The sequence below is a fragment of the Candidatus Steffania adelgidicola genome, assembly GCF_020541225.1.
GTDB lineage: Bacteria > Pseudomonadota > Gammaproteobacteria > Enterobacterales > Enterobacteriaceae > Steffania > Steffania adelgidicola.
This window is the reverse complement of record NZ_CP045889.1, coordinates 749726-980411: the sequence shown is the minus strand read 5'-3', so window position 1 is coordinate 980411 and position 230686 is coordinate 749726. Positions and strand designations below refer to the sequence as shown.

At 37.6% G+C, this 230686-nt stretch carries 126 protein-coding genes, 3 tRNA genes and 8 pseudogenes; 80 read left to right on the top strand and 57 right to left on the bottom strand.

Annotated features, from left to right (window positions below; translation table 11 throughout):
• Positions 1–2788: 2788 nt before the first annotated feature.
• The 19 genes and pseudogenes from GFK82_RS02770 (at position 2789) to der (ending at position 32866) form a co-directional block, all read left to right on the top strand.
• Positions 2789–3796 (top strand): NAD-dependent epimerase, encoded by a 1008-nt coding sequence (locus GFK82_RS02770; protein ID WP_226810410.1) that lies wholly within the window; start codon positions 2789–2791, stop codon positions 3794–3796.
• Between the two features lie 1897 nt (positions 3797–5693).
• A complete protein-coding gene (gene aroC / locus GFK82_RS02765) occupies positions 5694–6770 on the top strand; it encodes a chorismate synthase (RefSeq protein WP_226810409.1) in 1077 nt (358 codons plus the stop codon).
• Between the two features lie 1504 nt (positions 6771–8274).
• On the top strand, positions 8275–9441 hold the full coding sequence (gene metK / locus GFK82_RS02760; RefSeq protein WP_226810408.1) for a methionine adenosyltransferase: 1167 nt from the start codon (positions 8275–8277) through the stop codon (positions 9439–9441).
• A 1514-nt stretch (positions 9442–10955) separates the two neighbouring features.
• Positions 10956–11330 carry a Fe-S cluster assembly scaffold SufA gene (gene sufA / locus GFK82_RS02755; protein WP_226810407.1) on the top strand — a complete coding sequence of 125 codons (375 nt, stop codon included), beginning with the start codon at positions 10956–10958 and terminating at the stop codon, positions 11328–11330.
• A gap of 74 nt (positions 11331–11404) precedes the next feature.
• A complete protein-coding gene (gene sufB, locus GFK82_RS02750; RefSeq protein ID WP_226810406.1) occupies positions 11405–12850 on the top strand; it encodes a Fe-S cluster assembly protein SufB in 1446 nt (481 codons plus the stop codon).
• A 62-nt stretch (positions 12851–12912) separates the two neighbouring features.
• Positions 12913–13656, top strand: coding sequence for a Fe-S cluster assembly ATPase SufC (gene sufC, locus GFK82_RS02745; protein WP_226810405.1), 744 nt, complete (start codon positions 12913–12915; stop codon positions 13654–13656).
• Complete coding sequence (gene sufD / locus GFK82_RS02740) at positions 13634–14920, top strand: Fe-S cluster assembly protein SufD (RefSeq protein WP_226810404.1); 1287 nt, start codon at positions 13634–13636, stop codon at positions 14918–14920. Before sufC ends, sufD begins: the two co-directional genes overlap by 23 nt.
• Complete coding sequence (gene sufS, locus GFK82_RS02735; RefSeq protein WP_226810403.1) at positions 14917–16143, top strand: cysteine desulfurase SufS; 1227 nt, start codon at positions 14917–14919, stop codon at positions 16141–16143. Before sufD ends, sufS begins: the two co-directional genes overlap by 4 nt.
• A 21-nt stretch (positions 16144–16164) precedes the next feature.
• Positions 16165–16587, top strand: coding sequence for a cysteine desulfuration protein SufE (gene sufE, locus GFK82_RS02730; protein WP_226810402.1), 423 nt, complete (start codon positions 16165–16167; stop codon positions 16585–16587).
• Positions 16588–18730: 2143 nt separating this feature from the next.
• Positions 18731–18946: a 30S ribosomal protein S21 gene (rpsU, locus tag GFK82_RS02725; RefSeq protein ID WP_226810401.1), complete on the top strand. Its 216-nt coding sequence runs from the start codon at positions 18731–18733 to the stop codon at positions 18944–18946.
• A 131-nt stretch (positions 18947–19077) separates the two neighbouring features.
• On the top strand, positions 19078–20832 hold the full coding sequence (gene dnaG / locus GFK82_RS02720) for a DNA primase (RefSeq protein ID WP_226811289.1): 1755 nt from the start codon (positions 19078–19080) through the stop codon (positions 20830–20832).
• Between the two features lie 139 nt (positions 20833–20971).
• Positions 20972–22813 (top strand): RNA polymerase sigma factor RpoD, encoded by a 1842-nt coding sequence (rpoD, locus tag GFK82_RS02715; protein WP_226810400.1) that lies wholly within the window; start codon positions 20972–20974, stop codon positions 22811–22813.
• A 716-nt stretch (positions 22814–23529) separates the two neighbouring features.
• Positions 23530–23961 carry a nucleoside-diphosphate kinase gene (gene ndk, locus GFK82_RS02710; protein WP_226811288.1) on the top strand — a complete coding sequence of 144 codons (432 nt, stop codon included), beginning with the start codon at positions 23530–23532 and terminating at the stop codon, positions 23959–23961.
• Between the two features lie 128 nt (positions 23962–24089).
• Positions 24090–25247, top strand: a complete 1158-nt coding sequence (gene rlmN, locus GFK82_RS02705; protein ID WP_420885610.1) for a dual-specificity RNA methyltransferase RlmN — start codon at positions 24090–24092, stop codon at positions 25245–25247.
• A 1815-nt stretch (positions 25248–27062) separates the two neighbouring features.
• Positions 27063–28178 (top strand): annotated as a pseudogene (gene ispG, locus GFK82_RS02700) (flavodoxin-dependent (E)-4-hydroxy-3-methylbut-2-enyl-diphosphate synthase); the annotation flags it as partial.
• A gap of 13 nt (positions 28179–28191) precedes the next feature.
• Positions 28192–29469: a histidine--tRNA ligase gene (hisS, locus tag GFK82_RS02695; protein ID WP_226810399.1), complete on the top strand. Its 1278-nt coding sequence runs from the start codon at positions 28192–28194 to the stop codon at positions 29467–29469.
• A gap of 13 nt (positions 29470–29482) precedes the next feature.
• A complete protein-coding gene (locus GFK82_RS02690) occupies positions 29483–30049 on the top strand; it encodes a YfgM family protein (protein ID WP_226810398.1) in 567 nt (188 codons plus the stop codon).
• 10 nt (positions 30050–30059) lie between these two features.
• Positions 30060–31244, top strand: a complete 1185-nt coding sequence (gene bamB, locus GFK82_RS02685) for an outer membrane protein assembly factor BamB (protein ID WP_226810397.1) — start codon at positions 30060–30062, stop codon at positions 31242–31244.
• A 146-nt stretch (positions 31245–31390) separates the two neighbouring features.
• Positions 31391–32866, top strand: a complete 1476-nt coding sequence (gene der / locus GFK82_RS02680; RefSeq protein ID WP_226810396.1) for a ribosome biogenesis GTPase Der — start codon at positions 31391–31393, stop codon at positions 32864–32866.
• Positions 32867–34482: 1616 nt separating this feature from the next.
• On the opposite strand, the gene GFK82_RS02675 is transcribed toward der, so the two are convergent.
• Positions 34483–35067 carry a metal-dependent hydrolase gene (locus tag GFK82_RS02675; RefSeq protein ID WP_226811286.1) on the bottom strand — a complete coding sequence of 195 codons (585 nt, stop codon included), beginning with the start codon at positions 35065–35067 and terminating at the stop codon, positions 34483–34485.
• 2044 nt (positions 35068–37111) lie between these two features.
• Between GFK82_RS02675 and fpr the strand changes: the two genes are divergently transcribed.
• The 6 genes from fpr to ppa all read left to right on the top strand — a co-directional run bounded on the left by fpr (position 37112) and on the right by ppa (position 48068).
• Entirely contained in the window at positions 37112–37858 is a 747-nt protein-coding gene (gene fpr, locus GFK82_RS02670; protein WP_226810395.1) for a ferredoxin--NADP(+) reductase, read from the top strand.
• Between the two features lie 2023 nt (positions 37859–39881).
• Positions 39882–40580 (top strand): YggS family pyridoxal phosphate-dependent enzyme, encoded by a 699-nt coding sequence (locus GFK82_RS02665; RefSeq protein WP_226811285.1) that lies wholly within the window; start codon positions 39882–39884, stop codon positions 40578–40580.
• A 280-nt stretch (positions 40581–40860) separates the two neighbouring features.
• A complete protein-coding gene (locus GFK82_RS02660) occupies positions 40861–41409 on the top strand; it encodes a YggT family protein (RefSeq protein ID WP_226810394.1) in 549 nt (182 codons plus the stop codon).
• A gap of 1226 nt (positions 41410–42635) precedes the next feature.
• Positions 42636–43736 (top strand): LPS export ABC transporter permease LptF, encoded by a 1101-nt coding sequence (gene lptF / locus GFK82_RS02655; RefSeq protein ID WP_226810393.1) that lies wholly within the window; start codon positions 42636–42638, stop codon positions 43734–43736.
• A complete protein-coding gene (gene lptG / locus GFK82_RS02650; RefSeq protein ID WP_226810392.1) occupies positions 43736–44809 on the top strand; it encodes an LPS export ABC transporter permease LptG in 1074 nt (357 codons plus the stop codon). Before lptF ends, lptG begins: the two co-directional genes overlap by 1 nt.
• A 2707-nt stretch (positions 44810–47516) precedes the next feature.
• The gene (gene ppa, locus GFK82_RS02645) at positions 47517–48068 is read left to right on the top strand and encodes an inorganic diphosphatase (protein WP_226810391.1); all 552 of its coding nucleotides are present in this window, start codon (positions 47517–47519) and stop codon (positions 48066–48068) included.
• A gap of 872 nt (positions 48069–48940) precedes the next feature.
• On the opposite strand, the gene lpcA is transcribed toward ppa, so the two are convergent.
• The 4 genes from lpcA to GFK82_RS02625 form a co-directional block, all read right to left on the bottom strand.
• Complete coding sequence (lpcA, locus tag GFK82_RS02640) at positions 48941–49540, bottom strand: D-sedoheptulose 7-phosphate isomerase (RefSeq protein ID WP_226811284.1); 600 nt, start codon at positions 49538–49540, stop codon at positions 48941–48943.
• 865 nt (positions 49541–50405) lie between these two features.
• Complete coding sequence (locus GFK82_RS02635; protein ID WP_226810390.1) at positions 50406–51578, bottom strand: IscS subfamily cysteine desulfurase; 1173 nt, start codon at positions 51576–51578, stop codon at positions 50406–50408.
• A gap of 714 nt (positions 51579–52292) precedes the next feature.
• The gene (gene phrB, locus GFK82_RS02630; protein WP_226810389.1) at positions 52293–53756 is read right to left on the bottom strand and encodes a deoxyribodipyrimidine photo-lyase; all 1464 of its coding nucleotides are present in this window, start codon (positions 53754–53756) and stop codon (positions 52293–52295) included.
• A gap of 1936 nt (positions 53757–55692) precedes the next feature.
• Entirely contained in the window at positions 55693–57423 is a 1731-nt protein-coding gene (locus GFK82_RS02625; RefSeq protein WP_226810388.1) for a potassium/proton antiporter, read from the bottom strand.
• A 2162-nt stretch (positions 57424–59585) separates the two neighbouring features.
• On the opposite strand from GFK82_RS02625, the gene lysA reads away from it, so the two are divergent.
• A complete protein-coding gene (gene lysA, locus GFK82_RS02620) occupies positions 59586–60857 on the top strand; it encodes a diaminopimelate decarboxylase (RefSeq protein WP_226810387.1) in 1272 nt (423 codons plus the stop codon).
• 1836 nt (positions 60858–62693) lie between these two features.
• A pseudogene (locus GFK82_RS02615) lies at positions 62694–63492 on the top strand (nucleoside/nucleotide kinase family protein).
• A gap of 630 nt (positions 63493–64122) precedes the next feature.
• Here GFK82_RS02615 and sucD read toward each other — a convergent pair.
• The 9 genes from sucD to sdhC form a co-directional block, all read right to left on the bottom strand.
• Entirely contained in the window at positions 64123–64995 is an 873-nt protein-coding gene (gene sucD, locus GFK82_RS02610; RefSeq protein ID WP_226810386.1) for a succinate--CoA ligase subunit alpha, read from the bottom strand.
• On the bottom strand, positions 64995–66161 hold the full coding sequence (gene sucC / locus GFK82_RS02605) for an ADP-forming succinate--CoA ligase subunit beta (protein WP_226810385.1): 1167 nt from the start codon (positions 66159–66161) through the stop codon (positions 64995–64997). Before sucC ends, sucD begins: the two co-directional genes overlap by 1 nt.
• Positions 66162–66230: 69 nt before the next feature.
• Entirely contained in the window at positions 66231–67445 is a 1215-nt protein-coding gene (gene odhB, locus GFK82_RS02600; RefSeq protein ID WP_226810384.1) for a 2-oxoglutarate dehydrogenase complex dihydrolipoyllysine-residue succinyltransferase, read from the bottom strand.
• A 15-nt stretch (positions 67446–67460) separates the two neighbouring features.
• Positions 67461–70268, bottom strand: coding sequence for a 2-oxoglutarate dehydrogenase E1 component (sucA, locus tag GFK82_RS02595; protein ID WP_226810383.1), 2808 nt, complete (start codon positions 70266–70268; stop codon positions 67461–67463).
• 26 nt (positions 70269–70294) lie between these two features.
• Entirely contained in the window at positions 70295–70498 is a 204-nt protein-coding gene (locus GFK82_RS02590; RefSeq protein WP_226810382.1) for a hypothetical protein, read from the bottom strand.
• Positions 70488–71204: a succinate dehydrogenase iron-sulfur subunit gene (locus tag GFK82_RS02585; protein WP_226810381.1), complete on the bottom strand. Its 717-nt coding sequence runs from the start codon at positions 71202–71204 to the stop codon at positions 70488–70490. The genes GFK82_RS02590 and GFK82_RS02585 overlap by 11 nt, the downstream gene beginning before the upstream one ends.
• Before the next feature lie 15 nt (positions 71205–71219).
• Positions 71220–72986, bottom strand: a complete 1767-nt coding sequence (gene sdhA / locus GFK82_RS02580) for a succinate dehydrogenase flavoprotein subunit (RefSeq protein ID WP_226810380.1) — start codon at positions 72984–72986, stop codon at positions 71220–71222.
• A 3-nt stretch (positions 72987–72989) separates the two neighbouring features.
• On the bottom strand, positions 72990–73337 hold the full coding sequence (sdhD, locus tag GFK82_RS02575; protein ID WP_226810379.1) for a succinate dehydrogenase membrane anchor subunit: 348 nt from the start codon (positions 73335–73337) through the stop codon (positions 72990–72992).
• On the bottom strand, positions 73331–73720 hold the full coding sequence (sdhC, locus tag GFK82_RS02570) for a succinate dehydrogenase cytochrome b556 subunit (protein WP_226810378.1): 390 nt from the start codon (positions 73718–73720) through the stop codon (positions 73331–73333). Before sdhC ends, sdhD begins: the two co-directional genes overlap by 7 nt.
• A 582-nt stretch (positions 73721–74302) precedes the next feature.
• Here sdhC and GFK82_RS02565 point away from each other — a divergent pair.
• The 13 genes from GFK82_RS02565 to GFK82_RS02505 all read left to right on the top strand — a co-directional run bounded on the left by GFK82_RS02565 (position 74303) and on the right by GFK82_RS02505 (position 93428).
• Positions 74303–75583 (top strand): citrate synthase, encoded by a 1281-nt coding sequence (locus GFK82_RS02565; protein WP_226810377.1) that lies wholly within the window; start codon positions 74303–74305, stop codon positions 75581–75583.
• Between the two features lie 823 nt (positions 75584–76406).
• Positions 76407–76571, top strand: coding sequence for a hypothetical protein (locus GFK82_RS02560; RefSeq protein WP_226810376.1), 165 nt, complete (start codon positions 76407–76409; stop codon positions 76569–76571).
• Between the two features lie 198 nt (positions 76572–76769).
• The gene (rpmF, locus tag GFK82_RS02555) at positions 76770–76940 is read left to right on the top strand and encodes a 50S ribosomal protein L32 (protein ID WP_226810375.1); all 171 of its coding nucleotides are present in this window, start codon (positions 76770–76772) and stop codon (positions 76938–76940) included.
• A gap of 619 nt (positions 76941–77559) precedes the next feature.
• Positions 77560–77721: a hypothetical protein gene (locus GFK82_RS04015; RefSeq protein WP_226811283.1), complete on the top strand. Its 162-nt coding sequence runs from the start codon at positions 77560–77562 to the stop codon at positions 77719–77721.
• 258 nt (positions 77722–77979) lie between these two features.
• Positions 77980–78933, top strand: a complete 954-nt coding sequence (locus GFK82_RS02545; protein WP_226810374.1) for a beta-ketoacyl-ACP synthase III — start codon at positions 77980–77982, stop codon at positions 78931–78933.
• Between the two features lie 17 nt (positions 78934–78950).
• Positions 78951–79886 (top strand): ACP S-malonyltransferase, encoded by a 936-nt coding sequence (gene fabD / locus GFK82_RS02540; RefSeq protein ID WP_226810373.1) that lies wholly within the window; start codon positions 78951–78953, stop codon positions 79884–79886.
• Between the two features lie 8 nt (positions 79887–79894).
• Positions 79895–80629 carry a 3-oxoacyl-ACP reductase FabG gene (fabG, locus tag GFK82_RS02535; RefSeq protein ID WP_226810372.1) on the top strand — a complete coding sequence of 245 codons (735 nt, stop codon included), beginning with the start codon at positions 79895–79897 and terminating at the stop codon, positions 80627–80629.
• A 155-nt stretch (positions 80630–80784) separates the two neighbouring features.
• Positions 80785–81021 (top strand): acyl carrier protein, encoded by a 237-nt coding sequence (gene acpP / locus GFK82_RS02530; protein ID WP_226810371.1) that lies wholly within the window; start codon positions 80785–80787, stop codon positions 81019–81021.
• Positions 81022–81773: 752 nt separating this feature from the next.
• Positions 81774–82199 carry a Holliday junction resolvase RuvX gene (gene ruvX / locus GFK82_RS02525; protein WP_226810370.1) on the top strand — a complete coding sequence of 142 codons (426 nt, stop codon included), beginning with the start codon at positions 81774–81776 and terminating at the stop codon, positions 82197–82199.
• 3446 nt (positions 82200–85645) lie between these two features.
• A complete protein-coding gene (locus GFK82_RS02520) occupies positions 85646–87424 on the top strand; it encodes a SmdA family multidrug ABC transporter permease/ATP-binding protein (protein WP_226810369.1) in 1779 nt (592 codons plus the stop codon).
• The gene (locus tag GFK82_RS02515; protein WP_226810368.1) at positions 87417–89222 is read left to right on the top strand and encodes a SmdB family multidrug efflux ABC transporter permease/ATP-binding protein; all 1806 of its coding nucleotides are present in this window, start codon (positions 87417–87419) and stop codon (positions 89220–89222) included. The genes GFK82_RS02520 and GFK82_RS02515 overlap by 8 nt, the downstream gene beginning before the upstream one ends.
• Before the next feature lie 2453 nt (positions 89223–91675).
• A complete protein-coding gene (gene rfbD, locus GFK82_RS02510; RefSeq protein ID WP_226810367.1) occupies positions 91676–92539 on the top strand; it encodes a dTDP-4-dehydrorhamnose reductase in 864 nt (287 codons plus the stop codon).
• Positions 92540–92594: 55 nt separating this feature from the next.
• Positions 92595–93428 carry a glycosyltransferase family protein gene (locus GFK82_RS02505; protein ID WP_226810366.1) on the top strand — a complete coding sequence of 278 codons (834 nt, stop codon included), beginning with the start codon at positions 92595–92597 and terminating at the stop codon, positions 93426–93428.
• A gap of 423 nt (positions 93429–93851) precedes the next feature.
• Here the strand turns inward: GFK82_RS02505 and pgm are convergent, their stop codons facing one another.
• Together pgm and GFK82_RS04090 are read right to left on the bottom strand one after the other, a co-directional pair.
• Positions 93852–95495, bottom strand: coding sequence for a phosphoglucomutase (alpha-D-glucose-1,6-bisphosphate-dependent) (gene pgm / locus GFK82_RS02500; RefSeq protein ID WP_226810365.1), 1644 nt, complete (start codon positions 95493–95495; stop codon positions 93852–93854).
• A 16-nt stretch (positions 95496–95511) separates the two neighbouring features.
• Positions 95512–95679, bottom strand: coding sequence for a hypothetical protein (locus GFK82_RS04090; protein WP_226811282.1), 168 nt, complete (start codon positions 95677–95679; stop codon positions 95512–95514).
• 2459 nt (positions 95680–98138) lie between these two features.
• On the opposite strand from GFK82_RS04090, the gene GFK82_RS02490 reads away from it, so the two are divergent.
• The 4 genes from GFK82_RS02490 to sdhE all read left to right on the top strand — a co-directional run bounded on the left by GFK82_RS02490 (position 98139) and on the right by sdhE (position 105840).
• The gene (locus GFK82_RS02490; RefSeq protein ID WP_226810364.1) at positions 98139–99773 is read left to right on the top strand and encodes a CTP synthase; all 1635 of its coding nucleotides are present in this window, start codon (positions 98139–98141) and stop codon (positions 99771–99773) included.
• Between the two features lie 1353 nt (positions 99774–101126).
• Complete coding sequence (gene ddlA, locus GFK82_RS02485) at positions 101127–102215, top strand: D-alanine--D-alanine ligase (RefSeq protein ID WP_226810363.1); 1089 nt, start codon at positions 101127–101129, stop codon at positions 102213–102215.
• A 1874-nt stretch (positions 102216–104089) separates the two neighbouring features.
• Positions 104090–105085, top strand: a complete 996-nt coding sequence (pgl, locus tag GFK82_RS02480) for a 6-phosphogluconolactonase (RefSeq protein WP_226811281.1) — start codon at positions 104090–104092, stop codon at positions 105083–105085.
• 497 nt (positions 105086–105582) lie between these two features.
• Positions 105583–105840 (top strand): FAD assembly factor SdhE, encoded by a 258-nt coding sequence (gene sdhE / locus GFK82_RS02475; RefSeq protein WP_226810362.1) that lies wholly within the window; start codon positions 105583–105585, stop codon positions 105838–105840.
• A gap of 1221 nt (positions 105841–107061) precedes the next feature.
• On the opposite strand, the gene ycaO is transcribed toward sdhE, so the two are convergent.
• The gene (gene ycaO, locus GFK82_RS02470; RefSeq protein WP_226810361.1) at positions 107062–108834 is read right to left on the bottom strand and encodes a 30S ribosomal protein S12 methylthiotransferase accessory factor YcaO; all 1773 of its coding nucleotides are present in this window, start codon (positions 108832–108834) and stop codon (positions 107062–107064) included.
• Positions 108835–108992: 158 nt separating this feature from the next.
• On the opposite strand from ycaO, the gene serC reads away from it, so the two are divergent.
• From serC to rnt, 7 genes are all read left to right on the top strand, one after another.
• On the top strand, positions 108993–110078 hold the full coding sequence (gene serC, locus GFK82_RS02465; RefSeq protein WP_226810360.1) for a 3-phosphoserine/phosphohydroxythreonine transaminase: 1086 nt from the start codon (positions 108993–108995) through the stop codon (positions 110076–110078).
• Positions 110059–110307: a hypothetical protein gene (locus tag GFK82_RS02460; protein ID WP_226810359.1), complete on the top strand. Its 249-nt coding sequence runs from the start codon at positions 110059–110061 to the stop codon at positions 110305–110307. Before serC ends, GFK82_RS02460 begins: the two co-directional genes overlap by 20 nt.
• Complete coding sequence (gene aroA, locus GFK82_RS02455; RefSeq protein ID WP_226810358.1) at positions 110267–111574, top strand: 3-phosphoshikimate 1-carboxyvinyltransferase; 1308 nt, start codon at positions 110267–110269, stop codon at positions 111572–111574. The genes GFK82_RS02460 and aroA overlap by 41 nt, the downstream gene beginning before the upstream one ends.
• 51 nt (positions 111575–111625) lie before the next feature.
• Complete coding sequence (cmk, locus tag GFK82_RS02450) at positions 111626–112309, top strand: (d)CMP kinase (RefSeq protein WP_226810357.1); 684 nt, start codon at positions 111626–111628, stop codon at positions 112307–112309.
• A 115-nt stretch (positions 112310–112424) separates the two neighbouring features.
• On the top strand, positions 112425–114101 hold the full coding sequence (rpsA, locus tag GFK82_RS02445; RefSeq protein ID WP_226810356.1) for a 30S ribosomal protein S1: 1677 nt from the start codon (positions 112425–112427) through the stop codon (positions 114099–114101).
• A gap of 99 nt (positions 114102–114200) precedes the next feature.
• Complete coding sequence (gene ihfB, locus GFK82_RS02440) at positions 114201–114485, top strand: integration host factor subunit beta (protein WP_226810355.1); 285 nt, start codon at positions 114201–114203, stop codon at positions 114483–114485.
• A gap of 545 nt (positions 114486–115030) precedes the next feature.
• Complete coding sequence (rnt, locus tag GFK82_RS02435; protein ID WP_226810354.1) at positions 115031–115744, top strand: ribonuclease T; 714 nt, start codon at positions 115031–115033, stop codon at positions 115742–115744.
• 108 nt (positions 115745–115852) lie between these two features.
• Here the strand turns inward: rnt and GFK82_RS02430 are convergent, their stop codons facing one another.
• Entirely contained in the window at positions 115853–116206 is a 354-nt protein-coding gene (locus GFK82_RS02430) for a Grx4 family monothiol glutaredoxin (RefSeq protein ID WP_226810353.1), read from the bottom strand.
• A 1006-nt stretch (positions 116207–117212) separates the two neighbouring features.
• Between GFK82_RS02430 and GFK82_RS02425 the strand changes: the two genes are divergently transcribed.
• Together GFK82_RS02425 and tmaR are read left to right on the top strand one after the other, a co-directional pair.
• The gene (locus GFK82_RS02425; RefSeq protein ID WP_226810352.1) at positions 117213–117839 is read left to right on the top strand and encodes an MBL fold metallo-hydrolase; all 627 of its coding nucleotides are present in this window, start codon (positions 117213–117215) and stop codon (positions 117837–117839) included.
• 2411 nt (positions 117840–120250) lie between these two features.
• Positions 120251–120595: a PTS system regulator TmaR gene (gene tmaR / locus GFK82_RS02420; RefSeq protein WP_226810351.1), complete on the top strand. Its 345-nt coding sequence runs from the start codon at positions 120251–120253 to the stop codon at positions 120593–120595.
• A gap of 1795 nt (positions 120596–122390) precedes the next feature.
• Here the strand turns inward: tmaR and thiD are convergent.
• From thiD to rpmB, 4 genes and pseudogenes are all read right to left on the bottom strand, one after another.
• Positions 122391–123196: pseudogene (gene thiD / locus GFK82_RS02415) on the bottom strand (bifunctional hydroxymethylpyrimidine kinase/phosphomethylpyrimidine kinase).
• Positions 123197–123963: 767 nt separating this feature from the next.
• A tRNA-Arg gene (locus GFK82_RS02410) sits at positions 123964–124038 on the bottom strand.
• A gap of 1652 nt (positions 124039–125690) precedes the next feature.
• Positions 125691–125858: a 50S ribosomal protein L33 gene (gene rpmG, locus GFK82_RS02405; protein WP_226810350.1), complete on the bottom strand. Its 168-nt coding sequence runs from the start codon at positions 125856–125858 to the stop codon at positions 125691–125693.
• A gap of 11 nt (positions 125859–125869) precedes the next feature.
• Positions 125870–126106, bottom strand: a complete 237-nt coding sequence (gene rpmB, locus GFK82_RS02400) for a 50S ribosomal protein L28 (protein WP_226810349.1) — start codon at positions 126104–126106, stop codon at positions 125870–125872.
• Positions 126107–127506: 1400 nt separating this feature from the next.
• Between rpmB and GFK82_RS02395 the strand changes: the two genes are divergently transcribed.
• From GFK82_RS02395 to GFK82_RS03965, 4 genes are all read left to right on the top strand, one after another.
• Positions 127507–127935 (top strand): rhodanese-like domain-containing protein, encoded by a 429-nt coding sequence (locus GFK82_RS02395; protein ID WP_226810348.1) that lies wholly within the window; start codon positions 127507–127509, stop codon positions 127933–127935.
• 1498 nt (positions 127936–129433) lie between these two features.
• Positions 129434–129682, top strand: coding sequence for a biofilm formation regulator BssS (gene bssS, locus GFK82_RS02390; protein ID WP_226810347.1), 249 nt, complete (start codon positions 129434–129436; stop codon positions 129680–129682).
• Positions 129683–132573: 2891 nt separating this feature from the next.
• Entirely contained in the window at positions 132574–132813 is a 240-nt protein-coding gene (locus GFK82_RS04085; protein WP_226811280.1) for a hypothetical protein, read from the top strand.
• A gap of 730 nt (positions 132814–133543) precedes the next feature.
• Positions 133544–133669, top strand: coding sequence for a hypothetical protein (locus tag GFK82_RS03965; RefSeq protein WP_282100969.1), 126 nt, complete (start codon positions 133544–133546; stop codon positions 133667–133669).
• 394 nt (positions 133670–134063) lie between these two features.
• On the opposite strand, the gene GFK82_RS02380 is transcribed toward GFK82_RS03965, so the two are convergent.
• Positions 134064–134327, bottom strand: coding sequence for a hypothetical protein (locus GFK82_RS02380; protein ID WP_226810346.1), 264 nt, complete (start codon positions 134325–134327; stop codon positions 134064–134066).
• A 149-nt stretch (positions 134328–134476) separates the two neighbouring features.
• Positions 134477–134602, bottom strand: coding sequence for a hypothetical protein (locus tag GFK82_RS03960; RefSeq protein ID WP_282100968.1), 126 nt, complete (start codon positions 134600–134602; stop codon positions 134477–134479).
• 8 nt (positions 134603–134610) lie between these two features.
• Between GFK82_RS03960 and GFK82_RS02375 the strand changes: the two genes are divergently transcribed.
• Both GFK82_RS02375 and GFK82_RS04080 read left to right on the top strand, forming a co-directional pair.
• Positions 134611–134766, top strand: coding sequence for a hypothetical protein (locus GFK82_RS02375; RefSeq protein ID WP_226810345.1), 156 nt, complete (start codon positions 134611–134613; stop codon positions 134764–134766).
• Positions 134767–135035: 269 nt separating this feature from the next.
• Positions 135036–135164 (top strand): annotated as a pseudogene (locus GFK82_RS04080) (hypothetical protein); the annotation flags it as partial.
• Between the two features lie 1839 nt (positions 135165–137003).
• On the opposite strand, the gene ligA reads toward GFK82_RS04080, so the two are convergent.
• Together ligA and zipA are read right to left on the bottom strand one after the other, a co-directional pair.
• Entirely contained in the window at positions 137004–139019 is a 2016-nt protein-coding gene (ligA, locus tag GFK82_RS02365; protein ID WP_226810344.1) for an NAD-dependent DNA ligase LigA, read from the bottom strand.
• 82 nt (positions 139020–139101) lie between these two features.
• The gene (gene zipA / locus GFK82_RS02360; protein ID WP_226811278.1) at positions 139102–139932 is read right to left on the bottom strand and encodes a cell division protein ZipA; all 831 of its coding nucleotides are present in this window, start codon (positions 139930–139932) and stop codon (positions 139102–139104) included.
• Positions 139933–142089: 2157 nt separating this feature from the next.
• Between zipA and trhO the strand changes: the two genes are divergently transcribed.
• Complete coding sequence (trhO, locus tag GFK82_RS02355) at positions 142090–143034, top strand: oxygen-dependent tRNA uridine(34) hydroxylase TrhO (protein ID WP_226810343.1); 945 nt, start codon at positions 142090–142092, stop codon at positions 143032–143034.
• Between the two features lie 120 nt (positions 143035–143154).
• On the opposite strand, the gene mrdB is transcribed toward trhO, so the two are convergent.
• The 8 genes from mrdB to GFK82_RS02315 all read right to left on the bottom strand — a co-directional run bounded on the left by mrdB (position 143155) and on the right by GFK82_RS02315 (position 153501).
• The gene (gene mrdB / locus GFK82_RS02350; protein ID WP_226810342.1) at positions 143155–144267 is read right to left on the bottom strand and encodes a peptidoglycan glycosyltransferase MrdB; all 1113 of its coding nucleotides are present in this window, start codon (positions 144265–144267) and stop codon (positions 143155–143157) included.
• A 5-nt stretch (positions 144268–144272) separates the two neighbouring features.
• Positions 144273–146183, bottom strand: a complete 1911-nt coding sequence (mrdA, locus tag GFK82_RS02345; RefSeq protein ID WP_226810341.1) for a peptidoglycan DD-transpeptidase MrdA — start codon at positions 146181–146183, stop codon at positions 144273–144275.
• Positions 146184–146922: 739 nt separating this feature from the next.
• Positions 146923–147573, bottom strand: coding sequence for a nicotinate-nucleotide adenylyltransferase (gene nadD / locus GFK82_RS02340; RefSeq protein WP_226810340.1), 651 nt, complete (start codon positions 147571–147573; stop codon positions 146923–146925).
• Positions 147566–148597 (bottom strand): DNA polymerase III subunit delta, encoded by a 1032-nt coding sequence (holA, locus tag GFK82_RS02335; RefSeq protein WP_226810339.1) that lies wholly within the window; start codon positions 148595–148597, stop codon positions 147566–147568. The genes nadD and holA overlap by 8 nt, the downstream gene beginning before the upstream one ends.
• A complete protein-coding gene (gene lptE, locus GFK82_RS02330; protein ID WP_226810338.1) occupies positions 148557–149153 on the bottom strand; it encodes an LPS assembly lipoprotein LptE in 597 nt (198 codons plus the stop codon). Before lptE ends, holA begins: the two co-directional genes overlap by 41 nt.
• 14 nt (positions 149154–149167) lie before the next feature.
• On the bottom strand, positions 149168–151753 hold the full coding sequence (leuS, locus tag GFK82_RS02325) for a leucine--tRNA ligase (protein ID WP_226810337.1): 2586 nt from the start codon (positions 151751–151753) through the stop codon (positions 149168–149170).
• Positions 151754–152976: 1223 nt separating this feature from the next.
• Complete coding sequence (locus GFK82_RS02320) at positions 152977–153303, bottom strand: TusE/DsrC/DsvC family sulfur relay protein (RefSeq protein ID WP_226810336.1); 327 nt, start codon at positions 153301–153303, stop codon at positions 152977–152979.
• Positions 153304–153416: 113 nt separating this feature from the next.
• Positions 153417–153501: transfer RNA gene (locus GFK82_RS02315), tRNA-Ser, on the bottom strand.
• 1291 nt (positions 153502–154792) lie between these two features.
• On the opposite strand from GFK82_RS02315, the pseudogene purM reads away from it, so the two are divergent.
• A pseudogene (gene purM / locus GFK82_RS02310) lies at positions 154793–155822 on the top strand (phosphoribosylformylglycinamidine cyclo-ligase).
• 894 nt (positions 155823–156716) lie between these two features.
• Positions 156717–157790, top strand: a complete 1074-nt coding sequence (gene alr, locus GFK82_RS02305; RefSeq protein WP_226810335.1) for an alanine racemase — start codon at positions 156717–156719, stop codon at positions 157788–157790.
• Between the two features lie 834 nt (positions 157791–158624).
• Here the strand turns inward: alr and pncC are convergent.
• On the bottom strand, positions 158625–159128 hold the full coding sequence (gene pncC / locus GFK82_RS02300) for a nicotinamide-nucleotide amidase (RefSeq protein WP_420885618.1): 504 nt from the start codon (positions 159126–159128) through the stop codon (positions 158625–158627).
• 3524 nt (positions 159129–162652) lie between these two features.
• On the opposite strand from pncC, the gene gap reads away from it, so the two are divergent.
• The 3 genes from gap (at position 162653) to GFK82_RS02285 (ending at position 166740) form a co-directional block, all read left to right on the top strand.
• Entirely contained in the window at positions 162653–163660 is a 1008-nt protein-coding gene (gap, locus tag GFK82_RS02295; protein WP_226810333.1) for a type I glyceraldehyde-3-phosphate dehydrogenase, read from the top strand.
• Between the two features lie 1280 nt (positions 163661–164940).
• On the top strand, positions 164941–165573 hold the full coding sequence (locus GFK82_RS02290) for a DUF1190 family protein (RefSeq protein ID WP_226810332.1): 633 nt from the start codon (positions 164941–164943) through the stop codon (positions 165571–165573).
• Positions 165574–165579: 6 nt separating this feature from the next.
• Positions 165580–166740, top strand: a complete 1161-nt coding sequence (locus GFK82_RS02285) for a glutathionylspermidine synthase family protein (protein ID WP_226810331.1) — start codon at positions 165580–165582, stop codon at positions 166738–166740.
• 422 nt (positions 166741–167162) lie between these two features.
• On the opposite strand, the gene GFK82_RS02280 is transcribed toward GFK82_RS02285, so the two are convergent.
• The 11 genes and pseudogenes from GFK82_RS02280 to GFK82_RS02230 form a co-directional block, all read right to left on the bottom strand.
• Complete coding sequence (locus tag GFK82_RS02280) at positions 167163–167774, bottom strand: undecaprenyl-diphosphatase (protein WP_226810330.1); 612 nt, start codon at positions 167772–167774, stop codon at positions 167163–167165.
• Between the two features lie 1856 nt (positions 167775–169630).
• On the bottom strand, positions 169631–169999 hold the full coding sequence (arnF, locus tag GFK82_RS02275; protein ID WP_282101017.1) for a 4-amino-4-deoxy-L-arabinose-phosphoundecaprenol flippase subunit ArnF: 369 nt from the start codon (positions 169997–169999) through the stop codon (positions 169631–169633).
• Positions 169999–170340, bottom strand: a complete 342-nt coding sequence (gene arnE / locus GFK82_RS02270; protein ID WP_226810328.1) for a 4-amino-4-deoxy-L-arabinose-phosphoundecaprenol flippase subunit ArnE — start codon at positions 170338–170340, stop codon at positions 169999–170001. Before arnE ends, arnF begins: the two co-directional genes overlap by 1 nt.
• A complete protein-coding gene (arnT, locus tag GFK82_RS02265) occupies positions 170325–171995 on the bottom strand; it encodes a lipid IV(A) 4-amino-4-deoxy-L-arabinosyltransferase (RefSeq protein ID WP_226810327.1) in 1671 nt (556 codons plus the stop codon). The genes arnE and arnT overlap by 16 nt, the downstream gene beginning before the upstream one ends.
• Before the next feature lie 13 nt (positions 171996–172008).
• On the bottom strand, positions 172009–172896 hold the full coding sequence (gene arnD / locus GFK82_RS02260; protein ID WP_226810326.1) for a 4-deoxy-4-formamido-L-arabinose-phosphoundecaprenol deformylase: 888 nt from the start codon (positions 172894–172896) through the stop codon (positions 172009–172011).
• Positions 172893–174884: a bifunctional UDP-4-amino-4-deoxy-L-arabinose formyltransferase/UDP-glucuronic acid oxidase ArnA gene (arnA, locus tag GFK82_RS02255; RefSeq protein ID WP_226810325.1), complete on the bottom strand. Its 1992-nt coding sequence runs from the start codon at positions 174882–174884 to the stop codon at positions 172893–172895. The genes arnD and arnA overlap by 4 nt, the downstream gene beginning before the upstream one ends.
• Positions 174881–175861, bottom strand: a complete 981-nt coding sequence (gene arnC / locus GFK82_RS02250; protein ID WP_226810324.1) for an undecaprenyl-phosphate 4-deoxy-4-formamido-L-arabinose transferase — start codon at positions 175859–175861, stop codon at positions 174881–174883. Before arnC ends, arnA begins: the two co-directional genes overlap by 4 nt.
• A gap of 1 nt (position 175862) precedes the next feature.
• Positions 175863–177002 carry a UDP-4-amino-4-deoxy-L-arabinose aminotransferase gene (gene arnB, locus GFK82_RS02245; protein WP_226810323.1) on the bottom strand — a complete coding sequence of 380 codons (1140 nt, stop codon included), beginning with the start codon at positions 177000–177002 and terminating at the stop codon, positions 175863–175865.
• Between the two features lie 2452 nt (positions 177003–179454).
• Positions 179455–181381 (bottom strand): annotated as a pseudogene (locus GFK82_RS02240) (ATP-binding protein).
• A 1095-nt stretch (positions 181382–182476) separates the two neighbouring features.
• Positions 182477–183208, bottom strand: coding sequence for a 1-acylglycerol-3-phosphate O-acyltransferase (locus GFK82_RS02235; protein ID WP_226810322.1), 732 nt, complete (start codon positions 183206–183208; stop codon positions 182477–182479).
• Positions 183209–183375: 167 nt separating this feature from the next.
• Positions 183376–183699 (bottom strand): hypothetical protein, encoded by a 324-nt coding sequence (locus GFK82_RS02230; protein WP_226810321.1) that lies wholly within the window; start codon positions 183697–183699, stop codon positions 183376–183378.
• A 2089-nt stretch (positions 183700–185788) separates the two neighbouring features.
• Here GFK82_RS02230 and murI point away from each other — a divergent pair.
• From murI to gyrA, 7 genes are all read left to right on the top strand, one after another.
• Positions 185789–186673, top strand: a complete 885-nt coding sequence (murI, locus tag GFK82_RS02225; protein ID WP_226810320.1) for a glutamate racemase — start codon at positions 185789–185791, stop codon at positions 186671–186673.
• 1726 nt (positions 186674–188399) lie between these two features.
• Positions 188400–189491 carry a porin OmpA gene (ompA, locus tag GFK82_RS02220; protein ID WP_226810319.1) on the top strand — a complete coding sequence of 364 codons (1092 nt, stop codon included), beginning with the start codon at positions 188400–188402 and terminating at the stop codon, positions 189489–189491.
• A 1086-nt stretch (positions 189492–190577) separates the two neighbouring features.
• Positions 190578–192329 carry an AAA family ATPase gene (locus GFK82_RS02215; RefSeq protein WP_226810318.1) on the top strand — a complete coding sequence of 584 codons (1752 nt, stop codon included), beginning with the start codon at positions 190578–190580 and terminating at the stop codon, positions 192327–192329.
• Positions 192330–192395: 66 nt separating this feature from the next.
• The gene (fabA, locus tag GFK82_RS02210; protein WP_226810317.1) at positions 192396–192914 is read left to right on the top strand and encodes a bifunctional 3-hydroxydecanoyl-ACP dehydratase/trans-2-decenoyl-ACP isomerase; all 519 of its coding nucleotides are present in this window, start codon (positions 192396–192398) and stop codon (positions 192912–192914) included.
• A 1424-nt stretch (positions 192915–194338) separates the two neighbouring features.
• Complete coding sequence (gene ispD / locus GFK82_RS02205; RefSeq protein ID WP_226810316.1) at positions 194339–195046, top strand: 2-C-methyl-D-erythritol 4-phosphate cytidylyltransferase; 708 nt, start codon at positions 194339–194341, stop codon at positions 195044–195046.
• On the top strand, positions 195047–195535 hold the full coding sequence (ispF, locus tag GFK82_RS02200; protein ID WP_226810315.1) for a 2-C-methyl-D-erythritol 2,4-cyclodiphosphate synthase: 489 nt from the start codon (positions 195047–195049) through the stop codon (positions 195533–195535). It abuts the gene before it with no gap.
• A gap of 1725 nt (positions 195536–197260) precedes the next feature.
• A complete protein-coding gene (gene gyrA, locus GFK82_RS02195; RefSeq protein ID WP_226810314.1) occupies positions 197261–199867 on the top strand; it encodes a DNA topoisomerase (ATP-hydrolyzing) subunit A in 2607 nt (868 codons plus the stop codon).
• Between the two features lie 241 nt (positions 199868–200108).
• Here gyrA and GFK82_RS02190 read toward each other — a convergent pair whose 3' ends face one another.
• A complete protein-coding gene (locus GFK82_RS02190; RefSeq protein ID WP_226810313.1) occupies positions 200109–201665 on the bottom strand; it encodes a TerC family protein in 1557 nt (518 codons plus the stop codon).
• Positions 201666–202219: 554 nt separating this feature from the next.
• On the opposite strand from GFK82_RS02190, the gene manX reads away from it, so the two are divergent.
• The 6 genes and pseudogenes from manX to mrcB all read left to right on the top strand — a co-directional run.
• Positions 202220–203206, top strand: a complete 987-nt coding sequence (manX, locus tag GFK82_RS02185) for a PTS mannose transporter subunit IIAB (protein ID WP_226810312.1) — start codon at positions 202220–202222, stop codon at positions 203204–203206.
• Positions 203207–203288: 82 nt separating this feature from the next.
• Positions 203289–204089: a PTS mannose/fructose/sorbose transporter subunit IIC gene (locus tag GFK82_RS02180; RefSeq protein WP_226810311.1), complete on the top strand. Its 801-nt coding sequence runs from the start codon at positions 203289–203291 to the stop codon at positions 204087–204089.
• Positions 204090–204098: 9 nt separating this feature from the next.
• Entirely contained in the window at positions 204099–204947 is an 849-nt protein-coding gene (locus GFK82_RS02175) for a PTS mannose transporter subunit IID (RefSeq protein ID WP_226810310.1), read from the top strand.
• Positions 204948–205132: 185 nt separating this feature from the next.
• Positions 205133–205888 (top strand): YciC family protein, encoded by a 756-nt coding sequence (locus GFK82_RS02170; RefSeq protein WP_226810309.1) that lies wholly within the window; start codon positions 205133–205135, stop codon positions 205886–205888.
• Between the two features lie 1250 nt (positions 205889–207138).
• Complete coding sequence (gene pfkA / locus GFK82_RS02165; protein ID WP_226810308.1) at positions 207139–208101, top strand: 6-phosphofructokinase; 963 nt, start codon at positions 207139–207141, stop codon at positions 208099–208101.
• A 1490-nt stretch (positions 208102–209591) separates the two neighbouring features.
• A pseudogene (mrcB, locus tag GFK82_RS02160) lies at positions 209592–211877 on the top strand (bifunctional glycosyl transferase/transpeptidase); the annotation flags it as partial.
• Positions 211878–211884: 7 nt separating this feature from the next.
• On the opposite strand, the gene GFK82_RS02155 reads toward mrcB, so the two are convergent.
• Positions 211885–211960 (bottom strand) — tRNA-Asn (locus GFK82_RS02155).
• A 2252-nt stretch (positions 211961–214212) separates the two neighbouring features.
• On the opposite strand from GFK82_RS02155, the gene GFK82_RS02150 reads away from it, so the two are divergent.
• On the top strand, positions 214213–214365 hold the full coding sequence (locus GFK82_RS02150; RefSeq protein ID WP_226810307.1) for a hypothetical protein: 153 nt from the start codon (positions 214213–214215) through the stop codon (positions 214363–214365).
• 447 nt (positions 214366–214812) lie between these two features.
• Here GFK82_RS02150 and GFK82_RS04020 read toward each other — a convergent pair whose 3' ends face one another.
• The 3 genes and pseudogenes from GFK82_RS04020 to GFK82_RS03955 all read right to left on the bottom strand — a co-directional run bounded on the left by GFK82_RS04020 (position 214813) and on the right by GFK82_RS03955 (position 215767).
• Entirely contained in the window at positions 214813–215004 is a 192-nt protein-coding gene (locus GFK82_RS04020; protein WP_420885609.1) for a carbon starvation CstA family protein, read from the bottom strand.
• A 274-nt stretch (positions 215005–215278) separates the two neighbouring features.
• A pseudogene (locus tag GFK82_RS04075) lies at positions 215279–215421 on the bottom strand (carbon starvation CstA family protein); the annotation flags it as partial.
• A gap of 223 nt (positions 215422–215644) precedes the next feature.
• A complete protein-coding gene (locus GFK82_RS03955) occupies positions 215645–215767 on the bottom strand; it encodes a hypothetical protein (RefSeq protein WP_282100966.1) in 123 nt (40 codons plus the stop codon).
• Between the two features lie 2388 nt (positions 215768–218155).
• Between GFK82_RS03955 and GFK82_RS02140 the strand changes: the two genes are divergently transcribed.
• Positions 218156–219460 (top strand): NAD(P)/FAD-dependent oxidoreductase, encoded by a 1305-nt coding sequence (locus GFK82_RS02140; protein ID WP_226810306.1) that lies wholly within the window; start codon positions 218156–218158, stop codon positions 219458–219460.
• Positions 219461–220122: 662 nt separating this feature from the next.
• Here GFK82_RS02140 and argF read toward each other — a convergent pair.
• From argF to ribF, 6 genes are all read right to left on the bottom strand, one after another.
• Positions 220123–221148 (bottom strand): ornithine carbamoyltransferase, encoded by a 1026-nt coding sequence (gene argF / locus GFK82_RS02135; RefSeq protein ID WP_226810305.1) that lies wholly within the window; start codon positions 221146–221148, stop codon positions 220123–220125.
• 1402 nt (positions 221149–222550) lie between these two features.
• Positions 222551–223402 carry an N-acetylmuramoyl-L-alanine amidase gene (locus tag GFK82_RS02130; protein WP_226810304.1) on the bottom strand — a complete coding sequence of 284 codons (852 nt, stop codon included), beginning with the start codon at positions 223400–223402 and terminating at the stop codon, positions 222551–222553.
• An 814-nt stretch (positions 223403–224216) separates the two neighbouring features.
• Positions 224217–225167, bottom strand: a complete 951-nt coding sequence (gene ispH, locus GFK82_RS02125) for a 4-hydroxy-3-methylbut-2-enyl diphosphate reductase (protein ID WP_226810303.1) — start codon at positions 225165–225167, stop codon at positions 224217–224219.
• A gap of 405 nt (positions 225168–225572) precedes the next feature.
• Entirely contained in the window at positions 225573–226058 is a 486-nt protein-coding gene (gene lspA, locus GFK82_RS02120; protein ID WP_226810302.1) for a signal peptidase II, read from the bottom strand.
• Entirely contained in the window at positions 226058–228874 is a 2817-nt protein-coding gene (gene ileS / locus GFK82_RS02115; RefSeq protein ID WP_226810301.1) for an isoleucine--tRNA ligase, read from the bottom strand. Before ileS ends, lspA begins: the two co-directional genes overlap by 1 nt.
• Positions 228867–229850, bottom strand: a complete 984-nt coding sequence (ribF, locus tag GFK82_RS02110; RefSeq protein WP_226810300.1) for a bifunctional riboflavin kinase/FAD synthetase — start codon at positions 229848–229850, stop codon at positions 228867–228869. The genes ileS and ribF overlap by 8 nt, the downstream gene beginning before the upstream one ends.
• Between the last annotated feature and the right edge of the window lie 836 nt (positions 229851–230686).

Below are 230686 nucleotides of genomic sequence, written 5' to 3'. Positions count from 1 at the left end.
TGTACTGCAACTCAAAAAATCACCTTGGTTAGATTTTTTTGGATTTTCTTAGATTCTGCATATTTCATTTTTTTCTAGTACCGGTTCATTAGCTAGTTGATGGACTCAGTATTCACTGTTAATGAAGGTTATCACTAAAGTTTTAATGTGGTTTTCTAGCGGGGGGGGTGTTGTTTTTTCTTGTGTTTGAAATCTGGTATTGGAATCTACTTTTTATAGATTTTGTGGAAAACAGAATTAACTGTGTCTAACAGAGAATATTATGGTTGATATAAAAAAACTTGCTTAGTATATCGTATCCCAAAAAGTTGATATTTTAATATTGCTGTTAGATCTCTTTCTCGTTATCCGGACGATTGGATATGGAAGATTTCAAGCTGTTGCATAATTACCTAAGACTAAAGTTTATCTATTTGGTGTAATCAACATTTCTGATTTTTAAGAAAAATATACTCGATAAACGGTGTGGGTTTTGAGTACTCATGAGCGTTTAACTCCAGAAAAAGAAATTTTTTTAGGGTTACACATGTATCACGACGCTCATGTGCTTTACTAAAAAAACATAGTTGAAATAAGTTTCAATTTTAGATAAGAAGGATTTCTTCTCTCAATAAATTGATTACTGTTTTAGGTGTTGCTAGGAAATAAAACGATGGGATATTGTAGACGTTTTGGCTGTTTTTCTTTAGAGTAGGCCATTTCTACATTTGATTTTATAAGAAAAGAACGAAAGAGTATGTTGATAACAAACGCTATGGAGATGCAGTTGTCTTTAATAAATATTGCTTTGTATATCGGCAAGAATTTCATTGTGGATGGCATCTGTTCTTGAGTGAGATAGCATATATCCAGTCTATCATTTGCTTTTTTGTGATCTTGTGTGAACAGTAAATTACTGGTATTTTTTTAAAAGTGTTTTTCCTTTATCCTCCAATGAGGAATAATAAGAACCGATTAAAGATCAAGACTTTTTCCGGAGTTACTAGAAACTGTTTAAGGAAGAATCGGTGAAAATATTGATGAATTTAAGATTCCATAACGTTATTGGGTATCTCTTGAGATATGGAGTCGTATGACCATCATCCCAAAATATAAAGTATATCACGATCTTAGTAAGGAGTTTTTTTAATATTGATGATTTTTATCAGGTAAAATACTCATTAGCGAATGATGTGGATATATAGAAACAAAGGAAAGTCAATTGGTTAAAGTATCTGATAGGTTTTAGTGGTATCCTTTCAGATAAAGGCAGAGATGATATTCTTTTTCATTATTTAACGATTAAGCCAGACGGTATCTTGGATAACAAGATAAAGAAATCCGCGTTTAATTTAACATTAAACGGATTCGAAGACGTACCATAAAACCTGATTCAGCTTCTTTCTATTAAAGAGAAGACCATAATTACAACTTGAGCGTTATCTATTTAACAACATGAATTTTAATAAGATAGGTTTAAGTGCATAATTTGTTTTTATGGATTGAAACATAGCTGATGTCTCCTCTATGAGTTAGAGAGCGAAAAATACAATTTTGTATATTACCAGAATAAAAAGAATATCTGTATTATATACTATTCTTATCCTATTGCAATTAATTGACTAAAGTTTTTTTGCTGTTAGCAGCAGCAATACTATTTTATCTTAAAAATTTTCAGAGTGTTAGTAAAATGTATATCCTTTCCTAGTCGATTGTTTTTAGAGTTTAATAAAATGCTCTAGCAGTTCTTTTCTATCACTTTGTTCGTATTGCGAACAATCGCAAGGGGAAAACTCAGTAAAGATAGTCCGAACGGTATTGTTTTTTAATTATTTTTTAATTTTGTATTCATGTAACAGATACAATCTACCACGATTTTGCGCTATATCTACAAAAAGAGTATTGTGATATTTTTAACATATGTGAATATGTCGGATATTTGAATAGAAACAATTAAAATCATTAATACTAAATATTTTTAATAATATTTATGCTTATCTGTGGTTCTTCTTACAAAGAAGATAAGAAGATTTACTGTATTAATGGTATGTAACGAGTTCGAAGTCTTAAGTATACTTATCAGTGCTAGTAAATTATTATTTTAGAGAGACTTTAACGATGTTATCTATAAAGATGTGAGGTTAATTTTTTCGAATCTAGATGTAGGCTGGTTACTTACCGGAAGTAAAACGAGGATTTTACAGGTGGGATACCTCAGGAATAAATCTTCATTACAGAATTGATGTAATTCACTTGATTCATGTAAAATACGAACTAATATATAACCCAAGTTTTTTGATGGTTTAATCTATTCAATAGACTCACATTATTGTTAGTGATTTAGTGTGGGAAGTATATCAATCTTGATCAGATTTGTCTAAGCTTTCGGATAAACAAAAGGCAAGAAATATTCTATGAAGTCGTAAAATAAGTCGCTGATTTTTTGACTAACTGAAAATTCTGAACGATGCTGATGATATTTTTTTGTCAAGTATTTTGATTGCGCCAAAAATAATAATAAAGCTTTATACCATTCTTCCAGGATAATTAGTTTGTTATAAACACCTATCTACCAGGCGAGAAATATGATTCTAAAAAGGTTTGATGGATATAGTTATCTGTTTCGCCTAATTATAATTGATACATAATGACATCATTAAATGATATTTGGTTCTTCACGTGTAATTATTTTATCTAAGTTAAGAGCGTGAAAGTTTTTGTAGACGATAAAGGATACATATTTTATATGAATAATGCTTAATGGATATTTTCTACATGACGAGTTGCTTCTTATGAATGAGAGACCGCAATGAAATTTTTAGTTACTGGCGCAGCTGGGTTTATCGGCTACCATGTTAGCAGGCGTTTGCTTGCGGATGGTCATCAAGTGATGGGTATTGATAACTTAAGCGATTATTATGATGTATCGTTGAAGAAAGACCGTCTGAAGGGTCTTCTGGACTATGAGACTTTCTCCTTTCACAAGCTTGATTTGGCAGATCATCAAGGTATTTCTAGCTTTTTTTCTGGGGAAGAAGTGGAGCGAGTCATTCATCTTGGGGCACAGGTTGGTGTACGTCACTCGCTAAAAAATCCGCTTACTTACGCTGAAGCAAATTTAATTGGTTATCTTAATGTTCTTGAGGGATGCAGGAAGAATCAGGTAGCGCATCTATTGTATGCCTCATCTAGTTCGGTCTACGGTCTTCATCGTAACTTACCTTTTTCTACGGATGACACGGCCAATCATCCGGTGTCTCTATATGCTGCTACTAAAAAAGCTAATGAGCTGATGGCGCATACCTATTCACATCTATATCGGTTGCCAACAACTGGACTACGATTTTTTAGTGTTTACGGCCCCTGGGGACGCCCAGACATGGCGTTATTTAAATTCACCCGGGCGATACTGAATGGTGAGCAGATTGATATCTACAATAGTGGTGAAATGCTGCGTGATTTTACATTCATTGATGATGTTGTTGAAACGATTATTGGTCTCCAAGATATTATTCCATCTTCAGATGCTGGGTGGACTGTAGAAACCGGGTCGCTTGGAGCAAGTTCAGCACCTTATCGCATCTATAATATTGGCAATAGTCAGCCAGTAAAACTAATGGATTATATTGGAGCTTTAGAAGACGCACTGGATATCAAGGCAGAGCAAAATTTTTTGCCGATGGATCCTAGTGATATGTTGGAAACTAGTGCAGATATGCAAGCTGTATATCGCGTGATTGGTTATAAACCAAAGACATCGATAAAAGAAGGGATAAAATGTTTTGTAGAGTGGTATCGCAAGCATTATCAGTGTTAAAAAGATTGAGTCGTAACTCTAGATTTTTTCATATAGTGCAATAGCGCTGCTATATCTTTTTATAGTAATGAATTAAAGTCAGATTATAGAGCTCAGTATGTCTGTCAGTTTAATAACAATTTAATTGTCTAGTGCTATAGATAGATGAAAAATACTTAAAACATCTTTTTTAAGAAAAATGAACAATCCATGTAAATCTTAACTAAGTATTTTAATTTTTAAAATTACTTGCTCATAAATAACGTTGAATTAATATTAGTGAATATGCACCCAATGGTTTATATTTATAAAAATTATATTTTCTATTTAGAAATCTATTCTATTTTTCTATAAAGAAAAAGATTTGACTCCATTACGGGTATTTTTGAATAAATAATATTTATATATCCTCCTGATGATACACGAGGAGGTGGATTGAAAGTTGTTGACTTAGAGATGAAAAATAATTTGTATAGAAAATAAAGTAGAAATCATTAAATTAAGGAACAAAATACTTAACAGAAGAATATTTCTGTTATTTAAACATAGACAAAACATTTTTCACTAATGTTAAAATATAACTTGATGATATGACTTTATTGAATTATATATCAATATATTCAATACCTCTATAATCCTCACGAACACATTCAGGCCATGTTAAATTCATCCCGCTTCTTTGATGACCTTTACTAGGGATTCCCAATAAATATTGAGAAAATGTTGACAGTATAACAGTGAGGTTTAGGGATATATTAATTAGGTCGATTCTGGATAGAACTCAATACTCTTGGTATTGAGAAATATGTATAATAAAACTCTTTTTCATAAAGAGTTTGAGATTATATATTATAGATGTATTTGGTTCTGCAATCGGTATTGAATACTGCGATTGATTAACAGTTTATAAGATATCACTAAAGTGATTTTTTATAAAAACCATAATCAGGATGTATGTACAATATGGTGGTGGCTATTTTGTAGCTAGATAAAAAACCACCCGGGTTTAAAAATTTTATGCGTTGATTTTTGCATTCTCTTCTTTATTTTCAAAAACAGCTGAGTTCATCACTATATTAAATAGTGGCAGTTTAATGAAAATTATTTAAATCTCTTTAAGAAGAAAAAATCCGTTTTTTAATGAAAACCTCATGTTATGTTAAGCACTGTATTGTATAAATCATAGGAAACAAGAAAAATCTATTATTCCATAAATATTTCTTTCTTAGAAATAGCCAATGAAATCTTAAAAGATTCCTGTATCCAACTTTTGAGAACTCTTATCATTTTCTTTTGTTCGCGAATGTTTTTATCAGAACTATGTTTTTATAAATAAACATAAGGGACCATGATTGATACAGGAATTAGAAATAGAGTAAATGGATTTCAGTATATAATTGTTTTATTTAATCGTTTTATTAAAAAATAAAAGAGATTATGTGAGTATTTCTTTTCTTCCATAAAGACATATTTTGTCTAATTTAGATAGTAACAAGAACAAATCAAGTCGGAATTAGGAACGCTGTCAGATAAAATTAAAGCAGCATGTTACATATTTGATTCATATGTTTTTATTAGCATATCTTAATCGTAAGAAAAAACACACAAGTAATGGCAGTTGACATTATTATTCATGTTAAATATTTCCTCTTAAAACCTTCTTTATATAGAAGAGTAGTCTTTTATAAAGAGCCATTGCAGACTAAAAAATAGTACATGTTTTAATATCAATTTTTTTAAAAAAAATAATATACTCTTATAGAGTTCATATCAAAAACTTTATGAGTTCAAAACTTAATGGAAGAAAAGCGAGAGAAAAGAAAAGTAAAGAGAAGATGTATCGATATTAGTAGAAAAACTCTGTGTATAATTCGTTGGTGTGATTAAAATCAAATCACTTATCTATTAGGAGCATCCAATGGCAGGAAACAGTATTGGGCAATTGTTCCGAGTCACCACCTTTGGTGAATCCCACGGTCCAGCGTTAGGAGGCGTAGTTGACGGCATGCCGCCAGGGATGTTTCTTTGCGAGAAGGATCTACAGCACGATCTAGATCGTCGTCGGCCTGGCAGGTCTCGTTATACCACGCAACGAAGCGAACCAGATTGCGTAAAGATCCTCTCTGGGGTATTCGAGGGGGTAACTACCGGCACTAGTATTGGACTGATGATCGAGAATACTGATCAGCGATCGCAGGATTATAGTGCGATTAAGGATCTCTATCGTCCCGGTCACGCTGATTATAGTTATGAAAAGAAGTACGGAAGGCGTGATTATCGCGGCGGCGGGCGTTCATCGGCGCGTGAGACAGCAATACGCGTAGCTGCGGGTGCTATTGCTAAGAAATATTTATCCCAGCAATGTGGTGTACAGATACGGGGTTTTTTAGCGAAGATGGGTCATATCCGATGCGAACTTAAGGATTGGACGCAGGTAGAAAAGAATGCATTTTTCTGTCCTGATGTTGATTGTCTAAAAGACCTAGATTTTCTAATGCGTACGCTTAAAAAAGCGGGAGATTCTATTGGCGCTCAGGTAACAGTAGTAGTAGAAAATCTACCTGCTGGTTTAGGTGAACCAGTTTTTGATCGTCTCGATGCCGATCTGGCACATGCACTCATGAGTATTAATGCAGTGAAAGGGGTGGAGATAGGGGATGGGTTTTCGGTAATCAGTAAGCGAGGCAGCGAAAACCGCGATGAGATAACGCCTACAGGCTTTAAAAGTAATCACGCTGGTGGAATCCTTGGTGGTATCAGCAGCGGGCAGTCAGTTCTGGTTCATATAGCCCTAAAGCCTACATCTAGTATCATGGTGCCAGGTCAGACAGTTAACCGCCGTGGCGAAGCAGTAGAAATCATCACTCGTGGTCGACACGATCCTTGTGTCGGGATTCGGGCGGTGCCTATCGCCGAGGCTATGATGGCAATTGTACTAATGGATCACTTTTTACGCCAGCGTGCCCAATGTATAGAGGTTACAGCACCGGCATAACTATGCTACACATCAGGCCTTTTAGTTGTTTAAATATTTAAGATGTTTTAGTAAAACAGATTATCCTGATCATAGGGTAATCCATACCAACGGTAGTTGGTATGGATACGCCATCAGTAGCGCTTGTCTGTAATCGCAGGAGATCTAGATCTCCTAGATAGTGCGGATCAATTACTCGATTTACTGTGGCTACTTAATTGACTATTACGTATTAAGAATGTTCTCAATATCCAAAAAGATCATGTCGTTTTTTTAAGTTGTATAACTTCGATTAAACAGCTGTTTATAGGTACGGAAATAAAATGTTGTCGTTATGATTTACATATCTTTGTAAGAATAGATTGTTATGTTTTGTCAAACAACATTTGTATTTATTTTAAACAGTTCATTCGCATAAGGATCTTTAATACAATTATTTTATCTCGATTTACATCCGTCTTTATTATTTAATACTATATGTGGATAATATACTATCTATATTATTTTTGTTTTCAAAAATATTGAATTTATTCTCGATGCAGTCAGTATGTTAAAAAATCCGCGAAGATTGTTTCTTTACGTATAGACCATCAATCTTCTTACTTTACAGTATATCATAAATTTTAAAAAAGAGTTATCAGCAGATGATTTTGATATATCATTAAATGAATATAGTATTTCAGTGGAATATTCAATATTCATGCAATATCAAATAATTTATAAATATTCATTGCTAAATCAGGCGATGATATAAATCACGCCTGATTTCGCTTCTCAATAGCAAAAACTTCAATCTCCGTAATTATTTCTTAGGGATGTAGCGATGTAAGGCTGCTAGCATATCACCACGATATCTAATCGCATCAATTTCAACATCACCAAATTAGCTTCGATTAATCTTTACCAGAAGAAAAATATCGTATGGTTTCATCAGAAAGTCTATTATTGGTTTAATCAGCTATGATTTTATTCTGGTTTCAGGTAGAGAAAATATATCTAAATATTATTTTATTTTGATCTAAGATAAATGAGACTAGTAAAATTTTAAAAAATATATCTATCTGTGATATAGATTTTTTTTGAATTTTGATTCCGTAATCAAAACCAAGTTAACCATTTATGTAATTATTATTAATTCTAATTCATTAAATTTTGAATTGATTTTAAATTATCTGGTTGGGTAACCTATTTATGGATTTTTTATAGTATTCAGGAAATTATAGAGGAAGAAAAGAATACACAGAGCCGATAGAGGAGATGTGTTAAATCCACTGATTAATATCAACGATATTTTATACTAAAGTTATTTAGTTTCAAAATGAGTAACCATCAGAGAAAAATCATTCGGTGATATATAATCATACTACTAGTATCCATAAATTTAAGTTAGCACTTACTGGTGAATGATGTATTTCCGGGAGTGCAGCATGATACATTCTGTTATTATCCGGGTGTTTGGTATTATGCGTAAAGCATTTTTATTGTTATCTAGTTATTTCTAACCCGTATGAAAGGTAAAAGACTCATGGGTAAACAGCTATTTACATCTGAATCTGTTTCAGAAGGACATCCTGATAAAATCGCAGACCAGATTTCAGACGCTTTGTTAGATGCGATTTTAGCGCAGGATTCAAAAGCTCGAGTTGCTTGTGAAACTTATGTTAAAACCGGCATGGTTTTAGTCGGTGGTGAGATTACCACAAGCGCTTGGGTAGATATTGAAGAATTGACAAGAAGCACTATTCGAGAGATTGGTTATATTCATTCAGATATGGGATTTGACGCTAATTCGTGCGCCGTACTTAGTGCCATTGGGAAACAATCTCCAGACATCAATCAGGGAGTCAATCGCACGGATCCCTTGGATCAAGGTGCGGGCGACCAAGGGTTAATATTTGGTTATGCTACCAATGAAACTGATGTCCTTATGCCAGCGCCAATTATTTATGCACACCGGTTAATGGTACGTCAATCAGAAGTCCGTAAAAACAAGATATTACCTTGGCTTCGTCCAGATGCTAAAAGTCAGGTGACTTTTATTTACGACAGTGGAAAAGTGGTTGGTATCGATGCTGTTGTGCTATCGACGCAACATGCAGAAGACATCACTTTACCGAAATTAAAGAAAGCGGTGTTAGAAGAAATTATTAAACCAGTTTTACCTGCAGAATGGCTATCGTCTCAAACGAAGTATTTTATTAACCCAGCAGGCCGTTTTGTTGTTGGTGGTCCGATGGGCGATTGTGGTCTCACCGGTCGTAAAGTTATTGTTGATACCTACGGTGGTATGGCTCACCATGGTGGTGGTGCGTTTTCTGGTAAAGATCCCTCTAAAGTTGATCGTTCCGGGGCTTATGCTGCACGCTATGTAGCGAAAAATATCGTCGCTGCCCGTTTAGCTGAACGTTGTGAGATTCAAATATCCTACGCTATCGGTGTAGCGGAGCCTACCTCTATTACCATTGAAACCTTTGGTACTGAAAAAATGCCTATAGAAAATCTGATCGCGTTAGTACGCGAAGTCTTCGACTTACGTCCTTATGGTCTCATTACTATGCTGGATTTATTAAAACCCATCTATTTAAAAACCGCTGCCTACGGGCATTTTGGACGCGAACATTTTCCATGGGAAAAGATTGATAAAGCTGAGGGATTGCGTGCTGCCGCCGGTTTAAAAGAGTTAGTTGTATAACGCCCCGGATTTACAACTGCAACGTTAAAATGTTACTTGCGACGATCTCTGCTTTTTCTTTTCGGATGAGATATAATTCACAATTATGCGGCTCGCTTCTTTTTCTGGTCTGACACTCCCTTTTATAACCACTTGCACCACTATTTTATTTCCGATTATATCGTTGATATAGATAAGTGTGAATATCATATAAATAATATATTGAGAATATCACTTTAATGTTCCACATGTAATGTAAATAGCCAGAAATAGTATTTTACTGATTATTTCATCTGATGTCGTTATGGAATTCTTCGGCGCTTGGTTTTTTTTACAGTAGCAGCTAAGCAGGAATATAGTCGAGGACTATTAACGAAGAGGCAGCATTATTACAGGCCGCTAAAGCGCGGTTGGTTTCAGTAGTATTTTTTTTGCTTGGTTATAGAAATACCACATCATAGGATGATGCTCTAGATTATATTCTTTTGTGCTGTATTAGTATTAACTAGACCAGGCACCGACGGTTGACTATATAATCCGGAATGTAATTCCCATGCTCCAAGTTTGGAATCTAATCTAGACTTTTAATGAGATTTATTAAGTTGGTATCTTGTAACTCATGAAACGCATCGATAAGGTCGATCGGCTTTTATCTTTACAAAACCCAGGATAAAAGGGTTTTTTAAAACCATTCTTCGATCTTGGTTGGTTAACGTTATTATTTAAATTGATGTTTGTTACCTTTGCAATGCGTTGTAGGAAAGTAAATGATTGAGCTTAATATTCGCCTTGTGAGCGTTTCCTATTATAAAATAAATAATGATGATACTGTGAAATAGTAATATACCCTTAGTTAATTATCGCATACAAATGATTCAATAAGAAAAAGATTTTTGTATGACACAGGACACCTGGTTTATATAGCTTTAAGAGCTTAGTTAGTTATGTGACGTCAAGAATAGATGGGCGATCAGTGAATGATATCAATTAAATTCAGCGATGCGTATCAAAACTGCTTACTTTGAAAAGCAAGCAGTTTTTTTTAAAAAAATCAGATGTATGACTGACTGTTGTTATTTATTGATTTTCACTACACGCTGATACCTAAATATATCTGTAGCTAATTTATTTTTTTTGTCAACATGAGAGGAGAAAATGTTTAAGATTGCTGCAAGATGTAGCGTTGAACTTATAAAGTTCATAGATATTAAACATAAATCAATTGTTTGCGATACAAATTCACCGAAAGATATTCATCTTTACCATAAGTGAATTTAAAAATATTAAATATACTTAATCAAGAAAGCTGAGGCACAAGCTATTGTTTCGACTAGTAAGAAACTTTGTTTCTATGAAGGATTTCTTTAATCATCAAGCATAAAGTTTTAATATTTAAAGACTTTTTTTGATATATCAAAAAATCAGCATGGTATAAATCAAATGCCCCTATTCAAACACATGACAAGACCGCCTTAATTAATGTTTTTAGGTTTGCTGATAAATTTAGATCCAGAGGTTTTAAGGAGGTAGGGCTGATGCAAGTAGAGAATGCGGTTAAGATATGTTCCCCTGAGGAAAATATATGGCATGGCTTGACACTAACAGAGTCTGCCGCTCGGCAGATTCTTCGCCTGGTAAAAAGTGATCCCAATATGCTGGGGTTGCGACTTAGCGTAAAACCATCCGGTTGTGCAGGGTTTTGCTATATAATTGAAAAGGTTATCCAAGTTGAGTTAAGCGAGCGAGTTTATGGGCATGGTAACGCTAGAATTTATATACCGCTCAAAGCGATGCCTTTCATTGATGGTACAGAAGTAGACTATGTACAGGAAGGCCTTAATCAGATGTTCAAATTCAACAATCCTCAAGCTCAGCACGCCTGCGGGTGCGGTGAAAGTTTTAGCCTTTGAGCAATGAAACATGATGATATTAAGTAATACTGATACGCCTAAATCGATGGATCTCAGTCAACCCTGGATAAAAAATGAAGCATTATAAAGAGGGGTTTGTTACCCAACTAGTAACCGAAGAACTGGCATATGGCATTAATGAAGATGTGGTGCGCGCTATTTCAGAAAAACGCGATGAACCAGATTGGATGTTGGAGTTTCGTTTAAATGCCTATCGAGCATGGTTAGACATGGACGAACCCCACTGGCTGAAAGCCCATTATCATCCAATCGAGTATAACAACTACAGTTACTATTCTGCTCCATCTTGCCCTGTTTGCGATGACAGCCATAAGTCGTTGATCAATGCTAAACAAGAGTCCAAGATTCAAGGAGGGAGAAATTATTTGACTGATGAAGTGGAAGAGGCGTTTAACTTACTTGGAATACCAGTACACGAAGGTAGTAATGTTGCGGTGGATGCAATTTTTGATTCGGTATCTGTTTCAACAACTTATCGCGATAAACTTTCAGAACAGGGTATAATTTTCTGTTCTTTTATTGAAGCTATTCATAAATACCCAACATTGGTGCGCCAATATTTAGGTAAAGTAGTCCCCGAAAACGACAATTTCTTCGCTGCCCTTAATGCGGCCGTTGCCTCTGATGGGACTTTTATTTATATTCCTAAGAATATCCATTGCCCGATGGAGTTATCGACCTATTTTCGAATCAACGCTGCTAAAACTGGTCAGTTTGAACGCACTATGCTTATCGCGGATGTAGGAAGCGATGTTAGCTATATCGAGGGCTGCTCAGCACCGATACGTGATAGCTATCAGCTACATGCAGCTGTGGTAGAAGTTATTGTGCTGAAAGATGCTAAAGTAAAGTATTCAACGGTACAAAATTGGTTTCCAGGCAGTGACTCAAAAGGAGGGATTCTGAATTTTGTTACCAAGCGCGCTCTATGCGCGGGAGAGAATGCTAAAATGTCCTGGACTCAATCTGAAATTGGCTCAGCTATTACCTGGAAGTATCCCAGTGTGATTTTACGCGGTGATAATTCCGTAGGGGAATTTTTTTCGGTCGCAATGACTAATGGGCAACAGCAGGCTGATACCGGCACTAAGATGATCCATATTGGTAAAAATACCCACTCGACTATTATTTCGAAGGGAATTTCAGCTGGCCAGAGCGATAATACTTATCGTGGGTTGGTAAAAATTATGGCGAGCGCTACTAATGCGCGAAACTTCACTCAATGCGATTCGATGCTGATCGGCAGTGAATGCGGCGCACACACGTTCCCTTATGTGGAAGTGCGGAATAACACAGCACAGCTAGAGCATGAAGCCACTACCTCGCGTATCGGTGACGATCAGTTATTTTATTGTCGTCAGCGTGGCATAAGTAAAGATGATGCAATTTCAATGATCGTCAACGGTTTCTGTAAAGACGTGTTCTCTAAACTACCGTTGGAGTTTGCTGTAGAAGCACAAAAGTTGCTGTCGATCAGCCTTGAAAACTCCGTAGGTTAAGGTAGGCGCATAGGATTCGTTTCCCAAGTAGTCCGATAGGCCAGGTAAAGGAAAAATGAAAGATGTTATCGATTAAAGATCTAAGCGTTAGCGTAGAAGGTAACGCTATCCTAAAAGGTCTTAGCCTAGAAGTGAATGTTGGTGAAATTCATGCTATTATGGGACCAAATGGTTCCGGAAAAAGCACCCTGTCAGCAACGCTAGCCGGGCGTGAAGATTATCAAATTTCCTCCGGAAATGTTTTGTTTAAGGGCCGAAATTTGCTAGCGATGACACCAGAGGAGCGAGCAGGGGAAGGGGTGTTCATGGCGTTTCAATATCCAGTAGAAATTCCAGGTGTTAGCAATCAGCTGTTTCTGAAAACAGCCTTGAATGCCGTGCGAAGATATCGCGAACAGCCGTCACTTGACCATTTTGATTTCGCTGATTTTATCGAAGCTAAGATTGCATTGCTAAAAATGCCTCCTGACCTATTGACCCGCTCTGTTAACGTGGGTTTTTCTGGTGGTGAGAAAAAACGCAATGACATTTTGCAAATGGCAGTATTGGAGCCGGATTTGTGCATTTTGGATGAAACTGATTCTGGTTTGGATATCGATGCCCTGAAAGTTGTATCCCAGGGAGTAAATAGATTATGCGATGGAAAACGTTCTTTCATTATTGTTACGCACTACCAGCGTATTTTAGATTACATCAAACCTGATTACATTCATGTGTTATATAAAGGTTGCATTGTAAAATCCGGTGATTTTTCTTTAGTGAAACAGCTTGAGGAGCAAGGCTATGGTTGGCTTACCGAACAATAGTAACACCTGTGTATTGACACAGTGGCATCAATTGTTTGCTGATCAGGGAATGGCCCGCTCTGTTGAGGCCTGTGGGCACTGGCAGAATGTTAAGCGCCTTGGGTTACCTACGTGCCAACATGAGCATTGGAAATATACTCCACTTGATAGGTTTCTAGCACACCGTTTTACTCCCGCTACCAATTGTACGCCATCTGTCAGCGATCGAAACTCCTTGAGTTTAACACTGAATGCTTACCGGTTGGTATTGGTCAATGGCTACCTCTCCCCATCCCTTAGCGATAATGATACCGGTCTATGGCAAATCGAAGTTGAGGAAAATGGTGGTAGACGATTGATGCCTCCCCCTATCCAACCGGAGGTATTTTTACATTTAACCGAAAGCTTAAGTCAGGCTCGCTTACGGATTTATTTACAACCGGGAAAGGTAGAACCGCGTCCTTTATATCTCCTGCATATTAGTCAAGGAAGCGAAGATCAAGAAACGCTGAGTACGTTGCATTACCGCCACCATATCAATGTTGGCGCTGGAGCACAGGGTCAGGTTATTGAGCATTTTACTAGCCTGGGTTCCGAAGGGCATTTCAGCGGTTCACGTACCTCAATGGTAATTAATGATAACGCGACGCTAAGCCATATTAAATTAGCCTTTGAAAGTCGTGCTAGTTACCATTTCAGCCATAACGATATCAGGATGAATCGTTGTGCAGTGGTGCGTAGTAGCACTTTTATTATCGGGCCGGGTTTAACAAGACATCAGATAAGCGCACAGCTAAACGGTGAAGAGGCTGATTTAGTCATTAACAGCCTGTTGTTACCGTCGGGGCGAGATATTAGCGATACTAGAACTTATGTTGAGCACAACAAGGGTTCTTGCTTAAGCCGGCAGTTGCATAAAGTAATTGCCCGCGACCGTGGTAGAGGCGTTTTCAATGGTTTGATTAAGGTGGCAAAGCATGCCTCACATACTGATGCGAAGATGAATAATAATAATCTGATTCTCAACCGTCTTGCAGAAGTGGATACTAAACCTCAATTAGAAATTTATTCGGATGATGTAAAATGTAGTCATGGAACTACTGTTGGAATCATCGATAAAGAGCAGGTTTTCTATCTCCGTTCTCGGGGTATTAGTCTTGAAAATGCAAAAAAAATAATTATTTATGCTTTTGCTTCGGAAGTGACTAGAGCAATCGATAACGAATCGGTTAGTGCTGCGATTTTAACATGTATCAGTGATAGTTTAGAAAAGGTGGCGACGTGACCTATCCTATTACACGGATTCGAGCTGATTTTCCTATTCTAGCTCAGAAAGTCAAGAATCAGCGGGGTTTAACCTATCTCGACAGTGCAGCAAGCGCGCAAAAACCCAACACTGTTATTGATTGCGAGAGTGAATATTATCGCCAGGGGTACGCCGCAGTTCATCGTGGTATTTATACATTAAGCCGTGAAGCTACCACTCGCATGGAAGATATACGTAGTCAGGTGGCGTCCTTTATCCATGCAGCTTCAGCGAATGAAATCGTTTTTGTCACAGGTGCTACTGAAGGGATTAATTTAATAGCTAATAGTTGGGGGAGGTATAATCTAAGGCCAGGTGATAATATTCTGATTACCGAGATGGAGCATCATGCCAATATCGTTCCTTGGCAAATGTTGGCAGAAAAGCAAGAATTCTCGTTGCGCTATATTCCTTTGCTACCAGACGGTACGCTCGATATAACCCGATTACCGGAGTTGGTTGATGAGCGAACTCGTCTATTCGCTGTGACTCAGATATCTAATGTACTGGGTACTCTTAATCCGCTAACAAACCTTATTATTCAGATTCGTGCATTAAGTGATGCAGTGGTCTTAATAGATGGTGCTCAAGGTATAGTACATCAGAATGTTGATGTACAGGCGCTAGACTGCGACTTTTATGTGTTTTCGGGGCATAAGCTATATGCCCCCTCAGGTATTGGTATTCTTTATGCTAAACAAGCGTTATTAGAAGCTATGCCTCCGTGGCAAGGTGGTGGTTCCATGATTCAAAGAGTCAGCTTAATAGACGGTACAACCTTCAATGATGTACCGTGGCGTTTTGAAGCGGGTTCTCCTAATTCAGCAGGTGTGATGGCGTTAGGTGCTGCTATTAGCTATATTGAAGAGGTGGGGCTGGAGAGAATTCAGGCCCATGAAAACAACCTGATGAAGTATACGCTTGAAGCGTTCCGGCAGGTGCCTAACTTGACGCTATATGGATCAGAGAATCGTATTGGTATTGTTGCATTTAATTTAGGGAAACATCACGCTTATGATGTTGGGAGTTTTCTAGATCAATATGGCATCGCGATTCGCACCGGTCATCATTGCGCTATGCCGCTCTTAGCTTATTTCCAGGTGGCGAGTATGTGCCGAGCGTCTTTTGCGATGTACACTAATCGGGAGGATATAGATCGGCTGGTGGCTGGTTTAATACGAGTACATCGTTTATTGAGCTGATAGCCTAATAGGGAGAGAGTGATGAAAAATCTGCCTGATCAAGAGAAGTTTCTGCGCAATTTTTCTCGCTGTGCTAATTGGGAAGAAAAGTATTTATACATTATAGAATTGGGTAATTTATTACCTCTGATGACGGAAGATATGCGTACCCCAGTTCATCTTATCGCAGGCTGCCAAAGCCGGGTGTGGATTGTCCTGACCGTAAGTGAAACTGGTTGTGTTCAGTTATATGGAGACAGTGATGCTGGGATTGTTAAAGGTCTGATTGCCATGGTATTTATTCTTTATCAAGGTTTAACACCTGCGGAGATTATTGCCTATGATGTGCAGCCTTTTTTTAGTAAACTAGCGCTTACTGAGCATCTAACTCCTTCCCGAGCTTTGCGATTAGAGGCTATGGTTCGGGATGTTCGGGCGAAAGCAATTATTCAGCAATACAATTAAGCGAATTCATGGTGTAATAGAGTTATCTTTTTTACTCGATTGCCATGAAGTATATATGAAATTATTACTATTAAATACTTATCGTTAACAATTGCAATACATTACATTATCTATCACATTGACTTTGTTTTATCTTGATAATAAATGATTTTATTTACATGAAATATAAATGATATGATTTGAATCAATTGTTTATTTTAATTATTATTTAAATCAATACCGCTAGCTCTAAACAGAAATAGGTATAGGTGAAAAGAATATAAGGCTGGCTCTATAAGGAAGAAATATTTGTTTTTTTAGTGTACAGAGTAAGAAGAATTTATTTCTTAAGCTCAATTATTAAGGGTCAGCGTTATATTTTACTAGAAAATCATGATGGACTTCCCATCTTTTTAAGATGAAACTCTCGTTTTTTAGAAAAACCTTATATTTCTCTTCCAAAATTTTTTTCTCATTCAAATCATATTTTGTTGTAACTTTATGCCATGAATTATGGATTAGATTGTTGCGTATTGTTTTTTTGAGAGGTAGATAGTTTTATGAAAATCTATTCAACCTCGTTATATACGTTTATGTTGTGTTTTTTATCTAGAAGATAACATCTTCTAATTAAATAACGTATCAAGTTAAAAAGATTCTACTAAATAAACCATGTATTAATGGCGTATAAAATATTGACTTCTATAGATCCATAAATATTTTGTGTATTTATATTGAGTGTGTTTAACGTATGGATACGCTTTCCTTTTTTATAAGATTTTTTCTTCTATCACATAGAAGAATAGATACTGATTTCAATGGTGAATTTTACTATCAATTTTGGATAAAAAACAGTTAAATTCTTTAACATGTTTTGCTCTAAATAAATTATTTGACTTACTTAAAACACTCTAAGTTACCAATGTATTTAAAATTCAAGTTCAGGTGAGGTTATAAGGTAATCGACATTAAATTTTAGAATGCCTCTATATCCAAAAACAATAAAAGATATGATATGATAATTGAATGAAAAATTAAATATCTACTGATAAAGTTACTATTCCCCATCTGCTAGATGGGATGGATTATCTATTTTTAATAAACAGTTACAAAACTATCCATGTTGGGTATTGGGTCTGTTTATGTTTGCACCATTCTCTATAGTAAAGAGTTATATTATATTCCCTTGTGATATTTTACATAATTTTAAAACAAGTTAAGCCGACAGACAGGAAACTATCGTTAATATGGGAATGACGAGTTTTGTTTACAGGAAAATGCTACCAATATGCAGAGGAAGAAAAAAACCTTGCTAGAGTTTGTGGCTTTTATACAAGCCTATGGAGGCTGTTTTATTAGATAGAAACGTAATTCACTTTAAAAGGGCAATCGAATAAGCTCCACCTTATATTTCAGCATATAAAATATAAGGTATTTATAAGAATGAACTGATATCACAATGTGCATTTGACACGCTAGAGTATAACTAGAAGTAGGTTGCGCTATTATGGCAACATGAATTCTTATCTATAAGAAAATTGGTTGTAGGACGCTGGATTTGCACTGATGATCTTCGGGGCATAAGCTAAACTAGCTCCCCATCTTCTCAACCCCGCGCCTACAACTTTACAATATACTCCGTATGATTTTGCCGCAAGACTATCGCTTATCAAAGCGCTTGTATTTTTCTAATATTTATTCCGTTTTTACTCATGGTGATATTTTATATAGTTCAGTTTTTTAATGGATAATTAAATTAATGTATAAATGCAGAACGTACTGCATAATTTATGTTCTAGAGCTGATCTCTGTTAGAGTACTATGTTATAAATGATAGAAGAGCGCAATCCACGTAAATATAAGTGAGAACCCAAAAGAAGTATATATGTCTGGCAGAGATCCTTTGTTTTGGCCCATAGAAGGTTTAGCCATAGTACTTCAGTGTTCATCAATATCAACTAAGTAGGGTGGTGTTGCGTATGCTCTTGCTTGATATTGTAAAGTGGTACTGGTAGTACAAATAATATTCGCCGCCTAAGCAAGCAAAAGATTATATACACCGGATGTTGACAAATCCGTTAGATGTGTAGTATAATTCTTTATTATAAGAGTATTGAATATGTCACGGATAGAATCCCAATTATATTAAGGTAAAAGAGAAGACATGCCAGTCATTAAAGTACGTGAAAATGAGCCATTTGACGTAGCTCTGCGTCGGTTTAAGCGTTCCTGCGAAAAAGCCGGCGTTCTTGCTGAAGTTCGTCGTCGGGAGTTCTACGAAAAACCGACAACTGAACGTAAGCGTGCCAAAGCGTCTGCTGTTAAGCGTCATACCAAGAAACTAACTCGCGAAAACGCACGTCGTACTCGTTTATACTGAGCTTATCAAGCTAGCTACCTATCCCGGGACAAGTAATTATATAATAAACTTGCTCGTTGCGTATGAAAGCCGTGCTGTCCGGAAGGATCGCGCGGTATTGTTGTCGTTACAATACGGATCTGACAGGGCTTATGGCTGGACGTATCCCACGTATCTTTATTAATGACTTGTTGTCTCGTACCGATATCGTTGATTTAATTGATTCGAGGATTAAACTGAAGAAGCAGGGGAAGAATTTTCAAGCCTGTTGTTTATTTCATCATGAGAAAAACGCATCATTTACCGTTAACAGTGAGAAACAGTTTTATCATTGTTTCGGCTGCGGCGCTCATGGAAACGCTATTGACTTTTTAATGAAGCATGATCGGCTAGAATTTATTGCCTCCATTGAGGAACTTGCCGCTCAACATGGCTTAGAGGTGCCATATGAAGCAGGTTCTGTTTCAAATCCGCAGGCACGTTTTCAGCGAAAACGCCTGTATCAACTAATGCAGAAACTTAGCGATTTCTACCAGCAGATGCTAAATAAGCACATGGCGAAGGAGGCGTATGAGTATTTGCAACTACGCGGGCTGACTAAAACTGTTATTTCTCATTTTTCTATCGGCTTCGCACCAACGGGTTGGGATAATCTCATGAAACATTTTGGTTGTGTACCTGAGGATCTTGCCGCCCTTAATAACGTAGGTATGGTGATTGTTAACAACAACGGTCGATCCTACGATCGTTTTCGAGAACGCATTATGTTTCCAATTCGCGATAAACGTGCCCGAGTTATCGCCTTTGGTGGGCGGATATTAGGCAATAGGCAACCAAAGTATCTGAACTCACCGGAAACTGAGATTTTCCATAAAGGGCGACAACTTTACGGTCTCTATGAAGCCCAACGGGAAGAAGCGGAATTATCTCGGCTACTTTTAGTTGAGGGATATATGGATGTTGTAACGCTAGCACAATTTGGTGTTAATTATGCAGTTGCTGTGCTAGGTACCTCGACGACTGCCGACCATATTCAGCTACTTTATCGTGCTACAGATCGAGTCATCTGCTGTTATGACGGGGATCGCGCTGGGCGTAGAGCTGCTTGGGGGGCATTGACAACAGCCCTTCCTTACCTAAATGACGGCCGCCAACTACACTTTATGTTTCTACCAGAAGGGGAAGATCCCGATACGCTAGTGCGTAAAATTGGAAAAGAGGCATTTGAACAACGTATTGAGCAGGCGAAGCCACTGTCGATATTTTTATTTGAAACATTGATGCTGCAGGTAGACTTAAGTAGCCCCGATGGTCGCGCTAAGTTAAGTAAGCTCTCTCTTCCGCTAATACGTCAAATACCAGGCGAAACATTGCGGCTCTATTTACGACAGCAGTTAGGTAATAAATTAGGGATTCTTGATGACAGACGGCTAGAAAAATTACTGCAAAATTCAATGCCAAAAATAAATATTTCTCTTCAACCGCGAATAAAACGTACTAGCATGCGTATGCTAATAGCCTTATTGATTCAATGTCCTCGGCTGTCTGATCTAGTGCCAACAATACAGGGACTGGAGCAGGAAACTCAGCCTGGTGTATCATTGTTTATTAAATTAGTTCAGACGTGCCAAGCCCATCCTGGATTAACCACTGGTCAATTACTGGAATGTTATCGAGAGAATAAAGCCTACCGCCAGCTTGAAACCCTGGCAATATGGAACCATATGATCATTGATGAGATGCTCGAGGCGACATTTGTCGATACTCTGGCAAGTTTTTATAGCTCTATACTGGAAGCCCGCCAGGAAGCACTTATCGCCCGCGATCGGACTCAGGGCTTGAAGCCTGAAGAACGTAAAGAACTTTGGTCTCTAAATCAGGCATTAGCAAAAAAAAGCAAATTATGAGTCTTAACTTTATATCTGGCAAGCTAATATTCGGCACAGCCCTGTTGTGGGATACAGTGCAATAAGTCCAGATCTCGTGTTAGTGACCCACTGTCACTAACCAATACCCAATATTATTCTGAAGTGTGGATACCGTCTTATGGAGCAAACCCCGCAGTCACAGCTTAAGCTGCTTGTCACACGTGGTAAGGAGCAAGGCTACTTGACCTTTGCCGAGGTTAATGATCATCTTCCGGAGGATATTGTCGACTCCGATCAAATCGAAGATATCATCCAGATGATAAACGATATGGGCATTCAAGTGATGGAAGAAGCACCCGATGCTGATGATCTGTTGCTAGCTGAAACTACCGCCGACGCCGACGAAGATGCAGCAGAGGCTGCTGCACAGGTTCTGTCTAGTGTAGAGTCTGAAGTGGGACGCACGACGGATCCAGTCCGCATGTACATGCGTGAAATGGGTACTGTAGAGCTTCTGACTCGCGAAGGCGAGATTGAGATCGCCAAACGTATTGAAGATGGTATTAATGAAGTCCAGTGTTCGGTGGCTGAATACCCTGAAGCTATTACATATCTCTTAGAGCAGTATGACCGTGTTGAAGCCGGTGAGGCACGCTTATCCGATCTAATTACTGGGTTTATTGATCCAGATGCGGAAGAAGATTTAGCGCCTACAGCGACTCATATTGGTTCTGAAATCTCCATCGTAGAAATCATCGATGATGACGATGCAGAAGAAACTGATGAGGATAGCAGCGATGCTGATAACAGCATCGATCCGGAGCTAGCGCGTCAGAAGTTTTTTGTACTGCGTGAGCAGTATGAAATTACACGTAATGTTATTAAGAATAACGGACGAAGTCATGCTAAATCGGCCTTAGAGATTCTAAATCTCTCAGATGTATTCAAACAGTTCCGCTTGGTATCAAAACAGTTTGATTATCTTGTTAATAGCATGCGGAGCATGATGGATCGAGTGCGCACCCAAGAGCGTCTTATCATGAAGTTGTGCGTCGATATCAGTAAGATGCCAAAGAAAAATTTTGTTACATTATTCGTTGGTAATGAAACGACTGAAAGCTGGTTTCAAGCCGCTCTAGCGATGAATAAACTCTGGTCAGAAAAACTGCACGAGGTTGACGATGAGGTGTACCGTAGCCTAAAGACATTACGGAAGATTGAAGACGAAACTAGTCTGACTATCGAACAGATGAAAGATATTAACCGTCGCATGTCAATCGGTGAAGCTAAAGCGCGACGTGCAAAGAAAGAAATGGTAGAGGCAAATTTGCGTTTGGTTATTTCCATCGCAAAAAAATATACAAACCGTGGCTTACAATTTCTGGATCTCATTCAAGAGGGAAATATCGGTTTGATGAAGGCGGTAGATAAATTTGAATATCGTCGTGGCTACAAATTTTCCACTTACGCTACCTGGTGGATTCGTCAAGCCATCACCCGTTCTATTGCGGATCAGGCGCGTACTATTCGTATTCCGGTTCATATGATTGAGACGATCAATAAGCTCAATCGTATCTCCCGGCAAATGCTACAAGAAATGGGACGAGAACCAACACCTGAAGAGCTAGCTGAACGCATGCTGATACCAGAAGACAAGATTCGTAAGGTGCTAAAGATTGCTAAAGAACCTATTTCTATGGAAACACCTATTGGTGACGATGAAGATTCACATTTAGGCGATTTTATTGAGGATACCACCCTGGAATTACCGTTAGACTCTGCTACTTCAGAAAGTCTTCGGTCAGCGACTCATGATGTTTTATCCGGCCTGACAGCCCGCGAAGCAAAGGTGCTTCGCATGCGGTTTGGTATCGATATGAATACAGATCATACGCTGGAAGAAGTAGGTAAACAATTTGATGTTACGCGTGAGCGTATTCGTCAGATTGAAGCGAAAGCGTTACGCAAATTGCGTCACCCCAGTAGGTCTGAAGTTCTACGCAGTTTTTTAGATGATTAAGTTTTATTGTCCGTCTACTTTATATCAGTAATTGCAAAAGATTCCGCAGTAAACCGTAAGATTATTGATTCAATACTATGAAATATAAATATACACAGCAGGTGGCGCCTGCTATAGCTTATTAGAATTTATGAGTTTTTTAGAAAATTTAAGTTTGGCTATTTAACCAATTTTTTATAGATTGTAATAACAATGATTATGATCGATCTTAACATATCGGCATGCTGCAAATTTTTATCATTTTATTGAGTAAAGCAGTAACTTTGTAGTATATCTGCATGACTCTATAATGGTTTATTACTAACTAGTATAACGTTTTTAGATCAAAAAATTGTCTATAAATCTCTTATCATTTTTTATGGTGATCTAGTCAATGGCAATAAGAGAGATTTAGTGAAGATACTTCAATAAGTATATTAGCCAAACCCAGCCTCGGCTTGGCCGTAGTGTAAGTATTATAGAGATGGATACAACCTAAGAAGTTTCATTATTGAAACTTATAAAATCAATTTAATCTTGTCCTTGACAAATTTAGTTGTCAGGTGGAACCGAGTAAGTTATAATTTATAAAAAAGTACTATATAGGGGTTAAGAATGAAAATATTATTAAAAGAGTAGCAAAGCACGCTCTTCATCATTTATAATGATTGTTTACTTGTATCAGCCGAAAGTAGTGGCGTATAAATTCGGGCATGGAAAATCGCCGAGAGATTGTTATGACTATTGAACATACCCTGTTTATAATCAAGCCAAACGCCGTAGTTAAAAACATTATCGGTGCTATCATCCAGCGTATTGAAAATAGTGGGATGACTGTCATTGGTGCTAAAATGCTCAAACTAACCCGTAGGCAGGCAGAAGAATTCTACTCCGAACATAAAGATCAACCTTTCTTTGATAATTTAGTAAGGTTTATGATTTCCGGCCCGATCTTGGTACAGGTGTGCGAAGGTAATGATGCTGTACGTCGTAATCGTGAAATCATGGGTGCTACGAACCATGTTAATGCACTAGCCGGTACCTTGCGTGCTGACTATGCAGATAGTCTTACTGAAAATGCAGTGCATGGTTCAGATTCCCCTGCATCAGCCATACGCGAAATCGCTTATTTCTTTTCTGAGAGTGAAATTTTCACCCGTCTGCGCTAACAATTACCAATCATACCTAAATCAGCCTGTGTTACTTTTACGCTATAGCTTATCTTCGATAATAAATCTTGATTTGTACTTGATTTGTCTGCTTCTAATATGTATTTGCGTTATAAGGTATGGTAATCATGCATGAGTTTTCGTCAATGGCAGTGATTTCTCCTCCGCTTGAGTGTACGGTCCAGAAGAAACAAAACCTTCTAGATATGAACCGTCAGAAGCTTCGTGAGTTTTTCTTATCGATGGGAGAAAAACCTTTTCGCGCGGATCAGGTTATGAAATGGATCTATCACTACTGTTGCGATGATTTTGATAAAATGACAAATCTTAACAAAGGGTTACGCGATAGATTAAAAGCACGGGCTGTGATTCTTGCACCAGAAATTTCTGAAGAGCGACGTTCTACCGATGGAACAATTAAATGGGCTATCAAGATCGGCGAACAACAGGTGGAGACGGTCTATATCCCTGAAAGGGGTCGTGCCACACTATGTGTTTCTTCCCAGGTCGGTTGTATGTTGCAGTGTACCTTCTGCGCTACCGCGCAGCAGGGCTTTAACCGAAATTTAAGCGTGTCAGAAATCATAGGCCAAGTTTGGCTCGCAGCTAAGATTATCAGCGTTACGAACGTTACTAGGCGGCGGCCTATTACAAATGTCGTCATGATGGGAATGGGTGAGCCATTGCTCAATCTCACTAATGTGGTACCAGCAATGGAAATTATGCTAGACGATTTTGGGTTTGGGCTATCTAAACGCCGCGTTACACTATCAACATCCGGCGTAGTGCCCGCCTTGGAAAAGCTTGGCGATATGATAGATGTGTCACTGGCGATTTCACTTCATGCGCCGAATGATATGATTCGTAACGAAATTATGCCAATTAATCGCAAGTATAACATCGATGCTTTTTTATCAGCAGTTCGCCGATATTTAGAGAAATCCAACGCTAATCAAGGTCGTGTCACCGTAGAGTACGTCATGCTTAACTATATTAACGATGAGATCGAGCATGCACATCAACTAGCAAGATGCTTAAAAAATACGCCGTGTAAGATTAACCTGATTCCATGGAACCATTTTCCTGGGTCATCTTATGATGCTAGTTCCCATAGCCGCATTGATCGTTTTGTCAAAGTACTTATGGGATATGGATTTACAACTATTGTGCGTAAAACGCGCGGAGACGATATTGATGCTGCCTGTGGTCAGCTAGTAGGGGAGGTAATTGATCGTATTCTAGGAAAACGTGCGAATGTTAAACTTATAAAAGCAGATGCGGTCTGAGACTCAAATTCAGCATTGATCTTATTTAATAGAAGGTTATATAATAATATTCGCAAATCAACATTGTCTACTTAGAACAGTATATTTAGATAACCAACAGAAAAAGACTTTATCGCATTGTTTTTTCCGAGTTTAGTTTAACTTCCAGTGATTCTATTTTACGAAGGGAAATCTAGAGATCAAAAACTGATCTAGCGATTATTCCAGTAGATAAGGGATAAAGACGAATAAACAGTAAGTATAACCTCTCTCGATGTAGAGTTGCTTCCACTTTCTGACTTTAACACTAAGATAATAAAATTACAGTGTATGTTGATGTTGTTTAACAGAACAGATCGTAAATATCAACTAATTTACTGTTCCTGTATACTGGTTACTATACTACAAGGTATGAAACTTGCTTGGCAAGCATGTCATTAATTTTTATTTAAAATTAGATACTGAGAATAAGAAACGTCGGTATGCTTTAGCTAGAGTATAAATGAATGGCATATACCAAAAGGGTTTAAAACGAGTAGATCGTTTTGGATTTTTTAAGCAAGTTGTATGGACTTTTCCTCTGAAAAAGAGGAGCAATAGGATGAGAGACAATCACCCCATCCTGATGACAGGTGTTGTGCTGATTTTTCAAAGGAAATATTATTTTAGGATAAAAATGCTATTAGTCTTTTTTAGGATAGGAGCATATTCGTTATTTAGATAAATACACGACGATATTAGTTGTTATGGTTTAATCTTAGCTATTATATAGCTTTGAACTAAGCATTTTCTCAGATTGTATTTTTACAATAAAGCATGTTATGCGCCTCATACAAGGCATATTATATTCCGTGCCTAGTCATGGATAATAGATATTTGCGGAGGATTTGTTTTGCTTATTTTGGTTGCTAACCCCTAGACCAGATTTCATACACGGTGAGTGTATGCACACAGTAATCTACGAAAAGATATTGATGGTAATGTAGAAATTCTCTGCTTTTTCTTTAGGAAAAAGTTAAAAGCATTCCATCGGTAAGCCATACCAGCATGTTTTACCAGGTATCCCAAAACTTTATGATTATAGATTTGTTTTGCTATGTTTAAACAAACGACTCAACTACTGTCACAGATGATTTCGCATAGATTTTATAAAGTTTTCCACTAGTGCCATAAATATTCTATCTGTTAAACACTGTGTTCTTCTACGAGCAAGTGCTAATGAGTCTGGACGGCGAATTTTTCAACCTTTTAAAATATTAAGTGAGTTAGCGTGGCTATAGTAGAGCAACGCCGTCTAAGGATCTCAATCCTACTTGAGAGTGAATAGGATCTTCCTGGATCTCAATTTTTGCCTTGATTTTTCTGTAGGGCGTATAATACCTCCTATAAAAGACTCGTGCATATTGCTGCAGAAGCAGTAATGGCGATGATGCTTAAGTAAGCTCTGATCAAATCTTGAAAAGATTTGTTGATATAGAGTGTGTTACTTAGAGAAAGTTGAAAGAAATGCGATAGATTGTCAATAGAATTAACCTGGGTAATACTATTAGTAATTATGGACCTAATAAGCCAAAGGCAGTTGCGTAACCACTCTGTCTCTGGACAAAATAACACAAAATTAAACTAGTTAATCGCTTTCCGCGATTTCTGGCCAGAGGAATTCTCGAGGTTAAGGGTAAGAAATCGTTTAGCAGCATCTAGCATGTCGGTATAGTATCCTATATCTCATCGGAAGATGCTGTATGAATGAAAAATCGGTGCCTTTGTTGTCGTGTAGGCTTACTATAACAGCAGATCAAATGAGTAAATGCAGTTTGTAAGGTTGGAGAAAGATTAATGCATAATTTCGCACAGATAACCCGTCGAAAATCAAAACGTATTTATATCGGTAAGGTTCCAGTAGGTGATGGTGCCCCAATCGCAGTGCAGTCAATGACTAATACTTGTACAACAGATGTCGCGGCGACAGTGCAGCAGATTAAGGAGCTGGAGCGTGTGGGTGTTGATATTGTTCGCGTGTCTGTGCCCACGATAGATTCTGCTGAAGCTTTTAAATTTATAAAACAACAAGTTTCGGTTCCACTGGTCGCAGATATTCATTTTGACTATCGCATTGCCCTTAAAGTTGCTGAATATGGTGTTGATTGTCTTCGGATAAATCCCGGTAATATCGGGAATAAAGGGCGTATTCGTTCAGTGGTCGATTGTGCTCGCGATAGAAACATCCCGATTCGTATTGGCATAAATGCTGGATCTCTTGAGCGCGATCTGCAGGAGAAATATGGTGAACCAACACCGGAAGCGCTGCTGGAATCTGCTATGCGTCATGTAGATATCTTGGAAAAGCTCAATTTCGAGGGGTTTAAGGTAAGTGTGAAAGCCTCTGATGTCTTCTTAGCGGTACAATCCTACCGATTGTTAGCGTCGCGAATAGATCAACCCTTACATCTAGGGATTACTGAGGCTGGCGGAGCCCGTAGCGGAGCGGTAAAATCAGCTATCGGAATCGGTTTGTTATTAACCGAGGGTATCGGTGATACACTACGTGTTTCTTTGGCGGCGAATCCGGTAGAGGAAGTAAAGGTTGGTTTCGATATTTTAAAGTCGCTGCATATTCGTGCGCGTGGTATTAATTTCATTGCTTGTCCAACATGTTCGCGTCAGGAGTTTGATGTTATTGGCACCGTCAACTCCCTTGAGAAACGTTTAGAAGATATGCTCACTCCGATGGATGTATCGATTATCGGTTGTGTTGTTAACGGGCCCGGAGAAGCGTTGGTTTCCACATTAGGGGTGACCGGTGCTCATAATAAAAGCGGTTTTTACGAAGACGGTGTTCGCCAACGCACACGTGTTGATAACGCACTAATAATCGATCAATTAGAGAGTCGTATTCGTGCGAAAGCAGCGATGCTAGAAGCCAAGAATCGTATTGCGGTCAATTTAATACAGGTAGAGATTCGACATGGCAAAGAACATCCAGGCGATTCGCGGCATGAACGACTATTTGCCGGAAGAGACAGCATTCTGGCAGTGCGTTGAAGAAACTCTAAAAAATGTGCTAAGCAGCTACGGTTACCGTGAAATCCGATTTCCAATCGTTGAACAGACCTCATTATTTGAGCGGGCTATGGGTGAAGTTACTGATGTAATAGAAAAAGAGATGTATAGATTCGCAGATCGCAATGGTAATAGCATTACTTTGCGGCCAGAAGGTACCGCTGGCTGCGTACGTGCCGGTATTCAACATGGTCTTCTGTATAATCAGGAGCAGAGGTTGTGGTATATAGGGCCTATGTTTCGCTATGAGCGACCGCAGAAAGGTCGCTACCGTCAGTTCCAACAGATGGGTGCTGAGATTTTTGGTCAGAAGGGACCAGACGTCGATGCTGAACTTATTCTTCTCACTGCCCGATGGTGGCGAGTGCTGGGTATTAGCGAATATATGTCGCTTGAACTAAATTCTATCGGTTCACTAGCGGCACGTACTTGCTATCGTAAGGCGCTTGTGGCTTTTCTTATCCGTCACAAAGATCACCTAGATGAAGATTGCCGTCGTCGCATGCATGTTAATCCAATGCGAGTACTAGATACTAAAAATTGTGATGTCCAAGCCTTGCTTAAAGATGCACCAATTCTAATGGATTATCTTGACGATAATGCTCGCACCCACTTTTCTGGTTTGTGTGAACTTTTGGATTTATCTGGTATCTCATATACGGTGAATCCGCATTTGGTGCGAGGCCTAGATTATTATAATCAGACGGTTTTCGAATGGGTAAGCAGCCATTTAGGTTCTCAGTGTACAATTTGTGGCGGCGGCCGCTATGATAGCCTAGTCGAACACCTAGGCGGACAGGCTACCCCAGCTATTGGGTGTGCTATAGGATTTGAGCGGCTAGTCCTTCAGGTCAAGGCGGTTAACCCGGATTTCGCTACTGCGCAACGAGTAGATGCTTATCTAGTAGCGGTAGGGGATCAGAGCGTACAGCGCATGGCGATACGGTTAGCGGAGAAGCTTCGCGATACCTTACCGGCCTTACGGTTGATGACTAATCACGGTGGGGGCAGTTTTAAAAAGCAGTTTAGTCGCGCCGATAAGCAAAGTGCTCGCTTTGCATTGGTGCTCGGAGAAAGAGAAGTGGCGTTACAGCAGATTGTACTCAAGAATTTGGTAACGGGTACACAGGAAACAATACCGCAGAGTCAGATAACTGCACGACTAGCCTCAATTTTGTGTTAAGGAGAGGAACATCGTGGCACTGTATACTATGGGTAATAAACCGCGCGCTGCATCTCGCTATTTCTTCACTGATAAAGCGCAGGCTTTAGCGATAAGCGTTGTGATAGGGATTTTCACTTTAATAGGGTTTTCTTATTGGGATTATAACCACCATAAAGACGGTATTATAGCAGTATCCAGCGTCTGGAAAGTGGTGACTGCTAACCAGAAAGAAAATAATAACATGGGTGCTTTCAGCTCTTTGGAGCTCGCTCGACAACATGTCGAACGTGGCGAGTTTTCGACTGTGGAAATGCATTTAAAGAAAGCGCTTTCTCAAACCCGAGAGTCTAATCTTCAAGCAGTCATTAGACTGCGTTTAGCTCGCGTACAGATGCAACAGAAAAATATAGAGGGTGCACTAAATACGTTGGATGGCGTCAAGGGACAAGGATGGGCGGCTCTAGCAGAGGATATTCGGGGTGATGCTAAGCTGATAAAGGGAGATAATCAGGCCGCACGGCTCGCCTACGAACAAGCACTACAGTCCGCAGCTTTGCAATCACTAGTCCGTATGAAATTGAATAATCTATCCAGCTGAGAGGGACGCTATGCAATTGCGCAATACTATGTTGATAGGATTATTAGCACTTACTGCGCTCAGCGGGTGTGCGTGGTTTAGTGGTAAAGAAGACGTTATAACTATGTCGCCGTTACCAAAAGTAGAGAATCAATTTCAACCAACGATGCTATGGAAGCACTTAGTTAGCAGTGGTGGCTTAAGCCATGTTCATTCAAAACTGTCTCCGGCTAGCCAGGCTAGTCGAGTATTTGTAGCTGATCCCTATGGCATGATTATGGCGTTGGATACGGAGAGTGGTAAAGAAATTTGGTCGAAAAATCTTGCTATTCGTACTAAATTTTTTTCGTATACTCACTCAGCACAGCTCTCCGGGGGGGTAACGGTAGCGGGAAAACGAATTTATATAGGAAGCGAGCTAGCTAAAGTTTATGCGATTGATAGTCAAAACGGCAAGCTCGTTTGGGAAAGGATGGTGGCTGGCGAAGCCCTCTCTATGCCAGTAGTAAGTGATGGTGTTGTATTGGTGCATACCAGCAACGGTATGCTACAGGCACTTAATAAATCTGATGGTGCAGTAAAATGGACCGCTGTTCTCAGTGAACCTGTATTAACACTACGCGGTGAATCCGCTCCGACTACAGCCTTTGGCGCCGCCATTGTAGGCGATGATAATGGTCAGGTTAACGCAGTTATGATTAGTCAAGGGAAGATGATTTGGCAGCAGCGAATTTCGAAGGTGAGTGGTCCCACGGAGATGACCCGAATTCATGATGTGCAAAGTACACCGGTAGTTGTCAACAACGTTGTTTATGCCCAAGCCTATAACGGTAATATAGCAGCTTTAGATCTACAAAGTGGGCGGGTGAAATGGTTGCGGGAAATTGGTTCTTCTAGTAATTTTCTGGTTAACAAGGAGCGTATTTATCTGCTGGATCAGAATGATTGCTTAATGGCGCTAAATACCCAAGACGGTATGACCCTTTGGTCACAGAGTGAACTGAAGTATCGTAATCTAACCTCTCCGGTCTTATATAAAAACTATATCGTTACTGGTGACTCAGAAGGGTATTTGCATTGGATCGATACCAATAACGGTCAGTTTGTAGCGCAACAAAAAGTAGATAGTGCTGGTTTTCTGGTGGCTCCGATTATTGCCGGTGATAAACTTATCGTGCAGGCTAAAAATGGTGAGGTATACGCTATTATTTGTTAAGGGGAAGGGTGATGCTATCACCCGGGATTTTGTGGTTTAACACGCATTCCCCTAGAGTGAATTCTGAATTCATCGGGTGCCGTTTGATCTAATATTATTCGACCTACTAATATATTCCCTATTTTTTATCGGATGAGGTTTTAATAATGATACCTGTCATCGCGCTGGTCGGGCGCCCGAATGTAGGAAAATCCACGCTTTTTAATCAACTGACATGCACTCGTGATGCACTTGTTTCTGATTTTTTTGGGCTAACGCGTGACCGCAAGTATGGTCGTGGTCAATGGAAAAATAATAATTTTATAGTTCTCGATACTAGTGGTATCGATAGCACTGAAGGAGGAGTCGAGACTCGCATGCTCTGGCAATCCTTAAAGGCGATAGAAGAAGCCGATATCGTTTTCTTTATAGTAGATGCTCGCTCTGGATTGATGGCGGCTGATCAAGATATTGCCCAGCATCTGCGAATACGCCAGAAAACGACAGTGGTTATTGCCAATAAAATCGACGGGGTGAATGTTAATAATGTACTGAGTGAATTTTATTCCTTGGGCATGGGAGATGTTTTTCCTATCTCTGCATCCCATGGTCATGCTATTGATTCTCTTCTTGAGAGGTTTCTGCCTTCCCTAATGAGAGAAGATGATCTAGATGCAGGTTCCTCACTCTCTTTAGCAGATAATAAAATCATAATGGGGGTGCAGAAAGATGAAAAAACACTTTTAAACCCCAAATTATTACCAATTAAGCTTGCTATTGTCGGGCGTCCTAACGTTGGAAAATCTACACTCACTAACTATCTTCTCGGTGAAGAACGCGTTCTGGTTTACGATATGCCTGGTACAACCCGTGATAGTATTTATATTCCCATGATGCATGATGAACAGCAGTATATTTTAATCGATACAGCCGGTGTACGAAAAAGTAGTAAAGTAATAAAAAAAGTGGAGGAATTTTCTATTGTTAAAACGCTTCAGGCTATTCAAGATGCTAATGTTGTACTCCTGATCGTAGATGCGCGGGAAGGAATTTCTGATCAAGATTTATCATTGCTGAGTTTTATTATTCATAGTGGGCGTTCGCTAGTGATTGGGGTTAATAAATGGGATAGATTGTCTTGTGACAAGTGTGAAGAAGTGCGAAAATCACTCAAACGTCGTATAGATTTTGTCAATTTTGCCAGAGTGCATTTTATTTCAGCCTTATACGGCGATGGAGTGGGAAAACTGTTTCATTCCGTGAATGAAGCTTACCAGTGTGCTACAAAACGGGTGAGTACAGCGCTGCTAACGCGAATCATGCGGATAGCGATAAATGAACATCAACCGCCGATGCTATGTGGTCGGCGAATAAAACCAAAATATGCTCATGCTGGGGGCTATAATCCGCCTATTGTCGTCATTCATGGCACGCAGGTACAAAGTTTGCCGGATGCCTATAAGCGGTATTTAAAAAATTATTTCTGCAATACATTGAAGATAATAGGTACGCCAATTCGAATTCAGTTTAAGAATGCCTTCAACCCATTTTCTTCCCGGCATAATGTCCTGACACCAACGCAGCTACGTAAACGCAAGCGTTTGATAAGTCATTTTAAAAAAAATAAATCAGCGAGAGGGTAGGGAAAGAGAAAAAAAACAATATAGTTAAGTAAAATCATCTGTGTCTCAAGAAACCTCTGCTTGTTTATACTCATACATCCTTAGCGTTTATATTGACGTTGCTTAGTTTCTTTTCATCACAAAAAACCTTATAACTTCATTAAGACATTTATAATTGGAAGTGAACTTATCGCTTATAGCAAAGCGATTACCTAATAAAATACTTGAGTGATATACATTCGCATCATGATGTGCTAAATACTAGATAATAAGAATCGTGTATCTTACTGGCAATAAATAATGATTATTTAATTAGTGGTAATTGATAGCCGGAAATAGCCTAAAATAATAACCTGTATTGTATAGATCTAGGTATGATTCAAGAATAAATAAATTGCAGAGAAAAGTAAAAAAAACATCATTATGTTAACAATGAGATTCTTTTTACTTGGTAATAATATACTTTAAATTAAGTTAGTTATCCGCTTACGTACTGTTGATTACAGTAAGATACTGAATCCACAATACGATAACTGTACAACAGTTTAATGTTGTATCTCTATAGTAAGATAAGGAGTAAACTCAAGATCAGAGTGTGACTTTTGGTTAATCTAAAACAATCCTCAGATTGATGAATCGTTATAAGAATTCAAAACAATTAGCGTATATATAAATAAAAATATTTGTTTATATTCCTTATCCTTTTAGGATAAGAACATCATCTACCAAGATAATACTTGGTATTAGTGTTTAAAATTTTTTTCTTTTTGATACTTTTCTAGTTGATTTATATCAATCTATGATTGGCGTCGATACGGAGTGAAGATGACAAAAAAGTTTCACTGTTTATCTTGTGATAATAGTGTCATATTCAGTTAAAAGCAAATGAATGAAAATTCTACATACACCTTTAATAGGTGTTGGGATAAATTGTACGAGTTGATATTGTTGTGTTTATTACCATAATATAAGTATGATTGCCATCATAGATATGCAGTTAATTGTTTATATATAGGGTTTGATATACAAAGTTGTTTGATCCCGTAATCGTATCAAAAAGAGAGGATGTGTTAAAACGATTTTCTCAACGTAAGATATTGTATACCCTGAATAAGGGTAGATTATTGATTTATGGAAATCGGAGTATGTGATACAACCTCGACGTTTTCACAATTATTTATTGATTCAATGAGTGTTAAGAACTGCAAGGTTATTTACGAAGTGAAACCTTGATGGTTAAAAACCATGCCTCATGATAAGCATAATTTTATGATTAACTATAAAACAACTAAAATAGGTTTCAATTTTTAGGGAAAATATATATCTATGGAATTTTATGCATAAAGGTTAAATATAAAAACATTAAGTTTTAATAATGCCATGTAATTTTAGTTAAATATTTTAATGATTTTTAGTTGTGAAATAATATAGATGTGTTAATGAGTGATTTTCCTTTTTCTAAGATTTTAAATAGTCCATTTCAAGGACCTTAGTATTTTTTTCTCTTTTTAATAAAGAGACTCTGCTATATGTGAAGAAGTGGGAAATATGAGTGCCGTTCTCGCTTGGAGAAAAAAAGCTTCTGGATCGTGATGAAGAAGATCGTTTCTGTTAGAGATATCCCAACTTGATATTCTTTAAGGTGGTTGCAATAAGCTATGGCGGATCTTTTTCCAAAATACATGAATAGTATCAGGGATACTCAGATGCTGTGTAATTGGTGTACCAGTCTGATGCTGCAAGGCAAAAATTAGGAGTATAATACACAGAAGACGTTGAACGTGATTGCCTTTCTTGGGATGTAAAATAGGTATACAAAATCGCCATCTGCAGGGCCATAGTAGAGGTACTCCAGCTGGAGTTAACATATCTGCTATGATATGACTTAAATAACCAATAATTATACCATGCCATGCATCCAGAGGGATCAGGTTTTTCGAAGAAGGTACTCCTAAGATAAAGAGCGCAATTCCGGTGATGATTGCTAGTAGGCTATGGGTAAATCCTCGGTGGCCGAAGACCCTGGAAATAGGAATAGAAAGCCAAGTTAATCGCTGTCCCAGTATTGACTTAGGGTGGTCTATATCTGGGAGTATGCCAGCAAGTAGTCCTCCAGCAATAATATGCCACCAGTCCCCCTGTGCAAGAGTAGATGTGATCGATGTTTTTTTAGCTAAGATAGTGCTAGCTAAGGCAAAGATAAAATGGCCTTCAGCTGTCATATTGGTATTAGTAAAAGACTTTGTCATACTCCGAGTATAAAGTAAGAGTCTGTTATCGGGAAGAGATAACTTTGTAACTTTTTCTGCCTGAGAGCAGGTGAGTCATGCACCTCTCTACTAACTGACTCACGATAAAAACATAAAAAATTAAATCTCTAAAGAGATGTGGTTTTTGTTTAAACCATGTACCTATTTAACCTTTGATTATTATATTGATTTTTATCAATCACTTTTTATGATAGAAATATGCTTTTTCATGGGTTCTGGTCTCGAATAGGATGTCATACGCGTTTACTTTAATAGCCAAGGAACGAAAATTTTACAAATCAGAATCAACATTCAGACAAGTAATATTTTTATCTATCCTGGCCCAGGCTATAGTATTAATAAGGAGGGGGGTATAAATGGTAAAACTATAACAGTACGGCATATCATAGCGAAGTGTGTTGTTTGAAAATATGATTCAAGACCCCGTCTTGATGACGCACAGGTGAATTGTGCGTATGTTCTTGAGCTTTATCTGTATCTTTTTGATATTGGAATCGTTGTTCGTGGTGTACAAACAGAATAAAGCATGTGTAGCAGATGAAGAAAACATTAAAAATGTTATCAATGTTTAAGGTAATATGAAAGTAAGATCACATCTTCTTTTCCGAAGAAAATTCAATTCCATATTGAATATTAGTTTTACCGCAGATCTTCTGCACTTAATATACAGTATTGGCCGGGCTTAAATCTGTATTTAAAGATGGGATATTAAAAAATATTAATGGATAAATTATGTAGTAAAGTTTACTAGATTTATTTAGCAAAACTTGTGTTTATTTTATAGGTTCGTGAAGTGAAACGCTATTTCAGTTTATGAAATTTTCTCTGTGGTAAAGTCTGCATCAGTAAAAACAAACAGTTCACTCCAACTGGAAGTGAATAATTAATGTGTGTTTCACTTTTTTCACAAACGCATATTTTAATATTGCGATCTGATTTTTTGTCTCGAAATAAACAAGCTATCTTAATACTATATACTAACCAGTAGAGAAGTCTTATATCAGAAAAAGACTTCTGATTTATCTATATTTTTCGCGGATTAATTTAATGATTTTATAAAACCCTACTGAATAATACCATGAAACTGATATGTCGAGATTTTTATAAAATATTAAATAATCTTTATGCCATGATTTAGAATCATGGCATAAAGATTATTGCCTTATTTTAAAGGAGATTGATATTTATTTTTTATAAAAAAATAAAGTACTATATAAAACAATGGTTTTATAAAATTTTATCAACAAAATAGAGTATTGAAATAAAGAAAGAATGTTTTTGACTAGGAGATTTAATGTAAGGATTTTAACGAATCCGAAACATTTTTAAAATGTTAACACGATTGCAACCTAATATTTAGAAATTTAAAGGTTTGGTCTGACATTATTAGACATTTATTAGATATGGTATCTATTTATAATAAATGAATTCTGATAAGCAGAAAACATGTTTATATGTAGATTATAAAAGTCTCTATCTCTTCTTTTTAAGAAATCAATCCATTGTGATGTAGCATACTATTTACAGTGATGCGAAACTAGACGGCATTGAAATCTGCATTCTCTTAGAATAGGTAAATATATATTGCGCAGGATTCCAATCCTATCGAGAATAAGTGAAGAATCAAAAAGAGATATATATTATATGACGCAATTTGTTTTGAGTATGGAAAATAGAATAATAATCAAGTTTATTAAATATGAAATTATCCTTTTCAAAATTATATGTAATATACAAAGAGGTTCTTGATAATGATCTCATCATTAACCATAATTAAGATGGCATCAGTAAAAATTATATTTTTGTATGTAACCTTGTTTTATATGCCATAGTTGGATATGCGAAGGAACTTAAGTGATAATAGAAAATTTTAAGTGTTAATTGAGAGAAGGCACCGAATGTTGGTTTGTTCTGTATGACAACACTGCTAACGCAGCAAAAAAAAATCAACGTTGATAATCTTAGTTATTACCGGTATAATGAGGAATAAAATACTATGAATAAATGGATAACCGGCAATGTTGTACAGCTAAAATACTGGACGGATAGACTTTTTAGTTTGATTGTACATGCACCTATTTCCCCTTTTACCGCTGGACAATTCACTAAACTAGGATTAGACATTGACGGAAAAAAAGTTCAGCGTGCTTATTCCTACGTTAATCCTCCTTGCAACTATAACCTAGAGTTTTATCTTATCAGTGTGCCTAAAGGTACACTTAGCCCCGCGTTACAGGTTCTTCAGCCTGGAAATAGCTTGATGCTAACTAAGGAGTCGGCTGGTTTCTTTGTGCTAAATGAGATTCCACCTTGTGAAAATTTATGGATGCTAGCGACGGGTACTGCTATAGGTCCCTATTTATCCATTCTTGAACAAGGCGAAGGACTTGAACGGTTTAAACAAATTATTTTAGTTCACGCAGTGCGTTTTTCTCAAGATCTCAGTTACCTACCGAAGGTACTGGAACTGAAGCAGCGATATAACAATAAGCTCCGTGTTCAAACAGTAGTCAGCCGAGAGCGGATTCTTGGATCACTCACTGGCCGATTTCCCAAACTCATTGCCGATGGTTCGCTGGAGGAAGCGCTAGATCTGAGATTAAACGCCGAAAATAGCCATGTCATGCTGTGTGGAAATCCGCAGATGGTACGCAATACCCAGAAGTTCTTAATGGAGTCTCGGAGAATGCGAAAACATTTTAAGTATAAGCCAGGTCATATAACTAGTGAGCATTATTGGTAATGTTAATGCTATTCTGTGTTCTTAATCTGAGTTTAATAAAATATTTAAACGATTAGCGCGGTATCTTCTAAGGGGGGATGCTTGCCTATCGATCTAGATAGGCAAGATCAGTATCTGTCTTTAGTTTATTTTTATATCATCACATTCATAAATTAACCTTTTTAACATTAATAGAAGCTTGTAAAGATTTTATTAATAATTATAAACTATATTGTCATTGATTTTTTGATAAAATCCCGAATAATTATTACTGACTTGAAGTAAGTCATCTTTCATTTTTTATGTTTTCTTGTGTGACAAGATTATATAGATATTCATTATATTTTTTCTTTAATACTGATGGGGGAAATATATAATTCTAAAGTCAGAATATTAGTGTGGTAGTAGAATACCACTATTCTCTAGTAAAGAGCTTTTATTTTTAGCATGTTCTCTAAAATCTTGTTTGCAGCGTTCGGTATATCCTATATTTTTGATGAATTTAAAGGTATAAGATTTTTTCTATATCAGGTTTCACAAATAAACAGCGAAATTTATATTTCTGTTGTTTATTTTTAATTTTAAAAAAGATATCGGGTTTATCTGTTTTCTATCAGAGGAGGCCATATCTACTTAAAACTGTGCGAGGTATTTTGCCTTGATTATATTCAAGATTTTTTAAGAGAGATAGATACCTCTTAAGTTTTAATTAGGTCCAGATAACATTTTATAAAATATTATTTAGCATAAATAGGAGTGATGTAACACATATTATGTGGATATGTCCGGGTTATTATCTAAAATTCTTTATGCGGTGTATTTGTTTTTTATCCACTTTATGTTATTTAGCCGTTATATTTTAAAGCTTGATTTAACAACGATTCAGTTGTAATTGATTCTCGATGGGGAATTAATTACATAAAATATTTTTAGAAATTATTTATAGAAAGAATAATGTTTTTTTCTAAAAACACACGGGAGGTTGCTATTATAAATAGAAAATAACTGTGTTTATAAGCGATATTTAATATCGTGATAGTCTTTAAGACTATCACTTTTTCATGTATATTGGTTAATATAAAAGACATGATAACATCACTTAAACTGATGAACTGATCTAGTGACTAGACTAAAGTTAAGCTACTTCTGTAGAAGTTTTTTCTATAACAACCCTTGAGGAAAGAGACTCTACTTAAGGATCGTATCCTAATGCGGGCGGTATAAGTCAGCTATTCAATTAATATTGAATAATGCATTTCTTCTTTGTGATGATTTTTATTATCATATGATACTTAAACTAAGTATTATTATCGGTATTACAATGAAACATTGGTATCTACTGCATGGTAGGAAAATATATTTTTTAATAATGTTCTAATCTATACAAATAAAGGTGGGGAGATTCTGTTTTTTAATACGATTCATTAGTATATTCTTAATATAAGTTAGTAAAAGATATGAGATTCTAAGTTATGTTTGCATAAAGACCATGGTCATCAAATACTGAAAGTAAATAATTTTATAGATTTATGATGATTAGTTTCGTAAGCTTGGAGGATAAATAGGAAAAAAGATTACCAGAATTTTGTTAAGTATGAGATATTTTTATTATACTGAGTCTCGTATTGAAAATGTATAAGCAGTGACGTAATTAGTGTAATTCATACTCATTGTCATATGATGCATTGTATTCAGTAATTCATCATCGTTACTGGGGTTAACTTGAATACAGTTCTTTATTTATTAGAACTGATTCGAATTGAGCATCCCAAAGTGTACATATAAGAGAAAAACACAACGATTTTAATATATGATATAGAGATACTTTTAAAATTTATAGTGAAAGCAAGCTTGATTCGCTGCTAAACGATTCCTGATTGGAATCGTTTAGCAGCGAATCTCCACAACAACTAAGATCAATATCTTAAAGAGTTGCGGTAAATTATACGTTCGAATTATCAGAAATCGACTAGGATTAAGATGGAGATTATGTTTTATGTGATCGCTTATGCGATTATTCAATGTTATATGATGTTGTAAAATGATGAGTATAATCGAACAGAACCTACAATATGTTCTTTACCAAATCCGCTTAGCAGCGCACGATTGCGGTCGTGATCCACAGCAGATTAATTTGGTTGCTGTAAGTAAATCACAAACGATAGAAGCAATTGAATCAGCCATTGCTGCCGGCCAGCGGGCATTTGGGGAGAATTATGTAAAAGAAGGTGTGAAAAAAATAGTGTGGTTTCGTGAACGTCTACAAAGTGTCACTCTTATCTGGCACTTTATTGGTCCACTACAATCTAACAAAAGTGCTTTAGTCGCAGAGCATTTTGATTGGTGTCATACTCTAGATCGCCCAAAAATAGCCAGGAAACTCAACAATCAGCGTCCGGCAGGCCGGTTACCGCTTAACGTACTTATCCAAATCAATATTAGTTGTGAGTTAACTAAAACCGGTATTGCGTTTGACCAGATGTTAACTCTAGCATCGCTAATTTCAAGATGCCCGCGTTTGAAGCTCCGAGGTTTGATGGCTATTCCGGCTTTAGAAGAAGATTTCCAGCGAAAACTAGCGGTCTTCAAGCATATGTTTGAGCTTTACAAGACTTTACAACGTTTTCATTATGGTATTGACACACTTTCACTTGGAATGACGAACTGTATGTTGCCAGCTATCACTGCCGGCAGCACGTTAGTGCGCATTGGTACTGCGATTTTTGGCGGGAGAGTAACTTAAGAGCTCCTTCGTCCATCAATCTCGCTTAATGGGGTTATTGCTACTGTCGGTAGCGTATACTATTTGTTTTTTTGTTTATGGAATCCATGAAATCGCAGGCAAAGGCATTAGACGCTTGATAAAGCGCCTAATGCCTTTGCCTGATGCCGTATAAGAACCCGTGCCGTATATCACATATTCGGCAGAATGTGACAATTCAAAAGTTAAGAGTATGGAAAATATCCTTTATTATCTTTGTCACTGTTGCATTTGTCAATCTGAATAAGGAAACACATCTCTTATGCTGACGTTTTTGGTTAAGACATTAATAGATTTTTCTATTATGATGTTACTATTGCGTATTTGGATGCAGTGGACTCACTGTGATTTTTATAATCCATTTTCGCAATGCATTATTAAAATTACTCAGCCGGTTATTGGGATTTTACGCCAGATAATCCCCTCACGCGGAGCATTGGATACCGCTTCATTGTTATTAGTGTTTATTTTGGCAATGATTAAATTCCCGTTATTGACCGTGCTTGAGATGCGGGTTATATTTATCGATTCTTCTTATTTACTAATTGGCCTGCTAGCCATGATCAAAGCAATTGGTGAACTGATTTTTTGGGTGGTGATTATCCGTTCGTTGCTCAGTTGGGTTAGCCAGGGACATAGTCCAATTGATATGATATTTTATCAATTAAGCGAATCTTTAATGCATCCAATGCGCTGCATCTTTCCCCCCATGGGGGGAATTGACTTTTCAGCGATGATTGTGATTTTAATCCTTTATATTTTAAATTATCTTTCTATGGATTTATTCCCTGAGATTATGTCTCACCTCTGAGCGGTGTGTAGTATGGGGCGATATTTTTCATCGTAAATGCAGATATAGTACTATTTTAGCGAATATTGAACTTAAATTAAATTTATTTGATAATAGCGTAGTGTTATATACTATCAAACAATTTTATGAATTTTGATTCTAAAAATGGTTTTATAATTAAGATTTTTAATCTTAGAGCGTGAAGCAGAGTAATTTCGCTTTTTTATTGGGAATGTATTTTCCTTACAAGATGATGAGTGCAGGACAAATAAAGATTAGATACCAGAAGTTAGCATTAATTATCGAGTGGGGGTTGTTTTCATCTAGATAAGTTTTAGGGTTTAGTAGTCCGATATTTTTTGTTTTTTAGAGCACAACCGTTATTATTCCAATATATTCATTGCTAGTCTTACTGTCAGTAAGACACTTTCATGTAGTTCCTTAAAACATATGAGAACTACATCTGGGGCAAGATCGATCACGTGCGTCTTGACGTATAGTAAACTTTAAAGAAAATATTGCTCTCTTATAGAGAGCAATGGTGTTTTATTACCTGTGTAGTCTCGGATGATTTTGTAAATATTTACCTTTCAGCTTTCTGAAGAGCTAAGTAGATACTAGGATCTAAACTTGGGTAAAATACCCTAACCATGCCTCTTCATCACTCAAGCACTATGATTTTTCAAAAATGAATAATTAAGGGGGATCGGGTTAATATGTACCCCCCCCTATCACGTCGTTAAATCCATCAACACGGGGTCTATGGTAAAGTGTGTCTTTATTGCACCGAATCTCTTAATTGCTTCATGTCTTTAGTTAATTATCGAAGATTAACATACTAGAAAAAATTAATGCAAAATGAAGTGCTTGTTGTTTTATACAATATCATTTATTTAAGATATAACCTCGATCAGTAGCATGTTTTGGTGTGATTTTTTCAAAATATCTCACAATAATCATCAGAGTCATACTTATCGGTAGGATCGAGTTCTTGTACTAGAGCGCTTTATTTCCATGGGATATACCGGCTGGTATAGCGTTTTTATAATATCAATAAAGCTAGAATATTTTCGCATATTGCTTATAGATTTTACGTTAAGCGTCTGATAGCGAATTAGCATGATACTGCACTGAATCGTCTGCACTAAAACAAAAACAGATACTATCAATCTTACCCATCTTACATTTATCAAACATATGGGGTCAAGATATCTAAATAACGATCAGTTATTACAGGCAAAATAAGAGTGATAATCACTAAATATTTGATGCGGGAGACATTTAAAAGCCAATTCGCTATTCTGTTTATTCTGCTTTTGATTTTTTTCTGTCTAAAGTTAGTGCGGATTTTAGGGGCGGTGGTGGAAGGTAATGTTCCAATAAACTTGGTTCTATCTTTGCTCTGCTTAGGTATGCCCGAAATGATTCAATTAATTCTCCCTTTAAGTCTCTTTCTGGGATTATTAATGACTTTAAGTCGTATGTACGCTGAAAGCGAAATTACGGTTATGTACGCCTGTGGGTTAGGAAAAAGTATTGTAATTCGCGCTGCACTATTGCTTGGTCTTATTACTGTGGTATTCGCAGCAGTAAATCTCATATGGATTTCCCCTTGGTCATCGCGCCATCAGGATATGGTGATGTCAGAAGTCAAGGTCAATCCAAGTATGGCGGTGCTGATCGAGGGTCAGTTTAAATCAGCAGAAAATGGAAATTTAGTCTTATTCGTCGGTAATGTGAAAAATAAAAATCTTACACATATATTCCTAGCACAGATTAAGCCCAAGGGTGCACTCAACCCCTTCGTGGTGATAGCAGATCACGGGTATATAACTCAGCGGAAGGATGGTTCGCAACTAGTCATACTAGATAAAGGTACCCGGTATGAGTGGGCCTCGTTGCTGCATGACTTCCGCATTACTAATTTTACTAAATATCAGGCGGTTATAGGACATCGGCCGGTTGTACTAGACAAGAACGATGCTGAGCAAATGACATTTTATCAGCTTTTGTGGTCACAGGAACCTGCAGTATGTGCCGAATTGCACTGGCGGCTCACGCTAGTGGGATCTGTGCTAATTATGGCAATAATGGTGGTACCTTTATCTGTGGTTAATCCGAGGCAAGGTCGTATATTAAGTATGCTCCCCGCGATGTTGTTGTATCTGATTTTTTTTCTATTGCAAACTTGCTTGCGTTCTAATGGCGCTAAAGGAAAGCTCAACCCAATGCTCTGGATGTGGATAACTAATATTCTCTACCTAACGTTAGCATTAATACTGAATTTATGGGATACCGTACCGGTTAGAAGAGTTCGTGATCGGTTAAATATTCGAGGAGCTGCCTAATGTTTTCTGTATTAGATCGCTATATCGGTAAAACTATTTTTAGTTTTATTATGATGACTTTATTTATGCTAGTTTCGCTAGCGGGAATCATTAAGTTTATTGAGCAACTACGTAAAGTGGGGCAGGGAGGGTATTCAGCGATTGGTGCTGGTTTGTTTACTTTGCTGAGCATCCCTAAAGATATCGAAATTTTTTTTCCGATGGCAACACTGCTTGGAGCACTTCTCGGTCTTGGTTCGCTTGCGACTCATAGCGAACTGGTTGTGATGCAGGCATCGGGTTTTAGTCGTTTTCAGGTGGCTGGTTCCGTGATTAAAACTGCTATTCCGCTAGTCATCTGGACTATGGCCATTGCTGAATGGGTAGCGCCTGCTGGAGAGAAAATAGCCTATAAATATCGCACGCAAGCGATTTACGGGGGCGCTGTTCTTTCGACTCAAAATGGTGTGTGGGCCAAAGACGGTAATGATTTTGTGTTTATTGAACGGGTAGTGGGCAGTAATAAATTAGCTGGAATTAATATTTACCATTTTGATCAGACAGAACAGCCACGGCTACAGTTATTGCGTTATGCCACTACTGCAACCTTTAGTAACGGGAGTTGGAAATTCCAAAAAGTCGATGAATCGGATTTTACTAATAGTAAACAGGTTATCCATCAACAAACGCTCAATAGAGATTGGAAAACCAACCTAACGCCTGATAAGCTAGGGGTAATTGCACTGGAGCCCAATTCCTTATCCATTTCAGGGTTGTACAACTACATTCACTATCTTAAACAGTGTGGGCAGGAATCTAACCGTTATCAGCTAAACATGTGGAACAAGATTTTTTCGCCTTTCTCGGTGGCGGTGATGATGCTCATGGCATTATCCTTTATTTTTGGACCACTTCGTAACGTCCCTATGGGAGTACGGGTTATCACAGGGATAAGCTGGGGTTTTTTATTTTACCTATTAGATCAAATCTTCGGGCCATTGAGTCTAGTTTACAATATGCCGCCCGCATTTGCAGCATTATTACCAAGTATGGTATTTTTTATGATTAGTATCATTATGTTATTAAGACGCTAATCATTAGATGTAATAATTGATCTTCTTACTTGTTATTATAAATAATATTTTCAGTTCGAGATTAACAGTTTCTGATCGTTCTTAATCTTTGGGCTATCATTTAATGATCTGAACATATCTGGTTTCACTTTTTAAAAGTTGATATTTAATAAAAATATTTAGCGCTCTGATAATATCAGAATTGTGCTTAATGTTATCCGTAGATAAATATATGTATCAGAGATATATATAAAACAGTATATCATAACGATTCGTTTATATCAGTCGGTAAAGCACCCTTTTAATACATAAAAGAATATTTTATAAGTATAACGTGCCTTATTCAGGTTTTTATGTGTATATGGAAAATATGAGTCTATTGATGATCACAACTATTTTGTCATTGATACAGGGTAATAAAAGAAGAGATTAGGTTGATATGAAGAAATGATTATACCCCTCCCTAAAAACAAAGTTAGGAGTTAAGTAATCTTCGTTTAGAAGTGAAGTAAATTTCAGGAGAAAATTTTTTGAAGAGATGGGATAGATGAACTAAATCGATTTTTAAATGGCAGGTATAATAGGGAAAGTTTTTTAAATTTTTAACTGAGGATGAATATAATCCACGTATATTTTCTACAGAAAATAGAGAAAGAATCTTTTTTAATCTAAGAAATGGCTCTACTACAGGGGGGATGAAGTCAATAAGTGTCTGCTTAATCTTGGATCTTGCAATTTGTTTTACTTGGTCCTCCTGATTTTAAAAATGAATGGTATAGTTCTTCTGAAGAAAGTACTGTAGGTCAGAATTTTGTTTTTTAAGTGTTCTTTTCATCATATAAAGTTCATATTTTAGACGCTAGAATCAGGTATAGTAAAGAGTGGTATTGGTTAATAAAATGTTTTATTACCAATAAAAGATTGGTTGTATTTTTATGTGTAATCTGGGTTCTTCAGAAAGAATTTTATTTTTTTTTCTAAATATTAGGGTAGATATGTTTTATCTAATTTATATTTAATTTAGTAAAATACAACGGTAAAAAATATTTGTTATAAGAGACACACTCTATTTCAGAGTAGATGTTGGAATTAACATTCATTCGTTTAGCTGAAGAAAAACTAGAGTGTGGTTTTAGTAGAAAACCCAATTACGGAAGACTATAATCAAGTTTTTTAAACGAGAATATACTGAAAAAAACCGTTTTAACACTGTCTGTACGCTGTGTATAAAAATAAAAGTTCTTATTTAGTCAATTATAAAAAAAAAATTTAAGTAATATGTTTTATATTTAATAAAAAAATATCTTTGATTTTCAATCAATTACAGTAAAGAAAAAAAACAGAAACCCAGTGTATAATGGGAAGGGAAGAAGGAAGCCTGTGGATAACTCTGTTTAAAAGATTAAAAAGAATATACGTAATCTGATTCGCTAACTTTATGCACATATAAATAACTTTCAAGATACATTTCTTAGTTTCGGATAAAGTAGACTTTGTAATTACCCCCTGCACATACGTGTTCCGATAGTTTTTATTAATGAAGGTTAGACGTACTACGAGAGTGTGTAGATTAATAAGATTTCTATCGCTTACTGAGGTGGTTCTAATTATCACTCTATAATGGACTGATTAAGTAAATAATTTATTCTAGATTCCATGTCTCAAGTATTGACAAATGGAGAAAACATCATTATATAACTGCATTAATCGATACAGGTTTCTGTATATAACGCATCTTATATATTTTAAAAATATCATTTAAGATGATAAAAATAACTACTAAATCACAATAGTAAGCAATGAACAGGTGCTCTTTGACCATGTATAAGCAGTTGCTGCTAGTACATAAATGTGTATGAATATTTATATATATAAATTGACAGGAGCACTATCTTAGCTTGACAGATTCTGAAGCTATCAACAGAATTTTTTAATGCATCTATACTAGATGTATTCAAAAACACATTACAGCTATGCTGGCGGACAGGTATGAATTAAAATTTATTAATGTTCTTACTTCCACGATCAAAGGTTACCTTAATTAGTCCTAAAATTAATATTTCTTTATATTGTATAGAATATATATAGATGATGTTATCTAAATTTCTAAGGAACAAATTATAATCTCTTATAAAATTTTGAGGCATGGCACTTAGCCTTGATAATTGTTTGTTTAATGCGATTTTTCATAAAAAGCAAGTATTTATCAGATATAAGTCTTTTGTTTCAAAAGATTTAAAGCTGTTAGGTAATCCGGAAGATGATTGATCTTGCATTAGCAATAATACTGTAGACTTATTTGTGATAAATGATCAAATAGTTTTTTCTGTATTTAGTAGTTTAAAATAAGTCAAGTAAGGTAGCTATGATCGCTAGTATTCATTAACTAACTTAGTCGAAAGTATCTTGTCAGAAAAACATATATAAAATATTAACCTCGAAGAATTATAGTATTATTTCGCATTCTCAATTATATCCTAGTCTCTTCTTAATAATATTGAATATATTATACCTGATTGTCTATTCATGATCTGAATAAGAGATAATCGCGGCCGAGGTATTTTAAAATATATTTTAATGAAACTCGGCGTTCTGAAAACTAGAGTGTCTACATTCAGTTTGAATTATGAAAAATCATGCGTTCCTCCACATGTATATTAATGCCTAGAAAGGAAAAATCAGTTACACTAGGCAATGTTTTCATTATTGTAAAGCTTAAGGAAATAATATGAACTTAAATCAGTTGCCCGCAGGGAAAGAACTACCGGAAGATATTTATGTGATGATTGAAATTTCAGCTAATGCCGATCCTATTAAATACGAAGTTGATAAAAGAAGCGGCACCTTGTTCGTAGATCGTATCATGCCTACAGCGATGTTTTATCCTTGTAATTATGGGTATATTAACCAGACCCTTGCCTTGGATGGCGATCCTGTAGACGTGCTGGTGCCTACGCTATACCCATTACAACCGGGTTGCGTGGTACGCTGCCGTCCAGTAGGTATCTTAAAAATGACTGATGAATCCGGTGAAGATGCAAAGCTAATCGCAGTACCGCATACGAAGCTTTCAAAAGAATATAATCATATTAAAAATGTGCATGATCTACCATCGTTGCTACTGAAAAAAATCGCCCACTTCTTCGAGCATTATAAAGATCTAGAAGCAGAAAAATGGGTTAAGATCGATGGTTGGGATAACTCTGAAGCGGCTAAATCTGAAATTATCACATCTTATGAGCGTGCTAAAAAAAGTGAGAACAAAAAATCCGCTGGCTGAGCGGTGTTGTTATTCTTTTAACAGCATTAGAAAAATCATTAAAGATTAATATAACCAAGCGATTGAATTTTGTTTAGATCAATTTAGATTTAAAATAGGATTTTATATTGAAATATCTATCTTTTTTCTTTTCGAGTTTGCCTTTTTATCTGTCGGCAAGGTTTAAATTTAGCGAAAATTTATAGCATTTTCTTGCTGGAAAGCTCATGTATTTAACAAATATCACTTTAACGATATAGAAATCTTCTATAGATAGATATGGTGTGTATTTCTTATTAAGAATTCACCGTAATGTCTTAAATTGAAGAATGGAAATCATTTTTACATGGTATCACTAGAGGTATATGAAATGGAACTCGACATTTTTTAAACGTATTGAGATTATGATAGCTGAATATGCATGCTATATTGAGTTATTTATATAACTTAAATCTACGTTTTATAAAATAGATAAAAATTCATTGATGCTTCTGTTTTCTTTTTAAGAAAAAACCCCATATGAAGTTAAGAATTTGATTCTTATAGCAAAGATTTTATAAAAATACTATTGATTATTAGGCGTGTATGTTCCAGCATCAAGTGCTGAAAATTTAGTTCTATCTAGTTTATTTTATAAGATGGCTTGTTTTATATTTATATTAAAAATGCGATTCTTATAAGAGATCTTGGGATATAGAGAATTACATGCTAGCTAGAAAGTTATTAAGAAATGTGTTGGGTAGTAAAAAGCCACTCATGTTTTTTAGGACAGAGCAGTAAAAGTCACAAACTTGACTGATATCAGATACACGATACCTCCCTCCCGAATGTACTAGTTTTAATGTATGTAGAAATCTACATACATCACTCTAGTTTATTGTAGAAACAATTTGTTACCCGACTGTGGTTATTCCTGGTATTCCCATTTCTTTCTCGATGAGGAGAATTAAAATGTGAATTACCTTGATATGTATTTCCTGAATGCGGTCAGGATAACCACAATGGGGAACATGGATAGCCACGTCTGCGCTTTTAAGTATCCCACCTCCAGTATTTCCGGTAAGGACAACCACCCACATCTCTTTAGCGCGTGCGGTGTTAATAGCGCGGATAATATTTTCTGAAGTGCCGGAGGTGGATATAGCAAGTAGAACATCCCCTTTATGGGCTATGGCTTCTATATAGCGCGAGAATACTTGCTCGTACCCAAAATCATTGCTCACGCAGGATAAATGAGAGGGGTCAGAAATGGCGATTGCAGGATAGCCCGGACGATTCTCACGATAGCGGCCGGTTAATTCTTCGGCAAAATGCATTGCGTCGCAATGTGAACCGCCGTTACCGCAGGAGAGTACTTTTCCTCCAGATTTAAATGTATTAGCAATGCGTTTAGCTGCATCTCCGATCGCCTGAATATGGCGATCATCGCTAAGGATGTTTTGCAGTATTCGTAGAGCCTCATGAAATTCATTACGAATCAAGTTGTTATAAATTATATGACTCCTGTCATTAACATTGATAAATAGATGTGATTTCAAATTATGATTTAAATTTGAAGATGCAGCCTGAATTTTGTAAAAAACTAATATTTTTGTTAAATAATTCCTTGTTGAATATAAATTTATATTTTATAAAGCATAGTGGAATTATGTTTCCTGATGCATATTAAAATAATATATGAAGACAGAGTTAAAAATATCAGCGTCATGTAATTTCTCTTTTAGCAAAAGAGACATTCTGGTTTTTAGAATTTTCTTATAACAAGGTTACTCAACCATATCCTGAGCATCTGATATCTAGCGGTAGGTAAAAGCGTACTTTATAATAAACTCAATACACAAATAGTGAGCTCTATATTACACTTGATCAGTGTGTGGTTACAATTCTGAAAGAATTATCTTTTTATTCCTTTCCGAGAGCTATCAGTATTTTATGGATTTTGGTCAAATATCCTTGATTTATATTGAGACTCCATTTCGTGTATTATCGAGGCTCTAAGTTTTATATAAATGTGTAGAAATTTATTAAGTTGATTCCTTTATCCTGATGTAACAAATACTTTATTGAATTTCATTTTTTATTTATAAAAAAGACTGCATATCTATATCTAGATAATTGGATATATTCTGTCGAATACTCTTTTCTTGAAATTTTATGCCTAATGTTTTTTTTGACTATTATCTGGTGTTTTCTATTTGATTTTGCCTATCTTTTTTCCCTGAGAGTGTGGTAGGTTAAAACAATGATTAGAAATTGAAGAAATAAATACTGTACGCCGAAAATGGAAAAAGAATTCACTCAGAATAGACAACATACTGAAGTAAAAATATAATTTTGTTTTCTTACCCCAGAATTAAGCTAAAGGATGACACGTTGAGGTGAAATTTTACGCAGTCGTGAAATGGCTATCTGTGTTTGAGTGATGGCATACTCTATTTCTTCATGGGAGCTAAAGCGACCTAAAGAAAAACGGATAGAGCTGTATGCTAGTTCATCAGCAACCCCCATGACGCGTAAGACGTAAGATGGTTCAACATTAGCTGAGGTGCAGGCAGATCCTGTTGAGACCGCCAAATTTTTAAGCTCCGTAATAAGCAATGCCCCGTTAATATCATGAAAGCTAACATTAAGCAGTGTTGCTACGCTTTGCTGTATGTCTCCATTGAGAGATACCCCGTCGATCTGTTGCAATCCATGCCATAATTGATCTCGTAGTTTCCGTAAACGTGGAATTTCATATTCCAATTCTTGCTGCGCAAGAAAATAGGCTTGACCCATCCCAACAATTTGATGTACCGGAAGCGTTCCAGCGCGCATTCCGCGTTCATGATTACCGCCGTGGATTTGGGGATTAATCCACACCCGTGGATTATGACGAATAAACAAAGCTCCAATACCCTTCGGCCCGTACAGTTTATGTCCACTAAAAGACATTAGATCCACTGATAACGCTGGTAGATATATCGGTAATTTTCCAATACTTTGGCTGGCATCTACATGAAATAGGACTCCATGGACGCGACATATTTCACCGAAAGCCGAGATATCCTGGATTACACCAGTTTCATTATTAACATGCATTAATGAAACCAAAATTGTATCATCACGTATAGCATTTTGCAGCTGGTCTGGAGTGATAATACCATTCGTCGGTGGTACTAGCCAAGTAATGGTAAATCCTTCTCTCTCTAATTGCTGGCAGGTATCTAATACGGCTTTATGCTCAGTCATGGCCGTAATGATGTGATGGCCTTTATTGCAGCTGGCATACGCAGCCCCTTTCAGGGCTAGATTATTGGATTCAGTTGCGCCGGAAGTAAAAATGATTTCGCAAGAGTCTGCTCCCACTAAATCAGCAACGTAATTACGGGCAATATCAACCGCTTCTTCTGCTTGCCAACCATAACGGTGAGAGCGCGAAGCCGGATTTCCAAAAATCCCGTCAAGTGTAAGATATTTCATCATTTTCTCCGCTACCCGTGGATCAACTGGAGTGGTGGCGGAATAATCAAGATAAATCGGTAATTTCATGAATGATTCACTCTAGGCATCGATAAGAAGGTATCTTTTTATTATACTAAACGGTATGGGTTAATGTGAATCGTTATATTGCTAATCAATAACGATGCAGGAGCTCTTCATTACTACGTAGTGCGTTCAAAGCTATTTTCTTTAGAAAATTTCTAGTTTAAAAGATGAGTTTATTCTATATTCCTCTCAGTGAGGCAGCGCTTATTACCTTGAAATCCCTCTTTATCCTCTCACTGAGTGATGTGAATTAATTCATCATTTACAGTGATAATCATCGCGCAACAATAATCTGATTAGTGTGGATACTTAATAAAGAACTATTATGTTACTCTCCGTCTGTTGTTTTCCAGACTGTAAGAAGAGTGCTATCTAAAGAAGATAGGCAATTTTCTATTGTGCGAAAATTTCTCTAAGAGTTCATGAAGTATTATCCGAGTGTAGTGAAACCAAGCATAGCCATGCTCGTATCCCTTCCTTTAGAAGGGAGTCTTATGTTTAAGCTATCTTTAATAGTGAAGGAGAAAAATATTGATGTTTTTTATTAAGGTGCTTAACCCAAGTGTTTATAATAGATTGACTTGATTTTAATAAAAACTCTTTTCTTTGAAAAGAATTTTTATCTTCTATAGCATATATGTCACCTGAACTCTGGACTTTAGGTAAAGTCTCGATGTTTCTAGAACAAAAAAATCTGATTGATAAGCCATAATAATATTATGAATTTTTATTCATAAAGGAATTTTTTCTTGAAATTTTAAAGGAATAATCCTTAGCGGCATGAAATGCAGCGAGGGTTTTTTTTTGAGTATGCTGATAATCAATAATTTTTTCTGGATAATTTAGGACTGCTCCATTTCTTTCTAACCAAGCATGTGGAGCATAGATATATTCATCTGGAACATGGTTGAGTTCAGGCACCCATTTTCGTATAAAATTACCTTTTGGATCGTAACGCTTCCCTTGAGTAGTGGGATTGAAAATCCTAAAATAAGGTGCTGCATCAGTACCTGTAGAGGCTGCCCATTGCCAACCCCCATTGTTAGCTGCCAAATCTCCATCTAATAACTGTGACATAAAATACTGCTCACCTATTCTCCAATCAATTAGAAGGTTTTTGACTAAGAAGCTAGCGGTGATCATTCGTAGGCGATTATGCATCCACCCTATTGTATTGAGTTGACGCATCGCTGCGTCAACGAGAGGGTATCCAGTGATTCCTTGTTGCCAGGCATGTAAAGCTGCTGGATTTTTATTCCAGAATATATTATCGGTCCAATTAATAAACGGTTTATTCATACATAAAAATGGATATGCTACGATTAAATGACGATAAAATTCACGCCAGATCAGCTCACTGAACCAACAGAAAGGAGAACTATCCGTTTTCTCTAAAAAATCTGGGTATGCTACATATAATTCATGAAGACATTGTCGAGGTGAAATGACACCAATCGTTAAGTAGGGAGATAAACAACTGGTACCGTTAATACCTGGTAGATCACGTCGTTGAATATAGGTTGGCATTCCAACTTGACAAAATGTGCGTAAGCGATTTAACGCTGCTTTTTCACCAGAAGGAAATTTTTTATCTACTTTTTGATGGGGATAATCAAAAAAAGGAATTTTTTGTTGGCCCCCCCCCCCTTGACGAACTTTAGGGGAGGGTAATGGAGAGATTTCCGATGCTATTAGTTTACGAACAAATGCCGTGCGAAATGGTGTATATATCTTGTACATCTGAAGCTTCTGATTTAAGATACTGCCTGGTGGCAGGATTACCCCATCATCAAAACCTTTACAAATTGTTTCCTTACCTATCTCCATTTCTAATTGGAGATCACGTTTACGTTCGTTTACTTCATACTGACGATTATAGAAAATTTCCTTGACCTCTTCTTTATAACAATAATTGCGCAACCATCTTACTGCAGCATTAAAATCATCGCATTGATGATACAGAAAAGGAATCTGACATTCTGTCAATGCTTGTTCTAAATATATTAGATTATCGTAGATAAATGTTGCTTGGCGAGGAGACATTCCATGCCGGCGCCATTGTACAGGCGTAGCGATAAAGACAGCAAGGACCTTTACTTCCTGCTCGTTGCAGGCAGCATGTAATGCTGTATTATCATGGATTCGGAGATCGTTACGTAGCCAAACAAGACGAGTAATCATGATATCTCTTAATTTCTTAAAGAATATAGTAGTCTTGAGTTAACTTTATTGATCTACTATACATCCTGTTCCTAGATGATGATATCGAGAAACGAAAAATGCTACAGTAATTATTCTGATTGTTCAAGAAATTTGAAATGTTTTTATATGATTTATATGAATATAATATATAAATTACCTGCGTAATTATTTAGTTTCGTAGTGTGTAAATTATTTTTGTTTGATAAGTGTGCTTTGAGTAATAAGATGTTGTCAGTGTGTTCTATGCTAGAGCATTGTTCTCTATTGATTTTTCTCGATGTGAAAGTAGATGCTTGTATAAGCAAGGTATTTGATATGGATATGTAAATTAACACTATATCTCTCTATCCTCTGATTAGATATATAGGTAACCGAGGAGGTTGTCTGCGTTTAAGAGAAATATATGTGTGGGTTATAAAAGTTTGATATAGAAAATTAATAGAAACTTATTTCATAACATAACGCATTACTGCATGGGTGGGTTTTCACGTTCAAAAAAAAATCCAATATAAAATTATCATATATTGCTTTATGTAATATATGTACGATTTACATAAAATCCAAGTACACTTGGGTTTTAACTTTACATAACTTGAAATTATGATGAATTTATCAATGTTGATGTACCGAATATTTAGTTTTAAAAGGATATATCATATCGGTTTATAATGAGTTTGTAAGATATCCATATTTTATTGATTAAATTTCTTATTAAAGTGGTTTGTAAATATATATATGGATATAGAGCTATTAATATCTGTATCTTGCGATTGAAATTAAGTCGCTTATCCACCCGTCTTATCTTTTGTCATTTTTATCTATTTTCGTACTTGGGCTTCTGTATAGAACATTGGGACTTGAGATATATTATCTAGAATAAAATATCAACGAGTCTTTTTTATTAAAAAGAAAAATGCACTTTATTCTCGGAGAATTACTTTGGGTAAGTGCTGAGTTTTTATAAACTGTAGACGAGCTTTATAAAGTATATGAATTGACACTGTATCAATGATAAACACTGGATGGTATTAAGGATTATAAATAAATCTTACTAGCATGAAAAGATAACGTTGTTTCTATTCAAGAAGTCGCATTGTTTTCTAGAAAAAAAATCGCTTACCCTCTATTTTTTGAATTTTGAATTCATCATTGGGAAAATTCTTGATTCTTTTATACCTGATTAGGCTCAATATATTCTTCTGTAAGCAGAAAGTGAAGAATGCTCGTAATATCAATTGAACAGCAGTAAAAGTGTATGGTATATGATATTTATAGTGATTCGTGGGTTTCCCTATATTTAGTAGTAAAAGTATTATTTAATAAATAGTGAATAAGATTGTATAAGGTTTTGTTTTAGTATATATCATGGGGTTCAATTTTTTCTCTCCTTTTATAGAAGATTCAGATTAAAGTTTAAGCGTGATGCTTTTGTATATTACTTATTGATAATATTCTATAGTTAACTATTGGTTTTTATCGACAAACAATAGCAAGGAATATACAAATTATCTTTCAGGATGAGAAAATATATTGTTATAGGAAAATATGAGTTTTAACGATTATAAGCAGAGCTTGGTATGAGAGGGCTCTCAGCCCTCTAGTCTATCTGAAGATAAAGAGTATGTTGCACTAACATAATAAACATATGTCAGCGGTGTTGTAAAACTATGGCATTCATGCTGGTAAAGCGTGTAAGATTATGTCGATTTATTAATAGCGCTATCGCTTAACCAGTATTAGAAAGGGTGGAATCTTTACGTCAGTATGAAAGACTCTTACATAGTTCAATCTGAAGGATTTAAACACTTCATTGAGGTATCTTCAGGGATATGACAAGAGATATTGAGCATTCAACTGTTTTTCCGTGTAGATAAAGGTATTATTATCTCCTGATTCTTGGAGATCTCGTCTAGATTTAGGTTAGTTCCTCAGCAAGCTTTATGCCAATTTTTCTAACTTGATGTTTATCTTTTTCGGCGATGGTCCAGATAACGCCTTCTGCTAGGACATTATCGCCGACTACTGGTTCACCTCCACCCAGTAAGGTCATGACGAACTGTCCGAGTGTTAGTTCAGAACCGATTTCTCCAGGAAATTCTAGACCGTAAATAGATGAGATATCACGTAAATTGGCACTGGCTTCTAGGATAAAATCCCCAAAAAATCTCTGATCGAGTGCAATAGGCGGCGATTGACTAAATAGTCTGCCCAGCGCGGGTAAATCTTTCTCTCGACCAATAATGCAAAGAATATCTCTTTCTCGTAGACGAGTATGAGCAGTTGGATGAAATAATACATTATCACGAAAAAGAGCGGCAATACCTGTATGACGGGGCATTTTTAGATCACGCAGAGCCGCACCGATACACCAGTTGGTGTTTCCTAATTGGTAAATAAATTGCTCCCATGGGTTGTCTGGATGAATATCCATTCCAATGCGGGAAATCGGAGAGGCAGTAGGGGGCACGATTACTTTTGCTAGATAGGCGGCAAATCCAAGAGAGGTTCCCTGTAATAGCAGGGAAATGAGCACAATAAAAAACGCTACATTGAAATATAAACGTGCATTGTCTAAGCCTGCCATCATCGGGAAGACTGCCAAGATGATTGGCACCGCGCCTCGTAGGCCAACCCAGGAGAGAAAAACCCGTTCTCGCGTGGTGTAGTGGCGAAATGGTAGAAGACCAACCAAAATTGAGAGCGGACGTGCAACGAGCATCAACCACAGTGAGAGAACAAGTGCGGGAATGCAAATCATCCATAAATCGCTTGGTGTAACTAATAAGCCTAATACCAAAAACATGCAGATCTGGCTAAGCCAGGCCATGCCGTCAAAAGTTTGCAAAATACCGTATCGGTTTCTGATCGGTCGGTTTCCTAGCACAAAACCGCAAAGATAGACTGCTAGAATACCGCTGCCTTCTAGCGCAGTAGTGAGAGAAAAAATCATAATGCCCCCGCTTACCGCTAGGAGTGGGTAAAGACCGTTAGCTAGTGAAATACGGTTGATGATTTGTTGTAACAGCCACCCTCCCGCGAGACCAATGAGAATAGCCAAGCCAAATGCGCGAATAAAATTTATTAAAAATAGCCAGTTAAGGTGGGTTTGATCCTTTTGAATCATGGTTATTAGCGTTATAGTCAGAAATACTGCCATCGGATCGTTGCTGCCTGATTCGAGCTCGAGCGTAGATGTCACACGTTCGTTTAACCCCTTATTACCTAGCAGTGAGAATACAGCTGCAGCGTCGGTAGAAGCAACAATGGCGCCGATCAGCATGCCTTCAATTATATTTAATCCAAAGAGCCACGTTGCGGCCATGCCAGTTAAGCCAGTAGTGATTATCACTCCCACCGTTGCCAGGGATAATGAGGGCCAAAGAGCAACACGAAAAGCAGTGGTGCGTGTACGCATACCGCCATCTAGTAAAATCACCGCCTGTGCTAGATTACTAATCAAATATGCAACAGGATAGTTATCAAACGCAATTCCACCTAGGCCATCAATTCCGGCTAACATGCCAATAGTTAGAAAAATCACTAGAATAGGAATACCAAGACGTGAGGAAAAAGAACTAAGGAGGATACTACTCCCCACCAATATTGAACCGATAATAAATACATTCATAATGGTGCTACTGTCCAAATAAGGTCTCCTTTTGAATTTTTATTTCATACTTTATCTCTTTTTATCTTAGAGAAGCGTTATAACCCAAAAATTTCCACAATAACTCTTGGAATAGGAGTATTGGAAGCATAAGTTAAAAATAGGAGAGGATTGCAACATATGTTCCGGGGTGTTGTCCGTCGGAGTCCGAAATAAATCAAGGAGAGGCAGGAAATCTTATTTGGAAGATTAGTGCCGGGACTCAATTAGACTACCCTTATAATCACGAAAAAAGTGATCGGTTACCATTTATTTATTTCAAAGAGTTTCCAGAATTCTTCGTTATAAGAAAAGGTTGAAAAATGCTTTTTTTAAAATTTGATAATATTCTCCGTTTACTAGTTTTCTTCCCCGTTAGTTCCTTAGGTAAGAGAAATTTATTATGTTATCGTTAACTTTTATTAGTTGACGGAGTCAGATCTATCATTTTTTACTATACTGGTCCGTAGATAAATGTACTGGTATTATCCAGGCCACCGATGGTGTTAAGTGTCAAGGTAGTTAGCGTTTTTCTTATGGCTAAGGTATTTAATTCTAATTATGTAATTCAAGTAATCAATTTGGTTGATTTTAAAGATAAATCGATGTGTAAACAGAATACAAAGAATTGAAGACCTCTAAAAAAAAGTAAAGTGTTTTTATAGAATCTATATTTGTATTTATATCTGTATTTCGTTGAATACATCAAATACAGTTAAGATCATTAACTAGACTCAAGCGAAGGATAGATGCATCTAACTTAAAAAAACACAAAATACTTAGATACTTACTAAAAACGGATCGAGAACTGTTTTATGTATAAAAAAGAGATTGACTATTTTAAAAAAATAGAAAATATAATCCATCACGGCCCTACCTCATCTGGTCTCTCTCGAAAACAAAAGGGTGTTTTTTAAGAATCAGCGAATAAAATTAAATAATAACCTGTTTCATTAAATGGATATTATTTGCTTTAATATGTATTAGAAATGAATGATGTTATTTAGACTCACAGTATCGTGATTATCTTTAGTAGTCAGAAGATTAATGGTGAAGATAAAGATATTAACAGTGCGGAGTAACTTCGAATTTTTTGTTATTAAACATGAATACCTTGCAATCATAGAAACATATAAATTATTACTTTAGCGTTCTTTTAAAAAACCGCATTGGTTTGATTGATTCTGTTTTTTCTATATAAACCATAGTTTTGCATGGGTTATAAGAGAAGATCTCAACACTTATTTTTTTGAAAAGTGACACAACTAGTGGGCAATATAGTCGAGTAAAAACATTATGAAGATATATTTCTATATACCCAGGAAATATCAGCTCTAAAAACTAGAACGATGGCTTAGGTATAGTCATAAATCTGTATTGACTGTAGCTCTAAGTATTATATTAGCTCTGCTAATGCTGTATCTATCGCATAAATCGCTTCTGTTAAGAATGGGATGAAATCCTGATTTTCAGATAATACAGTTGACTCTTTCAAAAGAGTTTTAGAATTTTTCTAAAAAATACTTTTCTCTTTTTTACTATGTTTAGTAATGATGTGATGAGGCTTACATCTTGTTTTTTTCTTGAGAATAGCAGGGAGTACGTATGTACTCATATCAAAAAGCAGACAACATAAAAACCATATAATAACATATTCAAAAATAATGGGTTACATTTGAGTTTATATAAACATACAGTAATGTCCGAATATATTAAATATGTTCTCATGATAAGAGATTTTTTCACTATAGATCTAGCTATGTAATGGGTTTTAATTGGTGTTTATAACACTAAACGCGTCTGACCTATTTGGTATGCTTCATGTATCAAGTAGAGCAAAGCAGATTGCATGAAAGGCGAATATAAAATGTTGCTATCGAATATAAGCTGAAAAACCACTCTTTTTATACTGGCAATGTCATGAAAATAAACCAATTTTGACATATTTTACTTTTTAGCCAGTATATATAGATATTTCTGTTGCAGAACAGGGTAGTATTTTAGTCTATCAGAGATTCACATGTAATTAATTCTGAATTATTTTAAAACCAATCATCTTTATTCTTGGATGTGAAGATTAACAGGTGTCAATGGATGACACAGAGAATCCACAAACCTAAGCTGTCGTTGCTGGAAGCGATCTATTTTATTCAAGGACTATCATGCCGCACAATCTTTATGCGACAGAGCGAGATCTGAACGCTGCTAATTTATTACCATTATATCACCAGTATGGTGGCCCTGTATGGGTGTATGAGGCGGAAATCATCCAAGCGAGGATTAGACAATTACGCCGTTTCGATGTGATTCGTTTTGCCCAGAAAGCGTGTTCAAACATTCACTTATTATCCCTCATGCGTCGGTATGGAGTAAAGGTAGACTCAGTTTCTCTCGGAGAGATTGAGCGCGCTTTGCTTGCTGGTTTTCAGCCGGGTACAGAGAACGATGAAATTGTCTTTACCGCTGATTTGTTGGATGAACCAACCCTTGCGCGAGTGGTTGAACTTAGTATTCCGGTTAACGTTGGCTCTGCAGATATGCTGACGCAGCTCGGTGTCCGCTCGCCAGGGCATGCTGTCTGGCTAAGAATCAACCCGGGCTTTGGTCACGGCCACAGTAAAAAAACGAATACCGGTGGCGAAAATAGCAAGCATGGCATTTGGCATGAAGATTTATCAATGGCTATCGCCCTTATTCAGCGATATAACCTGCGACTTATCGGCATGCACATGCATATTGGTTCGGGTGTGGATTACAATCACCTATCCCAGGTCTGCGATGCTATGGTGAAACAAGTGATTGCTAGCGGATTAGATCTTTCGGTTATTTCTGCTGGAGGGGGATTATCAGTACCTTATCGTGCTGGAGATGAAGTGATTGATCTTGAACATTACTTTGGGTTGTGGGATGCCGCCCGGCGAAAAATTAGCGAACATCTGGAGCATGCAGTAACGCTTGAGATTGAACCTGGTCGGTTTCTAGTAGCGGAATCAGGTGTCCTGGTGACGAAAATCAGGGCGGTAAAAGATATGGGTAAATCGCATTTTGTGTTAGTGGATGTGGGCTTTAATGATCTAATGCGCCCAGCAATGTATGGCAGCCACCATGCGATATCACTATTGCCGGCGGATGGTAGTAGCGATGGTGATAACGGAGCACAATCGCTGCGTGATACTGTAGTGGGAGGTCCACTGTGTGAATCTGGCGATGTCTTTACCCAAGCTAGCGATAGCGGAATTGTACCCTGTCGTTTACCTAAGCAGTCTCAGGTAGGGGATTATCTAATTTTTCACGATACTGGGGCTTATGGTGCCTCTATGTCTTCCAACTATAATAGTCGCCCGCTATTGCCCGAAGTTTTATTTGAACAAGGGCAGCCCAGGCAAATTCGCCGGCGTCAGCGCTTGCAAGAGTTGTTTGATTTGGAGGTATGAGAGAACGTATTTAAACAATACGGTTTTAGTTTAGAACTGTTTATTCTGGTATATAGTATGTGTTCTATCACCATGTCATCTAAAATATTATAAATACCTTTAGAAATAAACAAGGTCAATAGTGTAGTCTGTTATCTCAGACTATTTTTTAGTCTTTTTTTTTTGCGTAGAGGATGCATTATACTTCCTCTCAAGCAACTGCTGATAAAATAGTAGTTGCTTGGTTGCTGTTTAGGTTGTGAAGTGGGCTTAGTTCTAACATCAAGCAGACAGTGTACAAATAAACTATAATGCCTTTAAAATATGCAATAGAAGATAGCAAGATTATTTCTTGAAATATATCTGATTCATGGAATATAAATTCTTCATAGATCATGATAGAGTTTTGTTTTTAATACTCTATTAGAGTATTCCTATTTGTATTGCTTGATATATAGATGAATGTAATCTAATTTTTTTATTTAGAATACCAAAGTAGAGCTTTATAGGAAATATTTATATATTTCTTTATTTATCCCAAGGTATTTTCAAAAAGAAAACGAGCGTCTATAAATTTCCTCATATCTTCTATGGCTATCTAATAGATGATCAGTAAAAATGTCTTTTTATTAAGATTATAGAACATCCTAATATTATTCTTTTTGTCTTTTTGAAAGACAGATATAGATTTAGTACAAGATTTTATCTTGTTTATGAAATTAATATTTATGCAGTTTATTTCATGTTTTTAGGGATGTTTACATCTAAATATAAAAGCAATTAAGTTTATTATTTTCATCTTCACCATGGTGAAACTTAGATTATTTAAACTGAATTTTACATAAACTTCCTACTTTATATTCTCACTTGAATAATAATCCAATTCGAATTAAAATACGATAAAATTTGTAATTTTATACTGGATTATGAGAAAATTCTTTAAAATAATATACTTGTAAAGTGCCAGTGGTAGGTCTTGTCTGGTGCGAGTATCTTTTATTTGAGAAGAATAATGAGATATCCATAATCTTCAATGGAGTGAATAAAATTCAGAGATATATTTTATATACTATTAGAAATAGTAACTGTTATTAACTAATCAAATTATCGATTAAAATATGAAGATAGAACGAAAATCGTTAATACTTGTTTTTATTTTAAAGTAATGGTTTAGAATATTAATAAATAATTAATAAGCAAATCCAGTTGATAGCTAAATATATTAAATAGTTTTTTATTGAAAAAGTATTTAATTTATAAGTATCAATATATGATGCAATCAGGAAAACAGATGTTATTTCTTAAATTATTAAGAAATATTGGGTATGGTTTGATGAGTTAGTTTAGATAATACTGTTTATAAAGAAAATAGTTTGAATATAGATTTTATATAGCGAAGGAGATTAATTAGTGGTTAATCACTGATATCTCATTGTGATTAATTTTAGAAAAAAAACCAGTATTGATTGAGAGAAATATATAGTAAAGGATATGAGAATAAGTATTAATGATTATGTATTAGCACTATATCTATATTGTTATTGGATTAATTTCGTGTATTCACAGTCATTAATAGAACATTGCTTCTATACCAATAAGTTAATAATGCGAGAATTTTCATTATATTTTATATAATACAATATTAATAAATATATTCTTTATTTATTTTATGTGTATTGTTTTCATGGGACAATGAATTTTCAAAAAGCCAGGATCTACATTTAGTACTCAGTACAATATTAAAGACAAATAAAATATTTTAAAGGTAACAAAAGATAGCTACTGCGATATAGTAACTTTATATAATGTAATTAAAATTAAATCGATTGCCTATATCAATATTATTGAGGTTGTATTATGTCACCACAGCATCCAATAATTGTTATTACCGGTACTAGTAGTGCAAGAACCACAATCACCAGTTTAGATTTTCGAAAAAAAATCTTTCAATAATGAGATATCCTCATCGCATAAATTGAAGGTGATAGCTTTCAGTATTTTATTCATTTGTAATGGACCGAGCCATTCCTAAATCGCGTGATTTAGGTAAGTATAATGAGTCATTTCGGGTCGATGGCTAATAACTTTGATCTTCTGGAGAAGACTTTTTATCAATATTCGAAAAGTAGCTGAGGGAAGGCACGCAAATATTTGCATACTTACGACGAAGCTGTTTCATATAATCAGGTCCCCGGTACTTTTACGCCTTGGCAGAAGTTGTTTGAGTCAATAGATCTATTATTTTATGAAGGGCTGTATGGCGGCGCTGTGACCGCGTTTAATGATGTTTCGAAATATGTAGATTTACTAGTGGGGATAGTGCTGATAGTCAATAGTAAGAGCTATGGAAGATGATATCAATTTTATAACACCGAAATCATTCCGAACAAATATTGCCTTTCAGTGGGTATCGAAAGTAGATATCCCTAATCCGTTTTCAGCTAAGACGATTCCATCACGAGATGAAAATTTTCTGGTTATACACTGCCGCAGTCTTAACAATATCAATTTTCTTTATTTACTAGCAATCTTACAGGGATCGTTGATATCTAACATCAATATACTTGTGGTGCTGGGAGGTACAATGGGTTTGGCAATGGAACTTATTATATTATTTTTAATAAAGCAGTTTTTAAAAGGAAAATATATTCGCTAAGTTTTCACTTAACTATTGAGTCGGAACTTTAAGATTGATGTATTAGTATAATTGATGCCGTCATTATCTTATAATATAGGTATGAATTATTGTCTATGATTTTTAAATCACTTTTGGTTTCACTGTTTATCTATTTTTTTATAGATAAAAGTGCCGTTTTTATACGGTTGTCGGGAATAAAAACAGTAGATTTTAAGTACATATTTAAAATATGTTCGATTTTGAACGATATACAATTTTTATCTCTGATTCTGATTAAAGTCAGCCATCTTTCTTTAAAATTGTGTAGGATTAAAATATGATGAGTTTTAACTACCTATGTAACAATTTATTTATATAGGTGTAAATTACTCGATTCAACAGGTTATTTTATTCTTTTTTTACTAAAATTAGACGGTAGCTAATAGATTACCTACCTTAGATAGGTGAAACGGAGTATTTTCTATATTTATTTGGTATGGCACAATAAATAGAAAGTATCGGGTTATCTTTTGAATCTAATATAAAATATAAGAAACATGTATGAAAAAAGCCTAGTGTGATGATGTAATATGTATGTAGAGATGATTACGATCATCTCTGTTAAATAATCTTTTTTATTTATTATTGCCGTCTTCCGACGGCTCGGTTTTATTTTGATAAAATTTGCTTCATCGTTTCGCCGATTTTAGTGAGGTTGCTTACAGTCTTAACCCCTGCGGCTTGCAGGGCGGCAAATTTTTCATCTGCCGTTCCCTTTCCGCTTGCGATGATCGCGCCTGCATGTCCCATGCGTTTTCCTTTTGGTGCCGTTACGCCAGCGATATAGCCGATAACCGGTTTAGTGATGTGATTCTTGATATAAATAGCTGCAACTTCTTCTGCAGTACCCCCGATTTCACCGATAATTACGATACCTTCCGTCTGTGGATCCTCTTCAAACAATTTCAAGATATCGACAAAGTTCGATCCGGAGATTGGATCTCCGCCAATACCGATACAGCTGGATTGGCCAAGGCCAGTGTCAGTAGTTTGCTTTACAGCCTCATATGTCAGTGTCCCGGAGCGGGAAATGATTCCTACTCGACCAGCTTGATGGATATGTCCTGGCATAATACCTATTTTACATTCTCCCGGAGTGATAACGCCCGGGCAGTTAGGTCCAATCATACGGGTTTTGCTTTGATCAAGTTTGCTTTTCACTGTCAGCATATCCAAGATTGGGATACCTTCAGTAATACAGATAATCAGCTCAATTCCAGCATCAATGGATTCTAATATCGAGTCTTTGCAAAAGGGTGCGGGTACATAGATAACAGATGCTGTAGCTCCAGTTTTTTCAACTGCTTCGCGTACTGTATTATACACTGGTATACCAAGATGTTTTGTATTACCTTTACCAGGTGTAACGCCGCCAACCATTTGAGTTCCATAAGCTATCGCCTGTTTAGAGTGGAAAGTGCCTTGACTACCAGTAAAACCTTGGCAAAGGACTTTAGTGTGTTTATTAATTAAAATTGACATTATGTACTCTCCACTGCACTGACAACTTGTTTTACTGCATCGGTGAGATTCCTGGAAGGACTGATCTTCAGTCCGCTATCTAGCAAGCGTTTTCTGCCAAGTTCGGCATTATTTCCTTCCAGTCGGACTACTACGGGGACCTTGACGCCTACTTCAGATACCGCGAGGATGATGCCATCGGCGATCAAATCACAGCGAACGATACCTCCGAAAATATTTACTAGTACCGCTTTTACTTTCTCATCTGACAGAATAAGCTTAAACGCTTCAGTGACGCGCTCCTTGTCTGCACTACCACCTACATCAAGGAAGTTAGCTGGTGCACCACCGTGAAGTTTAACAATATCCATTGTTCCCATTGCTAGACCGGCCCCATTGACCATGCAACCAATGTTTCCGTCTAGTGCTACATAATTTAACTCTAAATGCATGGCGTGCGCTTCACGTTCGTCTTCTTGGCTATGATCCTGCATTTCGCGCATTTCTGACTGTCGGAAAAGTGCGTTTCCGTCGACGCTTAGTTTACCATCAAGGCAAATTAGATCGCCGGAGTGTGTGATCACTAGTGGATTGATTTCTAGTAGTGCCAGATCGCGTTCTAGAAATAATGTTGCCAGACCAAGGAAGATCGTACTAAACTGATTGATTTGTTTGCCATGTAGGCCAAGTTTAAAAGCAAGCGCTCGGCCTTGATAAGGTTGGGGACCGGTTAGTGGATCTAAGATTGTTTTATAAATCAGATGAGGTGTCTCTTCCGCCACCTGTTCAATTTCTATGCCTCCGGAAGTAGAGGCCATAAATACTATTCGACCTATGTTGCGATCAATAACTGCTCCTAGATATAGTTCTTTATGGATATCGGTAACTGCTTCTACTAAAATCTGATTAACCGGTTGCCCAAAAATGTCTGTCTGATAGGTTATTAAACGCTTACCTAACCATTGTTTTGTGAAGGCCAGGATTTCTTCTTTCAGTTTTACTATTTTAACCCCCCCGGATTTACCTCGCCCGCCAGCGTGAACCTGGCATTTTAGTACCCATGGACCACTGCCAATTTTCGAGGCAAACTCTACCGCTTCTTGAGGAGTATTACAAGCGTAACCTGTTGGCACAGGCAGACCATATCGCACAAAAAGCTTTTTTGCCTGATATTCATGTAAATTCATGATGTGAGTTCCATCTTTATCTAGAGAGTGTCAGCGGCGTTGCGTCTGTTGTGGCATCGCCGTCATGCGTTAAACGTCCAGTAGGAGTCGATTAGGGTCTTCTAGCATTTCTTTCACTGTGCACAGGAAGCTCACGGATTCTTTTCCGTCAATCAGGCGGTGATCGTAAGAAAGAGCCAGATACATCATTGGAAGAATAATTATTTTCCCATCCACGGCCATCGGCCGATCATTGATAGAATGCATGCCAAGAATCGCGCTCTGTGGCGGGTTGATGATGGGTGTTGACATTAGTGAGCCGAACACGCCGCCATTGGTGATGGTAAAGTTTCCACCAGTTATCTCCTCGACTTTGAGTTTACCGTCCCGTCCTTTAATAGCTAATTCTTTGATTTTTTTTTCAATATCAGCCATGCTGAGTGCATCAATATTTTTTATAACGGGAGTTACCAAGCCGCGAGGCGTAGATACAGCGATGCTGATATCAAAGTAGTTATGGTAGACTACTTCTTCGCCATCGATAGAAGCATTCACTTCGGGAAAGCGTTGCAGTGACTCTAGTACTGCTTTGACATAAAAAGACATGAAGCCAAGTCGGATAGCGTGACGTTTTTCAAAAGCTTCTCCGTACTGCTTGCGAAGATTTATTACTGGCTGCATGTTAACTTCGTTAAACGTTGTTAACATAGCTGTACTGTTTTTTGCTTCCAAAAGACGCTCGGCTAGGCGCTTTCGTAGACGCGTCATTGGCACGCGTTTTTCACTACGATCTCCGAGTGCCGGAGATACAGAGTGTATTTGTTCGTGGCTGGAAGGGATACTGTGTTGATTAGGGATATTTTTTTCAATATCCATACGGGTAAGACGTCCGCCAACGCCGCTGCCCTTAATGGGTTTAGGATTAAGATCGTGTTCAGCAATGAGGCGTCGAATGGCAGGGCTTAAGGTATCTTTTCTAACTTTTTCCAGGTGTTCTATGTTATTCTGAGTTAATGTGATTTCCTGGGTCTGGGATTTTTCTGGGATTGTTTTTTCGGTATTGTCAAGTAAACGTAGTCGTCCAAGTACTTGACGGGCGGTAACGGTAGTCCCTTCCTCTGTCAATAATATTTCCAAAATACCAAACTCGGGCGCTGGTACTTCCAGTACTACTTTGTCGGTTTCAATCTCGACCAGGATTTCATCGCGCTGAACACTATCACCGGGTTTTTTATGCCAGGTAGCAACCGTGGCATCCGAGACTGATTCAGGTAGGTCAGGAACTAGAATATCTACACTACTCATTCTCTATCCTTATTGTTAATTAACGTTCAGCGCGTCATTGACCAGATTTTTCTGCTGGCTTTGGTGAACGGAGAAATATCCAACTGCCGGTGAGGCGGAAGCTGGACGGCCTGCATAGCGCAGTGTGGCATTTTCGAATATTACTTCGCGGAAGTGGTGCTGGCTGCAATACCAGGCACCTTGGTTCTGCGGTTCTTCCTGGCACCAGACGAAATCTCGGACGTGCGCATATTGAGATAGCAGTTCTCGCACTGCTCGGAGCGGGAATGGATAAAGTTGTTCAATGCGCATAATGGCGACATCTTGCTGCGTGTTTTTTCGCCGCTGATCTAGCAAATCATAATATACTTTGCCGGAACACATCACTATGCGTTTTACCCTCTGTGGATCTAGGTTCTCCACTTCGCCGATGGCTGGTTGAAATGTGCCGTTAGCAAGCTCATCAAGGGATGAAGTAGCAAGAGGATGACGCAGAAGCGACTTAGGGGACATAACAATTAGAGGTCGACGCATATTGCGCAGCGCTTGCCGCCGTAACATATGATAGACCTGTGAAGGTGTCGAAGGGATGCATATTTGCATGTTTTGTTCCGCACATAGCTGGAGATAGCGCTCTAATCGGGCAGAAGAATGCTCGGGACCTTGGCCTTCATAACCGTGCGGCAACAGCATTACTAAACCGCACATGCGTCCCCATTTCTGCTCACCAGAACTGATAAATTGATCGATGACTACCTGGGCGCCGTTTGCGAAGTCTCCGAATTGTGCTTCCCAAATTACTAATGTGCGTGGCTCGGTGGTAGCATAACCATATTCAAATGCTAGTACTGCTTCTTCCGAGAGAACTGAATCCCAGACGCGAAAGCGGCCTTGAACCTTATGGAGGTGAGCGAGTGGAGTATACTGCGAGCCATTTTTCTGGTTGTGTATGACTGAGTGTCGGTGGAAGAAGGTACCACGCGCCGTATCTTCTCCTGACAGGCGGATTGGGATTCCTTGATCTAGCAGGGTAGCGTAGGCTAGTGTTTCTGCACCACCCCAGTCTAAAGGTTTTTTACCGAGAGCCATTGCATTACGGTCGTGATAAAGCTTAGCCACTCGTGGCTGCATCTCCACCTCTGGTGGTACTTCGCTAATACGCAGAGCTAACATTTTCAAATGGTTGCTCTCTATCTGGTTTGGGTAGTCTTCATCCCAGTCGCGATTGAGGTACGGCTGCCAGTAAAAAGAGTGTCTATTCATCTCTCGCCACTCCTTTACTACACATTCTCCTTGATCTAGTGCCTGCCGAAAGATATTAATCATGTCGGTGGCCTCATCGAGAGTAATTATGCCGGCGTTCTCAAGACGGTTAGCGTAGATTTGACGTGGAGTGAGATGCTCTTTAATCTTTTGATACATCATGGGTTGAGTGGCGCTTGGTTCATCAGCTTCGTTATGGCCGTGGCGGCGATAGCAGACCACATCGATCACCACATCTCGTTTAAAGGTGTTGCGGAAGTCAATTGCAAGGCGAGTGATGAATGCTACGGATTCAGGATCATCCGCATTGACGTGGAAGATTGGTGCTTGTACCATCTTAGCAATATCAGTGCAGTACTGGGTAGAGCGTGCGTCATAAGGTTTAGAGGTTGTGAAGCCGATCTGGTTATTGATAATAATCCGGACTGTCCCTCCAACGTCATAGGCGCGTGCCTTAGACATATTCAGAGTTTCCTGTACGACTCCTTGCCCACTGATAGCGGCATCGCCGTGGAGGGTAATTGGTAGTACCATTCCAGTGCTGTGTACATTTAGTCGATCGATCCGCGCGCGCACGGATCCCATTACTACTGCGCTGACGATTTCGAGATGAGATGGGTTGAACGCTAGTGCTACATGCACTAACCCGCCTTCTGTTTTAATATCGGAGGAGAAACCTTGATGGTACTTTACGTCGCCGGTACCTAAATACTCTTTATGCTTTCCGGTAAACTCGTCGAAGAGGTCTTGTGGTTTTTTACCCAGCACATTAACCAGTACGTTCAAACGGCCGCGATGCGCCATTCCCAGAACTACTTCCTGAGTGCCATTGATTCCGGCATAGCGAACTATCTCTTTTAGCATCGGAATCAGCGCATCCCCACCCTCTAATGAAAAACGTTTGGCTCCAGGAAATTTGACTCCAAGATAGCGCTCAATCCCTTCCGCTGCTGTTAGCTCAGTGAGAAAACGTTTTTTCTCTTCGCAGCTAAAGTTTGCCTGACCCTGGATCGACTCAATATGTTGCTGGATCCATTGTTTTTCTTCGGTATTGGTGATGTGCATATATTCTACACCAATTGTGCCGCAATAGGTTTTTTTTAGTGCTTGATATAAATCAGCTAATTGCATGGTATCACAACCAATGGCAAATGAACCTACATTAAATGTTTTCTGAAAATCGGTTTCACTGAGGTTATGGAAAGCGGGGTTGAGGTCAGGAATCGTTTCCTGTTTCCATAACTGTAGAGGATCTAGATCGGCATGTTGATGTCCGCGGACACGGAAAGCGTTAATGAGCTGTAAAACTTTGATTTGCTTTGAGTCGATATCAGGATTATTGATTGAGGTGGTATAGATTCTTGCACCCTTAGCGAGGTGTCGGAATTGCTCCCGGGTTTTTGAGTGACATTGTTCTGGGTTGACACTTGTAGGGGTCAGAGGTTGAAAAATCGTCTGCCAACTAGCCTCGACAGATTGAGGGTTTCTCAAGAACTCTTCATAGAGGTGCTCTATGTAAGACTGGTTGTCGCCCGCCAGATAGGAGGAATCTAGCCAGGCCTTCATTGCGCCGTTCTGCATTATGATCTCTTAAGCTTGTAAGCTTGCTAATCTTCAATTTTACCGTGGTTAACCCGAAATCGGATAACATATAAGCAGTTTAGTCGGCGGATGACCCACATGGCAGCCCTATAATCCGAAAACCTTTGAGCACTAGCTAAAATTGGAGCCACTAACCAGCCTTCAAAGGCGTTGTTCTTCGCCTTCTCTGGCGCTGTGCGTTGTGGCCGTGAGTACTCATCAGGCGCCATGATGTGCTATCATCCTTTTTATATGACCGATAGCTTTAGTGGGGTTAAGTCCTTTAGGGCATACGCTGACACAATTCATAATGCTGTGACAGCGAAAAACACTAAAAGCATCATTTAGCGCATTCAGCCGTTCCTTCTGATGGGTATCGCGATTATCCATAAGGAAGCGATATGAGGCCAAAAGCCCCGCCGGTCCGATAAATTTATCAGGATTCCACCAGAAGGACGGACAGGAAGTGGAGCAGCAGGCACAGAGAATACACTCATACAGTCCATCCAGCTTGATGCGTTGTTCTGGGGATTGAAGATGTTCGCGTTCAGGAGGATTACCCCCGTCGTTAATTAAAAATGGTTTGATCTTCTCGTACTGGGCATAGAATTGCCTCATGTCCACTATTAAATCTCGGATAATGGGGAGGCCGGGAAGTGGGCGGATGACGATTTGATGGTCGCTCTTATGTAGCGTAGATAACGGTGTAATACACGCTAGCCCATTTTTTCCATTTATGTTAACGCCGTCAGAGCCGCATACTCCTTCACGGCAAGAACGACGGAACGATAAGCTTGGATCCTGTTCTTTTAGTTGGATTAACGCATCTAGTAACATCATATCGCAGCCCTCTTCTATAGTAAGAGTGTATAGCTGCATGTGCGATTTTTCGTCAACGTCAGGATTATAACGATAGATGGAAAAATCAACTTTCATAATTTATTCTCCGCCTTAGTAAGTGCGCACTCTCGGCGGAAACGCCGCGCGTAATGTTGGTTTCATATTGACTTTACGTCGAGTCATAATATCACGTTCTGGTAAGTACAGTGAGTGACACAGCCAGTTTTCATCATCGCGATTTGGGAAGTCAAAGCGGCTGTGGGCACCGCGGCTTTCAGTTCGGAAATTTGCTGCGACTGCAGTAGAGTAAGCGGTTGCCATTAGATTATCTAGCTCCAGGCATTCCACCCTCTGGGTGTTGAATGCTTGTGAAGTATCATCAAGACGAGCATGATGCAAACGTTCTCGGATTTCTTTAAGCTCTTCCAGTCCCTGAGCCATTGTGTCCCCTTCTCGAAATACGGAGAAGTTGTTTTGCATACAGAGCTGTAGCGCTTGACGGATTTGAACCGGATTTTCGCCACAACGATTGTTATTCCAGCGATGATAGCGACCCATTGCTGCATCGATGTCATTGTTGCTAGCATCACGCGACGGCCCCTGCTCTTGTAGTAATGCTTGCAGATGTATCCCAGCTGCACGACCGAAAACTATTAGATCTAGAAGCGAATTACCGCCTAATCGATTCGCACCGTGTACCGATACGCAGGCAACTTCACCTACAGCGAATAGGCCAGGGATTACTACCTCTTTACCTGTGTCGTTAAGATTAATGACCTGACCAGTTACTTTTGTTGGAACGCCCCCCATCATATAATGACAAGTAGGAGTGACGGGAATTGTTTCTTTAATCGGGTCCACGTGAGCAAAGGTGCGTGATAGTTCTAGTATCCCCGGTAAACGAGATTCCAGTACCTCTTTTCCTAAATGGTCGAGTTTCAGTTTTACGTGCGGCCCCCACGGTCCATTGCAGCCCCGGCCTTCGCGAATCTCGATCATGATCGAACGAGCTACCACATCTCGGCCTGCTAGATCCTTGGTATTCGGTGCGTAACGCTCCATGAAGCGTTCACCGTTTTTATTCAGTAAATAACCGCCTTCACCACGACACCCCTCAGTGACTAGGACTCCTGCGCCCGCGATACCGGTAGGATGAAATTGCCACATTTCCATATCTTGGACAGGCGCGCCCGCGCGTAGTGCCATGCCGATGCCATCGCCAGTATTTATGTGCGCGTTGGTTGTGGATGGGTATATACGTCCGGCACCACCGGTAGCTAGAATGGTTGCGGCGGCTTTAAAATAGATCACTTCTCCGGTTTCAATACAGAGTCCGGTGCAACCTACTACCACTGCATCCTGATTTTTGACGAGATCTAGAGCATACCATTCAGAAAAAATAGTGGTGTGGTTTTTTAGGTTTTGCTGGTAAAGCGTATGTAGCAGTGCATGCCCAGTACGGTCAGCAGAAGCTGCGGTGCGCGCCGCCTGTGCGCCCCCATACTGAATCGATTGGCCACCAAACGGGCGCTGATAGATGCGCCCGTCATCGAAACGGGAAAATGGTAATCCCATATGCTCTAGCTCTAGTACGGCTTCTGGGCCAGTTTTACACATATATTCAATGGCGTCTTGATCTCCAATATAGTCCGACCCTTTTACTGTATCATACATGTGCCATTGCCAGTCGTCTTCATGGCTATTGCCGAGTGCAACGGTAATGCCACCCTGTGCTGATACTGTATGGGAGCGCGTCGGAAAAACTTTGGAAATTAAGGCGCAGGAGAGCCCCATCTGGGAAATTTGTAGTGCAGCACGCATGCCCGCGCCTCCTGCGCCAATTACAATAGCCTCAAACTCTCTTACTGGCAGTCTCATTGACTATACCCCCCAGACAATAACAGTTCCATAAAGTAAGTATGCTATAAGCACAGTGGCGATAGCTAACTGCAGCAGAAGCCGTAGGGACAGAGTTTTGATGTAATCAGTTAATATCTGCCACATCCCGATCCAAGTATGCACTAAAATAGAAAGCAGGGTTAGCATAGTAAATACTTTCATAATGGAATTGCTAAAAAAACTACGCCAAAGCTCATAAGTAAGAGATTCTGAAAACAAAATAAAACCAGCAAGATACATTATGTAAAGGAAAATTAAAATTGCGGATGAACGAACTAATAACCACTCATGAACTCCGTTACGCCCTAACGCCGAGGTATTGCTTACCATAAAAAAACTCCAGCTAACATGGACAGGACGACGGTTAGTGAAAATGTGATAATTGCGGTAGCGTTACCTAGCTTCAATGTTTCTTCTAGATAGCCGAAATCCATCAGAATATGACGGATGCCAGCAAGAGTGTGATAGGCACACGCTGTGAGAATAGCCCAAAACAAAAATTTCATGAGTAGATGATCCATCATGCATGATGCTTGGATAAAACCTGAAGGAGAGGCAAGGGATACTCCAAGTATCCAGAGGAGTATACCGATGGCTATAAACATGACAACGCCGGATATGCGATGAAGAATGGATGCGACTGCAGTGATAGGGAACCGGATTGTTCGAAGATTTAAGTTAATAGGTCTTTGTTTTTTCACGGGTTTACCCATAAAACTATTACGATATTCCTTTTTCCCCTCTGGTTTTCTTTAGAGAATACAGCGTTAACGGGATAAAGTGTATTGAATCTCATCTGGTAAATCCAGAATTCCTTAACACGCAAATTGTAGATGTATTAAATAACGCTGCTTATTTCTGTCAAAGGGCTTTCCGGAGACTTCATTAAAGCATAAAGATTTTACATGATAATTACAATTACCATATAACCAGTTTATTAAGATTTAAACAATTTAGCGATCAATATCACAATTATTAAATATTTTACAAGGGAATGGCTTGACCTTAACGATAAGTCACCCTTTTTTATGCTATAGTCCATATATCTAATGATATATATATGTAATCATTATTCCCATTCGGGAATATGCAAAAGTATAATGTGATTACTTTAATTAGGGGGGGGTTAAGACATTGTCTACAAGACAATGTCTTAAGTAAAGGTTCATTCAAGAATACTGTTCGTTCATTCAACTTTTACGCGAGAAGCGTCAGGTTTCGCCTGGCTTAGCCTGCTAAGGAGAAGCGGCCGGGAAAAGCGCCAAGCGCTGTGACCGGAACTAAAGGAAGGTATAATGGCTGAAAGTAAAGCAACTTTGATTCCTGCGGGGGGTGACCCTATTTGCATGGGTATGCTAATAGGTACCATGGGCGAAAAAGAGATTGATATCCGCAACTTGGGAACTCAGGGATATTTCACTTTCGATCCCGGCTTCACATCAACTGCTTCCTGTGAATCGAGGATCACTTATATTGATGGTGATCAAGGCATATTGTTACACCGCGGCTTTCCTATTGATCAGTTGGCGCTTTCGTCGAACTATCTAGAGGTCTGCTATATTCTGTTAAACGGTGAAGCCCCGACACAAGAGCAGTTTGATGAGTTTCGTACTATCGTAACTCGGCATACTATGATTCATGAACAGATTACGCGACTGTTTCATGGTTTTCGCCGAGACTCCCATCCGATGGCGGTTATGTGCGGGGTTACCGGCGCGTTGGCAGCATTCTATCATGACTCGCTGGATGTGAATGTCGAACGTCACCGGGAAATTGCTGCGTTCCGCTTGTTGTCGAAAATGCCTACTGTGGCAGCCATGTGCTACAAGTATTCGCTAGGTCAGATTTTTATCTATCCACGCAATGATTTATCATACGCCGGCAATTTTCTGCATATGATGTTTGCTACGCCCTGTGAGAGTTACGAGGTCGATCCGGTACTAGAGCGGGCTATGGATCGCATTCTTATTTTACATGCTGACCATGAACAGAATGCTTCCACCTCAACGGTTCGCACCGCTGGCTCTTCAGGCGCTAATCCGTTTGCCTGTATAGCGGCGGGTATAGCCTCCCTATGGGGACCTGCCCATGGTGGCGCAAACGAAGCTTGTTTGCGCATGCTTGAGGAGATCAATAAAGTGGAGCATATCCCCGAGTTTATTAAGCGCGCTAAGGATAAAAATGATGCCTTTCGCCTCATGGGCTTCGGACATCGAGTGTATAAAAACTACGATCCCCGTGCCACCGTGATGCGAGAAACCTGTCATGAAGTATTAAAAACACTTAAACTCTCAGATGATCTCTTGGCTGTGGCGATGGAACTTGAGTATATCGCACTACACGACCCGTATTTTAAAGAGCGAAAACTGTATCCAAATGTTGACTTCTATTCTGGCATCATATTAAAAGCCATGGGGATCCCTTCAACCATGTTTACAGTGATTTTTGCTATGGCGCGTACTGTCGGTTGGATTGCCCACTGGAAAGAGATGCACGATGATGGTTTGAAGATCGCTCGTCCTCGCCAATTGTACACCGGCTATGCACGACGAGATTTCCATAGCCAGAGTAAGTAATCTTACGGATTTATGTAAGCGATTAGTCGTTGAATTTCGGAAATGTTATATGAATTTTCATTCACTAGATTTTGTGCAATAATTTTTATTGATACAAATCGTACGCTTTAATAAATTCTTATCATTTTATAAACCTGGGCTCGAGAGCCAGCCTGCTGATTTTCCGTTTAATTCCATCCCATAGTATAGCTATCTATCTGGAGAGAGATATAATGTAAACTAATTTACAGATTCTCTTTGTAGTCTAAGAACATTCATGATAATGAATATTATCTTTAAACTGTTTAATAATTGTCTATTATCCAATTAGTTTTAGGCAGTAAAACTGCGAGCATACCCTAGGAGATTTTAATAAACATTAAATGCACTCATTCAAAAAAAACATGCTGCCTCATAAAAAGTAATTGTTTTACGGTAGTAATCATGAGATGTAAGAAGTATTGTAGTATACATGATGCTCTACTCTTATAAAGACAAACGCTGTGGTTGTTAGGCTTAAGGCGCCCTAACACAGTATACAGATTCCTGTGATATAATTGTTAATAACAGTATTTTATATGTCGTATAATAACCTATCGCTTTATTTTAAACTATTTGGAATTAATAATGTGAATATAGGTAAACCATGATGGGAAACACCATTTTTTTAACTCCTAATGTTTATAATTCTAATAGTCTAGATCTTTTAAAAAAGAAGATCATCAAACTATTGATGCATAGCGATTCTCTGATTGGGCAATTTGTACAATTGCATTTATAGGTAAAATTTATGAAAAATATCAAGCGTATATTGTCGTTTTTAATCAATAAGTAGTGATTAGCCGTGTCGATCGATCTTGCAAGTGTAGAAAAATCTTTGCTAACGGCGGCTAATGATCCGCATCTGTTTCGGATATTTGCAATATTTAGCTTTCAGCTGGCTGTTATGGGTAAACGGGGGAAAAATATGATTGTAAATATAAAAATGCACCTACGTAGCTCAATGTAACTGGTTAGATTTATTGAAAATAATTAAATTTCAAATTTGTTCTTTATTACGGATATCGCTGATATATGTCTGTTATCGGGGCTGCCAAGTGTTCTGTACAGGAACACTAATTTACTTAAAGACTCATCTAAGATGGATGAGTCTAATGCATTTTTATATTCATCAAGTAAAAGCGTAAATACTCAAGGAGTAATGTTTATGGCCGTACAACAAAATAAACCTACCCGTTCTAAGCGGGGAATGCGTCGTTCTCACGACGCTCTGGCTACTTCCGTTCTATCAGTGGATAAAGTTTCTGGTGAAACCCACCTGCGTCACCATATTACTGCCAGCGGTTTCTATCGCGGTTGCAAAGTTATCTCTAAGTAATGTTTAAAGGCGATATATTGAGACGTCTAACTCTTGTGTTAAATGCTATAAGGATAGGTGACTTCGGTCCATCTGTAAAACGGTGCCTGCGGAATTTCTGGCGTTGTTTTCATATCTACAACTTTAACTATTTCTTTTCGGTAACCCAAAAGAAATTAATTTGTTACTATCAAAAATTAACACTGCTCTTCTCGAAATATTAATCCTTCCTCCTTCTGAATCGGTTATTACTAATAAGGCAAACCTTCACAGGTCGTACGCGACAGCATGATACCTTAATGTCTATTGCCCTTACGTGCACGCATCAAGGATAATCGTGCTTAGGCCTGTGTAATTGCAGCTATAATATTGGGGGGAATAATGTGGGTTGGCGAAATTGGTGCTAAGACCGTGTCATAGTGTTTGTACCCCTATCCAAAGCAGGGTAAAACGATCGTGTTGAATATAAACGAAAACCTTGTCTGTAATGTGTGATAGTACTCCAGTTTTCTTTGATGGTCACGGGTGGTTGAAGAGTGTATCAAAGAGGTAAAGAACTTGCAAGTAGCACTGTTAACATTGCCAAGGAAGAATAAAAGGCCTCAATCCCATTCACGAGACGGTATTATTATTAAGATAAATACCATCGATAAATTATATTGCCTGTCTTGAAGCTAATGACTTATTAACAGGAACAATAGATGTTCTGGTCTGTTATGGTTTTATCACTAATGTTACATCAAAAACTATGGAAGGAGTGATCAGAGTTTTTCTCATTGCTAAGTTCCTCTGGAGAAAATAAGGATCAGGGTTGGTTTATGCCATGGGTCAAGCAGCGCCTGAGATATCGCTTAATCTGTCAATTCGGATAACTAATCCCGATCAATATCATGGCCTTGCCTGATAGGTTTGCGAGGCACTGTAAGCAAAAGCCACGGTCTATGGTACTTTAAGTATCCGTGCTGCTATCGAACAGGCAATGCAAGCGGTGGAGCGGCAGATTCCGAAGAAAATAGCCGCTTTCCTGGATGCGGTACTACCCAAGAGTGATTAAGTGTAAATGTTTACTAAGATTTTTGGTACGGGAAGCTATCTCCCGAAGCATATCCGGTCTAATGCTGACCTAGAAAAAATGGTAGATACTTCGGATGAGTGGATTGTTACTCGCACTGGCATTCGAGAACGGCGTATCGCTAGTGTCGATGAAACCGTTGCAAGCATGGGGCATCATGCTGCAAAGCATGCTCTGAATATGGCCTCTATTAAGGCAGAAAATGTCGGTATAATTATCGTTGCGACCACCTCCTCAAGTCATGCTTTTCCTAGTTCAGCCTGTCAGATTCAGCGCGCACTGAGAATTAACAATTGCATTGCTTTTGATTTAGCTGCAGCCTGTGCCGGTTTTGTGTATGCGCTAAGTGTGGCAGATGCTTATATCAAGAATGGCACAATTGAGTATGCGCTTGTGGTCGGCTCCGATGCTCTTAGTCATACCCTAGACCCTGAGAATCGCGGTACGCTAGTTTTATTCGGGGACGGAGCCGGTGCTGTGTTACTTGGACGCTCGACTACACCAGGAATTATCTCGACACATTTGCATGCCGATGGTCGCTATGGCGATCTGCTAACGTTACCGTATCATAATCGCCTAAATCCTACCTCTTCAGCTTACTTGAAGATGTCGGGTAACGAAGTTTTTAAGGTCGCAGTTACTGAATTAGCGAATATTGTTGACGAAACGCTTAACGCTAACGCATTCACCAGCACAGATCTGGATTGGTTAGTACCTCATCAGGCTAATTTACGAATTATTACCGCCACTGCTAAACGTTTAGATATTAGCATAGAGAAAGTGCTGATTACTCTTGACCGGCATGGAAATACATCTGCTGCTTCAGTGCCGTTAGCCCTAGACGAAGCGGTACGAGATGCCCGTATTCAGCCGGGACACTTAGTACTACTCGAAGCTTTTGGGGGGGGGGTCACCTGGGGTTCAGCATTGTTACGGTTTTAAATGATAGGAATAAGTAGATGACGCTTTTGGGTATGGTATTTCCAGGGCAGGGCTCTCAAGAAGTAGGTATGCTAGCGGAGTTAGCACAAGACCATACGATAGTCGAAGAGACGTTTGCCGAGGCCTCCTCTGTCTTAGGTTATAATTTATGGCAGCGAGTGCAGAAAGGTCCAAGTAAAGAACTGAATAAAACTTCGCAAACTCAGCCAGCATTACTGGCGGCGTCTGTCGCGATATGGCGTGTATGGCAGGAGCATGGAGGGAAAATGCCGATGCTACTTGCGGGTCATAGCCTTGGCGAATATTCGGCGCTAGTCTGTGCTGGGACTCTGGATTTTACTGCAGCAATTGAGCTGGTGACGTTACGCGGAAAGTTGATGGAGGAAGCAGTGCCGACTGGGATCGGGGCGATGTCAGCCATCATTGGGCTTGAGAGTGACGCTGTTGCCGCTGCCTGTGAGCAGGCGGCCCAAGGACAAGTGGTGTCCCCGGCAAATTTTAATGCACCGGGGCAAGTGGTTATTACTGGACACAAAGAAGCAGTGCAGAGGGCGAGCCTTACCTGTAAGGCTTTGGGGGCTAAGCGTGTGATTTTGCTACCGATTAGCGTGCCGTCTCATTCAGGTTTAATGAGGTTTGCTGCAGAAAAGTTATTTCAGGCCATGGAAGCGGTAAAGTTTACCCCTCCCAAGATTCCAGTGATTAACAATGTTCATGTGCGTCCTGAGCAAGATCCAGAGGAAATTCGACAGGCGCTAGTACGCCAGCTTTATAGCCCAGTACGCTGGACTGAAACTGTGGAGTACCTTGCGGATCAAGGTGTAGAAGCATTATTAGAAATGGGTCCTAGTAACGTGCTCACCGGATTGACAAAACGTATTGTAGGTAGCCTGTCGGCTGCAGTGGTGAATGATCCTGCCTCGTTATCCACAGCGCTTAAATATTATAATTGAGGTTTTAGATGAGTTTGAAAGGTAAAATTGCACTGGTAACCGGAGCTAGCAGAGGCATCGGGCGAGCAATAGCAGAAATGCTTGCGGCGCGTGGTGCAACATTAATTGGTACAGCTACCACTGAAACAAGCGCTGCCGCTATTACTGCATATCTAGATCACCATGGAAAAGGAATGCAATTGGATATTTCTAATAACGCTTCTATCGATATATTTTTGCAGAAAATTCGGGCGGAATTTGGTGATGCGGATATTTTAGTAAATAATGCAGCTATTACGCGTGATCATCTCCTCATGCGTATGCAAGAGGATGACTGGCAATCTGTTCTAGATGCTAACTTAACCTCTGTATTTCGCATGTCGAAAGCGGTAATACGGGCTATGATGAAAAAACGCTATGGTAGAATTATTACAATAGGTTCTGTTGTTGGTGCTACAGGTAATGCTGGGCAGGCAAATTATGCTGCGGCTAAGGCAGGCTTGATTGGCTTTAGTAAATCGCTCGCTCGTGAAGTGGCTTCAAGAGGCATTACAGTTAATGTAGTGGCACCAGGATTTATCGCTACCGATATGACAAAAGCGTTAACAAATGAGCATCGTGAAAATATTTTATCTCAGATCCCCGCTAAGCGTCTTGGCTATCCAAAAGAAATTGCCAGTGCTGTCGCTTTTTTTGCATCTGATGAGGCATCATATATTACTGGGGAAACGATACATATTAATGGTGGGATGTATATGCTATAAAACATATAAAAATCATTTGCGTTATTTGTGGTAAAAACCGCAAAATAACATAAAATACCGGTTATCCTAGCCAGGATTGAGTTATATTTTTTTGGTATTTTATATATTAGGGAAAACCGATCGCGTAAGCGAATTTTGATAGGAAATTTAAGAGAATGAGCACTATCGAAGAAAGTGTTAAGGCAATCATTGCCGAGCAACTTGGCGTTAAGAAAGAAGAAGTGATAAATAATGCTTCTTTTGTTGAAGATCTTGGGGCCGACTCTCTTGACACCGTTGAACTGGTAATGGCACTGGAAGAAGAGTTTGATACTGAAATTCCGGACGAAGAAGCGGAGAAAATCACTACTGTTCAAGCAGCGATTGATTTTATTCAGGCCAGCCAACAATAAAAGAATATTCAGATGCGGTCGTTTGGCCGCTTATATGTTATTTTTTCATATAAAGAGCAAAAAGTTCTTTTGAGATTACTGGTCATTTCCTGGTACTTAGATAGAAATAATTCTGTAAGGTATTGTTATCACTCCCTATTATTTTCTAGACTAGAAATACAGTGTATTATATTAGTAATTTAAATAGGTAGATTGAATTAGTATTTCGATTCTTACTTTCGGTCTCATTTAAAAATGGGACGAGTCAGTGATCCTATTTTTTATAACTAATGTTATTCAATTACTTATCTAAGTAAGATGTACCGAATTCGTACATGACTGTACAGCATTTTTTTAAAAATTGAGTGGTCGCACTCTACGATAGGTATTTAAAACGTTTAGCTATCGATTGTAGAAGTTTACTAATAGAATCTCAAAGGTTATACCGCCTCCCTATTTTCAGCTAAAATAGCGAGGCGGGGTGTCAGTGTCCTCTGATGTTTTGTTGGCAGGCAATGATGCTTTTATCCTGAAATCTTCACGCTTAAGTTTTGATTCCAACAGCAAGATATTCTCGCACATACAATCACTAGTATTTAAGAGCAGATGACAATGACCGGTACCACCTCTTACTTTTATAACATCTGGGTTTTAATTCTTTATGTTTTTATAATAACTCGATTGGATATTTATATCCTGCTAAAACTTTATAAATCCGTTACAAATCCGGGAAGCAATGTACATAAGATTCTCGCACCGGTAGATGATGCTTGATGATTGCTTCCGGTAGTATTATGGCATTTGATTTTGGCACCAAAAACATTGGTATAAGTATTGGTCAGCGTGTAACTTTCACTGCTCGCCCCCTGATGACGCTCAAAGCTAAAAATGGTGTACCTAACTGGCAACAGATTCAAAGATTGTTCGACGAGTGGCACCCAGATATAGTGGTAGTGGGATTACCCCTGACTATGAATGGTAGTGAGCAGCCTATAACTGCTCGGGTACGTACATTTTCCAATCGGCTTCATGGGCATTTTGGCATTCAAGTGGTGTTGCATGATGAGCGACTCAGCACTGTCGAAGCCCGTGTTAGACTATTTGAGCGTGGCGGTTACCGCGCTCTTATGAAAAGTAAAATTGATGCGTATTCAGCTGTTATTATATTAGAAAGTTGGTTTAACCAACTTCAGCAATAATGTTAGAACATCTCCAGGTAGAGATGACTTTGATTGTATGGTTGTGCTACCCACCACTGATAAACTAGCACCCTCTCCATTGTAAATGCTGTGTTGATTGCGGGCTGCATTATTACAGAGATTCCCCTAGCTCTAGATTAATTTCCATATACTTACGTGATACTTCCGATACCAGTGAGGGGAGTATGGATCGCAATCACTTGTTTTAATTTTATCTTTTCTTAAGATACGGTAATTCGTTTAGCAAATCTTTCACTCTATTATTGACCTAATTTTATAGCTCTGATCAAGAGCTGATGGCTATGCTATAATTGATGCTTTACGGGTTGCTGTCCATAGATATGATAGTTTCCATATTTTTTTTGAGTATCACTTGACTTAAAGTAGTCCATCAGCAATGGAGAGCTCTTTTGGTAAAAATACTCTAAATAATACGATTACCCGTAACTGTGTGGATGCCTTTCCTAATCGATTCGCACGAATCCGACATTATGTATAGGAACGTATTGTTGTTTATTTTAAGTAGGTTCATCCAAGTTATTTATTAACTCAGTATAAATTAAAACCGTGGTTATCTATTCTACGTGAATGACATTGCGCAACCATGATTTTATTTATGAATATAATAGTAGAGTAAGATGGTCAGTGATATTAAGCTTTGATAATAAGTGATTCACTATATGTCTCTTTTTTTTGTATTTTTAGGTTCAAAATCACTCTGGATTTATTTTAAGAGCTACATTACATAATGGACTCAAAGTGCGTAAGTGATGTTACGTATTAGTTGCTGTATAATTTTTCATATTCTCCAATAATCCTGATAAGAAGGGGATCTATACAAAAAAGGAAGTAATATTAAAAGATTTTGTTGGTTTCTTATAAAAAGATCTTTATATCTATGTGTAGATAACTGATCGTATTTTTTTGGAAGAAATCATGTTATGATATTGTTGATTTTTATTCTATTTTATAGAGAATATTGTTCTTTTTTTGATTTTAACAATATTTAAAATTTAATTGATATCCTACATGCAGCTAATTATAAAAGGTTAAAACAGAAAAATATTATCTCAGAGCAATTAGTAAGTACTCCTCATCAGGTGCCTGCGTTATTTACAACTGATCAGTAATATTGCCTGCTCCCTTTGAATTATTACTGCTTCTGTGCATAATGGAAGTGATACGGTGTTTTCATTACTCAGACACAAAGTGGTGAGGGTTTTTAAGTTTCTTGTAGTGGCACTCTTTTCTTAAAGAGTGAGAGAGTTTTCATCTGTTATTAGAGATAGATTAGCATGATTTTTCTATTCGAATTCTGGTAGAGAAATAAACTAATCTTAACGAAAAATAGGCATTTTAATTAGGGAGAGAAGCTGTTAGGAATACTTCAAGAAGTTTCATTATTATTTCTGATATGATAATTTTTGGTTATAGAGGATGATGAATAAGCATTTGAAGGCTATTTAATGATTTTCTTGTTTCTTTTAAAAGAAACAATATTGAAATGCGTTTTGAATAGCGAAGTTGTTGCTAGATTTATTGTTGCTTTTATATACTAGGGAATATTGATGATAACGTTTTAAAGATTAGATATCTGGTAAGAATTAGGATTCTTTATCAGAGTTGAATGTTTTTAAGGTGTACGAATTAAGCTGGGTGTAACTTCAGTCCGATCAAAAGCAATTGGAAACGTTAACATGCGAATTGCACAAGAGCAATTCAGCATTGCTGATGCTGTGATCATATTTAAATTGGAAGAAAAATATGGATAGTGCATTGATGTTAATGTAGAGGGGTAGCTTAAGACTGTTGTATAACTTCTTTATAATGCCAGGTATTCCTTAGTTGTCCCAGTATGATTCTTTATTGAGATAAAGAAAAATCCTATTTTAGATATATCACTTGCTAGTGTAGCATGTTTAATCTGAAATAATTCAAATAACAAGGGAGATGGATTTAAACATAGAAAACCTATTGTTAGTTATAAACATATGATTAGAATCATATGCTTAGTTATATCTATTTTTTTTGTGGTTTTGATTGAGTAGAAGTGGATATATTTAAACTATTGATATTTAATCGCAGCATATTGGACTAATTCTTAGTATATACCCTACTTTTAGTATTCAATACTCTGCCAATTAAGAATAGAGTAGATTTAGATAAATGTGATAAGTTTTATGAAACCATTTTTATATATGAAATAAGTAATGATTCTCAGGAATAATGATCATATTATCTATTATTTATAGATAATATGTCTCTGTTTTAGGGGGATGAGTGTTTTTGATACACAAAACGCGCTGGTCTTTCCTAACAATTTTCGAACGGATTCATGTGGATTTCCAGACCTCGTCGTATCTGAAGTTATGTTTACAACGTTATGGTTATAAGCAGAGAATGTTTTACATTCGGAAAATATAAAGTAATGAAATAAATTCTTTAGGTGAATATTTAATCTTTTTTAAACACGTTCAATACAACCTAAAGACTCTGTCTTTGCATCGATATAGATCGTGCGATCTTGATGGCTATTTGTTTGTCTCTATTACACCCACCACCTTCTTAACATATGATGCGTCTTATGGGATTTGGACAGAGCATCACCTTTATGGGTATATATCTGATGCTAACAAAATAAGGTAACATATATTTAATTTTTTACCTAAATAACTTACTATAGATAAACTATTTTAGTTTATCTTAAAATTTAAAACATAATTTTCCTGTAGATTATGCGATATAACATTACACTATCTATTGTTGGCGAATTATATTAAGAAGCTGCTGTAGGGATATGTGTAGTTCTAGAATCAAGAGAGGTCTTGAAGAGACTCAGGTACTAAAATAGTATTGCAGGCCATTTGAGATTAGTACAAAGTGAAATCTGAATTGTTTTAAAGGACACCATACTGCTTTTTATATGAAAATACTAAAATAAGATATGTCTGTTATTTATTAGCGTCAGTAATGATTTGTAGTCTATATTTTATATATCCAAATATAGATTTTGGTGGGTCAGTATTGTTCGGATTCTGGAGATTACTTTGAATATCGTGCTTGTTTATTTAAAAATTTTATCGGAGTAAAATCATGAATATTACACTATCACTGTAGTTCTGATGGAGTTTTAGGTAAACGAGTTTAATGATATATTGTTAATTTCTACTTGCATAATATACCGCTAGTTGTTAAGGCTTTTTAGGTTTGGCTGTCATGATAGAACGCTAAGCTTATCATTTTTAGTAAGTGATGAATATATTTAGTGAATAAGGTGATAAAACTTAATATTTTCTCGTTAGGTTATCTGATTGTAAAAATCGGAAGTGATGTGAGACAAGATAGTTCAGATGGTATCTGGCTATAATACTTTTATCAAAAATCTGCGTTATGCATTTAACGATGGTGTGTGACGAGCTGGCTTATTTATTCTTGGAATAATATCTGTGAGATTATTTGCGCAATTAGGATGGTTCTTTCGCCGTGAGTGGCGGCAATATCTGGGTGCTGTGATACTACTGATAATAATCGCCTTATTACAATTAGTCTCACCGAGGCTAGTAGGGGTTATTATCGATAGTATGATGGCTGGCCATCTTAGTAGGCGTCATTTGGCAATATGGATAGGGTTTATCGTCTTCACCGCGGTACTGCTTTATGGATTGCGTTATGTCTGGCGTATTTTACTATTTGGCACAGCATACCGATTAGCGGTAGAACTACGCGATAGTTTATATCATTTTCTGAGTCAGCAATCGCCTGGTTTTTATTTACGCCATCGAACCGGCGATCTCATGGCTCGCGCTACTAATGATGTGGATCGTGTGGTTTTTGCCGCCGGTGAGGGAGTGCTGACACTAGTAGATTCATTCGTGATAGGTTTCTCAGTACTAATGGTAATGAGTTTAAAAATTAGCTGGGAATTAACCCTTTTAACGTTGTTACCGATGCCAATTATGGCTTTTTTGGTAAAACGAGATGGTCAGTGTCTGCACCAGCATTTTCGCCTGGCACAGGCGGCTTTTTCCTCTCTAAATAATCAAGCACAGGAAAATCTCACTAGCATCCGGATGATTAAAGGTTTCGGTTTGGAAGAGTATCAGTCGGCGAGATTTTCTGCTATTGCCTTAGAAGCCGGAGAGAAAAATATGCAGGTGGCTCGTGTCGATGCTCGTTTTGATCCTACGATTTATATAGCAGTGGGGTTATCTAATTTGCTAGCAGTTAGCGGTGGAAGTTGGCTTGTGATCCGAGGTCTGATGACACTCGGGCAACTAACAAGTTTTCTTATGTATCTCGGATTGATGATCTGGCCTATGCTTGCTCTGGCCTGGATGTTTAATATTGTAGAGCGTGGCAGCGCAGCCTATAGTCGTATCCGACAGACCTTAGAGACACATTCGGAGATTAAGGACGGTCAATTGTCTTTACCTGAGGGACGTGGTGCGCTGAGTGTGGGGATAGTGGCATTTGCTTATCCGCATACCAAAAAGTATGCGCTGCGAGATATTCATCTAACATTGGTGCCTGGTAAGATGTTAGGTGTATGTGGTCCAACTGGGGCTGGAAAAAGTACACTGCTTGCGCTTATTCTACGTCAGTTTGACGTCAGCAATGGAGAGATATGTTTCCACGATCTGCCATTGACTTCTTTAGTACTTGATCAATGGCGTCAACGGTTAGCTGTGGTGAGTCAGACGTCTTTTTTATTTTCCGATAGCATAAGTAACAATATCGCTCTTGGTCGTCCAGAGGCCACAGCGAAACAAATTGAGGAGTCAGCGCGGTTAGCTTGTGTGCATGAGGATATTATATCCCTTTCGAAGGGATATCAGACGCAGGTCGGTGATCGCGGGGTTATGTTGTCGGGAGGACAGAAACAGAGGTTGTCGATTGCTCGTGCCTTACTGATGGATGCAGAGATTCTTGTATTGGATGACGCGTTATCAGCGGTTGATAGCCAAACCGAACATAGAATATTAGATAACTTGTATCGTTGGGGAGGAGATCGGACGGTAATTATTACCGCGCATCGATTGTCAGCTTTACGGGGAGTAAATGAAATCCTTGTATTAAAGGAGGGGAAGATTAGCCAGCGTGGAAATCATATGTCGCTATTGCAAGAACGGGGTTGGTATCGGGATATGTATGGTTACCAGCAGCAGGAAGCGGCCTTTGAGCAGGAGCCCTACTCCTCCCATCCCAAGGAGGTGAGAGGTGCGTAATTGGATTAGTCTGTGGCCTACTCTTAGGAGACTTCTTCTCTATGGGCGTCCCTATCGAAGACGATTGACGATAGGGCTCTTTATGCTGGGGTTGGCAGCGACTGCGGAAGTTTCAGGTCCGATAGTAATTAGCCATTTTATCGATGATATGTTTCCGGATAGAATATTGCCATTCTGGCGGGTGGAGTGTTTAGTGCTGTTTTTTTTGGGTCTACAGGTGCTTTCAGCTACGCTGCGATATTTTCAGGTATTATTATTCAACCGGATCGCATTAACAGTGGTGCAGAAGCTGCGCACGGAAGTTATGGATGCTGCGCTATGTCAACCTTTAAGTATCTTTGATACTCAGGCAGTAGGACAGTTTATTTCTAGGGTAACTAATGATACAGAAGTGGTAAAAGATTTATACGTCACGGTGGTGGCTACTATCTTGCGAAGCGCAGCATTAATCACGGCTACATTGGTGGCCATGTTTTTGCTAGACTGGCGATTAGCATGTATCTCGTTGCTTCTATTTCCGGTAGTGGTTGTGGTTATGTGGTTTTATCAGCGTTATAGTACCCCGATTGTTCGGCGGATTCGTTATTATGTAGCTGATATAAATAATATTTTAAATGAAATCATTAACGGTATGGAGGTAATTCAACAATTCCGACAGCAGCAGCGTTTCAGAGAAAAACTTCAGAATTCGAGTTACGTCCATTTCCAGACGCGTATGGAGACGCTTCGTCTAGAAGGCTATCTTCTACGTCCATTGCTTAGCTTATTGTTTACTCTAATATTATGCGGTATACTGTTAATGTTTGGATTGAGTCCAAACGGGGTGATCGGCGTGGGGATCCTGTACGTATTTATAAACTATCTTGGTCGTCTCAATGAACCGCTAATCGAGTTAACATCCCAACAATCTATTATGCAACAGGCGGTTGCTGCAGGTGAACGTATCTTTGAACTAATAGATAGTCCTGCACAGCATTATGGACAAGATGACTGTCCTCTTAGGGATGGTACTATTGAATTACGGAACCTCCAGTTTGGTTATCATTATGAATCATTTGTGTTACAGGATATTTCTCTGCTAGCACCAGCGAAAAGCTTCATTGCTTTAGTGGGACATACGGGTAGTGGAAAGAGTACGTTAGCTAGTCTTATAATGGGGTACTACCCAGTAAATCAGGGTACACTAATGCTAGATGGAAGGCCTATTGAAACTCTTAGTCATTATGCGTTACGCAAGAGTATTGCAATGGTTCAGCAAGATCCGGTTGTAATGGCTGAAACGGTCTATACAAACATTGCTCTGGGGCGCAATATAAGTGAACAACAGATCTGGCATGCACTCGAAAAGGTGGAATTAGCGGCGTTAGTTCGTTCTCTACCTGGCGGGATATTCTCTGAACTCGGTGAGCAAGGTAATAGACTGTCGGTAGGGCAAAAGCAACTATTAGCCTTGGCGCGAGTGCTGGTATCTATGCCAGCTATATTAATTCTTGACGAGGCTACCGCCAATATTGATTCTGGTACTGAACAAGCGATCGCACGTGCACTACAGGAAGTCCGTCGGCATACCACACTGTTGGTGATTGCGCACAGGTTGTCAACGGTGCTAGATGCAGATCAAATCTTAGTATTACATCATGGTAAAGTAGTAGAACGTGGAACGCATACTAAGTTGTTGGAGGGACAAGGACGTTATTATCAGATGTATCAGCTGCAGCAGGCAGATCAGGCTCTACGCGACGAAGAATCTCAGATTCCCGTCTCTCGTATCGTGCTTTCAGGGGAGCTCCCACTCTAACCGCCGGCTTAGTCTCTGAATTGCATTATAATTTTAATGCAATTTATCATGATAAATACATATCTATTATTCCATCTGAAACTTCCATTATGCATCCTGTATGCTTTTAAAAGCAGATACCTTTATAAGGTGTTTTTAATATTGCAATTATTTTTCAGGTCATTTAATACTGTTCATGATTCCCGTAGAATCTATTTGTTTCTTAGGTTGATACAATACGATCAGACGCTATATGTTCTAACTCTTATTGTATAAATCTAGCTTGCTACGCCTTATTCTTTTCAAGAAAATGGTAATTTTAGCATATAATCTTAGGGAAGATATTAGGTAACAAGTATGTATCTATATTATTTACAAACACAGCTGTCATTTTCTTTCGTACAGGCCGGATTATGTTTACACATATAATGTTTCTATCCCTTAACATTTCCTTTTTCGATCTAAAACAGAGGAAATGAAAGCCGAAGTATAAAACAATTAAAAGTGTTTAATTTCTTGAACGGCGTTTTAATAGTGTTTGTATATAAACATATCCTAAAGCTTGAACCTTTATAGCATTTTTATTGTGTTATATTTTTATTATTATAGTTCGAAAAAGTCAAAAGCAGGAATACTCCAAATTATTTTCTTACTAAAATATTTGGCATTTTATTATTTCATGGTTTGTTAAGTATTAAAATAGATACCAATCTTGCTTGGTATTAAAGAAAAACAAAGCGTTATTCAGCCTAACAAAGATAGTTGTTTGATTTTAAAACGGTGTTTAATAAAAATAATATTTTTATGGTATCTAAATAGGTTACCATTCTCTGTGGGACTACTTTTCTAGTAAACATCTTGTTTACATTACAAGAGATTCATAACACAAATCATCAGATTTTCATCTGATCACCTATGATTCTAAAGTAATGCAAGTCATCATCCTATATTTAAATATATATACTGAATAAACCGTGGTATTAAGAATAGATATTCTGCAATAGATGCTTGATGTTTTTTAAACAGCACATCTATCCTGTTATTTTTCGCCGTTCATCTCTAAATGCTAATTTTTTGTTTGGATTGATGTTTTTATCTATATTTAAAATTAGAGAAGAGTGTACTTACTAAGTTTGCTAGATTGTACGGTTGTTTTTCAATATTCATATTATGAATAATATTAGCGTGTTTCTTAGGAGTAGGTGATATGTAGTATTACAATATATGATGCTATATTTTAGATGTGTATACTAGCTATGTATCGATAAAATTTTTTGAGGAATAAAATTTTAGTCACATAGCAGATATTGATGATATAATGCCAGATTATTGAGAGTCGACTATAATAACAAAATTATCAATATTATATTTCATGCGAATGGCGTTTAGTTTTCCCTTAGTAAATTTTTCCACTTAGCTTCGGATACTAAAATAACCAAAATATAAAAAACATAGTTTTCACCTCTGCCATAGTATTTTAAAGAGTCTAGGTTGTTTCTTTAGAACCTAGAGTAATCCTGGTTTTCAGGGATAAGAGTTCCAATCTCTTAACTAACACTAATGCTTTCAACTATTATACGGCTACGAGTAAGAAAAAGTTCAAGAATGGTATTTTAAAAGGTTATAAAGTTTTTTGAAGACAAACCCCTAGGATAGGTAATAGGGGTTTAGGAAAAACATCGATTGAGCAAGATTTTTATTAAATGCAATAGCATTTTATTCCTTAAAATTCATTCAGGCATTCCTAGTTACAGTATTAGGCGCATCAGTGTAACCTCATCTATATGCATTAGATTGATGTATATTGTTTTTTATTAGTGGGTTTTATAAGAGACCTTGTATCCAAGTATAGATAACTCTAGTGTTTTGTCTGTTTTGTTGTATAAACTGATTAGTACTGGCTGGTTTGAATAACGATTTAAAACTGAGAAAGAGACAGTAGAAGTCAACTATTTATATACGACTACCGGTTAATACTCTTAAATCAGTAAGAGTAGCGTCTCTCTTTTAGGAGAGGAGTAAGTAAACTGTTACTAACAGGTGAAATCCTCGTTTTTTAAAAGTAACCAATATGGTTACACTTTTTAAATATAGTGAAGAAATTTTCTTGTTTAAATGAAAGGAATGTGGTTCGTCACTTTCTTGCAGTTAAGTTCTATTTTTTTTGATGGGGGGATTACCTGTTCATAAAAACAATCTTTATATATTATCTAAGAATATATTATCAGTTAATAACTATATTGAAATATATAACACTGAGTGATGAAACTTTATACAATAATTTGACATATAAGAATTATCGAAATCTTACTCCGATTTTATAAAGTATAAATGCATACTGGATTCTATATGATCTTTTCAAAAACTCCTCATCTAGAGGCGACAAGGTGAAATAAAATAGTCGACTGATATGATAAAAAAACGCCTTGCTTTCAGGGAAAAAACATGCGAAAACTGTAAAAAGAGATGAATCTATGAAAGTGCTCTTGAGTGGTTCACATGGGCAGTTAGGGCGTTGTTTTCAAGATCGTCTTCCGGCAGGGTGGGGAATACGGGCAACAGATCGTTATGAATTAGATATCACTGATCTAGCTCAAGTCAATCTTATAGCATCAACGTATCTACCTGATGTAATTGTAAATGCTGCAGCTTATACGGCTGTTGATAAAGCAGAATCAGAGGCTGAAATAGCTCAGGCTGTTAACAAAAACGGCACTCAAAATCTTGCTGCTGTTTCAGTAAAATTAAATGTTCCATTTTTTCATATCTCTACGGATTATGTATTTGATGGCTTAGCTACAAAACCATATAGTGAGGATATGCCTTGTTTTCCTAAAAACGTATATGGGTGTACAAAACTGGCTGGAGAGATAGCAGCTTTAAAGATAAATCCCAACACTGTTATTATTAGAACCTCTTGGGTATTTAGTGAGTATGGAAATAATTTTGTTAAAACAATGCTGAGGCTTGGTTATGAACGTCAAGAACTCGAGGTTGTCTATGATCAACGGAGTTGTCCGACCTACGCTGGGGATATTGCTGAAGTGATTATTCGTATGTTAAAGGCACAGACGATACCGAGGGGAATTTTCCATTATTGTGGTGATACTGTGGTTTCATGGTATGATTTTGCAAAAGCTATATTTTTTTCTGCACAGGTTTTAGGTTTATATGACTATAGAGTTACATTAAAGCCGATTTTAACGGCTGATTATCCAACATTAGCCTCTAGACCAATTTACTCCGTGCTTAATACCAATAAAATTCTTGCCTTAAACTTGACACCTAGTATTTTTAAGCGGCAATTAAAAGCTGTTGTAAAGATAGTTTTATCTTAGTAAGAAGCAATGATAAAGAAAGTGGTATACCAAAACTTGGATTAGCTTAATAAAAATGCTGGAAGAGAAAAAAATGCAGGTGATAGCATCTATTGTTTTATATCACCATAGCTATGAGCAAGTTGAAAATACATTGCGATCGTTACTACGCGAACAATGTGTAGAACGTATTGTTTTAATTGACAATGGTGGTTCGGGATGGGCTTCATCTCTTAATAATGATCGTCTATATTATATTTTAAGTGGATATAATGTTGGATTTGCACAAGCTCATAATTTAGCCATAATGCTTTACTTGATGGATTTTAAATATTTTTTAATTTGCAATCCAGATATTAGCTTCACTTCTGGTTCAGTAGAATGCCTCTACCGTTTTGCCTGTTTAGGTGCACATCAATTCGTTTCACCTCGTATGTGTTATAGTGACGGGCGATTTCAGTATAGCTGTAGGTTGCTACCAACCCCTCTCAATTTACTCTTAAGGTATTTTTTACCTACTTTAGGGAGGAAAATGGATGTTAACTATGAGCTGCAACAAGCTGATTATAATCAAACTTTTTTTGTGCCTTCTGTTTCAGGGTGTTTTATGTTGTTAAAGTGTGAGCTTTTAAAAAAACTGCATGGCTTTGATGAACGTTATTTTATGTATCTTGAAGATGTTGATCTTTGCCGTCGCGCTTTACGACTAACAAATATCGTTTATTTCCCTGGTGTAACTATTACACATTTATTTGGGAAAGGATCATATAAAAACATAACGATGTTACGTTATCATATATGTTCTGCGATAGCTTACTTTAACAAGTGGGGATGGTTTTTTGACCGTGAAAGACGCCAATATAACAAACAGTTTTTAAGAGATATTCCGATGTTACATCAGGATAATTAATTCGGTAAAAAATTTAAGACCACTGAAATTATAGTTTTATTATTTTTTTACAATAGTCTTCTTACATTTGTTTTGTTTTGATGAATATTTTCCACGGTGTTGTTTACTCAAAAATAAAATATTCCTACTGGAGAGATAATTGATTGGAGGTGTTGACTTAATACTCTTAAAAAATATCAAAAAATGTTTTATTAGAGAAGTGCTTATAGATTTCTAAACAAATACCAGCGTTATATGAATAATAATAAGGTAACTGAAGCTTTAGGTCGTATCTCTTGTAAAGAGAAGTCAGTCCTTGCTTAGAATGGACATAAATTATCATGGTATTGTTTTATATACTATATCTTGAAGATAAAATATGTCCATGTGAATTGAAGTGTAGTATGTGTTATCTCAGGGGAGATATGTATATAAGGTAATTTTTTATTTCGATACTATGAGTAAATTATTTACGATATCGAATGCCTCTCTCTCAATCTGCAAACGGTGCTCTTCGCCAAGAAAGCTTTCGCAGTAAAGCTTATATGACTCTTCTGTCCCGGAAGAGCGAACTGCAAACCAGCCATTTTTTGTTATTATCTTGATTCCGCCAATAGATGCTCCATTTCCCGGAGCCGTGGTTAGTCGTGCTGTGATCGGATCGCCTGCTAGTCGACTAGGGCCGATTTCGTCTGACGAAAGTTTTGATAGAATTGTTTTTTGCTCGTGACTAGCGGGCGCTTGGATTCTGTTATAACTGGGAGAACCAAAGTGATAAGCTAGAGTATTATAATTATGCTGTGGATTTTTACCGGTAACTGCGGTAATTTCAGCTGCCAATAGACACATGATTATACCGTCTTTATCAGTAGACCAGGGTTGACGGTCAAAGCAGAGGAAAGACGCACCCGCGCTTTCTTCTCCGCCGAAACCTAAACTACCGTTAAACAACCCCTCTACAAACCACTTAAAACCTACCGGCATTTCTACCAGTCGGCGGCCGAGACTTTTTACCACCCAGTCAATCATGCTGCTCGATACTAACGTTTTACCTACGTTTATCTCATACCCCCATAAAGGCCGGTGCTGGAATAAATAGTTAATAGCTGTTACCAGGTAATCATTAGGTTTCATCAAACCAGCCGGGGTGACTATGCCGTGCCTGTCATGGTCGGGATCATTAGCGAATGCTAAATCAAATTTATCACGCTTCGCCAACAGCCCGGTCATTGCTGCGTCTGATGAACAGTCCATGCGAATGATGCCGTCATGATCGAGATGCATAAAACGGAATGTCTGATCCACTTCTTCATTGACTACAGTTAGATCTAACTGGTAATACTCAGCGATACGTTGCCAATAGAGGATACCGGATCCACCCAGTGGATCAATATTTAATTTTAATCCAGAACGTTGTATTGCTTGCATATTGACCACTCTAGCTAGCCCTTCAACATAAGGTTGGACTAGATCTCGGGTATGGATATGACCATTTTTCCAGGCTTTCTTCAGTGTTAGGCGCTTTACGTTACGTAAATTATCGGCCAATAGTGCATTAGCATACTTTTCGATAGTTTGGGTTACTGTAGTGTCAGCTGGCCCCCCATTTGGCAGATTGTATTTAATTCCGCCATCTTCTGGCGGGTTATGGGAAGGTGTAATAATGATACCATCAGCTAGCGCTCCCCCTTTTTGGTTATAAGTCAGGATAGCGTTAGAAATTACCGGTGTCGGCGTATATCCGTTATCTGTTTGTACAATTACTTCTACATTATTTGCATTTAATACTTCTAATACTGAGATAAATGCTGCTTCAGAGAGTGCATGCGTATCTTTACCTACATAGCACGGCCCTTGAATACCCTGCCGGATACGCTCTGTGACGATAGCCTGACTAATAGCTAAAATATGGGCTTCGTTAAAGCTATGGCGTCTAGCGCTACCGCGATGTCCTGAAGTACCAAATTTGACTCTCTGAGCATTATCGCTAGGCTCTGGATGAAGTACATAATACTGTGATATTAATTGCGCAACATTAATTAAATCGCTCTGACGAGCCGGCTGCCCGGCGCGGGGATGATGGGCCATTGGCGTTACTCCGTTACTAGTCAATTAAATTCAAGTGTGGTAAAAATGTTTCCATACGTTTTGTAGAGAACTTTAATGCCAGCATAACAGGTTTAATCATACTCTGTTTTGGAGCGTTATTAGTATTGATAATGATTACAGAAGGTGTGTTGACTACCTGCTTAGATTTTCTCTGTTCTCTGATTTTTAGTAGCGTTGATCAGTCGATAGGAAAATGAATTCGGGTAAGATCCCGCACTATTTCGGTTAAGACAGCGAAAGTATATGACGATAGGGTGCTGTAATGATGTACGTATTGCATGGATTTTACTCGATCGATGAATAAATAGACTTGAGATGCATCTTAAGATTGTTCCGTAGGATGAAGTATCTATATAAGATATAGAAACGTCTTTAATGATAAGGATATATTTCGAGATTTGATATCAAATATTAGAGATATCTAAGATAATAGATTCTGAGTATGCATGGGGTAATACCGATAAAGACTTCAGTGATAGAATTTTCAGTCTAATCCGCTCATATCTATATCAATTAATCTTGATGATTACATAAGTTAAACTTAGCTCAAACACAGTAGAAACTATGTCAGTCTAGAAAGCCGTATGTTTTTTTAAAGGTATTTCAGTTGAATGATTTATCGTCATCTGATAGATAAAAACACTGTTTTACTACATTAATGTTGATCAAGGTAAGACTTGATTTGAAGGTTTCAAAGGCTACTGGTGCTGGATATCACACTCTTTAGTATCAATGGAAGGGTGGCTTTATAATTAGATTTTTATACGTTGATAAAACGGTTTAATATGTCTTTTAAATACAGAAAAAGGCTTGGATAATAATTTCTGTTATTTGGTAAAGAGGACCAGTCGCATTTCCGTTTTTTGGGATTCCGTTTTGAAGTATGAGAATATAGTTTTTAAATTTATTGTTTGGACCGAATAGATAGTTAGAGATAGCGCAAGGAAGATTATACAGTCATTTAGTGTCAGTTTTCTACAAAGACAATCGTATTTTCTGTAAGTGATAAATGATCTCACTAATATTATTATATTTTTATTTATAAGAAGTAAGTATAACGATTTTCTTATTTTTAGCTAGAGTGGATTATGGGGAGTTTTTTTATCTGAACAAAAAGTGAATTAATTAGCGTATTTATAATAAATCAATATTATTATAATATTAACATGAGGTAATATTGCTCAATAGCGATTGAGCAATACGTAAAGTCGAGGGAAGAAAAAGGATTTAAATCATAAAAAAGCATTTAGATTGTCTTCTGATTTGTAAAAATACACTAACATAGTTGTATTAAAAATTTCAAAGATATTTGAAGTGCGTAAGACACTATATCCTAGTTATTGACTAAACTATTCTATAGTTGAGTGATAAAATAGGTAGGCAGAAGATTCACTACGACACTAGCTTTCCAATTTTACTCAAAATTTTAACAGTCTATTCTTACTGATATTTTAAACGAGAGAATGAGGGATTGCCTTCATTACAGTCTTAGCTAATACAACACCATGAGATCTTAATATGAGATTAGTATTGGGTTAAACTTTACACTATTTTAAAATGAATGATGCAACCCTGTATAGGGTGAATATGGAGTGCTTGAATACTATTTAATATATTGTGTCTCACGCGAATTCATCAAATCTTTTTTAATTTGTGGTTGATAGATTGAACCATCTTAATTATTATTCAGCTAATACAAGGCTAGAGTGCGTGGGGAATATCTCTGCTATTTCTTAGATACTCCAGATCTTATTCTATTTTTTAATATCGTTTTCTATTAAAAAATAAAATAATGATATTAAATTAATTACCAATGGATTTATTGATTACCCATTCTTCTCTAAGATAAGAGCTTCTGAGGTGAGTGGATGTTACCGAGAAGAAGATAGTGTTAGTTTCCCAGATATTGATATGATCTGGTCTATCAAGCACTGCTTGATAGAGAGAGAGGAAGAACGAAGGTATGTGAAGCTATATGGCTTCGGTGAAACTGTTTTATGTAAAAAATTAGTGCTATTTATAAAGCAAATAATGGCATGAAATTTGATCATTCTATATTACGGAATCACTAATTTAAAAATAGTGTTATAAGAATATATGTAATATCATAGTATAAATTTAAGTCATAACATTAGTAGCTGTGTTAAATAAAATCACATAAACATGCTATTTTTGTGTAATGAGATTAAATAAGGCGGCTGTCTTTTTATATGTTGTGTTTCTCTTTCTCTATCTGTACATCTTTAATCTGATTTTTAAAAAACAAATCCATGTAGTATGCAAGAAGCTATAATATTAAATGTATTTAATCTTTGTTTATTTAATAGTATTAAATACTATTAAAATCACAGTCTCTCATGTGATTAGTTCAGATTATTCATGATATAAAAGGAATAAAGCAAAAATGTTTTTCATCAGCGATTAGAAATGTACTGTTTAGTGTCTCATTTCGAGTAAGTATTATGTATACGTGTGATCTGTTTTTTATAACTAGAATAGTCCATATTATTTTTCCGTGACTGTATTATAAAATGATGTTATATACACCAGATAAAAAATCTAGGTTAAAGTCTGCTACCTGTTTTTATCATTCCGTTTTATACCTAATTTCTCAGGTTAAGCATGAGAACAAACTATATTTTCGTAACCGGCGGAGTTGTCTCTTCTTTAGGAAAAGGGATTGCCGCAGCTTCATTAGCTGCTATTCTTGAAGCCCGTGGTCTTGATATTACCCTCATAAAACTAGATCCCTATATTAATGTCGATCCTGGTACTATGAGCCCCATCCAACACGGCGAGGTTTTCGTAACCGAAGATGGGGCTGAAACGGATCTAGATTTGGGGCACTATGAACGTTTCATTCGTACAAAAATGTCACGTAGTAATAACTTTACTACCGGTCGTATTTATTCCGATGTGCTTCGAAAAGAGCGACGCGGTGACTATCTAGGGGCTACTATTCAAGTTATTCCGCATATCACTAACGCTATTAAAGAACGTATTATCGAAGGCGGAGAAGGTCATGATGTAGTGCTCGTAGAGATCGGCGGTACTGTGGGTGATATTGAATCGCTGCCTTTTTTAGAAGCTATTCGCCAGATGGCGGGGGAAGTGGGGCGTCAGAACACCATCTATATGCATTTGACCTTGGTGCCATACATGGCGGCATCAGGAGAAGTTAAAACCAAGCCAACTCAGCATTCAGTAAAAGAGCTACTTTCCATTGGAATTCAGCCTGACGTACTGATTTGCCGTTCGGATCGTTCACTGTTCCATAATGAGCGAGCGAAAATTGCTTTATTTTGCAATGTACAAGAAAAGGCAGTGATTTCACTAAAAGATGTTGATTCAATTTATAAGATTCCAGCGATCTTGCATTCACAAGAGCTCGACGATTATATTTGCAAACGATTTAGCTTGAACTGTCCTACAGCAGATCTGTCTGAGTGGGAAACGGTAGTTTACCAGCAGGCAAATTCGGTTGGTGAAGTCACCGTAGGTATGGTCGGAAAGTATATTACATTGCCAGATGCCTATAAGTCGGTGATGGAAGCCCTCAAACACGCTGGACTGAAAAATCGCCTGATTGTAAATATTCGTCTCATTGATTCGCAGGATGTTGAAACTCGTGGTGTCGAAATATTAAAAGATTTACATGCGATTCTTATCCCCGGGGGGTTTGGGTATCGCGGGGTAGAAGGTAAAGTGCTGACTGTGCAGTATGCGCGTGAGAAAAAGATCCCTTATCTAGGTATCTGTCTGGGAATGCAGGTGGCATTAATTGAATTTGCGCGCCATGTGGCAGGGATGCGGGATGCAAATTCTACTGAATTTGTTCCAGACTGCAAGTATCCGGTAGTAGCCCTAATTGCTGAATGGCGCGATGAAGCAGGAAATATAGAACGGCGTAGCGGAGAGAGCGATCTAGGGGGTACCATGCATCTCGGTAGTCAGCCTTGTCATTTGGCGGCCGGTAGTCTAGCCCGCCAGATATACAATGAGACGATCATTATGGAACGCTACCGTCATCGGTATGAAGTAAACAACGTGTTGTTGAAGTATATTGAAGCTGCGGGGCTGCGTGTTTCTGGATGGTGGGGAGAGGATAAATTAGTGAAAATAATTGAATATCCAGATCATCCTTGGTTTATCGCAAGCCAGTTTCATCCTGAGTTCACTTCAACCCCGCGTGATGGGCATCCATTATTCGCAGGCTTCGTCAAAGCAGCGGTGGAATATAAAAAGAAAAAGTTGTGATTCGGATTTATTAACATTTTTAAAAGAAGAAGATAAGACGACTTAACTAAAGTTTATATATCAAAAAATATTTTTTCTCCTAAAACCATCAATTTTACATTTAAAACTTTCTCAAGTTAAGAGCATTAAATAATTAAAATCTTAGTTTTATTTTGACTGATAAAAGATCATACAGTTTGGCGATTTATCTTAATAATATAGTTATTGTGAGATATTCATATAGCAAACGATACACTACATCTTGGTAAGATGTATCACGTTATTCACGTGGAGATGAATATTGTTAATAGGAATCACCCCGTCTACAAACGATTAGTAATCGGCTAGTCATAGCAATATCATCCCGGTATTAGGATGTATATTAGAAATCGCTACACACTTAGTTAAAGTTATTTGTGAGTTTATTAAGTATCTGAAGCAGACAGTGCAGATAAATAATCATTTTCTATATCGTCTTGAACGTTATAAACAACATATTTTTATAAAGGATCATATCCTGATAGAAAAGATTAACATTTGATTTATCTTATAAAAATCCATCAAATTTCATTTATTAACCATTTATGATAAGAGACTCGATACTAAACTTGTAAATTATGTTTAAAATCGTAGCTAGTTATATATCTATAGCATGATACACATCATGGTTGGTATGTCTTCGGTCTTTAATTATGCTAGCAAACATCGCTGTATCGTTAATTAAGTAAAGAGTGAGAAATATGATTAAAGATACACTTAACAGGTTTAGAATATCAGCGTTTTTATCTGGATATAGCGGTGAAATATTCGCTATAAATCTTCAAAAAAACCTCGTGATCTATACTTACTTGTTAGCACATATTTTCTATATGTACCGTGTTTTTATTTTTTTAGACAACTAAGATAAAAGTATAAAAATTATTTTTTTATTTTTTTATTAAAAATATTTTATTATTTTGAGTATCAGAGTGTTTTATATAAGTACGGACAGGTCGTTTTTTTTTGATTTGAACATAAGTATCACTGTTTAAATATGAAGTTTCCTATAGAGGAAACCATACCGTTTTTTGTCTAAAAAAGTTACGCAATGATTTTATGTATCTACAAAAGTTTGTTGTGCAGTGAGTAAATCTCTTCTCCTGAAGAAACTTGAGATTGCAATACATGGCATTAATATATTTATTTCTGCAATTAGACATCGTCTTAATTAATATTTAATATTAAAACTGAGTTGAAGTTCATGAAGATTGCAAGAGCGTAACACGCAACCTGTTAAAAAATAGAAACTCTATCGTCAGAGACGATAAATATATTCGATATCAATGCATCTTCCGTATGCATTTAATTAATTCTTTAGTAATCAATGAGAATATCATGGAGTCAAGAGGAAATGAAAAACTACAAGTCGCAGTGTTATTCGGTGGTCAGTCCACTGAGCATGCAGTATCATTGTGCTCATCGATTAATATTATTCGTGCCATTGATCGTCAAAAATATGATTTGACACTGATTGGTATCAGTAAAGAAGGACGTTGGATATTATGCGATGAGCAGGACTATCTGCGTAATTCTGATGACCCCGCTATTATCAGCCTAGCGCCATCAAGACGCTACCTAGCAGTTGTTCCCGGTCAGCAGTTATCACCGTTAATTGATCTTGTTAGTGGCATGCCATTACCATTGATTGATGTTGCGTTTTCAGTATTGCACGGCGCTAGCGGTGAAGATGGATCGGTGCAGGGAGTACTACGAGTATTAAATATTCCTTATGCCGGATCGGATGTTATGAGTTCAGCCGTATGTATGGATAAAGATATGACCAAGCGTGTGCTGCACACTGCGAGAATACCAATGACACCGTCAATGACGTTATATCATTCAGATACGGTGGTGACACGAAGTTTTGATGCCATCAGCGGCAAATTGGGTTTGCCGCTATTTATTAAACCTGCTAGCCAAGGTTCTTCGGTAGGAGTAAGTAAAATCACTAGCCAGGCTGGCTTTGATGCTGCTGTAGAGTTAGCTTTTCAATATGACACAAAAATCTTAGTTGAAAAAGCGATAATTGGGCGAGAAATCGAAGTTGCTGTACTAGGTAACAATGCTCCTAAGTTAAGCGTTTGTGGTGAAATTCTGACGCATGACGAGTTTTATACCTATCATACAAAATATCTTAAGGCCGCTCATTCAAGACTAGAGATCCCGGCAAAAATTGAGGCGTCTGTTAGTACGGCCATCAGGGAGATAGCCCGACACGCCTATCTTGCGCTAGGGTGTAGAGTGATGGCACGGATGGATTTCTTTTTAACTCAGCAAGGGCAGATCTTGCTCAATGAGGTCAATACTCTTCCGGGATTTACCTCAATGAGTATGTATCCTAAGCTATGGGAAGCCAGTGGTCTGGATTACCCCGCTCTAGTAGAGCGTTTAATTACCTTAGCGCTTGCAGGTAAAAAAACTTAGCGAAATCTAGCAGTAAAATACATTGATTTATTAGATCCGATATAAGATATGCAAGAAACTTTTTTCTTATAGAAAATCAGAAGTACTACAAGTATTGCTAAATGAAATAGGTCAAAGAAAATCATCATCACATTTTTATCTTGCTATGCGATTGATATCTCTACTATAATGCGATCATTATAATGGGAAATTATACTGTTTTAATTTTGATGGTATTTCATGTTTTAACTGCTTTTTCTTCTTTTCTTGGTATCACTCTTGTCTATCTGCTAAAGAAGTATAGTCTACAGCTATTTGTGTAGTTACTCTAATCAGAGTGGAGGGCTTCAAGGTATAAATGCTTAGGTGATTACAGTATAATGTAATCACGGATACAGTAGGCTGATATATTGAGCATAATAATGTACGGGGGACTTAGTAGATGATGAATCTTTACACTCCCTCAATAGATTATTAGTAAATACCCCCTTTTGGGTATGAATAGTATCTGATAAAGCTATATGATTCTATCTATTTTTCTGAGAACGGGGAAAATGAATATGTCATATTGCTTGGTTACTATTTTAGGTTGAGTCTGATATGCAAACCTCGCCTAGATTGGTAAGTGATTTTAGTAAAAAATATTTTATAAGAGTATCAGTTTGGTATTTTTATTAGGATAAATACGAGAAGAACCTATAGCTACTTGATCTAAAAATAAATCTGGTTTCTTTTTGAAAATATAGATTTGATTATACTATTAATATGTTCTGGTGAAAATTGTGATTTAACATTGCACCCTTAGTGGGTGAAGGATTAATTGTTGGATTGTTAAGGCAAGAACTGTCGGTGATAGTTGAGTCTCAAATTTTTGAATAAAATAACTTCCGGTTTTCACAATACCCTCGATAAATGTATGCAATTATTTGGTAAAACTCTTGGTTTTTGAATTCTGTTCTAGACTCGAATAATCTTCGATATTAATATTTTTTTCACAGAATCCGAAAATAAACAGTTTTATAAAATAATTGCATATATTTAGTATTGCCTTGTGTGATTGCGCTTTCCTAATTTATAAATATGTTTTGAATATCCTATAATTTACTATCAGTACTCTAGGCATAGAGAGACCTTCGTGGCTAAGATAACAAAAGAAGTGTCATGTATTGGTTTTGGTATGCCTGTTATAGTAAGAGATACAAACCGTATTGTATATATATGGTTATATAGGCGAAATATGGGTGCGCGAGGTGTCGTAGAGTATGTTGAGAAAACAGTATATATTTATATCTAAATAACTGGCTTATTAATTTAAAACGTTCGATAGGATCCTATTTGGATGGTAGAAATGTTTTTCTACAATATATCTACAAAGAGCTATCTAAGCCTGCTCGAGATACAGTAAGGTTGATGGATTCACGTATGAGTCAGGTGGCACTATCAAGGGGGATAAAAAGGTTTTCGTAAAAACACCATTAAGTAGATGTTATGGAGATACTTTTAGTAAAGAGATAGTATAACTTTAATTACAGTAGATGTTGGGTTATTACTTGCCTAAAGTGTCACTTAGATCTGGATACAGGTCTTGTCGTAGGTTAGGAGGCGTAATATTAGAGTTTCTCTTATTCTCTTGTATCGGTTATTGTTCATGACAAGGGATAATAGATGCCCACTTTAGATGATGATTAAGATTTTATAAATAGTGTTTATATTATTCAATCATTATCATGCGATGTTGCATTTTGGATGCGATAGTGAATACTAGAACGATGTGGGTAATGTACGTTTCACTAACAGCAACATTCTGTAACTGAATAAAAACCTGGCGTAAAATGCTCTCTCTTGCAAAAGAGAAGCATGCTGTGCGTGCTATAAAAACGAAATTAGGAAAATACATGAATCAAATTATCTACGTTTCTAGCCCGGAAAGCCAGCAGATACATAGCTGGAACATGGATGAAGAGGGCAGGCTAACCTTACTGCAAGTGGTAGATACTCCTGGAAAAGGGCAACCAATGGCAATCCATCCGGCGAATACGCATCTCTATGTTGGGGTGAAACCAGTTTGCGCTGTAATTACCTATCGTATTGATTATAAAGGATTACTTACCAAAGTTGGCATGGTTTCTTTGTCAGAAAGTTCATCATATTTGACTACTGATTTGTTAGGTAAAACGCTTTATAGCGCTTCTTATAGTGGCTGTTGTCTAAACGTAATTCCCATTAACGCCCAGGGAATTGTTTGTACACCCAACCAAACAGTGCGTGATTTAAATCACTGCCATTCTGTTAATGTTGACCGTACTAATGCATTACTCTGGGTACCGTGCTTAACAGAAGATCGCATCCGGCTTTACGCAATTAGCAAGTTTGGCCATCTAACACCGCACACACTGGTGGCACTGGAAAGTGTAATTGGTAGCGGGCCACGCCATATGGCGTTTCACCATAACGGTTGTTATGCATATGTTGTTAATGAGTTTAGCGGTACGATCGACGTAATAGCTATTAATGTTTCTGGCATAAGTCCACGCATCGTACAGACACTAGATATTATGCCGGAAGGCTTTAGTAAATCCCGCTGGGCAGCGGATATTCATATTACTCCTGACGGGCGCTGGCTCTACTGCTGCGAGCGTATTGCTAGCGTTATTAGTTGTTTTTCGGTATCAGGGGATGGCTCTGTTCTGAATTTGTTAAATATTCAGATAACAGAAGCTCAGCCTCGGGGTTTCAATATCGATGTTCAAGGCAAGTTTCTTGTGACAGCTGGGCAAAAATCACATCATATTGCAGTTTACGCTATTCATGAGCATTCGGGTGTATTAATACCGTTGGAACGTTATGCTGTAGGGCAGGGACCGATCTGGGTGTCAATCTTATCACTTTAGAGATTTTCACGTTGCCGCTAATAGACAAGTATCTCCATTGTGCATGGAGCACACTGGTTTTTTTTCTTTGGCTGATTCTTCTTCGAGTTTAGACCGATACCTGATAGTGAGTGTTAAGGAAATGCCATTATCAGTATAGTTAATCGATTTTTATCGATATAAATCATCTAGATTAAAAACACTGTTTTGCTATCATATTATACATCTTTTTTTCACTGTGCGTTTATATTCTTCTTATCTTCCCTAAAAAAAACTAACAAATATCTAGAGCAGAATTTTCATTAAGTGCCCTTCTCAGTACGGTCAGAAGATGATAACATTGGTTTAGCTCATTTAGACGTCTTGTCTCTAATCGATTTCTATCGCGAAGCGTCTTAATTTTTATGAGGTACGGGATATATCTCTTGAATTCATTTTGGACACATACTTACTCTGTGTATAAACGATACTAAATATTCGATGTTTATTGCAATGAGGTTATGAAGAGCAAATAATCTATGGATATCGCGAATAAATCGCGGATTTATTGGGCGTGCCGACGTGGTATGCGTGAGCTAGATATTACTATAATGCCTTTCTTTGAAAAGGATTTTGATAGTTTAGATAACCAAAATAAACAACGTTTTGTACGGTTGCTTGAGTTTGATGATCCTGATCTTTTTGACTGGCTCATTAATCAATCCCATCCAGAAGATGACGATTTATGCCATATTATCTCCATCATTCAGGAGAAAAATAAAACTCGCACTCTTTGAGTGTATGAGATCTGTATATCCTAAAATACTTTGATATTTCTCCTTACCTTTTTAAGGTATGCTAAGTTTTTTTGAGTCTCAGCTTTAGTTCTCTTGTGTAAGAAGATGCGTTTCTCCTCTGAGGTTATCTCCTTTAACTAGTGCGCTTGAGTGTGATTGGTGGTGCTCGTCATCTCCTTGGGTGAAAGAAATCGGGTTTTGACTGATAGCGATAATCTGTTGAAAAGGTGGTTTTGCTGAGATAATGGCAACACCATATCACTGTTCTGAAGTAAGAAAGAACAAAACAGATAACTAGGTATTGATCTAGAAACGCTAGACTAAGTTTTCTATGAATTGCTATTCACGGAAAACTTAGTCTAGTGCTACTTAAAATAGCCCTTGATCTAGGGTTTTTCTCGCGTCGAACTTTAAATCTTTATGAAAACGCGTTGCTTATTGTTGTCTTTATTACAGAAGCATGACTGATGCACTTAATGGTATTAAGTTGGTGACGAGTTTATATACGGGTAATCGAAGAGTGTTCAGAAGTTTAAAACTAGCTATTTATCAATATGTTAAAACTTATGAATATTAAGGGAAAATCAACCTCCTCGTTTTTATATGGATTATTCTATCGGTATGTCTGGATAACCATCACGTTTTCTTGGAAAACGCTTTATTTCCCCCATAATAATTTTTTGATATTCGTACTTGGATCTCTAATCCAATCGATTGTTTTATAAAGTGAGTAAGTTAGTGATGTATTAGGTTAGGTCTGCGAAATGTGTGTAAGACGATGTCAAGATAATAAAGTTGAAATATCATCTTCTTTAAAAAATCTACGTTATTTACATGTATGCCTTAAAAAAATAAAGGAGGCCACTTTCCCTTGAATATACATTATTCAAACCATATAAATTGATAGGCTATCTTCTATTTTTAAAAGATAAAAACTATAATCAATGCGCGCCTATGAGTAGGCATGTTTGATAACTTTTTGTAGAAGTAAATATCGATAATACTCCTATCCTATAGCTATCTCTATGTATAGGAGAGATGTTAATATCAAACTTCTTACTTGTAAGTTATCTAATTTTCAAAATTAGGAACGATACAGAAAAAGATGATAATGTCATATGACTATCTAGTGAAATCAGTTCTTCCTCCAGAGTTCAGTAGAACAATGTGGTTAGGCAGTTGATTATCCATATATATGAAATAGGTATCCTGAGTTGAGATTTAAGCGCGATTATGTTTTGACCAAAAACAGCGTTTAGCCTGCTGTGTTTTTTCATATATAACCAATAGACTACGGTGTGCGGGTAGGGCATAGAGATCTTTATCCAGCGGTGTTAGATTATAAAAAGGGGTGTCTCCAGAGAGCGCTTTTTTAGCGGCGGATAGAGTTTGTTCACCATACATACGAGTAAATGCATTTTGATATTGTTCGGCTGTACGCATTTTGTCTTTTTTCAACTGCAGTAGGGTATGTAGACAGCGGTAATAATTATCCCATGGTAAATTGAATCCTGAATCGTTAAAATCTCGAGTCCATTCAGTCCAGATCAGAGCCTGCTCATGATCACCGCCGGCTAACGCTAACATTGCTTTCAACTCACCGACTCTTAAGGTAAACCAGGGACTATTACTATCGGTAGCAAGGCCCAAGAATTCACGTACGCGAATAAAGTCGTCTAACCTTGTCTCGTAAATTTTTTCTAGAAGGGCTAGGTAGTCTTTTGCTTCCCATCGAGTTGCAGGAAGTTTACAGATTGTTGAGCGAAGATCGATCGCGATAGGATTATTGCTGAGCAACAAATCTTCAGTAGGATAGACATCTGACATTCCTGGCGCAAGGATCCGGCAAGAGTAGACGCCTAGATGCTGATAATCGGCGATATAAACCTCACTTCCATGTTGCTGAAAAATCCGCATAAGCATGCAAAACTCTGTTTCAGTTGTGCCACTAAAATTCCAGTTAGAAAAAGGATACTGAGATTCCTGTTTAAACATATCCCAGGATATCAGACCACTGGAATCAATAAAATGAGTTTCCAGATTTGCTTGTTCAGCAAGCGCTTGATTATCGAAAGTCGGCGGTGTGAACACGTCTAAGTCTTTCAGGCTGCGCCCTTGCAGCAGTTCGGTTAGAGTTCGCGCTAGCGCTACCCCGAAATTCGGATGGGCACCAAACGAAGCGAAGCAAGTGCCGTTGTCGGGATTAAATAACGCGATGCAGATAACTGGGAACTTCCCGCCTAGCGAAGCATCAAAGCTAAAAAGAGGGAATCCTGAAGCCTCTAGGCTCTTAATGGCTTCTGCAACGGCTGGATAGCCTGACAGGACCGCATTTGGAATAGCCGGTAGACTGATAGCTTCTGAGATGATACGATTTTTGACATGACGCTCCAATATTTCAGATAGCGCTTGTACCCGGGCTTCGCTGATAGTATTGCCAGCTGCCATGCCATTGGAGGCGTAGAGGGTATTAATGATATTAATCGGAATGTAAACGTTTTTTCCATTAGACTGTTGATTAAAAGGTAGAGCGCAAATTCCTCTCTCGATCTGACTGGATTGTAAATCTACAAGATTGTATCCACTCAATTCTCGATTTGGATCGTAGAAGTCATGCAGACGATTATCCAGAATACCCGCAGGTAGAGTGTTCTTGTCGGTAAGCATAAACCAGCGTTCATGGGGATAATGCACGAATTCGCTGGTGGCGATTGTGGCACCGAGATAAAAGTCAGAAAAAAAATAGTTTGTAGACAAGCGCTCAAAATACTCGCCAAGCGCTGAAGCTAAGGCTGCATTACGAGTTAAGCCTTTGCCGTTGCTAAAGCATATCGGACAGTCTCGATCGCGAATATGTACTGACCAGATATTAGGTACAGGATTTAACCATGAGACTTCTTCAATATTGCACCCAAGCACTTTGAGCTGCATCTGAAAGTGAGCAATGGAATCTTCGATACTTGCATCTTTGCCTGAAATAAAAGTTTGTGTCATGAGACTCACTTGTTTTAAGCAGTAAAGTGTTATGATACGGTATTTTCTCCCTCGTATCCATGTTTTCGGTTAAGAACTAGACATTGCGGTCGCCTGTGGGTGGTGTTACAAGCATGATGGTTTTTACAATTTTACTGGATAAATAGTGGTTAAGAAAAATGACTCAAGTGTTTAATTTTAGCTCTGGTCCCGCAATGCTACCGGCTACAGTCTTGCAACAAGTGAGGCAAGAATTGTGTAATTGGCATGATCTAGGTGCATCAGTCATGGAGATTAGCCATCGTAGTAAGGAATTTCTTGAGGTGGCAGAATCCTCGGAACAAGATTTTCGAGAATTACTCTCAATTCCAGATGGGTATAAAGTTTTGTTTTGCCAAGGCGGAGCGCGTGCGCAATTCGCCGCGGTGCCGATGAACCTGCTAGGGGATGCAGGTGGCGCTGATTATGTGGATAGTGGTTATTGGGCGCATAGTGCAATAATAGAAGCAAAAAAATATTGCAATCCTCGGATTATTAATGCTGCCACTGAAATAAATAACCTGCATGGTATTAAACCGATGCGAGACTGGGTTTTATCTAAGAATAGCCCCTATTTACATTATTGCCCAAACGAAACTATTGATGGTCTTGCTATTGATGAACTACCAGATTTTGGTAGTCGAGTAGTGGTGGCGGATTTTTCCTCTACGATTCTATCACGCTCTATAGACGTAACTCGATTTGGGGTGATTTATGCAGGGGCGCAGAAAAATATTGGACCGGCGGGGTTAACGTTAGTCATTGTGCGTGAGGATTTATTGGGTCGTGCGTATAAATCAATTCCTTCCATTCTCGATTATAGTGTATTAGCTGAAAGCAATTCAATGTTTAATACGCCGCCGACGTTTGCCTGGTACCTTTCAGGTTTGGTGTTTAAGTGGTTGAAAGCGAATGGTGGACTTGCTGGAATGGATAAACGCAATCAGGCCAAGTCTTCCCTGCTCTATCGTACTATCGACGAAAGCGATTTTTATCGTAATAGTGTTGCACCGATTAACCGTTCACGGATGAATATACCGTTTCAATTGGCAGATAGTAAACTAAACTCGTTATTTTTAGAGGAATCACAGGCTGCTGGTTTGCATGCCTTGAAGGGGCATCGGGTGCGGGGCGGCATGCGCGCATCCTTGTATAATGCTATGCCGTTGGAAGGTGTGAAGGCACTGGTGGACTTTATGCTTGGTTTTGTCCGTCGTTTTGGATAAAACACTTTTAGTAGTAATATGTTGCGTCGATTTTTTATGGCTGTTAAGCAATATGTCGTCGGCGTTTATGCACGTTGTTTTTATTATGATCGGCAACCTGGCCTTGGAGCTGAATATTACTAAATATCTATCTACCGGCGATGTTGCTGATTCTAAGCGTGATTCTTTTTCTGGAGAGCGTGTTACAGATGCAGGATTCTTTAACCCTAAACCCTATCGCATGCGTTAATGGCATAGTTAATCTACCAGGTTCAAAAAGCGTATCTAATCGGGCGCTCTTACTAGCAGCGCAAGCTATTGGTACGACATATCTAACCAATTTGCTTGATAGCGACGATGTCCGTCATATGCTTAGGGCTTTGGATCAGCTCGGAGTGAACTACCGACTTTCGGCAGATCGTCGAAATTGTGAAGTTGATGGTCTTAGTGGCCCGTTACGTTCAGATACTGTGCTGACGTTGTTTCTCGGGAATGCGGGCACCGCTATGCGTCCGTTAACTGCCGCGTTGTGTCTACAGGAACAGGATGTGACCCTAACCGGTGAGCAGCGAATGAAAGAGCGACCGATCGGTCATTTGGTTGATGCCTTGCGTCAGGGTGGAGCAAAAATTGAATATCTTGAATATGAACATTATCCGCCGATACGTTTACGAGGCGCCTATAAAGGCGGCGATATCAGCATCGACGGCAGCATCTCCAGTCAATTTCTGACTGCGCTCTTGATGATGGCACCGATGGCCCCATATAATACCCATATCCGCATTATAGGTAAGTTGGTCTCTCGTCCTTATATTGATATCACTCTGGCATTAATGGCCAGCTTTGGTATTGAAGTTCATCATGAAAATTACCAGGTATTCCACCTCGAGGGAAGGAAGTTATACCGTTCACCAGGAAACTATCTAATAGAAGGTGATGCGTCTAGTGCTTCGTATTTTCTAGCGGCGGCGGCAATCCGTGGTGGCAGCGTAAGGGTGACGGGTATAGGCCGCCGTAGCATGCAAGGTGATATCCATTTTGCCGATGTGCTCGAAAAAATGGGTGCAAAGATTCACTGGGGTAATAATTACATTGAATGTAGTCGTGCTGAACTTCATGCTATTGATATGGATATGAATCACATCCCTGATGCAGCTATGGCTATCGCTGTTACTGCGCTGTTCACGCATGGTGGTACCACTGTACTTCGCAATATTGCTAATTGGCGGGTTAAAGAAACCGATCGTTTAAGGGCGATGTCTACCGAACTTCGAAAAGTGGGTGCGGTTGTAGCAGAGGGAGAGGATTATCTAGCGGTTACACCGCCTAAAAGACTCACCCCCGCCAGTATTAGTACTTATAACGATCACCGTATGGCGATGTGCTTCGCGCTAGTATCGCTATCTGATATACCAATCACTATTCTCGACCCCAAATGCACCCAAAAAACTTTTCCAGACTTTTTCGCTCGCTTGGCAGCGTTAAGTATACCGGCATCATTGCATGATACGCGATGATGAAAAGTCAGATGACATTGATATGTTATGCATGATGGTAGTAAGGAGATTATGATGGTGACAACTCCAATAATAACCATCGACGGACCGAGCGCTTCAGGGAAAGGGGTGCTCTGTAAAGCTTTAGCAGAAGTATTAAGGTGGAATTTATTAGATTCTGGCGCAGTTTACCGGGTTTTAGCGCTAGCAGCCCTAGATCATCAAGTAGGCATCTATAGCGAGGAAGCGTTAGTGACGCTCGCTACTCATCTTGACATTCGATTCGAACTCGAGAAAGAGAACGTAAGTGTAGTGCTAGAAGGAGAGAATGTTAGACACACTATCCGCAATGAGACTATCGGTAATATCGCATCAAAAATTGCTACATTTCCACGCGTGCGTGAAGCACTTTTATGGCGTCAACGTGCATTCTGTACCTTTCCAGGCCTTATTGCCGATGGTCGTGATATGGGAACCGTAGTCTTTCCGAATGCCCCAGTAAAAATTTTTTTAAACGCATCTTCCGAAGCTAGAGCGTATCGCCGTATGCAGCAGTTGCAGGAAAAAGGCTTTAGTGTTAGATTTGAGCGTCTTTTATCGCAAATAAAAGAACGGGACAAGCGCGATCGTGATCGTATAGTGGCACCTTTAGTACCGGCGACCGATGCGTTAATGCTCGATTCCACCTGTCTTACTATAGAAGAAGTAGTCCTCAAAGCACTGATATATACTAGACAGACTCTTGCATCATCATAGCAATATGATCATTAAATTACCCCGCAGTGAGGAAAGATAGCGGGGGGTGTATAACAACCCCATCAAGCATGGATGCTTGGTGGACGTTAACTTAAAAACCTGAAGATTATCAAATATGACAGAATCTTTTGCTCAACTCTTTGAAGAATCTCTAAAAAAAATCGAAACTCGGCCAGGTTCGATTGTGCGCGCTACCGTTGTATCCATTGCGAAAGATGTGGTCTTGGTTGATGCCGGCTTAAAATCTGAATCTGCTATCCCCGTTGAGCAATTCCGAAATGCCCAGGGAGATCTGGAAATAGAAGTGGGCGATCAGGTTGATGTTTCACTGGATGCCGTTGAAGACGGTTTTGGCGAAACATTGCTATCCCGTGAAAAGGCTAAGCGCCATGAAGCCTGGCTGATGTTAGAAAAGGCTTATGAAGCAGTAGTCACTGTTATCGGGGTTATTAACGGGAAAGTTAAAGGTGGCTTCACCGTAGAATTAAATGGTATCCGTGCGTTTCTCCCAGGTTCTTTAGTTGATGTACGTCCAGTTCGTGATACCTTTCATTTAGAAGGAAAAGAGCTTGAGTTTAAAGTCATCAAGCTAGATCAGAAGCGTAATAACGTTGTCGTTTCCCGTCGTGCTGTTATTGAATCTGAAAATAGTGCGGAGCGTGATCAACTACTAGAAAATTTACAGGAAGGTATGGGAGTCAAGGGTATTGTAAAAAATCTGACAGACTATGGCGCTTTTGTTGATCTTGGTGGTGTTGATGGTTTATTGCACATTACTGATATGGCCTGGAAGCGAGTTAAACATCCGAGCGAAATAGTAAATGTTGGTGATGAAATTAGCGTAAAAGTACTGAAGTTTGATCGTGAGCGTACTCGTGTCTCTCTTGGTTTAAAGCAGTTAGGCGAGGATCCATGGGTCGCTATCGCAAAACGTTATCCAGAAGGCACTCGATTGACTGGGCGCGTAACTAATTTGACTGATTACGGGTGTTTTGTTGAAATCGAAGAAGGAGTTGAAGGGTTAGTACACGTTTCTGAAATGGATTGGACGAATAAAAACATTCATCCATCTAAAGTCGTGAATGTTAGCGATATGGTAGAGGTGATGGTACTTGATATCGACGAAGAACGCCGTCGTATTTCTTTGGGCCTTAAGCAGTGCAAAATAAATCCTTGGCAGCAATTTGCGGAAACTCATAATAAAGGCGATCGTGTTGAAGGAAAAATCAAATCGATTACCGATTTTGGTATTTTTATTGGACTAGACGGTGGCATTGACGGTTTAGTACATTTATCCGATATTTCCTGGAATATCTCGGGAGAAGAAGCTGTTCGTGAATACAAGAAGACTGATGAAATTGCGGCTGTAGTTTTGCAAGTAGATGCGGAACGTGAACGAATTTCTTTAGGGGTAAAACAATTAATTGAAGATCCGTTTAATAATTATCTTTCTTTGAATAAGAAAGGGACTATTGTTACTGGTAAAATAACAGCAGTTAATGTGAAAGGTGGTACAGTTGAATTAGCAGATGGTGTAGAAGGTTATCTTCGTGCATCTGAAGCCTCGCGAGACCGTATAGAAGACGCTACTTTAGTTCTCAATGTCGGTGATGATGTCGAAGCGAAATTTACTGGTGTCGATCGTAAAAATCGCATTCTAAGCCTCTCTGTTCGCGCTAAGGACGAAGAAGATGAGAAAGAAGTAATCACTACTGTAAACAATAAGCAGGAGGAAGGTAACTTCTCTAACGCGATGATTGAAGCTTTTAAAGCAGCGAACAAAAACGAGTAATTATAATATGGGGAGCATTAAGTGATTTTTTTTGCTCCTGGGTGGTATAATAGATTTATTATGCGTCTCTTTTAAGAGACGTGTAAACTTGGAGGCGTTATGACCAAGTCTGAACTTATTGAAAGGCTAGCTGGTCAGCAAGCTAATATCCAAACGACTATGGTTGAAGAGGTCGTGAAAGAGATGTTAGAATATATGGCGACAAAACTTGCCAATGGTGAGCGTATTGAAATCCGCGGTTTCGGCAGTTTTTCCCTTCATTACCGAGCACCCCGTATTGGTCGGAATCCAAAAACCGGTGCTAAGGTAAAACTAGAAGGTAAATATGTTCCACATTTTAAACCGGGTAAAGAGTTGCGTGATCGTGCTAATGTCTATAGTTAAATTACTGCGCCAAGGAATAAGTTGATCTTTATTAAAAAGAAAATTTCTAAACGTGATTTTTATCATAGCAATCATAATGTGTAATGACATAGCATCTTGCCCTATATTCTTAATATAGAGACGATTTATACTGTCATAACTATAAATATATTCTATATATTATAAATGTTTTATACGTATTTCAAAGTTATTGATAAATCTGAATCATAATATTTTATAGGTGAATTTATTTTCTTCAAAATAATCTCTAGTCATAAACTAGAGAAGATGTATTTTTATTTTAAAGTTATATTTTTCATGGCATTATATTATATATATTTCTAGTTCTCAACGCATCTTTGGCATATAAAAACATAAAGAGAAATAATGAATGGTTTAAGCGATCACTGAGGTGATAGAAATCCAGTGACTTGTATATCTTATATATTTATACTCCATTCATAGAGAAAAGGAGTATAGAGAGACAATGTTAGGACTAACTGTCATGCACAATGTGCTGAAATTTTCAATAATAAGTGCTTGATTCTATCAAGATAAGAACAGAGATGGCTGAAAGAGACGATATAAATATCCTTTGTTCCCGATTTCGTGGTTTTTATCCGGTTGTTATTGATGTGGAAACTGCAGGCTTTAACGCTGAGACTGATGCCTTGCTTGAGATCGCAGCTGTGACACTAAAAATGGATGATAATGGATGGTTACATACCGATAAAACAATGCATTTCCATATCGATCCATTTCCAGGCGCTCTATTGCAACCAGAAGCACTGAGCTTTAACGGCATTGATCCTTATAATCCCTTTCGCCACGCTGTTACCGAGTATCATGCTTTGTATGAAATCTTTAACATGGTACGAAAGGGGATAAAAGATCAAGACTGTAACCGTGCTATTATTGTCGCCCATAATGCCGCTTTCGATCACGGTTTTTTAATGGCAGCTTCCGGGCGTACTAAGTTAAAGCGCAATCCATTTCACCCCTTTGCTACCTTTGATACAGTGTCACTAAGCGGGTTGATACTTGGGCAGACTGTCCTAGCTAAAGCATGCACTACTGCTGGGATCGATTTTAACAGTGGTGAAGCGCATTCAGCCCTTTATGATACCGAACGTACTGCCGTTTTATTTTGTGAATTAGTCAACCGTTGGAAGCGTCTTGGCGGCTGGCCGAATTTAATCTCTTCGCCGGAAATTACTGAAGAGGTGATCATTCCTCATCAGGTCCGGATGAACTCTACTAACGACTCGTCAGGACTGTGAAAAAATAACTCTTTTTCTAAAGAGTCGGAGACTGACAAGGTAGTAGCACCTCTACTGGACATTCTTTCTCTTCGCTAATATTCGCTGCAATAATCCACCCATAGTTAGCTAGAGTATTCGACTATGATCTTCGTGTAAATTATGTTTTATTGCGGTTGCTTTTATGATTGCCTGCAGTTCACCACACTGGTACATCTCACGAACAATATCGCACCCTCCAATAAGTTCGCCATCGACCCATAGTTGAGGAAAAGTGGGCCAGTTAGCGAATTTTGGTAGCTCTGTACGAATATCCGGATGAGTTAGCACATCAATATAGGCAAAACGTTCTCCGCAGGCGGATAGCGCATGAACAACCTGACCTGAAAAACCGCAACCTGGAAATTTTGGTGAACCTTTCATATATAGAAGAATAGGATTCTCAGTGAGCTGGTTCTGAATTTTTTCAATAGTTGTAATCATTTTTTTCTTCCTTAAGATAGTGGCTAGTTTTTATTTATAGTGTATCAGATATATACTAATGAAATATTTTAAGGATTCTAGAAGCATTCTTTAAATGAGATTATCCTGTATTCAGGAGAATTATCCTTCTGATATTTTTTAAAAGTTATACGTGACTGTTTACTTACCTACGTATTTCAATCAGACCTAAAATATGTATAGGTTGACATAAAGTGAGTGATGTATAGAAAAAGAGAAGGTATTACAATCGTACTGTAAAAGATTTTAAAAGTGACGAATTGAATTCGTCTACATGTGAATATATTTTTTAAAAATATTCCAAATAAATATTAGGTTATCACCACCTTATCGATACCAATTGTATGATTCGAATAAAAAATCGTAATACATGACTCTGTTTTCATATTCTTCCATGACTATTGTTATGGTTATCTATCGGGTCGTGATAGATTATCTTAACACATTTATATAAGAACATATCCTTACGGAAAATAGCTGTTCTACCGTTTAGGTATTTTGTCTTAATATGAGACGCTATCTAAATCCGTCGCGTACATGTAAACCGGGAGGATGTTCTCAAGAAATTGGATAACGTTATCAATTCCTTGCCAAAATTCATTATTTTACTTAATTAAATCGATTTAAAATACATACGTAGCTTATCTAAGTTAGGCCAAGGTACCAAAATATTCTTGTGGTTTATATAAGATAAGTATGAAATAAAATGCTGTTTTAATAAAGAGTATTAGCTGAAAAAGCTACACTTATTTAAATCTAGACATGCTATTTGCATTTCTATACTTTAATCATCATTTAGTCATTGAGACTTTATTTCATCTGTATACAGAATTTTAGGGTTCAAGAGAAGTCTTCTCTATGCAGAGATGTCATGCATATTGATGTGTGTATGAGGAGAGGGAGGGGACTTTTAACTAACATAAGAGGTTACAATTTCTCTTAAGAGCTTTATGGTTTAGTGAGTTAAAAGGATCAGAATGGATAAAGTATGAAATATCACATTATACCGGTAACATCGTTTAAGCAGAATTGTTCTATTCTTTGGTGTCAAGAAACCGGAAAAGCGGCGCTGATAGATCCTGGAGGTGAAGCGTTTCGGTTACGTCAGGAAGTATCAGCTCTCGGGGTGACAGTACAGCAAATATGGATAACTCATGGTCATTTAGACCATGTCGGTGCTGCCAGCGAACTTGCAGCTTTTTATCGTGTACCCATTATTGGTCCTCATTATGAGGATAAACCACTCCTGCAAAATTTACCAGGACAGTGTCAATTATTTGGAATGGAGTTTATTACACCGTTAATACCAGACCATTGGTTAATAGATAGGGTGATGTTGAGTCTTGGTAAACTATTGTTTACAGTTCTACATTGTCCTGGGCATTCTCCAGGCCATGTGGTATTTTGGAATCAAGCAGAGAAGTTTATTTTTATGGGGGACGTCCTGTTTAAAAACGGTATTGGTCGCACGGACTTACCTGGCGGTAACATAAAAACATTAATGCACTCAATTAATTATCAGCTTATGCCATTAGCAGATGATATTGTGTTTTTACCTGGGCATGGGTTAATGTCAACATTAGGCGACGAACGCCGAAATCAGTCTATCTTGTAATAGATGCGATTTATCGATAAATACATGTTTTAACTAATATTCATATAGATATATAACTGTTATATCTACATATTTACAGATGGAGTTGACGATGGTAGGAGTCTTCTGTTAAGTATTTAGAGTACTGCTAGATTGTATTTTGAAAAACAATAATATCTTTTTTCTAGAATATTGGATAGATTTATGTATTTTAAAATCATTGAATAGACACCCAATAATCAATGTATCGTCCAGACGCTTGTCTAATTTAAATATATTTTCCGAGTTAAGAAAATTAACGTTAGTCGGTGTTAATTATTATTTAATAGCTTCTTGACGCACAACTATTTGATAATATGGATTTTTCTATCCATTTTTTTAGTTTACGCTAAGCAGAAACGCTGTAGGTTTTTTGATAAAAAACAGTGATAACTGTTTTCTGATAAGTGTATCGGTTTAAAGTGCTTAACGCGTATCATGGTCTTGAGTGCAGAGCCAGATAAGAATAGCAATTACGTGATTACCTTCTATCACGGTAGTGACAATAACACGTCTATACTAGAGAAGAAACTATTTGTTAATGGTGTTAAGAGCTACACATAGGTCATAATAACCTTATTGAATGCTTTAGATATAAAGATCAATTTTTGTAGACCATAGTAAAGTTTTATTATTTCAGACGGGATAGCAGATTGCACTGATTGAATCAGCAAGAATCCTCATATGTCACACTCGTCTTATATTTACTGACTGCCTTCATGATGTGGTGAGTTTTACAAATAAAAAATAACCATATTTTAATTACCTAAAAACCATTAAAACTTTCCAGAAATTGTTTTTTTTGCTTCTATAATATCTGTTTATCAGTCAATTTCTTTCTTAAACAATTATCAAAGTACAACAGATAGATATGTTGATTTATATACTATAAATATATCCCTGCTATCTGCTTGATAGCAGGGGATCCCCTAGGACGTTGATTTTATCATAAGTAAAGTGCTGTAGATAGTATCTTATTCAATTACATTAAGAATAAGTATGCCATATGCTCTATCTCTATATTGAGAGATATCTGTTATTTCATGAACGTTCGTCTAGTATATGCCTGGTTGATCTCTTTGATATTGAAAATTAAGGGGAGGAATTTGAAAACCTTTATTCAAGATATGGTTTTAAATGCTTCGGACCGAATAATTCCAATATTAAAATTGATTAGTGTGCGTAGACTTTAAAATAAGTAACAGTGAGCATCTACCATTAGTAGATTTTAAAAAATCAAAATATATTAATTAATCAACCTAGTTACGATAAGATTTAATGAATCTTTAGTGATGCTTAGCACACTAAGAACATAGGAAATACACTGATTTTGTTTATAATTTTAAATTATTCAATAATAACGTATTTTTAAGAATTTGTAAAATGTTTTCACGACTATACAGATACTTTATCATAGACTATTAATAGTCAAGTTGCTTGTGTGGTATAAATTTCAGAACTAGTGAATAGATAGGTAAAGTGAATGGTCGATTTGATGTTTTATTTTTTTGATAAAATCAATAGCATTTAACTACTTAATACTTATGAAAATAATACCCTAACGTGAATTCAATGATATCATCATTATATGATGCTGAAGATTTTTAATCTCATTGATGCTCATATCTTTATAGATATGAGCTTTACTTCATAAAGTGGCTTAACAACAATTTTAAGTGTATCAGTAGAAAAAATAGAACTTTATATTAAGTTTTCTACAGAAGATTGTATCCCATATTTTATATACATATCTGATGAGTAGAATTAAGGGAGGTTAAATAGAGATTTGTTTCTGGATCTTCATATATTACTTTATTGTTTGATCTGGAGAAGTAGATGTACCTTTATTGAGTTGCATGTTTGATGCTAATAACCAGGTAATTGTCTAAATTTGTATTAGATATGAATAATAGATACTTCAAATGTGCATAATTAAGTACCGGGTTTATCATATTTAAAATTTCATGGTGTTTTTTTAGCTAATGTGTTTCTCTATGCCTAGAGCAGTAGAGCTCTGAGTCACAATTGAGATACTGTGAGATGAAAGTATTAAGAGGAAACTGACTGTAACGTATTAATAACAAGACAAGGCATTGTTCTAAAAGAATTTTTCATAGTATTTTAAATGAATTTTAGTGTTGTGTATAATTAATGTAGAATATAGCAATTCTCTTAAATACTATGTTTTTTTTTAGAAAATTGGAAATGGTTATTGCAGAAAGCTCATTAAATGTAGCGAATTAATGATATGGGTTGGTGACTTGAACTGAAATGAGAATCTAATGTTATGAATGGTTCTTATTCTGCTGTCTAGATGAGTTACTAAGAGATCGTATTCAAGACTGAGAGCTTTAGTAGATAGTCTTATCAAGAAAGTTAAGCGAGGAAACATAATGGATCATATGCAGCCTTCATTTCACGATGTCCTGGAATTTGTACGTATGTTTCGCCGTAAGAACAAATTGCAGCGTGAAATTATTGACAATGAGAAGAAAATTCGTGACAACCAAAAGCGTGTTCTCCTACTAAATAATCTTAGTGACTATATTAAATCAGGTATGTCTATTGAGGAAATTCAAGCAATAATTAGCAATATGCATACAGATTATGAAGACCGTGTTGATGATTATATTATTAAAAATGCTGAATTATCAAAAGAGCGGCGGGAGTTATCGAACAAACTAAAAGTGATCGGGGAAAATAAACCAAAAAATATTATTTTTGATAAAAAATTATAATTGATATTTATGCTTAATAACATATTGCGCAAGATTATCTAAAATATATGCGTAAGATGTTAAGCAATAGAGATTTCATAGCGTTCTCATATGCCTTCGAGGATTTTCTTTAATAAAAAACAAATTCAGTAACATTTAAAAAGCTATGCTTTGTGTGAAAAAATTCATGTAACTCGCTATGCGGGAAATCATGTATGTAATAATTTCAATTAAAATCGTATCATTTTCTTGATAAATATATCATATTACTCGATGATTAAATAAGTTCTAGATAACTTGCTTATATAATGATGAACCTAGAAAATATAGAAGGAATAATCTGTGCCTAGGAAAATGATTATTCTTTCTCTTTTTTTATAGCGGTAATCATTTTGGAGATATTTTAAGTATCTCTTGATCTGCTTCTCTTGAATTATATAGTTTTTGTTAAAGATTGCTTACCGCGAGATCTATGTTTATATTCATAATATAAAAATGAAACATAATAATAACTTCTCTATATAGTCAGGTATGAGATACTACTTTGAAATAGGCTTATATCCACATTATTTCTGATCGCGGCATGAACTCCAGTAATTAATATTGGGAATATTATTGTATTGAATATTATATCTCCTGTTTTTTACACACGCAGTTATTTATCTTTAGACAGCTATAGTAATTTTTATATACTCTTGTTCCTTTTAACAAAAAGATTGATAGTATTATGTGTTTTTTATACTTTGTCGTATCTTGAAATAACTTGCATCGGTTTTTAAAAGACATAATACGAAAAACATTTTTAGGTTTTTCAAGAAGCGAAATCACATTTTTAATAAAGGGACGGCATTATTAGCATGGTTTTTCATTTCGAATTTCTTGTTTTTCAATCAATCTACGTTATTTATACGCGTGATTTTAAAGAGGACATGGTGTTATGTAGAGCGTAATAAAAATTCTTTAAAATATGACAAATGGGAAGAAAAAAGTGTTTTGATATAAAGTCCTATTCTTTTATTCCTAAAAGATCAGTAGTGATGTCTGTGAAAAATTTTGTCGTTACTTGGGTATAGAGAGAAATTATCATGATATTTTCTCTCTTGATTATATCCTAGATATCCTGTTTTTCGATAACAATCTAATTTCCGAAGGAAATATAATAATTCGGATTGAAACATATAGTACGTAAGAAATATATTCATAGAATGAATGAAGACTGCTTGCCTGGAACAAATTTTAATGATTTTTTCTGGTAATTTTGTTAAAAAACTTAGAAAACATATATAAAGATAGACTGAGTGTTATTGAGTAATGGGATATATTACTCAATATATATTTTAAACATCATAGTCCACTCAGTGGACTTCTCTTATATATTAAGAACAATGAAAATTATTAAAGCAATGGTGGATCATCGTAATGTTATCTACCATCGCGTTTTTTAAAAAATAAATATGTTTTTATTTAATTCTAGATGAAATAATAATTTTAATATTTCTTGTCAATTAATGTTTTTTCATGGGAATGATGCTTATCATTATTTAGATTGATGTTCAAAAGTACGGATTCTTGATGAATCCTCTTATTATTTAGAAGCTGAAGAAATGGAGTATTTAATATATATTCACCATTTTAAAAGTTGAAATGATGTGTTAAATAAGTAGAACGAGTTTTCTCATGAAATGGTTAGTTTTTATTTCTATCTATAAAAATCATTCTATATATCTGGATATAGAACTAGCAATAGTGACATAACATTATCTTAAAAACTTTCGGAACGAGCAATCTGGGTTGTTCGAGGTAAACTAAATCACTACTATTTATAGAAATCGTGCACGGTCCCATTACCTGTTCCTACGTTTAAATCTTTCGCATGTTCTAGCGCTTTTTATATCCATAATTTTAAAACCTTTAGTGTCTTGGACCAGTTTTTATAGCAGGGACGCTTTGTAGCTAAAGCAGCCGAAAGGCTATAACCTATACCATGGGTATGCTGAGTGGGTATCAATCCTAAGACTATCAAAGCGTAATTCCTGATCTAAAATAATGAGCCAATCTGGACTTGATTCTCCGGGTAGATGCCCTCCATTCATTACTACAAGCTTGACATCCAAGTACTAGTAGTGCTTGACGTTGCTAACGCGTTTGATTTTCATCCTTTTCCGCTAAGCAGTGAAGAAGAACTGCGGCCTCAATCAGGTTGAGAGTAATAATCGATACTAGCGGTAACAATGTTTCTCTAAGAGAAATAACTACATCTTCCTCTAACAGTGTATCACCACTTGTGTCCATCATCACGGTATCTAGTACCTCCTTAAGGGGTAGGATATTTTTTAAGCTTATTAACCACAATATTGATAATTTAAGATCGGTGAAATATGCCAAGTTGAACACTGTCGATATTTATAGTGCTAAGCACTGAGTTCAGCCGCGCTTCTACACATCTATTAGAGATCAGCGGGTAAAGTCGCTTTCACCTCTTGGGTGTTCTGTGCTAGGAGCGTTGTAATCACTGAAATGCCATTAATCACTTAACGCTTAGAAGGTCTTTAAATAGGCCTGAATACCCGCAGCACTACTAGGATCAGTACCAGCTATGGTTAAATTTTTCTCATAATGAATCTTTTATATATAGGTTATATGAAATATAGTGTACACACTAAAAATAAATCTTGTAATGCCTGATTCATTTCATAATGAATTTAGATCTAATTGAAAATTACTAAAACATATTTTAAATAATCTTTATATATTATATTGAAGTTCAATATGTGTAGTATTTAACTAATTTATCATCAGCAGCCTAATTTTATCTATTCATATGATATTTTAAAAGATTCTTGCTGCTTTTTTTTACTATCAAGCACTGAAATTATAAGTCTGCTGGTTTATCGTTAAGATCATCATCCAATATTTTGAGTAAACCTTATTACTTGATTTTTGTGATGCGTTTTAAAATTCACATAACTGTCATTTTTAAATCTCGAGGTTACCGTTATAGTCGTTATTTTTATGCAGTAAGTGTATGAAACATTGGCATGAAACCTAAAAGTATTGAGTGATATTTCTGGAATAACATATTGAAAGATTATAAAAAATGTTAAGAGTGTTCAAGAATTTGACAGAGTGGTTTATGTATTTTACATATATGCTATTTACCAAATCACATGAAGTAAGGTTAGCATCTAGTAAGAAAAAAATATCTAGAAGAGAGGATGATATTAGTAAATCTTGAATTTATATTAATCATTTTAATTATCAGATTATCTTGTTTAACAGGAAGTAATAATGTATAAGCGATTTTTCATGTAATAGATGAGTGAGGATATTAATAATGATTTATTGAGTTAAATTTGCTCTCTGAATTTTTATAGATGTAAAAATCGATATGGTATCCCCGACAGGAATCGAACCTGTAACTAGCCCTTAGGAGGGGCTTGTTATATCCATTTAACTACAGGGATATGATACGTGACAGATAGTGTAGCGTATTCAGTCTTAAAAAATAAGCTTCTGGCGAAGCAGATGGAAATTCTGCATGATGACTATTTATTACCTGTTGTCTGTCCTTTTTACAAGCGATGGTTACAGTACCAGATTTTTGGCAAAGTTGGTTTCTTTTTACTGCATGTATCCTAATCTCTTATCAAGTTTTTATATTCCACTCTAGCAATGAATTTTCATTCATTGCATGGCGGTTTGGCTACCTCTATACTGATAAAACTCATTTTGATGATATAGATTATCATGTCTATATAGTGTTAAAATCTACATTTTAAGCAGATGGAATGCATTCGTGTTTGTATAGAGTTGTATGTTTTTAAAGGAACAAGACAGTCTATGTGTTTTATTATAGTTTTCTAATTGTAAAGATGTTTTTAAAGAGCAAGTGATAATTTCACCTCTCTGTTTTAATAATAGAAAAATACAATAAATAGAAATTATTCACACTATTATTATTTGTATTAAAATAATGGTATTGTGTGGTGATTTTTTATTTGAATGTTTTATCAGGTGTGTTCTGTTGAAGAAGTATTCTTTAGTTTTAATAATGTCTATGAAAAGTTAGGTATATTTATATGGTTTATATGAATCTAGAGCGACTGCATCCTCTATCTAAACACATTGTGTTTAGATAGAGGATGCAGTTTATAGCGAAATTATCAATGATATAATAAATTTAAACATTCTCCTCAATATAGGCTTTTTTTAAATGTATTGGGTCATATTGTCTAATAATCTTACATAGATTACAATGATATTTTTCTAGAAGATCCAAGAGGCTATAGTAGTATTACTATAGCTTGGATTCACAAGCTAGATAATAACTAATCACTATGTTATAGACTTAGAAAAATTATTCGTCTGTATTTTTTTTGAGTGAAGTGTTACAATGAAATCATTAAATTTCGATTTAGTTTCAAGACTAAAAAATCGCGTGTATTATAATAAGCTTTATTTAAAAGCATATATTATACATGAAATTTATTTTTTAAAATCTATTAAGTAGTCAACTAAAAGACACAACCCATAAATTTATTAAAATAAAATAACTTTTAAAAAAAATCTTTATATTTTCCCATGATTTTAGTTATGGATATGAGATGTGTTCATATACGCCAATAAAACCTTAGGATAGTCTCTTACTGTTGAGATAGATGGCTAACCTGATCGGTTGTTATTTTTTGTAAAATCTAGATTTTGCTAATGTATATGTTTCATCAGATATCGATAAATAATTTCAAGGAGTATATTACTATCACATCCCTCGTCATATCTGAAACTAAGTGGACTCATTGAATGAGTATTTTGAAATTTTCGATAACACTGCTATTGCAAGATTAGTCTTATCTAAGACGCTTCATATCATCTTGATCTGTGTTAAAAGAAGTATGAAATCAAGAAAAAAACTTATTGTTTACACAATAGTTTAATATAAATTATAATCAAATATTTCCTTCTACTACGTTTTAGACATTACCGCGCTTATAGCGCGGTAGAGCAATAAAAACTCTAATTATATTTAGAAAATGAAATATTTTCAGTAAATCTTTGTTGTGACTCCAGGCAATCTATAAAAATCTAAACGAGGTAAGTTTTCTAGAAAACTCTAGAACTATTTGATTTTAGCTTCTTTATAAAGAACATGTTTGCGTATTACTGGATCAAATTTCATTAATTCTATTTTTTCGGGTTTAGTGCGCTTGTTCTTCGTACTGGTATAGAAGTGACCAGTATCAGCTGAAGAAACTAGTTTAATCTTCTCGCGAATACTTTTAGCCATGATGTAATTCCTTAATATTTCTCACCGCGGATACGAAGATCGGTCAAAACCGCTTCGATTCCCTTCTTATCAATGAGACGCATACCTTTAGCAGAGACACGCAGAGTGATAAAGCGTTTCTCTCTCTCAAGCCAAAAACGGTGAAAGTGTAGATTAGGTAGAAAACGACGTTTTGTTGCATTCATTGCGTGAGAACGGTTATTACCACTCACTGGGCGCTTGCCAGTCACTTGGCAGACTCGGGACATGTTGCTTCTCCAAAAATGAAATCAGTTCGCGCATAAATACATGATGCTGGTTGCCTCGTTTAACTTGAGATTTTCTTCTAACCGTGTTCACTAACAAGTGATTTATCAGAGACCTTGTGTGGAAAGAGATATCGCATGCTCTTATATTTAAGACTGTGAATGTAGCGTAGTGTACCTTTTGACTTACAACTTCTCAAGTCTAAAATAATTTTAAATTATTTTAGGATTAGGAGTATGTCATTGATCGTAACAATCACATATATTTAAACAAAATCAGATTTCATTGTGTACTAATCTTTGATGCAGATTCAGAACTATTGATGATAGAATGTGACTATATATTCTTTAATAGTATTTTTAAAACTTTTAGACTTTCTTAAAGAAGATCATTTTCAGCAAGACGTTTATGTATATAAATTACCGATTGGTAAGCGATTTTGGGATTAATTGTTAGATAAAGCCTAGTTTGACCATATCGTAATAAATATTATTCTTTATATTTATCACGGATGTTCATTGTATGATTTATAGAATTCAAACAGATAATCAATATTGATAATGTATGGAACAGCAACTTTCAAAAACACAGAAGAATGATTACAAATCCAGATTTTCAGAAAGTATTAGGATAAAAAGTGAATACTATACATATAGTGTATTTTTAAATAAAATAAACTGAAGTCACTATCTTTATTAGTGAGGTTGCGAGACTGTTTATATCCTTTGTAATCTAAAATCATGACGTTTAAATGTCATTGAGCTTTTGATACATACTGGCTACACTTACTGTGATCCATGTGCATTTATTATTTATGCTTAAATGCCACTTGGATTGTATAAATGATGGTTTCCTACCGATAAAAGGTATTATTTTAATATAATATCCTGTTTTCAACATTTATTTAACATATAATAATGTTATATATCATAATGATTTAAAAGATATGATCTTTAATTTTAAAAATTAGTTTAATTCAACAAGGGATAAGATGTGGGAGAGAACTTTAATTTATATTAATCTTTCCGCGAGATATATTTTTGTTACTGAAAGTAAGCATGACACACTAATATAATGAGCTACATATGTATCATGTAGATAAAGATTTGATAAGAAGATTTAAAATTGTCTAAACTACATTTTTCTCGATCTAAAAAATGGTATCAAGCAGTGATACATAATGGATAAATTTAAATTAAGATCTAGATGATCATTAACGTTGCTATATCTGAGAAGAGAAATAAAGGTCAAATATCTGTTGCGATATAGCCACTCGTTTTTCAGACTACAAAATTTTATCAAAACGAAGATCGTGAGCTATATTTGGCTATTTTTATGACATACGGTATCCTTGATGCTATGAACATTAGGATAATTACTAATTTAGGAGTCTTTTCATCCCATGCCAGAATTTATTAGCTTCATTGATAATCATCTGATATTGAGTTTAGGGTGGATAGTGTTGTTGAGTACTCTAATTTTTACTACTTTCCAAAATCGGTTCTCCAAGATTCATATAATCGAAAGAAGTGAGGCTATTCAATTAATAAATAAGAAAGAAGCAGTAATCGTTGATCTTCGAAATCGGAAAGCTTATCATAAGGGACATATTGTAAATAGCTTAAATCTTTCTGAAGAAGATATTAAATCCGGAAATTTAGGTGAGCTACAGACAGCCAAGAGTAAACCGGTAATTCTTGTGTGCTCAAGTGGTAGCAGTTCACGTAACTCGGCAAAATACCTGATTCAAGCTGAATTTTCACTAGTTTATGTGCTAAAAAAAGGTATATTTGGGTGGAATATGGAAAACTTACCACTTATACGAAGTTAATGAATTTTTACAACCAATATCATTGCATGCCCATGAGTCCTTTTTTTAATTTATTCAGGATAGCTCACGAGAAGTATCGTAGAGAAAAAAATTTTATAACAATAAGTTATGGTAATTTTATTCGGACATCCATGGTTCCAGAATTAAAGGTCTCTATGAGACCTTCACTGGCTTTCTTAACAAGCGGGTATGTATTGAATAATTTACGTTAAATCTGGCAAAGTGTTTTTATTAACTTTCGTTAAAGTACGCTATTTACTATAGCGTGACAAGGTAATCACACTCTCTTTATCCACTGATATATGCCACCTATGCATCAATTTTAAATATCCTAATTAATAGACTATATGCTTTGTATTTAGAAATCTTTTTCTAGTTTAAAAGAGGATTGATGTTAATTTATTTAGGTAGGTGGTTAAATTTATATTTCCCTATACCCTTATGCTTATAAAGCATAAAAAGAAGGATTTTTATTTATCTAATAATTTCTTATAGAAGAAATTATTTTGTAATTCTATCCAGTTTAGCTATAGCGCCTCCAATTTTATCACTGTTTTTATCGATAGGTCCCTACTCATTTAGTAGTCTTCATGTAAAAAATTTTCTATTAAATATAGCTAAAGGATCCCGAGGTTAAGACCAAGAAGATATAGTTAAACTATTGATTTTTTATTAGATCAGATAGACTGAAAACAGAATCTAGATTCTCAAATACTTATAGTTGTGTTTTGCTTGTTGGTCGTGCTTAATTTAGTGCTGTTCTTCTGAACAGATAAAAAATTTATCGGCTATATATTCAATATTGATAATAAATTTTCAAACATTCCACTCTTATATAAAGCAAGTTCCATTACAAATTCAGAATTTCCAGGGAGTATAGGGGATAGAGAATTTTTCTGACCTCAGTTCTTCTAGAAGAAAAAGTCGCGAAGATAAGCGTTATCTGGCGGAAAAGTGAGATAGATCGATATCAGATCTGCGCTGATAGACATAATGAATTTTATTAAACAATAAAGAGAAAGACTTACTTATTTTCCAATTTAGATAGAGATATGTATGCAAGTGCACTGCTGCATAAACTGATTGAAGCAAAATATAGCAGTAAGCTGAATTAGTACAATTACCTATTGAGGTTCATTAGCAATGGGATCATTGAGAGTCATTATCTAGATCTTCTTTAACTCTGAACTCAATGTTACATACGATAGTCAAAGATATTTTACATGTCATAAGTTGTCTGTTTTCCATGCATATGGAATGATAAAATCACGTTATTTATCGATACTAGTTTGATGAAATCTTTTGATTTCATATAGCGGTTTTTATAAAAAACGGAATAGCGAAGATTTATATGATTGTTAGAGCGCTCACATCTTGTGTAGGAGGTTTTTAATTGCAAAAATTATTTTAAATGCGGGTATCAGGTACAACCTGCGCACCAAGAGATACAAGAACCTCATAGTCACTCAAATCACAACGAGTCAGAAAAGGGGTATATATGGACAGAAAAAACGAAATTATTCATACACACCCGTTGGTCGGTTGGGAAATTAGTACTGTAGATGCCTACGATGCCATAATGATTCGCCTACATTATGTGAATTCCCCTAACCAGGCCACTGTAGACGCAGAAGTTGACCGGACGTTATGGCTAACAACGGATATTGCTAAGCAGTTGATTTCTATTCTTGAAGCTGGTATCGCTAAAATAGAATCAACAGAACGCCTGGATTACCATAAGCATTAGTTCTGTTACCCCCATCTTCGATGACACCCGTCATCTCAACGCGGGTGTATTTATTTTATTGATTCTATATCAGTCATCGTCCAGATAGATAAAAATATTAATTTTTCCAAATTTTTATAATCAATAAAATAATCAGCTCGATAACTTCTAGAGTATAATTTGAGTATGCGGGAATTCCTTGCTTTTTAATCGCTATATGGGGTTCGCCTCTCTGAGGCGGGCGTATAGAAAGATGCCTCTTGAAGGATATGTTTAAGAAAAATATTCTAGACAAGATCGCGCTAGGTAGATAAATACTCAGAATTCTCCATTTTAGAAGTATGATTTCAATTAGGAGACTCGTCCTTGACTCAGTTTAACTACATATGATGGAAGTCGTACAATAACGATTTGTCAATTATGCAATATATTATTTGGGTTGTTTTTAAAACAATGATTGCTCGTTTTCCGTGATCTTTATCTGTTAATCATGAATTTATATAAGTCTATATTTTAACGACAATTCCGCTCACTATAATCGAATATGAAATACTATCTAAAGATATTAAATAAAAAATATGACTTTTCTTATATCGATACACATTTGAAAATCGATGGGTTGTATCTTTTTTTAAAAAATCAAATTAACAATCGATACAATAAATATAAAGGGCTCTTTGAGTTTCATGCAACATCCGAAATGTATGTTAAATTCTGGGAATTTAATTATCGGATCAAAGAGTTACCGTGAAGTGCTCATCAATATATTTCTCCTAAGTAGAAGACAGGTATTATCTGAAAATCATTGACATAGCACTCTAGGGATCCTGAAAAATATAACTTTTTCTTATAAAGAAATAATTAGCGCTAAACGCCCATCACGTTTAGCTAATTTTGATGCTAGTTCTTGACTTTCTCAATATGTTAATCTGGTTTTAGGGATATTATAGCTAGGAGATTGCTGTTTAATTCTGGAATTAAAGACTAAAAATAGGGTGTATGCACCATATAGACTATCTCTTTTTCTTTTTGGATATATATTTTATAGCATAACCAGCGGATCTGGTAAATATTTAGGAACATACTCTATATACTAAGTATTTGATTTTTATGATGAGTGCTTAAATATAATGTTTGTATAATGAGTAAGGTTTTCTAGAGTAATTACATGCTTTTCGGAAAGTCCTCGGATAATAATTGGTTCGATCTACGTTTGTCTAAAATAGAATCCGAAACTGATGTACTAGCTGCAAGATAGTCAACTGACTATTGAACATCCTAGTAAAAATGAGCACTATATTTTGATAAAAGTTGATGATTTAAAAAATTTTGAGGTGCTATTTATAAAAGTAAACTACTTCTATTATGTGGAAACGATATGAAATTTATATTTCAAACCAGTATAGTTATCACCTGATGATATTAAGATACATGAATATATTTTGCCTTTCTGTATGTTTATACGGTCTGAATTAAAATCGAACGCTTATAGGTACTAAACACAACTAAAGATAAGATCTTTATCTTATAGATAATTCTCTTATTAAATTATCATTTCTAATACAAATTTAGCAGTGTATCGATATTTTCCTCTACATAAAGATCTCCATAATGCAATATGCATCCTGATCTTCTATTCTTTAAAAGAAATATTTGCAGAAATAAAACTCGGCGACGAGGATTTATATAATGTTCGGGTGACAAATATGTAGTAAGTAAATGATGTACCTGGATATATGAAAATGGATGACTGATGTTTTTATATCATCTAAATTAAATAGAAAATATTATTCCAGAATAACTAATCACATCCTAGTAAAATATATATAACAAGTTATAAGAAAAAATCTTAAACAAGATAGTTCTCTTTAAGAAAAAAGTAAAATCGTTTTGATATTTCTGAAAAGTTCATTTAGAAATCTCTTAAAAACGCATCTGTAATGATGCCCCACCTTATCCTACAATGATATTAATAAAAAATAGCCGGTTTTAAGCGATATTTACAATACCTATTTGTATTCTATAAAAGACCCACTTATTCTTGTTCTAAAAATTCATAAGAAAACAGAAGAATAAATTGATTATTATTTAGATTTTCTAAATGAAATATGGTTATAGACTGATTGGATAGTCTTATCCCGTATTGGTTCTTGAATTTAAAAAAGATCGTTTTATAAGTTATTCGGTTGTTGTGAGGAAGGAATAGAATTTGAGTTAATTTGTTTTATTTTATTCTTATTAAAATAAACAATATTACACTAATACATTCAAGTTATAATCCGTTTTCTTTTTTATCAAAACTAATAAATGGTTTTATCATACACCTCGATTATTTTTTTAAGGAAGAGAGATCTATTAATATGGTAAATCAGTTTTCCTGCTTTATTCACATTTCAGCTTCATAAGCTGCTAGCCCGGTGTTAGGATACCCGTTTTTCGGTCAGCAATATTTATTCTGAATATGTTTACTTTGCCGATCGTAGTGTTGGGCTTGAAAATAATGCCTCGAGACGGCTTCAAGTCTTCTTGAAATATGGTCATTCTCTTATGGAATAGCAGTTGAATAAGAATTTGTTTCGGGTAACGTCACATCTGGGTAAACAGTCTTCTTAAGCGTGGAAGGCAACTGATTATTATCCATAATTATGGGTTGTCTCAGGTAAGGCTTCTAAATCGTAGTGTTTCCTTTTAATATTCAGGCACCTCACTTGAATGAGGTATGGTGGAAGTAGCGCTCGATTCTTCTATATGATCGTATGATAGCGACAGTCTTCAACAATGTTGAGAATGCGCATGTTTTATTTGCTCAGAATTTGCCGTTGCCGGCAATCCTTGTAGACGTAATTGGTAAAAGACGTAGGCTGCTATAAGCAGCGAATATCGTATAGAGTTTGGCGTTAGATTAGGATAAGATAGACTATCTTTTTGAAATACTTACCTATTTAGGACGCAAATCGAGTGATATAAGGCTATACATGTTTGCTCAAACCAACTTCGAGCACTGTTGGCATACAAGATGCAATGCCTACTGGATAATTGATGGTCAGCCCGAGGTGAAACTGCTATTTAACATGATCAAAACACATTTCAGAAAACACTGGAATATGTTTTATCCGTTTATAAAGAGAAGGCTGCACTATTTGAGGAATTAACCGTGGATCCTTGCTTTTGCGATGTCAAGACTGGATACTATGATGTTATCAAGAAACGACGTATGTTTTAATGAAGATAGAAGCTCATAATCATCCCACCGCCATCTCTCCTTCTCCCCGTGTAACCAGAGGATCTGGTTGTGAAATTTGTGATGAAGATCCTATCGACCGAAGTGGCAAACTAAAAGCGGGCCTGATTTGTTTTTCGATCTAGATCTACCTATTCTGGGATTGAAATAACCTTGAGAAGAAGATTTTGGACGTCTATAGAGTATCGTTAGCACACTAAACATTATGGCTGATAGAATTTTGGGAGGAGCGATGTTTAATAATCGATTTTGCCGTCGTGCTTTAACCGGGTATTGCCGTACCTATGAAGATCGTGTAGAGGGATCATAATGGTTTAGAGCTTCGTTGCTACTATAAACCTGTTATACTAGTCGGTAGACTCTATAATGTAAGAGCATTATATATTGAGAAAAATCCACTAAGTGTAGGCGTTCAGCTAATTTTTCTCGGTGGTTCAGAGATCTCCACTTTAGGAGAGGTGAAGCATTGTTGATATTCTGCTTGTTAATCAGATGTTATGCTAGATTTCGGCTCAGTTTAGCGTGCAAACCCTGAGATGCAACTTCCCTGTCAGCAGGTGATTGATCGGTGCTGGCAACTAGGTGATAAGAATCCAATTCTTTTATCTATGATCTAAACGCTGGCGGGCCTATCTAACCAAATGCTAGAGCTAAACAGTGATGGCTACCGTAGTTGTGGTCGCTTCCAACTGCAGAAAATCTGCAATGACGAACTAGAAATTGGTTCACTAAGTCATATATTAAATCTCAATAGCGTTATGCTATAGCAGTTTTACCTGAAACAGTGGCGAAATTTAATGTTATTTATCAATGTAATTGCGTGTTTTATGCGGTAGTGGATGAAGTAATACAGGAGTGAAATCTTGAATTGGAGCATAAGAGGGTCGGAAACCGACCGATTGCTTTCCTCTGGATGCTGTGTTTGGAAAGAGGCCGAAAATGTTACGGGAGACTATTACCCTGCAATCTAATGGACATAAATTAAATAGTGATTATATGTACACTTACTAAGGAAATTTACCGGGTATTACATGTACCAGTAATGGATTTACAAACCTTTTTCATTATTATTAATAATCGGACTGTTATTGGAATGATGGAGCGTGTTTAGATATCCGGCCCCTGTCAAGTACGAGTTATCTAACTCTGCCTTTATGATCATTAACTTTGATAATAGCTATTAGGGTGAGGTGATGTCGATTGGCGAGCAGTCGACTCTGGCGCTGTTAAACCTTGCTGCTTCTGACTGTCCGCCGTAGGTGGGGCGTTGACTAATTTAGCCGCTACACACATTGGTGATATTAATCGGGGTAATACTCTCTGCTCACGAGGTAGTTGCTGTCGTTTATCCATGGGACGATGTTGCGATTTATTAGGCACTGAAGGTGTTTGGCCAGGCGCTCTTCCTAACTTTGGAATTAACATTCCAGTAGAGAAAGATTTTATGTCAATAGAAACGAGTTGGGAATAAGGTGAATAGAAGTGGGAAATGATTGCGCCGCTCTCGGTAGCGATTAATGATTTTGTCTACGTGGAAGATATTTGTGCTACGGTAATTCCGCAATGATTACAGTCTAGTGGTGATAATCTCGTGCTATTTCTTGATCTTGGCGCGGGTTACCTGGCTCCGTAGGGGGTAGCACTTTAGCGCAAGTTAACCAGTAAGTCGGAGACAAAACTTCTAATATACGTAACTTCACTTAACTGGGTGCTTTTTTCCGAGCTATACAGAAACTGGTGCTGGAAGGAAAGCTGCTTAGCCTATCATGACCGACCTGATGGTGGTTTACTGGTGTGGCTAGCTGAAATAGCATTTGCCGGACATTGTGGTATCGATGTTGATATTGGCACTCTAGGAGAGTGATATACTGGCTGAGCTTTATAGGAAATAAGTCCGAATACTTTTAAGGTTAAGTTTAGTTTAGAAGAGGTTACATCGCGTATATACTGCTATTGCAGTATATATGGGGTCCCGTATTTCCATCGTTGTTTGCCGTGCTGGGGGTTCTCATAGAAATGCGAGATTTAAGGCATCTAGTTGCAATTGAACATGCGGGTCTGGTCGCTTTGCGCCATGTAGATAACTACGGTAAAGTACCGGAAAGACTATTCAGTTAATCCCCAAACACCTCACCGAATGCTATTACGGCAGTGTCCAGTGATACTGGATGCGTCATTTTAATCATACCCTCCCCCGAGCGAGTCTTTCATCCTGCCATTGACTCCTGGTATCCTGAAGAGCGAGATGAATCTTGGCCTTGAGTTTTATCGCAGCCACTGTGACAAGCAGTGGTTTGTATCGATAGGTGAGGGAAGAGAAGTATAAAGCATAGCTATTCGCTCTATACAAGGGCGAAAGAACCATGTTCAAATAGAGTGGATAGTATGATAAAAAATAAAAATATACTATAGATAACGATGCTGAAGGTTTGAAAGAAATTAGATATTATGAGGTTTCATACTGTATGAGCACTTGGAACCCGGTGTGTCTGTATTTCTATTATTGTTTCTTTGGTATGTGATGTTCATGAATTATCCATTGGCGAAAAAATACCCAGAGTTCGTACTATGAAAGTCTAGATTTGATGAGGGGGATAATTTTAAGTCCTAGATTAGTATGGAAATGCTATATGGTAACTATATTTCTATGTTAAGATGACACTGAAGATTAACCTTCATTAATACATGTACGTTTGAACTCAGATATTAAACTAATCAGAAAAAGTAAAATATGGATAAAGTTTTTTATTTAAAAGATAGTTTACTAAAATATTAAATGGAAGATAATATTTATTGGTATTTTTTTAAAATTTTAATACGTTAAGAAAACCTTTAAGTGGATACTTATGACTCGGTATGTAATAAATCAGAGTTTCTTATATATAAAAATGCATGCGTAGTGCTCAGTATATTGCTAGGTTTTTAATATACCCTTAATCTAAATACATCAAGATAAATGAGCATTTAATGAAATTTCGCTAGCGTTATGATTAATTTTCTTACTTAAAAGAGCGCGTTCTAGACCTAGAGCGCCGTAGCATACAGATCATTGTAGTATTTTTTATCATATTTTTTTATTATAATAAAGTGGTTTCGTATACAAGATTTTTTCGATTATAAAACACTATATCTCACTAAATTAAAATATTTTTTTTAAGTTCATGTAATGATTGCTGAATCGACTCTGGATCTCGTACGCGTAGCATTTTAGCGATAAGTTGAATTTAGCGACGTTGACTCTTAGGTTTAATTCGTTTTGCTAGCGCTATCGCGTCTCTTAGACCCTGATCTAATGGAAATAGCCTATTTTTTCCAAGATATATAAGTATAACACCTCATTGCTTGAGCGTTTCAGCATCATGTTTACTTTTGTTTTTACTTTTTAAAATCCACAGGATTCGATTCTGTTTATGATCCTGTTGTGAAGGATGCTGTGGATGGGTGTTGTTCCATTTTCGTGTTTATGTATTCACAAAAACTTCCTTTTCTATGAAAACTAAAAGTTTTGTCTCTATCTTTAAAGATATTTACTGTTTATTTTGACTTTCACAATTAATGCGTGGTAGATTGAAAATGGGCGTTATAGATAAATGATTTCGCCACCAGGTATGTTATTAAAATAAATAGTATATTGAACATGATATCTTTCGTATATCGCAGTATATTCCATGACGGTTATTTTATTTTAAGAGTGATTAGTTTTTGCCACGACTATTTTACTACCCTTCGGGTTTAACCGTATTTCATTTTTTCACCTTTTGATTTATTCAGAGAGGCTCTCTACCTCTCTATCCGGACCCTATTATCCCCCTCTCGTAGAGAGAGGCATAATAGGTAACATGATTTTTAGCAATGCCGAGAATGTGGTGCGGCACACATGCTCTATGCTAAATGCGCATGGCGTTATGAATATGAAGTTGATTAGCAAAAAAAAATAATTTTCTTATAAGAAAATTATTTTATACCTTTATAACTTTTGAGAGATATAGGAGCTTGGCGAAGCTACTTAAGTATTTATATCTGATATTTTTTTAATGATATTTAAATATTGGTAATACCTAATAGGTTCCATTAACTATTTTTGTTTTGTTGTATATCGAGCTATTTCTGTAGAAAACGCATCATTTCAGTCTCATTTATAATTGGAATATTTAACTCTTTAGCTTTAGACAGATTGCCCCCCGCCTTGTATCCTTGGATAAGCAGATTAGTTTTAGTAGAAACACTATTGGTAATCCGAGCACCCAGGGCTATTAGGCGTTCCTTAGCTTCATGGCGCGATAGGATTATGAATGATCCGGTTATGACAATCGTTTTACCAGCGAATAGATTAGCACTGGGTGTGTTGACAGGTTCAGTCCAGTGGATACCAATGGTTGGACTTAATAAATCCAAGATGATTCCAATATTATGGCTTTCAGAGAAAAAATTAAATATGTGGGTTGATACATTTTTACCAATATTTTTCACGGATCTAAGCGAATCAATATCGGCTGCCAATAACGCATCCATTGTTATGTAGATAGCTGCGAGAGAGGCAGCCGTTGCTTCGCCTACCTCAGGTATTCCCAGTGCATAAAGGAAACGTGCAAACGTAGTTTTTTTGGCTTTTTCTAACTCATTGAGTAAGTTTTTAGCTGATTTCGGTCCTATCCGTTTCAGAGAGATCAGGTTCTCTTGCTTTAATAGAAACAGATCAGTCGGGGTTTTCAGTACTCCAGACTCAACTAGTTGCGTGATAATCTTATCCCCCATACCGTTAATATCCATCGCTCGTCGAGAAACGAAATGCTTGAGCGCTTCTTTACGTTGTGCGGTGCAAATCCAACCTGCGGTGCATCGCAATACACCCCCACTCTCCACTTGTTTAATGTGTGAATTGCAGACTGGACAGTGTGACGGAAATACGATTTCTTGAGCATCCCCCGGCCGTTCGGAGGAAAGAATACCTACGATCTTTGGGATGACATCGCCGGCGCGTTGGACGATCGCTATGTCGCCAATCATCAGCCCTAGCCGTTTGATCTCGTTAGGATTATGAAGGCTAGCCTTACTTACCATAGCACCAGAAATCAGTACTGGCTGAAGTCGTGCTACCGGGGTGATTACTCCAGTTCGCGCCACGTGGAACTCAATATCTTTCACGTGGGTTAATTGTTCCTGAGGAGGGAACTTATAAGCAATTGCCCAACGCGGCGCGCGAGCGTTGCTCCCTAACCGATGCTGTAGCGTTAGTGAATCCACTTTAATAACAACGCCGTCGATATCGAATCCGAAGCATGCCCTGTCTTTATGTGCCTGTTGATAAAAAGTTAGTACTGCATCTCTGCCAGTGCAGCGTTTCACTCTGTCGCTAATTGGGAGTCCCCATATTTTCAGCTGTTGTAATCGTTCCCAATGACTGTCTGGTAGAAATCCGTCTTTTAGCAGGCCGATTCCGTAGCAATAAAACGTTAGTGACCGCTGGCTAGTAATAGCAGGATCCAATTGGCGTATAGACCCCGCTGCAGCGTTACGTGGATTCGCGAAAACCTTTCCTCCTTCTCGTTTAGCAGTTTCGTTTAACCGAAAAAAGTCAGCAGCTAACATAAAGACTTCACCGCGGATTTCTAGTATGCGCGGGAGGTTATCGTGGTTTTTTAAATAAAGTGGAATAGTACGGATAGTTAGCACGTTAGCAGTGATATTTTCACCGGTGGTTCCGTCTCCACGGGTAGCAGCCTGAACCAGTTTTCCATTTTTATAGAGCAAACTGACAGCAAGTCCATCCAACTTTAGTTCGCAGCAATAGGTCATATCATTATCGTGCCTACGATTGACGCTAACTCGTTTATCAAATGCAATAAAGGTGGATTCTTCAAAAGCATTATCTAGCGAAAGCATTGGTACTTCATGGCTTACTTGCCTAAATCTGTTGTTCGCTTTTCCACCGATTCTCTCACTAGGGGAGTGCTCGTGCGATAAGTCTGGTCGTTTTTCTTCTAATTCACGTAGTTTGAGCATGATGCGATCATATTCGCTATCGGGGACTTCAGGAGCGTCTTTTACGTAATAGAGATACTCCCAATATTGTAGCTTCTGACGTAGCGTTAGGATATCTTGTTCTATTTGCTCCATTATTCACCCTCAACAGAACAAAGGTAATCGGGATCTTATTGAACCTGATTTCAGCAATAATCGTTTGATGTAATCGCTTTGATTAGGTGTTGGCAGCCAAGGCTTGCCGAATTCGCATTTTATACTCGTCTAGTTTTTGCGGGGTCATCAAGTGGTGCTTATCATCAAGCACGACGCCACCGCAATCATCGGCAATACGCTGAGCAGATTGCAGCATGCGCTTAAAGTTCTGATAAGCATCGCCATAGGCAGGAATCATCATAAATATAGAGATTCCTGGAGTGATTAAATCAGCTATCTTATCAGAATTAAAAGAACCGGGTTCTATCATATTAGTTAGGCTAAACAACACAGGTCCGGTTCCTATGGGATTAAGGTGATGATGAAAAACATTCATTTGTCCAAATTTAAAACCAGCTTGAAGCACGCTTTTCATCAGTGATTGACCATCTAAGACACTGTTATTGTAAGCGGCGACATGTATTACCAGTACTGTTTTTTTTTCCTTCACCTGGAGGACTAATGCTATCCGTTCGTCATTGTTCGTCGGTACGGTTGGCTTACTCGGGGGTTGGGTTAAAGTGGTATTGGAACCTACTCCTCTCTCATGATCATCGCCAATATGTGCAGTGTATGTTGATGGGTTGGGGGATAGAGCGCTTTCATCGATGCGACTGACGTCTTTTGGGTGTTGTTTGGTGATATCCGCGACAAGCACTTCACTGACGGTGTGATTAGATGCAGATAGTAAATCTTTCTCCCGATCTTTCTGTTCTTGTTGAAGTCGTTTAATTGGGCAATCACGAAAAATTGTAGCTTGTTCTTTACGGTTAGTCCATACACCATGTAAAAGCAATGCTATGATCCCAATCGCCCCTAAAATAATTAATATCAGACGCAAATCCTGCATTATTATCATCTCAGCTATTCTAATTCATTATGCATCATATATTATCATCCTTAACATGTTGATCCTATTAAGTTCGTTTGTATAGAGTATAACTAATTGACTAAGTTTTAATAATATATTCATATAATAAATTAAATTATTTTTTATAAAACAATGTTATTGTGAGTAGTTATATATTTTTTTAGAAAACATATAGTATTTCATTAGAAAATCATTCCGGATAGATATAAAGCGTAGTTATTTTCCTGTATTTTTATATCTGAACTGAAGTTCATTTAAGCGATAATGACAACAAACATCTTTGTTATGACTAGAGGTTATCTGTAGTTGACATAATATAATTAAAATGAGTACATTGAAATACACTCTCTGATAAGAAATATCAATGATTTTTTTACTGTCTGCTGAGATATATTAAATACAATATAAGTGATAGATAAACGATCGCGTCTAAATTTATATAGAGAAAAAATAGACAAGACGAGATGATGCGTGAAATTCTTATGATAATCTACAAAGAAGTAGAGTGACTTTTTAAATGCTCTTTTTCAATTATTAATAAATTGTTATAGAGTGTAATTGTATGATGTTATTTATTCGTGATGAATTGGGATGTCTAATTATAGAGTATAACATATCATTTTTGAGTCCCAGGTTGAGTACTTGAAAAGAAAAAACATAGTGATTTTTCATGCATCTACTAGTAGGCAGATTAAACCCCGTGATTATATCGTAACTTTAAAGGGGTAACGTTAGTATAAAGTTTAGCTATATAAACAATCATATTGATACTTTCCTGTTGCATGGTGTTTTTATAAGATATACAGGCGTGTTATCAATTCCTTTGAATAGGTTTTCAATATCCGATAGATACCCCTGCCCCCTGTTAGGGGTTCGATTAAGATCGAGAAATAGCTGGGTATTGGGTGTAGCTTTTAGTTGAAGAGTAGTCGATAAAATTTATTAAATTTCGCGTGCTCTACCCGACCGCAAGGTAGTTTTGTAAACTTGTGTTGAGGATGTATAGAATACAATTCCCCTATAATTCTATATGAACATTAACAATATTATAGATAGAATCTACTTTGTAGATAACAAACTTCATTTTAATTATAGACTCTTATATAAGACAAGTAATATACCGTATGCATTGTATTTCATACAAGCATTCTGCAGAGATTGTTTTTTCTCATGACTAATTATAATATTAGCATTAATGAGATATGATTAAAGATTGAATATTCTCATTGTGTTTTTATTGAGCTATTCAAGAATACTTACAAGATTGGAGTGACACTGTAGTTAAATAAAGACCTTGTATCCAGTAACGTTAAACGTTAAATAATCTTTAAACTTATTGTCGGTATATTGTATAAATCGGATGATTTTCTCTAAAAACACATTCTCTTTTATTGATAAAAAATATGCAATTTAATATACAGTATCTGTATTGGTGAGATACCAATCTCTCGTTACTATATGAAGATTATAAATCAATTTAAATGGAGAATATCCTACCTCTTTTACCTATATTTATATATGTATCTTTCATGTATGGATTTGAAATCTCTTGGGTATGTGTAAACCGTCTTTTAAATTTAAGTAAACACTGTTTATAATAGAACAAGATACACTATTGCTTAAGATCAATTCTACATTTATAACAAAGAGTATAAAAAAGGTATTGATAAGGGTATAAAATTGTCTTAACGCTATCATTTATATTCTATAAACATAAAGAAGTGAAGAAAATAGTGAATTGACATATATAACTCATGATTATCTATTGCCTAGATAAGCATGGAGATATTAAAACATTTTATGTTCTATTGAATCTAACCATACGGTACTGTTTTTATAGTAGCATATCCGATAATACTATTTGACCTTCTCGAATATCACGTTTGTTTCATGAAACAGTGTGATCTGGATATGCTTTCATTAACCATATCTATCTTCAGATCATGACTTTTAATAAAGTGAATTAAAAATTCTATATATTCATTAATATTTATAGGAATATCACTCTAGAAATACTTTAGTGTTCATCAAATTATGATATATCGAGCATGGTTTCTTGAGCATAAATATAGTAACCGTATCAGGGGGAATAGTCTTCCCTGTTCACTAATAACTTAATTAACAATGGGAACTCATATCATGATAGCATTATATAATCGGGTCTCCAATCAAGAATTACGGGTTCGCATGTTTAGGGAAAGTGAACCTCGCATAACGCTTTCTTTTTATAGATATTTTATTCTAAACGATCCGCAGAGTTTCCGTGATATTTTTTACCGGACGCTCAGAGTCCTTAATGTATTCGGCCGAATCTATATCGCTACAGAGGGAATTAATGCGCAAATTAATGTACCAGAAAGCCGATTGGGCACTCTCCGTGAGGTATTGTACAGTGCACATCCAAAGTTAGATGGATTGCGATTGAACATAGCCTTGGACGAAGATAGCCGATCTTTCTGGGTATTACGTATGAAAGTGCGACCGCATATTCTCGCCGATGGTATTAAGGATCCCACTTTCAATCCGACGAACGTTGGCACTTATCTCACGGCAAAAGAGGTGAATTTAATGATGGACGATCCGGATGTGATCTTTATAGATATGCGTAATCATTATGAGTATGAAGTAGGGCATTTCAATCAGGCTATCGAGATCCCCTCTGATACGTTTCGCGAACAGTTGCCGATGACGGTGAGAATGTTACGGTATTATAAAAATAAAAAAATTGTTATGTATTGTACCGGTGGTATTCGTTGCGAAAAGGCCAGTGCCTGGATGATACATAACGGTTTTAAAAAAGTATATCAAATAGAAGGTGGTATTCTTCAATATGTCCGTTCTGCACGGCAACAAGGGCTCCCCTTAAAATTTATTGGGAAAAATTTTGTATTCGATGAACGCTTGGGCGAGCGTATAACATCAGATATCATTGCCAATTGTCATCAATGCGGCGCCCCTTCAGATACTCATACGAATTGCCGTAATCAGAGTTGTCACTTGCTATTCATCCAATGCCCCTTGTGCGCCAAAAAACATCAGGGGTACTGCAGCATGCTATGCCAGGAAAAAAACATGCGCATCTAGATAGCGCGTTTTTTCTCCTAATAAATCTTTTTCTTTTAAAAACAATCAATTGACTATTAAATATAATACCACAATATTGATTTTATGATATGACTGAGTCGGGGTTTATCTCGTAATTTATCATAAATATTTAGACAACATTTTTCGATGTGTGTGTATTGACATAACTATGCCAAACCCCGCCATAATTACAATTAATGCCGAACCGCCGTAGCTAACCAGTGGGAGAGGTACACCAACCACTGGTAAAATACCACTTACCATACCAATATTAACAAATAAATAAACAAATAGAATTAGCATTAAACCGCCAGCCATAACCCGACAAAAAGTATTCTGTGCACGCACTGCGATCACTAAACCACGTATGATAATTCCAAGATAGAGAGCGAGTAAAACTAATACCCCTATAAACCCTAGTTCCTCTCCTAAAACTGCAAAGATGAAATCGGTATGGCGTTCAGGTAAAAACTCCAGCTGAGACTGAGTGCCGTGTAGCCAACCTTTTCCGGATAATCCACCAGAACCGATGGCGATTTTTGACTGAATAATATGATAGCCTGCACCGAGAGGGTCAGATTCCGGATTTAGGAGCATCATTATCCTATTTCGTTGATAATCATGCATTAAAAAGAACCATAGTATAGGGATAAATGCCGCGACCAACAGTAATGCCAACATGATTAGCTGCCAACTTATTCCCGACAAGAAGAGAATAAATAAACCAGAAGCAGCAATAAGAATAGCGGTACCTAAATCAGGTTGTGCCGCCGCAAGTAGGGTGGGCAAGAAAATCAGCATAAGCGCAATAGAAGTATTTTTTAAAGATGGCGGGCAGCTATTGCGATTAACAAAACGGGCAATCATCATCGGTACAGCAATTTTAGCAATTTCAGAGGGCTGAAAGCGTATGAGACCCAGATCTAGCCAACGTTGTGCGCCTTTACTAATCTGACCAAAGGTATCTACTAACACCAGTAGAAGTATGCAGAAAATATATAGGAAAGGTGCCCATGCTTCATAAACGCGTGGCGGTATTTGCGCCATCAGCAGCATAACAATTAGACCAATTAGAATCTGAGCGATCTTGTGTTCTATAATGTTGACATCTTGCCCGCTGGCACTCCACACCACTAGAGCACTATAAACCAAAATTAGGGTGACAAAAAACAGGAATATTACGTCAATGTGTAGTTTTTTAAACAAGGATTGATGTTCGGGATTCTCATTCATAAATATTAATTACTTTTTTTAGTAGAAATAACGGTTGGTTTTTTATGCAACTGATCATAATTATTATTAATTAGAATATAATCCAGAATCTGACGGGTAATGGTTCCTATTGCTTGGCCGCCGCCACCGTTTTCCAGGATTACTACTACACCAACTGTAGGTTTATCGTAGGGGGCAAATGCACTCATCAACTTATGATCGCGTAGGCGTTCCGCAATTTTATGGATATTATAGGTTGCTCTACTACTTTTTAAACCATAAACTTGGGCTGTACCAGATTTTGCTGCCGCTTTATACGGCGTATTAGCAAAGCTTTTCCGAGCTGTGCCGTTCGGCCTGTTGGCAACACCATACATACCGTCTTTGGCAATCTCCCAGTAACCGGAATGAGGATCACCGATTTGTATATTTGTCGGTTGACGGTAGGGAACCTGGTGTCCATTTTCCAGAGTACCGTAGAGTAGATGTGGCGTACGTACTTCGCCATCATTAATCAATGTAATTAGCGCTTTTGACATTTGAAGAGGTGTAGCTATCCAATACCCTTGACCGATTCCAACAGGAATAGTGTCTCCTTGATACCATTTTTTTTTAAAATGCGAAATTTTCCAGTCACGAGTAGGCATCAAACCTGCCCGTTCCTCCGATAGATCGATGCCAGTATATTTACCGTAGCCAAATTTATTCATCCATTCAGAAAGTTTATCGATCCCCATATCATATGCTACTTGATAGAAGAAGGTGTCCGCAGATTCCTCCAATGCCCGAGTGACGTTTAAACGACCGTGCCCCCATTTCTTCCAATCGCGGTAACGTTTTTCCGAGCCGGGTAATGTCCATCCGCCTAGATCCAAGAGTGAGAATTTTTTGTTGATGACACCAATCGTTAAGGCTGATACTGAGATGTAAGGTTTCACGGTAGAGGCTGGCGGATATAATCCCTGCGTGGCGCGATTAATAAGCGGATGGTTTTCGTCTTCCAGTAGTGCATGATATTTTTTACTGGAAATTCCATTGACAAACAGATTGGGATCATAGCGTGGGTTAGATACCATTGCGCGAATACCGCCGTCACGTGGATCCATAACCACCACAGCGGCGCGGCTACTACCAAGCAGTAGTGTTTCAATATATTGTTGCAGGTTTAGATCTAAGGTTAAAGTGATATCTTTCCCTGCCTGAGGCGCTTCTTCTCGCAACTGACGGATGACTTGGCCACGATTATTAACTTCAACTTCTTCATAACCGGTTTTACCATGTAGGATATTTTCATAGTAGCGTTCGATCCCTAATTTACCGATATCGTGAGTTGGGGCATAGTTCTGTAGCATCCCTTGTTGATTGAGACGTTCTATATCCTCTTCGTCAATTTTTGACACATAGCCGATAACATGAGTGAGTGCGGCGCCGTAGGGGTAGTAGCGTTGCTGATAGCTTTTTATCTCGATGCCTGGAAATCGATATTGATTCACGGCAAAACGAGCCTGGTGTACATCAGTTAACCCGACTTTAAGAGGCAGCGAGGTAAAACGGTGAGCGCGTTTGCGTTCTTTTTCAAAATTACTAAGATCGTCATCGGTTAAATCTACTATTGTGCGGAGAGCCGTAATGGTTTTCTTTAAGTCGTGCACCTTTTCTGGCACGAGCTCTAGTTGATAAATAGTGCGGTTAAGTGCTAGCGGAGTGCCGTTGCGATCGTAGATAATACCGCGGCTTGGTGCGATGGGAACTAGTTTAATGCGATTCTCGTTAGAGCGGGTTCGATAATCCTCAACGTGGATTATTTGCAAATGATACAGATTAATAATGAGCATACCGGTAAGCAGAAAAATACCAACGTACGCCACTAGTGTACGACGTATAAATAGTACTGATTCTGCTGAATAATCGCGAAAGAGATTGGATTTTATTGTCATTCGGTGAAATTATTTTACATTGATCATTTTTACCGCTTTCTGGTAGTGATACCAGGGTAAGTGTTAGTCATAATGCATGAATACTATGGATGTCGAACAAGTAGTCTTAGAGAATCAGATTGATTTAAGAGTTAACAAGAGATATCAACGAGTTTTTCTCTACGGCTGCTTTATTTTCCAGGCCTTCACTTGTCTAATTTTCGAGTTCATATTGGAGATACCTATCGTTATGCTGATATTTTACTACCTGAGATACCATATTAGTTGTCTTGTTTTTCAATAATAATTAAAAATATTTAGTTGTAAACTGCGAATCCCAGCTACTATCGATCTTAGGTCGATGAGTAATTCTTTGAAAAATTTTCAGAGACGCTTTATCAATACAGCAAAATAAAAGGCATTCTAGATCGTGTCCGTTCTATAGACGACGGTTCTTTTCTAAGAAAGAATACACCATCACTTTCTGCGTTCAATTAGATTATAATCTATACAAGATAATTCTTCAAGTCTAGTGTTAGTGATAATAAATCTTACTTCATCAATAGCGCAGTTAAGAAGAGGGTAGTTAGAAAAAAATCTAGAATGGATTACTATTGATGCTTAACTTCTGTTAAATACTGAAGGTCATCGTATATTGTTAAATTATCAATCGTTTTAATAAAAGTATTCTTGAGAAATCCATCAAGAAAAAAATCGTATGTAGTATATTACATCAGCATTATTTCATCTCTTATATTTCTTAACGGTATAAGCCATGTTTGTGAATATAACTTTGTACCGAAGAAGGTAGAAGACCATCGCAAGAGCGGCCTTCCCGGTATCGCGTCCGGATATCGCTAGCAGAAATAGCAAATTGTGGGGTAGCTGCGAAATAAATCAACCCTGCTGGTTGTTGAGATAGTGCCTGCGGATCATTTGTCAAGCGATTTTCCAACCATTGATTATCAACCTGGTTAGTTAGCAAGCTCCTGTAACCGGGTCGGGGACACACAAGAAGATGGCATAAGTCCATTAACGCTAGGCCGCGATACCATGATCGCAGTGTTAGTAGCGAGTCGTAACCAATAATAAATCCAAGAGGTGAGTCAGGGCCGTATTCTCGGCGTAGTTCTTTAAAAGTGTCTACTGTCCAGGACGGTGTGGACCTGTGAAGTTCACGTTCATCAATAGTCAGGAATGCGTCTGGAATTTCGGCGATAGCCAACCGAAGCATCGCTAGACGTTGTGATGCAGTCATAGGATTTGCTCTGTGTGGCGGTATATTGTTTAGCAACAGGATTATCCGTTGTAGATTTAAAAGATTTTTTAACGCGATCATGAGCCGAATATGACCATAATGAACAGGATCAAAGGTTCCACCGTAAAAAGCAGTTAGAGCGTGTTTACCCATTAATCATGACTTCAGGTATGCTTTTGCCGCATAACAATAGTGCTAAAGCATGAAAATCAGACCATGCGAGGTAGCTGTAATCCTGCTTAAGTGAGCGTTCAATTTTATTCATTAAGGCTATCGTGTCCTTCAGCTGTGAAAGAGTGAGTCGACTTACTGCGTTAGTGAGCAGTGATCGACGGTTCTGAGATATTTTGTGACGCTCAAATAGTGTGTAGATTGGTTCGATAATGGCATGCCGTTTCAACATCAGTAGCAATAGGACTTCACGCTGAATAATACGTAGCAATATGACCGGTTCTGTAGTTTTTAGTTGTAGTTGATAAAGAACCCGCGCTGCGCGTTTACTGTTTCCCATGATAGCGGCGTTGATCCAGTGAAACAGTGTCAAGTCTGAAGTATCGTTTACGGTAGCTTTAACTTGCGATAGGGTCAGGTGAGCATTGGGATAAATTAGCAACAGCCGATCGAGCGCTTGGGCTAGTGCTAGCAAGTTGCCTTCATACGCATAACAAAGAAGATGACAGGCAGCATCATCTAGCGCTAACTTCATCTTTTTAGCACGTCTTGCTACCCATCCAGGTAGCTGTGTTTTTTCTGGAGTGCTACAGCTTACTAGCACTGCAGTTGGACTCAGTGCTTTAAACCATCCGCATTTCTCTACAGCTGGAGTCAGCTTGCTGCCGCGCAAGATCAAGACTAAATTATTATGTAACAATGCTGTGAGCTGCAGCAGTTTGTCGCTTATGACGGCTTGGGTATTACCGTCCGGTAATATAAGGCGTAGCGTTTGACGACTAGCGAATAGGCTGCGTGTTTTACATAGGTTGAAGATTTCTTCCCAATCAGTGTTGCTGTCTAATATGACATTAAAATGTTCGTCAAACTGCTGTATCTGAGCTTCTTTACGAATATAATCTTCGCTTTCCTGTAGCAATAATGGTTCATTACCGAATAGAAAATAACAGGGGAAGCAGGATGCTTTAAGGTTTGTTAGCAACTGGTCGGGATACAAGCGGATCATGGATCTGTCTCTGCTTCTTTGGGTGCGTTTCATCCACCATATCATGCGTCTTCTCTACAGTATACACTAACAGAAGTGTGCGCACCAGTTGCTGCGCGGCTTGCTGTCGCATCTCCTGACGGATGATATCTCCTTCAGCATCTTTCGCCAGTACTGTCAGTATATTATCAAAGAAAGAGCGATGCACCTTTATATCGATCAGGTGGTAATCCTTACCAGGTATTACTACCTTTGCTTGTATGTTTAAAGTGATCTCGTACTCTGCAGTTTTACCATTCTGAAATACTGAGGCGGTTTCTTGTCTTTCGGAGGTATTGAGAATTTCCAGCGACGGTAGTGTGTTACCATCCTGGATACACTGAACAAGCATCACATGATTCAGATGCAGCTCCTCACGTATGGCGCGTGTTAGTGGTCCATATAACTCATGAGTGTTTAAGGTCATATTTTTTATTTGAGTCTGCGTCTGATGGGTAGTGCCAGGAAGGTGATAACCGCATCCTGCATTTACCGCCACTACAAGGCCTAGTACCCATGTTAACCTGTGATATCGCAAAAGTGTCCTTCTATTTAAACCAAGACTAGATTTATTAGTCTACCAGGAATGTAAATGACCTTACGTATTGCAGTGCCTTTAAGATACTTGGCCACCAAAGCTTCCTGAGAAGCGCGTTTACATACCAGGGTTTCGTCTGCATCCGCAGGTACTTTAATTTTACCACGTACTCTACCGTTGATTTGAATGATTACTAGTTTCTCTTCTGCCAGCATGGCCATTTTATCCGCAACTGGCCAGGGTGCGTTATCAATATTTCCTTCTCCGCCTAGTGCCCGCCAAAGCGTAAAGCAAGCATGTGGGGTGAAAGGATGCAACATCCTTACGACTGCCATCAAGGCTTCCTGCCGAAGAGCGCAATCCTGAGATGTTGTCGGGTGTATATGCACTAGTTTATTAAACAACGACATAATGGCAGAAATTGCAGTGTTAAATGTTTGACGTCGTCCAATATCATCAGTAACTTTAGCAATAGTTTGATGTATTTCGCGCCTCGTTGCTTTTTGTTTGTCGTTTAAAGTGGTGATATCTAGCGCACTCACCAGAGGAAGTTGTGTATGCTTATACACCAGTTTCCAGAGGCGTTTTAAAAATCGGTTAGCACCTTCCAGACCGGATTCCTGCCATTCAAGCGTCATTTCCGGTGGAGAGGCAAACATTATAAACAGACGTAGAGTATCAGCGCCGTATTTTTTTATTATTTCCTGCGGATCGATCCCATTATTTTTTGATTTCGACATTTTACTGATACCCGCGTAAACTAGCGTTCGGCCAGTGCTATCAGTTGCGTTGACAATGCGACCTGTCTCATCGCGTGCTACGTGGACCTCCACTGGTGATACCCATATACGTTCCCCATTATCGGTTAGGTAGTAAAAGGCATCGGCCAGTACCATGCCTTGACATAGCAAGCGATTAGTAGGTTCGTCAGAAGTGACTAAACCAGCGTCGCGTAGTAGCTTATGATAAAAACGGAAATACATCAAATGCATGAGACCATGTTCGATGCCACCGATGTATTGATCCACTGGGAGCCAATAGTTGGCTGCCAGTGGATCAAGCATACCATGATGATAATGCGGGCAAGTATAGCGTGCGTAATACCAAGAGGATTCCATGAAAGTATCAAAAGTATCAGTTTCACGTAAGGCGGGCTGACCCCGATAAGTAGTTTTTGCCCATTCGAAATCGGTCTTTAAGGGATTGGAAATGCCGTTCATCACGATATTTTCTGGTAGGATAACAGGTAGTTGATCTTCTGGCGTCGGTATAATACTGCCGTCTTTAAGTGTCATCATTGGTATCGGTGCTCCCCAGTAGCGTTGCCGGGAAACGCTCCAATCGCGTAAGCGGTAGTGTGTTTTTCGGGTGCCGACGCCGGTTTTTAGTAATAGATCCGGAATCATATTACATCCAGTGTGCACATTTGGATTTTCATATTGATTGCATATGCAAGATATATCGTTTTGGGGCATAGACTTCGGGCTGATATCTGGTTCTTTGTCGTTAGAGTATGGGAGAATAGGGCGTTGTAACGGAAAATCATGTTCTGGGATGCATTGAAAGTCGCACTGATGATATTCTGGTGCTACCAGAACGGCGCCATTGCCATCATCCATTAGCACAAAATTAGCAACCCAGATCGGTAACATCTTTCCCGTTAGGGGATGTAAGGCGTTGAGGTTAGTCGTAATCCCCTTTTTTTTCATTTTTGCTATCTGTGCTTCGCACACTGTAGTAATGCGACATTCTTGAATAAAATCAGATAGTACCGGATTAGACGAGGCCGCCTTCAGCGAGAGAGGATGGTTAACTGCTAGGGCAATATAAGTGGCGTTTAGAAAAGTTTCTATATGGGTTATGTAGACTGTGAGGGTTTCTTTATTGTCTGCGACCTGAAAGGTGATTTCTATTCCCTCTGAACGGCCGATCCAGTGTCGTTGCATCGTTTTTACTTGCTCAGGCCAACTCTCTAATTTATCTAAATCATTTAGGAGTTCCTCGGCGTAGGCAGTAATTTTTATAAACCATTGAGGGATTTCGTTTCGTTCAACTTTAGTATCACAACGCCAGCAACAACCATTGATCACCTGTTCATTGGCCAGAACCGTCTGATCCTGGGGGCACCAGTTAACTGCTGATGTCTTTTTATAAACCAGGCCCTTTTCATATAACTTCGTAAAAAACCACTGCTCCCAGCGGTAATATTCGGGATGGCAGGTAGTAATCTCACGACTCCAGTCGTAACTGAAACCTAGAAGTTTTAGCTGGTTTTTCATGTAATTAATATTATCATAAGTCCACCGAGCTGGTGCAGTATTGTTTTTTACTGCCGCCCCTTCGGCGGGCAGGCCGAAGGCGTCCCAGCCGATAGGCTGCAGAACATTTTTACCCAGCATGCGCTGATAGCGGGATATTACATCGCCGATGGTGTAATTGCGCACATGCCCCATATGTAAGTTCCCGGAGGGATAGGGTAGCATGGAGACGCAGTAATATTTTTCCTTGCTGGGGTCTTCGGTAACCCTGAAGGTATCGTTTTCATTCCAGGATTGTTGGGCAGTGGATTCTACCTCTTCTGGGCGATAAAGTTCTTGCATGGCAGCCAGTTGTCCTTAAGTGAAATACGGCGATGCGTGCAGGGAGTTTATGAAATATAGATACTAGGATGTCTAGCATAGCTGATAAGCAATGGCGTCAACAACATATAACGTCTGTCTCAATCATTTTCTATTAATATTTACGGAGCACGTAATAAATCCGCTTGACGGTTTTATCCCGCACCGATGTTTAAGTGGACAGTATTAAAGCAAATGCTATTGGAATAGCTCCAGCCCATATTAACGAATATTTTCCTCTGAAATTCATTAACTATTTTATTTAACTAGAATTTTTTAAATATTTTCATGAAAATAATTTCATGTTGGATAATCTAATTATCAATACACCCATGTGATCTTACACTATGTCGTTGGATCATCCGTGCTGTCAGCAGCTTAATCTAACCTGCTTATATTTTTAGATGTAAAATTTCGAGTGGTGACTTAAAATGATTGTTTGGGTATTTGATTCGGAATCATTATAGATACCCTGATGGTTTTAACGATGATAGATGGTGCAATCGCCTATTAAACCATATGATTAATAGAGAAAGATTATAATGATTAGACAGTTACTTGCTAAAAGTAAGTAATATTACTAAAGATAATACTCTTTAAAGCTAAAAGTTCGGTAACTTATAGTACACTGAGACCATTAACTCGTTAAAATATTCAATCACATCTGTAGATGTTATGGTATGAGCATAAGATATTGAAGAGAATAAAGTGATATGCGGATTTTTTTTGATTCGAGGAATAAATTTTTACATGGGAAAATCATCAAAGATGATTGTGTATTAAGGATGTAATGTTAAGTAATGTGTTACCCCATTCCATCTCCTAAAACGAGGAGTATCATCAAGAGTTTTTATGCATGTATAAAAACATTTCGTAAAATCATCCACCATTCTATCATAGTAAAAAACTTTCAGGGTGAGGTATTCCAATGTATTTAGCTCTATAATGAAGTGTTAATGGAGTTAATCCTGAGGAGTAAAAAATTGTTAGATTATGAGAGGCGATATACGTCTAGTGACGGGATATGAGTCTTGAAAGATGCCTGTATGCATAAGATTACAACCGCGTTGTATACTGGCACTCTTCCTGGTATTGTAGTCTATCATAATTTTATGATTAACAGCATGGCTGTCTTTAATTCTACCTAGCAAAACTGGAAATCATTAGTAGAGTTTAAATAAATTCAATTTCTTCCATATTTCATGCTAAAGGCATTTAGCCGGTTTAGGCAGGCCAGCAATTTTCGTGGCCTGCTTAGCGGCCCCTTGAGGAAACAAGCGAAAAAGATAACGGCTATTCCCCTGCTCTTTTCCATAGGTTTTTTCTATGGATTTTACCAGTATTCGGATTGCAGGTGATATATTATATCGTAAATAAAATTCGCGAACAAAGTAGATCACCTGCCAATGTTTTTCACTAAGGGTAATGCCTTCTAGTCGGGCGATTTCCACCGCCAGCTCTTCGCTCCAGTCCGTCAGGTAGCTCAAATATCCTTGAGCATCAGTAGCGATTTCTATGTCGTGAAATTCCATGTATTTCTTCTTAGCTGATTAGGAGAGTACAGTAGTAAATAGGAAAGTAAAAGACACGCTCATTGCAGAGCGCGTTGAGTATAATAAAATTAGCAACATATTGTTTATTATAACGGAAGAGGTGGGATTCGAACCCACGGAAGGTTGTCCTTCATCGGTTTTCAAGACCGGTGCCTTCAACCGCTCGGCCACTCTTCCACATTTGATTAAACTATAAACAGAGTCGATCTAGTTGTAAAGAGTACTATGCAGAATTGACTTAAAAACACCAGGAGTCTTCTGTCAAATTCTTGTTATATATTCACTGTTCGGATTTATTTGTCATGGTAGGCAAAATCATAAACGAATAGGTGGTGGGATATCAATCTTAAATTAAATACTCTGAATGGATCTTTTTGACGAGCATTAATTATCACATTATATCGTGATCTCGATACGTGATTCTTTGATGTAAAGCACTGCAAAATTGATTTGCAATATCCGATGCTGCTTATTTTTTAAACGAAAAGTAAACGGCTTAATAATAGTGGATATTATTTAAGTTTTCTCATCCTGCATGAGTGCTGATTTTGGAGGAGATTAGGATACCAGGATGGTTATCCTGATAGCGAGACGATAACCCATGATCAACATCAGCCTTACACTTCAGATGCGTTATGCCTTGTATCTACTTTTTTTAGTACGATACAGGGACGATCTTTCAATATGTATCATTAAATGATCTACTACTTCCAGTAAGTTACTGATACAGGGATTTTTTCTGTAAAAGGCCTTCTTCTCTTATTAAGCAGGAGAAAACTGTCATTCTTCTATGTCAACGGTCCGTTAATACGGCGAAAATAGGCATGGTTTATTGTTTGCATCAGAAAAAATGGAGAATTCATGTGATGTGAATCAGCAAGCATTAAATATGTCAAATGATATCTAAAACTTTACTTTGAGTTACGTAGCATAAGCAATATCTATTAGTTCTTCTTGACCTGTTGAATACAAATATGATGTTAAATATAGAGGGTTGATTGTACGATCTACGCCACGCATCTCTTACTGTCTATTCATTGGTTACTAGTGGAAAAAAGGGGGGGTATGCAATTGACTGTATATGAAAGAATGAGCAATGGAGGCCTATCTTTTGTTACTTCCATATCTAGAAACATAATAAACTAAAAGATATGACGAACGAATAAAAGATATGCTAAAACATAGGGGTTTTCTTATCCTAAAACGTTGGGGATCATATTGCATACATATCCTTCAATCCTACCATAAAGCATTAGATTAATCCGTTTTAAGTTTTTCAAATCATTCTAATCTAAAAAATATTATAGGATATGGTAGAATATAATATTCTTAAAAAGAATCGCATTCTGCCCCTTTCCGAGTAGGGCTGATCAGCAAAAAAATCAACGTTAGCTTGCTAAGCAAGATATTATCTCTATAGAGATCTTGCAGTGATTCACAGTATTGCCTTCGTTACAAAGACGCAGCTGTGAATATAGATGCAGGTACGGCGTTGGTAGACTGTATTAAAGGTATATGGTGAAACAGACTAGACGTTTAGAGGTGATGGGTAGGTTTGGGAGTTTGGCTGAATTATGCGCATCATCCCAGAAATATCATGATCCGATTTTGCTTTTAGGTACTGATAGCGTTGGAACTAAACTCCGTCTGGCTATAGATTTAAAATGTTATGATACTATCGGTATTGATTTGGTAGCAATCTGTGAACGATTTAGTGATTCAAGGTTCAGAACTATGTTTTCTTGACTGTTATGCATGCTACTGCTAGACTAGATATCGATATTGTGACTTCGGTCATAAATGGTATTGGTATGGAGTGGAGGCAATCCGGATGTGCACTCGTCGGAAGTAAAACGGCAGGAATGCCAGGTATGTACCACAACGAGGATTGTGATATCGTTAGCTTTTGCATCGGTGTAGTAGAAAAATCGGATATTATGGATGGCAGCAAAGTACAGATTGGCGATGCGTTAATAGTGTTGGGTTCTAGTGGATTACATGCTAATGGTTACACTGTAAGACGTAAAATTTTATCCTGAATTCAGAGTGACCCAGTGCGAACGAAAATGAGAGATAAAGCGCTAGCAGATCAGCTGCTAATGCCGACGCGTATTTACGTCATATTTTTACTGTCTCTAATCGAGACAGATTGAGCTCCATTTGATCGCGCCTTTGACTGGGAGTGGATTCTGGGGAAATATTACAGGCAGTTTACCAGTTGGTACTCAGACGGTGATTAATGACAATAGCTGGCAGTGGCCGGTTGTATTCTGTTGGATGCAGTAATTTGGTAACGTTAGTCGTTATGAAATATAACGATTTTTTAATTATGTGTCGGTATGATTATTGCTGTTCCCGAGAACAGCACCCGGCAGGTTTTGAATATTCTTGCTCGTTTAGGAGAAAATACTTGGGTGCTGGGAACTATTCAACTATCTAACGGTGAGCAGCGGGTTGTGATCCGTGGACAAACTATTTGTTTCTATTGCTTTCTTTAGATAAAGAAAATATTAGCCTACAAATTGCTAGCACGTGGGGTTTTTCACTTCTCCTTCTCCTCTTATATTTCCATCAGATTATACATTAATCGTTATGCTAGAAAATATTATCCCAGAGTATAGTTTTCCCGGGTCTTTCTTTAGTGAAAGAGATGCTGAGGATTAAATCAGCTGTATGTAGGAAATACACTTTACATTATAAAGAATCATATATCTATACATTGCTTTTTATATTGATTACGTTTGATTATTAAAACGGATAATTTTATGAGCAAGTGCTTAAAAATAAGTAAATTAGTGCAGGTTATGATGTTTTATTGTAAAAAATATCAGGTATATAAAAGGATTTTAAAGTTTCAACGGACTATCATAGTAAGTACTATGCAGCTATGCAAGTCACAGTCTAGTAATATATGTATACCAGATATCTGTCTTAACATAATTAGGTTATGTAATTTCTATAATGTACGCTTATCCATAACGATCAAAGGAGCATTAGGAGTTTTTGAGATGATTATCTGCTTCATTCAAAGTATGGTAAAAGGAATAAACCGAAATTAATTCCCTTGTTTAAAGGGTGTAAAAGAGAGTAACTGTGTTATTACTCTATTTTTGGCATGATTGAGACAATATGTAATAATAAGTCAAACTAAGATAGTTATCTTTTGAATTAGAAGCGTTTTCCTGCGTATTTAGTAGATGCCAAACTAGTTGTAAAAAACAAAAAAACAAGCTATCGCTTGTTGGCTCGCACTCTGTTTTTTTGGTCGATCTTATATAGTTTAAATGAAGTTGCTTAGCCATATACTCGAAGGTTTGATGGTGTGCCTTGTATATCGAGTATTGCTGATGGCATATGGTAGAAATATTTATCTTGAGATAAGGAGTGTTTTTATGCCCCGTCCGACTCTCGCTATGCTAGATTCCAATGCGTTGCAATCAAATTTAGCGGTAATCCGCCGGTATGTGTCGCAAGCTCGCGTGTGGTCAGTCGTTAAAGCTAATGGATATGGACATGGCTTGAGCGCTGTTTGGCAGGGACTGCGGAAGACCGATGGTTTTGCTCTGCTAGAGATTGACGAAGCGATAGTGCTGCGGGAAAATGGCTGGTATGGTCCTATTTTGCTTCTTGAGGGTTTTTTTCAGATAGCTGACTTATATGAAATTGATCGTTATCAATTAACTACAGTCGTGCATAGTAACTGGCAGATTAACGCTATAAAATACATGACGCCAACAGCACCTTTGGATATCTATGTTAAATTAAATAGTGGTATGAATCGGCTAGGTTTCAGTGATCAGGGCTTACCAGTTGCGTGGCAAGCTCTAAGTGAACTGAAACAGGTAGGAACGTTGACTTTGATGACCCATTTCGCTTATGCGAATCTTCCAGAAGGAGTTTCGGCGCAAATGGCGGTGGTGAAACAAGCAGCTGGGAATTGTATGAGTACTCTACGGTGTCTGGCGAATTCCGCTGCTGTATTATGGCATCCTGAAACTCATGAGCAATGGGTTCGTCCTGGCATTGTTCTCTACGGTGCGTCCCCTAGCGGAGATTGGCAAGATATTGCGGAAATCGGTCTTCAACCAGTTATGACATTGCAAAGTGAAGTAATTGCCATACAAACAGTACCCGCAGGAGGGTGCATTGGTTATGGTGGTCGTCGTCGAGTGGCCGAAACACAGAGGTTTGGTGTAGTTGCCTGCGGTTATGCTGATGGCTATCCGCGCTCTGCGCCGACAGGTACCCCTGTCTGGGTCGAAGGTGTAAGAACGCGAACTTTTGGAAGGGTTTCTATGGATATGCTAATGGTAGATTTACAACCTTGTCCACTGGCACGCATTGGCTCTAAAGTTGAGCTTTGGGGTAATCACGTTAAAATTGATGAAGTAGCAGCTGCTGCCGATACCGTAAGCTATGAACTGATGAGTACGTTGGCTCCGCGTGTAACGGTAAAGTTAAGATAATCAGTAAAATATAAGGACGTAGAGGATTATCTATGGCGTAAAAACTCACAGTATCAGTTGGTAACTTCTATCACAATAGTTTTATAAAAATCACTAAAGGTTAACCTCATTTAAGGTTTGCATAGATTAGAATGATATTCTAATGCTGCATACTAGTTGCAAGAGTACTTCATTTATGTATGGTGTAATCGAAATATTTTCACTATCATGAAAATGATAACTTTAATCTGCCTCTCTTTCTACGTAATCACATTACTTGAGGCCATTCTTTGCTTTTAGATGCCGTGGTCATTGCAGGGATATGGTATCGTATGCTAGGTATTAACCTAGTTAAAGTTGTCCTGTTTTTATAAGGGCGCTTTTAAAAATCCTTAGATACTCTCTAAATTCTTTGCTATTAGCTGTCTATATTGGCATAAATCAGGTATAGACCAGCAATTATATACACCTTGTGAACTAAAAACAGAGTATTACTACATCAGTAGTAGATAACTTTTTATTTTTTCTACTTTTACCAATGTCCATATTAATTAACTTAAGTTCTAGTAAAGATTCAGGTAGATACTCTACTTAGTATTTGGTATTTAATAGTTAATGGAATTCTCCTTTTCAAGGAGAAAAAAAATCGGTTATTGATTATCAGTACTCTATCTTCATTATCTTCATTATCTTCATCATCTTCATGATCTTCTGAGGGAAAAGACTAAAGTTAATATTCGTATTGCGAAATCGATGTCAAGTTTAGTCTGACTAAATAGAAAAAAATGATTGAGCACCCGCGCTTTCTTTCAGTTTAGAGGCACTTGATTATAAGTAAGTTACTTAGCTAATATGTTATAATGTGGTTTGTGGGAAAAAACGCGCGAGGAAAGTAGTCAGTGCATAATAGACGGCTTGACAGCGTACCGCATCTCTGTTGCCTTTAAAATGCGCATCCTCAGAAAAATATGCTCCGGTGATGGCGGCAAATCCAAACAAAATTGTTCCTATTGGTTGCTTAATTGTCCCACCATCTGGGCCGGCAATGCCACTTATCGCTATTGCGTAGTCAGCGCTTGCAGCACGCAACGCGCCCAAGGCCATCTCTTGCACTACGGGATGACTCACCGCGCCGTAAAGCTCTAGTGTTTGGGATCGTACACCGAGAAGATCCGTTTTAGCCCTATTGCTATAGGTGATAAAGCCAGATTCAAACCAGTTGGCACTGCCGGAAACGTCAGTAATACTCTTGGATATCCATCCTCCAGTGCAGGATTCGGCGCAGGTGATGAACTTCTCCTTCTGTTTTAGGATTGCCCCGAGTTTCAAGCTCGGAGCATAGAGTGTACTATCATTTATCATAAAGTTCTCCTAAACTATATATTGTTTTTTTCTTTATTCAATATACTACTATTAGTAATCCTTCTCCGCAGGACCTAAAAGGGTATTATAAATTTATAAGAATATTCGTGATATTATAATATATCTCTGTTTTTTCTTTAAAAATATCAGTAAGGTCAATTTCCTTATGTAAGAAAAATTAACAACAACTAGTTAACGTTATACTTTTAGATAAAGTTATTGTGTGTCTTTTTAGCAATCGTAGAGTAGCATTAATAAATTCACATCATGATGTCAATTTTTTAATAATAGTTTATTAATGACGAATATTAACTAAATCCGCTACGCAGCTATTTTTGTATGTGATTCTTAATTATTCATATGATATACCAAGGGTAGCGTCAATATTGAGTCTATCAATGTATGCGATGATTGGTTACATCAAAAGTCTTCAATTTAAAAGCAACATATATAATTTATAATTAACAAAAAACCGAATAATTCAATTAATATAGAATGAGTGGTAATATAGGGATATAATAGTAATTATATCGTCGGAATTATAACCTTTGGTTCTGAAAAAGATATGTTGGATGTTGATATTATGCACTAAAATGATAGTGCTCAATAAATTTCCCGTTAATCTGAGTAGAACGGTAGCTGAAAAACAAAGTTTACAACCTACGATACTGAGAGAGTATCTGATCTGTAATTTTGACACCAAACATTATAATTCGGTCGTTAGTTAGGTCTATATGACTCTAGATATATCAAAAAAAAGATAAGAGCTAAAGGCTCTTATATCAACGTTAGATCAGTCTTAATTACTTCAGATAACAATATGAGACTTAAAAAGTCTGGTGGTCTTAAGAAACTGAAAAATCTTGTCGGGAACTTTTCCTAGTTAAGCATGCAGTATGATACTACTATTATCATCTACTAATAGTTTTCAGCAATCCTTAACTCTAGTTATAATCAAATAATACCGCCTCCTTTATGAGGTGGAAGCGTGTTCCTGAATTTTTTAAAAGCACTTGAAAGTCATGACAGTGAATATAATCTTTTCTATATTCTCTAATGTGTCTGGATATTCTAAAAATATACTGAGGCAGTACCTGACTCAGGTTTCATCTCGGGATGATGTGTTCCGAACATGAGATTGATGCCATCATGATTAATATTTAAGCTTTTTTATCTGTTTTTGCTCATTCTGATATTTTTTCAGCGTAAGCGAACCAATCGTTAATTAGCTAATGCTAGGATAGAATAAAAGAGGGGTGGATGTATTTATATACTCCGTATTATCGAGTATTCCCGAAAAGAATTTTTAATGTATTCTGGGTTTATCTCGAATGAACTTCAGCTATTTGATTGTTAATGGATTGGTACACGACTGACATTATTTATGATTCCTGAAACTGCAGATCTTATAAGTAGTAGTTAACTCTAGTAAACATGTAAAAGTATATTATTCAGTTTGAGATTCTTGTATACATTTGTTAGATATTTTTATTGTATTTGATAATAAGATATTAGTATTTCCGCGCTGATCCTAACTCCAGCTACACTAGTGTATTTTTTCACTAAAATATGAGGCATTAAATTTCTATCTGGAAACTGGATTTTATCGTTGTCACTAATAAACATGTCTAAATGATATAGATCGCCGGGTTTTGACTTGGATTTGTTCATTAAACGCAATATTATGAGTTACTCTTTTTTCTTGATTTGAGAGCTAAAATATCGCTGTTATGATTTCAATGGTTTTTCAGAAGAAAAAAGAGTGCTGCTACTTAGCATTGATGCGTTTATAAGATCGTATCTATGATACTTGTGTATGGGCTCTTTTAGCACTGAGTAAAGTGGAGTTTGTAGGGTCATACGACTGAATTTAGATGATAGGAGTACACTGGAAAGAGAATCACTCTATCGTAATATATATCTCTTTTTAGATTTGTAATTTGGATTAATTGAGTTCGAATCTGGAGAATATACAGGAAAATACCTTGGTCAATATCTTCTTCATTAATGCAGATGGGTTTTCATATTTCATAAATTCGTAGGCGTGTATTGTCACAGTTTTTGATCTCAGTAGACATTCGTGTACTAGGTATTTTTATCTATTTAATATAGATCACTGTATCACTTGATCAGCATAATTATTCTCGATATGGTCTCTTCCAATATCCGTATCAATTTTAGGTATGGCTTCCAGGAAGCCTAAAAGCTGTCTATGCATATCAGCTCAACATGTTGCTGAAAAATGTGGCAGTATAACGGAGACTTGACTCAACAGATTCAATTCGATGCCTTATCCCCGGATAGGGTAATAGCTTAAATATTTATATTCCCTTGCGTAATTTAAATTACGTGACTTAGTATGCTTGAAGCTCATTATTCATATAAATCTTCGGATTTATTAAGCCTACTTAAACACCATCTTTCTTTAATTTAAAAAAGACGGATGTTACTATGGGCGATACTTGGCTTAAAGTTCTCCAAGAGAAATCGAATATTTAGCATAGGATAAGTGTTTTAAGGCTAAATTAAAGTGCATAAAATTGCATGTTCTATCTCAATAGAAGGGATAGCGGGAGAATTTTATTGGGGATTTATAGCGGAGACGTATTATGAATATAATGGAGCTAGTGATTTTTAAACGGTATGATCTAGTATTTATACTATCTTATTGATTTTAAATACATTATAGACTGTATGTCTGTGCTTTTGTCAACAGCGATCTAATCCTAAATAAAACAAGGTGCGTTTACGATAGCGAATTGTCTATCCACCATAAGATATATAACCGTTATTTTAACGTCCATGACGTTTTTTATTAAACAATAAGTTGGATGGATGAAAACGGATACCTTATCTGAGAAATGAAGTTGAATCTTAGAGTGGTAGTTATTTCACTATTTACTACAGAAGTGAATAAAAATGATATTTTACTATTGGCGATATCCTTCACTCACTATCATGCCATATATAAGATTCACTATCGAAGGTATGGGACGATGATCTAGATCCCGAGATTTTCGGTTTAGAATTAGGATTTTTTCCAATCAGGATTATAAAGACAATACTACCGTAGTCTACGAGATATAGACACATAGTAAAATACGCACTCTTCAAAAGAAACAATACTATTTATATGAGATATGATAAACGATCACGGGGGGTATTAGCTGTTTCTATATGTAGCTGAAACTAGAAAAATCAACTTTTACTAACGCTAGTGTGATTATAGTGAATTTAAGGTTGAAGTCTTATGCTTTCCATTTTCTCTTTTTTTCGAGCGTCACCGTTATATAAGAATATATTCGTTCTAATAGATAATGATGTACTACGGTTTGTTTATGAGGCTTCAGATGTTATGAAAAACAACTGACATTTTAACTTTTTTGCGTAAACAACATCTATTAAGAGCGATGGAATGCATTAGTCGCAAGGATTAACACAATGTAATTTGACAGTGTGTAGGGTGTTTTGTGTATGTACAAGTGTTTTTATGGTTTATTGTATAATAGCTGGTGAAATATATGACTATCAAAGTAGGTATTAATGGTTTTGGCCGTATCGGGCGTATTATTTTTCGTGCTGCTCAGGAACGTAACAATATTGAAATTGTCGCTATTAACGACTTACTCAATGTTGATTATATAGCATATATGTTAAAGTATGACTCGACGCATAGTCGCTTTAATGGTTCCATTGCTGTACAAAACAGTCATCTGGTAGTTAACGGAAAGAGCATCCGCTGTACCTCTGAGAGAGATCCTATGAATCTTAAATGGGGACAAGTCGGTGTAGATATTGTCGCCGAAGCTACGGGGCTTTTCCTAAGTAGCGAAACGGCGCGCAAGCACATCATAGCCGGTGCTCATAAAGTAGTACTAACCGGTCCGCCTAAAGACAATACACCAATGTTTGTTATGGGCGTCAACCATACAAGTTATAATGGTGAAGATATTGTATCCAATGCTTCTTGCACAACAAACTGTTTGGCGCCTCTTGTCAAGGTTATCAATGATAATTTTGGTATCGTTGAAGCCCTTATGACCACTGTACATGCCACCACAGCAACACAGAAAACTGTTGATGGCCCATCTCATAAAGATTGGCGTGGTGGTCGTGGCGCTTATCAGAATATCATCCCATCCTCTACCGGTGCTGCTATAGCTGTCGGTAAAGTGATCCCCGAGTTAAACGGTAAATTGACTGGTATGTGTTTTCGCGTGCCGACACCTAATGTCTCAGTCGTTGATTTAACTGCACGTTTAGTCAAATCCGCTTCATATGGAGATATCTGTAGTGTTATCAAAAAAGCCACCACAGGTGAATTAAAAGGTGTGATGGGATATACTGATGAAGATGTAGTTTCTACAGATTTTAATGGCGAGAAACTGACCTCGGTGTTTGATGCCAAAGCTGGCATCGGGTTAAACGATAAATTTGTTAAGCTAATAGCTTGGTATGACAATGAAACCGGTTATTCTAATAAAGTGTTGGATCTTATCTCTCATATTGCTCATCAAGAAGCGTTATAACTTAATCATAAAAAGGTTTTACCAATGTTTTGTATAGCCCTGAATGATTTTTTACAGCTTTATCGATTAGCATTGTATATTAAAAGATGTATCCAGGTTCACTTAATATCTCTGCATCTACCCACAGCTCCCTTGATTGAGAGAGATGCAGAGTATCGATTGAAACAATAGTAATATTTAGAAAAATGAGCTACAGTTGAACAACTGTAATAAATGCCCAGAAATTCTTTTAGAAAAGTGCGTATTTCTCTGTTAGTTGTCTTTTTAAGACAAAAAATTCACTATGCTCTATAAATGCTCGTAACAAGATAAAATCTGCACAATTTAAAATATAACCTCTGATGGGCTTGTATCTAGACCTAATAAATATTTAAGTACATACTTTAGTAAACCTCTAGTATTCAGAGCGGATGATTAAGTAAGACTAAAATAATATAATTAAAATTCATTTTTTAGATTATAGTTTTGTTATAAAAATTGAGGGTGTGTGTTGTTTTCAAATAACTCCTTGTCACTGCAGAATACAGCAACAATCTCGCTTTATATCCAGTTCTGGATTTCAAGAGTATTGGAGTAGGCATTCACCTTCCCGCCATTTTGTTCCGAAATTGTGGTGATAGTGTAAAATATTTTTATAATAAAGGGATAGATGGTGGAGGTGAGAGAAACTACGATCAAGTAAATGACTTAGGTGCTGCGATTGATGTTCAGCGTGAAGAATTATCCAAGCACATGATATATTGTCTTTTTCTATTTAATATGAATCTCTTCATAAAAGTAAGTGGCCTAATCAATCTGAATCTTTTAGAGGATGTCCTTATTTATGGAGCAAAGATGTTATTAATAATTACTCTTATTAAGAGTAATTATTTAGAAAAAGTATCTCTACATGTAAAGTCATGTGGTAAAACCTTTCATTACAACACACATCCCAAATTACTAGGGAGATTGCAATATTGATTTTTACATATATTTTTTGTATGGATAGAAATCACAATAAAAGAGATATCCATTTACATGGGATCAATATGGTTTGAATTGACATTCAATAAGTTCATTATACACGCTTTTGCAGCATAAAAAATAACTCTCGTTGTTTTTAAATTAGTTATAGCTCATTATTCTTGACAGAAACTTTCTGGAGGGAAGTTTATAGAGGAGTGTGTCAATACGTAAAGATTGGACCTCCCTTCGCTTTACCATACTTTACTTTTTCGCTATTCCTCTATCCTATCATTTTTTCTTAGGGTTGTATGTATGCTGAATAAAGTAGGATAATCATGAAAGGCATGAAACAGATGAATCACGTTAGTTTTTCCAGGTATTGGCATGCTTACCGTATGACGCCTGTCGCGATAGCTGTCGGTGCTGTGTTGATACTCGCTAGCTGTGAAAAAAGCGACGAAAACGTTTTGTTGTATATGAATAGTGACGATTGTGCGCAGAGTAATCCTTCTCTTCGAGAACAATGCAACACCGCGTATAAATCTGCACAGAAAGAAGCGGTAAAAACTGCTCCTAAATACGCTTCCCGAGCCGACTGTGTCGCCGAGTTTGGCGAAAATCAATGTACCCAGGTTTCATCAACGACCGATGTGGCACACGAATCCCAGAATAGCGAAGGTATGTGGATGCCATTGATGGCGGGATATATGATGGGGCGCATGATGGGTAGTGGCGGCGGCTATGTTCAGCAGCCGCTCTTTAGCTCGCATGCCCCTCATAGTCCCGCACACGGCCAGTTTGTCGACGCTAGCGGAAGCAGCTATGGAGTAGCTACCAGCGGGCGTTCGATAACAGTGCCCAAGACTGCCTTAGCACCGAAGCCGGTGACCACCCACACTATTACCCGTGGTGGTTTTGGTGAAACTGTTACCAAGCAGCACACTATGCACCGCAGTATGGGCGGGTAAAAAGATATGAAACGAGTCACGTTCAGTGAACGCCCTAACTGGCGTGAAAAAGCCAGTGAATATGGTTTTAATTTTCATACGCTTTACGGTAAACCTTACTGGTGCGAAGATGCTTACTATCAATTTACTATTAAAGAAATCGAGACACTGGAAGAGGTCACTGCTGATATTCATCAGATGTGTTTACAAGTAGTAAAAAAAGTGGTTGCAAGCGATGAGTTGATGAGGAAATTTCGTATTCCACAGCATACTTGGTCCTTCGTGCGTAAAGCATGGAAAACATGCCAGCCGTCGCTTTATTCTCGGCTCGATCTAGTTTATGATGGACTACATCCACCTAAGTTATTAGAAAATAATGCTGATACACCAACTTCTTTGTATGAAGCAGCCTTCTTTCAATGGGTTTGGTTGGAGGATAACATCAAAGCTGGCCAACTTCCGGTAAATGTTGATCAATACAACAGTATACAGGATCAGCTTATTGCTCGTTTCGCAGTACTCCAATCAGACTATACTTTCGGCTTATTACATCTAACTTGCTGCCACAATACTGAAGAAGATCGTGGCACGGTACAGTATCTACAGGATTGTGCCACAGCAGCCGGATTACCGAATATTTTTCTATATATAGAAGAACTTGGTTTGGGCGAGAAAGGACAATTTACTGATATACAGAATCAGGTCATCAAAAATCTTTTTAAGCTTTATCCGTGGGAATTCATGCTGCGAGAAATGTTTTCTACTAAGCTAGAAGATGCTGGTGTATGCTGGCTAGAACCTGCCTGGAAGTGTATTATATCTAATAAGGCGTTACTACCGATGCTTTGGAAGATGTTTCCCGACCATCCTAATTTGTTAGCAGCTTATTTTTTCGAAGATAAGCCTCCACGAATGGATAATTATGTGGTGAAACCGCTATTTTCTCGTGAGGGTGCTAATGTTCAGGTTTTCGAGGGACATCGGGAGATCGCTCGAGTCGATGGTCCATACGGCGCAGAAGGGTCAATCGTTCAAGCTTTTCACCCCCTCCCCCGTTTTGGTACTAGCTATACGCTTATAGGTAGTTGGCTAGTAAATGATTTACCTTGTGGCATTGGTTTACGAGAAGATAGGCAGTTTATTACGCAAGATCTCTCACGCTTTTATCCGCACGTGATTGCGGAATGATGTTGTAATGATCGTCATTGTTTTGGAAAATTATACGTTTCGTAACTGTGTATGAACTTGTATAGACTATGGCTTGGGATAAATATTTCATATAGATTGAGTCAATGCCTAATGATAAAGCTAAATACATCTCTTTTCTCTATTAGTCTGAAGAAAAACTATATGATATATAAGATGTGAACATTTCAAGACTAGCAGAACAATGCTACGCGGGAGACAAGTCTTTTTCGTAAAGCACAAAGTGTAAATTTCGTCTAATATCAAAAGATTTTTTTCTACATGCTCTACTTTTATCAGAGCTATTACTATATAAAACGTAAGAATTTCACGGTTCGTGAAACTCCACTCTTTTTTATCAACAATAAAAATATGATTAAAAAAGAATTTCAAAACAAATTATGTTATTTTTTGAGTTCCCAAGGTTATTTTATCACACCTTTTCGTATGCTGGCTATAAATAGGCTACAATAGCGTGGATAAAGATAGGCATAAAGAGCATCGATAGATGCTGCTCTTCGCAGAGTTAACCCCACGCTCACCAGCGCAACGCCAATAGAAGCAGCCATATCTAGTGGAAAGTGAACTCCTATATAAACCCTAGCCCAGGAAATCATCATGCTGAGAACTAATAGTCCTAGACCTGCTCGTCGCAGGGTGCCGTTACCTATCAAGCTGAAGCTGATAGCACAGGCGAGAGACATATGATCGCTGGGAAAAGAATTGTTAGCTTTATGATATAGAAGATTATGTCCAATTGGGATCATGAACGGCCTCGGGTGCTCCCAAATCATACCAATAACGATATTAATTACCAGTCCCAATATCATGCTTAGTAGCGCGTATAATACAGCTTTTTTTTGTAATTCTTCGCCCCAAAACCAATTAAAGAGCAATACTATTGGAAACAAAATGACAGCGTCGTTTGCGAAAAATATTCCTACCAACAACATGGTGGTACTAATCTCGTCTGGGGCATTAATTAATTGAAATAAATCGATATTAAGTTTTTCCAGTGATGAAGAAAACATCTTCATGGCTTACATCCATATTTAACTAAATCAGTAGAAAATATTTCGTCCTTGTGGAATATTTGGTTCGAAAATAGTGTACTACGCTTAGTGGCGTAGTAGAAACTGCGGTAGTCTGCTACTGCAGACTTTTAATGTTTACTGCTATTAAACTATTATAGCATGTTATGCTAACAGGAATATGAGTCATTTACGGGGAATTACTCTTACTGCTTAAAAAAGCAATATATATTGTAAATATTTTAAATCGTTATTCAGATTTAAACAATAACAGATATCATTAGATATTATCTATTAATTTTACATACAAACACTAATTATATATAAATCATCTGATAAGAAACATTCTTTACTTTGGATAAAAAATAAATTGTATCGTCTCATCCCCCTTATTAACCTTTTTGGTTAACACAATTAGCTGAGTATAATATAATCGTTATAAGCAAATGATCCATGAAGTATATAAAAATAAGTTTATTCGTTATTAATTATATGGATTATTCTTAGGGCGTCGACATAGCCATAAAGTTTACAAAGAACTATATATTCTTAATATATGTAAGAATGTCCTAAAATTTTAGACGGGTTTTTTACGATATAAAAGAGAATTAGGCGTTTACCAAATAAAGGATTTTTTTAATGATATTTGCGATATTAATATTTTTTTGATTTTATTTTTAGTAAATTAGAACGCTGTTCACACTAATAGAACTAGAATGCTACAGAGTATCTCTGTATCCAGAGCCACTTATTTTACATTTATAATGGTTTATTTGAACTTCTTGATATCAAGAAGTTCAAATAAACCTGTTTAAAATTATTAGTAGATGTAGTGATGCACGTCTGATATCGCATGAGTTTCATATTGAAATAATCATTTCAATACACTTTTATTGCAATCTTATCTAACTTTCACTATGTGTAAATATTTTATATTCTTTAAAAATAAGTTTATTTGGTATACTAAGTAATAAGATTATTAATTTCCATAGTTAAATATATTTTTGTAGTGTAATTGCTGGGTATTTAATATAATAAATGCTTTTTAGATTATGGAAATCTGAATAGATTAATTAAATTACAAGACTATGCTTTCTTATTAGAGAGCAGGTTGTAGGCATGGATTCAGTTTTGTATCATGTTATTTATATAAAAGAATATCTTCTTAATTCAGGTAAAAAGGAAGTATGTTTTTTATATTAGCTTAAGGTGCGATTTATGGGGATGGAAAAAATCTACTTATCTGAATTAAATAATATCCGTTTTAACAAAACGATAGTATCTGAAGATTAGATTCAGTATGTTAGAAGAGATATTTAATTTTATTCATGGAATTTTACATATTAATTTTGATTATTTGGTGTATTAATTTTATTAATTGTTGCTGAATTTTAGATAAAGACACCACTTCATCTATCCCTGTATATATGAAGAGCTATTCTAGCTTCAAGCAAGATAAATAAAAATATACATGATTATCCCCATAATAAGAGATAATGTCTTCTGCGTACAGAAGACATCTATAGTGTCTTAAATAAATGCTACCAGTTTACAACTGGTAAGACATGTAGTTAAAATCTAAATGTTATGACGTATATTCAATAGCATGAAGTTGCTACTATGTCTTAGCTGTGGCTTGAATAAGCCCAGAAAATTTCGATATAGTTAATTTTGACTTATTAGATTCCTTTAATTCAGGTCTAATGTTAGGAGTAGTCTTCCCATAATTATAGATAAAGTGAATAGTTATGATTTGTGGGTTTTTAGATTGATATCTAAAAATAGATAAGAGTAGGATATCAAGATCTATATAATGTATTGGGAGTTAAAATATAGTGAGAAGATCAAATCTTACGATCACACTATTCCGGTAAAGAAATCAATAGTAAACCGATAAAAATCAACATTTCCCCTATAAGTTGAGACAATGTGAAGTGCTCATCAAATTCTGGAATCATGAGTGCACAAGTAGCCACGAGGATATAACTAAGACTAAGTAGTGGATAGGCTTTGTTCAATGGCAAGCGACGCAATGTCATAAACCAGAACCCTGTAGAACAGACATACGCTGTCAGCCCACCCATCAGAAAAAAGATTGGTCCTATATTAGCGGACGCAAACCAAAGTCGGTAATCCCCTAGGGGGGGTAAATGCATCATGCCCCATTTCATTAGTAGCTGTGCGGCGCTGACCAACACCACGCTACATGATCCCCAGAAATAACCCTTTATTATAAGTTGACTCCCATGAATATTAGACCTGTAATCATCAATATTAAACCGAAATCGTTTTGTAACGATGCGGGTTCTCGCCATAGCCAACGGGTAGATAGGGTTATCAAGACAAAATTAAGGCTGAACATTGAATAAGCAATACCTACCGGAACCTGCTGCAATATCCATAACCATAGTAGCATAGCGATTCCCATCGGCAAGAAACTTATCCCCATCCAATGTAGTCGATGCCCAAGCTTCCCACAGGAGGGGGAAGGGGGGAGGGTGGCGGCATGTTTCTGACATAACTGCCCGGCACAACTGAGCAGACTAGCAAGAAAAGTTAGCAGGATAACCATGATTTTGATTGGTGGTAAGTTAAGAAAACCATTCGCCCACGTTGGAATATTGCATCGGCTGGTGGAAAGTTATTACGCGGGAATTTTCCGTCGTCTAGCAGTAGTATTAGCGATACTGAACCTTCATTGGTTTTACAGCGTTCATGAAGCCAGTTTGCAAACGACGCCTGACGGATAAAATGACCTCTCGCATCAGGATAGCGCAATCCATAAGCTAATTCCCCTTGTTCTTCAAGTAACAAAATATCACTGCGTTGTAGCTCCCATGCAAGTCCTGCAGCTATGCCGACACTATTAGTGAGAATAAATCGGCTTTTTTCTAGCTGCGGCCTGACCATGTTAATAAATGAGTGAGGCTGTTTTGTGTCGCTTATCTTCTGAGGTATCATTTCCCCTATTAGTAAAGCAATTCCTAGTGGACATAGTGCAGCCCAGCGCCAGCGTGTAATTGGGGATTTTAGGGTTATAAGGCCCACAATCGACCAGACAATAAAACTCATTACCGCTAAGAGCTCTTTTTTACCTTCAGTAAGAGAAAAAAATGAGGTATCAACCAATCCCAGGGTGTAAGCGGCGCCGGATAAAAATGCAATACATATTACTCCAAATAGTACATTAACTGTAGCATTGATTTTTAAAGCACGTTCACCCCACCTGGTTGCATAACGTGCCATTAGGAGAGATAAGGGTGTGAAACAAGGCAGAATATAGGTTGGCAGTTTTCCTTTCGATAGGCTAAAAAATATCAGTGGCATTATGATCCAGCCTAGTAGATAAAGTGCCTCATCTTTAGTATGGCGTTCCTGCCAAGCGCTATGCAGCGCTACAGGTATTAGCGCCATCCAAGGTAGCGCTCCCGCCAGAAAGACCGGCAAGTAATACCAGAAAGGAGCTTTATGTTGGGCATTCTCTTCAGCGAAACGCTGTATATGCTCGATCCAGATAAAGTAATGCCAGAAATCGGGTTCGCGTTGTGCGATAGCAAAAATCCACGGGGAACTTATCATCACTGCACTAAGTAATGTAAGTGGCCCATAACACAATACCTCTTTCCAGGATTTTCGCACAATAACCCATGGTAGTACGCTAAGGATTGGCAGTACTAGGGCTAAAAAGCCTTTCGTCATAAATCCTAGCCCACAAGTTACTCCCACTATCAGATAGCCTATTTTCTTACCCCAACCATGAGGTGCGTGTATCGCTTGCCAGCAACTACACATAGTAGTTGCTAGCCATAATGTTAGCATCGGATCGAGAACCGAATATGTGCCGATGCTATAAACGAGTAGGAAAGAGCTGAAAATCATTGCGGCTGTCAAGGCGAGATATTGCTCTTGCCAAAAACGCAGCGCTAGCCAGTAAACAATAAGCGTTGTCACGCTAATCGAGAACGCAGAACCAAAACGCACGGAAAAATTTGTATGTCCAAACAGCAATTGGCTGAGATTATTGATCCAATAACCAATAGCTGGTTTTTCAAAATAACGTAGACCAAGAAAATGGGGAACAATCCAATCGCCGCTTTCTAGCATTTCTCGGCTAATTTCGGCGTAGCGAGTTTCATCTGGTTGCCAAAGATTACGAAACGCCAACGGTAGAAGATAATACAGGGCGATGATAATCAATAACCCGAGAATAGATTTTGTCGATTTCATTCTTAATTCACTTTTATAAGCTTTGGCATCCGACCCAACCTTCCCGTCCTGGAATCAGGCCCCGCACTACGCGGCTTATTGGAAGGGTGGTGATATCCTCAGGGAGCAGATCCTGTAACGGACAAAAACGGATTCCTTCCGCCGCTGCCATCAAAAGTAGTTCCTGAAACATGTCACTAAGCATAATCCCCTCTACCTCCGCATGAATAGTATAAACTGGTATTCCGCGATCTGCTTTGATATTATTGAAAATAAAATAGTTGTAATCTTTACGGGTGGTTCTCTGACCGATCACTTCATCAAAAGTAGGCTGTGTTACGGGGATTTGCACTGTGCCGAAATTTCCATTGGAGAACAGTGGTCGAAACGGACCTGTGCCACGACAGTCACTGTTATAGCGAAAGTTAAAGGCTTCTTTAGCTTGCAGAATTCGCTCATTACTGCGCCATCCCGCCACTGCTGAACAGGTCACCTTCTGTTTGATAATTGCCGCAAGTGCATCTGTCCCTAGACGAATTTGTTTAGTTAGCTGGTTCTGGTTCCACATTCCCGCCCAGGTTTGCCAGGCAAAATGATCCCAGGCATGTAGGCCTACTTCATGTTCTTTTGCGGCGGTTTGGATCTGTAGGGCAAGCCCCTGGCCGATTTTTCTCCTCCCCCAGATAGTGCTAGTTAGCAGCAAATCCCAACCGTAAAGGGAAGTCGCATGAGAGCGGAGCATCTTCAGTAAAAATCGTGGTTTTATCAGGCGCCAGAGATGCCACCCCATATGATCTGGTCCAAGAGTAAAAAAAAATGTCGCCCGAATCTCGTGTGCTGCCAGTATTTCAAGTAAGCGTGGCACGCCGTCACGAGTACCACGCCAGGTGTCGACATCAATACGTAAACCGACTTTTTTCATCTCGCTTCACCAGTTGGTTCAATAGTTCTCAAGAAGAAATCAAGTGTTTTATCAATAGTTTGTGGCATTGGAACTAAAGGCGTCCAGTGCAGAAGGCGTTTAGCGTTACGTATACTAGGTTTGCGGTGCTCAACATCTTGGTAACCTTTACCATAATAACTACTGCTTTCCACATCGAGTAGACCCGCAAGGGGCGGAAAATTATGACGGAGCGGATGGCGTTGAAAACTTACCATTAATAATTCTGCCAATTGCCGAATACTGGCTTCATTTTCTGGATTTCCAATATTGATTATCTGACCGTCGCAATTATTCTTTTTGTTTTCAATAATAAGAAAAAGTGCTTCAATACCGTCACTAATATCGGTAAAACACCGTTTTTGGGCACCTCCATCCACCAATTTGATCGGTGACCCCTCTATTAAATTCAGAATTAACTGCGTGATGGCGCGAGAGCTACCGATACGTGCTGCATTCAGGTTATCGAGTCTTGGTCCTATCCAATTAAAGGGGCGAAATAAAGTGAAGCGCAATCCTTCTTTTTCGCCATATGCCCATAGAATACGGTCTAATAGTTGTTTCGATACAGAGTAAATCCATCGCTGTTTATTAATAGGACCAACAATTAGGTTGGAATGGTCTTCATCAAATAGTGCATCTGTACACATACCATACACTTCAGATGTCGACGGGAAAATAATACGTTTTTGATATTTGACACAGTGACGGATAATCTTTAAGTTTTCTTCAAAATCAAGTTCAAATACACGTAGCGGATTACGCGTATACTCGATGGGAGTGGCAATCGCTACGAGCGGTAGAACAATATCGCATTTTTTAATGTGATATTCGATCCATTCCGAATGAATGCTAATATCTCCTTCGATGAAATGAAAAAATGGATTAATCATAAATCGACTGATTGCATCAGTACTAATATCTAAACCGTAAATCTCGTAGTTTTCGCTGCTCAACAGGCGTTGAGTTAAATGATTACCAATAAATCCGTTGACGCCAAGAATGAGCACGCGGGTACGGGGGGGTGTATAGCTGATAAAAGGACGTGAGTTTAGCAGTGCGCCGTTAACTAACCCTAAAGACTGCGCTAATTGGCTGCCCTGCATATACACGCCTGTCTTTCCTTGTCCTGTCTGAATTTCTAGAGCATCACTGCCGCAGGCAATAAGAAACGGAATGACGGATAAGACAGTTCCGGGTTTAGTTTTAGTGTTGTTGAGGCGTTTACGCGCTTTCCAAACGATGAACTTTTCTCCGCCGGCATAACTGAAGGAGCCGGGCCAGGGTTCAGTCACTGCTCGCACCAGATTGGCTAGGGTTTCGGCGGGTTTACTCCAGCAGAGGCACCCATCCTCCGGTGTACGGCGACCTACATAGCTCGCAGCACTATCATCCTGTGGCAGCTCAATAAACCGTTCTTCACGAATAGCCGGTAAAATATTCTCTAACAGATTGTCTGCTGCAGCGCATAGTTTGTAGTGGAGTCTTGGTGCATCATCCTGTGGTGTAATGACCACGTTGCACTGTGCTAGAATATTGCCTGCATCTGCTCGTACTGTCATGCGATGTAGGGTGACACCAGTTTCTTTTTCCCCATTAAGAAGCACCCAATTTAATGGCGAACGACCACGATAGCGTGGCAAGAGTGAACCATGTAGGTTAAATGCGCCAATTGACGGGATGTCTAGAATTTCTTGACAAAGTAACTGCCGATAATAAAACGAGAAAATCACGTGCGGAGCGAGCGCTTTAATTCGAGCTATCCACAACGGATGGTTAATATCGGTCGGTGAAAACACCGGAATGCCGAAATTGTGTTCTGCGGCAAGGTGTGCTACCGATTCAAAAAACATTTTCTCGTTAGGTACATCAGGTGGGATAATTATAGCTTCGATAGTAAAGTGTGCCCTAATAAGGGCTCTAATACCTACGCATCCCATATCATGATAAGCAAAAACAACAGCTTTCATTGTGTTTCCTGTTCGGACGAAACTAAATTTTGACTGATTACACGCTCAACGAAATATCGAGGACGGGCACGTACATCGTTATAAATACGGCTAATATATTCTCCTAGCAATCCCATACCAATGAATTGCGCACCGATAAAAATAAAAAGCACTGCGAAGAGCATAAAAACGCCTTCAGCCGCCCAATGGGAACCAAGACATAGGCGTAACGTAATAAGTAGAAGCGAAAATGCAAATCCGAGTAGAGCTATAACACTGCCGATAACGCTTAATATGCGAAGCGGGGTAGTCGTCAGACACGTAACGAGGTCATACATTAAATTAATAAGCTTTATTAAACTATATTTAGAATGGCCGAATGCTCTTTCTTCGTGCATTACTGGTATTTCAATGGTGTTTCGGGCGAATGTGTTGGCTAAAATGGGAATAAAAGTACTGCGCTCCTGACAGTGTAACATGGTGTCGATAATATGGCGGCGATAGGCGCGTAACATACAGCCGTAATCACCCATCTCTTTTCCAGTAGTTCGTTGAATGAAAGCGTTAATTACACGAGACGCCCATCTTCGGAAGCAACTATCTTGCCGATTTTGGCGTACTGTACCTACGACATCATAACCTTGCGCTGCCACCTGGATTAGCCGCGGGATTTCTTCCGGCGGATTCTGTAAATCCGCATCAAGAGTGATTACTAAATCACCAGTTACATGGCTAAAACCTGCCATGATAGCTGAGTGCTGGCCGTAATTGCGATTTAGTAATACCGCAATGAAATGGCTTCCTGGGGTTTCTGCAGCTATTGTTAGCAATGTGGTTGAGGTGTCCGTGCTACCGTCATCCACCAGAAGAATTTCGTAATCAGAATCCAGGTGTTTACAGACTGCTACTATGCGTTTCATTAATTCTGGCAAACTTTCTTGCTCATTATAGACTGGAATCACAATCGAAACTTTATCAAATTTTATGGGTGTCGTCATTTCAAACCTTTGTAATATCACGCAGCTCAGTAATAACGCGCTCGACATCATCATCATGCATGGAGGGGAAAAGCGGTAATGAACACACGCGCGAAGAATTCCACTCGGTGGCTGGTAGGATGAGGTCTGGAAAACGCTTTCGATAATAATGCTGGGTATGAGCAGCGCGAAAATGCAAGCCAGTACCGATGCCGCGATTTTGCAGTTCCTGCATTAAATTGTCGCGATTAATACCGCATTGCTGCTCATCAACGCGGATAATAAACAGGTGCCAGGCATGGCGATGTTTCCAAGCGGGTTGTGATAAGGGAGAAAACGGCGTATCAGCTAATCCAGATAAATACTGCTGGGCCAATACTGCACGGCGCGCGTTGTTCTGTGGCAGTTTATCAAGCTGTATTAACGCAATCGCAGCATTGATATCTGACAGATTATACTTATAACCTGGCGCCATCACTTCAGTCTGCGCGATACGGGCTTGTACGCCACGATCAAACGCATCTACTTTTAGTCCATGAAATTTAAAACTTCGAATTCGCTCTGCTAGTTTAGCATCATCTGTTACCACCATACCCCCTTCTCCACAGGTGATATTCTTTATGGCGTGAAACGAAAAAATAGCGGTGCCGACTGCACATATATGATGATCTTGATAGTAAGTTCCGACAGCATGTGCTGCATCTTCAATCACCGGGATTCCATACCTTTCACTTAGCATTCGAATAGCATCAATATCAACTGGTGCTCCGGCATAATGAACCGGGACAATGGCGCGGGTGAGTGGGGTAATAGCTTCTTCAATCAATGTGGGCGTGATCATAAGTGTGTCGAGATCAACATCAATCATTACCGGTTTAGCTCCCAGTAGACAGATTATATTCAAGGTAGACACCCACGTTTGTGACGGCGTAATAACCTCGTCACCCGGTCGCAACCCCAAGGCCATTAGGGTGACGTGCATACCACCAGTTGCTGAGCTCACAGCAATGGCATGTTGATTGCCAGTTAATTGGCAAAACGCTTGTTCTAGCTGTACACATTTTTCCCCAGTGGTGATCCAGCCAGACCGAAGGACATCACCGACGGCGGCGAGCTCAGCCTCGCCTACTGCTGGTCGAGAGAACGGCAAAAATTCAGACATAATTCGATTTCCCGTAAAAATGGGGAGTCAAGATTGAGCTGCAACAAGTGACATGATCGGTCGTGACTCAGATTAGTTCATTAAGTATATTCTATATTTTTCAAAATGTACTATGACAAAGATTGATGTGATCTGCGCTTGTCGTGGTTAAATCTAGCGAGTGCAATGTGATAGTTACTTGGTATCAGTTCTGCGATCTTAGATCTATAAGCAATGTAAAGAAATATTTCATAAACAGATTAACACACTATAGACCCACTATCTGTTCACTCTGTGCTCTTAAGTTTTATACATAACAACATGGCTTTCAAAGTATATAATAGTTAAAATGGTCAAGGATAAAATATAATAATAATTCCTTTCCATCTGCAAGCAAGGAGTATTCATCTAGACGATGGTCGTATCTTTAAATATTTTTTATTAGGTCTCTAAACAGACCGTGTAGTAAACGCATTAAACAATAAAATTCTAACAGCATTTAGGATAATGCCTAAGTGTTGTATTATGTACAAATGATATTATTTCTGATTTAATAGCATACCCATCCCCTATAGAGATTATTTTCTTTTGATTAAATATTGGTTAGCGGTTGTAGATGCATTCCTGCATTGTCTTATTCTTTTCAATCAGGTTTTTATCGTTGCTTGAGAATCGGTATTAGATCAATCAGACAAAGTTATATTTCTAGCATGCAGCAATTCACAATGCACGCCTGCTTCCTGGTATCTAAATCCAAGATGTTTTGAAAGATTTTACTGAATCATCATGATTCTTGCCTGTTTATCTGAGAAAGCAGCTATGCTGGAGCGTGAAATGTGTTGAACCGTTTATGTAAAGAGCTTTTGATAGCGCACTGCTTTAGTTTATTACTATATTAAAAAAAATCGGTATGCTTTAGTGAGTGTATGAGTGTTGAATAATACACTAAAAAATTAGCGTTATTATAGTGACGAGTGTGAGATGGTATATATGATGATGTCTTCACTTCTATAATTAAATTCACACTTCATCACTAAGTAAATAGTTTAATTTAATTACAGTGTAAGAAAGATTAGCAGATAATTGTTTCTCATTTCTTTTTAATGAAACGACAACACCTTATATTATTTAATACCCACTCCTTTATCAAGGAGTGAATGGTTACTGGGTTGCTGTAAGAGTTCGGAGTATTGATGTTTATTCTATGCTGATTGATCTTTTAAATTGTGTTTAAGTGGGTTGTGGATGGCGAGTTTATCGATAAGAACATTATCATCTGCAGATTGGTTTTAATTATGTAAATTTATATGGTCTTGATGACTCTTCTGGTCATTCTGGTATGCCGTTCATGGGTGGGGAGGCTATAAACTATTTAAATGTCACTAAATGATTTTGTATTAATCTAGGATTGCAATTTAAGGTGATCTATCCGTTTTTCAAAAATAGGATAAAGTTAAGGATTTTCTAATCTTGTAATAAAAAACAAGACTATAAAATATAGAATAAAACTGATATTGTAAATTGATATAATTTTTGTGGAATAAGGTTGTGCATATACAGTTCTATGAACTGCCTAGGCACTATATGATAGTGATGAGGATTGTTGCATCTTATAGAAATAAACATGATGAGATTAGAGATGTTATGTACTATCGTAATAGAATTTCTAATTTCGTCATATTACAAAGGGAATAAATATATAATTTACGTAAAACTATAGACCTAGAATCGGTGCTCTAGGAAAAACAGAGCAAAAAGCACCAAGATTTCAGTGTTGTATTTTTTAAAAATAACGTACCTGATTGTCTTTATATAAACATTGATATATATTAAAACCTCCCCCAATAAACTATTATGAGGCTCCAGGTTTACCACTTATTTCGCATCGAGACTACATCGAGAGTTTGCAAATTTTCGCTTACTTTAAAGTGAGAATATTGTATGGATTACAAAATGAATATAGATAGATTCAATCAAGGAATTCATCTTTTCTAATAACATACGTTATCCCCACCAAATATAGATTTGTCAGGTTATATTCAGGGGATGACAGAAGATAGAGCTACTAGCTAGTAGACACGCAGTTAAATCGATAGTATCAGTACTAAGTCTAAATATATCTCATTGTTTCACCAATATTTAATTCAGGCATATCAGGGATAACAATACTAATTTGCTTTATACATATGTTATATGTACCATGAAAATTTAGTTGTATAGCAGTATGCTTTGACGGGTGTTAGTCTCAGTGTACTAGTGTTCGTATTTTTTATAAAGGAATATTGATTGCTTGATAGCTATGACTATGAGGAAGCTTTTATAGACTCTATTTTTAATAGAGCGTGAGTTTCCATGATTTTTGCTAGTATGACTGTAGCCTCGAAGTTTTTTATTTTGTTATGCTGCAAGAATGTCTCATTGATATAAAGAGATACTATCCGTAATGAAAATAGGATGAAAGAATAATATTCAACTAGATATTATCTATACCGGAGTTTTCATCACTTTTAATCAAAATGTTTACTTCGTCGCCATTTTCCCTCAGCCAGTTCCGGCGGTCTTTGGCACGTTTTTATCAGAAGCATATCCATCACCGCTAGCGTTTTCTTCAGATTGTCGATTCTGAGTGTTAACTAAATAAGAAATCGGTAGTAGGATTGAGAGTCGTTTCGTGTAGCTGTACCGGATTCATTTCCCCCAGTTATTTAAAGCGTTGCACGTGGGGATATGCCTTTTTTTACATTTCAAGAGATTTAGGATATTAAGTTTTTCTTTCTTATCAAGAGAAGAATAGACTTCTTCACTTAAATCAATGTGGTAGAGTGGTGGTATTGCTACATAAAATATTCATTCTTTACTACTCTCCGAAAGTGCCGCATAAATAAAGCACATAACAATATATAACCTAGTGGAGTCTGCATTTGCCAAAATACAGGTTTTTGCATAAAGAAGTTGGCTGAAATCGTTTCCATCGGGAACGATACCTAGCACTACCAAGATATCGTGTTCTTCCTATGAAGCTAGAACTGCATCAACGCAAATCTCCAGGTATCAAGGATTTTCTCTTTTAGTGGTATAATTGTCTAATGTTCACGATCTCGTGCCTGCTTAGTCGATTCTCCATCTGTACTCCTTTGACTAGAAAAAGTTCTGTAGCGGCTAAATTCTTAGTAGGACAGTCGGCTAATTCTCCAGGTAGTGTTGACCCGGCAGTCTATTTTTACGCAATACTTGTTATCTCTCCTTCAGACGTCGCTGCTTACCAGCAATAGCGAGTTTCGCTAATTTTTCCGCTACCGTTATATTTTGGTTTAATCAAAAGATGAAAGTGTTTTTTATTACCACGGAAATGAAGGCCGTGATTTTCCGCGATGATAATCCCTCTTTAGTTTCTCCAACAAACTGTGGATCCTGCATTTTTATGCATAGCACATACGAATAGCGTCTCCAAATATTGTCTGCTGACAGCTTCATTGTTCACGGTAAAATCTTTTTCGGTATTCGCAATACTCAGATATTGCATCTAGCAACCCATGATGAAACCCATTCACATGGGGCCTAGCCATGTGTGGTAGGTATTAAGTTTACATAACTTTCTGTCAATCGTTGCCCCTTCCGGTAGCCATAGCAACGCCTACTCTATTGTTACCGTATCACCCCGTACTGCCCTGACAAAGGTGAGTCGCTGGTATTATGCCTAATAAAATTATTGGTCGATTCGTTTAGATAAGGTATCAGATCAGTCTGATAGCCGCAGCATTTTTTAATATCATTTACTTGATTGCGAGAGATACTTTTCAATCCGGAACATAATACCGTCTTTGATTTTAGTAAATGGTCAAAGATGATCCTAAAAATCAGGGATTATCGAAAAAACGCGAGTTACGCCAAAAATGCATGATGTTAGCGCTAGTATTACGCTTAGGGTAGGTATCGTTCACTCCAAGAACCTTGATCTTATCGCCGTTCTTAAAGATGAACTGATAATTTTTCCATTGCGCCGTACGCTCAATGTAAAGCGTTCTAGATAGAACATTAACCACTGAAATCCCTACACTGTGAAGACCGCCGGAAAATTGATAGCTTTTATTCAAAAATTTATTATCAAACGTGCAGTCGACATAGAATTAATTCTACTGTCGGTATCTCTGTTTCTGGGTGCATATCGACCGGTATACCGCAACCGTTGTCAGTCACTTGTAAGGAGTGTGATCGGCCTGTAAAATTACCTTAATTTGTTTGGTTTATCCGGAAAGCGCCATCATCGAGACTGTTATTAATCACTGCCTGTCCAAGATGATTATGCGATGAGGTATCGGTATAGATCTTCGGTTGACGTCGGATGGGTTCCAATCCACTCAGTACTTTTATCGCCTAGCGTTATAGTGGGATTGCGTCATGATATGAACCATCTCTTTTAAAGAAATAATTGTACAGATCACCCTACAATCTCTGCTTTAAAAAGCACAGAGTTTAGATGGCACCATTTTTGCTTTTAGCTAAAAACAAGACTTAGAAAGTATATAATGAAGAAGAAATAATAATCAAAACCAATAAACACATGCTTTCAATTAGACTCAATAATAATCTCTTGATTCTAGTCAGCATCACTACATTGATAGTCAAGGTTCTTATTTTCTTCTTTCACCCCTAGAAAGCACGTTCTAAGGACACCAGGCTATTCCGGTGTATCAGGTTTTAATTATAGATGTCAGAAGTGATAAAAAATATTTAACCTATTGTATAATATTGAGTTATCTTAATATAATATCTAATCAAATGAAAACTCAACTATCGATCGTAAATTTATAGTGATGACGGAGTTGTAAAATATTGTTAATTGACTTGTTGTAAATTAATTTATTTAAATTAAAAAAGAGAGTCTACATGAAGATGGCACCTCTTTAGGATATTTTTTACTTATTCTGAATTGGGTTAAGATCCACTGAAAACTCACTGTTTATTGCTAGACAGTGCCAAATGCATCTGTGCAGTATGATCTGATGTTTTTAAAAGAATGCGATGGTGGTTTTTAGAATATCTTCAGTTTTTATTAGCAGGGGGGGATAAGTTAATATAGTACTGGATATTATCCAGATATATATAATCTCTTTTTTTATTGGTTTATAAAAGTGCATATTTTATTAATTTTAAAAGAGAAAATGGAAAATCCTATTGCTACTGATACTATCAGTATCCATGGATACCCCGTAACTTCTTCCTTATAATACTGTAAAGTACTATGTACTTTGACTACGGTTTGAATATTATGAAATGGATACAAACCTATCTCATGAGATACTATCATCTTAATATTCCAGTATTTTCTAAAATACTATATGACTACAGAGATAGTTTGTGGAGTATAATTCCATTATAAATAAAAAGAAAAATAAGATTAACATAAAATACAGATATTTTTTATCATGCAATATTGCATGATAAAAATAATTGCCTCAGACATATAGGTTAAGAAACTGGAGTGAAAAACTTTTTTATCCTAAGACTTCTCGATTAGTCACTTCTGCGTTTAGTTCGGCTAACTTATTTTTCATCACTGCCCGACAACATTTAGTCAATGCGCGTATTTCCTCTCGGCGGTAAGTGCTAGTTTCAACCGCTGGTAGAATCTCAATGATAACTAAACCGTTAGACCAGCGATTGAGTTTGATTTTATTTGAGGTGTTAGAAATGCAAACTGGCACAATGGGAACATTAGCGGCAAGTGCGCTGTAGAAAGCGCCACATTTAAAGGCTAGCAAACCTCGACCATGACTACGAGTACCTTCTGGAAAAATCCAAACAGAAATATTTTTATTTTTAAGATTCTGTATGATCTCATTAAGCAAATTATGCGCTCGGGTACTATTATGGCGATCGATGAGTAAATTTCCGCTCAACCAATAAAGGGGGCCGAAAAGTGGGATCCATAGTAAACTTTTTTTTCCTACTGTTACAGTACGTGGCTGTACCGCATAGGCAGCGGTTACTATATCGTAGTTGTTTTGATGATTAGCGATATAAATACAATTTTTGGGTACTGTTTCAGTTTTGGTATGGCGTATGTCTACTTGGATTCCCAAAAGTGGTGACATGCGTGAAAACCAGCGAGAAAAAGTGGCAACATGAGAAGGATTTCTCGGGCTAAATAAGCAGTAAATTGAACCTATAATACAGATTATTATCGATAAAAGCACTATTAAAACAATACGAGCGATAGCTAGCATAATCACCTCTTAGTCTGCGGTGATCAGTAGTATACTGGTGTTCTGAACAGAATAGATAGTTATCTTCATCTTTTTTTCGTTAGTTAATAGTTACAAAAAATAAAATAATCACTTACCTAGTTTAGAACTACAGCAGTTAGCATAGTATATATTACGCCCTGATACTGTTATCGTGTTATTTCGATAGAAATAAGGATTTTTATCCGATCGATATGTTGTCGGCACCGGTGCGGTGATAAAATCTCCCTATACCCGCATACAGCAATAAATATCTGTAAATCTTTCAGTCCTAGAGTCAGGTGACTTTTTCCGGCATAAAAAGTACTGGCAGCGTTAATGAAGAGGAGGCAAAAATCGATTAGTAGATCCTTGCTAGTGGCGAGATTTCCGAAGGAGATGCTGGTAATTTTATTACCTCTATCTTTCGAGAGTGTCGAAAGATGGTGCAGCGGAAATATTATCAGGTGTCCGGTTGCGGTTAGTATTGACACCTGATCTAAAGCTGCTGTTATCCATAGCGGCGGTATAACTTTAGCTGTGGTAGGACTTTACCTGAACGATTTCGGATTACTAGTTTGTTAAACTTGCATATAAAATCATATGCTCGTATCAGAGGTTGTTAGCAGTTTTTGATCATTAGTACCAGTTATTATATGTTCCCTCCAAAATATACCTGGACGTAAACTAAGTTTATAAAATGATATTTGGTCAAATCAGATGCATCTTTACTCCCTAGTTAAATGAAGCGCTAAGTTTATATTACAACTGTTGCGGTTTTATAATATAAGAATTTAAAGTTTAAAATCCAATCAATATTTTTTCTTTATTTCAGGGTTGATTAGGAGAGATTTTATCATATTCTGAGATTCAGTACTACTGAATCTCAGAATTATTTATTGATTAAAATAATTACAATATTTTTGTTTTGTATATAAGTATGTTGATAACTATTAATCATCGATAGACTCACTGATATAGCGATCGATTAAGACACCATAGTTTAGTATGTATAACGTAATTTGAGGAACAAAGCTACCTGTATCTCTCTGCGAGAAAAAGCGTAGTGCGATTGATTTTGCAGATGTGATTTTGTTTTTTTAGTCTGAGACTCTCGAAGTTTTTGTAAACCTTTTCATATGATTATATTATTAAAACATGACGAAGTAATTTATTCAGGATAAATATTTTGATAGGTGATTTAGGCTATTCACTTATCTGCCGGGATATTTTGTATTTAGTAGATTGATAGCTGCGATATATCCTAGATCCGCACCTAACGAGGCAGAAGCTAATAGTAAAAAAGATATCATGATTTTTAGTCTAGATAATATAATTATATTTAAATTTCTGGACTCTATCGCTTCAGTACAAGCGTTATCCGGTATGCTAATACAAGTCTTTGTATCTCTTATAACAGTGTTGAACCAATAACGGGGATTTTCACTGGTTCTGGGAGTGAAAAATGGGTTTCTAGAGTTGATTAGGTTATAGCAGGAAGTCACCGTTTTTGCCAGACAACCTTAAAACTCTTAGACGATGCTCGCGGGTTATGAAAACCATCTATGAATAGGATATTTAATAACACAAGAGAGTATTATACTGTATTTTTATACCGACAGAAATATAATCATCACCAAAGGTGATTAGTTATTTTATCTTACTGTCCACGAGGGAAAAACCCTGTGATAGCTGAGATAAATAGATTCACTGGGATATGTTGAGATCCACTTAATTTAGCAGTAGAATTGAGTGCTCGTTACGTTTTTTATATAGTATCAATTAGCTATCGCGTATCCTTGAGATTAGCACTGGCGCTCATGACTTCGATGAGTGTTAAGGTACTCAATAATTTTCTTAGTCATAGAATCAATGAGAAACCGATTTCAACTTAAGAATGTTTATTTGTTTTTCTAATTTTTGGAAGATTACTGGCGCCAGGTATAGTTTTTACCTATTCTGGTATAGTGACGCTACCTGATCGTAATCAAATCTTATTAATTAATAAAAATCCTTCATTAAAAAACCTCTCTAATTTTCTTTTGATATTTTTAGTGACTGTCTCGCTAGAGAATATGTAGGAAAGTACTCTACCTTCTGCTAAGTCAGGAAGATTAGGCTGTAATTTTAGATAGACACTCTTTTTCCTTCTTTAGTAAAAAAACTATTTTCTGTAGATTAAAACGCTTTTACTACAATCTTTTATTGATAAATCTTGACGGTTTCTTTACCTGTCGCGGCAGCTGTCTTTAGTTATTCTGATAGACATAAGGTCATATCAACACTTATTAAGTACATTCTCAAAATTATGTCATCATTATTACATCGTTAACTTAAAAGTCAGAATCTTCATGTTTATAACGAATATTATTATCATAAGTCTACTGAGTAGACTTATGATTTATATAATCTTCTGATTTGGAGTATTTTAGGAAAAGGAAAATATATCTGTATGCCACAAAGAAATCCTGTTCGTAGTCTGTAGACCATAATAAAATTGTTTAGTTATATTCGATCACAATTCCCTTATAAGGGTTTATGCTAAAGTGAGTAATATATTTTATAAAAATGATGGCTTAACATATGGTTACCAAAATAGAGGATAAGGCTTCGATCTTCTTAAAACCTGTAGTATCTAAGGGTATCGTTGTCCCACAGCCCAGGATTTTAATATTGGACTCGGGAGTAGGAGGGTTATCGATCTATGATAAAGTCAAGCAAACTTTACCGAATGCTCGTTACTTATATGTGTTTGATAATGAGGGATTTCCCTATGGAGAAAAATCAGAAAAGTTCATTGTAGATAGGGTAGTGGGTATTATTGGTTCAATGTGGTGCCTGCATCAGTTCGATTTGGTTATTATTGCTTGTAATACCGCCAGTACAATTGTTCTACCGGTTCTCCGTAAGCGTTTTTCTTTTCCGATTATCGGAGTTGTTCCGGCAATTAAACCGGCAATTAAGTTAACGCGTAATGGCATTGTTGGGTTACTTGCGACTCGAGCTACTATACAGTGCAGGTATACCTACGATCTCATTAATCAATTTGCCGGCGATTGTCAAATTCTTCAGCTAGGTATGCCCGAACTAGTTCATATGGCAGAGGCTAAACTACATGGAGAAATAGTGTTACTTCTTGGATTGCGAAAACTATTAAATCCCTGGTTAAATTCGAGCGCAACGCCAGATACGATCGTGCTTGGGTGCACCCACTTTTCACTTCTACGGCAGGAATTACATGCGGTTTTTCCGAAAGGAACCTATTTAGTCGATTCCGGGGCAGCTGTTGCACGTCGCGCCGCTTGGTTGTCCGCGAGGAATATGAAAGTAAATGATTATCTAGAGAATCAAATAACACAAAATACCGCCTATTGTCTCGCTAGAACGCCGCAGGTACAAGCTTTAGTCCCAGCTTTGATGTGCTATGGTTTCGCGTCATTACAAAATCTTTCATGTATTATTAGATAGGGTAATATTATTTCTGATAAAATCACGGTATTATAACTGTTTACTAATCTTTTATAAACTGTATTAGCGCTTTACCACACTACTCTACCGCTTGAACTGCTTTTGATCATCCATCTGGAAATATTAATAAGATGCCATTTTATGGCGCTTGCTTTGGGTTTAATTACTATATTTAATCTGCCAATAGCGTCTTTGCTGAATCGTTTTAGCAAAAAACATTTTTCTCTATTCGGTGGAATGAATTGCATAATAAAAAGCAAAGAGGAATGTTTTTTATAAAAACGATTAAAATTTCAGTATCCATATACAGAACTTACTTTCGTTTAAGTTTTGTATAAAATTCAAGAAGATAATGTTAAAGCTAATATCTAGCACTCTAGCAATATCTCGGACAACACAAGTGGGGAGAACCCGGATACTAAAAATATAGCTATGGGTAAAAAAATCATGAGGCTTAATTACTACAGTAACATGCTAACTGAAAGCAAAAGACAGTTCAAGTAAGTCCTGTATTTTATTTAGACATGTATGATTTTTTTTGAAAATGGACATTTATTAAAAATAATAACATGATCATTTATAAAATTATAACCATCTCTCCTATTTCTGATAAAATAATCTCTCTGCCCGTTTAAATATCTAGAATGCTCTCCAATGATTTTCATCCATTTGGATGAAGGTCTGACAGTCGTATATGTATTTATTTAACTTATCGGTGTTTACATATGCGGTGGAGTGAAGCTGTTACATGAAAGGAAGTGGAACTACTCAAGTTTTAGTTGATAATATTTCACATAACGAGCCTAGTTATTTCCATTGAAAACATAAAATGTTTCCAAGTATTTTGCATGAAAATTTATTTTTTTCATCATAACTATAGCAGATTTTTGTTCGAGTCTACAATACTACTTGCGTAATCTTAATTTATATTTCTCTTGCTATTAATTAAATACAAAAAGATAATTTCACATCACAGTTAATATAAAGAAGAGTGTTACTTTATTTCTATATTTCGAACAAAATATGGCATAAAATGTTAAAAATAACATCTCTGTAGGAGTGAAGAGTTTAAGGTCAGACGACATTAATATGTTTGCTTTATGAGGAAATGTTACTTAAGTACGAACTTCTTGCACGCCATAAAGTATTTGTATACTGGTTTAATCTAGTTTTCCATATAGAAAATGTATATCGATACTAGAATGTGATATGCTGAATAAGCAATCGTGAATCACGACAGATTGTTAATCTTGATACTTAAGAGATAAGGGTCTTAATGTTCGTTAAATTGAACATCGATTTGGAAGAAGTAAAAAATAAACCTCTATTTCAATGTGGGTAATTTTAATCTAAAGAATCTCATTCACGTGAGATTCTTGGCGTCTATCTAAGATATAGACGATAATTCAATCTGAGAGCTCCCCGTCTTAAAACTAGACTGAATCTGGTAGATATACGGTTTTTACTCTCTGTGTTTTTTCCAAAAGTTACCTTTTCGAGTGTGTTTTTTCCTCATGAATGAGTTGAAGCGCTGTTTTTTATTTGAAGCTTACTACATCTTGCTTGTAAGTTTCCAACTTCGTTGTAGACTTTAATTCGCCGGGGTTGCTCTATAACGTCATTTTAATGACGACGCACAGAGGTTGAGCCCGAACGTCGGCAATGGATTTCCAAAATCAGCTTTATCAAGCTCATTGCCTATTTGGATGATAACGAGGCGCAAATAATGAAAAAGACAGCTATTGCAGTGGTACTGGCAGCTTTCGCAAGCGTAGCGCAAGCTGCTCCGAAAGATGATACCTGGTATGGTGGGGGTAAATGGGGGTGGTCCCGCTACCACGATACGGGTTTTTACAATCACAGTTTTGATAAGTACATTAGTAATGGTCCCACCCACAATGGTCAGGTGGGCATGGGTACTTTCGTCGGGTATCAGGCGAATCCATACTTGGGTTTTGAATTAGGTTATGATTGGTTAGGTCGTATGACCTACAAAGATAGTGCAAACAAGGGAATTTTTAAAGCACGGGGGATTTCTTTTATAGCAAAACTTAGCTACCCTTTAACCAAAGATTTAGATATCTACACTCGGTTAGGTGGGATAGTATCTCGTACTGACTCTAAAGGTGTATACGATAGAAGTCATGGTCGTATAAGTGACCATGATACCGGTGTTTCTCCAGTGGCTGCTTTAGGTGTAGAGTATTCCTGGACTAAGAATTGGGCTACCCGTCTTGATTACCAGTGGATTCATAACATCGGTGACGCCGGTATCATTGCTGCACACCCTGATAATGCCCTTCTGAATGTTGGGGTGTCCTACCGTTTTGGACAGGATATAAGAGTAGTGCCAATCCCGACCCCTATTCCGGATGCGACTCCGGATTCGACTCTGATCCACAATACAGTGATTCAGACAAAGCCTTTTACCCTAAGGTCGGACGTTTTATTTGACTTTGATGACTCATCACTGACATTGGAAGGTCAGCAGGCTCTGGATGAGTTGTACTCCGAGTTAAATTCAATAGAACCAAAAGAAGGTTCTATTACTATTCTAGGATATACTGATCGCATCGGTACTGCGCAGTATAATCAGAAACTCTCTCAGCAACGTGTGCAGAGTGTCTTAAGGTACCTAATTTCCAAGGGTATCCCTTCCGATACAATTTCTGCCCGTGCTATTGGTAAATGCAATTCAATTACTGGTAATACCTGTGCTGACGTGAAAGGTCACGCTGCAATTATTAGTTGTCTTGGCAGAGATCGGCGTGTAGAGATCGAAGTAAAAGGCCTGAAAGATGTAATCAGTCAGTCATAAATTGTAATGACTGCGCGATGTGAGAGCACAATCCTCTGGCGAGAGGTGTGCTCTTTTCGTCGCTCATGCAATCTTGTTATCTCAAAATCAATTACTATAAGTTTTAAAACATAGTATATATAAAAATATTTTATGAAATTAGTTCTATAACAATATTTTTTAGTAAAATTTTACTAGCTCATATACATTAAGATTATACCTGATTTCAACGCTAAACTTATCGCAGCAGTGATAAGAAAAAGTTTGAGGCGGTGGAATGATGGTGTAATAGCTATCTTCTTAATAGGTGACGTATTACGAGAGGGGCTAAGATGGTTTTATATATCAAGTGTCTTATACAATCAGTGAAAAAAAAATTCTGCCTTATGTCAACCTGTAATTCAATATTTCAAGGTCAAAATATGACCTCTGAGTTACTGGTTATTTTCTGTCAGCATCTGATATAGAGTTTTATTTAAGCAAACAGCATCGTTCAGTAACATGTGATTTGCATTTTATGCAAAAATATAAAAACATCTCTAGTACTTTATTAATTCACAATCAAAAAAATTTCGTACGAAAACCATTAGCTAACCATGAACAGATAAAATTTATCTATAAATAATAGGGAATATTACATTGCTCATAAATGCCAAAATGTTTTTATCTTTAACCAATATTTAGTACAGAATGGTTAGCGCCTGGCTCTAGAGATGCATGGTGTATTTAATGCACTTTTGACAGAGATTTTCTGGCCATTTTCTAATAAATAATAATTTACTTATAATCTTGTAGTACCTGAGTGTGTTCTGTGGTTCAGAATTTATATATCCAATACTCTGTTTTTTTTATGAGATTTTTTCGTCCATATGATTTTTAGATTTCTACTTTTATATTAAAAACCCCCTTTAAATCTTATTTAACTAGTTTTGGATAATAGAATGATTTATTTTTATTTCGCGAATATTTATCCATAGTATTCATTTTGACACTCATAACAGAAAATTGACCAAAATCGGTATTGGAGAGGAAAGAGACCGAGACGAAACAGTGTCTCTTCTTGTATAATATCAGCTATTCTCTGAATAGCTGATGTTGTTTATCATTTTGACAAAAAAAAAATTAGAATGGAAATGTTTACTGCCTGATCTATCCCGGTTTTCGGCGGTATTTGACAAACCTTCTCCACCCTTGTCTAGCCCTTTTGCCACGCTTCAGAAGCGTCTTACAGAAGGGTTGAGGCAATTTTGCCATTCACGTTCGCCTAGCCGTTTTATGCTGTTAACAGCACAGGAGGAAGAAGAATATTTTCAGCTGATTTCTGAAATGGTTACGCAAATTTTACCAGCACCAGATCAGCCTATTGGTAGCTGTTATCTTATAACGGGTATGGGAGTCAGTGAACAACCAGCAACGAAGTCGGAGGATAACTTCGCTTCCCGTGCTGTATGCCTTTGGCAATCCTGGGTAGAATACGAGCAGTTATTTGGAGCTCTTCGTTGCCATCAGGATACGATTCAACTTCAACCTGGCCTAGTACATGGCGCTAACGGTGGGATCCTACTCGTTGGGGTACGTTCGTTAGTGAACCAGCCTCTGATTTGGTTGCGGCTAAAGCAGATGATTCTTCAGGAGCGATTCGATTGGCTTTCGATGGATATACGTTCTTCATTGCCAGTTTCTGTTCCCTCGATGCCGATAAACTTACGGTTAATCGTGGTGGGCACTCGAGAGGGTATGGCTGCTTTTAATATTTTAGAGCCTGAGCTAGCCCGACTGGCTCTATATGGCGAATTCGAATCCGCACTACGCATCGTAGGGTGTGAAGATATGGTGAAATGGTGTGCTTGGGTTAATATGTTAGCACAGCGTCAGGGATTACCTGCGCTGAGTCAGGATGCCTGGTTCCCGCTAGTTCGGCAGTCTATCCGCTACATCGGTGATCAATGCCGGCTCCCCCTATGTCCTCACTGGCTTACTCGGAGGCTAAAAGAGGCCGCGCTATACAACGCTAAGGAAGTGCTAACAGCCACAGCCTTTACTGACAGTGAACGTACTCGCATCTGGCGTGAGAGTTATCTGAGAGAGTGCATGCAGAATGAGATTGCTGAAGGTCAAATTATGGTAGAAACTAGAGGACAAGTTGTAGGCCAGGTCAATGCTCTTTCAGTGTTAGATTGCCCTGGTCATCCATTACCTTTTGGTGAACCTTCTCGCATTACTTGCGTGGTAAATTGGGGTGATGGTGAAATTAATGATATTGATCGAAAAGCAGAGCTAAGTGGAAATCTTCATACGAAAGGAATGATGATTATTCAGGCTTTTTTGATGTCGTCACTAAAGTTGGATCAACAGCTTCCTTTCTCCGCCTCATTAGTCTTCGAGCAGTCTTATGGGGAGGTAGATGGTGATAGTGCTTCACTAGCAGAAGGCGTAGCACTTATCAGTGCGCTTTCGGATAAAGCTATTAATCAGGAAATCGCAGTTACCGGATCGGTGGATCAATTTGGACATGTACAGCCTATTGGCGGTATTAATGAAAAAATAGAAGGTTTTTTTGCTCTGTGCCAGGCAAATCAGCTTACTGGCACCCAAGGAGTTATTTTTCCCATTGCTAATATCCGCCATCTTTGCCTCCACGAGGATGTTATCGAGGCTGTAAGAAAGGGAGAATTTTCTCTTTGGGCAGTGGATGCTATTGATGAGGCGTTGGAGATCTTGACTGCGATACCTTTTGATAACACTAAACTTCCCAGTCTTCTTACAGCGATACGCTCACGTATTGCTAATGTTAATCTACACGAACGGCAACGTTTACCTTGGGGTTTTCGCTGGCTTAACTGGTTTCACCAGAGTTAAAGGTGATTATAATAGGTTGGTATATCGAGTAATCTGCGCTATTAAACAATTAAGGTTTAGATATACATGGTAGATAAACGTAAGTCATATACAAAACAAGATTTGCTGGGCTCAAGCCGAGGTGAACTTTTTGGAAAAGACGGCCCACAATTGCCGGCGCCGAATATGTTAATGATGGACCGGGTAGTCAATATGACTGAGGACGGTGGTAATTATGATAAGGGTTTTGTAGAAGCAGAACTGGATATTCATCCGGATATGTGGTTCTTCAGTTGCCATTTTATTGGTGATCCAGTAATGCCAGGGTGTTTAGGGCTAGACGCTATGTGGCAATTACTCGGTTTCTATTTAGGCTGGTTAGGCGGAGAGGGTAAAGGACGCGCTCTTGGTGTAGACGAAGTAAAATTTACCGGGCAGATTCTTCCCACCTCGAAAAAAGTAACCTACCGGATTCATTTCCGGCGTGTGATTAACCGAAAATTAGTCATGGGTATGGCTGACGGTGAAGTACTGTGTGACGGTACCATAATTTATACTGCGAGTGATCTCAAAGTTGGTTTGTTTAAAGATACTGTGGTGTTTTAATGCTCTTCTAGCTACAGATTATAATCTGTGCTAAAAATGACCTTTAGGTTCAACAGTTTTATGCTCTTTCTATGTAAGAAAGTTTCAGGTCATCCTTATCGTTATTTGTGCATAGGTGTGATCTATTGAAGTATAAAGATATTATCTATTTTAAAACTGTTCTGGTGTAACGCTTTAGAGATATTGCGTAGATTGCAGTGGATTTTTATAGGTTTAAAAGAGAGTTCCTTTATTTCTTGCTACTATTCAGCAAGATGTAATAGATAGTCTGGCAGTTCTATACAAAAGTTTTTTTTAGAACGTGTTGTGTTCATTGACTCATGGCTGGATTTTTCTTAGAGATGTATCCATTCTTCCAATCAAGTGATCGAGGGTTAGTAATCAGATAACCGAACGGGTCATATTCAATGGCTTATTTCTAGTATATTATTGATATATATTGTGTTTTATATGGATTGATTGCTGTGTTGCATTTATATAAATAGAAATCAAAGCCTACTCGAAATATAGCAAGGTTAAGAGATTTAAATTAAGCCTCTTTCCCTAAAAGAGGTGATATTGGTTATTTATCAATAATAAGAATGAGAAACTCTCTAACACTGAATTACTATTCCGCTAGTTAATGGCTATACACAGAATGACAATTAACAATGATTTTTTTTCCTAACGGATAGCTCTTTTATTGAATTAGCATTGCTAATAGTAAATATATAGGAAAGTACGATCAAGGTATCCTGACGTGGTGTATCAGTTATGTAAAAGAATATTTCTTTTAAAGAAATCATTATCTATTACTCTGTTTTCAATAGGTTTTTACATGATTTATAGATACCATATAACTAAAATAAATAAGATGAATAATATTAATTTTTCTTTTAACACCAGTTCTCTATTATGTATTCAGATATAAACATCCAAGAGAGGAATGTGTATATCGAGTATTGAAATGGTAGTAGAAAGCATCAATTGTGTCTCTCCATAGGAGAGTATGCCTGGGGGAATAGGCAATGAGTTTTAAGCATTGAGTGATATTTTAAAGTGATACATAGTGAAATATATAGTTAAAAACTAATGTATACCTTTTGATTCCAAAAGTTTATAATTCAATCTGAATTATGCTGTACCTTCGGTAAAAAAGGTGAATATTATTCATATGTCCATTATGGACGAATTGGAATGTGCGATTTGTCTCACTAAAAATAAGTTGAATGATTATCTTGGTAACAAACAATCAGCCGTAACCAAAACCATGCAAGAATAAATTATGCCTGAACATAATAATGTTGTTAGAAAGCAGAATACTGTCGAAAACAGATAATCTTAAGATAATTAACCTTGCTAAAAACTTCTATCACCTCGTGATAAGGTGGAAGATGCTATCTTGTATCCCCCATTAGGTAAGCAAATCAATAATGATTTTATCAATGCCTTCTGTCCCGGATGTTATTGCTATAGTGCCGGCTGCTGGAATCGGTAGCCGCATGCAGGCACTTTTGCCAAAACAATATCTTACTATTGGCGATAAAACTCTACTAGAACATGCAATTGGGGTGCTTTTGTCCCAAACGTGTATTCGCCAGGTGATTGTAGCGATAAATCCTGCAGATCGCTGGTATGAACGATTACCCATAGCCACCAATCCGAGGGTTCACGCTGTTACGGGTGGGAAGATTCGTGCTACCTCAGTAATGGCTGCCCTACGAGGAGGGTTTTCGGCTACTTGGGTATTGGTACATGACGCTGTGCGTCCCTGTTTGCATCAAGACGATCTGTGCCGCCTTCTGGCGATCACCACGCATACTGACGTTGGAGGGTTGCTAGCGTCACCAGTGCGTGACACTATGAAACGCGCTAATTCCCATACAAATATTGTGGCACATACTGTAGATCGGGTCGATTTATGGCATGCGATGACACCTCAGCTATTTACGCGCGATTTGCTGAAAAACTCCCTGGAGCGTGCATTACGAGAAGGGGCAACAGTAACCGACGAGGCCTCAGCAATAGAATATTGCACCTATGCACCGCTGTTGGTCACAGGGCGATCGGACAATGTTAAAGTAACGTATCCGGAAGATTTAGCGTTAGCACGCTTCTTTTTTTCTCAATTATCCAATACGGAGAATATATAAATGCGTATCGGACATGGTTTCGACGTGCATAAATTCGGTGGTGAAGGCCCTCTTATTATAGGTGGCATTCACATCCCTTATTCAAGGGGGCTTCTAGCGCATTCCGATGGTGATGTCATGCTGCATGCTGCCATCGATGCGCTCTTGGGTGCCGCTGCACTTGATGATATCGGTAAATTATTTCCGGATACGGATCCGGCTTACATGGGGGCCGATAGCGGCATTCTATTACGCTCCGCTTGGCAAAAAATTACAGAAAAGGGTTACCGTATGGGGAATCTGGATATCACTCTTATCCTTCAAGAACCAAAGATGGCGACTCACATTTTTAAAATGCGTGAATATATTGCCAAAAATCTCGATTGCCAGATAGATGATATTAATATTAAGGCAACTACTACCGAACAACTGGGTTTTATCGGCCGCGGTGAGGCGATTGCCTGCGTAGCAGTGGTGGTCTTGATGGGTCATGTATTATCATTTGTTTAGATGATATAGTGAGTTTTACTAATTGTTTTAAAATTCACTCATTATTTCTTTATAGATTATAGTGTTTTTCAAATTACACAAACAATGTGATCTAGATTAATATATCACGGCATATAATTATTTCAGAGTCTATTAGGTTTCAATGTTGACTGATTTATTCTAGAGTACGATACAGTTATATATTTAAATGGCAGTTAAGAGAATACAGTACACATATCAATATGTATATTATCTCTCACTCTTTTTGAGAATGAACATCATAGTTTCCTTACGCCGCTATGATACAGGGTTTATAGATTTTTTTTGAAAAACTGATTATGATATTAATGAGTTCCTCAACTCTCTTTCTATTTAAAATAGTTTAATATGCTCAAAAAATAAAAGTAATCAAGGCATCAGCGTTAAGATCTATTTCGTAATTCTGTAATCGTCTAGAGAGTTTCATTAAAGTGCATGATGGATTTAAAATCCTCTCAATCTGAGAGGAGTAAAGTCTAGCCAAATGCAGAGATACTGTTGAATAATTAACTTATTAGAAACAGATTAACATATATAGAGTTATATTCTTTAAAAGAATTAAAGTGAACAAGTTATAACATTGCAAGGAAGTGTTTTTTAAACAATGTGAAAAGAAAATGAGTAAGTGGGATAACTCGGTATTTTACAACTACTATTCAGTGAGTGGTTACGAGATATAAAATATCTCACTGAATGTGATATTTGCTTAATTTAACACTTCGCTAATTATTTAACCCCTCTGATTTATATGCATATTACTTATGATATTAAAATGATTGTGTATTGAAAAATCATGAAAGATAGTGATATGGAGCGGTGCTCATGTGGCGGGGTGTGATCTACTCAATTTAACGGTGTGGGTGGATTTGATGCATATATTGAAAGGATGAGTATTCCAGACTAGCATGAGGAAGATGTATAGAGATACATGTAGATAATTAACCGAATCTTCAATGCCGAGATATGTTTTGTGCAGGCTTCAAACATCTTCTGGTGATAATTTAAAAGTAACGCTATTGTTGTTCGGTTTAGACGAGTTATCATTACTCATACTCGTGATAGCAATATTTAAACTAGATATGTGTTTTCCTTCTTGTGCAGTACTTTCTGATAGGTTTCGACTTTGCAGTAAGCATCTGATGCTTGTTCTAAAAAAAACTACCAGCTTGGTTACAAGCATATAATCAACAGACAGTAGAATGATACAGTTGGGTAGTTTATCTTTTCTCTTGTGGTTTAACAAGAGAACGATGACAGTGTGGAATTTACCGATTGCATCTGAATCGAATTCTCCGCTCCACATTGAATTAAATTCTTAGCTCAATCTCTAAGTGTTCTATCGACTCTTGCCATTCAGCTTACAATAGGTGCTACAGGAGATACATCATGGATGTTATTAGCATGCGGCCTTAGAGAAGTTTTAGACTCTTATGATAAAAACCATAGTCAGAAACTTGAGTGTATACTGTGCTAATGCGTTTTTTTAGGATTGAGAATCCATCAGTTTTTGTAGTAAAGTGCCATTTTACTCTATGAATATTAATGAATACTTCAAACATAATTATACTGTCACCATAGAATATAATATATGAGATTGTGCCGTTTCATCTTTCGATGGGGAGTGATCCCCCTTATTAGAAAAAGATGGTATCCTGTAATACATTAAATCCGGGTAGATACTTCATTTAGTAGAAGGATATAGGCGTTATGAGCGACCTTGCTAGAGAGATTATACCGGTCAATATCGAAGAAGAGCTAAAGCGTTCTTATCTAGATTATGCGATGTCCGTTATCGTCGGACGCGCCCTACCCGATGTGCGAGACGGACTCAAACCCGTGCATCGGCGAGTGCTATTCGCGATGCGCGTCCTCGGTAATGACTGGAATAGACCGTATAAAAAATCGGCGCGTGTTGTCGGTGACGTTATTGGTAAATATCATCCCCACGGGGATACTGCTGTCTACGATACTATCGTTCGTATGGCACAGTCCTTCTCACTGCGTTACATGTTAGTAGATGGACAGGGTAATTTTGGTTCCGTTGACGGTGACTCTGCCGCCGCGATGCGTTATACCGAAGTGAGAATGTCAGAAATTGCTCACGAATTGTTGGCAGATTTAGAAAAAGAGACCGTTGATTATGTACCTAACTATGACGGTACTGAGAAAATCCCTGATGTTTTTCCTACTAGGGTGCCTAATTTATTAGTCAATGGCTCTTCTGGCATTGCAGTAGGGATGGCTACCAATGTCCCCCCGCATAATCTTGCAGAAGTAATCGACGGTTGCCTAGCTTATATCGACGATGAAAATATCGGCGTTAAAGACCTGATGACATACATTTCTGGTCCGGATTTTCCCACTGCTGGCATTATAAACGGCCAACGTGGTATCGAAGAAGCTTATCGCACTGGTCGTGGAAAAATTCATATTCGTGCGGTTGCAGAGGTAAAAAAGAATGCTAAAAATAGCCGAGAAGCTATTATCGTGTATGAAATTCCTTATCAGGTAAACAAAGCGCGCTTAATTGAAAAAATTGCCGAGCTGGTAAAAGAAAAGCGCGTTGAGGGTATCAGTGCGTTACGTGATGAATCCGACAAAGACGGTATGCGAATTGTTATTGAAATTAAGCGTGATGCAATAGGAGAAGTGGTGCTGAATAATCTCTATTCACTAACCCAACTCCAAGTATCTTTCGGTATTAATATGGTGGCACTACATCAAGGGAGACCAAAGACTCTACCGCTAAAAGATATTTTATCTGCCTTTATATGTCATCGGCGTGAAGTGGTAACCCGGCGTACTATTTTTGAATTACACACAGCGCGTGAGAGAATTTATATTCTAGAAGCATTAGCAGTGGCATTAGTAAATATCAATCCCATTATCAAACTGATTCGACAGGCAGCAACCCCGGCAGAAGCGAAGCGTATCTTACTAGCATCTTCATGGTCACTTGGCACAGTCTCTTTTATGCTAGAACGAGATAGCGATACCACGGATCGTGTAGATTGGCTGGAGATGAGGTGCAGAATTCGCGATGGTCAATATTACCTGACTGAGCAGCAAGCTCAGGCTATTTTAGATCTGCGGTTACAAAAGCTGACTGCTCTAGAACACGAAAAACTTTTTGATGAATATAATATCCTTTTAAATCAGACAACTAAACTGATGCGCATATTGGAGCATCCAGAGTGCCTTATGGAGGTTATTCGTACAGAGCTTGCCGCCATTAAAGAGAAGTATAACGATCCACGACGCACTGAAATCACCGCACATACCTCAGATATTAATATTGAGGATCTAATAAACCAGGAAAATGTGGTGGTCACTCTATCCAATCAAGGATACGTGAAGCATCAACCGATCAGGGATTACGAAGCACAGCGGCGCGGCGGTAAAGGGAAGTCAGCAGCTAGCATCAAAGAAGAAGATTTTATTAACTGCCTACTTGTAACAAACACCCATGAAACGATCTTGCTCTTTTCTAGCCGAGGACGGATATACTGGATGAAAGTTTATCAGTTACCGGAAGCCAGTCGAGGTGGAAGAGGTCGCCCAATAGTAAACCTATTACCGCTGGAATCGAATGAACGTATTACTGCGATTTTACCGGTGGGTGAGTATGAAAAAGGACGACACGTCTTCATGGCGACCGCTAGCGGGATTGTAAAAAAAACCGCTCTTCTCGAGTTTAGCCGCCCACGTAGCGCTGGTATTATTGCTGTTAATCTTAATGACGGTGATGAGTTGATAGGTGTAGATCTGACCGATGGCAGCAATGAAATCATGCTATTTTCTGCTTATGGAAAAGTGGTTCGTTTCCAGGAAAATCAAGTGCGTACCATGGGTCGCAGTGCTTCTGGTGTTCGCGGCATTAATCTAGCGGAACGGGATCGAGTGGTCTCTCTCATTGTTCCACGTGGCAAAGGAGCAATATTAACGGTTACGGAGCATGGTTACGGTAAGCGGACAGGCCAGGCCGATTACCCGACCAGGTCTCGAGCCACCCAGGGTGTTATCTCAATTAAGGTCAGTGAACGTAACGGTCAAGTAGTAGGAGCAGTACAGGTAGATAACTGTGATCAGATTATGATGATTACCGACGCCGGCACTCTAGTGCGTACGCGTGTCTCTGAAGTAAGCATCGTAGGCCGTAACACTCAAGGTGTTACTCTTATCCGTACCGCGCAGGAGGAGAAAGTGGTTGGATTGCAACGTGTTGCCGAACCGGTAGAAGAAGAGGGGCTCTTGAATGCGGTAATACCGCATGACATCATTAATTCGGATAACGGTATTAGTAGTACAAGTTAAATGATTTATTTTTATCATGTAGAGTACGAATATAAGCTCTCTCTTCTCACAAATATCGCTGTGTTTTATTTTTAGTAAATTTGAAATTAATACTATTAAGTACTGCATCTGGTAATATACAAACTCTATTTTTAGTTCAGATGAGATAATTGAATTAATATAGTATGTTATTAGTGACTAACCGGTAGAACCGGTATCCTTAGACAATACCAATACTAAATAGACAGTAGTATAAAGAGTCTTATTCCACCTTTTCAGCGCAGTGACGTAGCGAGAGGTGTTCAATCCATACCTGTTCAATACGATATTCGACCATTTGTCGAATAGTGAAACGCCATCCATCCAGGATAAGTACGGTTCCCTCTACTGGCATTTGGTCGCATTGCGATAACAGTAATCCGGCTAGTGAGGCGACATCGTCTCGCCCACGTGCCAGCGATTGAGTATCTAGTGCTTGCTGCAAGGCGTGTAAATCAGTGCTACCTTTAGCCAGCCAGCCTTCATTATGAATCTCGATTTCTGGCGTTTCATCTTCGTCAGGAAACTCACCGGCAATGGCTTCTAGAACATCTAATGGTGTCACCAGCCCTTGGATGACGCCGAACTCATTAGAGACCATTACCATACTGCCTCTCGCTCGGCGCAGCTCTTCTAATAATTTTAGTACATCCAAGGTTTCTGGTACCACAATCGCTGAGTTGGCCGCGGCATAAGCCTTAACGTGTTCTCCATGGCTTACTGCTGCCATTAAATCCTTAGCCCTTACAATACCAATAAGCTGATCTAGTTCACCATTACAAACTGGGAACATATTATGAGGTGTCTCCATCAATGTTGCTCGTAGCTCCTCAACGGGCCGCTGACAATTTAGCCAAGTAATTTCGTTTCTCGGGGTCATGACGCTACGAAGGGTTCTAGAGGCCAGTGATAGCACTCCTGTAATCATATGGCGCTCTTCATCGGCGAAATGAGCCGGTTTAAACGCTTCAGCTGAATCATCCTCGCCAATGTCAAGCTGTGTTCTATTACCCATTAGTCGCATAATCGCTTCTGCGGTGCGTTCACGCATGGGTTTTGCAGACTGATTCTTAATAAAATTTCGGCGTGCTATCTGGTTCAACATTTCGATAAGAATCGAAAAGCCAATGGCTGCATATAAGTAACTTTTGGGAATATAAAAACCAAAACCTTCAGCAATGAGACTGAGACCAATCATCAGCAGGAAGCTGAGGCAGAGGACTACCACAGTTTGATGACGGTTAATAAAACGAGTCAGTGAACGTGACGCCAGCAGCATGATTAACATAGCTATTACTACTGCAGTCATCATTACCGGCAAATTATTAACCATCCCCACTGCCGTGATCACTGCATCAAGAGAAAACACCGCATCAAGAATGACAATTTGAACTACCACTGCCCAAAAACTAGCGTAACCGCCCCCGTCACTACTGTCGTGCTCTTTATTTTCTAGACGTTCATGCAGCTCGGTAGTGGCTTTAAATAAAAGAAATACCCCCCCAAGTAACAATATAAGGTCACGGCCAGAAAAAGAAAAGGCGCCTACAGTGAACAGGGGATGTATTAACGTGACAATCCATGAAATAAGTGATAGTAACCCAAGGCGCATAATTAGGGCCAGTGATAAACCCACCACCCGTGCGCGCTCACGCTTTGTTAATGGCAATTTATCCGACAAGATTGCAACAAAGACTACATTATCTATCCCGAGAATGATCTCCAGTAGGATAAGAGTCAATAATCCCACCCAAATTGAGGGATCTATTAAAAATTCCATCACAGGCTCCGTAAGGTATTTAGACTGTAGTGATCACAGGGCTCAACCGTATTTTTACCGGCAAAGGTGCAGAGACAGGCTACCAAGGGGAAATCCATCTTAGATCGCGGGATTAAATATAACAAAAGAAAGACGCAGCGCAGAACGCTAGTGAAAGGACAACAATGTTCGCTAGGGCGAATAAAAAACAATCAATTGACATCAATGACAATCCATAATAGGGCTGTTTACTCCCCTTATAATTTAAACCTTTGACTTTATCAGGGAACACCCATCAAGCACAAAACTTTTTCACTTTAGAATGTTTTAGAATTCTTATTTATTTTTTTATGCACTTATATCGTTTTCCTTCGCCAAATAACTGAGCGCCGTCACAATTTTTATTTTTTTTACATATTAAAATAAAGCGTAGTTTACTTCAATGATCATGAAAACTAAGGTTAGGACAAGTATCTTTTCTGCCTGTAAACTTATACCAACTAAGAGTTAGCGTCCTAGATATATCTTTTGTGTGGGGCCCATAACCCATATTGTAAATATAAAGGAGGTATCCAGTGAGTATTGCTATTATTATGGGCACTCACGGATTAGCAGCTGAGCAATTACTAAAAACAGCTGAAATGATTTTAGGTAAACAAGACAATGTCACCTGGATTGATTTTATTCCTGGCGAAAACGCTGAAACATTGATTGAGAAATATACTGCTTGTCTGGCAGATCTTGATATCGCATCGGGTGTATTGTTTTTGGTAGATACCTGGGGGGGTAGTCCATTCAATGCCGCAAGCCGCATGGTAATTAATAAAGAAAATTATGAAGTGGTGACCGGAGTGAATATACCCATGCTGGTTGAAACTTTTATGGCTCGCGACGATCATCCCCCTTTCCAAGAACTTGTTAAAACTGCAATTGAAACTGGACGGACCGGTGTAAAAGGGTTAAAATTCCTCGAATCGGAGCATATTGTTCCTGTCCCTTCTATTACCCCCCCTTTTTCGTTAAGGGTAAAATCTGCGGTACCACCTAAGATCGGTCAGCACAGACACATGAATATCATTCTAGCACGTATTGATGACCGTCTGATCCACGGTCAAGTTGCTACTCGCTGGACAAAAGAAACCAACGTAAAACGTATCATTGTGGTCAGCGATGATGTGGCTGCAGATACAGTACGAAAAACGCTACTTATCCAGGTTGCCCCTCCGGGTGTTACGGCTCACGTAGTTGATGTGGCGAAGGCTATTAGAGTTTATGAAAATCCAAAATATGCGAATGATCGCGTAATGTTATTATTCACTAATCCGAGTGATGTCGTCTGTCTTGTTGAGGGTGGTGTTGCAATTACCTCTGTTAATATTGGAGGGATGGCGTTTCGGCAGGGGAAAACGCAGGTGAATAATGCTGTCTCAGTAGATGAAAAAGATATACAGGCATTTAAAACACTCAATAAATACGGGATTGAACTGGAAGTGCGAAAAGTATCCAGTGATTCCCCGCTAAAAATGATGGATTTAATTAAAAAACTTAGCAATTACGCCTGATGTTAAATAATCCTCATTAAGAGCGTAAATTTACTTAAAAACAAATATATCGCTCTATTACGTAAATGAGAGGAGAAGTGCAATGGAGATCAGTACGCTACAACTTGTACTGATATTTGTCGTCGCCTGTATTGCAGGTGTAGGATCAATTCTCGACGAATTTCAGTTCCACCGCCCGCTGTTGGCTTGTACCTTAATGGGTTTAGTCCTTGGCGACATGAAAACTGGTATCATTATTGGTGGAACCTTGGAAATGATTGCACTGGGTTGGATGAATATCGGTGCTGCGGTGGCACCAGATGCTGCTCTAGCATCTATCATCTCAACTATTCTAGTTATTGCGGGGAATCAAAGTATCGGCGCTGGCATCGCTTTGGCAATTCCATTAGCGGCCGCTGGGCAAGTCTTGACGATCATTGTACGCACTATTACTGTCGGTTTCCAGCATGCTGCTGACAGCGCTGCTGAAAGCGGAAACTTAACGGCACTAAGTTGGATTCATGTATCGGCATTACTACTTCAGGCAATGCGTATCGCCATTCCAGCAGTAATTGTTGGCCTATCTGTGGGTACGACTGCTGTGCACAACATTCTAAGCTCGATTCCAGAAGTTGTCACTAATGGAATGAATATCGCTGGTGGAATGATTGTAGTGGTTGGTTATGCCATGGTAATTAACATGATGCGTGCAGGTTATTTGATGCCGTTTTTTTATCTTGGTTTCGTCATAGCAGCTTTCAGTAGCTTTAACTTAGTAGCTTTAGGAGTTATTGGTGTACTGATGGCTATTATCTATATCCAGCTTAACCCTCGGCACCAGCGAACCGCTGGAAAGGTGACTTCTTTACCGAGCGCCAACGAACTTGATAATGAACTAGATTAAAGAAGAAAAATGATTAATAATAAAGATATAGGTCAAAAGAAGTTAACGCGAAGCGATATACGAGGCGTGTTTATCCGCTCAAATCTTTTCCAGGGATCTTGGAATTTTGAACGTATGCAGGCGCTTGGTTTTTGTTTTTCCATGATCCCAGTGATTCGTCGTTTGTATCCAGAAAATAACGATGAACGTAAAGAAGCGATTAAACGACATTTAGAGTTCTTCAATACCCATCCTTATGTAGCATCCCCGGTACTTGGTGTAACGATGGCCATGGAAGAACAGCGTGCGAATGGAATGTCGATTGACGCCTCGGCTATCAATGGCCTGAAAATTGGGTTAATGGGACCGCTGGCTGGTGTCGGTGACCCGATTTTCTGGGGTACTGTCAGACCGATGTTTGCTGCGCTTGGCGCTAGTATCGCCTTGAGTGGAAGTTGGTTCGGTCCGTTTTTATTTTTCTTTTTATTTAATCTGGTGCGTTTAGCAACGCGTTATTACGGTGTAACATACGGCTATCGTAAAGGGGTCAATATTGTTAACGACATGGGTGACGGATTTCTTCAAAAATTAACAGAAGGCGCCTCAATTCTCGGGCTTTTTATTATGGGCGCTTTAGTTAATAAATGGACCCATGTGAATATTCCTATCGTGGTATCTCGTATCACCAATGCCGAGGGGGAGACGACAATTACCACTATTAAATCAATTCTAGATCAGTTAATGCCAGGACTAATACCTCTTCTGCTTACTTTCGTTTGTATGTGGTTACTACGTCATAAAGTAAATGCATTATGGATTATCATGGGCTTTTTCATCATAGGTATTTTTGGTTACTGGGGTGGTATACTGGGATTATAACTAGATTGAGAGAAAACGGCGTTAGGACTTTAAGAAGAGTCGTTATATATCAGACCTCTTTTTTTAAAAGAAGCATTGTTCTTGACTCTCCAAATTAACTTCGAAGCAATGGTAAAAACATCATGTGATTAAAAAGTTAAATAGCAGGCTAGCTTATTTGTGAATTGTTTTGCTAAGGAGCTTCCATGCCAATTAGAGTAAGTACTCTATCTAAAGACATGCTGAATTTTTTCCGTTACCAGTTTAGTAGTATTATGTTCTTGGTGCTATTATCAGCCCTGATAAGTGTTGTTCTAGGACATGCATTATCACCGGGATGTGGGCAACTGATGATGCTAAACAACGCTGATTATATAAACGAAACCACCAATATGAGTCTTTATCAATTGGTAGAAGAAATGTCAATTGATCAGCAGCGTATCCTGTTCAAAGCTGCTATTGCAGGAACCTTATCAAGCCTGCTCGGAAATGTGGTTCTATCGGGAGCGCTGCTCACTATTATTCGTATGGTATCTAATCGTCAGCCTGTTAGTGTGTTCAACGCCATCAGTCTCTCAGTGCCTCTATTAACTCGCCTAACGGTGCTTATTTTTCTTACCACAGTATTAGTTCAGTTAGGTTTATTGCTTATTATCGTACCGGGGTTCCTATTGGCTATTGCATTTAGTTTAGCTCCAGTGATTATTGCTACCAGAGATAATGCAGGAGCTATTAAATCAATGTCTATAAGCGCTAGTTTAGCCTTTCCTAATCTTCGACTGCTGGCTCCAGCAGTATTATTGTGGCTGCTTGCAAAGGTGGCGCTGTTACTACTAGCAACGCAGTATGTGATGATATCGCCCCTAATAATAGGGGTGATATTAAATGTTTTGAGCAATCTTATTTCCGCTCTTTTACTAATCTATCTTTATCGTCTTTATATGTTATTACCCCAGAATTAATGGGGGGGATAGCATTTATCCTTAATCTATTTTTTAGCCTTTCTGATCTAATCAGTATATTACTCTTTCTCATTCTTGTACATTTTATAGTAGACAACTAACAAAGTTTCATTTCGATGTTTAGAGTAATCTTGCATTTAAGTAAAAATGCTATGATTTATATATATGACAGTATTAAAAATGATTCCTGTCACTATATGTTTTTCTTTCCAAAATATCAGCTATCGCTTTACATTTAACGGTTTTATTTTCCAATCTTTATTGAGATAAAGCTCAATTGTAAAGTTATGTACAGCGATTTATTTTAACCTAAAACTGTTTTGTTAAAATCATAACGAATTGTTTTAAATGTATTTTCTATCGTGATATAATTGCTATATCACTATCCTTAGTGATAGGTTTTATCGATAATGCTAAAACAGTGCCTTATATCAAGATAGATAATCTTGATCTCATAATCGGTTTTCTGTATTGCGTGTAATTTTAGTGTAAAAGAAATTAATGAAAACCTATAGAGATTTTTAACGTATTCTGACAAGAATATAAAATAATATTTCTCATTTGAGAATGTATTATAGTTCAATATATCTATATTGTTTTATTTAAAGACCTTATGTGTGGCTTTGATATTTTTTCTATCTTTTTAAAAGATTACCAATCCCTTCTTAATAAACGTTAGTTCAGAGAACACATCAAAGTTTGACGAAATGGATTTTATCTTTATTAATTTTATTAATGTATTTGAAGTCTTATTAATATCTTATAAGTTCTCGTCGCTTGTCTATGGAGACAATGCATCATAATATTTTTTCTGTTGACTTTATCTCTTCGTATTAATATGACTCTATATAACATGGAGGGATTAAGAGTCATGCAGTTATAATGGATCTATTAGTTATATCTTTATCACACAGTCGGATATAAATGGAGGCCAGCAAAAAAATGAAAAAATCCATTGAGATAAAGATACTCTGTTCGTAGTCACGCTAGTCTCATTGAGATGATATAATTTTCTGGATGTAATGTTTATCTGTAAATTACAGCATAACCGGAGGTGTGTTTTTTTACAGTATTATGCATGGATAAAAATGGCTATATATTCACGGAATATTGGAATAAAAGTCCACCTGAATCAGTGAAGTGTGAGTAACGTGTTAAGTTCTTTACTTACACCAATATCCGTTTCTCGTAGAAGAATAGTCATAAATATATTTTGTTCTATACATGGCATCTTAAGTAAAGAGGTAATCATGATTGAAAAAATCGCTGTACTAACAAGCGGTGGTGATTCGCCAGGAATGAATGCAGCTATCCGGGGGGTTGTGCGTGCTGGTCTTTCTGAAAACCTAGAGGTTTATGGAGTATATGACGGTTACTTGGGCTTGTTTCAGAATCGGATGGTAAAACTGGATCGCTATAGTGTTTCAGATATGATTAATCGCGGGGGGACTTTTCTAGGGTCTGCACGTTTTCCTGAATTTCGGGAGAAAGATACTCGTGCTATTGCTATAGATAATATGATTAAACGCGCGCTTGATGCACTGGTAGTAATCGGCGGAGACGGTTCTTATATGGGGGCACAGCGCCTGACAGAAATGGGATTCCCTTGTATTGGCCTGCCTGGAACAATTGATAATGACGTAGCGGGAACAGACTATACTATTGGATATTTTACCGCGTTGGAAACTGTTCTTGAGGCGATTGATCGTTTGCGAGACACCTCTACATCACATCAGCGTATTTCTATTGTAGAAGTCATGGGTCGATATTGTGGTGATCTAACTATGTCAGCAGCTATCGCAGGTGGCTGCGAATTCATTATACTGCCTGAAGTTAAATTTCAAGCGAAAGACCTAGTTTACGAAATTAAAGCAGGTATTGCTAAAGGTAAAAAACATGCTATTATCGCAATTACGGAACATATTTGTAATGTCGCTGAGTTAGCACAATATATTGAAAAAGAAACAGGACGAGAAACTCGGGCTACCGTACTTGGACATATCCAGCGTGGGGGATCGCCATTAGCCTATGATCGAATCTTAGCTTCACGTATGGGGGCATATTCTATTGAACTTTTATTACAGGGCTATGGCGGTCGTTGTGTCGGGGTTCAGAATGAACGGATGGTTCATCATGATATTGTTGATGCGATTGCAAACATGAAACGTCCATTTCGCAGTGATATCTTGGCAACCGCAAAAAAACTTTTCTAATTTTATTCGGGATATCTTCTTATATCAGGGTGCTGATAGCTTCTTTGAAGACGGATTACTTAAAGACTCAAATGATGTCGATAAATTCATTTATTTTCGTATAATGTTTCTGTAATTTCTAGAATGTCTAAAGTGTATTCCTTTGACTGATACGATTTCCCATTAAATACATGACTTCAAAAGGACTCCTGCAGCAGGAGGTTTCCGATGCTGAGTGAATAATCTTCTCTATTTAGAACTTTCTTTTCTGAAAAAGATAATTATAAACAACTTACTTAATATTTAGTTTAACTACATCAAAATGTTAATTTTGAGATGGTAATAGAAGAAATGAAAATTAATTAAGAGAGTAATGGCAAAAAAAACAAGCTTGATTAGCAGAGATATTCTACGTTAGAGAAAAAAACTCAGAACCTCGTATGAGAAAGAAAGAAGAGATTAATAATGGATGTCGCTATCATATAAAGATATATGATGCTAGTGAAAAAAGTGTTAAATACTGGATAGTCGCGTGATTTTATAAATCCACAGAACAAACATATATTAAGAAATTTTATTTTTAATTTGTATATTCATTTTTATAAATATATATAAACTGGATAATATCGGGTAGAAAAACACCGATGTAATATTATAAATATTTCATATACAGTCAGACCTAAAATATTCAAAAGTTATCACCTTTTTTATTAGAGAAGGTAAATAAAAATATCTCTATATCTCAGCAGGTTACATTCAGTCATTTCACTCTACTGAAAAACAAATTATTTTATCTTTACGTAATTATTCCAATGTTAACACAGACGTTAAGTTCATGTGTCACTACCGAAACATGGCTTAGACAATCAACCTTTCACTTCTCGTAAGAAGAAGATTTCCCTTTAAAATTAATTATGTATTGATTCGTCTAGCTAGCTCTGGAGGGGTTTTACATTTAGATATCTATTGTAATTTATAAAATGTAAGGCCTGATGACTTTTGTAGAAAAAAGAGGGTCTTTCTCAATATCGCAAAAGTCTCATACAGTCCTTAGATCAGAATCTGTTTAACTCAACTCTTGATAGAAAGCAAGAGTTGAGTTGATACGTAAACTACAGGTACTTTAGACAAGTACCAAAAACAAGTGTATTAGGGGGAGTGATAAGAAGCCTGACGCATAGGAAGATCAATATTATTATATTTTGAATACGGAGGAAGGTGGTTATATAAGTAAAGTTTTATAAAACCTGATAAAATATCAAATTGGTCCGATGGACGGATAGCTGATAAAGCGCACTAAGCCTAGAATAAATTTAAAACTTATATATAACTAAAAATAGAGATATAGATGCTTCAGTTATCTCAGGCAGAGATAAGTCATGAACAATATCGCGGGTAATCGTAAATCCATCAGATGTCCTCGGTAGCTATCCAGGCTGCGAGTCCGCGCTATAGTGTTGTCGGGATGAAAATAAAGGAGGGGGTATTTAATGCCGACACGTATGGAAAAAGGACGAAACAAAACACTAAAGAAAAAACACAGACAGCATAGATATTTTCTAGGAATTATACTGTTTTTCGTCCTGCTCATTGTCTTATATGGCGTGTATTTAGATATGCAGGTCCGTGACCGTATCGATGGCAAAGTCTGGCAGCTACCGGCAGCGGTCTATAGCCGTATAGTGAATCTAGATCCAGGCATGTCCTATACTCAACGTGATATGGGCATTTTGCTAGAAAGCATGCAGTACCGGGAGGTTTCCCATATTACCCTTCCGGGAGAATTTACAATGCATACTAATGTCATCGAACTCTGTCGCAGGTCATTTGATTTTCCTGACGGTAAAGAGGAGAAAATCCATGCTCTTATGAAGTTTTCTAAAAACCATCTTCTAGAGATTAAAAACCAGGATACCCACCGCAATTTCGGATTTTTTCGTCTTGATCCCCGATTAATCACTATGCTGCAACCGCCCCAGGGCGAACAACGGCTGTTCTTGCCGCGCACCGGTTTCCCATCTTTACTAGTAAATACTTTAATAGCTACTGAAGACCGCAATTTCTATAAACATAGTGGTATCAGTGTGTCCTCAATCTGCCGCGCTTTCTTGGTGAATATTACTGCCGGACATGCGGTACAGGGAGGAAGCACGCTGACTCAGCAGTTGGTGAAAAACTTGTTTCTAAGTAAGGAACGTTCGCTATGGCGTAAAGTCAATGAAGCGTATATGGCGATGATCCTCGATTACCGCTATAGCAAAGATCATATCCTGGAGCTGTATCTAAACGAGGTGTATCTCGGTCAGAGTGGAAACGATCAAGTCCGCGGTTTTCCGTTAGCTAGTTTATATTATTTCGGCCGTCCCGTGAATGAACTAAGTCTTGATCAGCAAGCAATGCTGGTCGGGATGGTGAAAGGGGCGTCGCTATATAATCCTTGGCGAAATCTTAAGCTCTCGCTAGAGCGGCGTAATCTAGTTTTAAAATTATTAGAAAATCAACATATTATTACAAGTAAGTTATATAATATATTGAGCGTCCGGCCGTTAGGGGTAAAGCCTCACGGAGGTGCCATGACCCCGCAACCAGCTTTTATGCAGATGGTGCGTGAAGAGCTACAAAAAAAACTGGGCGAAGCAACCAAGGAGTTATCCGGCGTTAAGATTTTCACGACTCTGGATCCGCTGTCACAGGATGCAGCAGAAAGATCGGTAGAGGTGGGTGTACCCGCGTTACGTAATATCCGTGGCGTTAGGGATCTTGAAGTTGCTATAGTGATCGTAGATCGTTTCAGCGGAGAAGTACGCGCTATAGTTGGCGGGGCAGCACCGCAGTTTGCTGGTTTTAATCGAGCAATGCTGGCAAGACGTTCAGTTGGATCCCTAGCGAAACCAGCCACTTATCTGACTGCCTTGAGCGAACCAGATAAATATCGGCTTAATACCTGGATTGCTGATGAGCCGATTACGCTTGATCAAGCGAACGGAAATCCATGGTCACCTAAAAACTATGATCGAAAATTCCGCGGTAAGGTGATGCTAGTTGATGCATTAAGTCATTCGCTTAATGTGCCTACAGTCAATCTCGGTCTTTCCGTCGGGCTTCGTCGTATTACTGAGACACTAGTAAAGTTAGGCATTCCGTCTTCTGTACTGAATCCGGTTCCTTCAATGTTACTTGGGGCTATCAGTTTGACTCCCATAGAAGTAGCTCAGGAGTTTCAGACGATCGCTAGCGGCGGTAACCATGCTACACTGTCAGCTTTACGATCAGTGATAGGTGAAGATGGCACCGTAGTTTATCAAAGTTTTCCTCAATCGGAAAGAGTGGTGCCTGCAGAAGCGGCTTACTTAACGTTGTATGCGCTGCAGCAGGTGATGTCAAACGGGACGTCTCGTGCGTTATCACTCAAGTTCCCATTTTCTCATCTAGCTGCAAAAACTGGAACCACTAACGATTTACGTGATAGTTGGTTTGCTGGTATCGATGGGAAAGAGGTGTTTATTGCATGGGTTGGGCGTGATAATAATGGTCCTGCCAAGTTAACCGGCGCAAATGGGGCACTAACGTTATATCGTCGTTATCTTGAGAACCAGGCACCCTTAACATTGAACTTATATCCACCGGATGACATCCGGCAGATGTCCATTAACTATGCGGGGGATTTTATCTGCAAGGATAGAAATATGCTACGCACTTTACCGGTTTGGACAACCGATCCGCAGTTACTGTGCTCTAACCCCCACCTGGGAACTATGGGAAAAGAACCGGTTATCAAAGCCCCTGTAGGCCTCTGATATGTAGTGGCTCCTCTGACTGGACTCGAACCAGTGACATACGGATTAACAGTCCGCCGTTCTTCCGACTGAACTACAGAGGAACAAAGAAATTGTACCGGAACAGCGGTACAGTGTCAACAAGAAACCATATCCATGTCCATATCCTTGTCATTGTGTAATACTAATTTTCCGCGTATTTTATTTTATTCGAAATAATTTAAAGAATGAAATTTTAAGTTTCTATAGAAAACGGATAAAAATATCAAGTCTTAATAATCAATATTACATGTTAGCATCCACTAAATATTTAAATTAGGTAATAAAGGATCCTTCTAGATGTCTTGTTAATTCGTCTTTAGGTACATGGAGACTTACCATGAACATCGGCGAATCTTGGGATAGGAATTGAAAGTGTTTTTTTAGAGGAAAAGAATTATATTTTCTTAAGATATTCTCTTATCATGCATATAGTTTATGGTAGGTTAAATTCAGTATTACAGGCTATTTATGGTTGTTTAATAAACTTTTGGGATTGAATTTATGGATTAAGCTCTTAGCTTAAGAGAATAATGTTTTATAAAAACATAATAAAATCCAATCGATTACATGAAAATATTAGGTGGTTGTATACCATAATACAAGAAGAAGGCTGGTTTTTTAAATGACACGATAACAATTATATATTTTTGCTTATAATAAGAAAATAAATAGAGACTTTTAGATAAAGTTTAAAAATATTTAATGATTAATCCGTGATCAGTAGATAACATTTTATTAGAGTAGGTTATTTGTATAGTCACTAGACATAAGGTGTTTTACTCATGTTAAAGTAACTGTATTACATATCTAACAGATTGTAATATGATCTGTTTTTAATACTGAAAAGAATATCAAAAATAGAATTAGATAGCATCTAATAATATTTTCTGTATTGAAAAATTCAAATAAACAGCTGAATAACCAGTACAAACTTATACACTATATCTCGGATAATTAAGTATTAGTATTTCGTGTAATTATTACTATAATCCTACATTAATTTAATAGTTCATATTAATTATGAAAATATAATTACTAAATAATTACCTGATTGTGAAATGGTACTTTTTCTTTCGAGTAAATTTCAGAATAGCACTATTAATTAATTGGTTTGATTTTTTATTCTATAGTTTTTAGAAGTCCCGCCGAACTGGTTTCGTTGCTCTGATTCTACCCATAGTTGATATTTAAAGTAGTGATATTGTTTTTTTAAAGCATCAAAAATTGAATTTTTCATTGAGATTTTATTGATAATCATGGCATTTATCTACTCAATATAAATTTGAAAATTTTTCTTACATGAGAAAAAAATTACTGACGTGGTCTCCTCAGATTCAAGATGATAGAAAAGTAATTGTTTTCAAACAAATGATTTTTGTTGCATCGGATAGGAAAGGATTATGTTTAGATAAAACAGTCATCTGTTTTAAAAGATACGAACCTTGTTCTACAAAAACCTTTCGTTTTATTCACGATGAGTTTATAGTTTTATCGTGTATCTTCATGCTAAGGCATCCTAGTTAGGCGTAGTTCTCTGTTGGTTTTAACATGTCGGCTGGAATTCTTGAGCAGTCTATTATGAATATAATAAATCTTTAATGTAAGGAATTTAAAGCAACGATTTTATTTATTAGGAAAAGATATATTAAATACGTTATATATCAGTTATAATATAAAAACTTCTAGTTCTACCGAACACATCTAAAAATTAAAGAGATAATTAAGAGATCTTATACATATATAGAAAGCATACTAAAATATCTGGTGGATAATTTTGTATCCAGTTCGCTAGAATTCAACCTAAAATAAGAATAAATAAAACATACTGGGTACCCAGTACAATACTGGTCTTGTATTATCAGTCTCTATAGAGTAATCAAAATTGATTTTATTGGATAGATTCTTCTGATTAAACTTAGAATTGAATTTTTTCGGTCTATTTTTATGCGAAAAGCTATTGAACTCTCTCACAGCAAAATCGTTTGAGATAAAACAAGAAAAACATCAATATACTATTATAAATAGTAACATAATTATTTCGTAATTTTAGATAATTAATAGAATATAAAACCATTGTTACCAATTTACCGTAATTGTTTTCTTGATGTCCCGGGAAGCACTCTTTATGACTTATCGGTAGTGTATCAGGATGATATATAATTATATGTTCGAGATTATAATTATAATCCGGCACGTCTATCAGCATTCTAGTAACTTAATAAAGTTTTTTCCCTGCCATTACTAAGTATCGGAATATTGTTACCTCCTAATAACATCTGAGAGAAGATTATCTTGAGACACCCCGGTGGTAGACATGGTCTCACAGGCGTGGTGCGCTTGCCTGTGTAACATACAGTTAATGTTTTCCGGAGAGTTTACGCTGTTTTCCGGCAATGAGTTAAAAGTAGTGTCTTTATCGGTACGAAATGTGAAGCGTCGTGCCTGTAGGATAGTTTTAATACCATAAAAAAATGCTGTAGACTTCCATTAGAAAAAGATGCTATCAGGAGAGTATGAGCATAATTATTAACCGCAAAATTCGGCATGTTATTTATTTCATTCTTGCTAAGGCTGATGTTTCTTCACTAAGAAGATGGTTGTATGGACGGGAAAGATATATAAAACTTCCAGTTTCGGATTTTAACTGAACAGTGTCGGATCGAGTTAATAAGTTGTACAGATTACCAGCTATGTTAGCGGTAGCAGCGTTATCCGTATATAACGAATACAGTTACATCATTGATAATGCCTCCACTATACTTAACACCATCGCTACCGTAGCTATATTTGATTAGAAACACCAAAAAATAGACAAAAACTCTTTACCCCACCACAACGAGAGTCCTGGAGTCTTTGATAAAGAAAATACCCCTGCACTCCCAAAACAGCTAGTAGTACTGATAATTCTCACATTCTAAGAATTAATCTTATATCGCTGTGGCAATAAAATTCCAAGAAGAGCCTGCAATATAAAGCGACCAGTTCGAGTTCCGACATCTAGTTCTCTTAAGATAGACAGTGCTTTAAATAGAATTTTTAAAAAAAAATACCAGAATTCCATATTCTCGGTAGGTGAAATTTCATGCAATACCTTTCCAATCCACACTGCTAAGGTTCGGTGAACCTAGGCATGATTAAAGATGGATGGCTCATCCATTTCTTTCGAAGTTTGTAGGGTTTCTTCTAGAGAAATCCTACATTCTCAATTTCTTATTCTAGTCGCTGTTTGAGACGTTACTTCTTGTAGAGAAGTTATGATGATTCATGTGTATTCGCTACTGAGCACTGGAGGTCAGACATGATAATATCGAGGGATAATGGTGGGGAATTAATCACGACATATAGTTATTTTTAATAAGCGATGCGGTTATTCATGTTTTGATAGCAACAAAATGCTCCATCAATATCGCATCATACCCGATAAAATATGTGTTATTTTATTGGTTAAAAGTTTAGGTATCATACCAGAGGCAATGAGTGCATAAAATCCGGATACGGCGCCGCCGGTAATAGTAATAAACACCAAGTAGTTAAGTAATCCCGCGGCGCCAGTATTAACTAAACAGGCAATAGTTCCGATACGAATGCGTAGCTTATTAGAATATAGGAAACAGTGCTATCTTTAAAAGATAGCACTGTTTCCTAATAAGGATCTGAGGCAATGGGAGCACTAAACTAGATTAATAATCATACTAGGAGTATGTCTATAATTGATACTTCTCCCTATAATCATGATAATAAAATAGTCAAATAACGCGATCGCGCCAGATATCCGCTTTATTTCTCCCTTGACGCTCTCTCCGAGAGCAAATACCATTACGCCGAATTGATAGGCAGCAGAAAAAGAAATCTTGAAAAGCGCAGGCCATCTTTCCCCCTCCGAATGGGGAGCTATAATGCACCAGGAAGATAATCTATCCTTGCGTTGCAAGCCCCCGACTGCACTAGAGGGCGAGCACCGGATATTGCGGTAAAATAGTACCTAAATAATATATTTCGCGGTATGTTGGGATATAATTGAAACCATCGTTATTCAGAACTCCTAGCGTAGCAGGAGCAGGATCAACTCGTATTACATGATTGGGGGGCATGCAGACGTTAGTAGTGATAGGTAATTAGATAGACTCCTATTGAGGATACTATTTTCTATAGTGCACTGATATATTCGCCCCACCGTAGCGCAATTCCCCCCAGTTAGCAGGTATCGATCAATGCGATGATATACCATAAAATATGTTTTATAATGTTTTTATTTGTCATGTATGATATTGATGAATTCATATACTAGTCATGTTGATTGATATGGCAAGAGGTTGCTAAACTTAAATAAATATAGTGAAAGGGGGGTATAACAAAATAAGCGGTTATATGTTTAGATATAAGCATATAATGTGGATAAAGGGGATACCGAGGCAGGATTATCGGAATATCCAGTATATAATACCAGGAGCCACAAATAAAAAGAAGCACATTGAAAACTTTAAGTTGTAATTCTAACTGCTTATTATTTGCAATAGCGACTGCTCTCTGGTAGAGAAAATAGCTTCTGCTGGGTTGTAGCGCATCCTGTGCGTCTTTTTAAGAAAACCTTTTCTGGGATGCATCATATTCACCCAAAATTAGCGGTAGCATCGGAATAAATAGGCGTGAGCTGTTCTAAGGCATTAGATTCGTTAGCTTCGGATAATATCCGATGGCAGTATCGCTAGTAATACTGCTTTGTCTAGCGCTGGAAAATATTACCTCAGTAGTTTTCAACTGGTAAATGTGTGTATATAACTCATAGAGGAAATATAAGGAAGGAGGGGAATTTCTGTTGAATACGAAGACCACTCACATGGCGCAATATTTTCAGATGAGAATTGGATTTATTCCACTGATTTATCCCTACGACTGGAAAATAAAGAGGCTATAAGGTATCAATAGTAATACTGGTTTTAGTGTTTATTAGCCCGAGGGGGGGGACCACCTTTCACTTGCTGGTTTTAATATATTATTATCTCAAATATTATGATATTGATGATTAACTATTAGTTAAGCCTTGTTTATGATAAGATAATCAATACAAAGCATAATTAAACTTAAGTTTTTATGAAGATAGCTTATCTAAAGCTAGGCAACAGTTATTTTCAAGATGAGCACGAGATTTCATACAAGGTGTTTGCTTAGATTCATCTCCTCTAAGTGTAATTACCTCTCTGTACTAATCGTTGATTAGTATCACACATAGATAATACTATTACTTATTGTGTTTTTTAAAATAAAAATGTTTTCTTTATTGATATTAATTAATGTTTTTAAATGGATTTTCTGAATCCCACCATGCTTCAATTTGGATTGAATGACTTTTCATTTAGGTAAAAACATTAGATTTCCTTACAATTAATCATAGAATAAAATTCTTAGAGTGATTTTGCTTAAAATCGAGAAGCTTACTCATAAATAAAATTACCTTGCACTAGCTTTCATAGCTATATAATTGTAGGAATTAATAGTGTATTTGTTTTTTCTATAAAACGAAGAGTAGTACAGACGTTGGATCCTTTTTTCCTGATTTTAACTGGGTATCATTCAAATCTATTTTCCAGCATCAACAACGCGTAATGATGAGTTATAAAAAAATATTTTCTCTAGAAAACATGCGATTAGAAAAAATATAAAAAAACCAGACAATATACCATACCATCTGATCTCAATCCTAGATTGAAAAATGTAGAGGATGCTCGAACAATTGAATTAATATATCAAAAGACTGCCTTTACTTTTCTACTAAAGACCTTAATAAGGCACGAACTTATTAGTTCGATCCTTATAATTAGTGGTAACTTGAATCAATATTCAAGATGAAAACGCTATTGTAGTCTATGCAATATTACCATACAGTAAAAGTTGAATGCTTGAGACAGAATTCTTGCTACCTTCTGGTATGTCATACAACCGCTATCGCCTTAGTATAATATTCGGGCATTTAATTTCTATATAACTTTGTGCATTCGATAGAAGTACCTGGGATGAGTAGGAATGTTATAAATGTAAAAAAACATTTTCCTTTATTTATAGCATATATGAACCATTAACCCCTGGCGAAAATACCGGGTAACCAGGTACCTCAAGTTATCGGGTACAGGAAGAAAATGATTCATATGAATTTTGATATGACAAAATTATCTCTTGGATTATTCTCTCAATAATACACTCTCGCTATTAAAATCAATGTTATAACTTGGTTAACGACTGTTTTATGTTTAGGGGGCATTGTGACCACAAGATTAAAAAAAATTCTCATTATAGGTGGTGGGGCCGGCGGTCTAGAATTAGCAACTAGCCTAGGACGAAAATTAGGACGTTACAAGCGAGCAAATATTACTCTAGTAGATCAAAACCATAGCCATCTTTGGAAACCACTGCTGCATGAGGTAGCAACTGGAGTGCTTGATGAAGGAATAGAAGCTCTCAGTTATATGGCTCATGCTCACAATCATGCGTTTCAGTTTCAGCTCGGTTGCATGAGTAAGATCGATCGAGAAAACAAATTGGTTTTTCTTGATGAAATTCGCGATGATCATGGGGTAATACTAGTACCCCACCGCTGGTTGGAGTACGATATACTAGTAATGGCGATAGGCAGTGTATCTAATGATTTTGGCACTCTTGGCGTCAAAGAGCATTGTATTTTTCTCGATAATCTACGGCAGGCACAACGTTTCCATAATAAGATGCTTAATCTTTTTCTAAAATTTTCTGCCCCAGGAAATCTAGAAGAGAAAGTGAACATTGCTATTATTGGAGGCGGAGCGACTGGTGTTGAATTATCGGCTGAGCTACATAATGCTGTACAACAGTTACATAGGTATGGTTTTACACGTTTAGATCACCAGGCGTTAAGCCTTACGTTAGTGGAGGCTGGCGACCGTATTCTTCCAGCTCTCCACCCACGGATTTCCGTTGCCGCACATCAGGAGTTAAGTAAGCTTGGCGTTAGGATTTTAACAAAAACCATGGTTATTAGGGTAGATGTAGAGGGGCTGTATACAAAGGATGGTGAATATATTCAGGCGGAATTAATGGTCTGGGCCGCAGGTATTAAAGTGTCTGATTTAACAAGAGATTTAGCTGATTTAGAAACCAATCGAATTAATCAATTGGTAGTTGGTTCTACCCTTCAGACCACGCGTGATCCAAATATTTTCGCCATTGGTGACTGCGCTGCTTACAAACTGCCTAATGGAGGAACAGTACCACCTCGTGCACAAGCGGCGCATCAAATGGCCTCATATGTTTATGGAAATATTTTAGCACTATTGCGAAAGCAAACACTGAAGTCTTTTCGGTACAAAGATCACGGATCTTTGGTTTCATTATCGCGGTTTAGTACTTTCGGTAGTCTAATGGGTAACTTAATACGTGGTTCTATGATAATAGAAGGGCATATTGCCCGCACTGTGTATATTGCACTATACCGCATGCACCAAATCGCACTGCATGGGTATATCAAAACAGGGTTGATGATAATTGTGGGTAGAATAAATCGAGTGATCCGTCCACATCTGAAATTACATTAACCATATCAGCTAGTTATTTTATAGTTTTTTCTATCAAATCTGCTGCATAGGGTTTCGTTGTTTGATATTGTAAATAATCATGTAGAACTAAAGAATGGAATATTAAAGATCAAGTGTTTCTTCTAGAAACAAACATCGGGTTTTATGTATGTTCATTTTGTGTTATTGAAGGAAGCAGTAACTAGTACATTCTTTATAAGAAACCCGCCTTATTTTTTACAAACGATCTCATGATCTGCTCCAAATAGTTATTTTTAATACAGATTTAATGATCTTGTATCGAGCTTATAAGATTTAGCAATTGTGTCTATTATGACTTACATTAGATAGATATTCAGTTCTCCGCACTCTCTTAAAATCATTTAATACGAGCGCTTACACTTATGATATCTCTTTATCTAAGAGATATTCGTTAGTAACCTATAAAAAATATTTTTATAACAGAAAACTCTGTTTTCCGCCTACATCACATCATGAACATGAAGTTGATAAATTATAGAACATGCCTGCATCTCTGGGAGATAGTGCATATGTAGTGATGTACAATGTGCGCATCGGCAATGACTAATATAAATTAGTCGCCAAATGCGTTGATTAGAAGTCGTGTGAGGCAAAAGAATACTCAGGGGAATAGCGATCTCAATACTCTTTATGACAAATGTTTAGATATTATTTGATTGATAAGACTGAGACAGTGTCGACACTATCACGGCCTTGATCGTATGAAGACGATTTTCCGCCTGTTCAAATACTAAACTATGAGAGGATTCAAATACCTCATCCGTAACCTCCATGCCTTCAGACAGATCATATTTCGCCGCCATTTCCTTACCGAGGATCGTTTGATCATCATGAAATGCAGGTAAGCAGTGTAAAAATCTCACCTGTGGATTTTCGGTTTGACGCAGCATGGCCATATTAACCTGATATGTTCTTAGGAGTGCGATACGTTCCTGCCATACTTCTTTTTCTTCGCCCATTGACACCCACACATCAGTATAGATAAAATCGACCCCCTTCACACCAGTTCCAATATCTTCAGTAAGAGTAATTCCTCCACCATTTTTTAATGCCATTTTTTCGCAGATAGTCAGTAGGTTGTGATGCGGCCAGTAGATTTTTGGAGCGACGAGTCGAAGATGAATTCCGGTTAACGCCGCTGCTTCCAGCAGCGTATTACCCATGTTATTTCGTGCGTCACCAACATAGGCTAATTTAATTTGATTAAAGGCTTTTTTCGGCAAACATTCCCTGATAGTAAGCAGATCAGCGAGTAACTGAGTCGGATGAAACTCGCTTGTCAGTCCATTCCATACCGGTACGCCACTATAGTGCGCAAGTGTCTCGACAATTTTTTGGCTATAACCGCGATATTGAATGCCGTCATATATACGGCCAAGTACTCGAGCAGTATCCTTAATGGATTCTTTATGGCCTATTTGGCTTCCATGTAACCCTAAATAGGTAACATGAGCCCCTTGATCAAAAGCAGCAACTTCAAACGCGCAACGGGTACGAGTGGAATCTTTTTCAAAGATAAGCGCAAGATTTTTACCGACTAGAGCTGGGATCTCGTGTCTGTTACGCTTCTGATGTTTTAGGTCACCGGCTAAACCTAGTAATTGATTAATTTCAGTAGAGGTGAAATCCATTAACCTCAAGAAATTTCGTTGAAATAATTGATGCATTATCTTTTTTTCCATAAACATTTTAAAAAATAGGTGAAAACGAAATTTACCTTAATATGGATTAAGATTCAAATGCTAATCCCAATAGGAAATCTTTTACTTTGAAGGTCACGAAACACTTGCTACTATGTGAATATGTCAATATGACTACAAGCTAACGTCTTAATAACAAGGTTATTACCATGTATATAGCTTGAAGATTGAGCAGAAAAAATCGATTAAATTATTGAGGAATTAATATAAAATAGTTGAAATTTTAAGGTACTTAAAACACTTCACTATTATCTTTCCGTAGTCGATTTACAGACTCTAGAGAAAAAAAGAAATAGGCCGTCTTCGAATGAAACTATGAACTCATTGATATTGCAGAGTGAAAACTGGAAAGCAGAGGAACATGAGGATTCTGTGATACAGTCAGTTAACTTACCTTGTAAGTGTAAGGTTATTAAGGAATAACTAGAGAATTGATTCACGCTAATACGGTGCCTAGATATGCATTACGAGAAATCTTGAAAGTATTTTTGAAGACTCCAACAACGAGGATAAAAACCCGATGAGCTCGCTTAGGATAAAGAAGATATAAAATAATACAGGTAGCGAATAAGCGCTTCCTAACTGCGTTAACTATAAATGCGTGAATAACGGATAACACGCATAAATCCGTTTTTGGCAGTCATATATGATTTATCTTAAAGATGATAGAGCTGAAGAGCTCTTCTAGTCCTTATAGCATTATCCAGCAATAGTATATAACGGGGATTGTGCTTATGTAACAATGTTTTCTGTAGACTCTATATTTTTATGCATCTCACGTTTTTCTATCCCTCTCTATGTAATAAATCAACTTTTCATGCATGCTTTTCAGAGTAAGTATAGAGTCTCTTTACGAGCATAACTACTGTATTGTAATGATAGCGAATGTTGTGTTTTCAATACCGAACGATGACACAATTCATAAAATATTTCAGCGTATGTTTTTAATCTATTGTTAATGGATAAAGGGATTGGAGAATTATCTCTTCTTATCGAGATATACACACTGTTTAAATCGAGTGCATTGTATCCATACAAAGATCGCTCATAAGATTTGAATAGGTATTTGTTCAAATACTTCAGGGATATATGCAGATTATCGGGGGATAATAGTTTTTTGTTTTCATCATTGCATATACAATAATAAGAAAAGATATTTTTACGGATATGGCTATTCTATAGAAACTCAAGTCATTTGTGCCATGTGTATTTCGTGGTTTATTAAACATTAGCTATGGAGCTGGGATTTCATAAAATCTCTCTTACGCTTGACACAGAAAAGCAAGATGAACGGGTATGTATAATGATTGTATAACTAAAATCTAACGATTTATTCGCGTATTAAGAACGACAAAAATAAGCTTTTGCCTTAGTGAGAGTATTTTTCAAGCAGCGCTTGAATAATCGCTTCCGTTTCCTTATCTGCTACCCCAGTGAAGTTGTTTGGACGAAAATGCATTTGAAAAGCGCGAATGACTCGGCATGTTTCTTTATCCTTATTACCTGTTTGTGGGATAGTATAACCATATGCAGCTAACGCTTGCTGAATGACTGCGACATCACCAGGAGACCAGCGATGTGTGCCTTGTAAATATTTTTTTACTGTCACCGTATCTGGCCAAGCACCTATACCTTGCTGCGCCATTTCCTTCCATGGAAATAATGGGCCAGGATCACTTTTTCTCAGTGGTGCGATGTCGCTATGTGCAAGAACATTCTGCGGTTTAATATGATAGCGAGCTATAATGTCTCGGGCAAGATGGGTTGCTAACACTGTCTGTTCTTTGTGATAAGGAATCCAGAGTGGTCTATCGGTTTTTCCCTCATGAAAACCGTCATTAACAATTTCGATCCCAAGGGAAGTATCATTAATGTTATTCCGTCCGGCCCAGCTACTGACGCCAGCGTGCCAGGCCCGTTTATTTTCTGGCACTAACTGTAAGACCACCGGTTTCTTGTTAAGTTGTTTGGGATATGAGGGAATGAGATAATAGGCGCTTACACTACCGTGGGTAAGTAAGCGAAGGGATTCTTTATCATTAACAGCGGTATAATGGAATATGAGAAATCGGATACGTTCATCCTGTGACTGAGATGAATAGGACGTATTCACTACATAATCTTTATAATGAATTAATGAGTTATCCGCTTTTGTTTCAGATTGATACCCGACGCAACCCGTTAGTCCCAAGGTGATTAAGAGCAAGATTATCTTTTTCATGTAAACTTTCCTAGCCTAAGAAAAACCCCCAGTAACAGCATCAAAACAAAAAGGTCATCATAAAAATATTCATTGATTAAATATCGCTATTGCTGGATACTAATCTAGTTTTTGCATAAAAATGCAATTCTGACTTTGCCGTAATTTTTTGTAGATTGCAATGGCAATTATGATTTTCTAATCAAGGTAATATATAATATTATAGAGGAACATATTTGAGTGTTGTGTAATTTTGCATTACTTCAGTAGAATATAAACAAAGGTGTTTTAGTGCATCTTTATACACTTAACACTCTTGAGCGTGATATCGTTTTTAATATGCTGAGTTAGATTTCTTGAAATTAATACGGGTTATGTATCGTAACTTACCCATTGTAAAGTGTCTTCTTATAAAGAACGTCTTTCATGGTTACCTAAATTTAGGTGATATCACCTTATCTGTTGAGTATTTTTTAATGCACACATAGCAAGTATGTAATCGAACCTTATCCACGGGATGTCAACCAGTGCTATAGTATTCAGAATTGATATGGTGTATGTTTATATTGTTATCGTAATATCTGGACTATAACTCGTTGTTTAATAATACAGTTTACTGTAGAACAGCCAGAACAACATACAAGATAGTCTGGTGAACGACAATAGATTTGAACTACTAGTTAAAAAACAATTAGCCAAGCTAACCACTTGCTTTCTGAGGCTAGTCTGTCTAGACGCGAAAAATCTATGATTGTCATAAGCTATGAAAGCTATAGCATATATCGACATCAGACAGCGCGCTTTACAATGAGCTCGGTAAGATCAACATGGGGCATTATGTGACTACTTTCACTTTTATCTTCAGATCTTTCGGGATTTCAAATACAATTTTCTCCTCACGACCGAGGAGTTCTTCGCTATCTTTAGCACCAAGCGAATATAAGCGATCCACTACCTGTTCTACCAGAATGTTCGGTGCCGAAGCACTAGCGGTAACACCGATGATTTGTATTCTTTTCAGCCAGTGTTGTTCTATATCTCCGGCGCTGTCAATTAAATATGCCGGCTTACCAATTCGTTGTGCCAGCTCAGTTAGTCGATTAGCGTTGGATGAATTTTTTGAACCGACAACTAGTACAATGTCTGCATTAGCAGCAAGATTGCAAACTGCTTCTTGACGGTTAGTGGTAGCGTAGCAAATATCATTTTTTCTCGGCCCGAGAATAGAAGGAAATCGCTTGCGTAGGGCGCCGCTGATCTCTGATGTATCCTGTACAGATAGAGTCGTTTGGGTCATGAAATATAGGTGATTGATATTTTTAACCTTTAGTCGCCAAACATCATCCAATGATTGGACCAGGTATATTCCACCATTTAGATTATTATATTGCCCCATGGTACCCTCAACTTCCGGATGTCCGATATGGCCAATAAGGATAGCCTCAGCACCCTTTCTACTGGCTCTCGCGACCTCCATATGGACTTTAGTCACTAGCGGGCAGGTGGCGTCAAATACGGTTAAATTGCGGCTTCGCGCTTCTGTTCGTACTACTTGGGAAACACCATGGGCAGAAAAAATTAGAATGGAATGATTGGGGACTTCAGAGATTTTTTCAACAAAAACTACACCCCTCTGACGTAGCTTATCCACCACATAACGATTATGAACTACTTCATGTCGCACATAAATAGGTGCGTTATACATTTCAAGAGCTTGCTCTACAATGCTGATTGCACGGTTGACACCTGCACAACATCCACGAGGGTTAGCTAGAAGTATGCGCATTATCCACTCTCTGCTTCAAAAAAAATTACTATTACTTTAATATCACACAAGATAATAGTGCCGCGATACCTAAACGGAAGAATCAACTTCTAATGAAGTTTTTCGTTACTTCAATGATTGACCCTCAGTATTTCACTAGCGTTCTATTCCGTGAATAGAATAAGGCCAAAAGAAGTCCAATTTCCCCTCAGAAATCAGAAAGAAACTTATGATCGGCCTAGGATACCGATAAACGTCTGAGTGGTGTTCACCTGCTGAATTAGCTGTTTTAGGAAAGCAAGCTGAAAGCATGTAAGCATGTAAGCATGTAACTATTTTACAGAAACTGAAGATCAGAATACCGTAATCATGGACTATGTGTTGTACAGAGTGTACAGCATTACTGTAAATTTTATAGTCAATATACTAATCATGAGGATGCTGAAAACTATTTATTACAATCAATAAGGCGCCGATACAAATACCAGCATCTGCAATATTAAAAATAGGCCAGTGCCAATTTCGGACATTAAAATCAATAAAATCGATTACCACACCATGTACTATACGGTCATGCAGATTTCCTAGAGCCCCACCGATAATCATTGCATAAGCGGTGTTAGACACCCTAGCCCACTTATCCGAACGATACATTGCCCCCACTAACATCACTACGCTCACCACCGCTATGGCGGAAAACGCGAAGCGCTGCCCTCCTCCTTTATTAGCGAGGAAACTAAATGCTGCACCTGGATTGAGAGTATAAGTAAAATTAAGATACGAGAAAATCGGTACGGATTCCCCGTATGAAAAATTCGCCATAATCCACTGCTTACTACCTAAATCCAGTGCTAAAACTACCAGGGTCAACCAAAGGCAGGGAAGTCCTGTAGACATTATTCTTTTCTTCATTAGACAAATTTACGCTTTTCTCCCTCGCCAAGAACATTACTAATACAGCGGCCACAGATTTTTGGATGTTCTGTATGCTGACCAATATCTGTCTCATAGTGCCAGCATCGCGAGCATTTTTGCCCTTTGGCTTTTGATAAACGAATTTTTAGCCCTTGTATCCCTTGACATTGTAATGCATCATCGCCTGCATCAGAATAATTCACCACAACTGCATGTGAGGTTAGTAGCGCGAAGTGGAGTTCATCTCCTAATTCAGAGAGGGAGGCAGCAAGTTCCGGTTTTGCGTAAAGTGTAATACATGCTTCCAGTGAGCTGCGAATATATTTTTTTGCACGAGCCTGCTCGATAATTTTATTAGTTTCGCAACGAACTCGTAATAAAGTTTGCCAATAAGTATTATTCCATGGGTAAACAGTATCTATCCCAAACAACCCATCATACCATTCTTCGGTAAAAACATATTGCGCGTGTTCACCTGGTATAAATCTCCAGATTTCATCTGCGGTAAACGAGATAATAGGCGATATCCATCTTACCAAGGCATTAATGATGTGATATAGTGCGCTCTGACAGCTGCGACGAGCGATACTACCAGCTTTGCTAGTATACTGACGATCCTTGATAATATCTAAATAGAAAGCACCCATTTCGACTGAGCAAAAGTGCATTGTTCGTTGCACGACATTATGAAAATCATAACTTTCATAAGATGCGATGATTTCTTCCTGTGCTGATTTTGCCCGACTGACTGCCCAGCGATCTAACACTAGCATATCCTCTGGACACACGTTATGGGATGTCGGATTAAAACCATTTAGGTTAGCCAGAAGGAAACGTGCGGTATTTCGGATACGGCGATAGGTATCGGCAGTTTGCTTCAGTATCACATCTGAGATTACCATCTCACCGGTATAATCTGTAGAAGCAACCCACAGACGGAGAATATCCGCTCCCAGTGTTCCTATTACTTGATCTGGACTAACGACATTGCCTAATGATTTGGACATTTTTCGGCCCTGTCCATCAACGGTAAAACCATGGGTCAATACCTGACGATACGGTGCTTTACCGTATATAGCGACGGAAATCATTAGTGAAGACATAAACCAGCCACGATGCTGATCCGAACCTTCTAAATATATATCAAATCGATGCCCTTTAAATTCGGTTGGCCCAACCAGAACAGAGGAGTGCGTAGAACCGGAGTCGAACCACACATCAAGTGTGTCTAGCACTTTGTGGTAATGTCTTGCATCGTCACCAAGAATCTCGGCGGGATCCAGATCCCACCACGCTTGAATACCCTCTTTTTCGACCCGTTGAGCTACAATTTCCATTAATTCGATAGTGCGTGGATGAAGCATTTGAGTATTGTTATGCACGAACAGCGCCATGGGAACGCCCCAGGTACGCTGACGGGAAATGCACCAGTCAGGACGGTTAGCTACCATAGCCTTGATTCGCGCCTGTCCCCAGTTTGGAATCCACTTCACGTCCTGAATTTCCGCTAGCGCTTTCTTACGTAGACCACACTGATCCATACTAATAAACCACTGCGGTGTTGCACGAAAGATAATTGGTGTTTTATGCCGCCAGCATTGTGGATAACTGTGTTGTAATTTTTCAAGATGGAATAGAGCACCGTTGTCACGTAGCAGCCTGATGATTACATCATGCGCCTTGAAAACTTGCAACCCATCCAGTGATGATAGTGTGCCCGCTAGATAACAACCGTCTGGCCCAATTGGACTGGCGGCTTCTAACCCACACCTCTGGCCAGTGATATAATCATCAGTTCCATGGCTGGGAGCAATATGTACTGCGCCGGTACCTACGTCTCTCGTCACGTGGTGAGCTAGAACAGTCTGTACATTGAAATCCATAAATGGATGGCGGAATCGAAGCAGCTGAAGCGTACTCCCTTTAGCACCGCCCAGTACCTTCCAGTCCTTAATGGCAGCGCGTACCATTACACTCTTTACTAGTGCCGCAGCTAGTATATAGTTTTTCCCATCGGCCTCTACTAATTGGTAGTCAAAATCGGGGTGGATAGCGATCGCGCGGTTAGCAGGAAGGGTCCAGGGTGTAGTGCTCCAGATAAGTAGTGAAATGTGATCACTAAAATTAGCGATGCCGAACTTAGAAGCGACTGTACAAGTGTCTATAGCAGAAAACGCCACGTAGATAGATGGGGAAGTTTTTTCGAAGTATTCAACCTCAGCCTCCGCCAATGAAGAGTGACAGTTGATACACCAATACACGGGCTTAGCGCCTTTATACACGTGACCATTAGCTATGATCTGGCTGAAGGCGCGAATAATATTTGCCTCAGTTGAAAAGTTCATTGTTAAGTAAGGGTGTTCCCAATCACCAAGCACGCCTAATCGTATGAGATCCTTTTTCTGCCCCTCGACTTGTTCAATAGCGTAACGACGGCAAGCAGCGCGGAACTCGGAAGCCGTGACCTCTTCTCCCGATTTACCGATGAGTGCCTCGACTTTTAATTCAATTGGCAGACCATGGCAATCCCAGCCCGGGACGTAGGGGCAGTAGTAGCCCATCAGGCTTTTAGATTTAATAAGAATATCTTTGAGAATTTTATTGACTGAGTGACCAATATGAATACTACCGTTTGCATATGGCGGTCCATCGTGAAGAATAAATGTTTTTTTGCCTTTCTTAGAGTGACCAATCATCCCATACAGATCTTGTTCATGCCATCGCTGTAAGATAGCAGGCTCACGTTTGGCTAAATCGCCCCGCATAGAAAACCCTGTATTCGGCAAATTTATGGTGTTTTTATAGTCAGCCATTCCATTCTCGATTTTCAATATCGTTTTCGGTTTGAATGTGATTAGGGGTCGCTAGCCCAAAAAAATCGCGAGCGCTCACGACGTCATTCGCTATTTGCCGCCTTAAATCATCTAGCGATTTAAACATTTGTTCATCACGTAATTTTGTACGTATTACTACTTCGATATGCTGTCCGTATAAGTTCATAGCCACATCTAGTAAATGAAGTTCTAATCGCTGTACTTGACCGGATAATGTGGGTCGAATACCGATATTTGCCACCCCAGGTAAAGATCGCTCACCAATACCACAGACCTCTACCGTATATACGCCGTTTATGGGTGTCTGCCGTCCTTTTAGTGAGACGTTGGCCGTGGGGAAATTAATAGTCCGTCCAAGACCGGCCCCGCGTATTACCCGACCAGAGATACGGTAGGAATGCCCTAGCAGAATTTCTGCCTCTACCAGTTTATCCTGTGATAAAGCTTCTCGTATAGCGGTGCTACTAATACGTCGATCGCCTTCAGTGTAGGTCATGGTTTTTATCACCTGAAAGCCGGCTTTTTTCCCCGCCTGAGTAAGTAAAGCGCAATTGCCTAGCCGACGGGCACCAAAACGAAAATCATCCCCCACACCAATAAAACGCACCCCTAGTTTTTTCACCAACAGTTCCGTCACAAACGCATTAGCACTAAGCGATGCAAACTGCCTATTAAAAGTGACGCACAACACTGCATCGATACCAGCCCCTGCTAGGTATTTCACCTTATCTCGGAGTCGAGTTAAGCGAAACGGTGCATCGGATCCGGAAAAATACTCCTGCGGATGAGGTTCAAATATCATCACCATTACCGGCAGCCTACGCTTAAGGCTTAAGGTCTGCAATGCCGCTACTAGTGCCTGATGCCCACGATGAAAGCCGTCGAAATTACCGATAGTTAATACGCACCCATAATGACGTGAATGTAAATTATGTATTCCGCGAATAAGCTCCATAGGAAAAAATAAAGACCAGTTAACACAGTAAAAATTGACGGATTATACCTTGTGCTGTTTTAAGGTTAACCCTCGATTGTAATGTGTGACATTATGCGAAGATATGAAGAGTGTTACTTTTATATCCGAGTTGTCTCAATGTTAAGTACACTCTTCAAAAGAGCATACGTCGTAAAACTTAGATACTCAAGTTTGATGAAACTTGCACACTGCACACAGGATGTCTATCTCTACAGAGATTTCTTGTTTCATTTTTCGCTTCCATCTGTACGATTGCTTCTCATATGAGGTTCCGCTTTAGCAAACATCTCAGTAAGTGTTTCACCGAATATCCAGCATTGTAAATAGCCCAAGAGAAGTGCTATTTTCTATCATGAAAACTCGGTTTATAAGGAGTTTTAAGTCGATGAGGAGCATGTGGTTTTTTTAAAAAAAACGATTCCATTATTTTTTTTAAAAACTAGAGTAAAGTTTTACTACTGAAGATTAATTGAGTCAATACTTGATTGACAACTAAAAATATTTTTAGATATTCTTTCTAACTGGAAAAAAAAGAGGGGAACTGCTATTGCAGTTTTTTTCTATAGTTCCATACTCGCACTAGAGTATCCCTTTAAATTTTAGAAGGAATTCGATATCGACGATAAGTTTTTTTATACACAATCATGAAGATAACCTCTTCAATATGAGTTCCCTATACGATTGTTATCGTAATGAACTAGAGAACATTTTACATTTAGTTTCAGCTAATAGCGATTATAGATTTTTAAACATCTATTGAGCATGCTTACTTTCGTATTAATTTTAAACAAGTATTTTCCATTTTCTTCATGTGT

Coding starts and splice junctions, on each gene's coding strand:
- GFK82_RS02190 (WP_226810313.1), bottom strand. CDS start 201,665: ATGGAATTTTTAATAGATCCCTCAATTTGGGTGGGATTATTGACTCTT.
- lysA (WP_226810387.1), top strand. CDS start 59,586: ATGCCGCACAATCTTTATGCGACAGAGCGAGATCTGAACGCTGCTAAT.
- sufA (WP_226810407.1), top strand. CDS start 10,956: ATGCAAGTAGAGAATGCGGTTAAGATATGTTCCCCTGAGGAAAATATA.
- arnT (WP_226810327.1), bottom strand. CDS start 171,995: ATGAAATCGACAAAATCTATTCTCGGGTTATTGATTATCATCGCCCTG.
- GFK82_RS02505 (WP_226810366.1), top strand. CDS start 92,595: ATGCTGGAAGAGAAAAAAATGCAGGTGATAGCATCTATTGTTTTATAT.
- mrdB (WP_226810342.1), bottom strand. CDS start 144,267: ATGAATGAGAATCCCGAACATCAATCCTTGTTTAAAAAACTACACATT.
- aroA (WP_226810358.1), top strand. CDS start 110,267: ATGCAGGATTCTTTAACCCTAAACCCTATCGCATGCGTTAATGGCATA.
- rlmN (WP_420885610.1), top strand. CDS start 24,090: ATGCATGAGTTTTCGTCAATGGCAGTGATTTCTCCTCCGCTTGAGTGT.
- ispD (WP_226810316.1), top strand. CDS start 194,339: ATGCCTTCTGTCCCGGATGTTATTGCTATAGTGCCGGCTGCTGGAATC.
- sufD (WP_226810404.1), top strand. CDS start 13,634: ATGGTTGGCTTACCGAACAATAGTAACACCTGTGTATTGACACAGTGG.
- GFK82_RS02395 (WP_226810348.1), top strand. CDS start 127,507: ATGCCAGAATTTATTAGCTTCATTGATAATCATCTGATATTGAGTTTA.
- GFK82_RS02675 (WP_226811286.1), bottom strand. CDS start 35,067: ATGACAGCTGAAGGCCATTTTATCTTTGCCTTAGCTAGCACTATCTTA.
- GFK82_RS02130 (WP_226810304.1), bottom strand. CDS start 223,402: ATGAAAAAGATAATCTTGCTCTTAATCACCTTGGGACTAACGGGTTGC.
- ligA (WP_226810344.1), bottom strand. CDS start 139,019: ATGGAGCAAATAGAACAAGATATCCTAACGCTACGTCAGAAGCTACAA.
- sdhA (WP_226810380.1), bottom strand. CDS start 72,986: ATGAGACTGCCAGTAAGAGAGTTTGAGGCTATTGTAATTGGCGCAGGA.
- sufE (WP_226810402.1), top strand. CDS start 16,165: ATGAAAAATCTGCCTGATCAAGAGAAGTTTCTGCGCAATTTTTCTCGC.
- holA (WP_226810339.1), bottom strand. CDS start 148,597: ATGATCCGCTTGTATCCCGACCAGTTGCTAACAAACCTTAAAGCATCC.
- GFK82_RS02635 (WP_226810390.1), bottom strand. CDS start 51,578: ATGAAATTACCGATTTATCTTGATTATTCCGCCACCACTCCAGTTGAT.
- der (WP_226810396.1), top strand. CDS start 31,391: ATGATACCTGTCATCGCGCTGGTCGGGCGCCCGAATGTAGGAAAATCC.
- mrdA (WP_226810341.1), bottom strand. CDS start 146,183: ATGACAATAAAATCCAATCTCTTTCGCGATTATTCAGCAGAATCAGTA.
- rpmG (WP_226810350.1), bottom strand. CDS start 125,858: ATGGCTAAAAGTATTCGCGAGAAGATTAAACTAGTTTCTTCAGCTGAT.
- serC (WP_226810360.1), top strand. CDS start 108,993: ATGACTCAAGTGTTTAATTTTAGCTCTGGTCCCGCAATGCTACCGGCT.
- rfbD (WP_226810367.1), top strand. CDS start 91,676: ATGAAAGTGCTCTTGAGTGGTTCACATGGGCAGTTAGGGCGTTGTTTT.
- ompA (WP_226810319.1), top strand. CDS start 188,400: ATGAAAAAGACAGCTATTGCAGTGGTACTGGCAGCTTTCGCAAGCGTA.
- fabG (WP_226810372.1), top strand. CDS start 79,895: ATGAGTTTGAAAGGTAAAATTGCACTGGTAACCGGAGCTAGCAGAGGC.
- GFK82_RS02665 (WP_226811285.1), top strand. CDS start 39,882: ATGAGTATAATCGAACAGAACCTACAATATGTTCTTTACCAAATCCGC.
- GFK82_RS02280 (WP_226810330.1), bottom strand. CDS start 167,774: ATGAAGATGTTTTCTTCATCACTGGAAAAACTTAATATCGATTTATTT.
- sufB (WP_226810406.1), top strand. CDS start 11,405: ATGAAGCATTATAAAGAGGGGTTTGTTACCCAACTAGTAACCGAAGAA.
- GFK82_RS02565 (WP_226810377.1), top strand. CDS start 74,303: ATGGCTGAAAGTAAAGCAACTTTGATTCCTGCGGGGGGTGACCCTATT.
- GFK82_RS02170 (WP_226810309.1), top strand. CDS start 205,133: ATGCCAATTAGAGTAAGTACTCTATCTAAAGACATGCTGAATTTTTTC.
- odhB (WP_226810384.1), bottom strand. CDS start 67,445: ATGAGTAGTGTAGATATTCTAGTTCCTGACCTACCTGAATCAGTCTCG.
- GFK82_RS02430 (WP_226810353.1), bottom strand. CDS start 116,206: ATGATTACAACTATTGAAAAAATTCAGAACCAGCTCACTGAGAATCCT.
- GFK82_RS02175 (WP_226810310.1), top strand. CDS start 204,099: ATGATTAATAATAAAGATATAGGTCAAAAGAAGTTAACGCGAAGCGAT.
- hisS (WP_226810399.1), top strand. CDS start 28,192: ATGGCAAAGAACATCCAGGCGATTCGCGGCATGAACGACTATTTGCCG.
- pgl (WP_226811281.1), top strand. CDS start 104,090: ATGAATCAAATTATCTACGTTTCTAGCCCGGAAAGCCAGCAGATACAT.
- GFK82_RS02180 (WP_226810311.1), top strand. CDS start 203,289: ATGGAGATCAGTACGCTACAACTTGTACTGATATTTGTCGTCGCCTGT.
- ndk (WP_226811288.1), top strand. CDS start 23,530: ATGACTATTGAACATACCCTGTTTATAATCAAGCCAAACGCCGTAGTT.
- lptG (WP_226810392.1), top strand. CDS start 43,736: ATGTTTTCTGTATTAGATCGCTATATCGGTAAAACTATTTTTAGTTTT.
- ruvX (WP_226810370.1), top strand. CDS start 81,774: ATGATTGCTTCCGGTAGTATTATGGCATTTGATTTTGGCACCAAAAAC.
- tmaR (WP_226810351.1), top strand. CDS start 120,251: ATGGATCATATGCAGCCTTCATTTCACGATGTCCTGGAATTTGTACGT.
- ispH (WP_226810303.1), bottom strand. CDS start 225,167: ATGCGCATACTTCTAGCTAACCCTCGTGGATGTTGTGCAGGTGTCAAC.
- rpsA (WP_226810356.1), top strand. CDS start 112,425: ATGACAGAATCTTTTGCTCAACTCTTTGAAGAATCTCTAAAAAAAATC.
- dnaG (WP_226811289.1), top strand. CDS start 19,078: ATGGCTGGACGTATCCCACGTATCTTTATTAATGACTTGTTGTCTCGT.
- argF (WP_226810305.1), bottom strand. CDS start 221,148: ATGCATCAATTATTTCAACGAAATTTCTTGAGGTTAATGGATTTCACC.
- GFK82_RS02490 (WP_226810364.1), top strand. CDS start 98,139: ATGAGAACAAACTATATTTTCGTAACCGGCGGAGTTGTCTCTTCTTTA.
- gap (WP_226810333.1), top strand. CDS start 162,653: ATGACTATCAAAGTAGGTATTAATGGTTTTGGCCGTATCGGGCGTATT.
- GFK82_RS02290 (WP_226810332.1), top strand. CDS start 164,941: ATGAAAGGCATGAAACAGATGAATCACGTTAGTTTTTCCAGGTATTGG.
- fabA (WP_226810317.1), top strand. CDS start 192,396: ATGGTAGATAAACGTAAGTCATATACAAAACAAGATTTGCTGGGCTCA.
- sufC (WP_226810405.1), top strand. CDS start 12,913: ATGTTATCGATTAAAGATCTAAGCGTTAGCGTAGAAGGTAACGCTATC.
- trhO (WP_226810343.1), top strand. CDS start 142,090: ATGATAGCATTATATAATCGGGTCTCCAATCAAGAATTACGGGTTCGC.
- bamB (WP_226810397.1), top strand. CDS start 30,060: ATGCAATTGCGCAATACTATGTTGATAGGATTATTAGCACTTACTGCG.
- phrB (WP_226810389.1), bottom strand. CDS start 53,756: ATGATTACTCGTCTTGTTTGGCTACGTAACGATCTCCGAATCCATGAT.
- GFK82_RS02770 (WP_226810410.1), top strand. CDS start 2,789: ATGAAATTTTTAGTTACTGGCGCAGCTGGGTTTATCGGCTACCATGTT.
- arnA (WP_226810325.1), bottom strand. CDS start 174,884: ATGAAAGCTGTTGTTTTTGCTTATCATGATATGGGATGCGTAGGTATT.
- gyrA (WP_226810314.1), top strand. CDS start 197,261: ATGAGCGACCTTGCTAGAGAGATTATACCGGTCAATATCGAAGAAGAG.
- GFK82_RS02425 (WP_226810352.1), top strand. CDS start 117,213: ATGAAATATCACATTATACCGGTAACATCGTTTAAGCAGAATTGTTCT.
- cmk (WP_226810357.1), top strand. CDS start 111,626: ATGATGGTGACAACTCCAATAATAACCATCGACGGACCGAGCGCTTCA.
- ispF (WP_226810315.1), top strand. CDS start 195,047: ATGCGTATCGGACATGGTTTCGACGTGCATAAATTCGGTGGTGAAGGC.
- sucA (WP_226810383.1), bottom strand. CDS start 70,268: ATGCAGAACGGCGCAATGAAGGCCTGGCTAGATTCCTCCTATCTGGCG.
- GFK82_RS03955 (WP_282100966.1), bottom strand. CDS start 215,767: ATGGCCTGCGCTTTTCAAGATTTCTTTTTCTGCTGCCTATCAATTCGG.
- sucD (WP_226810386.1), bottom strand. CDS start 64,995: ATGTCAATTTTAATTAATAAACACACTAAAGTCCTTTGCCAAGGTTTT.
- murI (WP_226810320.1), top strand. CDS start 185,789: ATGGTTACCAAAATAGAGGATAAGGCTTCGATCTTCTTAAAACCTGTA.
- GFK82_RS02585 (WP_226810381.1), bottom strand. CDS start 71,204: ATGAAAGTTGATTTTTCCATCTATCGTTATAATCCTGACGTTGACGAA.
- lspA (WP_226810302.1), bottom strand. CDS start 226,058: ATGAAGAAAAGAATAATGTCTACAGGACTTCCCTGCCTTTGGTTGACC.
- pgm (WP_226810365.1), bottom strand. CDS start 95,495: ATGGCCCATCATCCCCGCGCCGGGCAGCCGGCTCGTCAGAGCGATTTA.
- sdhC (WP_226810378.1), bottom strand. CDS start 73,720: ATGGGTAAACCCGTGAAAAAACAAAGACCTATTAACTTAAATCTTCGA.
- ileS (WP_226810301.1), bottom strand. CDS start 228,874: ATGGCTGACTATAAAAACACCATAAATTTGCCGAATACAGGGTTTTCT.
- sdhD (WP_226810379.1), bottom strand. CDS start 73,337: ATGGTAAGCAATACCTCGGCGTTAGGGCGTAACGGAGTTCATGAGTGG.
- ddlA (WP_226810363.1), top strand. CDS start 101,127: ATGGAGTCAAGAGGAAATGAAAAACTACAAGTCGCAGTGTTATTCGGT.
- arnE (WP_226810328.1), bottom strand. CDS start 170,340: ATGGTTATCCTGCTAACTTTTCTTGCTAGTCTGCTCAGTTGTGCCGGG.
- GFK82_RS02590 (WP_226810382.1), bottom strand. CDS start 70,498: ATGGCGCCTGATGAGTACTCACGGCCACAACGCACAGCGCCAGAGAAG.
- leuS (WP_226810337.1), bottom strand. CDS start 151,753: ATGCAAGAACTTTATCGCCCAGAAGAGGTAGAATCCACTGCCCAACAA.
- aroC (WP_226810409.1), top strand. CDS start 5,694: ATGGCAGGAAACAGTATTGGGCAATTGTTCCGAGTCACCACCTTTGGT.
- alr (WP_226810335.1), top strand. CDS start 156,717: ATGCCCCGTCCGACTCTCGCTATGCTAGATTCCAATGCGTTGCAATCA.
- arnC (WP_226810324.1), bottom strand. CDS start 175,861: ATGACGACACCCATAAAATTTGATAAAGTTTCGATTGTGATTCCAGTC.
- GFK82_RS03965 (WP_282100969.1), top strand. CDS start 133,544: ATGCTAGAGCTAAACAGTGATGGCTACCGTAGTTGTGGTCGCTTCCAA.
- GFK82_RS02150 (WP_226810307.1), top strand. CDS start 214,213: ATGGTCTCACAGGCGTGGTGCGCTTGCCTGTGTAACATACAGTTAATG.
- GFK82_RS02545 (WP_226810374.1), top strand. CDS start 77,980: ATGTTTACTAAGATTTTTGGTACGGGAAGCTATCTCCCGAAGCATATC.
- nadD (WP_226810340.1), bottom strand. CDS start 147,573: ATGGGTAAACACGCTCTAACTGCTTTTTACGGTGGAACCTTTGATCCT.
- acpP (WP_226810371.1), top strand. CDS start 80,785: ATGAGCACTATCGAAGAAAGTGTTAAGGCAATCATTGCCGAGCAACTT.
- GFK82_RS02235 (WP_226810322.1), bottom strand. CDS start 183,208: ATGCTAGCTATCGCTCGTATTGTTTTAATAGTGCTTTTATCGATAATA.
- GFK82_RS02380 (WP_226810346.1), bottom strand. CDS start 134,327: ATGTTAATTCCAAAGTTAGGAAGAGCGCCTGGCCAAACACCTTCAGTG.
- ribF (WP_226810300.1), bottom strand. CDS start 229,850: ATGGAGCTTATTCGCGGAATACATAATTTACATTCACGTCATTATGGG.
- rpmF (WP_226810375.1), top strand. CDS start 76,770: ATGGCCGTACAACAAAATAAACCTACCCGTTCTAAGCGGGGAATGCGT.
- ppa (WP_226810391.1), top strand. CDS start 47,517: ATGAACTTAAATCAGTTGCCCGCAGGGAAAGAACTACCGGAAGATATT.
- metK (WP_226810408.1), top strand. CDS start 8,275: ATGGGTAAACAGCTATTTACATCTGAATCTGTTTCAGAAGGACATCCT.
- pfkA (WP_226810308.1), top strand. CDS start 207,139: ATGATTGAAAAAATCGCTGTACTAACAAGCGGTGGTGATTCGCCAGGA.
- sucC (WP_226810385.1), bottom strand. CDS start 66,161: ATGAATTTACATGAATATCAGGCAAAAAAGCTTTTTGTGCGATATGGT.
- rpsU (WP_226810401.1), top strand. CDS start 18,731: ATGCCAGTCATTAAAGTACGTGAAAATGAGCCATTTGACGTAGCTCTG.
- arnD (WP_226810326.1), bottom strand. CDS start 172,896: ATGAAAAAAGTCGGTTTACGTATTGATGTCGACACCTGGCGTGGTACT.
- rpoD (WP_226810400.1), top strand. CDS start 20,972: ATGGAGCAAACCCCGCAGTCACAGCTTAAGCTGCTTGTCACACGTGGT.
- fabD (WP_226810373.1), top strand. CDS start 78,951: ATGACGCTTTTGGGTATGGTATTTCCAGGGCAGGGCTCTCAAGAAGTA.
- GFK82_RS02320 (WP_226810336.1), bottom strand. CDS start 153,303: ATGGAATTTCACGACATAGAAATCGCTACTGATGCTCAAGGATATTTG.
- sdhE (WP_226810362.1), top strand. CDS start 105,583: ATGGATATCGCGAATAAATCGCGGATTTATTGGGCGTGCCGACGTGGT.
- ycaO (WP_226810361.1), bottom strand. CDS start 108,834: ATGACACAAACTTTTATTTCAGGCAAAGATGCAAGTATCGAAGATTCC.
- fpr (WP_226810395.1), top strand. CDS start 37,112: ATGAATAAATGGATAACCGGCAATGTTGTACAGCTAAAATACTGGACG.
- GFK82_RS02285 (WP_226810331.1), top strand. CDS start 165,580: ATGAAACGAGTCACGTTCAGTGAACGCCCTAACTGGCGTGAAAAAGCC.
- ihfB (WP_226810355.1), top strand. CDS start 114,201: ATGACCAAGTCTGAACTTATTGAAAGGCTAGCTGGTCAGCAAGCTAAT.
- rnt (WP_226810354.1), top strand. CDS start 115,031: ATGGCTGAAAGAGACGATATAAATATCCTTTGTTCCCGATTTCGTGGT.
- rpmB (WP_226810349.1), bottom strand. CDS start 126,106: ATGTCCCGAGTCTGCCAAGTGACTGGCAAGCGCCCAGTGAGTGGTAAT.
- bssS (WP_226810347.1), top strand. CDS start 129,434: ATGGACAGAAAAAACGAAATTATTCATACACACCCGTTGGTCGGTTGG.
- GFK82_RS02660 (WP_226810394.1), top strand. CDS start 40,861: ATGCTGACGTTTTTGGTTAAGACATTAATAGATTTTTCTATTATGATG.
- arnB (WP_226810323.1), bottom strand. CDS start 177,002: ATGTCTGAATTTTTGCCGTTCTCTCGACCAGCAGTAGGCGAGGCTGAG.